Annotated in this window: 226 protein-coding genes and 1 other annotated feature (2 of these 227 only partly in view); of the genes, 22 read left to right on the forward strand and 204 right to left on the reverse strand. The window is 41.8% G+C overall.

Going from position 1 to position 230,686, the window contains the following annotated elements:
* The 99 genes from ACIGG7_RS10505 to ACIGG7_RS10995 form a co-directional block, all read right to left on the reverse strand.
* Positions 1–174, reverse strand: the 5' portion of a protein-coding gene (locus ACIGG7_RS10505; RefSeq protein WP_397549745.1) for a YlxQ family RNA-binding protein. It extends 144 nt beyond the left edge of the window; 174 of the gene's 318 nt are visible here — the first part of the coding sequence; it begins with the start codon at positions 172–174; its stop codon lies beyond the left edge, outside the window.
* A 10-nt stretch (positions 175–184) separates the two neighbouring features.
* On the reverse strand, positions 185–454 hold the full coding sequence (gene rnpM / locus ACIGG7_RS10510) for an RNase P modulator RnpM (protein WP_224941359.1): 270 nt from the start codon (positions 452–454) through the stop codon (positions 185–187).
* Positions 455–466: 12 nt separating this feature from the next.
* A complete protein-coding gene (gene nusA / locus ACIGG7_RS10515) occupies positions 467–1,600 on the reverse strand; it encodes a transcription termination factor NusA (RefSeq protein WP_079531429.1) in 1,134 nt (377 codons plus the stop codon).
* A gap of 35 nt (positions 1,601–1,635) precedes the next feature.
* On the reverse strand, positions 1,636–2,106 hold the full coding sequence (rimP, locus tag ACIGG7_RS10520; protein WP_397549746.1) for a ribosome maturation factor RimP: 471 nt from the start codon (positions 2,104–2,106) through the stop codon (positions 1,636–1,638).
* 185 nt (positions 2,107–2,291) lie between these two features.
* Positions 2,292–6,611 (reverse strand): PolC-type DNA polymerase III, encoded by a 4,320-nt coding sequence (locus tag ACIGG7_RS10525; protein ID WP_397549747.1) that lies wholly within the window; start codon positions 6,609–6,611, stop codon positions 2,292–2,294.
* Between the two features lie 99 nt (positions 6,612–6,710).
* On the reverse strand, positions 6,711–8,414 hold the full coding sequence (locus ACIGG7_RS10530; RefSeq protein WP_397549748.1) for a proline--tRNA ligase: 1,704 nt from the start codon (positions 8,412–8,414) through the stop codon (positions 6,711–6,713).
* 148 nt (positions 8,415–8,562) lie between these two features.
* Entirely contained in the window at positions 8,563–9,816 is a 1,254-nt protein-coding gene (gene rseP, locus ACIGG7_RS10535) for an RIP metalloprotease RseP (protein WP_397549749.1), read from the reverse strand.
* 121 nt (positions 9,817–9,937) lie between these two features.
* Positions 9,938–11,080 (reverse strand): 1-deoxy-D-xylulose-5-phosphate reductoisomerase, encoded by a 1,143-nt coding sequence (dxr, locus tag ACIGG7_RS10540; protein ID WP_397549750.1) that lies wholly within the window; start codon positions 11,078–11,080, stop codon positions 9,938–9,940.
* 33 nt (positions 11,081–11,113) lie between these two features.
* Positions 11,114–11,896, reverse strand: coding sequence for a phosphatidate cytidylyltransferase (locus ACIGG7_RS10545; protein ID WP_224941106.1), 783 nt, complete (start codon positions 11,894–11,896; stop codon positions 11,114–11,116).
* Positions 11,896–12,687: an undecaprenyl pyrophosphate synthase gene (locus ACIGG7_RS10550; protein ID WP_397549751.1), complete on the reverse strand. Its 792-nt coding sequence runs from the start codon at positions 12,685–12,687 to the stop codon at positions 11,896–11,898. Before ACIGG7_RS10550 ends, ACIGG7_RS10545 begins: the two co-directional genes overlap by 1 nt.
* A 278-nt stretch (positions 12,688–12,965) precedes the next feature.
* Complete coding sequence (frr, locus tag ACIGG7_RS10555; protein WP_098440752.1) at positions 12,966–13,523, reverse strand: ribosome recycling factor; 558 nt, start codon at positions 13,521–13,523, stop codon at positions 12,966–12,968.
* Positions 13,523–14,248 carry a UMP kinase gene (gene pyrH / locus ACIGG7_RS10560; RefSeq protein ID WP_044337374.1) on the reverse strand — a complete coding sequence of 242 codons (726 nt, stop codon included), beginning with the start codon at positions 14,246–14,248 and terminating at the stop codon, positions 13,523–13,525. The genes frr and pyrH overlap by 1 nt, the downstream gene beginning before the upstream one ends.
* 87 nt (positions 14,249–14,335) lie before the next feature.
* Complete coding sequence (gene tsf / locus ACIGG7_RS10565) at positions 14,336–15,217, reverse strand: translation elongation factor Ts (protein WP_224941108.1); 882 nt, start codon at positions 15,215–15,217, stop codon at positions 14,336–14,338.
* A gap of 151 nt (positions 15,218–15,368) precedes the next feature.
* Positions 15,369–16,076, reverse strand: coding sequence for a 30S ribosomal protein S2 (rpsB, locus tag ACIGG7_RS10570; protein ID WP_044337376.1), 708 nt, complete (start codon positions 16,074–16,076; stop codon positions 15,369–15,371).
* 159 nt (positions 16,077–16,235) lie between these two features.
* Positions 16,236–16,754 (reverse strand): hypothetical protein, encoded by a 519-nt coding sequence (locus ACIGG7_RS10575; RefSeq protein ID WP_397549752.1) that lies wholly within the window; start codon positions 16,752–16,754, stop codon positions 16,236–16,238.
* A gap of 29 nt (positions 16,755–16,783) precedes the next feature.
* Positions 16,784–17,542 (reverse strand): FliA/WhiG family RNA polymerase sigma factor, encoded by a 759-nt coding sequence (locus tag ACIGG7_RS10580; RefSeq protein WP_224941110.1) that lies wholly within the window; start codon positions 17,540–17,542, stop codon positions 16,784–16,786.
* A gap of 78 nt (positions 17,543–17,620) precedes the next feature.
* Positions 17,621–18,118, reverse strand: coding sequence for a chemotaxis protein CheD (locus ACIGG7_RS10585; RefSeq protein ID WP_263628075.1), 498 nt, complete (start codon positions 18,116–18,118; stop codon positions 17,621–17,623).
* Complete coding sequence (locus ACIGG7_RS10590) at positions 18,115–18,723, reverse strand: chemotaxis protein CheC (RefSeq protein ID WP_397550044.1); 609 nt, start codon at positions 18,721–18,723, stop codon at positions 18,115–18,117. The genes ACIGG7_RS10585 and ACIGG7_RS10590 overlap by 4 nt, the downstream gene beginning before the upstream one ends.
* Positions 18,724–18,764: 41 nt before the next feature.
* Positions 18,765–19,211, reverse strand: coding sequence for a chemotaxis protein CheW (locus ACIGG7_RS10595; protein WP_224941112.1), 447 nt, complete (start codon positions 19,209–19,211; stop codon positions 18,765–18,767).
* A gap of 12 nt (positions 19,212–19,223) precedes the next feature.
* On the reverse strand, positions 19,224–21,269 hold the full coding sequence (locus ACIGG7_RS10600) for a chemotaxis protein CheW (protein ID WP_397549753.1): 2,046 nt from the start codon (positions 21,267–21,269) through the stop codon (positions 19,224–19,226).
* Between the two features lie 15 nt (positions 21,270–21,284).
* On the reverse strand, positions 21,285–22,364 hold the full coding sequence (locus tag ACIGG7_RS10605; protein WP_224941114.1) for a protein-glutamate methylesterase/protein-glutamine glutaminase: 1,080 nt from the start codon (positions 22,362–22,364) through the stop codon (positions 21,285–21,287).
* Between the two features lie 9 nt (positions 22,365–22,373).
* Positions 22,374–23,234: a MinD/ParA family protein gene (locus ACIGG7_RS10610; protein ID WP_397549754.1), complete on the reverse strand. Its 861-nt coding sequence runs from the start codon at positions 23,232–23,234 to the stop codon at positions 22,374–22,376.
* Positions 23,215–24,378 carry a flagellar biosynthesis GTPase FlhF gene (gene flhF / locus ACIGG7_RS10615; protein ID WP_397549755.1) on the reverse strand — a complete coding sequence of 388 codons (1,164 nt, stop codon included), beginning with the start codon at positions 24,376–24,378 and terminating at the stop codon, positions 23,215–23,217. The genes ACIGG7_RS10610 and flhF overlap by 20 nt, the downstream gene beginning before the upstream one ends.
* Positions 24,375–26,411, reverse strand: coding sequence for a flagellar biosynthesis protein FlhA (gene flhA / locus ACIGG7_RS10620; protein ID WP_224941117.1), 2,037 nt, complete (start codon positions 26,409–26,411; stop codon positions 24,375–24,377). The genes flhF and flhA overlap by 4 nt, the downstream gene beginning before the upstream one ends.
* An 18-nt stretch (positions 26,412–26,429) precedes the next feature.
* On the reverse strand, positions 26,430–27,512 hold the full coding sequence (gene flhB / locus ACIGG7_RS10625) for a flagellar biosynthesis protein FlhB (RefSeq protein ID WP_224941118.1): 1,083 nt from the start codon (positions 27,510–27,512) through the stop codon (positions 26,430–26,432).
* 1 nt (position 27,513) lies between these two features.
* Complete coding sequence (fliR, locus tag ACIGG7_RS10630) at positions 27,514–28,290, reverse strand: flagellar biosynthetic protein FliR (protein WP_224941119.1); 777 nt, start codon at positions 28,288–28,290, stop codon at positions 27,514–27,516.
* 4 nt (positions 28,291–28,294) lie between these two features.
* Positions 28,295–28,564, reverse strand: coding sequence for a flagellar biosynthesis protein FliQ (gene fliQ / locus ACIGG7_RS10635; protein WP_224941120.1), 270 nt, complete (start codon positions 28,562–28,564; stop codon positions 28,295–28,297).
* A 14-nt stretch (positions 28,565–28,578) separates the two neighbouring features.
* Positions 28,579–29,244 (reverse strand): flagellar type III secretion system pore protein FliP, encoded by a 666-nt coding sequence (gene fliP / locus ACIGG7_RS10640; RefSeq protein ID WP_224941121.1) that lies wholly within the window; start codon positions 29,242–29,244, stop codon positions 28,579–28,581.
* Positions 29,237–29,875: a flagellar biosynthetic protein FliO gene (locus tag ACIGG7_RS10645; RefSeq protein WP_397549756.1), complete on the reverse strand. Its 639-nt coding sequence runs from the start codon at positions 29,873–29,875 to the stop codon at positions 29,237–29,239. The genes fliP and ACIGG7_RS10645 overlap by 8 nt, the downstream gene beginning before the upstream one ends.
* A 23-nt stretch (positions 29,876–29,898) precedes the next feature.
* Positions 29,899–30,261, reverse strand: a complete 363-nt coding sequence (locus tag ACIGG7_RS10650; RefSeq protein WP_224941123.1) for a response regulator — start codon at positions 30,259–30,261, stop codon at positions 29,899–29,901.
* A gap of 40 nt (positions 30,262–30,301) precedes the next feature.
* Positions 30,302–31,453: a flagellar motor switch phosphatase FliY gene (gene fliY / locus ACIGG7_RS10655; RefSeq protein WP_397549757.1), complete on the reverse strand. Its 1,152-nt coding sequence runs from the start codon at positions 31,451–31,453 to the stop codon at positions 30,302–30,304.
* Complete coding sequence (gene fliM, locus ACIGG7_RS10660) at positions 31,443–32,441, reverse strand: flagellar motor switch protein FliM (protein ID WP_224941125.1); 999 nt, start codon at positions 32,439–32,441, stop codon at positions 31,443–31,445. The genes fliY and fliM overlap by 11 nt, the downstream gene beginning before the upstream one ends.
* A gap of 34 nt (positions 32,442–32,475) precedes the next feature.
* Positions 32,476–32,901, reverse strand: a complete 426-nt coding sequence (gene fliL / locus ACIGG7_RS10665) for a flagellar basal body-associated protein FliL (protein WP_397549758.1) — start codon at positions 32,899–32,901, stop codon at positions 32,476–32,478.
* Positions 32,898–33,113, reverse strand: a complete 216-nt coding sequence (locus ACIGG7_RS10670; protein ID WP_224941127.1) for a flagellar FlbD family protein — start codon at positions 33,111–33,113, stop codon at positions 32,898–32,900. The genes fliL and ACIGG7_RS10670 overlap by 4 nt, the downstream gene beginning before the upstream one ends.
* A gap of 75 nt (positions 33,114–33,188) precedes the next feature.
* The gene (flgF, locus tag ACIGG7_RS10675) at positions 33,189–34,412 is read right to left on the reverse strand and encodes a flagellar basal-body rod protein FlgF (RefSeq protein ID WP_397549759.1); all 1,224 of its coding nucleotides are present in this window, start codon (positions 34,410–34,412) and stop codon (positions 33,189–33,191) included.
* Between the two features lie 71 nt (positions 34,413–34,483).
* Positions 34,484–34,873, reverse strand: coding sequence for a TIGR02530 family flagellar biosynthesis protein (locus ACIGG7_RS10680; protein WP_397549760.1), 390 nt, complete (start codon positions 34,871–34,873; stop codon positions 34,484–34,486).
* Positions 34,874–34,884: 11 nt separating this feature from the next.
* Complete coding sequence (flgD, locus tag ACIGG7_RS10685; RefSeq protein WP_397549761.1) at positions 34,885–35,514, reverse strand: flagellar hook assembly protein FlgD; 630 nt, start codon at positions 35,512–35,514, stop codon at positions 34,885–34,887.
* 8 nt (positions 35,515–35,522) lie between these two features.
* Complete coding sequence (locus tag ACIGG7_RS10690; protein WP_397549762.1) at positions 35,523–36,794, reverse strand: flagellar hook-length control protein FliK; 1,272 nt, start codon at positions 36,792–36,794, stop codon at positions 35,523–35,525.
* 30 nt (positions 36,795–36,824) lie between these two features.
* A complete protein-coding gene (locus ACIGG7_RS10695; RefSeq protein WP_224941132.1) occupies positions 36,825–37,415 on the reverse strand; it encodes a MotE family protein in 591 nt (196 codons plus the stop codon).
* 4 nt (positions 37,416–37,419) lie between these two features.
* The gene (fliJ, locus tag ACIGG7_RS10700; protein WP_397549763.1) at positions 37,420–37,866 is read right to left on the reverse strand and encodes a flagellar export protein FliJ; all 447 of its coding nucleotides are present in this window, start codon (positions 37,864–37,866) and stop codon (positions 37,420–37,422) included.
* A gap of 5 nt (positions 37,867–37,871) precedes the next feature.
* On the reverse strand, positions 37,872–39,191 hold the full coding sequence (gene fliI, locus ACIGG7_RS10705) for a flagellar protein export ATPase FliI (protein ID WP_224941134.1): 1,320 nt from the start codon (positions 39,189–39,191) through the stop codon (positions 37,872–37,874).
* Positions 39,188–39,961 (reverse strand): flagellar assembly protein FliH, encoded by a 774-nt coding sequence (fliH, locus tag ACIGG7_RS10710; protein ID WP_397549764.1) that lies wholly within the window; start codon positions 39,959–39,961, stop codon positions 39,188–39,190. The genes fliI and fliH overlap by 4 nt, the downstream gene beginning before the upstream one ends.
* Positions 39,954–40,967 carry a flagellar motor switch protein FliG gene (gene fliG / locus ACIGG7_RS10715; protein WP_224941136.1) on the reverse strand — a complete coding sequence of 338 codons (1,014 nt, stop codon included), beginning with the start codon at positions 40,965–40,967 and terminating at the stop codon, positions 39,954–39,956. The genes fliH and fliG overlap by 8 nt, the downstream gene beginning before the upstream one ends.
* Positions 40,968–40,978: 11 nt before the next feature.
* Positions 40,979–42,577: a flagellar basal-body MS-ring/collar protein FliF gene (gene fliF, locus ACIGG7_RS10720; protein WP_224941137.1), complete on the reverse strand. Its 1,599-nt coding sequence runs from the start codon at positions 42,575–42,577 to the stop codon at positions 40,979–40,981.
* 33 nt (positions 42,578–42,610) lie between these two features.
* On the reverse strand, positions 42,611–42,916 hold the full coding sequence (fliE, locus tag ACIGG7_RS10725) for a flagellar hook-basal body complex protein FliE (RefSeq protein ID WP_397549765.1): 306 nt from the start codon (positions 42,914–42,916) through the stop codon (positions 42,611–42,613).
* A 17-nt stretch (positions 42,917–42,933) separates the two neighbouring features.
* Complete coding sequence (gene flgC, locus ACIGG7_RS10730) at positions 42,934–43,395, reverse strand: flagellar basal body rod protein FlgC (protein WP_397549766.1); 462 nt, start codon at positions 43,393–43,395, stop codon at positions 42,934–42,936.
* 2 nt (positions 43,396–43,397) lie between these two features.
* Complete coding sequence (gene flgB / locus ACIGG7_RS10735; RefSeq protein ID WP_224941140.1) at positions 43,398–43,787, reverse strand: flagellar basal body rod protein FlgB; 390 nt, start codon at positions 43,785–43,787, stop codon at positions 43,398–43,400.
* Between the two features lie 590 nt (positions 43,788–44,377).
* Positions 44,378–45,157, reverse strand: a complete 780-nt coding sequence (gene codY, locus ACIGG7_RS10740; RefSeq protein WP_149155501.1) for a GTP-sensing pleiotropic transcriptional regulator CodY — start codon at positions 45,155–45,157, stop codon at positions 44,378–44,380.
* Positions 45,158–45,253: 96 nt separating this feature from the next.
* Positions 45,254–46,666 carry an ATP-dependent protease ATPase subunit HslU gene (gene hslU, locus ACIGG7_RS10745; RefSeq protein WP_397549767.1) on the reverse strand — a complete coding sequence of 471 codons (1,413 nt, stop codon included), beginning with the start codon at positions 46,664–46,666 and terminating at the stop codon, positions 45,254–45,256.
* A gap of 65 nt (positions 46,667–46,731) precedes the next feature.
* Positions 46,732–47,274: an ATP-dependent protease subunit HslV gene (gene hslV, locus ACIGG7_RS10750; protein ID WP_397549768.1), complete on the reverse strand. Its 543-nt coding sequence runs from the start codon at positions 47,272–47,274 to the stop codon at positions 46,732–46,734.
* A gap of 19 nt (positions 47,275–47,293) precedes the next feature.
* A complete protein-coding gene (xerC, locus tag ACIGG7_RS10755) occupies positions 47,294–48,193 on the reverse strand; it encodes a tyrosine recombinase XerC (RefSeq protein ID WP_397549769.1) in 900 nt (299 codons plus the stop codon).
* A gap of 61 nt (positions 48,194–48,254) precedes the next feature.
* The gene (trmFO, locus tag ACIGG7_RS10760) at positions 48,255–49,553 is read right to left on the reverse strand and encodes an FADH(2)-oxidizing methylenetetrahydrofolate--tRNA-(uracil(54)-C(5))-methyltransferase TrmFO (protein ID WP_397549770.1); all 1,299 of its coding nucleotides are present in this window, start codon (positions 49,551–49,553) and stop codon (positions 48,255–48,257) included.
* Positions 49,554–49,875: 322 nt separating this feature from the next.
* Complete coding sequence (gene topA, locus ACIGG7_RS10765; protein ID WP_224941145.1) at positions 49,876–51,951, reverse strand: type I DNA topoisomerase; 2,076 nt, start codon at positions 51,949–51,951, stop codon at positions 49,876–49,878.
* 299 nt (positions 51,952–52,250) lie between these two features.
* Positions 52,251–53,126: a DNA-processing protein DprA gene (gene dprA, locus ACIGG7_RS10770; protein WP_397549771.1), complete on the reverse strand. Its 876-nt coding sequence runs from the start codon at positions 53,124–53,126 to the stop codon at positions 52,251–52,253.
* Between the two features lie 77 nt (positions 53,127–53,203).
* Positions 53,204–54,106, reverse strand: a complete 903-nt coding sequence (sucD, locus tag ACIGG7_RS10775) for a succinate--CoA ligase subunit alpha (RefSeq protein ID WP_098351794.1) — start codon at positions 54,104–54,106, stop codon at positions 53,204–53,206.
* Positions 54,107–54,122: 16 nt separating this feature from the next.
* The gene (gene sucC / locus ACIGG7_RS10780; RefSeq protein ID WP_224941147.1) at positions 54,123–55,283 is read right to left on the reverse strand and encodes an ADP-forming succinate--CoA ligase subunit beta; all 1,161 of its coding nucleotides are present in this window, start codon (positions 55,281–55,283) and stop codon (positions 54,123–54,125) included.
* Between the two features lie 243 nt (positions 55,284–55,526).
* Complete coding sequence (locus ACIGG7_RS10785) at positions 55,527–55,808, reverse strand: EscU/YscU/HrcU family type III secretion system export apparatus switch protein (protein ID WP_224941148.1); 282 nt, start codon at positions 55,806–55,808, stop codon at positions 55,527–55,529.
* Positions 55,805–57,592, reverse strand: a complete 1,788-nt coding sequence (locus tag ACIGG7_RS10790; protein WP_397549772.1) for a hypothetical protein — start codon at positions 57,590–57,592, stop codon at positions 55,805–55,807. The genes ACIGG7_RS10785 and ACIGG7_RS10790 overlap by 4 nt, the downstream gene beginning before the upstream one ends.
* A gap of 48 nt (positions 57,593–57,640) precedes the next feature.
* Positions 57,641–58,441 (reverse strand): ribonuclease HII, encoded by an 801-nt coding sequence (locus ACIGG7_RS10795; RefSeq protein ID WP_397549773.1) that lies wholly within the window; start codon positions 58,439–58,441, stop codon positions 57,641–57,643.
* A 90-nt stretch (positions 58,442–58,531) separates the two neighbouring features.
* Complete coding sequence (gene ylqF / locus ACIGG7_RS10800) at positions 58,532–59,398, reverse strand: ribosome biogenesis GTPase YlqF (protein WP_224941151.1); 867 nt, start codon at positions 59,396–59,398, stop codon at positions 58,532–58,534.
* A gap of 30 nt (positions 59,399–59,428) precedes the next feature.
* On the reverse strand, positions 59,429–59,968 hold the full coding sequence (gene lepB / locus ACIGG7_RS10805) for a signal peptidase I (protein WP_397549774.1): 540 nt from the start codon (positions 59,966–59,968) through the stop codon (positions 59,429–59,431).
* Positions 59,969–60,151: 183 nt separating this feature from the next.
* Positions 60,152–60,496, reverse strand: coding sequence for a 50S ribosomal protein L19 (gene rplS / locus ACIGG7_RS10810; RefSeq protein ID WP_032088854.1), 345 nt, complete (start codon positions 60,494–60,496; stop codon positions 60,152–60,154).
* A 136-nt stretch (positions 60,497–60,632) separates the two neighbouring features.
* Positions 60,633–61,367 carry a tRNA (guanosine(37)-N1)-methyltransferase TrmD gene (trmD, locus tag ACIGG7_RS10815; RefSeq protein ID WP_397550045.1) on the reverse strand — a complete coding sequence of 245 codons (735 nt, stop codon included), beginning with the start codon at positions 61,365–61,367 and terminating at the stop codon, positions 60,633–60,635.
* Positions 61,367–61,885: a ribosome maturation factor RimM gene (rimM, locus tag ACIGG7_RS10820; RefSeq protein ID WP_397549775.1), complete on the reverse strand. Its 519-nt coding sequence runs from the start codon at positions 61,883–61,885 to the stop codon at positions 61,367–61,369. The genes trmD and rimM overlap by 1 nt, the downstream gene beginning before the upstream one ends.
* 17 nt (positions 61,886–61,902) lie before the next feature.
* A complete protein-coding gene (locus tag ACIGG7_RS10825; RefSeq protein ID WP_224941154.1) occupies positions 61,903–62,289 on the reverse strand; it encodes a YlqD family protein in 387 nt (128 codons plus the stop codon).
* A gap of 234 nt (positions 62,290–62,523) precedes the next feature.
* Positions 62,524–62,757, reverse strand: coding sequence for a KH domain-containing protein (locus ACIGG7_RS10830; protein ID WP_206850961.1), 234 nt, complete (start codon positions 62,755–62,757; stop codon positions 62,524–62,526).
* A 12-nt stretch (positions 62,758–62,769) separates the two neighbouring features.
* Positions 62,770–63,042, reverse strand: a complete 273-nt coding sequence (gene rpsP, locus ACIGG7_RS10835; protein WP_032088859.1) for a 30S ribosomal protein S16 — start codon at positions 63,040–63,042, stop codon at positions 62,770–62,772.
* Positions 63,043–63,160: 118 nt separating this feature from the next.
* Positions 63,161–64,504 (reverse strand): signal recognition particle protein, encoded by a 1,344-nt coding sequence (ffh, locus tag ACIGG7_RS10840; RefSeq protein ID WP_224941155.1) that lies wholly within the window; start codon positions 64,502–64,504, stop codon positions 63,161–63,163.
* Positions 64,505–64,516: 12 nt separating this feature from the next.
* A complete protein-coding gene (locus tag ACIGG7_RS10845; protein ID WP_397550046.1) occupies positions 64,517–64,828 on the reverse strand; it encodes a putative DNA-binding protein in 312 nt (103 codons plus the stop codon).
* Positions 64,829–65,022: 194 nt separating this feature from the next.
* Positions 65,023–66,012 (reverse strand): signal recognition particle-docking protein FtsY, encoded by a 990-nt coding sequence (gene ftsY / locus ACIGG7_RS10850; protein ID WP_397549776.1) that lies wholly within the window; start codon positions 66,010–66,012, stop codon positions 65,023–65,025.
* Positions 66,013–66,029: 17 nt separating this feature from the next.
* The gene (gene smc, locus ACIGG7_RS10855; protein WP_397549777.1) at positions 66,030–69,596 is read right to left on the reverse strand and encodes a chromosome segregation protein SMC; all 3,567 of its coding nucleotides are present in this window, start codon (positions 69,594–69,596) and stop codon (positions 66,030–66,032) included.
* A gap of 11 nt (positions 69,597–69,607) precedes the next feature.
* Complete coding sequence (gene rnc, locus ACIGG7_RS10860; protein ID WP_224941159.1) at positions 69,608–70,351, reverse strand: ribonuclease III; 744 nt, start codon at positions 70,349–70,351, stop codon at positions 69,608–69,610.
* A 194-nt stretch (positions 70,352–70,545) separates the two neighbouring features.
* Entirely contained in the window at positions 70,546–70,779 is a 234-nt protein-coding gene (gene acpP / locus ACIGG7_RS10865) for an acyl carrier protein (RefSeq protein WP_034755712.1), read from the reverse strand.
* A gap of 94 nt (positions 70,780–70,873) precedes the next feature.
* On the reverse strand, positions 70,874–71,617 hold the full coding sequence (fabG, locus tag ACIGG7_RS10870) for a 3-oxoacyl-[acyl-carrier-protein] reductase (protein ID WP_224941160.1): 744 nt from the start codon (positions 71,615–71,617) through the stop codon (positions 70,874–70,876).
* On the reverse strand, positions 71,618–72,562 hold the full coding sequence (fabD, locus tag ACIGG7_RS10875) for an ACP S-malonyltransferase (protein ID WP_397549778.1): 945 nt from the start codon (positions 72,560–72,562) through the stop codon (positions 71,618–71,620).
* A gap of 1 nt (position 72,563) precedes the next feature.
* Positions 72,564–73,553 (reverse strand): phosphate acyltransferase PlsX, encoded by a 990-nt coding sequence (plsX, locus tag ACIGG7_RS10880; RefSeq protein WP_224941162.1) that lies wholly within the window; start codon positions 73,551–73,553, stop codon positions 72,564–72,566.
* A 6-nt stretch (positions 73,554–73,559) separates the two neighbouring features.
* Positions 73,560–74,135, reverse strand: coding sequence for a transcription factor FapR (gene fapR, locus ACIGG7_RS10885; protein WP_397549779.1), 576 nt, complete (start codon positions 74,133–74,135; stop codon positions 73,560–73,562).
* Positions 74,136–74,227: 92 nt separating this feature from the next.
* Positions 74,228–76,279 carry an ATP-dependent DNA helicase RecG gene (gene recG / locus ACIGG7_RS10890; RefSeq protein WP_397549780.1) on the reverse strand — a complete coding sequence of 684 codons (2,052 nt, stop codon included), beginning with the start codon at positions 76,277–76,279 and terminating at the stop codon, positions 74,228–74,230.
* Complete coding sequence (gene sdaAA / locus ACIGG7_RS10895; RefSeq protein ID WP_397549781.1) at positions 76,266–77,159, reverse strand: L-serine ammonia-lyase, iron-sulfur-dependent, subunit alpha; 894 nt, start codon at positions 77,157–77,159, stop codon at positions 76,266–76,268. The genes recG and sdaAA overlap by 14 nt, the downstream gene beginning before the upstream one ends.
* Before the next feature lie 49 nt (positions 77,160–77,208).
* Positions 77,209–77,871 carry an L-serine ammonia-lyase, iron-sulfur-dependent subunit beta gene (gene sdaAB, locus ACIGG7_RS10900; protein WP_224941166.1) on the reverse strand — a complete coding sequence of 221 codons (663 nt, stop codon included), beginning with the start codon at positions 77,869–77,871 and terminating at the stop codon, positions 77,209–77,211.
* Positions 77,872–77,968: 97 nt separating this feature from the next.
* The gene (locus tag ACIGG7_RS10905; protein WP_224941167.1) at positions 77,969–79,633 is read right to left on the reverse strand and encodes a DAK2 domain-containing protein; all 1,665 of its coding nucleotides are present in this window, start codon (positions 79,631–79,633) and stop codon (positions 77,969–77,971) included.
* A 15-nt stretch (positions 79,634–79,648) separates the two neighbouring features.
* Positions 79,649–80,011 carry an Asp23/Gls24 family envelope stress response protein gene (locus ACIGG7_RS10910; RefSeq protein WP_034755738.1) on the reverse strand — a complete coding sequence of 121 codons (363 nt, stop codon included), beginning with the start codon at positions 80,009–80,011 and terminating at the stop codon, positions 79,649–79,651.
* Between the two features lie 244 nt (positions 80,012–80,255).
* A complete protein-coding gene (gene rpmB, locus ACIGG7_RS10915; protein ID WP_034755741.1) occupies positions 80,256–80,444 on the reverse strand; it encodes a 50S ribosomal protein L28 in 189 nt (62 codons plus the stop codon).
* A 908-nt stretch (positions 80,445–81,352) separates the two neighbouring features.
* A complete protein-coding gene (gene spoVM, locus ACIGG7_RS10920; RefSeq protein WP_032088878.1) occupies positions 81,353–81,433 on the reverse strand; it encodes a stage V sporulation protein SpoVM in 81 nt (26 codons plus the stop codon).
* Between the two features lie 113 nt (positions 81,434–81,546).
* Entirely contained in the window at positions 81,547–82,194 is a 648-nt protein-coding gene (locus tag ACIGG7_RS10925; RefSeq protein WP_397549782.1) for a thiamine diphosphokinase, read from the reverse strand.
* Positions 82,195–82,253: 59 nt separating this feature from the next.
* Positions 82,254–82,904 (reverse strand): ribulose-phosphate 3-epimerase, encoded by a 651-nt coding sequence (rpe, locus tag ACIGG7_RS10930; protein ID WP_397549783.1) that lies wholly within the window; start codon positions 82,902–82,904, stop codon positions 82,254–82,256.
* Positions 82,905–82,906: 2 nt separating this feature from the next.
* The gene (gene rsgA / locus ACIGG7_RS10935; RefSeq protein WP_397549784.1) at positions 82,907–83,788 is read right to left on the reverse strand and encodes a ribosome small subunit-dependent GTPase A; all 882 of its coding nucleotides are present in this window, start codon (positions 83,786–83,788) and stop codon (positions 82,907–82,909) included.
* A 140-nt stretch (positions 83,789–83,928) separates the two neighbouring features.
* Complete coding sequence (pknB, locus tag ACIGG7_RS10940; RefSeq protein ID WP_397549785.1) at positions 83,929–85,947, reverse strand: Stk1 family PASTA domain-containing Ser/Thr kinase; 2,019 nt, start codon at positions 85,945–85,947, stop codon at positions 83,929–83,931.
* Positions 85,948–85,953: 6 nt separating this feature from the next.
* Positions 85,954–86,703, reverse strand: a complete 750-nt coding sequence (locus tag ACIGG7_RS10945; protein ID WP_224941172.1) for a Stp1/IreP family PP2C-type Ser/Thr phosphatase — start codon at positions 86,701–86,703, stop codon at positions 85,954–85,956.
* A 193-nt stretch (positions 86,704–86,896) separates the two neighbouring features.
* Positions 86,897–88,234: a 16S rRNA (cytosine(967)-C(5))-methyltransferase RsmB gene (rsmB, locus tag ACIGG7_RS10950; protein WP_397549786.1), complete on the reverse strand. Its 1,338-nt coding sequence runs from the start codon at positions 88,232–88,234 to the stop codon at positions 86,897–86,899.
* On the reverse strand, positions 88,227–89,177 hold the full coding sequence (gene fmt / locus ACIGG7_RS10955) for a methionyl-tRNA formyltransferase (RefSeq protein WP_397549787.1): 951 nt from the start codon (positions 89,175–89,177) through the stop codon (positions 88,227–88,229). The genes rsmB and fmt overlap by 8 nt, the downstream gene beginning before the upstream one ends.
* Positions 89,177–89,659, reverse strand: a complete 483-nt coding sequence (def, locus tag ACIGG7_RS10960; RefSeq protein WP_224941175.1) for a peptide deformylase — start codon at positions 89,657–89,659, stop codon at positions 89,177–89,179. Before def (ACIGG7_RS10960) ends, fmt begins: the two co-directional genes overlap by 1 nt.
* 31 nt (positions 89,660–89,690) lie before the next feature.
* On the reverse strand, positions 89,691–92,114 hold the full coding sequence (gene priA, locus ACIGG7_RS10965; RefSeq protein ID WP_224941176.1) for a primosomal protein N': 2,424 nt from the start codon (positions 92,112–92,114) through the stop codon (positions 89,691–89,693).
* The gene (gene coaBC, locus ACIGG7_RS10970; protein WP_397549788.1) at positions 92,101–93,327 is read right to left on the reverse strand and encodes a bifunctional phosphopantothenoylcysteine decarboxylase/phosphopantothenate--cysteine ligase CoaBC; all 1,227 of its coding nucleotides are present in this window, start codon (positions 93,325–93,327) and stop codon (positions 92,101–92,103) included. Before coaBC ends, priA begins: the two co-directional genes overlap by 14 nt.
* 135 nt (positions 93,328–93,462) lie before the next feature.
* Entirely contained in the window at positions 93,463–93,684 is a 222-nt protein-coding gene (gene rpoZ / locus ACIGG7_RS10975; protein WP_034755771.1) for a DNA-directed RNA polymerase subunit omega, read from the reverse strand.
* A complete protein-coding gene (gmk, locus tag ACIGG7_RS10980; RefSeq protein WP_224941178.1) occupies positions 93,685–94,299 on the reverse strand; it encodes a guanylate kinase in 615 nt (204 codons plus the stop codon).
* Entirely contained in the window at positions 94,300–94,572 is a 273-nt protein-coding gene (remA, locus tag ACIGG7_RS10985) for an extracellular matrix/biofilm regulator RemA (protein ID WP_034755776.1), read from the reverse strand.
* A 56-nt stretch (positions 94,573–94,628) separates the two neighbouring features.
* Positions 94,629–95,504, reverse strand: coding sequence for a YicC/YloC family endoribonuclease (locus ACIGG7_RS10990; RefSeq protein ID WP_397549789.1), 876 nt, complete (start codon positions 95,502–95,504; stop codon positions 94,629–94,631).
* 161 nt (positions 95,505–95,665) lie between these two features.
* On the reverse strand, positions 95,666–98,347 hold the full coding sequence (locus ACIGG7_RS10995; RefSeq protein ID WP_397549790.1) for a cation-translocating P-type ATPase: 2,682 nt from the start codon (positions 98,345–98,347) through the stop codon (positions 95,666–95,668).
* Between the two features lie 209 nt (positions 98,348–98,556).
* Between ACIGG7_RS10995 and ACIGG7_RS11000 the strand changes: the two genes are divergently transcribed.
* Complete coding sequence (locus ACIGG7_RS11000) at positions 98,557–100,260, forward strand: Rqc2 family fibronectin-binding protein (protein WP_397549791.1); 1,704 nt, start codon at positions 98,557–98,559, stop codon at positions 100,258–100,260.
* A gap of 110 nt (positions 100,261–100,370) precedes the next feature.
* On the opposite strand, the gene pyrE is transcribed toward ACIGG7_RS11000, so the two are convergent.
* From pyrE to ACIGG7_RS11230, 46 genes are all read right to left on the reverse strand, one after another.
* Entirely contained in the window at positions 100,371–100,994 is a 624-nt protein-coding gene (gene pyrE / locus ACIGG7_RS11005; protein WP_224941182.1) for an orotate phosphoribosyltransferase, read from the reverse strand.
* Entirely contained in the window at positions 100,991–101,701 is a 711-nt protein-coding gene (gene pyrF / locus ACIGG7_RS11010; RefSeq protein WP_397549792.1) for an orotidine-5'-phosphate decarboxylase, read from the reverse strand. The genes pyrE and pyrF overlap by 4 nt, the downstream gene beginning before the upstream one ends.
* On the reverse strand, positions 101,673–102,614 hold the full coding sequence (locus tag ACIGG7_RS11015) for a dihydroorotate dehydrogenase (protein WP_397549793.1): 942 nt from the start codon (positions 102,612–102,614) through the stop codon (positions 101,673–101,675). Before ACIGG7_RS11015 ends, pyrF begins: the two co-directional genes overlap by 29 nt.
* The gene (locus ACIGG7_RS11020; RefSeq protein ID WP_397549794.1) at positions 102,611–103,384 is read right to left on the reverse strand and encodes a dihydroorotate dehydrogenase electron transfer subunit; all 774 of its coding nucleotides are present in this window, start codon (positions 103,382–103,384) and stop codon (positions 102,611–102,613) included. The genes ACIGG7_RS11015 and ACIGG7_RS11020 overlap by 4 nt, the downstream gene beginning before the upstream one ends.
* The gene (carB, locus tag ACIGG7_RS11025; RefSeq protein ID WP_397549795.1) at positions 103,381–106,593 is read right to left on the reverse strand and encodes a carbamoyl-phosphate synthase large subunit; all 3,213 of its coding nucleotides are present in this window, start codon (positions 106,591–106,593) and stop codon (positions 103,381–103,383) included. Before carB ends, ACIGG7_RS11020 begins: the two co-directional genes overlap by 4 nt.
* Entirely contained in the window at positions 106,586–107,677 is a 1,092-nt protein-coding gene (locus ACIGG7_RS11030; protein WP_224941187.1) for a carbamoyl phosphate synthase small subunit, read from the reverse strand. Before ACIGG7_RS11030 ends, carB begins: the two co-directional genes overlap by 8 nt.
* Positions 107,674–108,960, reverse strand: coding sequence for a dihydroorotase (locus tag ACIGG7_RS11035; RefSeq protein WP_397549796.1), 1,287 nt, complete (start codon positions 108,958–108,960; stop codon positions 107,674–107,676). The genes ACIGG7_RS11030 and ACIGG7_RS11035 overlap by 4 nt, the downstream gene beginning before the upstream one ends.
* Before the next feature lie 15 nt (positions 108,961–108,975).
* Complete coding sequence (locus ACIGG7_RS11040) at positions 108,976–109,854, reverse strand: aspartate carbamoyltransferase catalytic subunit (RefSeq protein WP_224941189.1); 879 nt, start codon at positions 109,852–109,854, stop codon at positions 108,976–108,978.
* A gap of 159 nt (positions 109,855–110,013) precedes the next feature.
* Positions 110,014–111,342, reverse strand: coding sequence for a solute carrier family 23 protein (locus ACIGG7_RS11045; protein WP_397549797.1), 1,329 nt, complete (start codon positions 111,340–111,342; stop codon positions 110,014–110,016).
* 149 nt (positions 111,343–111,491) lie between these two features.
* Positions 111,492–112,037, reverse strand: coding sequence for a bifunctional pyr operon transcriptional regulator/uracil phosphoribosyltransferase PyrR (gene pyrR, locus ACIGG7_RS11050; protein WP_224941362.1), 546 nt, complete (start codon positions 112,035–112,037; stop codon positions 111,492–111,494).
* Between the two features lie 198 nt (positions 112,038–112,235).
* Positions 112,236–113,147: an RluA family pseudouridine synthase gene (locus ACIGG7_RS11055; protein WP_224941191.1), complete on the reverse strand. Its 912-nt coding sequence runs from the start codon at positions 113,145–113,147 to the stop codon at positions 112,236–112,238.
* Positions 113,119–113,613, reverse strand: coding sequence for a signal peptidase II (gene lspA / locus ACIGG7_RS11060; protein WP_224941192.1), 495 nt, complete (start codon positions 113,611–113,613; stop codon positions 113,119–113,121). Before lspA ends, ACIGG7_RS11055 begins: the two co-directional genes overlap by 29 nt.
* A 106-nt stretch (positions 113,614–113,719) precedes the next feature.
* The gene (locus ACIGG7_RS11065) at positions 113,720–114,001 is read right to left on the reverse strand and encodes a hypothetical protein (protein WP_224941193.1); all 282 of its coding nucleotides are present in this window, start codon (positions 113,999–114,001) and stop codon (positions 113,720–113,722) included.
* Between the two features lie 134 nt (positions 114,002–114,135).
* Positions 114,136–116,907 (reverse strand): isoleucine--tRNA ligase, encoded by a 2,772-nt coding sequence (gene ileS / locus ACIGG7_RS11070; RefSeq protein WP_397549798.1) that lies wholly within the window; start codon positions 116,905–116,907, stop codon positions 114,136–114,138.
* Between the two features lie 116 nt (positions 116,908–117,023).
* Positions 117,024–117,257, reverse strand: a binding site (T-box leader).
* Positions 117,258–117,304: 47 nt separating this feature from the next.
* Positions 117,305–117,820, reverse strand: coding sequence for a DivIVA domain-containing protein (locus ACIGG7_RS11075; protein ID WP_098350955.1), 516 nt, complete (start codon positions 117,818–117,820; stop codon positions 117,305–117,307).
* An 89-nt stretch (positions 117,821–117,909) separates the two neighbouring features.
* Complete coding sequence (locus ACIGG7_RS11080) at positions 117,910–118,680, reverse strand: YlmH family RNA-binding protein (RefSeq protein WP_397549799.1); 771 nt, start codon at positions 118,678–118,680, stop codon at positions 117,910–117,912.
* An 85-nt stretch (positions 118,681–118,765) separates the two neighbouring features.
* Positions 118,766–119,029 (reverse strand): YggT family protein, encoded by a 264-nt coding sequence (locus ACIGG7_RS11085; RefSeq protein WP_224941196.1) that lies wholly within the window; start codon positions 119,027–119,029, stop codon positions 118,766–118,768.
* Between the two features lie 8 nt (positions 119,030–119,037).
* Complete coding sequence (locus ACIGG7_RS11090; protein ID WP_224941197.1) at positions 119,038–119,481, reverse strand: cell division protein SepF; 444 nt, start codon at positions 119,479–119,481, stop codon at positions 119,038–119,040.
* Between the two features lie 16 nt (positions 119,482–119,497).
* Complete coding sequence (locus ACIGG7_RS11095; RefSeq protein WP_397549800.1) at positions 119,498–120,172, reverse strand: YggS family pyridoxal phosphate-dependent enzyme; 675 nt, start codon at positions 120,170–120,172, stop codon at positions 119,498–119,500.
* A 1-nt stretch (position 120,173) separates the two neighbouring features.
* Entirely contained in the window at positions 120,174–120,995 is an 822-nt protein-coding gene (pgeF, locus tag ACIGG7_RS11100; RefSeq protein WP_397549801.1) for a peptidoglycan editing factor PgeF, read from the reverse strand.
* A gap of 51 nt (positions 120,996–121,046) precedes the next feature.
* Positions 121,047–121,334, reverse strand: a complete 288-nt coding sequence (locus ACIGG7_RS11105; protein WP_034755825.1) for a YlmC/YmxH family sporulation protein — start codon at positions 121,332–121,334, stop codon at positions 121,047–121,049.
* A 560-nt stretch (positions 121,335–121,894) separates the two neighbouring features.
* Positions 121,895–122,671 (reverse strand): RNA polymerase sporulation sigma factor SigG, encoded by a 777-nt coding sequence (gene sigG, locus ACIGG7_RS11110; RefSeq protein ID WP_060669863.1) that lies wholly within the window; start codon positions 122,669–122,671, stop codon positions 121,895–121,897.
* 201 nt (positions 122,672–122,872) lie between these two features.
* The gene (gene sigE, locus ACIGG7_RS11115; protein WP_224941200.1) at positions 122,873–123,592 is read right to left on the reverse strand and encodes an RNA polymerase sporulation sigma factor SigE; all 720 of its coding nucleotides are present in this window, start codon (positions 123,590–123,592) and stop codon (positions 122,873–122,875) included.
* Between the two features lie 53 nt (positions 123,593–123,645).
* On the reverse strand, positions 123,646–124,572 hold the full coding sequence (gene spoIIGA, locus ACIGG7_RS11120) for a sigma-E processing peptidase SpoIIGA (RefSeq protein ID WP_224941201.1): 927 nt from the start codon (positions 124,570–124,572) through the stop codon (positions 123,646–123,648).
* Positions 124,573–125,110: 538 nt separating this feature from the next.
* Entirely contained in the window at positions 125,111–126,274 is a 1,164-nt protein-coding gene (ftsZ, locus tag ACIGG7_RS11125; RefSeq protein ID WP_397549802.1) for a cell division protein FtsZ, read from the reverse strand.
* A gap of 41 nt (positions 126,275–126,315) precedes the next feature.
* Positions 126,316–127,614 (reverse strand): cell division protein FtsA, encoded by a 1,299-nt coding sequence (gene ftsA / locus ACIGG7_RS11130; protein ID WP_224941203.1) that lies wholly within the window; start codon positions 127,612–127,614, stop codon positions 126,316–126,318.
* A 115-nt stretch (positions 127,615–127,729) separates the two neighbouring features.
* Positions 127,730–128,092, reverse strand: a complete 363-nt coding sequence (locus tag ACIGG7_RS11135; protein ID WP_206851012.1) for a small basic family protein — start codon at positions 128,090–128,092, stop codon at positions 127,730–127,732.
* A 1-nt stretch (position 128,093) separates the two neighbouring features.
* The gene (locus ACIGG7_RS11140) at positions 128,094–128,822 is read right to left on the reverse strand and encodes a DUF881 domain-containing protein (RefSeq protein WP_224941204.1); all 729 of its coding nucleotides are present in this window, start codon (positions 128,820–128,822) and stop codon (positions 128,094–128,096) included.
* 75 nt (positions 128,823–128,897) lie between these two features.
* On the reverse strand, positions 128,898–129,605 hold the full coding sequence (locus ACIGG7_RS11145; RefSeq protein WP_224941205.1) for a DUF881 domain-containing protein: 708 nt from the start codon (positions 129,603–129,605) through the stop codon (positions 128,898–128,900).
* Complete coding sequence (locus ACIGG7_RS11150; RefSeq protein WP_224941206.1) at positions 129,580–130,365, reverse strand: cell division protein FtsQ/DivIB; 786 nt, start codon at positions 130,363–130,365, stop codon at positions 129,580–129,582. The genes ACIGG7_RS11145 and ACIGG7_RS11150 overlap by 26 nt, the downstream gene beginning before the upstream one ends.
* 1,017 nt (positions 130,366–131,382) lie before the next feature.
* On the reverse strand, positions 131,383–132,483 hold the full coding sequence (spoVE, locus tag ACIGG7_RS11155) for a stage V sporulation protein E (RefSeq protein WP_224941207.1): 1,101 nt from the start codon (positions 132,481–132,483) through the stop codon (positions 131,383–131,385).
* Positions 132,484–132,589: 106 nt separating this feature from the next.
* Positions 132,590–133,942 carry a UDP-N-acetylmuramoyl-L-alanine--D-glutamate ligase gene (gene murD / locus ACIGG7_RS11160; protein ID WP_397549803.1) on the reverse strand — a complete coding sequence of 451 codons (1,353 nt, stop codon included), beginning with the start codon at positions 133,940–133,942 and terminating at the stop codon, positions 132,590–132,592.
* On the reverse strand, positions 133,943–134,917 hold the full coding sequence (mraY, locus tag ACIGG7_RS11165) for a phospho-N-acetylmuramoyl-pentapeptide-transferase (protein WP_397549804.1): 975 nt from the start codon (positions 134,915–134,917) through the stop codon (positions 133,943–133,945).
* 2 nt (positions 134,918–134,919) lie between these two features.
* Entirely contained in the window at positions 134,920–135,333 is a 414-nt protein-coding gene (locus ACIGG7_RS11170; protein WP_224941210.1) for a hypothetical protein, read from the reverse strand.
* A gap of 2 nt (positions 135,334–135,335) precedes the next feature.
* Positions 135,336–136,796, reverse strand: a complete 1,461-nt coding sequence (locus ACIGG7_RS11175; RefSeq protein WP_397549805.1) for a UDP-N-acetylmuramoyl-L-alanyl-D-glutamate--2,6-diaminopimelate ligase — start codon at positions 136,794–136,796, stop codon at positions 135,336–135,338.
* Between the two features lie 181 nt (positions 136,797–136,977).
* Positions 136,978–138,894 (reverse strand): stage V sporulation protein D, encoded by a 1,917-nt coding sequence (locus ACIGG7_RS11180; protein WP_224941212.1) that lies wholly within the window; start codon positions 138,892–138,894, stop codon positions 136,978–136,980.
* Positions 138,895–139,128: 234 nt separating this feature from the next.
* Positions 139,129–141,336: a penicillin-binding protein gene (locus ACIGG7_RS11185; protein ID WP_397549806.1), complete on the reverse strand. Its 2,208-nt coding sequence runs from the start codon at positions 141,334–141,336 to the stop codon at positions 139,129–139,131.
* Positions 141,336–141,704, reverse strand: a complete 369-nt coding sequence (ftsL, locus tag ACIGG7_RS11190; protein ID WP_224941214.1) for a cell division protein FtsL — start codon at positions 141,702–141,704, stop codon at positions 141,336–141,338. The genes ACIGG7_RS11185 and ftsL overlap by 1 nt, the downstream gene beginning before the upstream one ends.
* A 25-nt stretch (positions 141,705–141,729) precedes the next feature.
* Positions 141,730–142,665, reverse strand: coding sequence for a 16S rRNA (cytosine(1402)-N(4))-methyltransferase RsmH (gene rsmH / locus ACIGG7_RS11195; RefSeq protein WP_224941215.1), 936 nt, complete (start codon positions 142,663–142,665; stop codon positions 141,730–141,732).
* Between the two features lie 37 nt (positions 142,666–142,702).
* The gene (mraZ, locus tag ACIGG7_RS11200; protein WP_397549807.1) at positions 142,703–143,134 is read right to left on the reverse strand and encodes a division/cell wall cluster transcriptional repressor MraZ; all 432 of its coding nucleotides are present in this window, start codon (positions 143,132–143,134) and stop codon (positions 142,703–142,705) included.
* A gap of 220 nt (positions 143,135–143,354) precedes the next feature.
* Positions 143,355–144,974, reverse strand: coding sequence for a bacillithiol biosynthesis cysteine-adding enzyme BshC (gene bshC, locus ACIGG7_RS11205; RefSeq protein ID WP_397549808.1), 1,620 nt, complete (start codon positions 144,972–144,974; stop codon positions 143,355–143,357).
* Between the two features lie 87 nt (positions 144,975–145,061).
* Positions 145,062–145,448: a DUF3397 domain-containing protein gene (locus ACIGG7_RS11210; protein WP_224941218.1), complete on the reverse strand. Its 387-nt coding sequence runs from the start codon at positions 145,446–145,448 to the stop codon at positions 145,062–145,064.
* A gap of 1 nt (position 145,449) precedes the next feature.
* Positions 145,450–146,346 carry a ketopantoate reductase family protein gene (locus tag ACIGG7_RS11215; protein ID WP_224941219.1) on the reverse strand — a complete coding sequence of 299 codons (897 nt, stop codon included), beginning with the start codon at positions 146,344–146,346 and terminating at the stop codon, positions 145,450–145,452.
* A 138-nt stretch (positions 146,347–146,484) separates the two neighbouring features.
* Positions 146,485–148,026, reverse strand: coding sequence for an acyl-CoA carboxylase subunit beta (locus ACIGG7_RS11220; protein ID WP_397549809.1), 1,542 nt, complete (start codon positions 148,024–148,026; stop codon positions 146,485–146,487).
* A gap of 93 nt (positions 148,027–148,119) precedes the next feature.
* Positions 148,120–148,335: a biotin/lipoyl-binding carrier protein gene (locus ACIGG7_RS11225; protein WP_224941221.1), complete on the reverse strand. Its 216-nt coding sequence runs from the start codon at positions 148,333–148,335 to the stop codon at positions 148,120–148,122.
* 60 nt (positions 148,336–148,395) lie between these two features.
* Positions 148,396–149,748, reverse strand: a complete 1,353-nt coding sequence (locus ACIGG7_RS11230) for an acetyl-CoA carboxylase biotin carboxylase subunit (protein ID WP_397549810.1) — start codon at positions 149,746–149,748, stop codon at positions 148,396–148,398.
* A gap of 232 nt (positions 149,749–149,980) precedes the next feature.
* On the opposite strand from ACIGG7_RS11230, the gene ACIGG7_RS11235 reads away from it, so the two are divergent.
* Complete coding sequence (locus ACIGG7_RS11235; RefSeq protein ID WP_224941223.1) at positions 149,981–150,457, forward strand: N-acetyltransferase; 477 nt, start codon at positions 149,981–149,983, stop codon at positions 150,455–150,457.
* A 48-nt stretch (positions 150,458–150,505) separates the two neighbouring features.
* Here ACIGG7_RS11235 and ACIGG7_RS11240 read toward each other — a convergent pair whose 3' ends face one another.
* The 4 genes from ACIGG7_RS11240 to ACIGG7_RS11255 all read right to left on the reverse strand — a co-directional run bounded on the left by ACIGG7_RS11240 (position 150,506) and on the right by ACIGG7_RS11255 (position 152,919).
* Positions 150,506–151,117: an RsfA family transcriptional regulator gene (locus ACIGG7_RS11240; protein ID WP_397549811.1), complete on the reverse strand. Its 612-nt coding sequence runs from the start codon at positions 151,115–151,117 to the stop codon at positions 150,506–150,508.
* A 136-nt stretch (positions 151,118–151,253) separates the two neighbouring features.
* Positions 151,254–152,009: an enoyl-CoA hydratase/isomerase family protein gene (locus ACIGG7_RS11245; RefSeq protein ID WP_397549812.1), complete on the reverse strand. Its 756-nt coding sequence runs from the start codon at positions 152,007–152,009 to the stop codon at positions 151,254–151,256.
* 129 nt (positions 152,010–152,138) lie between these two features.
* Complete coding sequence (gene rpmF, locus ACIGG7_RS11250; protein WP_044337494.1) at positions 152,139–152,312, reverse strand: 50S ribosomal protein L32; 174 nt, start codon at positions 152,310–152,312, stop codon at positions 152,139–152,141.
* A 64-nt stretch (positions 152,313–152,376) separates the two neighbouring features.
* Complete coding sequence (locus ACIGG7_RS11255) at positions 152,377–152,919, reverse strand: YceD family protein (protein ID WP_318246411.1); 543 nt, start codon at positions 152,917–152,919, stop codon at positions 152,377–152,379.
* Between the two features lie 238 nt (positions 152,920–153,157).
* Between ACIGG7_RS11255 and ACIGG7_RS11260 the strand changes: the two genes are divergently transcribed.
* Entirely contained in the window at positions 153,158–154,369 is a 1,212-nt protein-coding gene (locus ACIGG7_RS11260; RefSeq protein ID WP_224941227.1) for a nucleotidyltransferase, read from the forward strand.
* Between the two features lie 55 nt (positions 154,370–154,424).
* On the opposite strand, the gene ACIGG7_RS11265 is transcribed toward ACIGG7_RS11260, so the two are convergent.
* Both ACIGG7_RS11265 and ACIGG7_RS11270 read right to left on the reverse strand, forming a co-directional pair.
* A complete protein-coding gene (locus tag ACIGG7_RS11265; RefSeq protein WP_397549813.1) occupies positions 154,425–155,468 on the reverse strand; it encodes a SepM family pheromone-processing serine protease in 1,044 nt (347 codons plus the stop codon).
* A 6-nt stretch (positions 155,469–155,474) separates the two neighbouring features.
* Positions 155,475–156,254: a patatin-like phospholipase family protein gene (locus tag ACIGG7_RS11270; protein WP_224941229.1), complete on the reverse strand. Its 780-nt coding sequence runs from the start codon at positions 156,252–156,254 to the stop codon at positions 155,475–155,477.
* 176 nt (positions 156,255–156,430) lie between these two features.
* Between ACIGG7_RS11270 and ylbJ the strand changes: the two genes are divergently transcribed.
* The gene (gene ylbJ, locus ACIGG7_RS11275; RefSeq protein WP_397549814.1) at positions 156,431–157,648 is read left to right on the forward strand and encodes a sporulation integral membrane protein YlbJ; all 1,218 of its coding nucleotides are present in this window, start codon (positions 156,431–156,433) and stop codon (positions 157,646–157,648) included.
* A gap of 89 nt (positions 157,649–157,737) precedes the next feature.
* Here the strand turns inward: ylbJ and coaD are convergent, their stop codons facing one another.
* The 3 genes from coaD to ACIGG7_RS11290 all read right to left on the reverse strand — a co-directional run bounded on the left by coaD (position 157,738) and on the right by ACIGG7_RS11290 (position 160,492).
* Positions 157,738–158,223: a pantetheine-phosphate adenylyltransferase gene (coaD, locus tag ACIGG7_RS11280; protein ID WP_224941231.1), complete on the reverse strand. Its 486-nt coding sequence runs from the start codon at positions 158,221–158,223 to the stop codon at positions 157,738–157,740.
* 35 nt (positions 158,224–158,258) lie between these two features.
* Positions 158,259–158,813 carry a 16S rRNA (guanine(966)-N(2))-methyltransferase RsmD gene (gene rsmD / locus ACIGG7_RS11285; RefSeq protein WP_224941232.1) on the reverse strand — a complete coding sequence of 185 codons (555 nt, stop codon included), beginning with the start codon at positions 158,811–158,813 and terminating at the stop codon, positions 158,259–158,261.
* Between the two features lie 263 nt (positions 158,814–159,076).
* Positions 159,077–160,492 (reverse strand): hypothetical protein, encoded by a 1,416-nt coding sequence (locus ACIGG7_RS11290; protein ID WP_397549815.1) that lies wholly within the window; start codon positions 160,490–160,492, stop codon positions 159,077–159,079.
* Between the two features lie 172 nt (positions 160,493–160,664).
* Between ACIGG7_RS11290 and ACIGG7_RS11295 the strand changes: the two genes are divergently transcribed.
* Complete coding sequence (locus ACIGG7_RS11295) at positions 160,665–161,054, forward strand: DUF7147 family protein (RefSeq protein ID WP_224941234.1); 390 nt, start codon at positions 160,665–160,667, stop codon at positions 161,052–161,054.
* Between the two features lie 86 nt (positions 161,055–161,140).
* Here the strand turns inward: ACIGG7_RS11295 and ACIGG7_RS11300 are convergent, their stop codons facing one another.
* The gene (locus ACIGG7_RS11300; RefSeq protein WP_044337505.1) at positions 161,141–161,416 is read right to left on the reverse strand and encodes a YlbG family protein; all 276 of its coding nucleotides are present in this window, start codon (positions 161,414–161,416) and stop codon (positions 161,141–161,143) included.
* A 139-nt stretch (positions 161,417–161,555) separates the two neighbouring features.
* On the opposite strand from ACIGG7_RS11300, the gene ACIGG7_RS11305 reads away from it, so the two are divergent.
* Positions 161,556–161,867: a hypothetical protein gene (locus ACIGG7_RS11305; protein ID WP_224941235.1), complete on the forward strand. Its 312-nt coding sequence runs from the start codon at positions 161,556–161,558 to the stop codon at positions 161,865–161,867.
* A 50-nt stretch (positions 161,868–161,917) separates the two neighbouring features.
* On the opposite strand, the gene ACIGG7_RS11310 is transcribed toward ACIGG7_RS11305, so the two are convergent.
* From ACIGG7_RS11310 to ACIGG7_RS11325, 4 genes are all read right to left on the reverse strand, one after another.
* Positions 161,918–162,364: a YlbF/YmcA family competence regulator gene (locus tag ACIGG7_RS11310; protein ID WP_224941236.1), complete on the reverse strand. Its 447-nt coding sequence runs from the start codon at positions 162,362–162,364 to the stop codon at positions 161,918–161,920.
* A gap of 147 nt (positions 162,365–162,511) precedes the next feature.
* A complete protein-coding gene (locus ACIGG7_RS11315) occupies positions 162,512–162,907 on the reverse strand; it encodes a hypothetical protein (protein WP_397549816.1) in 396 nt (131 codons plus the stop codon).
* Between the two features lie 100 nt (positions 162,908–163,007).
* Positions 163,008–163,250, reverse strand: coding sequence for a YlbE-like family protein (locus tag ACIGG7_RS11320; RefSeq protein ID WP_224941238.1), 243 nt, complete (start codon positions 163,248–163,250; stop codon positions 163,008–163,010).
* A gap of 15 nt (positions 163,251–163,265) precedes the next feature.
* Positions 163,266–163,688, reverse strand: coding sequence for a YlbD family protein (locus tag ACIGG7_RS11325; RefSeq protein ID WP_397549817.1), 423 nt, complete (start codon positions 163,686–163,688; stop codon positions 163,266–163,268).
* A gap of 156 nt (positions 163,689–163,844) precedes the next feature.
* Here ACIGG7_RS11325 and ACIGG7_RS11330 point away from each other — a divergent pair, with 156 nt between their 5' ends.
* Positions 163,845–164,333 carry a PaaI family thioesterase gene (locus ACIGG7_RS11330; protein ID WP_397549818.1) on the forward strand — a complete coding sequence of 163 codons (489 nt, stop codon included), beginning with the start codon at positions 163,845–163,847 and terminating at the stop codon, positions 164,331–164,333.
* A 44-nt stretch (positions 164,334–164,377) separates the two neighbouring features.
* On the opposite strand, the gene ACIGG7_RS11335 is transcribed toward ACIGG7_RS11330, so the two are convergent.
* Together ACIGG7_RS11335 and ACIGG7_RS11340 are read right to left on the reverse strand one after the other, a co-directional pair.
* Positions 164,378–165,421 carry a CAP domain-containing protein gene (locus tag ACIGG7_RS11335; protein WP_224941241.1) on the reverse strand — a complete coding sequence of 348 codons (1,044 nt, stop codon included), beginning with the start codon at positions 165,419–165,421 and terminating at the stop codon, positions 164,378–164,380.
* 222 nt (positions 165,422–165,643) lie between these two features.
* Positions 165,644–166,078: a CBS domain-containing protein gene (locus ACIGG7_RS11340; RefSeq protein WP_397549819.1), complete on the reverse strand. Its 435-nt coding sequence runs from the start codon at positions 166,076–166,078 to the stop codon at positions 165,644–165,646.
* Between the two features lie 261 nt (positions 166,079–166,339).
* Between ACIGG7_RS11340 and ACIGG7_RS11345 the strand changes: the two genes are divergently transcribed.
* Both ACIGG7_RS11345 and ytvI read left to right on the forward strand, forming a co-directional pair.
* Positions 166,340–166,699, forward strand: coding sequence for a YugN family protein (locus ACIGG7_RS11345; protein WP_079531576.1), 360 nt, complete (start codon positions 166,340–166,342; stop codon positions 166,697–166,699).
* Positions 166,700–166,884: 185 nt separating this feature from the next.
* Entirely contained in the window at positions 166,885–167,943 is a 1,059-nt protein-coding gene (ytvI, locus tag ACIGG7_RS11350; RefSeq protein WP_224941243.1) for a sporulation integral membrane protein YtvI, read from the forward strand.
* A 501-nt stretch (positions 167,944–168,444) separates the two neighbouring features.
* Here the strand turns inward: ytvI and ACIGG7_RS11355 are convergent.
* From ACIGG7_RS11355 to cyoE, 7 genes are all read right to left on the reverse strand, one after another.
* Positions 168,445–168,906 carry a DUF420 domain-containing protein gene (locus ACIGG7_RS11355; RefSeq protein ID WP_224941244.1) on the reverse strand — a complete coding sequence of 154 codons (462 nt, stop codon included), beginning with the start codon at positions 168,904–168,906 and terminating at the stop codon, positions 168,445–168,447.
* Between the two features lie 109 nt (positions 168,907–169,015).
* Positions 169,016–169,924: a cytochrome c oxidase assembly factor CtaG gene (ctaG, locus tag ACIGG7_RS11360; protein ID WP_224941245.1), complete on the reverse strand. Its 909-nt coding sequence runs from the start codon at positions 169,922–169,924 to the stop codon at positions 169,016–169,018.
* Positions 169,925–170,478: 554 nt separating this feature from the next.
* On the reverse strand, positions 170,479–170,811 hold the full coding sequence (gene ctaF / locus ACIGG7_RS11365) for a cytochrome c oxidase subunit IVB (protein ID WP_224941363.1): 333 nt from the start codon (positions 170,809–170,811) through the stop codon (positions 170,479–170,481).
* A 4-nt stretch (positions 170,812–170,815) separates the two neighbouring features.
* Positions 170,816–171,445, reverse strand: coding sequence for a cytochrome (ubi)quinol oxidase subunit III (locus ACIGG7_RS11370; protein ID WP_224941364.1), 630 nt, complete (start codon positions 171,443–171,445; stop codon positions 170,816–170,818).
* Positions 171,445–173,313 carry a cytochrome c oxidase subunit I gene (ctaD, locus tag ACIGG7_RS11375; protein WP_224941365.1) on the reverse strand — a complete coding sequence of 623 codons (1,869 nt, stop codon included), beginning with the start codon at positions 173,311–173,313 and terminating at the stop codon, positions 171,445–171,447. The genes ACIGG7_RS11370 and ctaD overlap by 1 nt, the downstream gene beginning before the upstream one ends.
* A 29-nt stretch (positions 173,314–173,342) precedes the next feature.
* Positions 173,343–174,419, reverse strand: coding sequence for a cytochrome c oxidase subunit II (coxB, locus tag ACIGG7_RS11380; RefSeq protein ID WP_224941366.1), 1,077 nt, complete (start codon positions 174,417–174,419; stop codon positions 173,343–173,345).
* 102 nt (positions 174,420–174,521) lie between these two features.
* On the reverse strand, positions 174,522–175,436 hold the full coding sequence (cyoE, locus tag ACIGG7_RS11385; RefSeq protein WP_397549820.1) for a heme o synthase: 915 nt from the start codon (positions 175,434–175,436) through the stop codon (positions 174,522–174,524).
* A gap of 478 nt (positions 175,437–175,914) precedes the next feature.
* Between cyoE and ACIGG7_RS11390 the strand changes: the two genes are divergently transcribed.
* The gene (locus ACIGG7_RS11390) at positions 175,915–176,835 is read left to right on the forward strand and encodes a COX15/CtaA family protein (protein ID WP_224941368.1); all 921 of its coding nucleotides are present in this window, start codon (positions 175,915–175,917) and stop codon (positions 176,833–176,835) included.
* 38 nt (positions 176,836–176,873) lie between these two features.
* Here the strand turns inward: ACIGG7_RS11390 and pyc are convergent, their stop codons facing one another.
* From pyc to glsA, 4 genes are all read right to left on the reverse strand, one after another.
* A complete protein-coding gene (gene pyc, locus ACIGG7_RS11395) occupies positions 176,874–180,314 on the reverse strand; it encodes a pyruvate carboxylase (RefSeq protein ID WP_397549821.1) in 3,441 nt (1,146 codons plus the stop codon).
* Positions 180,315–180,454: 140 nt separating this feature from the next.
* Positions 180,455–181,672 (reverse strand): FtsW/RodA/SpoVE family cell cycle protein, encoded by a 1,218-nt coding sequence (locus ACIGG7_RS11400; protein WP_397549822.1) that lies wholly within the window; start codon positions 181,670–181,672, stop codon positions 180,455–180,457.
* Between the two features lie 110 nt (positions 181,673–181,782).
* Positions 181,783–182,064 carry an Fpa/YlaN family protein gene (locus tag ACIGG7_RS11405; RefSeq protein ID WP_034755973.1) on the reverse strand — a complete coding sequence of 94 codons (282 nt, stop codon included), beginning with the start codon at positions 182,062–182,064 and terminating at the stop codon, positions 181,783–181,785.
* A gap of 205 nt (positions 182,065–182,269) precedes the next feature.
* Positions 182,270–183,193: a glutaminase A gene (gene glsA / locus ACIGG7_RS11410; RefSeq protein WP_224941371.1), complete on the reverse strand. Its 924-nt coding sequence runs from the start codon at positions 183,191–183,193 to the stop codon at positions 182,270–182,272.
* A 139-nt stretch (positions 183,194–183,332) separates the two neighbouring features.
* Here glsA and ACIGG7_RS11415 point away from each other — a divergent pair, with 139 nt between their 5' ends.
* Positions 183,333–183,830: a peptidyl-prolyl cis-trans isomerase gene (locus ACIGG7_RS11415; protein WP_397549823.1), complete on the forward strand. Its 498-nt coding sequence runs from the start codon at positions 183,333–183,335 to the stop codon at positions 183,828–183,830.
* Between the two features lie 79 nt (positions 183,831–183,909).
* Here ACIGG7_RS11415 and ACIGG7_RS11420 read toward each other — a convergent pair whose 3' ends face one another.
* Positions 183,910–185,286: a PhoH family protein gene (locus ACIGG7_RS11420; protein WP_224941373.1), complete on the reverse strand. Its 1,377-nt coding sequence runs from the start codon at positions 185,284–185,286 to the stop codon at positions 183,910–183,912.
* Positions 185,287–185,416: 130 nt separating this feature from the next.
* On the opposite strand from ACIGG7_RS11420, the gene ACIGG7_RS11425 reads away from it, so the two are divergent.
* On the forward strand, positions 185,417–186,019 hold the full coding sequence (locus tag ACIGG7_RS11425) for a YhcN/YlaJ family sporulation lipoprotein (RefSeq protein ID WP_224941374.1): 603 nt from the start codon (positions 185,417–185,419) through the stop codon (positions 186,017–186,019).
* A 55-nt stretch (positions 186,020–186,074) separates the two neighbouring features.
* On the opposite strand, the gene ACIGG7_RS11430 is transcribed toward ACIGG7_RS11425, so the two are convergent.
* Positions 186,075–186,530 (reverse strand): pyridoxamine 5'-phosphate oxidase family protein, encoded by a 456-nt coding sequence (locus tag ACIGG7_RS11430; RefSeq protein ID WP_397549824.1) that lies wholly within the window; start codon positions 186,528–186,530, stop codon positions 186,075–186,077.
* Between the two features lie 178 nt (positions 186,531–186,708).
* On the opposite strand from ACIGG7_RS11430, the gene ACIGG7_RS11435 reads away from it, so the two are divergent.
* Both ACIGG7_RS11435 and ACIGG7_RS11440 read left to right on the forward strand, forming a co-directional pair.
* The gene (locus ACIGG7_RS11435) at positions 186,709–186,909 is read left to right on the forward strand and encodes a YlaI family protein (protein WP_224941376.1); all 201 of its coding nucleotides are present in this window, start codon (positions 186,709–186,711) and stop codon (positions 186,907–186,909) included.
* Positions 186,899–187,342 (forward strand): hypothetical protein, encoded by a 444-nt coding sequence (locus ACIGG7_RS11440; RefSeq protein ID WP_397549825.1) that lies wholly within the window; start codon positions 186,899–186,901, stop codon positions 187,340–187,342. Before ACIGG7_RS11435 ends, ACIGG7_RS11440 begins: the two co-directional genes overlap by 11 nt.
* 49 nt (positions 187,343–187,391) lie before the next feature.
* On the opposite strand, the gene ACIGG7_RS11445 is transcribed toward ACIGG7_RS11440, so the two are convergent.
* Together ACIGG7_RS11445 and typA are read right to left on the reverse strand one after the other, a co-directional pair.
* Complete coding sequence (locus ACIGG7_RS11445) at positions 187,392–187,700, reverse strand: YlaH-like family protein (protein WP_044337532.1); 309 nt, start codon at positions 187,698–187,700, stop codon at positions 187,392–187,394.
* A 22-nt stretch (positions 187,701–187,722) separates the two neighbouring features.
* Positions 187,723–189,561 (reverse strand): translational GTPase TypA, encoded by a 1,839-nt coding sequence (typA, locus tag ACIGG7_RS11450; protein ID WP_224941378.1) that lies wholly within the window; start codon positions 189,559–189,561, stop codon positions 187,723–187,725.
* Between the two features lie 292 nt (positions 189,562–189,853).
* Between typA and ACIGG7_RS11455 the strand changes: the two genes are divergently transcribed.
* Positions 189,854–190,039, forward strand: a complete 186-nt coding sequence (locus ACIGG7_RS11455) for a YlaF family protein (RefSeq protein ID WP_224941379.1) — start codon at positions 189,854–189,856, stop codon at positions 190,037–190,039.
* 50 nt (positions 190,040–190,089) lie between these two features.
* Here ACIGG7_RS11455 and ACIGG7_RS11460 read toward each other — a convergent pair whose 3' ends face one another.
* Both ACIGG7_RS11460 and ACIGG7_RS11465 read right to left on the reverse strand, forming a co-directional pair.
* A complete protein-coding gene (locus ACIGG7_RS11460; protein WP_224941380.1) occupies positions 190,090–190,887 on the reverse strand; it encodes an inositol monophosphatase family protein in 798 nt (265 codons plus the stop codon).
* 223 nt (positions 190,888–191,110) lie between these two features.
* Complete coding sequence (locus tag ACIGG7_RS11465) at positions 191,111–191,305, reverse strand: hypothetical protein (protein ID WP_034756016.1); 195 nt, start codon at positions 191,303–191,305, stop codon at positions 191,111–191,113.
* A 180-nt stretch (positions 191,306–191,485) separates the two neighbouring features.
* Here ACIGG7_RS11465 and ACIGG7_RS11470 point away from each other — a divergent pair, with 180 nt between their 5' ends.
* Positions 191,486–192,106 (forward strand): YktB family protein, encoded by a 621-nt coding sequence (locus ACIGG7_RS11470; RefSeq protein ID WP_224941381.1) that lies wholly within the window; start codon positions 191,486–191,488, stop codon positions 192,104–192,106.
* 60 nt (positions 192,107–192,166) lie between these two features.
* On the opposite strand, the gene ACIGG7_RS11475 is transcribed toward ACIGG7_RS11470, so the two are convergent.
* Both ACIGG7_RS11475 and ACIGG7_RS11480 read right to left on the reverse strand, forming a co-directional pair.
* Entirely contained in the window at positions 192,167–192,439 is a 273-nt protein-coding gene (locus ACIGG7_RS11475) for a UPF0223 family protein (RefSeq protein WP_397549826.1), read from the reverse strand.
* Positions 192,440–192,467: 28 nt separating this feature from the next.
* Complete coding sequence (locus ACIGG7_RS11480; protein ID WP_397549827.1) at positions 192,468–193,424, reverse strand: NAD(P)H-dependent flavin oxidoreductase; 957 nt, start codon at positions 193,422–193,424, stop codon at positions 192,468–192,470.
* 483 nt (positions 193,425–193,907) lie between these two features.
* Here ACIGG7_RS11480 and ACIGG7_RS11485 point away from each other — a divergent pair, with 483 nt between their 5' ends.
* The gene (locus ACIGG7_RS11485) at positions 193,908–195,377 is read left to right on the forward strand and encodes an aminotransferase class I/II-fold pyridoxal phosphate-dependent enzyme (protein WP_224941384.1); all 1,470 of its coding nucleotides are present in this window, start codon (positions 193,908–193,910) and stop codon (positions 195,375–195,377) included.
* 92 nt (positions 195,378–195,469) lie between these two features.
* Here ACIGG7_RS11485 and ACIGG7_RS11490 read toward each other — a convergent pair whose 3' ends face one another.
* From ACIGG7_RS11490 to ACIGG7_RS11500, 3 genes are all read right to left on the reverse strand, one after another.
* Positions 195,470–195,589, reverse strand: coding sequence for a GapA-binding peptide SR1P (locus ACIGG7_RS11490; RefSeq protein WP_224941385.1), 120 nt, complete (start codon positions 195,587–195,589; stop codon positions 195,470–195,472).
* 229 nt (positions 195,590–195,818) lie between these two features.
* Positions 195,819–196,652 carry a polysaccharide deacetylase family protein gene (locus ACIGG7_RS11495; RefSeq protein WP_397549828.1) on the reverse strand — a complete coding sequence of 278 codons (834 nt, stop codon included), beginning with the start codon at positions 196,650–196,652 and terminating at the stop codon, positions 195,819–195,821.
* Positions 196,653–196,717: 65 nt separating this feature from the next.
* Positions 196,718–196,966, reverse strand: a complete 249-nt coding sequence (locus ACIGG7_RS11500; RefSeq protein WP_224941387.1) for a hypothetical protein — start codon at positions 196,964–196,966, stop codon at positions 196,718–196,720.
* Between the two features lie 300 nt (positions 196,967–197,266).
* Here ACIGG7_RS11500 and ACIGG7_RS11505 point away from each other — a divergent pair, with 300 nt between their 5' ends.
* A complete protein-coding gene (locus ACIGG7_RS11505) occupies positions 197,267–197,653 on the forward strand; it encodes a small peptidoglycan-associated lipoprotein (RefSeq protein WP_224941388.1) in 387 nt (128 codons plus the stop codon).
* 115 nt (positions 197,654–197,768) lie between these two features.
* Here the strand turns inward: ACIGG7_RS11505 and lpdA are convergent, their stop codons facing one another.
* The 5 genes from lpdA to ACIGG7_RS11530 form a co-directional block, all read right to left on the reverse strand.
* Positions 197,769–199,178 carry a dihydrolipoyl dehydrogenase gene (gene lpdA / locus ACIGG7_RS11510; RefSeq protein ID WP_224941389.1) on the reverse strand — a complete coding sequence of 470 codons (1,410 nt, stop codon included), beginning with the start codon at positions 199,176–199,178 and terminating at the stop codon, positions 197,769–197,771.
* 4 nt (positions 199,179–199,182) lie between these two features.
* A complete protein-coding gene (locus ACIGG7_RS11515) occupies positions 199,183–200,508 on the reverse strand; it encodes a dihydrolipoamide acetyltransferase family protein (protein WP_397549829.1) in 1,326 nt (441 codons plus the stop codon).
* Between the two features lie 156 nt (positions 200,509–200,664).
* Positions 200,665–201,642, reverse strand: a complete 978-nt coding sequence (locus ACIGG7_RS11520) for an alpha-ketoacid dehydrogenase subunit beta (RefSeq protein WP_224941391.1) — start codon at positions 201,640–201,642, stop codon at positions 200,665–200,667.
* Between the two features lie 3 nt (positions 201,643–201,645).
* A complete protein-coding gene (pdhA, locus tag ACIGG7_RS11525) occupies positions 201,646–202,761 on the reverse strand; it encodes a pyruvate dehydrogenase (acetyl-transferring) E1 component subunit alpha (RefSeq protein ID WP_224941392.1) in 1,116 nt (371 codons plus the stop codon).
* 453 nt (positions 202,762–203,214) lie between these two features.
* Positions 203,215–203,874 (reverse strand): YkyA family protein, encoded by a 660-nt coding sequence (locus ACIGG7_RS11530; protein ID WP_397549830.1) that lies wholly within the window; start codon positions 203,872–203,874, stop codon positions 203,215–203,217.
* Positions 203,875–204,199: 325 nt separating this feature from the next.
* Here ACIGG7_RS11530 and def (ACIGG7_RS11535) point away from each other — a divergent pair, with 325 nt between their 5' ends.
* Complete coding sequence (gene def / locus ACIGG7_RS11535) at positions 204,200–204,754, forward strand: peptide deformylase (protein ID WP_224941394.1); 555 nt, start codon at positions 204,200–204,202, stop codon at positions 204,752–204,754.
* Positions 204,755–204,798: 44 nt separating this feature from the next.
* On the opposite strand, the gene ACIGG7_RS11540 is transcribed toward def (ACIGG7_RS11535), so the two are convergent.
* Entirely contained in the window at positions 204,799–205,569 is a 771-nt protein-coding gene (locus ACIGG7_RS11540) for a Cof-type HAD-IIB family hydrolase (RefSeq protein ID WP_224941395.1), read from the reverse strand.
* 954 nt (positions 205,570–206,523) lie between these two features.
* Between ACIGG7_RS11540 and ACIGG7_RS11545 the strand changes: the two genes are divergently transcribed.
* Both ACIGG7_RS11545 and rnjA read left to right on the forward strand, forming a co-directional pair.
* Positions 206,524–206,730: a DNA-dependent RNA polymerase subunit epsilon gene (locus ACIGG7_RS11545; protein WP_224941396.1), complete on the forward strand. Its 207-nt coding sequence runs from the start codon at positions 206,524–206,526 to the stop codon at positions 206,728–206,730.
* A gap of 3 nt (positions 206,731–206,733) precedes the next feature.
* Positions 206,734–208,401, forward strand: a complete 1,668-nt coding sequence (gene rnjA, locus ACIGG7_RS11550; protein ID WP_397549831.1) for a ribonuclease J1 — start codon at positions 206,734–206,736, stop codon at positions 208,399–208,401.
* A 46-nt stretch (positions 208,402–208,447) separates the two neighbouring features.
* Here the strand turns inward: rnjA and ACIGG7_RS11555 are convergent, their stop codons facing one another.
* The 6 genes from ACIGG7_RS11555 to ACIGG7_RS11580 form a co-directional block, all read right to left on the reverse strand.
* Positions 208,448–209,104, reverse strand: a complete 657-nt coding sequence (locus tag ACIGG7_RS11555) for a potassium channel family protein (RefSeq protein WP_224941692.1) — start codon at positions 209,102–209,104, stop codon at positions 208,448–208,450.
* 102 nt (positions 209,105–209,206) lie between these two features.
* On the reverse strand, positions 209,207–210,220 hold the full coding sequence (locus tag ACIGG7_RS11560) for a cytochrome d ubiquinol oxidase subunit II (protein ID WP_397549832.1): 1,014 nt from the start codon (positions 210,218–210,220) through the stop codon (positions 209,207–209,209).
* A 68-nt stretch (positions 210,221–210,288) separates the two neighbouring features.
* Positions 210,289–211,626, reverse strand: a complete 1,338-nt coding sequence (locus tag ACIGG7_RS11565; RefSeq protein WP_397549833.1) for a cytochrome ubiquinol oxidase subunit I — start codon at positions 211,624–211,626, stop codon at positions 210,289–210,291.
* A 142-nt stretch (positions 211,627–211,768) separates the two neighbouring features.
* Positions 211,769–212,746 (reverse strand): nuclease-related domain-containing protein, encoded by a 978-nt coding sequence (locus tag ACIGG7_RS11570; protein WP_397549834.1) that lies wholly within the window; start codon positions 212,744–212,746, stop codon positions 211,769–211,771.
* Positions 212,747–213,037: 291 nt separating this feature from the next.
* The gene (locus ACIGG7_RS11575) at positions 213,038–214,861 is read right to left on the reverse strand and encodes an ABC transporter ATP-binding protein (protein ID WP_397549835.1); all 1,824 of its coding nucleotides are present in this window, start codon (positions 214,859–214,861) and stop codon (positions 213,038–213,040) included.
* Positions 214,862–214,871: 10 nt separating this feature from the next.
* Entirely contained in the window at positions 214,872–216,626 is a 1,755-nt protein-coding gene (locus tag ACIGG7_RS11580) for an ABC transporter ATP-binding protein (RefSeq protein ID WP_397549836.1), read from the reverse strand.
* A 284-nt stretch (positions 216,627–216,910) separates the two neighbouring features.
* Between ACIGG7_RS11580 and ACIGG7_RS11585 the strand changes: the two genes are divergently transcribed.
* The gene (locus ACIGG7_RS11585) at positions 216,911–217,777 is read left to right on the forward strand and encodes a mechanosensitive ion channel family protein (RefSeq protein ID WP_397549837.1); all 867 of its coding nucleotides are present in this window, start codon (positions 216,911–216,913) and stop codon (positions 217,775–217,777) included.
* Between the two features lie 35 nt (positions 217,778–217,812).
* On the opposite strand, the gene ACIGG7_RS11590 is transcribed toward ACIGG7_RS11585, so the two are convergent.
* From ACIGG7_RS11590 to ACIGG7_RS11630, 9 genes are all read right to left on the reverse strand, one after another.
* Positions 217,813–220,590 carry a VWA domain-containing protein gene (locus tag ACIGG7_RS11590; RefSeq protein WP_397549838.1) on the reverse strand — a complete coding sequence of 926 codons (2,778 nt, stop codon included), beginning with the start codon at positions 220,588–220,590 and terminating at the stop codon, positions 217,813–217,815.
* Positions 220,574–222,328, reverse strand: a complete 1,755-nt coding sequence (locus ACIGG7_RS11595) for a vWA domain-containing protein (RefSeq protein WP_397549839.1) — start codon at positions 222,326–222,328, stop codon at positions 220,574–220,576. Before ACIGG7_RS11595 ends, ACIGG7_RS11590 begins: the two co-directional genes overlap by 17 nt.
* Positions 222,329–222,337: 9 nt before the next feature.
* Positions 222,338–223,117 (reverse strand): DUF58 domain-containing protein, encoded by a 780-nt coding sequence (locus ACIGG7_RS11600; protein ID WP_224941406.1) that lies wholly within the window; start codon positions 223,115–223,117, stop codon positions 222,338–222,340.
* A 92-nt stretch (positions 223,118–223,209) separates the two neighbouring features.
* Complete coding sequence (locus ACIGG7_RS11605; RefSeq protein ID WP_224941407.1) at positions 223,210–224,211, reverse strand: AAA family ATPase; 1,002 nt, start codon at positions 224,209–224,211, stop codon at positions 223,210–223,212.
* Positions 224,212–224,216: 5 nt separating this feature from the next.
* Positions 224,217–225,686, reverse strand: coding sequence for a hypothetical protein (locus tag ACIGG7_RS11610; RefSeq protein ID WP_397549840.1), 1,470 nt, complete (start codon positions 225,684–225,686; stop codon positions 224,217–224,219).
* A gap of 11 nt (positions 225,687–225,697) precedes the next feature.
* The gene (locus ACIGG7_RS11615; protein ID WP_224941409.1) at positions 225,698–226,543 is read right to left on the reverse strand and encodes an ABC transporter permease; all 846 of its coding nucleotides are present in this window, start codon (positions 226,541–226,543) and stop codon (positions 225,698–225,700) included.
* A complete protein-coding gene (locus tag ACIGG7_RS11620) occupies positions 226,540–227,475 on the reverse strand; it encodes an ABC transporter ATP-binding protein (protein WP_397549841.1) in 936 nt (311 codons plus the stop codon). The genes ACIGG7_RS11615 and ACIGG7_RS11620 overlap by 4 nt, the downstream gene beginning before the upstream one ends.
* Positions 227,472–229,874 carry a DUF7408 domain-containing protein gene (locus ACIGG7_RS11625; RefSeq protein ID WP_397549842.1) on the reverse strand — a complete coding sequence of 801 codons (2,403 nt, stop codon included), beginning with the start codon at positions 229,872–229,874 and terminating at the stop codon, positions 227,472–227,474. The genes ACIGG7_RS11620 and ACIGG7_RS11625 overlap by 4 nt, the downstream gene beginning before the upstream one ends.
* 234 nt (positions 229,875–230,108) lie before the next feature.
* Positions 230,109–230,686: the 3' portion of an N-acetyldiaminopimelate deacetylase gene (locus tag ACIGG7_RS11630; RefSeq protein ID WP_397549843.1), read on the reverse strand. 538 nt of this gene lie beyond the right edge of the window; only the last 578 of its 1,116 coding nucleotides appear in the window; its start codon lies off the right edge, out of view; it ends in the stop codon at positions 230,109–230,111.

A 230,686-nucleotide genomic window follows, 5' to 3' on the forward strand; every position in this document is an offset into this window, starting at 1 on the left:
GGATTTACACTTGTCCATGATTTTCTTGTTGGTATTAGCAGAAGCATCTTTGGAAAGGATGACAAGTTTTGCTCGTCCATTACGAACTTCTTTTATCACAAGCTCTTCACCTGAAATAATCTTACGTGCCCGATTCGCCAATCCTAAAAGTGACATCCAACGATTCTGATTCATACGCTAAACGTTACTCCTTCTCCACAAGGCTAATCAATTCATCGTAAAGAGATTCATCTATTTTCGCTTGTAATTGATTGGCTAAAGTATTTTTCTTTTTAGCTTGTAAAATGACTTCTTTATCCTTTGAAAGATAAGCTCCACGTCCTGATTTCTTACCTGTTGGATCAATGGAGACCTCCCCTTCTTTAGACCTTACAATACGGATCATTTCTTTCTTCGGTTTCATTTCACCCGTTGCTACACACTTGCGCAAAGGGATTTTTTTATTCATAGCCATCATACCCACCTCTTAATCTTGATTTTCAAAATCAATATTTAAAGGCTCGTTGTCATACTCATCCTCTTCATCCTGAGGTAAAAATGCCTCTTCGCGAGGATACAATCCCAATTCACGTGCATCTGTTTCACTCTTGATATCAATCTTCCAGTTAGTCAATTTAGCTGCAAGACGGGCATTTTGACCACGTTTACCAATGGCAAGCGACAGCTGGTAGTCCGGTACCACGACTCTAGTTGCTTTGTCTTCCTCATTCACCTGTACATCAAGGACTTTAGATGGGCTTAAGGCGTTTGCTACGAATGTCACCGGATCTTCTGACCATTGGACGATATCGATCTTCTCGCCTTTCAGTTCATTTACAATTGCCTGAACACGGGCTCCTTTCGTTCCCACGCATGCACCTACAGGATCCACTTCAGGATTCTCAGCATGAACGGAAATCTTAGAACGATCGCCTGCTTCACGAGCTACCGATTTGATTTCAACTGTCCCGTCGAAAATTTCTGGAACCTCGATTTCAAATAGTCGTTTCAACAATCCAGGATGAGTTCTTGAAACAAAGATTTGAGGACCTTTAGTCGTCTTCTCTACCTTTGTGATGAACACTTTAATGCGGTCATGAGGCTTATATGTTTCGTTAGGCATTTGTTCACTTACCGGTAATAGTGCCTCAATCTTCCCTAAAGCCACGTAAATGAAACGGTTATCCTGGCGTTGAACGATGCCCGTCATGATGTCTTCTTCACGGTCCACAAATTCGGAATAGATGATTCCTCTTTCTGCTTCCCTCACCCGTTGAGTCACAACCTGTTTAGCTGTCTGGGCTGCGATTCGTCCAAAATCCTTTGGAGTGACTTCAAGTTCTACAACGTCCCCTACTTCGTAACTTGGGTTGATTTCTCCTGCATCTTCAACTGAAATCTCCAGACGGGAGTCAAATACTTCATCTACGACTTCTTTACGGGCGAAGACTCTCATCGTACCTGTATCAAGGTTAAGATCTACACGGACATTCTGTGCTTGGTTAAAATTTCGTTTGTAAGCAGACACAAGGGCTGCTTCAATTGCTTCAATGATGACATCTCTTGCAATGCCTTTCTCTTTCTCTAAAACAGTAAGAGCATCCAATAACTGAGTACTCATGGTGGTTTCATCCCCCTTTATAGTGCGGTTAGTTCCTATGAAAATGTAACAGCCAATCGTGCGATGGCTATCTTATCTGTTGGAATTTCAACCTTCTTCTTTCGAGTCTTAATGGTTATTTCTAATGATAATTGTTCTGAAGTATAGGAAAGAAGTGTCCCTTCAAAGGCTTTTTCGCCGTTCAGAGGCTCATACGTTTTTACATAAACGTTTTTGCCGATGGCTTTCTCGAAGTCCTTGTCTTTCTTTAAAGGACGTTCTGCCCCCGGTGAAGAAACTTCTAAAAAGTAATTATGAGGAATTGGATCAATTTCATCTAACTTTTCACTAAGTCTTTCACTTACTGTTCCGCATTCTTCAATGTCAACACCTGAATCCTTGTCGATGAATACTCGAAGAAACCAATTGGATCCTTCTTTCACATATTCCATGTCGATAAGTTCCAATGACATGTCATCTAAGATCGGTGTAACAATTTCTTCTACAAGTGTTGTTATTTTGCTCATACTTACCTCCTGGTCTATATGAAAATCTTGCACCAAGACTAGAAATGATAGTTCAAAATTCTCCATGTAATAACGAAAGAGTGGGGTGCGACCCCACTCTTCTACCTTTAGAGCTATCTTTAGTATTTCCAATAAAAATATACCATAATCAACATTTTTATGCAAACAATTCCCGTGTTATCAACTTAGAAGAGGGATAATTGATTCTTCTCTGGCAGTGATTCTAGGCAGCCGTGATTATCCAAGTACTCTATGATCGTCTTGGACACTCGTCCTCTTTGCTGAAGGTCCTCTTTTGATAAGAACTCCCCATCTTTCCTTGCATTTACAATATTGATGGCGGCATTGGTCCCAAGTCCGGGAATGGAGTTAAATGGTGGAATCAATGTTTCTCCATCGATTTCGAATTCGGCAGCCTGTGAACGATACAAATCTACTTTTTGGAACTTATAGCCCCGTTCACACATTTCCAACGCCAACTCAAGAACGGTTAATGTGTTCTTTTCTTTAGGAGATGCATCCAGGCCTTTGCTATTGATTTCCTCTATCTTGGCTCTAACAGCCTGTGAACCTCTCACCATCGCTTCAATATCAAAATCCTCCGCACGAACGGTGAAGTAAGCTGCATAATACAGGAGAGCATGATGCACTTTAAAGTATGCAATACGAACAGCCATTAATACATAAGCTGCCGCATGGGCTTTCGGGAACATGTACTTGATCTTCAGGCACGAATCGATATACCAGTCTGGTACACCGTTCTTCTTCATTTCTTCCACCCATTCATCCTGCAGGCCTTTTCCTTTACGTACGAATTCCATGATTTTAAAGGCAAGGGAAGGCTCCAGTCCCTGATAGATCAGATATACCATAATATCATCACGGCATCCGATAACCTCGCTCAGATTACAAATATTGTTATGGATGAGTTCTTGTGCATTCCCAAGCCATACATCCGTACCATGTGATAATCCAGAAATCTGTACGAGTTCAGAGAATGTTGTCGGCTTTGTATCCTCAAGCATCTGGCGGACGAACCTTGTACCGAATTCCGGTATACCAAGAGTACCTGTCTTACACATGATTTGCTCTTCAGTCACTCCAAGAGATTCAGTGCCGCTGAATATCTTCATCACTTCAGGATCGTCTGTCGGAATGGTCTTAGGGTCGATCCCTGATAAGTCCTGAAGCATGCGAATGACTGTTGGGTCATCGTGTCCAAGTATATCAAGCTTTAACAGATTATCATGTATGGAATGGAAATCAAAGTGTGTGGTTCTCCACTCTGAGCTCGAATCGTCAGCAGGGAATTGTATTGGTGAGAAATCATATATGTCCATATAATCAGGCACTACGATAATTCCTCCAGGATGTTGACCGGTTGTTCTCTTCACACCGGTACATCCACTGACCAAGCGATCGATTTCGGCACCGCGGATTTGCAGCTGATGATCATTTGCATATCCCTTTACATACCCATATGCGGTCTTTTCTGCAACAGTACCAATTGTTCCTGCCCTATATACGTTGTCCTCTCCAAATAACACCTTTGTATAGTTGTGGGCATTCGGCTGATATTCCCCCGAGAAGTTCAAATCGATATCAGGAACCTTGTCCCCTTTGAATCCGAGGAAGGTTTCGAACGGGATATCATGACCATCTTTTTTATAAGGAACTCCACACTCTGGACAATCCTTATTTGGTAAATCGAAGCCCGATCCAACAGAACCATCATCAAAGAACTCTGACTTTTTGCATGACGGACATACATAATGTGGAGGCAAAGGATTCACTTCCGTGATTTCAGTCATCGTCGCCACAAATGAAGAACCTACAGATCCACGAGAACCAACCAGGTAACCGTCATCCAGTGATTTCTTTACTAATTTATGCGAGATTAAGTAGATGACCGCGAAACCATGCCCGATGATGCTCTTTAATTCTTTTTCGATTCTGGCTTCAACGATTTCAGGAAGTTCTTCGCCATATATACTCCTGGCCATGGCATAACTCATCCGTCGCATCTCTTCGTCTGCACCTTCGATTTTAGGTGTATAAAGATCATCCCGGATCGGTTTAATCACATCTACCATATCGGCAATCTTATTGGAATTATCCACAACGATTTCTTTAGCGGTCTCTTTCCCTAAGAAGGAAAATGAATCCTGCATTTCATTCGTTGTTCTGAAATGGACATCAGGAAGTTCATGTCGATTTAAGGGATTGGCTCCTCCTTGAGAACCCACAAGAATCTTCCGATATATCTTGTCCGTTTCATTAAGATAATGAACGTTTCCTGTAGCCACCACGGGCTTATCTAATTTCTTACCGAGTTCAACGATATTTTGAATGATATCTTCTAGGTTCTTCTGACTTTGAACGAGGTCTAATTCGATTAAATGCTGGTATACCTCTTTAGGATGAACCTCCAGGTAATCGTAGAATTGAGCTGTTTCTTCAACTTCTTCTTTCCCTTTTTGCATCATTCCTTCGAATACTTCCCCTTTATCACATCCAGAACCTACCAGAATTCCTTTCCGATATTTTTGTAATTGCGACCGCGGAATCCTTGGAACCCTGTAGAAATAATTCATATGGGAAATGGATACAAGCTTATATAGATTCTTCAATCCCTCTTCCGTCTGTGCGATCAATGTACAGTGATAGGGTCTTGAACGCTTGTATGAATCACCTTTACCCATGTAATCATTGAACTGATTATGATTGGTGATACCTTTCTCTACGGCATCCTTCAACATTTTCAGCAGCAGATACCCTGTTGTTTCAGCATCATAAATGGCGCGGTGATGCTGGGTTAATTCAATATCAAACTTCTTGGCTAATGTATTTAGCCTGTGGTTCTTAAATTGAGGATATAAAAGCCTTCCAAGCTCCAATGTATCGATGACAGGATTGGTTGACTTAGGAAGACCTGCTTTTTGATACCCTGCATTCAAGAACCCCATATCAAAGGAAGCATTATGGGCGACTAAAATATCGTCACTTACCCATTTATAATAATCGTGAAGAACATCGTTTATTTCAGGAGCCGTTTGAACCATGTCATCTGTAATCCCAGTCAACTCGATCGTCGTTGCGGACAAAGGATGATGAGGGTTGGCAAATGACTCGAATTTATCAATGACTTCCCCATCCCTGATTTTTACCGCTGCCAGTTCAATGATGGTATCGTAAACGGCGGAAAGGCCAGTCGTTTCTACGTCAAACACGATAAACGTGCTATCTTCCAGAGGAAGGTCCCTATCATTATAAGCAATCGGAACCCCGTCATCGACAAGGTTGGCTTCCACACCATAAAGCATTTTAATATCATTTTTCCTGCTTGCATTGTAAGCTTCCGGGAAAGATTGAGCAACAGCATGATCTGTTATCGCAACCGCTTTATGTCCCCATTTCTTCGCTTGGGCCACAAGGCTTGCCACTGAAGAAACGGCATCCATTTGACTCATCGGGGTATGCATATGAAGCTCTACCCTTTTTTCATCAGCAGGGGCCGTATCCAGTCTAAGAACCGGTTTGATTTCATTTACATCATTCGCAATCATCACAAGATCACGTACAAATGTATCGTTTTGTATGCTTCCGCGGCATCGGACCCACATGCCTTTTTTCATATTATTCATAACCGCGGCGTCCTCTTTATCCCGGGAGAACATTTTGACCAGAATCGAACTAGAATAATCGGTCACTTTAAATGTAAGAAGGGTACGTCCGCTTCTGAGTTCCCTAGTCTCACAATCAAATACATATCCTTCGATGGCGATACGACGCTCTTCATCGTAAATTTCTTCAATCTTACGGAAGTCAGCATCGTCTTTGATTGTAAGACCAAGCATAAATGGACCGCTCGGAGCATCACTTGCATCCTCTTTTTCCGCTTTCTCCATTTCAATAAGAGCTTGTTTCGCCCTTTCTTGATCTTCTTTGAGTTTCTCTTCTAAGAATTTCTCATATTCATTGCTTTGTTCCTCAACCTGACTAACCTCTGCATCCAGCACCAGTTTAGGAAACCCAAAGTTCTCGAATGTGGATGTGATCATTTCTCCGTATTTTCTCTTTAGTTGAGTGGCTTCAGTATCATTTGAAGCCTGAACAATGATTTTATTTCCATTGATTTTCGGCTTTTGTGTATTTAATAACTTTAATAACGGCGGAGAAATTCCTTGTATTTCTTTCACACAGTCCTGCCAGTAATCTAATATATGCTGATCTGTCACATTAGGATTGAGTACTTTGATCGTAAACCCGACGTTTGCAATGTGTTTAAAGGATGTTTGCAATGCAATAGAAAATTTACTCCAAACGTTACAAGGGATAATTTCTTCAAAGTTGAAGTAAAAATGCCATTTCTTTTCCTTTCGATATACTGCCAATTTTTCAATTTCAGCATGTTGAAAATACTGCACAAAGGCGTCCTCTGTTAAGCCTAACTGTTGCAGTAGCAATTGAAACCTTTCTCTTTTGCCCAGGGGCTTTCCTTCCATATCCGTTTCCCCCCATTTCTATTCGTGAACGATATGATTACAGAGTAAAAGGGCTGACAGCAAAAGGATTGCCTCCTTTAAAGTCGAGCCCTTCCACAATTAAGAAAGTGTCTTGAACAGTTCAATCAGCTTGGAAGGAAGTTCATCTTTATGAATCTCCAAGACTTCGCCTGTTTTTCTTACCTTTACTTCTACGATCCCTTCCCCTGCTTTCTTTCCAACCGTTATCCGGACAGGAAGACCAATCAGGTCAGAGTCTGCAAATTTAACTCCAGGGCGTTCAGCTCGATCATCCATTAATACGTCATATCTATTTCCTTTAAGAGCAGTATATAATTCGTTCGAGAGTGATGCTTGTGCTTCATCTTTCATGTTAATCGGTATTAAATGAAGATCATATGGAGATAGATTCGTCGGCCAAACAAGTCCTCTATCGTCATTGAATTGTTCCGCTACCGCAGCAAGGGTACGGGAAACCCCGATACCATAACACCCCATGATGGTGGATTGAGAACGGCCGTTTTCATCCAGGAACGAACTGCCTAAAGCTTCAGAGTATTTTGTTCCCAGTTTAAAGACATGGCCTACTTCAATACCTTTTGCGAAGACAATTGTCCCATTCCCATCAGGTGAAGCATCCCCCTCCTGGATAAAACGGAGATCGGCATATTCTGATACCGAAAAATCTCGCTCAGGGTTTACATTCTTGAAGTGGAATCCAGGTTCATTGGCCCCTGATACACCGTTGCGAACGTATTTCACCGCTGTGTCAGCTACGATCTTTAAGTTTAATGAACATGGTCCGATCGAACCAATCTCGCACCCAATGACTTCTTTCGTTTCTTCCGCTGACGCCAATTCCACCACATCAGCATTAAAGAGATTCTTCACTTTAATATCGTTGATTTCGTGATCACCACGAGATAATACCAATACATACTCTTCATCTATTTTAAATAAAAGTGATTTTATGCATTGATTTTTTTCCACTGATAAGAATGTGGATACTTCATCGATTGTTTTGATTTCAGGCGTTGATACTTTTTCCACTGACAACATCTCTTCAGTTGATTCGGAGTAGGTATCGTTGACTTCAGCCATTTCAATATTTGCAGCATAATCAGATGAATCTGAATAGGCGATTGTGTCTTCACCGACATCCGATAACACCATGAATTCATGTGTATCTTTACCACCCATTGCACCAGAATCAGCGATGACCGCCCTGAAGTTCAAGCCGCATCTATTGAAAATATTTGAATATGCCTGGAATAAAGTATCATACGTGGTGTCCAGGCTTTCATATGATGAATGGAAAGAGTAAGCATCTTTCATGATGAATTCTCTTCCTCTTAAGAGTCCAAAACGCGGACGTTTTTCATCACGATACTTAGTTTGAATCTGATACATGGTGAGAGGCAGACGCTTGTACGATTTTATTTCATCTCTCACAAGGCTGGTTATAACTTCCTCATGAGTGGCACCAAGAGCGAATTCGCGATCATGACGATCATTCATTCGCATTAATTCTGGTCCATATGTTCCCCAACGACCTGATTCTTTCCAAAGCTCCGATGGTTGTAGTGCAGGCATGAGTAACTCCACAGCACCGGCTGCATCCAGCTCTTCACGGATGATTTCTTCTACTTTTTTCAACACTTTATTTCCAAGTGGCAAGAAGCTGTAAATACCACTTGCATTTTGTCTAATGAATCCTGCACGCAAGAGAAGCTGATGACTCTTAATTTCTGCATCAGCAGGTGTTTCCCTCAGTGTCGGAATGAATGTATTTTGTTGCTTCATCTTTTAGCACCTCAGTTACCATATAAATTATTTATGTAATATTGGACTTTCCTTCACACTATTTTAACTTAAATGAACAGGCAGTGACACCCTCATTTTTTTGATTATTAAGGGAGAAACTGCCTGTTTTGATTTCATACCATTCATTTTATAAGAAAAATCTTTGTATATCATTCCATGTCACGACGAGCATGAGAACCATGAGAAGGGCAAAGCCGACAAAGTGTACCATTCCTTCCATTTGACGGTCCACTGGTTTCCCCCTTATAGCTTCGACTGCAAAGAATAGGAGTCTCCCTCCATCCAGTGCCGGGATCGGTAGTAGATTCATGATTCCCAGGTTGATACTAAGGATGGCTGCCCATCTCATTAAGTAGAATATTCCCGATTTCGCCACTACATCTGTTGACTGATAGATACCAACAGGTCCTGATAAGGCATCGATAGAAAATTCACCCGAAACTAATTTACCAAGAAGGACAAAAATCATTTTAGTCCATTCATAGGTTTGCTGAGCACTGTTTGTCACTACTTTAAGTGGTGATTTTTCCACTGGGCTATGAACACCGATGATTCCGATCTCTTTCCCTTCGATTTCCTGTGGTTTTGGCGTGACAGCAATCTCGGTATTTGAACCATCGCGGTCAACATTGAATCGGAGTTCATCGCCCGGATGTTTCTGAATGATCGTTACGATATCATCCCAAGTGGAAATCTCTTTGCCGTCAATGCTTAGGACAACATCATCCTTCTGAAGCCCTGCCTCTTTCGCAGCACCATCTGATGTTAACTCCCCAAGTACAGGATCGTTTGTGGGAACACCCTGCAGTAAGCCTACAAGGATAAAGATAAAGAAGGCAAGAATGAAATTAAATAATGGGCCCGCAAAGATGGCAAGTGCCCGCTGTGGAAGTGTCTTGGATGCGAATTGTCGATCCCATGGTGCTATTTGCGTTTCAACACCATCCTCAATGAAAACAGCATCTCTTGATATTTTGAAGGTTTTCAGTTCTTCTTCTTCCTCATATCCCCGGATGTGCAGTCTATGTTCCAAATCCGCTTCTTCCACTTCTAAAACACGGATATTCGGAAAGCGGTCTTTGTTATTCAAGACAATTTTAACGATCTTTTCATCTTGGTCCAGTACAAGCCCCACACGATGGCCAGCCTTGAGTTCTACCATTTCCGGGTCTTCACCTGCCATCCTTACAAAGCCCCCAAGAGGCAGTAAACGGATGGTGTAGGTTGTTTCATCTTTCTTATAAGAAAAAACCTTTGGACCAAATCCTATGGCAAATTCACGGCAGAGTATCCCTGCACGTTTAGCAAAAATCAAATGCCCCAATTCATGAAAAAATACTAAAGCCCCAAAGATAACAATAAAGGCAATTACCGTTTGCAAATAAAAAACCACCTTTTTTATAACCTGTTGGTAACAGATTTAAATGTTAAGTATAGACCCACTGAAACATGTCCACTATCATTCTACGTTACAAACAAAGTAAACATGCGCAGATACTTACCTACAACCAGCTTGAAACGAGTAGACGGGTCTCCCGATCAATTTCATGTATCGTTTCAAGGTCGGGTTTATGTATTACCTGGTGAGCATTCAAAGCCTTTTCAATATAGGTTTCAATGTCCAGGAATGAAATCTTATTATCCAGGAACATCGCTACGCTTGCCTCATTTGCAGCATTTAAAACCGTTGTCATGCTCCCCCCGATCCGACCTGCATCATAAGCAAAAGCCAGACAGCGGAAACGATTCAGATCCATTTTTTCAAAATGAAGCTTTCCTATTTCAGAAAGATCCAGCCTTTTCCCCTGTCTTTGAAGTCTGTCAGGATACGTCAGTGCATACTGAATCGGCACGCGCATATCAGGTGTGCCCAATTGAGCCATTACAGATGAGTCATGGAATTGGATCATTGAATGGATGATGCTTTCTCTATGCTGGACAACGTCGATTTGGTCGTAAGGGATATCAAATAACCAATGAGCTTCAATGACTTCCAACCCTTTATTCATCATGGAAGCAGAATCGATGGTGATCTTCGCTCCCATTGACCAGTTTGGATGATTCAATGCTTCATGTACACTGACACCTTTCAATTCTTCCCTCGTACGATCCCTGAAGCTTCCACCAGAAGCCGTAATGACCAATTTCTCAATATTTTTTTCTTTTTCTCCTTGAAGTGCCTGGAAGATGGCAGAATGTTCACTATCCACCGGTAGCAATGTCGTCCCTTTGCCCCTTGCCGCTTCCATCACAAGGTGACCCGCGGTTACCAGGGTTTCCTTATTGGCAATTGCAATCGTCTTTCCTGCCTCAATGGCTTGAAGTGTAGGGTATAACCCCACACTCCCAAGGACTGCATTAACCAGAACATCGGCATCCTGGTGGCATGCCACTTCCACCAATCCTTCTTCCCCATGTAGGATCGTAACGGATGAAGGGAATTCCCCGCATAATGTTTCAGCGTCTTCTTTCTGCTGGACAGAAACAAGTTTGGGGCTGAATTCCATGATAATCTTCCTGGCTTCTTCTATATTTTTGCCAACAGACATGGCAGTCAGTTTGAATTCTTCAGGATGCTCCCGAATGACATCTAGGGTCTGTATTCCAATCGACCCCGTAGCACCCATTAAACTGATATTCTTCAACTAGTACACTCCTCCCGATTGAAACCCTCCACTTTATAACAGAAAGTGAAGAAGGGGTAATACAAACAGTAAACTATCAAATCGATCCAACATTCCTCCGTGCCCTGGAAGTAAATGTCCTGAATCTTTCACTTTGTAATGTCTCTTTAATGCAGATTCAACCAAATCCCCTACCTGTCCAAAAACAGAGAGGATAGCGGTCACAATCACTAGCTTAGGGATCGACATATCAAGATCGGTAAAGAACGTCATGACGACGCCGACTATGACAGCACAAACAATGCCTCCCACAAAGCCTTCAATGGTCTTATTCGGACTAATTTCTGGCCACAGCTTCTTCTTCCCCATTGCCCTTCCGATGAAATAAGCCCCGGAATCTGTCGCCCAAATGATGAATAATGCATAAAACACAAATTGAACGCCTTCAAGTCGGATTTCCATGAAGTAATAGAAGCCGATCCCTACATATAGAACACTTAATAGCGCATACGCTACATCATCGAAATTAAAACGATTCTTGGTGGCCACTGTATACGTTAAAAATAATAACACGGCAAGAAATGCCAATTCAATCTTAGAGTAACCGAAATCTGATATGATCCCAATCGTTTCCGTCGGTATGAGGAACACCCATAATAGAGCGAGCGATAATAATCCAGGAATGGTAAAAATCCATTGCCCCCTCATCTTTAACGCCTCATATAAACTGATGGAAGCGATCAGATACATTAAAATGATAAATGGTGTTTCACCAAAAATGATAATCGGTAAAAATATTGCTGCTGCTACCACTGCTGTAATAATTCTTTGTTTCATTAGGATTCCTCGCTTTGTAACCCACCAAATCTTCTTGAACGACCTTGATATGCTTCGATGGCTTCAACTAATTGTTCTTTACCGAAATCCGGCCATAGTACATCTGTAAAAAAGAACTCAGTATAGGCCAACTGCCAAAGCATAAAGTTACTTAAGCGGATCTCTCCACTCGTTCGAATAAGCAGGTCTGGATCTTTTAAGTCTCTTGTCATTAAATAGTTTGAAAAGACTTCCTCATTTAATTCTCTTTCATCTAGTATTCCATTCTGTATATCATTTAAGACATGTTTCATGGAATCAATGATTTCTGACCGGCTGCCATAATTCAAGGCGAAATTCAGGATTAGCCCATCATTATGCTGTGTTGCTTCTATTGCCTTTGTGACCGCTGCCTTCGTATGATTTGGCAAAGCCTCCGGCGAGCCCATCATTTTCACTTGTACATTTTCTTCAACCAATTCAGGAAGGAACGTTCCTAAGAATTCTTCCGGCAATTTCATCAGAAACTCAACTTCCATTTTAGGGCGTTTCCAGTTCTCTGTTGAAAAAGCATATAACGTTAAGGCTTCTAGTCCCAGTTCATTTGCCAATTTGGTGATCCTCCGAACACACTTCATCCCTTCATGGTGTCCGGCAACCCTTGGCAAAGCCCTTTTTTTGGCCCAACGTCCATTACCATCCATAATGATTGCTATATGACCCGGAATCGGGTGTTTCAGTAGTTCTTGGAATCGATCATCTACTTCCTCGGAAGTTTGTTGTCTTTTCCATTGCTTAAGCTTGTTTAGCATAAAAAAATCCTCCACCAACAATCCAAAAAATATTTGACCTTATTATCATATCAAAAAACAAGGAAGATATCTTTAAGAAAATAGATTATGTATATACCTATACGTTTTTGAACTTAGTGGCTTGGCTGTTCACCTTAACAAACACCGGTGATAGAGGTGATAAAGGCTCTTTAATTCAGCCATAAGTAATTGGTTAACAAACGAAAAACAAAGGGACCTCCCCATAAGGAATATAAGTTCACTTATAGGTCAGCCCCTTAGGATTCGATTATGAAAGATTATACTTCGAGCATTTCTTGTTCTTTATCTTTTGCAATATTATCAATCTTGACAATACTTTCGTCGGTTGCTTTTTGAACATCATCTGAGTAGCCACGAAGATCATCTTCTGTAATGTCCCCGTTTTTCTCTTTTTTCTTCAATTCATCATTCGCATCACGTCGGATATTTCGGATAGCCACTTTGGCATCTTCAGCTTCTTTTTTCACAAGCTTCACAAGTTCTTTTCGGCGCTCCTCTGTTAATGCAGGAACCACGATTCGGATGATGTTTCCATCACTTGTCGGTGTGATGCCAAGATCCGATTTCAGGATTGCCTTTTCAATATCACCTAGTGCTGATTTGTCGTAAGGCTGGATGACAAGCATACGCGCCTCTGGAATCGAGATTCCAGCTAATTGATTGACCGGTGTAGGTGCACCATAGTAATCAACTGAGATCTTATCAAGAAGAGAAGCATTTGCTCTTCCTGCGCGGATACTTGCTAACTCACGTGAAAATGTTTGAATGGCTTTGGTCATTCTCTCTTTTGCATTTGTTATGATCGTGTTTGGCATTATGATTTCCCCCTAACGATTGTACCAATATTTTCCCCAGTAATGGCTCTCTTAATATTCCCATCCTCCATAATAGAGAATACAATAAGTGGAATATCATTGTCCATACATAGGGAAGAAGCTGTTGAATCCATGACAGCTAAACCTTCTTTCAGAACATCTAAATAGGAAAGTTCTTCATATTTAACAGCCGTTTCGTCCTTCTTAGGATCTGCTGAGTATACACCATCTACGTTGTTCTTAGCCATTAGGATCACTTCTGCTTCGATTTCCGCCGCTCGAAGTGCTGCCGTTGTGTCAGTAGAGAAGTATGGATTTCCAGTACCTGCCGCAAAAATGACAACACGTTTCTTCTCTAAGTGACGGATGGCTCTGCGTCTGATATATGGTTCTGCGACCTGACGCATATCAATGGAAGTTTGAACTCTTGTTTCGATCCCCAGTTGTTCAAGGCTGTCCTGAAGAGCTAAAGAGTTCATAACGGTAGCGAGCATCCCCATATAGTCTGCAGATGCACGATCCATTCCCATTTCACTGCCTATTTTACCACGCCAGATATTACCTCCGCCAACGACAACCGCCACTTCCACATCAAGTTCAGCGATTTCTTTTACTTCTTCTGCTACATTTTTAATGACAGAAGGATTAATACCGAAGCCATCATCACCTGCTAATGCTTCTCCACTAAGTTTTAGAACGACACGTTTGTATTTTGGAACGCTCATGGGAACCTCCATAAAATAGAATTTTTCTTGAAAAATAGGGAACACGCTAGGTGTTCCCTACTAAATAATGTTCAACTTAAGCTGATCTTATTTGTTTACTTGATTCATTACTTCTTCAGCGAAGTTTTCTTGACGCTTCTCAAGACCTTCCCCTACTTCGTAACGAGTGAAATCAGTTAAAGTCGCTTTATTTGCTTCAAGGTATTGACGTACCTTTTGATCTGGATTCTTAACGAATGTTTGATCCAGGATGCAGATGTCCTCGAAGTATTTTCCAAGACGGCCTTCTACCATTTTTTCAACGATATTTTCAGGCTTGCCTTCGTTTAACGCTTGTTGCTTAAGCACTTCACGCTCACGTTCTACTTCTTCAGCAGAAACCTGGTCGCGAGAAACATACTTAGGATTTAATGCTGCAGCGTGCATCGCAACATCTTTCGCTACACTTGCATCAGTAGTGCCTTCTACCACTGTAAGAACAGCGATACGGCCACCCATGTGCAGGTATTCACCGAATGCAGCGTTATCGCCTTTAGTACGGATTTCAAAACGACGTAATGTGATTTTTTCTCCGATTTTTGCGATTGCAGCGTTGATGAATTCAGATACAGTTGAACCATTTGCCATTTTTTGCTCAAGTGCTTCTTCAACAGAAGCAGGTTTGTTTGCAAGAAGATGATCAGATAGTTCTTTTACAAGATTTTGGAAGTTTTCGTTTTTCGCAACGAAATCTGTTTCTGCATTCACTTCAAGGATGATGGCAGTGTTGCCTTCGCTCGCAATGTAAGTAGTACCTTCAGCTGCGATACGGTCCGCTTTCTTAGCTGCTTTTGCAATCCCTTTTTCACGTAGGAAATCAATTGCTTTGTCCATGTCTCCATCAGTTTCTGTTAACGCTTTTTTACAATCCATCATTCCAGCGCCAGTTTTTTCACGAAGTTCTTTAACCATTTGTGCAGTAATTGCCATAGTGGGTTTCCTCCTTAGTTTAACTATGTAGACATCAGTGACCAATTGGTATGAGTCATTAAATCTGCTGACTCTGTATCAGAGGGAAGCAGATGTGAAAATTCTTTAAAAAAAGGTGATAAGGGTAAGTCCTCTTATCACCTTTCATTCATTACTCAGCTGCTACAGCTGCTTCTTCACCTTGCTTAGCTTCTAGAATAGCGTCAGCCATTTTACCAGTAAGAAGCTTAACCGCACGGATTGCATCATCATTCGCAGGAATGACAACATCAATTTCATCCGGATCACAGTTTGTATCAACGATACCCACGATTGGGATATGAAGTTTACGAGCTTCTGCCACTGCGATACGCTCTTTACGAGGATCGATGATGAATAATGCATCAGGTAGCGTGTTCATATCTTTGATTCCGCCTAGGAATTTAACTAAGCGCTCATGTTCTTTTTTAAGTTGTACTACTTCTTTCTTAGGAAGTACTTCAAACGTACCGTCTTCTTCCATTTTTTCAATTTCTTTAAGACGTGAAATACGCTTTTGGATTGTTTCGAAGTTTGTAAGCGTTCCACCTAACCAACGTTGGTTGATGTAGTACATACCTGCACGCTCTGCTTCTTCTTTAACAGATTCTTGTGCTTGCTTCTTTGTTCCAACGAAAAGAACTTTACCGCCGTTACCAGCTAATTCTTTCACGAAGTTATAAGCTTCTTCAACCTTTTTAACTGTTTTTTGAAGGTCGATGATGTAGATGCCGTTACGCTCAGTGAAGATGTATCTCTTCATCTTTGGATTCCAACGGCGAGTTTGGTGTCCGAAATGTACACCAGCTTCTAGCAATTGTTTCATAGAAATTACTGACATGTGTGTTTCCTCCTAAATGGTTTTGTTTTTCTCCTCCGTCTCCGTCATCTGGAAAGTAGAAACTATTCTAAAGAATAGCACCATCTACCCCAATCGAGAAACGTGTGTAATCACACCATGAATACTATAGCACACCTGTTCACGCCAATCAAGGACTTCCTACATAATTTGACGAAATTTCAACAGAAGCTCGATTTCTGTCTGACCTTTTCCAACAGCCTTTGCTATTTCCTCTAGTGACATTCCCTTTTTCTTCATTGTGATGACCTTTTGAATAAGCGGGTCCTGTCCCGGTATCTCATGTATCTCAGCCGTTTGGTCGATTGGTTTCGTTTCAGTTTGTTTAGACTGAAGATAAGCCTTCGAAGCACGTTTATAACCGGCCCCAGTCCACTTCGTATGATTAAGGTCAGGAGAAGTGGATTCTTGATTATTCTCTTCAGGATGAATTCCTCTTCCGCTATTGCGTACTTCGTTCCTAAAGCTTTGAATGAATTCATCATTTTCTTCCTTCATTTCAACCATATAGGACGATATGATATCTTCTATTTCAGCGATCGTTCTCTTCTGATCTTTTTCCACGTTATGATAGCGATTTTGTCTTGAATATAATAGGACGATTGAAAGCAGTGAAACGATATTGAGGAGAAAGGATAAAAAAAGTAGAAACGTAACCATATCATCACCTTGCTTTTTTTGAATTTATATTACGAACCTAGGAGATTTCGTAATTTGAATATTGATTTTGAATGAATTTGCGAAATTCTGGATGTTGATAATTTCATGACTTCTCCAATCTCAGTCAGAGTAAGTTCTTCCTTATAGAATAAGCTTAACACAAGCTGTTCTTTCTCAGAAAGGGTCTGGATTGTTTGCTCTAATTCGTTCAGTTTTTCACCTTTCAACACTTCTTCTTCAGGAGAAATCGTTTTATGATCTTTAATCGAGTAGTTTTGAGATTCGTGATCGTCATCAGTTAATTGTTCATCCATGGAAAGGACATTGGCAAAGAAATGCTCATTTGTGGTTCGGTAGACTTCATCCGGTGTCATTTCTAAGGAAGCAGCTACTTCTTCGGCGGTCACGTGGCGTAAAAGCGTTTGTTCCAGTTCCACAGTCTTCGCTTCGATTTTCTTGGCCCGATCCCTTGTCGAACGAGGAAGCCAATCCTCTTTTCTAAGCCCGTCAAGAATCGCCCCTCTGACCCTGAACGAAGCATATGTATCAAACTTTAAATCTCTAGTAGGGTCAAACTTCTGAAGAGCATCCAGTAATCCCATCAACCCAAGACTCTTTATATCTTCTCTCGAGACGTTCCTTGGCAGCCCAACGGAAATTCGCTGAACATGATATGAGACCAGGGGCATGTACTTCCTCACTAACATGTCCCCGGATTCGGTATCACGACTGTTAATCCATTTCTCCCAATATTTTTGTTCATCTGTTCGAGTGGGTTGTTGAGACATAAGAATCCTCCTTGCTAACTATTTTCTTACAGTGAAACATATGACTTCCCTATTGTTTGACTAAAAGGTCGCATTTCTTCATAATTCCTTTGTCCCTTCATTCACCGTCCGGACCTGAAGGATCCCCGTGGAGGTGAAGAATTCGATGGTTCTCCCTTTGTTCCCTCCTAAGTCCTGTGCTATTATCGGGACGTTATGCTTTGAGAGAGCTTCTTTAACAGCTTCTGCATTTCTAGGGCCGATCCTCATTACGTCACTCTTGGATTGAAATTGAAACATCTGTGCACCGCCTGCCATTTTACACTGTAGTCTATTCATGTTCGCTCCCCTGTTCCTTAACTTTCGAATGAGCTCCTCAACTCCAGTATCGGCATACTTAGCAAGATTCGGTTTCTGTTCTTTCCCCAAAGAGGAATCGGGAAGCATGACATGAACCATGCCGGCAAGGCCGATGCGCTCATCATACAAGACGACTCCGATGCATGAACCCAGCCCAGATGTACGGATCGAACTTCCGCTTTCAGCAATATCCATATCTGCAATTCCTACTTTTACTACGGTGCTGCTAATCATCATAGCTTTAATCCTAAAGATTGGAATATGGTGTCAAATGAATCAGGATCAGGAAGCAGGAAAAAATGTCCCTTCACACTTTCAGACTCGTCAACTTCCTCCTCTTTCAGGGCCGTATCTATAACAATTGCATAATCGCTCACCTGGGATATTTCCAATAGTCCAAAACCGATGACAGCACCTACCATATCCACAGACAACGCAGGTACAGATGGAAATAGCTTCAGGTTTGTAAAATCAGACAACGAGGATAAATATGAGCCCGAAAGGATATTACCGAGTTCCTGCATGGCGGATAACCCTAATTCTGAATATGGAGGATCACTAAAGGAAAAAGAACGATCGTGTATCATTGTTCTGATATACATAGAAGCCTGTTCAAGAGGCAACAAAAAAAACATACTACCCGGTGCTTCGCCCTCAATTCTTAAAAATACGCTTACGACTACATTGTCAGGTCCTCCAGCCATTTCCATCATTTCATCAAATGATACGACTTTAACGCTGGGTACTTTCATATCAATTTTTTTATCAAGAAGGGTGGAAAGGGCCGTCGCTGCATGACCAGCCCCAATATTTCCAATTTCCTTCAATACATCCAAGTGCATCGACGTTATTTTTTTTTCATACCCCAATGTGATCCCTCCTCTTAGATGGATAGAAGTATTTTATCTAAATGGAGAAGGGTCAGGAGTCTCTTATCTTGTTTAACAACCCCACCGATGTACTCAGCCTCCACTACTCCAACGACTTCTGGAGATGGTTCAATCGAGTCTGTTGAAACATCCAGTACATCATTGGCAGCATCCACGATCAAACCAACTTCTTTATCTTCTAAACCTACTATAATCACACGAGTACTCTCAGTCGGCTCTCCGAATGGCAAATCAAACCTGCACCTTAAATCAATAATGGGTGTAACCACTCCGCGTAAATTGATGACACCTTTTACATAGGAGGCGGTCCTCGGAACTCTTGTAATATGTTCGAGTTTTTCGATGGATCGTACTTGATTCACAGGAATGGCATATTCCTTATCAACTAATTGAAAAACGATAAGCTTTAAATCTTCCACTATATCTGTCACTTCACTCATTACCCTTACCTCCTACTTAATTAACGCATTGCAATCGACAATTAGTGCTACTTGCCCATCCCCGAGAATGGTAGCTCCGGAAATCGCAAAGACATCATTTAAATAATTTCCTAATGATTTCAATACAACTTCCTGCTGACCTATAAAGGAATCGACGACCAGACCAGCCATTTTTTCTCCTTTACGAACAATGACCACAGAATATAATTCTTCTTCATTTGAATGTTTAGGTACTTCGAATACATCCTCAAGGAACAGTAACGGAACCACTTTTCCTCTGAAATCAATTACCTTTTGATTATGCGCATTCATGATTTCTTCCTTTTTCACAATAGCTGTCTCAATAATAGAAGAGAGTGGGATGGCGTACTTTTCTTCTTCGATTTCAACAAGCATGACGGAAATAATCGATAAAGTAAGAGGTAATTGAATGGAGAACAATGATCCCTGGCCAACAGTGGAATCGATTGTAATCGAACCTCCAAGCGACTCGATCGTTGCTTTCACAACATCCAATCCCACACCTCTACCGGAAATATCGGAAATTTGTTCAGCTGTAGAAAAACCTGATGCCAAAATGAGCTCATAAATTTGTCTATCTGATAATGTTTTGGCTGTTTCTTCCGAGACAATTCCTTTTTGGATTGCTTTTTCGAGAACACGCTCTTTATTGATGCCGGCTCCATCATCTTCAAGTTCGATAAAGACGTGATTTCCACTATGATACGCTTTCAACTTCACCGTACCTTGTTCTGGTTTTCCATTTTTCATTCGGATTTCAGGCATCTCAATGCCATGATCCAATGCATTACGGATGAGATGGACGAGAGGGTCCCCGATTTCATCAATCACTGTACGGTCAAGTTCCGTTTCAGCACCGATGATTTCCAATTCGATTTTTTTATTCAAATCTCTTGCCAGCTGTCTGACCATTCGTGGAAAACGATTAAATACGGTCTCTACAGGGACCATACGCATATTGAGGATGATATTTTGTAAATCTCCTGAAATTCTCGTCATTCTTTCAACTGTTTCATTTAACTCAGGATTATTCAAATCCTTTGAGATTTGTTCTAACCTTCCTCTATCAATGACGAGCTCCTCAAAAAGATTCATAAGGACATCCAGTCGTTCTATGTTTACGCGTATCGTTTTACTAGAAGGATTCGATTGTTTGGAAACGTTTCCTGAGGACTTAGAAGCTGGCACCTCTTTTTGCCCATTGTCTACAATTTCTCCCTTTACCGGCTCGATAGCTGAATCCTCCGGTTGATTCTGATTCTGGAGGCCGTCCGCAGTGAGTTCCATAACAGAGACGTCGTCCACTTCAGAGACTTTACGTACATGATTCTCTAAATCTTCAGCCTTTTCTTTTGATACGACTGCAATGACGAATGAATGGTCGAATTGCTCTTCTTCAAGCTGATCTACCGTAGGAAGGGATTTGATGACTTCACCCATCTTTCCAAGGACTTCAAAAACCATATATACACGGGCGGCTTTAAGCAGACAGTCTTCCCGCAGGGTAACTGAAATTTCAAAGCAGCGGAATCCCTGCTCAAAGGATTGTTGAATAACCGTTTGTTCATAGGCTTCATACTGCATGGATTGGATTGGCAATTCAGGAGTAGCGATAGCTGCAGCGATCTCTTTCACTGCTTGAGTATCCTGGATATGTTCCCCTCGTTCGATTGCCTGAAGCATTTCCACTACTTCCGTTACATCTCTCTTACCATCTCCCCCATCCGCTATGGAAAATACCATCGCTTCAAGGTCATCAACAGATTTAAACACAACGTCCAATATTTCAGGAGTTACCTTTATTTGTTCGTTACGTATGGCATCCAGAACATTCTCCATTTTATGGGTGAGATTAGCTAAATCCTCGAACCCCATCGTGGCAGACATACCCTTTAATGTATGAGCTGACCGGAAAATTTCATTGACAATCGCAAGGTCTTGGGGATTTTTCTCTAATTCAAGTAGTTGTTCATTACAGGTTTGCAGATTTTCTTTACTCTCTTCAATGAAAACTTCTAAATATTGACTCAATTCCATATACTACACACCTCTCTACACCATGTACGTCATTATTGATCCGGGGATATTCCCGATATGTTCAACCTTATCAACTAACTTTGTTGCGATAGCCGATTTCGGCATCCCAAACACAATACAAGTCTCTTCTGATTCTGCAATAGCCTTCACTTCTCCGCTTTCTTTAAGTCTGATCAATCCGTCCGAACCATCAGAACCCATGCCCGTCATAATGACGGCTATTTTGCTGTAAGTACGGATTATGCTTGCAGACTCGAACAAAATATCCACTGAAGGTCTATGGCCATTTCTAGGTGCTTCATCTTTTGATAGCTGAATGGATAATTGGCGGCCATGATCCTTCACTCTAGTATGAAAACCGCCTGGTGCAATATAGGCAGTCCCGTTTCGAAGGACTTCGCCATCCTCAGCTTCCTTCACGTGTATGGCAGATTGACCATTTAAACGATCGGCAAGTGATTTCGTAAACCCAGGCGGCATATGCTGGACCACAATGATGGGTGCTTCCAAATGACGTGGTAACGCAGTCAACACGTTTTGCAAGGCGCGGGGGCCACCCGTCGATGTTCCAATCAGTATCATTTTTGGAGAATTTGAAAGCAAGGGACGATCAGAAGGTAAAGCTTCTGATCCTTCACAAATACCCTTTAATGATATACTTGCTGAATTCTTTTGGTACAGATCTGTCATTTTCGTCACATTCACTTTACTTGCTGCCACTACTTTTTCTACCATTTCATCTTGAATCTTATGGAGATCCAGTGAAATGGTCCCAGAAGGTTTCGCGATGAAATCAACAGCCCCAAGCTCCATGGCTTTGACAGTCTCCTCTGCCCCCTCTTTCGTTGTTGAAGAAAGCATGACAACAGGAACTGGACACTCCTCCATGATGTGCCTTAAAGCTTCAATTCCATTCATTTTCGGCATCTCTACATCAAGAGTTACGACATCGGGCCGAAGTTTTTTTATCTTCATGATCGCGTCTTCGCCATTCCTTGCAATTCCAACCACTTCAAGCGCATTGGAGGCTGATAAAAAATCTGATATTAGCTTTCTCATAAATGCTGAATCATCAACAACTAAAACCTTTTTCATTCAGGACTTTTACCTCCCAAAAAATAAATTTCGTATTCTATTGACAAACCCTGACCCTTTACTTTCCGGGTTTTCTGCCGCCCCCGTGAGATGATGAACCATTGCTCGAAGACTCAACGCCATGTCTGATGCTGGATAACCGACGACGATTGGCATTTGGTTTATGACTGCCTTTCTGACTGTTGAATCCTCGGGAAGTACTCCCAATGATACAATTTCCTTTTGCAGAAATTTTCTCACGGTTTCTTGTAATCTAGTGATCGTTTCAAGTCCTTCTTTCCTGAATTCAGCACGATTGCATAAGAGGTAAAAGGGTTTCCCCTCATCCCTCAGGTAAATATACTTCATCATGGAGTAAGCATCGGTGATGGATGTCGGCTCAGGAGTTGTGACGACGATCATTTCATCCATGGCTAGGAGAAATTCCAGTGTTTCCTTTGTTGCACCTGCACCCATATCAAAAAGGATATAGTCATAATGATGAATGGCATATTCCATTACTTCAAAAAAACGTTCCATTTGCTTCTCTTTCCACTCAACTATATCTTTTAGGCCATTCCCCCCACTTATGTAAGAAATACCATGAACATTTTCACATATAATCTTATTAATTTCTAGTTCTTTTTCCTCAATGTAGTCCATGATAGAGTATGAATGATGACTCCCGAGTAGGATATGAATATTCCCCATCCCTATATCCATGTCAAATAATAGGACCTTCTTATTCTCTTTACCGATCAAAATAGAGAGGTTCGTCGAGATATTCGATTTTCCAACCCCTCCTTTCCCGCTTACAATCGCAATGGTTTTTGCAGGTTTGGAGTCTGTCAGGAGCATTTTCCTCCTTAGGCTATATGCTTGATCTTTCATGGCAGAATCCTTTCATTAGCAATCGAACGATTTCATCCACATTCATCTCTTTAATGTCTTCAGGAACATCTTGACCATTGGTTACGTAAGCTGCGCCAATTCCCGTTTCTGACATCAAATTGATCATTGAACCGTAGCTTGATGTCTCATCTAATTTGGTGAAGATAAACCGATCAATATGAATGGGGGAAAATTGCGATATAATTTCTCTCATATCATTTTCTTTACTAGTAAATGAGAGAACGAGGAAGGTTTCCATCTGTTGATTAAAATCAATAATACTTCGCAAATCCTCAACATATTTCTTCTCCCTGAAATTACGACCAGCTGTATCAATGAAAACATGATCGTAATCTACAAATTTATCGATCGCTTTTTTAAAATCCTCCATCTTATAGACGACTTCCACGGGCACATTCAGTAAACCAGCATACGTTTTCAATTGTTCAATCGCAGCTATCCGGTACGTGTCAGTAGTGATAAAGGCAATTTTCATTCGTTTTTCAATCACTGCTTCCGCTGCCATTTTGGCAAGTGTCGTAGTTTTACCAACACCTGTTGGGCCGATTACATTAATATATTTTCTGCTATAACTTATACCGCCCATTTCAATCCCGTTTAAGTGATGATGAAGGAACTCTTTCACTTCTTTCATCGCCCATTCTTCTATTCCTTCATGTGGAAGAGAATGGTTTGGGATCTTCTTTTCCAACTCGTCCCCGAGTAGATAGAGTGCAGAATCATTTACCTCGTGCTTTTTAAGGTAAAGTAAAATTTCCTGAACAACATCATGAAACTTTTCAAATTGATTCTTAGATTTTAGGGTAGATATCATTTGTTTTAATTCCTTTAATTCTGATTCTACCATTCTAGTTGGTTCAAACTCTGTCTTCTTCTCATACTCTTTCTGAGTCAGCGACGAGGACATCGCTTTTGACCTTACTCTGCTGATTTCCAACTTTTCGCTCGCTACCTCAGGGTCGATGGCAGCGATCACTTCAATCATTTTTTTCTTGAATAACCCAATAAATCCGCCTGTGTAAGTGACTTTAGAATTTAATATTACTGCATCTTCTCCTAATTCCGTTCTAACCTTCTTCATGGCTTCATTCATGGTTGGAGCCGCATACTTCTTTACTTTCATCCTACATTCACCACCCCTAAGCTTTGCACTTCTACATTTGCCTCTAGTTCGTTATAAGAAATGATCGGTACCTGAGGGAAATATCTCTCCGTTAATTGTCTAACGTACATTCTCACTGCAGGTGAACACAGAATGACGGGGGACTCTTCCATCAGGGACAGCTGCTCTACTTGTGAAGCAACAGCTTCCAATATGCTTTGAGAGTCATTTGGATCCATAGATAAATAATTGCCATGCTCTGTCTGTTGAATGGCATCTGCAATCAATTTCTCCACTTTACCGGACATCGTGACAACCTTTAAAGAAGTTTCTCCCTGAACAAATTGGTTCGTGATCTGTCTTGCAAGTGATTGTCTTACATATTCTGCTAACAAATCTGTATCAGAACTCATCTTGCCATAATCGGCAAGTGTTTCAAAGATTATTGGTAAGTTACGGATAGAAACATGTTCTTTTAATAACTTGGAAAGAACCTTTTGTACTTCACCAACGGTTAATGGGTTCGGTGTCACTTCCTCGACAAGGATTGGGTACGTTTCCTGCAGATGATCGATAAGTTGCTTCGTTTCCTGTCTACCAAGGAGTTCGTGAGCGTTATTCTTGATCATCTCCGTGATATGAGTGGACACAACAGAAGGTGGATCCACTACCGTATAGCCGAAGATCTCTGCCTGCTCCTTCATTTCTTCTGAAATCCACTTAGCAGGGAGACCGAATGACGGCTCTATGGTATCAATCCCTTCAATGGAATCATCTTCAACCCCTGGACTCATGGCAAGATAATGATCCAAGAGCAATTCGCCACGGGCCATTTCATTCCCTTTGATCTTCAACCGATATTCGTTTGGCTGAAGCTGAATATTATCCCTGATCCTGACCACGGGGATGACAAGGCCAAGTTCGATGGCTAATTGACGTCGAATCATGACGATCCTGTCAAGAAGGTCTCCCCCCTGATTGGTATCTGCGAGTGGTATCAGTCCATATCCAAACTCAAATTCAATTGGATCGACATTGAGAAGATTCACTACGCTTTCAGGGCTTTTCATCTCATCCTGTTCTACTTCTTCTTCCATTTCCATGATGTCAGCATCATTTTCTTTAGGCGACCTTGAAAGCATATAACCGCCGACCCCTAATAGGGCAGCTACGGGTATCGTTAAGATATCATTGATGGGTGTTGCGATTCCTAGCATGAAAATAGTGAACGCAGATACATAAAGCATGACAGGATAAGCAAGCAACTGGTTCATGATATCCTGGCCCAAATTCCCTTCAGATGCAGCCCTTGTTACCACGATCCCAGTGGCTGTCGATATTAACAGTGCCGGGATCTGGCTGACGATACCGTCACCAACAGTAAGAAGTGAATACCGGGTTGCTGCCTCCGCAATAGGAAGCCCTTGTTGAGTCATTCCGATGATGATCCCGAATATCAAATTGATCATGACAATGACGATCCCTGCGATCGCATCACCTTTTACAAATTTGGAAGCACCGTCCATCGCACCATAGAAGTCGGCTTCCTTCCCCACTTTTTCACGACGGTTTCTTGCATCGTGTTCAGAAATCATCCCGGCATTCAGATCCGCGTCAATGCTCATTTGTTTCCCAGGCATTGCATCAAGTGTAAAGCGTGCAGCTACTTCTGAAACACGTTCGGATCCTTTTGTAATGACAATGAATTGGATGACGATCAATATGATGAATACAACCAGCCCAACAAGAATATTTCCACCTACAACGAATGTTCCAAATGTTTCCACAACGTCCCCTGCTTCACCCTTACTAAGGATCGATCTCGTTGTGGAAACATTTAGACCCAATCTGAAAAGCGTCAATAGTAATAAAAGGGAAGGAAATATAGAAAACTGTAACGGTTCATTCATATTCATGGAAATTAGGAGGACAAGTAACGCAAGTGAAATATTAATAATGATCAATAGGCTTAATAACCAGGATGGAAATGGAATGATCAGCATCGCAACAATTAATATAACACTGGCTAGTACGGATAAATCTCTTGCTGGCATTGTTTCTCTCCTAACTGCTTACATCTGGTTTTTTATTCGGTAAACATAAGCTAAAATTTCTGCTACTGCCTTGAAAAACTCTTCTGGCACGGCATCACCGATTTCTGCCGAATCATAAAGCGAACGTGCTAGTGGCCGATTCTCCACCATGACGACATCATGTTCACCTGCAATGTATTTAATCTTTTGCGCGAGGTAATCCACTCCCTTAGCCACGACAAATGGGGCATCCATTTTATCTTCGTCGTATTTAAGCGCTATGGCAAAATGGGTGGGATTTGTAATGACAACATCTGCTTCGGGAACTTCCTGCATCATTCTTCTCATGGCCATCTCCCGCTGCCTTTGTTTAATTTTCGACTTGATAAGCGGGTCGCCTTCAATGTTTTTATGTTCATCTTTCAAATCTTGTTTGGACATTCTGATATTCTTTTCGAAATCGTATTTTTGATAAAGAAAATCAAACAGCGATAAGAATAACAAAGCCAAAGACGCTGCAATCCCCATTTGGATCGCCAAATTTGCCATCGTTGTCAATGAATCTCCCACCGATTTAAAAGATAGGCTAAGGACTCTGTCGATATTCATCCATAGAATGACAAACGTTATGGCCCCTACAAAAGAAATCTTTAATATTGATTTTAATAGCTCAACGATTGCACGTAAGGAAAAGATTCGTTTGAACCCTTTTATGGGGTCGATTTTCTCTAATTTAGGCTGTAAAGGCTCTGCTGTGAACATAACTCCCACTTGGATATAATTAGAAAACAAACCTGCAAGGAGTGCAATGATCATGACCGGTCCAAGAAGAAGGGCAATTTCCTTCATCAGGTCCATCGTGATGACCTGAACCGTATTTTCGGTAAGTTCCATGAGCATGTATTCCTGAAACGTTTGATGAAACAAATCAAACACAATATCGCCTATATAGGAAGCACTGAAGGTCATAAATAAAAATACTGCAAGTAGGATAATCGCTGTGTTGACATCCTGGCTTTTCGCTGTTTGTCCTTTTTTTCTTGCGTCTTCTCTTTTCTTTGGAGTTGCTTTCTCCGTTTTTTCCCCGCTGAAATACTGTAGGTCTAATGATAGCAACTGCAATTTATGTGCCTCCAATAATTTTCATTAAATCTCTCATGGTCACAAACATCATTTCAAACAGCTTTTGCATGACCGTGAACGTTACACCCATTACAATAAATAAAACGATAAAGGCAACCGCAATTTTTATGGGAAACCCGACAACAAAGATATTTAACTGAGGTACGGTCCTCGCCACGATACCTAATGCAACGTCTACCAGAAAAAGAGTAGCCACAACTGGAATCGACATCTGGAATGCAATGATAAACATGGAATTAAAGGCCGAGATGACATAATCGACTAAGTTCTCATTTCCAAATGGAATCCATGGTCGATCGATGGGAATCAATTGATAACTGTAGAAAATCCCATCGAGCAATAAATGATGGCCATTTAGAGCGAGCAACAGCAATAAAGCGAATGTGTACAAGTATTGTCCGGTCAAAGGACTCTGTGATCCAGTTTGAGGATCGATCACATTGGCAATGGCAAACCCCATTTGAAAATCAATGAACCCGCCTGCAATTTGAATAGCCGTAACAATCATATAGGCAACAAAACCGATCAACAGACCGACCATAGCTTCTTTCATGATCAATAAGAAGTATTGCCCGTTAATTTCGAATGCCTTTGAGTCAATCGTATAATACATTACCCAGGAGAGCACCACCGAAAAAGCGATACGGTGCTGGGCAGGTATATTCCGGTATGAAAATAACGGCATTGTGACAAAAAACGATGATACCCTGACAAATACAAGTAGGTATACCGATAGAATAGGTACGAGTTCTTCCATTCCTTTACCCCACAAACCTTGTCAAGTCTGAAAAAATCTGTGATGTATACGTCACAAGCTTTGTTAACATCCACGGCCCAAAGAAGACAATGCCGATCAAAACGGCAACGATCTTCGGAATGAAGGCAAGTGTCTGTTCTTGAATCTGTGTTGTTGCTTGAAAAATACTGACAATCAACCCGACAACGAGGGCTAACAATAACAAGGGGCCCGATACGATAAGGGTTACGTAGATCCCTCTCTCTGCTATGGAAATTACGGATTCAGCATTCATTAAAACTCACCTACTTAAAAACTTTGTAAAAGAGATTTTATTACCAAGTACCAACCATCAACCAAAACAAAAAGCAAAATCTTGAAAGGCAAGGAAATCATCACAGGTGGCAACATCATCATCCCCATAGACATCAACACACTGGCAACAACCATGTCGATGACCAGGAATGGAATGAAAATCATGAAGCCTATTTGAAATGCCGTCTTGATTTCACTCAATGCAAAAGCTGGCACTAAGGATGTGAGGGGGATATCTTTCACAGATTCCGGTCGCTCAGCACCGGAATACTCGAGAAATAGCTCCAGATCCTTTTGTCTTGTCTGCTTACTCATAAATTCTTTAAACGGAATGGAAGCCTTATCGTAAGCTTCTTCAAGATTAATCTCTTCATTAAAAAGAGGAGTCAATGCTTCATCGTTCACTTCCTGAAAAGTAGGAGCCATAATAAAGAAAGTAAGGAATAAAGAGAGTCCAATCAACACCTGATTCGGCGGCATTTGTTGTGTAGCAAGGGACGTCCTGACAAAGGACAGAACGATCATGATCCGTGTGAAAGATGTCATCAAGATCAGAATGCTAGGGGCGAGCGATAAGACAGTAAATAATAATAATAGCTTTACACTCGTTGAAACATTATCTGCAGAACTGCTATTAAAAAATTCCATGAACTCATTCATCTGAATGATTCCCCTTATTCTTTAATTCCTGCATCATCTTTTTTCTACCTTTGTTTATTTCCTCGAGCTGAGTTCTCAACTGTGACTGAAATGAATTCCCCTCCATATTTGTCGAAGATCCTTTTATCTTGTTGATCCAGCTGGATACCGCCGGTGGCCCATAAGGTATTTGAGGTTCCTGATAGTACGAAAGAATTTCCTTTTTCTCATCTTCATTCGTCACTTCTTTCAAAAGCTGAATATCTTCCCCGACTCCTAATACGAGAACCTGATTGCCTACTTTCACAATTTGCACGGAACGATTACCACCAAGTGGTGCTCCACCTAAATGATTGATTAATTTTGTTTGTTGAAACGATCTGCTCTTTTGATTAATGAACTTCAATAAAAAATAAATAAGTGCAACGACAAATACAAGAGCGACGATCATTTTTAGATAATCTACAAATGTAACGGAAGTGGAAAGCCCTGATTCGGGACTTTCCACTTCATTTATTTGTTGACCATTGCATTTATCCGGATGCTCTATACAATCTTTCACATTATTCACTTCAGCGGATACAGTAAGGCTAGAAGCTCCCGCCGTTAGAAAGAAAAGCATTATACCTAATAAAATTTGAAACTGTTTCACTATCATGCACCTTCTTATTGATGTTAGCTTAGCGCTTTCTGGATCGCTTCGATTACACGATCTGCCTGAAATGGTTTCACGATAAAGTCCTTTGCTCCCGCTTGAATGGCATCAATGACCATAGCTTGTTGTCCCATCGCTGAGCACATGATAATTTTCGCACCAGCATCAATCGTTTTGATCTCCTTCAAGGCTGCAATCCCATCTTTTTCAGGCATGGTAATATCCATGGTCACAAGATCCGGTTTTAATTCCTTATACTTATCAACAGCTTGACTTCCATCCGCTGCTTCCCCAACGACATCGAAGCCATTTTTCGTTAAAATGTCTTTAATCATCATTCTCATAAAGGCTGCATCATCCACGATTAGAATTTTGTTTGCCATTTTCTTCATCCTCCATCATCTCATTAAGAATCATTTCTATTTATTTTAATTTTTTAATTCGATCACTTTGACTAACAATGTCTGTTATCCTGACTCCAAAGTTTTCGTCGATGACCACGACTTCCCCCTTTGCCATCAGTTGGCTGTTCACGAGAATATCTACCGGCTCCCCTGCTAACTTATCGAGCTCAATGATTGAACCTGATGATAATTCGAGGATATCCCTCACCGATCGGTTTGTTCTCCCAAGCTCTACTGTCACTTGAAGCGGGATGTCCAATAACATATTTAGGTTTTTCGTTTCCTGCTGTCCTAAGGAAGCAGGTTCGAAACTACTGAATGTAGCAGGCTGTACATTGACGGGCTCTGAGTACGATGCTTGTCCTCCCAAATGCTGTGGTGATCGATCAATACTCTCTTGAACGAGATTGTTTACAGGTTCAGGCGCTGTTTGAGGACTATCCATAACCGGTGGCGGAGCCGCCGCCACTTCTTCCTGTGCACCACCATTCATTAATTCATCCACTAGACTTCTGGCAAAACTTAACGGCAGAAGCTGCATGATATTAGAATCAATGAGATCTCCAATCTTCAAAGAAAATGAAACCTTCACCAGAAGATCCTGATCCGGGAGATTCTCCTCACCTTCTCCTTGTGGGATATACATGAGGTCAATGGATGGGGGTGAAATATCGACTTTCTTGCTAAATACCGTCGACATGGATGTTGCAGCAGAACCCATCATCTGATTCATGGCTTCCTGGACTGCACTGAGCTGAATTTCACCTAAATCACCAGATGGATTTCGGCCATCACCACCCAGCATCAAATCGGCAATGATTGAGGCATCCGATTGTTTAATCACCAGTAAGTTCACACCTGAAAATCCTTCAGTATATTTAACTTGGATGGCTACATAGGGATGTGGAAATTCTTCTTCTAAATGATTCTTATTAATAATGGATACTTTAGGCGTCGTTATCTCCACCTTCTGATTCAGCAGTGTAGAGAGTGCTGTTGCTGAACTCCCAAAAGATATGTTCCCGATCTCACCTAAGGCGTCTTCTTCCATTGAGCTGATATAATCACTCATGTTGATCTCTTTACGGTCTTCTATTACTTCTTCAGGCTCTGCTGATCCTCGAAGCAATGCATCTATTTCATCTTGCGATAACATATCATCACTCATCATCGTCTTCTCCCCCCTTCAACGAATCTAAAATTTGGACAGCCATTTTTTTATTTGATTTACCAGGCTGAGCCGTAAACTTAGGAATCTCACCCACTCGAATGGTCAAAGGATCATCGATTCTTGTTTTCATTTCAATAACATCACCTATTGAAAGCATAAGGAATTCCTCAATGGTGATATCCGATTGGCCTAATTCAGCGACAATCGGTACTTGCGCTTGCTTGATTCTTCTTTCAAGAAGAGCGGTATCTTCAGGATTACTTTCTTTCCGTTTTGACTCCATCCAATAACTTCCTGATAGCTTCGGAAGAATGGGCTCCAATACAACATGAGGAATACAAATGTTGATCATGCCACTCGTTTCACCTATCGTTGTGTTCAATGAAATGACCACTACAGTCTCATTGGGAGAGACCATTTGTAAAAACTGGGGATTCACTTCAAATTCAGCAAACACCGGATCAACGTCCACCACTGTGCTCCAAGCTTCCCTAAGATTTTCAAACGCCTTTTCAAATAATTGGCTCATGATCCTTGTTTCGATTTCGGTCAAGGACTCAACCTTGTTGACACTGACTCCTCTTCCCCCCATCACACGATCCATCATTGAATACGCAATATTCGGGTTAATCTCCATGAGGATCCTTCCATCCAGCGGAGGCAGTTCATACACATTCAATATTGTCATTTTCGGAACGGAACGAATAAATTCTTCATAAGGAATTTGATCGGCAGAAGCTACATTTATTTGAACATATGTCCTTAATTGAGCAGAGAAATAAGTGGTTAAGATCCTTGCAAAGTTTTCATGGATCCTGGTCAAACTTCTTATTTGGTCTTTTGAAAACCTCAGTGCCCTTTTAAAGTCGTATACTTTGACTTTTTTCTCTTCTTCTTCTTTTTTGAAATCATCCGCACTCATTTCCCCTGTATTGAGGGCAGATAACAGGGCATCTATTTCACTTTGGGACAATATTTCACTTGCCATCTCTTCACCTCCAAACCTTCCACTAACAGCTGCCTTACTGAATCATCATAGAGGTGATATACACTTTTTCTACCGCGCCTTCCTGCATAAGGGAGTTCACTTTGTCTTTCACCTTTGTTTCGACCAATTCTTTCCCTTGTTTTCCTTGCAGTTCTTCTGCTTTCAATTCTGAAAGCTCTTCTATGATAATATTATTCACTTGAAAATCTCTTTTCTCTAGTTCTTTCTTTGCTCTTTTACTATCCGTCTGGATCTTGAATGAGATCCGGATAAAGTCATTGCTCATTAAATTGGTTGTGGTTTCAGGTATGTCTACTGAATTCTCGATCACTTCTTCGATGGAAGGTTCTTTCGCTTTTTCTTCCCCTGAGAATTTCAGTACAACAACCAAAGCAATGACACCCACGAAGGTAATGGTCACCAAAGATATCATCATGATGGTCATAGCTTTACTCTTCATCTTGTACTTCCTCCCTCCTGTGGCAGATTAAGCAGGTTCACTCTTTCATAGAACGTACATGACAGGGCGTTAACCTCGTCCACTGTCTCTTTCACCACATACCGCCTTCCGTTCGATAACAGAATGGTAGTATCCGGAAACGCTTCTACTGTTTCTATGTATAAGGCATTTAAAGTAAACGATTTACCATTCAACCTGGTTAATGTAATCATTCATATTTGGGACTGACCTGTCTGTATGACGATCATCATGACTGATCAGTCAGTCCCTTCCTCCCTTTTAAGGAATTAACGTTTCAAGTTTACAAGCTCTTGCAGAATTTCGTCCGATGTTGTGATGATACGAGTATTGGCCTGAAATCCACGCTGAGCTGTGATCATCTCCGTGAATTCCTCTGATAAATCCACATTGGACATTTCAAGTGATCCGGATTGGAGAGATCCCCTGCCTTCTCCGGCAACGCCTTGATTAGGAAGACCAGAGTTATTGGAAGCCTGGAACAAATTACTTCCAGCTTTCGTCAATCCACCTGGATTCGAGAATGTTGCGAGCGCCAATTGGCTCAAAACGCGTACTTCTCCATTCGAAAATACTCCGTTCACTTCACCGGAAGATCCGATATTGAAGCTTTCCAGATATCCTTCCGAGTTACCATCCACGGTATCAACATTGGCGGATGATGAGCTGTCGAACTGGGTGATTTTGGAGAAATCCAAGTCAATCGATTGAGATTGATTGCCACCTGTTTGATTATTCAATGTGATAGGAAAAGGAACTTGAGAAGTTAACTTCCCTCCTGCATCAAAGGTCAGAGAAGTTGTTTGACCAGCAGATACTGTCACATCGTTTGTCAGACTTGAGATCGTAACACCCCAGGTATTCTGAGCTGTTTTATTCATTAATAATTTAATACTAATATCCTTACCTAGTGAATCCTTTACTTTGGTCTCAAGCTCAACTTCAGCACCAATTGGAGCACTTGACTTTAAATTCCCATTATAAGTGGCTTTGCTCGTTGCTTGAGGTGCCATGGTGGTGTTCGTGTCAATCTTAATATCCGCCGTACCACTCTTATTGACGTCTCCATCTGCATTAACAGGATACCCCTGCACGAGGTTTCCTTGTCCCGTTACCAGGTTCCCATTTGAGTCCAGATAAAAGTTCCCTGCACGGGTGAACATTTCGTTATTCCCTTGTCTTACAACGAAATATCCATCCCCTGAAATGGCGACATCCAATGAACGTCCCGTAGTCTGGAGGCTTCCCTGGGTCTGAATTGTATCAATAGAAGATAGGGAGGATCCAAGACCCACTTGCTTTGCATTCTGACCACCACGGTTAGCAGTTGCCCTGCTGGCCCCTGAAACGGTTTGGTTCATGAGATCTTGAAACGTCACGCGGCCTTTTTTGTATCCATACGTATTCACATTGGCGATATTATTCCCGATGACATCTAATTTCGTTTGAAAATTTTTCATTCCACTTATACCTGAATACATTGAACGTAGCATGAATGTTGTCCCCTTTCGTATGTGCTGCTTCAGTCATTCCACAGCGATAGGCTTCCTTTTTCAGGTCCGGCCTATGAATCAATTAATATCGTTCCATTAATATTGGTAAAAATTTGAGAATGGGCTTCTTCACGATCAAGCGCCGTAATCACTGTTTGATTCTTCGCACTGACGATCAATGCGGCATCTTTCAATATGACGAGCGAATCCTGTACACCCTTCCCTTTTGCTTCCTTCACTTTTTCACCGATTTCCGCCCATGTTTCCCTGGAAATGGAAATGCCCCTTTGCTCCATTCGTATTTTTGCATGTTTACTGACGTGCATTGGAGCCACATCTTGGATCGCTTTATCCAATTGAGTTGCAAACGACGAAGAACCGTGGACAGATGGCTTAGTTGCTTTATTATGGTAGTGAGACGATATTGGTTGCGGTGAACGGTGAAAGAACGTCTTTTCCATGCAACCACTCCCTATGATTCAATTTTTATTAAAGCATCACTGGAGATTTTCTCCCCTTCTGCTGTTTGAAACCATATTTGTGAATCTTTCTTTGAAACAGACTGTACCACTCCGCTCCGTTCTCCTTCTTCTCCATTCCAAGTGACTTTCTTTCCTATTAACATGGATGCACTCACCAGGGAAGAATCCTGGCTTCCTTCAGAATTCACTTGAGAAATATTTCCCGGAGTTAATATCGTACCGTCTTCCATGATGAATTCAACAGAATCCCCTTTAAAGCGAACACCTTTCACAAGTCCTTGTCCTTCTTGTATTTCTGGTGTTTCATTAGAATCCGTTTCAACGATCTTATGCCACGTAACCTGCTTACCTACAAATTGATTGTAAGAAATCAATTGGGTCTGACTTTGATTATCAACGAACTTTTCCATCGTCTGAGTGAGATTCGTCATTTGCTCCAAGGAAGAAAATGTAGCCATTTGAGCGATGAAGTCTTTATCCTGCATCGGATTCAATGGATCTTGATTTTGCAATTGGGTCATCAGTATCTTCAGGAAATCATCCTTTCCTAAAATATCCCCTGCTGACTGCCGTTTTGTCTGCACTGTGGAATAAAGTAAACTCGGATCTATTTTCGTCATGTCATCACCTATATTTCGGTATTTACGAGAAAATCTTTAAAGGATTGATTTTCCTCTTCCTTTGTCTTTCCTGTTTGGTCGGATTGTTGCTGTTTTTGATGCTGAGACTGATGTTGTGATTGTTCTTTGAACTGTCGCTCTGTATCTGAAAGTGCATGGGAGACTTCAATCTTCTCCACATTTAGATTCTGAGCATTGAACGCATGTTTTAACCCGTGAATTTGAGAATCCAGCATTTCTTTCGCTGAAGTAGAAGACGCTAATATCTTCGCTGTCATCACTCCATTATGCTGTAGTAATTCAATCCTGAGGGAACCCAAATGTTCAGGGTAAAGCTTGATTAACATCTTACTCATGTTGGGCTGTGACATTAGACTCGATTTACCCAGGATATTCTGGAACTCTTTCACAAATTGATCATATTGGACAGATCGTCCACCCGATGTCAAATGGATTGAATTGGTTTCCGTCCTAGGCAATACAAAATGAAGATTGGTTCCGGGTATGGAGGAAATACTTTTCTTATCAGCATTCGGAGCATCTATTGCAGGATCCATACCATGAGTTTCTTCTGGTAAGTTCCTTGTATATGATTCTCTTAAAATGCGTGACCAATCCCCCACAGGATGACCCAGCTTTGTAATCGAAGCTTCTACCCCAGTTTGAAGATTCTTCACCATTGCTTTCATCTCTGTTGCTTTTGCTGCATCGGTAACATGCAAGTCCCGCTTTTGAGTGAATAGTTCCAATACTTTGGCTAACTTAATGACCTTTTCTATTTGCCCTTCGTTATTCAACACTTGAAGAGCATTTTGGACTAGAGGCTTAGATCCTTTTACATTCCGTGAAAAGGCGGATTGCAAGAGTTGCAATGTGCCCAGAAGGTTTTCATATGCATCTTCGGCGCTACCTGTAGCAGCCTCGTGCATGGTACCAAACAGGACGGAACTTAATTCAGAAAAAAGCGTAGTGATTGCCTCTGTGCTAACTCCGAGAATATCCGCGATTTGACTGACATCTACTTCTTTCACTTTTGAAAGTTCATCCAGTTGCTTTTGTGTAAGGGCGAGACCCTCTAGCTCATGTGTTCCAAGTAAAGCTTCAAGACCGGTGAGAAATGACAATGACCCTTCTTTTTTCACTTCATTCCCACTGACTTGATTCGAGACGGAGCCCAGAAGGTGTTGGGAAAAGCCCACCATCTCCTTTTTCGTCAAGGCAGCTCCTTTGTTCCCTTTTGAAATAGAGTTTACGCTTTGAATCCCGATTCCGATTTCCATTCATTCACCTCCTTTTAATAAAACATTCCGTCATTCCTCTGTGGAAAGAAGACCCGTGTATCTTGCGGCATCCTCGGGAGGCATTTTTTCCAAAATATCAGCCAGTGTATCCGGTTTGATGTTTGATAGAATCTTCATTGCTTCTTCATCATCCATGTTCATGAGAACAGGAGCTGCGCTCTTAGCAGACATCGCTTCAAAGGTACTGACAACTTCCTTAAAGGCACGCTTATTATCTTCACCAATCTGCCTTAATTCTTCCAGTTCTGCTTTCTGCTGCTGGATGGTTGCCTGAAGTTGTTCATTTTCACTGTCTCTCTTCTCAATCTCACTTTGAAGCTGTGCAGTCTTTGCTTCTTGATCTTCAATAGAAGCATTTAATGAAATAATCCTCTCTTGTAATTGCTTTCGGTCCTCGGTTTCATTTGAAGGGATGACCTTGGACAAGAAAGGGATGTCCGAACTTATCGATTGTGCTTTCTCAAATATGTTTATCCCTGCGAACGTCATGATGACCAAAGCGAAGGTTATTGCAAACAAGAGAGGAATGACGATGATAAAAATAAATCTTTGAAAGCGATTGGATGAATCTTTCTTTTCCTCTTCGATTACCTTTGCCATGAAATCACCTTGCTCTCCGTTTCATATATTGAACGACTGACACTTCGTCTAATTGTTTATTTTCCATCAACTGAATGTCCCGAAGGAAACGACGAAAATCTTTTTCTTTCATTTTTTCGTATTTTTTCACTTCGACATTCATATCTACAAGCTTTTCTTCATACCAATTCATACGGTTCCTCGCTTGTATCACCAAATCCTGATAGTAAGAAATGGTTTTTTCAAGATTGGCGATGAACTGCTGGTGATGTCGAATATTCTGCACGGATAAGCCATGCTGTAATTGAGTCTGCTGCTTTTGTTCAAGCGTTTCTTTCTTCTTCAGGAACTCATAAAGCTTTTCGGCGACGGTTTCAAATTTTTCGATAGAGCCCCTATACATTTCTTGGACTTCATCCTTTTCTTTTTCTTTCAGCATCAATATTCGCTGGAATTTATACTGATAACTCATTCGAATCATCCACCTCTTTCCGATAGCTCTATTAGCTCCTCGACACTAGCAGGAAGAGAAACCTTTTCGTATACTCCCTGTTTCAGGAAGGAAATGATCCCAGGGTAAAATTGGATGGCTTCATCCACTTCAGGGGATGTACCTTTCTTGTATGCCCCGATTTGAATCAGGTCTTCAGAGCTCATATACGTACTCAATAATTCTCTGATCCTAGTTGCAGCTTGTAAATGCTCATGAGTTGCCAGGTGATTCATCAACCGGCTGACACTTTTAAGAATATTAATGGCAGGGTATTGTCCCCGGTTGGAGATTTGACGGTCAAGGACGATATGACCGTCAAGAATACCTCTCACTGTGTCAGAGATAGGTTCATTCAGATCATCACCATCTACGAGAACGGTATAAAATGCCGTAATACTTCCTTGGAGATTGGTCCCTGTTCTCTCCAGTAGCTTTGGTAAAATGGCGAATACTGAAGGCGTATATCCTTTGGTTGTAGGCGGTTCGCCAACAGCCAATCCAATCTCCCTCTGAGCCATGGCCACCCTTGTAGCTGAATCCATCATTAGCATAACGTTCATGCCCTTATCCCGGAAATATTCAGCAATCGCCGTTGCCGTAAAGGCCCCTTTTATTCTCATGAGAGCAGGTTGGTCGGATGTGGCTGCCACTACAATCGTCCTTTTCAACCCTTCTACGCCCAAATCTCTTTCGATGAACTCCCTTACTTCCCTGCCACGCTCTCCTACTAGAGCAATGACATTTATATCCGCTTTCGTATTTCTGGCAATCATGCCTAATAATGTACTCTTCCCGACTCCGCTACCGGCAAAAATCCCTACCCTCTGTCCCTTACCTACCGTCAACATGCTGTCGATGGCTTTTACACCAACCTCCATCTTCTCATCGATCGGAGGCCTGGATAATGGATTGGGTGGGTCCTGTTCCGTATAGGCGGTGCTTAATCCTGAAGGCAATTGACTGCCATCAAGGGGGTGCCCCAAGGGGTCAATCACTTTCCCAATCAAAGAAGATCCTATTTTGATCTCTAAAGGCTTTGATGTTGCTTCAACAAGGCTCCCCGGTGAGATATCTTGCATATTCGTATAAGGCATCAGGATGACTAAATCATCATTAAATCCCACGACTTCTGCCATAATCACCTTTTGCTTCCCACGGGAGAAAATATGGATATGGCAGACTTCACCGACAGAGCTTTCCGGTCCTTGTGACTCAATCATCAATCCGACAACCCGTTTCACTTTCCCGAATTTCTTGAAGGTGGGGATATGAGGGATATGGGAGATAAGATCTACCGCTTTCATTCCACATCACCTTCCAGGAGATGATGAAGCTTCAGTTTTAATTCTCTTAGTTGTGAATCAACACTGACAATGACTCGCCCTTGATTCGTTTCAATGTAACATTCCTCATGTCCGAGATCGTCATTGGCATAAATGAAGCACTGAATGTCAGTCGGGAACATCATTTCAAGTTCGGATTTATTTACGGCAAGCAAATGATGTCTGGAAGGATGGACATGTATCTGGATGTGGGGCAAATCCCTCACTTCCTTCAACCCCCTTTTCACAATGGATAGGAATGCTTCAGGTTCTGCTTCCAGCTTTTGATTGATAATTTTCTCTGCACATGCGATCCCAAGATTGAGGATGACTTCTTCTGCTCGCTGAATATGACCTTCAAACTGTTCCCTGTTCCAATCAGCAATGTCATTTGCTTCTTGCAGTTTCAACTGAAAAACCTGATAGCCTTTCCTCTTTCCTTCTTCTTCTCCCTGAAGGAAACCGGCATTGTACGCCTCCTGCACGAGCTGCTCTCGTTCTGATAACCAATTTTCCTTTTCATACATCAAACGGTCTTCTTCTTGACGAGCCTTCTCCTTCGCCAATTGGATGATTCGTTCAGCTTCATTGGTCGCTTGTTCTATGATTTGATCCCTTCTTAAAGAAGTCTGACCCATTAGGATATCTTCCTTTTGGGATACCTCATTAGTCGGGGTTAACTTTTTAAGAGAAATGACTTTTTTGTTCTCTTCGACGGTTTGAGCTAAGGTAGACTTTATGATCCTAGACAATAATATCGTCTCCTCCACCACGGGCAATGATGATTTCACCGGAATCCTCTAATCTTCTAATGACTGCTACTATACGTGACTGCGCTTCTTCAACATCCCGTAATCGCACCGGTCCCATGAACTCCATTTCTTCTTTAAGGGTTTCAACCATCCGATTTGACATATTCCTGAATACCACTTCTTTCACTTCATCGCTTGACACTTTAAGAGACAGAAGCAGGTCTTCATTGTCACAATCTCGGATGACACGTTGAATGGAACGACCGTCAAGTGTGACGATATCTTCAAAGACAAACATCCTCTTCTTGATTTCTTCGGCTAATTCAGGATCTTGAATTTCCAAAGCATCTAGGATCGTTTTCTCTGTTGAACGATCCACACCGTTTAGCACTTCCACTACCGCTTCAACTCCACCTGTCTGAGTATAATCCTGCGTGACAGTGGCTGATAGCTTCCGTTCCAAGATGGCTTCCACTTCACTGATCACTTCCGGTGAGGTACCATCCATTACAGCGATCCGCCTTGCAATATCTGCTTGTACTTCCTGCGGAAGCTCTGAAAGAATTTGACCAGCCTGTTGCGGGTCCAAATAAGATAGTATCAATGCGATCGTCTGTGGATGTTCATTTTGAATGAAATTAAGGATTTGAGCAGCATCCGCTCTCCTCGCAAAGTCAAATGGCTTGACCTGTAAAGAGGAGGTCAAACGATTGATTATGGCTGAAGCCTGTTCTGTCCCCAACGCTTTTTCCAAAACGGTTTTGGCATAGCCTATACCACCTTGTGAGATGTAATCCTGAGCAATGGCTATATTGTGAAATTCTTCTAATATATCTTCCTTAGCCTCCGTCTCTACCTTTTTCACTCCGGATATCTCTAATGTAAGCTTTTCGATTTCTTCTTCCGACAAATGCTTGTACACCGATGCCGATACATCAGGACCAAGAGAGATCAGGAGGATGGCTGCCTTTTGTTTCCCTGTTAAACCTTTCTCTCTTCTTACCATGTTCATTCCTCCTAATCCTCTGCTAACCAGGTGCGTAACAGTTTAGCGAATTCTTCTGGTTTATCTTTAGCCATTCTCTCCAGCTGCTTCCTGCGAATCGAGCCTTCTGTTTCTTCTTTTGGTTCGATGTCAGGGATTTGGACTGGTTCTCTTGGTTCTTCATATTCCAGCTCTTCTTCAAGATCTTTCTTTCGTGAACGCATTAAGAAAAATACCAATAAAAGAATCACAACAAGGAGAATACCACCGATTACGTACGTCCACCATGGGAGGAACGGTTTCTCTTTTGTAGAGACGTCCATTTTCCCATTGAAAGGTTGAACCGAGACGACCACCTTATCTTCAATGGCCTCGTCTGTCAGTTCAGGATTTTCTTCTTTGTCAATCGAGGTACGAACGATAGTAGACAATACTTGACGGATATCATCGACCCGACCTTGCGGCAACGACGTTTCTTCTTCAGGGTTAGGTGGTTCTACCATGACCTGGATCCCAAGATCCCTTATTTTATATGGGCTTTCAACGATTTCTTTTTTAATCCGATTGACTTCATTGTTGATCGTTTCTTCCATACGTTCATAATCACCATTCGATTCTGAACTGGATCCGTACGTTACTCCGCTGTTGGTCGGTTCATTCGTGTCCCCTGCTCCAGCTGTCCCACCAGGGCTCGCTCCTTCACCTGAAAATGTTTCTGTAATTCGCTGAGCGCTGACCGCAATTCCTTCCATATTTTCTTCATCGACCGGCGTCACCAGAACCTCTTCACGGTTTTCCTGAGTAAAATCAATATCTGTAGTGACTGAAACCACTACCTTGTTGAAGCCGATCAACGTGCCAAGCATATTCTGAACCTGACGTTGAATATCGCGCTCGACTTCTTTCTTTACATTCATTTGTTGGGCAAAATTCCCGCTTCCCATAGAATTATTTTGAGAATCTAAATCAAAATACTCAAAATATTGATTCATGATGACGATATTCTCAGTAGGAAGGTCCGGCACACTCTTTGAAACAAGGTGATAAAGCGATTTAATCTGCTTTGGATCTAATGTGAATCCTGGTTTAGTATCCAACACAATGGAAGCTGATGCATTTTGAACATCATCACTTAAGAAAATCTCCTTTTCAGGAAGATTGATCATGACCTTTGCATCCTGGATTCCGTTTATCCCCTTTATTAGATTTGCTAATTCGGTTTGCATGGCATCCAGTTTCATTACATTAAACTCATTATCCGTCATACCAAATCCGGCATTCTGACTAAAAAAGGTGTAGTCAATGCTTCCTGAGTTTGGAATTCCCTCAGCTGCCAGTTCAACCTTTAAGGTATCCACTTGTTCCTTAGGGACCATGATCGTCGATCCACTATCTGTAATTTCCGAGGGGATTCCCCTGCCATCCAGATTTTCTTTGATAGTTCCCGTTTCTGAAGGGGATAAATTACTATACAAAGGTTCCAGACTCGTCCTTGTTGTAAAATAACTTAACGTACCGATAAGAATAACGGTTATCAGGAAGATGGCTCCCATACTCATTTTTTGTTTCTTGGTTCTACTTGTCCAAAAAGACTTTATCTGATCTGTATATTTCTTAAACGATTCATTCATTACAATCCTCCGGTACTCGACTGCATGAGTCTACTACATTGGCATTCTCATAATCTCTTGGTAGGCTTCCACTACTTTATTACGTACTTCCATCGTTGTTTGCAGGGTGATACTCGCCTTCTGGGAAGCAATCATCATTTGATGTAGATCGACATTTTCACCCCTGACAAGCTTTTCTGTTAATTGATCCGATTGCACCTGCATCTTATTAACTTCATCGATAGAATTCTTTAATAGTTGACTGAAATTACCTGCTCCCTCAGAAGGGGAATTATTTTTTTTTGCAAAGGACGGACTTATAATCCCAGGTGTTATCGAATTAATTTGTTGAATTGCCATAGAATTAAAACCTCTCTCTATTTACCAATTTCCAGTGACTTCATTAACATCGCTTTATTTGCATTAAAGACGGTTACATTGGCTTCATATGACCGTGTCGCTGAGATAAGATCTATCATCTCCCTCAATGGATCGACATTCGGCAGCCTGACATACCCCTCATCATTTGCATCGGGATGCTCAGGGTCATAAACCATCTTAAATGGAGTTTGTTCATCTTCTTCAATCCTTGATACCTTTACGCCATTGCCGACAGAATGATTGTCTCTCGTATTCATGGCCTGATTTAAAAAAGATGAAAACTGATTTTCCTGCGGTGCCATCACTACTGATTTCCTCTGGTAGGGCTGCCACTCCCCGTTCACCATTTTCCCCCTCGTTGTATCCACATTTGCCATATTGGAAGAAATAACATCCATTCGCAAACGCTGCGCAGTAAGAGCGGAAGCGGTTGTATTCATACCTGTAAACAAAGTCATGATCATTTACCTCCTCTAATGACGGATTGCAGACTATTAAATTTACCATTTATCCTATCTGACAGGGCATTAAAGTAAATTTGGTTAGTAGCCATTTCTGACATTTCCTGATCGAGGTCCACTCCGTTACCGTTGTGATTATACTGGTAAGTGGATTTCGTCTTCACAGCAGGATGTTGACTGTCTGAATGAAAGGTAAAGTGGCGTTGATCCGTTCGCTTAGCATCCAGTTGCTGGAGAGACTGATCAAAGACCTTCTTGAACTCTACTTTTTTCGCTTTATAATTCGGTGTATCGACATTTGCAATATTTTGAGAAATGACTTTCTGATTTAACGCAGCGTAATTCAGCCCGTTTTCAAGAGTAGTGAACGTATTGGAAAATAGTTTCACTTTAGGCACCTCTATCCGTTTTTTTGACATGTTTCAACTATTTTTGACAAATTTAACATACAACAGTATTTATTGTAATGTTTAGCAAGATTAGTGTCTATGAATATTCGGTAAATTTTCCTGAAAGAGGCCGATATTCATCAATTTCGTGACTTTTAATCCACTTTTCATCCTTATATTCCCATGGTTGTTTTTTACACATAAATATATTTTTTACCAATTATGTTACAGAAACGTTACATCAACCTTTAAATTGAATCTTTCAAATAATAGAAGATCATCCACGGAATACACAAGAAAACCTCTCCTGGTTTAAAGTGCATGCTTATGCTTGTGATTTGTCTATATCAGTGTCCTGATGTCGAAATTGGTCGTAACATTGTTGTAATTTTATTGTACTACCCATACATTAGATGACAATACCCAAAGACCGATTGCCAGTAGTTCATTCGACTTATTTTCCCTAAACAGTCTGACTTTTCGCTTCATTCATCCCTCATATGTTGTTTCCTAGCCATGTTTTCACTGATTAGATCCCTCTGTTCACAAAAAAAGCTGCTTCCCAGTAGGGAAACAGCTTTTGGATTATTTTAGTTTGTACGCAATTTATCCAATTCAACTAAGAATTTATTGTTTAATACTTTGATGTACGTTCCTTTCATCCCTAGAGAACGCGATTCAATGACACCTGCACTCTCAAGTTTACGAAGGGCATTAACGATAACTGATCGTGTAATACCAACTCTGTCGGCAATTTTAGAAGCTACGAGTAGTCCTTCGTTTCCATTTAATTCTTCAAAGATATGTTCGATCGCTTCAAGTTCACTGTAAGACAATGAGCTGATCGCCATTTGTACAACTGCCTTGCTTCTCGCTTCGACTTCGATCTCCTCGGCTTTTTCACGAAGGATCTCCATACCTACCACGGTTGCACCATATTCACCAAGGATCAAATCATCATCTTCGAAACTTGCTTCCAGGCGGGCAAGGATCAGGGTTCCCAATCTTTCTCCCCCACCAATAATTGGAACGATTGTCGTTAAACCATTCTTGAAGAATTCTCTATTTTCTACTGGGAAAGCAGTATATTCACTATTTACATCAAGGTTAGGAGAGGTTTCCTGAACATTGAACAGGTTTTGAGTGTACTCCTCAGGAAATTGGCGGTCTGCCAGCATTTGTTTCATACGCTCATTTTCGATCTGCTGATTGATGGCATAACCCAACAGTTTACCACGGCGGCTGACAACGAATACATTCGCTTCAATCACCTTACTTAGAGTTTCAGACATTTCTTTGAAATTCACCGGTTTACCGGCTGCTTTTTGCAACATGGCATTGATGGTTCTTGTTTTACCTAATAAATTCATTACATTTCCTCCTACTACAACTTAAGTGTATCTATTATTTTATTTACTATTATCATTTATCCATCTACCTTTACCCAATTGTGGGTAAGGAAAAACTTATAGAATAAACTGGCTTAGATCTTTATCTTTAGAAATGGCACCTAATTTATCATCAACATACTGAGGTGTGATCTTCACCGTATCCATGGTGATGTCCGGTGCTTCAAAGGACAGATCTTCAAGGAGTTTTTCCATAATGGTATGAAGTCTTCTCGCTCCGATATTATCAGTATTTTGATTAACATCATAAGCAATTTCAGCTAGTCTACGAATAGCATCGTCAGAAAATTCAATTTGTATACCTTCTGTTTCCATTAAAGCGATATATTGTTTAATGATCGCATTGTCCGGTTCAACTAGAATTCGAACGAAGTCCTCCGTAGAGAGCTTCTGAAGTTCCACACGGATCGGAAAACGTCCTTGTAATTCAGGAATAAGATCTGAAGGTTTACTCATGTGAAAGGCGCCTGCCGCTATAAAAAGGACATGATCTGTCTTCACCGAACCATATTTCGTGACAATGGTAGAACCTTCCACTACAGGGAGAATATCCCGCTGAACCCCTTCCCTGGATACATCCGCAGAAGATTGACCGGAGCTCTTACTCGCAATTTTGTCAATCTCATCTATGAAAATGATACCGGACTGTTCAGCACGGACGATCGCCTCCTGGGTCACTTCATCCATGTCAATGAGCTTTTGGGCTTCCTCATTTGTCAGTACAACCCTTGCTTCCTTCACTTTTAATTTACGCTTTTTCTTCTTCTTTGGCATGAAACTACTTAGGGCATCCTGCATGTTCATCCCCATTTGTTCCATACCTGAACCTTGGAGCATATCAAACATGGATGCTTGTTGCTCCTCCACTTCAATCGTGATGAATTCTTCTTCCAATTCACCGTCATCAAGTTTCTTTTCGATTCTTCTTCTTTGCTCTTGTAGTGAAATTTCTTCCTGTTTCTCATCATCTTCTTCTGATGTCTCTTGATTCCCGTTACCACCGAATATCATTTCAAACGGATTCTTATAAGATGAGGACTTTTTCTTTGATGGAACGACAAGTTCTACTAAGCGACGGTTGGCATTTTCCGCAGCCCTTTCGCGAACCCCGACCATCTTCTCCTCTTTAACCAGACGAACCGAAGTCTCGACCAAATCCCTGACCATCGATTCAACATCGCGTCCAACATAGCCTACTTCCGTAAACTTGGTTGCCTCCACCTTCACAAATGGGGCACGGACCAGTTTGGCAATCCTTCTGGCAATCTCTGTTTTACCGACACCTGTGGGACCCATCATCAAGATGTTCTTTGGAATCACTTCATCCTTCAATACGTCAGACAAAAGGCTTCGTCTATAGCGATTCCTAAGGGCAACAGCAACGGCTCTCTTTGCATCTTTCTGCCCTACAATGTATTGATCCAGTCTTTCTACAATTTGCCTTGGGGTTAAGTGGACAGTACTCTTCATAAAGTGGCACACTCCTTACTCCTAATAGTGTGAGAGGATATCATTTCAAATCTGAAGATCCGCGATTAAAGCTCTTCGACGATAATTTGGTTATTCGTATATACACAAATATCTGCAGCAATTTGAAGGGATGATTGAGCGATTTCCTTAGCAGATAAATGATCACCGGCATAAAGTTTCAATGCCCTGCCAGCAGATAATGCGTAATTCCCACCAGAACCGATGGCCAGAATCCCATCATCCGGCTCAATCACTTCACCCGTTCCGGAAATTAAAAGAAGATGACTTTCATCCATGACGATCAACATCGCTTCAAGCTTTCTCAGTACCTTATCACTTCGCCACTCTTTTGCAAGCTCGACTGCTGCTCTCTGAAGATTTCCGTTGAACTCCTGAAGCCTTCCCTCAAACATTTCTGATAAAGTGAATGCATCGGCAACTGAACCCGCAAAACCAGCCAATACTTTCCCATTGAATAATTTCCGTACTTTCCTTGCGGTATGCTTCATGACAACGGAGTTTCCGAATGTAACCTGTCCGTCGCCTGACATCGCACATTTGCCTTTATGCTGCACGGCGAAAATAGTGGTTGCGTGGAATTGTTCCATATCCTGACCTCCAACTCTTCTAAGCACGTGGGTGATGTGCTAAATACGTTTTTCTCAACTGATCCTTGGACACATGGGTATATAGCTGAGTTGATGATAGCTGAGCGTGTCCGAGAAGTTCTTGAACCGTCCTTAAATCGGCACCATTATTCAATAAATGGGTTGCAAAAGTGTGCCGGAGCATATGTGGGTGTATCTTCCCCGTCAAAGATGCTTTCTCGATAATCTTATTTAAGATCAAACGTACACCCCTTTGGGTTAATGCTCCACCACGATGATTGACCAGCAACTGATTATGGGGATTATCCTTTATCAACTTTGGCCGGGACTGTGTTATGTATTGTTCTAGTGCATCGTGTGCGTAGCTTCCAAATGGGACATACCTTTCTTTGTTTCCTTTCCCTTTAACCAGGACCGTAGATAATCCCATGTCAACGTCACCAAGCTGTATATTCGTGCACTCACTTACTCGGATACCCGTTGCATAAAGAAGTTCGAAGATCGCCCGATTACGTATTTCCATGGGGGATTCCCCGGCACAGGCATCCAGCAGTGCCTGTATTTCCTCCTCATAAAAAAAGCTAGGTAGTCTCTGTTCTTTTTTGGGGAGATTGACAAATGAAAAAGGGTTATCGAGCAGCTGCTTTTCCCGGTTCAAATAACGGTATAAGCTTCTAATACTGGAAACCTTCCTTGAAATGGAAGACCTCTTTAAACCTTGATCATGCAGCTTAGTTAAAAAAAGTCTCGCATCAGAATACTCGACATCTTTTAATGAACTTAAACCTTGTTCTTTCATAAATACGTAGAACTCTTCAATATCATGACGATATTGTTCAAATGTATGAACAGAATAATGCTTTTCTATTTGTAAATATTCAGTAAAGGATTGTAGTTGTTCATTTAATTGATTCTCCATGTTTAACACCTCACAAGGGCTACTAAATAGTAACACAACCGAACAGCCCTTGCAATGAATTTTACACTTTTTTCACAAAGTTCTGAATTGTTTCTAAAGCCCGGTTTGCGTGTTGTTCATTACGCTCTTTTTTACTTTTGACCTTTTTGGGCAAATCAGGGAAAAGGCCAAAATTGGCATTCATAGGCTGAAAATTATTTTCATTCGCCGTCGTTATATATCTGGCCATACTTCCGATTGCCGTATCATATGGAAACACCAGGGGTTCTTGATCCATTGCGAGTTTTGCAGCATTGATACCTGCGATTAATCCGCTCGCAGCAGATTCCACATACCCTTCCACTCCTGTCATCTGACCTGCAAAGAACAGGTTCTCATGATTCTTCAGCTGATACGTATCCTTTAAGACATTAGGTGAATTGATGAAGGTATTTCTGTGCATGACCCCGTAACGTACAATATCAGCATTTTCAAGACCAGGAATTAAACGTAACACTTCTTTCTGCGGTCCCCACTTTAAATGAGTTTGGAACCCGACAATATTATAAAGCGTTCCTGCTGCATCATCTTGTCTTAATTGTACTACAGCATACGGACGTTTTCCTGTTTTAGGATCTTCCAATCCCACTGGCTTTAATGGTCCGAACAACATCGTTTTCTTTCCGCGTGAAGCCATGACCTCAATCGGCATACAGCCCTCGAAGAAAATTTCTTTCTCGAATTCTTTCAACGGAACCGTCTCTGCAGAAATCAAGGCCTCATAGAAACGATTGAACTCACTTTCGGTCATCGGGCAATTTAAGTATGCTGCTTCCCCTTTATCATAACGGGATTTCAAATACACTTTGTCCATATCTATGGAGTCTTTCTCAATGATCGGTGCAGCTGCATCATAAAAGTATAAGTGCTCTTCCCCTGTCAGCTGTTTAATTTGCCTTGAAAGTTTCTCACTAGTCAAAGGACCGGTAGCTACAATAGTAGTCCCTTCAGGCAATTCGGTGACTTCTTCATTGAACACCGTTACGTTCGGGTGGTTTTTCACTTTATCTGTAACCAGCGCAGCAAATTCATGGCGATCGACGGCCAGTGCTCCTCCAGCCGGGACGGAACAAGCATCAGCTGCAGCCATGATGACCGAATCCAAACATCTCATTTCTTCCTTTAATACCCCTACTGCATTCGTAAGAGTATTGGCTCTAAGGGAGTTACTGCACACAAGCTCTGCAAATTTATCTGTATGGTGGGCAGGGGTCTTCGTAATGGGTCTCATTTCAAAGAGATTGACTTTGATTCCCCTCTTTGCAATCTGCCAAGCGGCTTCACTACCTGCTAACCCTGCTCCAATAACATTTACTGTCATGATTTGACCTCCTACAGTCCGAACGTTATAACCTGTCAGCATTGTACCTCAAGGGACAATGTTAAAAAAAGATATATATATTGAAAAACTGTATAGTTTTTACAAAATTAAAGGAAAACACAAAAGGGCTGACCCAATAGGTAATAGAGAAATCACCTGTTGGGACAGTCCCTCGTTACATTGTATAAGTTCATTGTTCAACAATCAATCTTTTTATTGCTTTTGTTTACAATATTCGTTGATTGATCAGCTGTCGGGATTATGGTTCATACCTCCAGCAGGATATAAGGTGTACCGGAACCCTTATATATTCAGTACACCACTATTTCTGAGGTTCTTCTTTATAATCACAATTCGTACATTGAATTTGATTTCCTTTTTTAAGCTTTTTCTCTACGAGGAGTTCAGCACATTTCGGACATTTCCGTTCGATTGGTTTATCCCATGATAAGAAATCACATTCGGGATACTGATCACAGCCGTAGAAAATTCGTTTCTTCTTACTTTTTCGTTCAATGATGTTTCCTTTTTCACATTTAGGACATTTCACACCGATTTCTTTGACGATCGGTTTTGTATTCCGGCAATCCGGGAAATTACTGCAGGCCATGAATTTACCGTATCGCCCCATCTTAATGACCATTGGATGTCCACATTCTTCACAATCTTCCCCTGCGGGTTCATCCCGGATTTCAATTTTCTCCATCTCATTCTCGGCTCTTTCCAGGTGTTTTTCAAAATCTTGATAAAAACGATCGATGATTTTTTTCCACTTTACATTTCCGTCTTCAATATCATCAAGACTCCGTTCCATATTTGCTGTGAACTCTACGTCAATGATGTCCGGGAAAAATTCTCTTATCAGCTCTAAAACGATTTCCCCGAGCTCCGTTGGGACAAAACGCTTATTATCAAGCGTTACATATCCTCTTCGTTGGATCGTATCCAGAGTAGGAGCATAAGTGGAAGGTCTGCCGATACCGAGTTCTTCTAAGGTTTTAACCAATCGTGCTTCAGTATACCTTGGTGGAGGCTGCGTGAAATGCTGATTCGGATCAATGTTTTCACTTTTCACCTTATCGTTTTCTGCTAGCGCTGGAAGGAAATTATCCTTTTCTTCTTTTTGGTCGTCAGATCCTTCAACGTATACCTTCATAAAGCCTGGGAATTTCACTTTGGAACCCGTAGCCCTGAACATGACCGAGTTGTTCACAAGATCTACACTCATGGTGTCCATGATAGCAGGTGCCATCTCACTTGCCACGAATCGTTCCCAAATCAATTTGTACAGACGATATTGATCCCTTGAAAGAAACTCTTTCACAGATGATGGATCCCTTAAGGTACTCGTGGGACGAACAGCTTCATGGGCATCCTGGGCTTTTTGTTGTTTTTTCTCTTTACGCTCAGATTGCTTGATGAAATCCTGACCATATTTATTCACGATGTATTCGTTTGCTTCTTTTTGGGCTACTTCAGAAATACGGGTGGAGTCCGTTCTCATATATGTGATAAATCCAACGGTTCCTTGTTTTCCCATTTCAATCCCTTCGTATAATTGCTGAGCAAGCATCATCGTTTTCTTTGCACGGAAATTCAATTTCCGGGCTGCTTCCTGTTGTAAGGAGGACGTCGTAAACGGAGGCGCAGGATTTCTCTTTCTTTCCTTCTTTGTGACTTTGTTCACCTCGAAGGATTTACCCTTAACTTTTCCGAGCACATCTTTTACGTCCTCTTCCGTTTTCAATTCCATCTTTTTACCGTCAATCCCATAAAAGGATGCTTGAAACGTCTCTTTATCTTTTGTAAATTCCGCTTCTATTGACCAGTACTCTTCAGGAGTAAAGTTTTTGATTTCATTTTCTCTGTCAATGATTAACCTGACGGCAACGGATTGCACACGGCCGGCACTGAGACCCTTTTTCACTTTCTTCCATAGTAAGGGGCTGATGTTATAGCCGACTAATCGATCTAAAACCCTTCTTGCTTGTTGCGCATCCACCAAATCCATATTGATTGCCCGTGGATGTTTAAACGATTCTTTGATCGCATCCTTCGTGATTTCGTTAAAAACGACTCGACACGCAGAATCAGTATCCATATCCAGGCTGTGTGCAAGGTGCCATGCGATCGCTTCCCCTTCTCTGTCGGGGTCGGCCGCGAGAAAGATCTTTTTCACTTTTTTTGCAGCGGTTTTCAGTTCTTTCAATACAGGTCCCTTACCCCGTATCGTGATATACTTCGGTTCGAATTCATTTTCAACATCGACGCCCATTTGACTCTTAGGCAGGTCAATGACGTGCCCCATTGAGGCCCTCACCTTATACTTTTTCCCTAAATAACGTTCAATTGTTTTCGCCTTTGCCGGCGATTCCACTATTACTAAATAATCTGCCATCCAATAAGCCTCCTTAAAGAGGAAAATAATCACTGTGTATAGTACCTTGGAATGTTGATTAAACTCGTACAAACGGAAACGTTTACACTCACATTCACATAGGTATGAAATTAATTTCAGTGTAGAGAAGTACTGCTCTTACCTATTTATTTCTCATAAATACAGTTTTTGATACCTGTTGCAAAATGTATAACAGTTTTACCATAATTGCAACCATTTTGTATAAATAACTTATATTTATTCGGATATATATGGGTGAAAATCTGTTTTATTAAGAGATTTTTGTCCTATTTTCTAGTTTATACACGCAGTTCTGAAAAAATATCTTCTATTGTTAAGACCATTTTGGCTCCCTCTTGAATGAGAGAGTTTGTTCCTTCAGCTAATGGATCATGTATGGACCCGGGAATGCATAACACTTCCCGTCCTTCGTTCAATGCATAGTCAGCCGTGATGAAGGTTCCACTTTTTTTCCTGGCTTCAGTGACAAGAACTGCATCACTAAGACCGCTGATAATTCGATTTCGGAACGGAAAATGCCATTTTTCAGGCTTCATATAGGGTGGATATTCCGAAAGGAGAAGTTGATGATGCATCATATGATGGGCCAAATCGACATTTTGTTTAGGGTAAATATGCTGGAACCCTCCACCTAACACACCTATCGTATTCCCACCTGACTTAATCGCTTCTTTATGAGCAATCGTATCTGCCCCTCTGGCAAGCCCGCTTACAATTACGACTCCCCGTTCAATCAGCTGTGGAATCAACCTATGGAGGACTTTCTCTGTATAAGAGGTGGCGTTTCTTGAACCAATCACAGCCAATTTCGTCGAAGCTTGAAGGAGTTTCCTGTTTCCTTTTAAGAAAAGCAAAAAGGGAGGGTCATATACGTTTTTTAATAACTTAGGGTAATCATCATCGTATAAGGTAATCCACTCTATATCATTTTCCTCATAGAGTTTCTTATACCGATCGGAAGGAAAGGAATGAAGATCATTATAGAAGAGTTCTATATTCGTAGAACTTAAAGCGGTTAACTGTTGAAGCTTTGATGAAGAAAGTTCAAAGACAGCGTGAAGATCTTGGTATGTTTCCACCAGCCGTTTGGTTCCTTTTATCCCTATACCACGGCAATGGTGAATATGGAAGAGCATGTGACGATTCCCTTTCATTTACAGCCTCCTTTATTTCATTATTAAATCTAGATAAAACTGAGACTGATAGCTAAGCTATCAGTCTCAATACAAGATTAATGAGTTTTACATTTATCGAGGATTCCCTCTTCTTTCAGAACCTTGATCAATGTTTCGCCCATATCTGAAGGAGTCGGCGCAACTTGAATACCACATTCATTCATCACGCGGATTTTCTCATCAGCGGTTCCTTTACCACCTGAAATAATCGCACCGGCATGTCCCATACGCTTACCTGGAGGTGCCGTCCGTCCACCAATGAATCCTACTACAGGTTTCGTCATATTGGCTTTAATCCACTCAGCTGCTTCTTCTTCAGCCGTACCTCCGATTTCACCAATCATGATCACTGCATACGTATCTTCGTCTTCATTGAAAGCCTTCAATACATCAATAAAGTCTGTTCCATTCACAGGGTCTCCACCGATACCGACTGCTGTAGACTGTCCGATACCAGCTTGTGAAAGTTGGTGAACTGCTTCATACGTCAGCGTACCAGAGCGGGAAACAACCCCAACATGACCTTTTGTATGGATGTAGCCAGGCATAATCCCGATTTTACACTCGTCAGGAGTGATGACTCCAGGACAGTTCGGCCCAACAAGGCGCGTTTTCTTTCCTTCCATATAACGCTTAACCTTCACCATGTCTAATACAGGGATATGCTCTGTGATACAGATAGCTAAATCAAGCTCGGCATCTACCGCTTCCATGATTGCATCTGCTGCAAATGGAGCTGGAACATAAATGACAGAAGCATTTACACCCGTTGCTTTCTTTGCTTCTTCGACTGTATTGAAAACAGGTACGCCTTCAACCTCAGTTCCGCCTTTTCCAGGTGTAACACCAGCCACGATTTGTGTACCGTATTCAAGCATTTGCTTCGTATGGAAAAGAGCTGTTGATCCTGTAATCCCTTGTACAACAACCTTGGTATCTTTATTAATAAATACGCTCATTTGTCCCCCGCCTTTCTTAGCCTACTTGCTCAACGATTTTTTGTGCGCCGTCTGCCATAGATTCAGCTGCAATAATATTCAATCCAGATTGATTCAAGATTTCTTTTCCTAAATCAACGTTCGTACCCTCAAGACGAACCACAAGAGGTACTTGAAGACCGATTTGCTTAGCCGCTTCCACAACACCAGTTGCAATAACATCACATTTCATGATTCCGCCGAAGATATTGACGAAAATACCTTTAACGTTTTCATCAGAAAGAATGATCTTGAACGCTTCTGTTACCTTCTCAGCTGTGGCACCGCCCCCAACATCAAGGAAGTTAGCGGGATCTCCACCATAATGCTTCACGATGTCCATCGTAGCCATGGCAAGACCAGCACCATTTACCATGCAGCCGATATTTCCATCAAGAGAGATATAGCTCAGGTCATATTTAGAAGCTTCGATTTCTTTCGCATCCTCTTCTTCAAGGTCGCGTAATTCAATGACATCTTTTTGACGGTATAATGCATTCGAATCGAAGTTAAACTTCGCATCCAAAGCCATAACGTCCCCATCACCTGTTACAACTAACGGGTTGATTTCAACGATCGAAGCATCCTTTTGGATGTAGACATTGTAAAGACCCATCATGAATTTAGCTGCTTTCCCAACAAGTTTCTGCGGGATATTGATATTGAAAGCGATACGTCTCGCTTGGAATCCTGTTAATCCTACAACCGGATCGATATACTCTTTAAAGATTTTTTCCGGTGTTTTTTCTGCTACTTCTTCGATTTCAGTTCCGCCTTCTTCAGAAGCCATCAGAACCACTTGAGAAGTTGCGCGGTCAAGTACAAGACCTACGTAATATTCTTTCTTGATATCACAGCCTTCTTCGATAAGTAAGCGCTTTACTTCCTTACCTTCAGGCCCTGTTTGATGAGTAACTAATGTTTTACCGATTAGCTCTTCTGCATATGTACGCACTTCGTCCAGGCTCTTAGCAATCTTAACGCCTCCAGCTTTACCCCGGCCACCTGCGTGGATTTGAGCTTTTACTACATATACGCTAGAATTTAACGTCTTCGCCGCTTCTACTGCTTCTTCAGCTGTAAAAGCCACTTTACCATTTGGCACGGACACCCCGTAATTTCTGAGGATTTCTTTACCTTGATATTCATGGATATTCATTTTCCATCCTCCTATCAAACTCTTCAAAAAATAGACTGCGCTTTCATTGTATAGAATGACAGTATATCTGTCTACCATTATGCTAAAAATATTATATTAGTTTAAAAATTCTGAACTTAAGTTGATAGAATTCTTTCTTAACACGCTATGTTTATTAGGGTATCTCCAATAGAAATATTATATTCAAAAAATATATTCCCCTCTAAATCTATTTCATTAACTTCATACGGGAAACCGCTTCAATCATTCCTTCTTGGATATATCCCTGTCCAAACGGTAGATAAAAGCAAAGACTTCTGCTACTGCACCATATAATTCTTCCGGGATGGATTCACCAATATCCAAGTTTCCGAGGAGGGACAAAAGACTCTTATCTTCTTGGATCGGCACCCCATTCTCCTTTGCACGTGAAAGGATGTTTTCAGCAATGATCCCCTTCCCCTTCGCAAGTACTTTAGGAGCCGCTTCACTATGTGGATTATACCCTAATGCCATCGCTTCTTTCCGCTTTTGCTGGTTCTTCATACCTTAACATCAACTCCGGAATAGGTTCGATTAGATTGGTCACCGAGAATCTTATTTGAAAGCTCTGAATGAGTATCCGGAACTTTAAACTTTATATTCGAGAGTTGATACTCGAGCATCTCCAGACCGTTTCTCAAATTGGGGACGTATGATTGTGACAAAGCTTCCATGGCGGGGTGTTCATTCCAAACAGTCAAGGAAATCACCCGATTCTGGACCTGCATATCGATCAATGTCTCATTTAATCTTTCCAGGTTCAAGTAGAATAGGACACGGCAGTAGTCTTCATCTATGACACCTTTATCTTTTTCTTTTCCTGTCCACTGAATGGTAATATCCGTGCTCCTTCCAAACAGATACAGGGGAAATTGCTGCACGATCGTAAGAAAGGGGGTATGATCCTGTGATTGAAGAACTTGATGATTCATTTTCAGAACAATGTCATCGGCTAATTGACGAATGTCTGAAGATGTGTGGTGCTGACTCAATCCTATAAGATGCTCTTTTAATGTTTGTCCCTGGATTTCAAGTCCTTTATGAAACTGCGCTTCAAAGTTAATCCCGAATTGCCCGATCACTTTTTTTAACACTTTGGCCATTTCATCCCCACGGATTTGCTGAGTGAATTCCTCTACAGTTTCGTGAAGAAGAATTTGAAATATTTTTTCCTGATTTGAAGCAGGGCCACTCTTCCCCCACATCTGTTCAAGTTTGGTGAAATTCTTTTCCACCTGCTTCTCCCTCCCACTTAAACCGTACAACTGTTTTGCCGCCGATAGGGAAGCGTCATTCTTGTCTCCAACGGTGGTGTTATGGGTGCCTGTCAGGACATTCACCCATTTTTCCACCACGGACGCAGCGGTTTTTAAAGATTGTGCGCCCTTATCACTTACCATTAAGTATTGATTCAGTTCATTCAGAAGGCCTTCTTCAGAATGATTTGGCAGCTTTCCATATTGATGGACCCTGTTCCCTTCCACGAGAGAAGAGTAGCTTTCCAGTACCATCCTTGTCAATCCTTCCTTCCATTGGTGCATAACCATTTCAGAAGAAAAGAATCCCAAGGACTTCAATAGGTCAAAGTGGCCCAGTCGGGTTGAAAAGGTTCGGGAGTTGTCCGCTAACCGTGCCAAAGCCTTGATGACAAGGTTTTCAGAAACATTCTCCATGATGGGTTCCTGCATTTTCTGAAGCATCTGCAGAGTGCGTGAATCTCTCCCTGTCTCACTCAACTTTATCTTGAGTGTGTCCAGCATGGAAATAAAATCACCTTTTTCACCGGATTTCATAGATAAGAATGTCCTGTCTGTAAAAGGTAAGTTTTTTCTTGCCATTTCCACAAGTACTTTTACGTTCATGGATGCCTCATCGCCTTTTAAATACTTTTCGGCAAATACAAGCATTTCTTTATGGATGGGAATTTTATTCTTCACAAGCTCCATAATGAACGAAGACATTTCTTTTTCTTTACTCGTGATGGAAAGGTGCTGTAACAATTTAAAAGCTATTCCCTCACCATCACCTTCTCCATTTGGGGTCCGGATCAATTGAAGACTCACTCCATCCTCCGTTTGCTTCACTTCCACCCAGTGACGTTCCCCAGGTTTTATAGGGGTTTCGAGCCTGGCCATGAACCTGCGACCATTTGCTGAAACATCTGCTACGTCATCACCCATTAGTTTATGTACCTTTACATATAGAATCTTTCCATTTTGAAATGAGAATGGTTTCCCAAAAGCAGAGGACAATGGCTGATTGCCTCCGGTACCATGAATGTGGGCCATCTCCCTTTCCCCCGTTCCACAATTTTATCCTATCGAATCTTTCTTTTCCTATTTAGCTACTCTTTCTTTATTCTCATTCTGAAGAAGATCTTTCACCGGTGCAAAGCTTTTTCTATGAAGAGGGGTAACACCCAATCGTTTCAATCCCATTAAGTGGTCTTTTGTTCCATACCCTGCGTTTTTCTCGAAAGCATAGCCAGGATATCTTTCAGCATACTCTTTCATCATCCTGTCTCTGGTAACCTTTGCGACAATCGAAGCCGCGGCTATGGATATGCTTTTCGAATCCCCTTTAATGATTGATTTACTAGGATATGGTGTTTCAAGTTTCATCGCATCGATTAATAAATAATCAGGTTTAACCGACAAATTTACGATTGCATCATTCATCGCTTTTTTCGTCGCTTGATAAATATTGATATCATCAATTTCCATCGCATGAACCATCCCTACCCCGATCGATATAGCGTGTTCTTGGATATAGTTAAAATACTCTTCTCTTTTCGATTCTGAAAGCTTCTTACTATCATTCAACCCTGCCAAATAGAAGTCTGGTGGCAGAATAACTGCTGCCGTGACGACGGGTCCAGCAAGTGGCCCCCTTCCCACCTCGTCTATACCCGCGATATTCTTGAAACCTTGATGGCGCACCTCCGTTTCATATCGAGTGAGAATCTTGAATTCTTCTTTCTCCTTTACTTTCTTTATCCGTTCACGTTCAAACTGCTGTAAAAGCTTCTGAACACCTTTTCGTTCATCTTGTTTTAATTCTTCCATTATCGGGTCAGAGTCAGTCAATGTTCCAATCATTTGCTTGATCTCTTTGATCGATTTATGTACTTTCGTCACTCTCGTTCCTCCTCGTATATATCGGTTATCACCGCAAATAATAAAGAGGCTGTGTAAAAGAGATCCCGTCCCTTTATTCAGCCTCTTCGGTTATTCACTATCCATTTCTGCTTCATCAATGAAATCAAAGGTCATTGGTCCTAGTTGAACATTCCGGATATCTCTTACAATGATCTCCGATGTTTTGTCATAATTCACTTCTCCACCAGCCATCAGACAGCCTCTCTTAGTTCCGATTTGATTAAAGCTATCCACGACTTCTTCTGGTATTCCATCGAGACCGTAGCGCTCTTCTAATCGCTCAGGATAGTGTTCCGCAAGAAAGCGTAAGCCATATACCGCAATATCCTGCAAATTCAGGATGGTATCCTTGATCGCTCCCGTTAAAGCAAGTTTATACCCTACCTTTGGATCTTCAAACTTCGGCCAGAGTATCCCGGGTGTATCAAGTAGTTCGAGCTCTTTTCCTACTTTGATCCATTGCTGGGCTTTCGTCACACCAGGAGTGTTGCCTGTTTTAGCGATATTTTTCTTTGCCAGTCTGTTGATCAATGTGGATTTACCTACATTTGGGATTCCCACAATCATCGCCCTGATGGCACGTGGTCTCATTCCTCTCGACTTCATGCGGTCGAATTTTTCTTTTAATATTTCCTTAGCGGCTTGCACGATGACTTGAAGCCCTTTTCCAGCCTGCGCATTTACAGCAATGGCCGTGATACCCTGTTCTTTGAAATAGGTAATCCATTCATTCGTCCTGCTTGTGTCTGCCATGTCCGCTTTATTTAACAAAACAAGACGGGGCTTTTGACCAATGATTTCTTCAATCATCGGATTTCTCGATGATAACGGAATTCTTGCATCTACCAATTCAATCACAATGTCAACAAGTTTCAATTTCTCGGTTACTTGTCTACGAGCTTTAGCCATATGCCCTGGAAACCATTGTATTGTCATATGACCACCTCCAAACAACTTTTTTTTCTATTATTTCACCAAACCAAAATCTTTAACAGGCCAATAGATCACTTTCGTATCCCCGATGACTTCATCAGTTGAAACTGTCCCGATATGACGACTATCCTTGCTGAATCGACGATTGTCTCCCATAACAAAGATTTCCCCAGCAGGAACCGTTTCTTCACCGGTAATGTCTTTAAGAGTGAAATCTTCTGTTAAGACGCCACCGTCCAATTGATCTTTGTACTCCTTTAAATAGGGTTCAGAATAGGCTTTTCCGTTAATATATAATGTATCATTCTTGTACTCCACTTTATCTCCCGGCAACCCGATGACACGTTTGATATAATCCTTATGTTCAGGCGCATGAAAGACAACGATATCGAATCGCTCCGGCTCTCCCAATTTACTTACAATCATTCGGTCACCATTATGTAAAGTAGGCATCATTGATAATCCATCGACAACGATGGGTGCAAATAGAAAGAATCTGATTATGGCAGCTAATCCTACTGCAATTAACAGGGCTTTCATCCATTCCCACCACTCGTTTTTCTCTTTAACCACATCTCCACCACCCATGATTATTTCAATCTTTTCTATCTTTTTCTATTCTACTAGAAATTCTTCTAATTCTCATTAAAAATTGGTGGTTTCACTCAAATAGTAGAAACTCTAAAGCTTCATTACGTATAAGACGCTTTAATAAAAGGAAAAGGAGCTTGTCTCCAAGCTCCTTTTCTTACGTTCTTATCGAATTTCTTTAATACGTGCCGCTTTACCACGTAGGTTACGTAGGTAATAAAGTTTCGCACGACGGACTTTACCGCGACGAATTACTTCTAATTTAGCGATTTTTGGTGTGTGTACTGGGAAAGTACGTTCAACACCTACACCGTAAGAAATTTTACGAACAGTAAATGTTTCGCTGATACCGCCACCACGGCGTTTGATTACTACTCCTTCGTATACCTGAATACGTTCACGAGTACCCTCAACGATGTTAACGTGTACACGTACTGTATCACCAGGACGGAAAGATGGTAGATCAGAGCGAAGTTGTTCTTTCGTAATATCTTCGATTAATTTGTGCATCTTTTTCAACTCCTTCCAACAGATGCTCTTACAAAAGCGATTGATTGCAGCGGAACATCGGGATCCATGACTTTAGAAGCTAACTCCTCAAGCCACAAAGAATATAATATCATACAGGCATGCAGGATGCAAGCGTCTATTTTGACTTTCTCCATTCCTCAATCCATGCCTTTTGTTTATCCGAAAGTGTATGACTTTCCAATAGGTCAGGTCTTCTTTCGAAGGTCCTCCTCAGGCTCTCTTTCTCTCTCCATTCCTCAATCAACCTGTGGTTTCCTGAAATCAATTCCTGAGGGACCTTCATCCCTCTGAAATCGGCAGGACGGGTGTAGTGAGGATGCTCGAGGAGGCCTGAAGAAAATGAATCCAGAACGGGTGAATCCTCGTTGCCAAGAACCCCGGGTAGAAGGCGGACAACACTATCTATGACCACCATGGCTCCTAGCTCACCACCGGTCAGTACATAGTCGCCAATAGAAATTTCATCTGTGACGACATGCTCCCTTATACGTTCATCATAGCCTTCATAATGACCGCATATAAATACGAGATGCTTTTCCTTGGCAAACTCCTCAGCCTTTTGCTGGGTATAGCGCTCCCCTTGTGGACACATCAGGATGACTCTCGGTTTCGAATTCTCTTCTTGCTTTAGTGCATCGACGGCATCAAAGATCGGCTGGGGTTTCAAAACCATTCCCGCTCCCCCACCATATGGATAATCGTCTACCTGATGATGTTTATTGTCAGCGTAGTCGCGAAAGTTAATCACATTATACGTAACGGCTTCTTTTTCAGTAGCCTTTTTTAAGATTGAATCACCAAAGACGCCTTCGAACATTCCAGGGAATAGAGATAGAACATCAATTCTCATCATGATAATAGGCCTTCCATCGGTTCAATGGTAATGAGCTGACCTTCAATGTCGACACTGATCACGATATCCTCAATGTAAGGGATGAGATACTCTTTTCCCCTCTCTCCTTTTACGACCCATACATCGTTCGCACCTGGACTCAGGATTTCTTTGACGGTACCCAACTCTTCCCCCGCGGTCGTCCTTACCGTACAACCAACTATCTCATGGAAATAGTATTCACCTTCTTCGAGATCCTGCAATTGATCTTCCTGTACCTTCAAGATTCCCTCTTTGAACTTCTCAACCTCATTGATATTTTCATATCCTTCAAAGGTAAGTAAATCAAAGCTCTTATGGTTCCTGTGAGATTTGATTATGAGTTCTATGGGATTTTGTCCTTTAGTATGGAACAGGTATAGGGTGTTTCCTTTTTGATAACGTTCTTCAGGGAAATCTGTAGTCGATACAACCTTTACTTCTCCCTTAACGCCATGTGTATTCACAATCTTACCTACATTAAACCACTTTTCCATCGCATTCACCTCTTGCCTTAACGAATTTCTTTTACTATACCGTCTTCTACTACAATCGTCCTCGAAAGGGTTTCTTCATCCCAATTGTCACCAACTTGAATGTTCATCATACCTTGAACTTCCTTTTCCTTCAGTTCACTTCCAATCGGCAGGATATCAAGCTGTTCCATTTGAAAATCCAACAGTTTGATCTTTTCAGCCCGTTCATTCAATTCTTTTTCAAAATGCTGATTTAATTTGTGGGTAGGATATTTCTTGCCCCGCTCGATTTTTTTCATTTCGAACTGAAGCTGGTCTCTTTCCTTTTTCAGATGAAACTTCTGATTTTCATATCGTTTCATTAACAGGTTCTTGCTCTTTTCTGTCAGTACCTGTTTAATCGTAATCGTATGTATCACGTTCAAAAGTTCTTCCTCCTCCTTCTATTCACCCCTCACTGAAGTTTAGGTCTAAAAGGGTGCTCTTAGGGGAGTGGCGGCTAGTACGACGGCTTTGTAACCCTCTGACTATATCATACCATTGGATGTAGATAATCCCTACGAAAAAGGGGACTGACATCGTAAGGTTAAAAGTATAACCTTTGTGGGTCAGTCCCCTGATTCATAGAGCCCTGAGTCAGGAGCTTATGAAAAGCTTCCTCACTCCACGATCTCTAAGAAGATTTTCTTCTGTTGTGAAGATCCTGCTGCAGCGTATACCACAGTTCGAATCGATTTAGCTACTCTCCCTTGCTTCCCAATAACCTTTCCCATGTCCTCGGGATGAACAGATAACTTATACGTTAAGCCGTTCGTCCCTTCATCCAAATCGACGCGGACAGCTTCAGGATGGTCCACTAAAGGTTTCACAATCGTTAGAATAAGATCTTTCATCGATCTAATCGATTACTTGCTGTTTTTAGCATTGTGGAATTTTTCCATAATGCCTTGTTTTGAGAATAGGTTACGAACTGTGTCAGATGGTTTTGCTCCATTTGATAACCATTTAAGAGCTAGCTCTTCATCGATTTTCACTTCAGCTGGTTTAGCAACTGGGTTGTACGTTCCAACTGTTTCGATTTGACGTCCATCACGTGGTGAACGAGAATCTGCAACTACGATACGATAGAAAGGAGATTTTTTTGCTCCCATACGTTTTAATCTGATTTTTACTGCCATAATTAAAGCACCTCCGAATAGTTTCACACAAGTTAGTATAATATCAAATGTGTATTTTGTTTGTAAAGTGTTTTTTCTTAACAGTTCAATTTTTCTTTAGAAAAGTTGAACGAATTGCTTACATAAATGGGAATTTCATCCCTTTTTTCTTACCTTTTCCTTGCATGCCACTCATCTGTTTCATCATTTTCTTCATGTCCTCGAATTGTTTCAGAAGGCGGTTCACCTCTTGGATGGACGTACCGCTTCCTTTGGCAATTCGTTTGCGACGGGAAGCATTAATGGTTTCGGGGTGAATTTTTTCATCACCCGTCATGGATTGGATGATCGCCTCTACGTGACTGATCTGTTTGTCATCGACTTTAAGCTTGTCCAGACCCTTCATTTTGTTGGCGCCAGGCATCATTTTCAGCAATTCATCGAGTGGGCCCATTTGCTTCACCTGACCTAATTGGTCAAGGAAATCATCAAATGTAAAGGACATGGTACGCATTTTTTGTTCCAGTTCTTTTGCCTTTTCTTCATCCACATTGGCTTGGGCCTTCTCAATGAGGGAGAGTACATCTCCCATACCGAGGATCCTTGAAGCCATACGTTCAGGATGGAATGCTTCCAACGCATCCATTTTTTCACCCATACCAACAAATTTAATCGGTTTTTCAGTAACCGAACGGATGGATAATGCAGCCCCACCTCGAGTATCACCATCTAGTTTGGTCAGGACAACACCAGAAATACCAAGTGCTTCATTGAAGCTTTGAGCTACATTCACTGCATCTTGACCAGTCATGGCATCAACAACGAGGAAGATTTCATCCGGATTTGAGAGTTCTTTGATTTCTTTCAACTCTCCCATCAGATTTTCATCAATGTGAAGTCGACCTGCCGTATCAATCAGAACATAGTCGTGATGTTCCTCTTTTGCCTTTTCGATGGCTTTTTTTGCAATTTCCACCGGACTTACCTGATCGCCCATTGAAAATACAGGAAGACTCAATTGCTTCCCGACGGTTTCAAGCTGCTTGATAGCAGCTGGACGATATATATCAGCAGCCACTAAAAGGGGTTTGCGATTGTGTTTCTTTCGAAGCAGGTTCCCAAGCTTACCAGTGGTCGTCGTTTTACCGGCACCCTGTAAACCGACCATCATGATGACGGTAGGAGGACGTTTCGCAACGGCAATCTGACTTTGTTCGCCACCCATCAAGTTTGTAAGTTCCTCTTGAACAACCTTTATAACCTGCTGTCCTGGCGTAAGACTCTTCATGACTTCCTGTCCGACAGCCCGTTCGCTTACTTTCTTGACGAATTGCTTCACCACTTTAAAATTAACGTCTGCTTCTAGAAGAGCAAGACGAACTTCACGCATCATTTCTTTAACATCCGCTTCTGAGATTTTCCCTTTTCCACGGATTTTTTGTATTGTACCTTGCAGTCGGTCGGCTAATCCTTCAAATGCCATTCATGCCGCCTCCTAATCCAATATTTCAAGATCATCAATGAGTTTTAAACAATGAGAAGAATCGATGGATGGTTCTTCTATTTTTTTTCTTAGTTCATCAAGAATCTCGTTGCGTTCTTGAAATTTTTTAAATAATAAAAGCTTTTCTTCGTACTCCTCGATCATAGCCTCTGTCCGCTTAATGTTATCGTAAACTGCCTGGCGGCTAACATTATACTCCTCGGCGATTTCCCCTAGAGAAAAATCATCGAGATAATAGAGGGACATATAGCTTCTCTGTTTGGGAGTTAACAAAGACTGATAAAAATCGTAGAGATAATTCATTCTGGTTGTTTTCTCCAGCACGGATTTCCCTCCTTGTTAAGTGAAAAACCTTTACATATGAAGAATACAGTCTTTACAGGCGTTTGTCAAGGATACACACTGTTTTTTTATTGATAAAATCAAAAAGAGAAGAGTGCCTTCTTAAGATCCCTACTCACAAGTCTCTCACAAGGCTACTCTTCTATTTTTTGTCTCTATTCTTCTTCTTTATCAACCAGGTTTGAGAACAAGCCGTATACATATTTCTCAGCATCAAACGGCTGAAGGTCGTCCATTTTCTCTCCAAGACCAACGTATTTCACTGGGATTTCAAGTTCATTCCTGATTGCAAGTACAATACCGCCTTTGGCAGTACCGTCAAGTTTGGTCAGGACAATCCCGGAAACATTAGTTGCTTCTTTAAAGGTTTTCGCCTGAACCATGGCATTTTGACCAGTGGTGGCATCGAGGACAAGAAGGACTTCATGTGGTGCACCTGGAATTTCACGCTCAATCACCCGTTTCACTTTTTCGAGTTCTTTCATAAGGTTGACTTTATTCTGCAGTCTTCCCGCCGTATCGCAAATAAGAATGTCTGCTTTTTTTGCTTTGGCAGATTGAACAGCATCAAACATAACCGCTGCAGGATCACTTCCTGCTGCCTGCTTAATGACAGGGACCCCTACGCGTTCACCCCATACTTCAAGCTGTTCGATCGCCCCGGCACGGAATGTATCCCCCGCAGCAAGAACAACATTCTTTCCCTGTTCCTTGAACATATGAGCCATTTTTCCGATAGTTGTCGTCTTGCCGACTCCATTTACACCGACAAAAAGTAAAACCGTCAGCTGATCGTTTTGGATTTTCAGGCTGCTGTCTTCATCCCGTTCTCCCTGATAGATGTCCACGAGCTTTTCTGAGATGACGGATTGAACCTCTTCAGTGTCTTGTATGTTTCTTCGCTTCACTTCAAGCTTCAGTTCATCGATGAGTTCCATGACGGTATCAAAGCCGACATCCGCTCCAATCAGGATTTCTTCCAGCTCTTCAAAGAATTCTTCATCTACTTTGCGATACCTGGCAACCAGATCGTTCACTTTTGAGGTGAAGTTATTTCTCGTTTTACTTAAACCATCTTTGAATTTTTCTGTTACATTATCGCTTGATTCTGTAAACTTATCTTTCAGCTTCTTAAAAAAACTCAATTCTCTGCACCCCTAACCTAAGTTTCAAGTAATTCCTTCGTTTCTTGCAGTCTGACGGATACTAATTTAGACACTCCGGATTCCTGCATCGTTACACCGTACAGCACGTGTGCTTCTTCCATCGTCCCTTTACGATGGGTAATGACGATGAATTGTGTCTCGTCACTGAATTTCTTTAAATATTGGCTGAATCTCTGTACATTCGCTTCATCCAGCGCCGCTTCCACTTCATCCAGAATGCAGAATGGTACAGGCCGTATCTTCAATATGGAGAAAAGAAGGGCAATGGCAGTCAAAGCCCTCTCCCCACCGGACATAAGCCCGAGGTTCTGCAGCTTTTTGCCAGGCGGCTGGGCAACAATATCCACACCTGTATGAAGGAGATCAGATGGATCTGTCAGCTTTAACTGAGCTCGTCCCCCACCAAACAATGCTTTAAATACACCTTCAAACTCCTCTTGAATACTCGTGAACGTTTGATCAAAACGTTTGATCATTTCTGTGTCCATTTCATGAATGACCAGATAGAGAGTGTCCTTCGCTTCAGTAAGATCATTCTTCTGATCAACCAGAAATTCGAATCTCTCCTTCACACGTTCATATTCATCAATCGCTCCGAGATTGACAGTCCCGAGTTCTTCCAGTGCCAGTTTCACTAGTTTTACTTTCTTCCTTGCTTCATCGACTTCTATCGTAAGGGGGTAATCTGCCTTCGCCGCTTCAAATGATAGCATATACTCATCCCTTAGATGATCAAGACGGTTCTCCAGTTCAACATCAAGACGATTGATTTTCACTTCTTCATCTCTCAAAGCTCCGACCAACCCTTTATGCTGTCGCTTTAACTCTTTTAACTCGAGCTCCTCGTCTTCCACCGTATGCTGTAAGATCAGGCGCTCATCCCGTCGAACAGCAATCAGTCCCGATGTTTCTTCCTTTTGGACCGCGCACTCTTCCGCTTTTTTACCTAGCTGTTCTTCGCCTGAGAAGTTATCCTTCATTTCGGTTTGGAGCCACTCCAAATCTTCCTGTAAACTTGCTTTTCGCTTGCTAGTTTCCACGATTGTATCGTGTACCCTTTTCAAATGATGACGGCTGTTAACAAGCTGTTCATTCCTTGCGGCAAGCTCTGCCTTAATATCACTGATGTCATTCAGTAGAGCGTCCTTGGACGTACGTTCACTGTTTTTCTGGAGCGTCAACTCATGGATCTTTTGCTCAAGTTTCGAAACTTCTTTCCCTATCTCCTTGAGTGATGCTTCTAACTCATTGGTTCTGGAATCATGTTTTTCTTTAATTGAGGTAAAGTCTTTTTTCTCCAAGTCATATAAGGAAAGCCTTTCGTCAAGGTTTTGCTGGGACAGTTCGATTTCACGCAGTTGTGAGAGCAATCCCTGTTCCTTCAGGCGCAAATTCTCACCTTTTACTCTCATTTCTTCCAGCTTCTTCTCACGGAAACCACTCTCTTCTTTAAGTGATTTTACCTGAGATTGAAGCAATTCCGTTTGATGTTCCATACCTACAAGCTTTTGTTTTACCTCTTCAAGCTCGCCCTTTCTGGAAAGAAGCGAATTTTTCTTTTGCTTCACTGTACCACCAGACATCGATCCACCTGGATTGACAACATCTCCATCCAACGTTACCAGTCGATAACGATACTGAATGAGCTTGGCGATTTCATTTGCCCCTTTTAAGTCCTTAGTGATGATAACATTACCGACCAGGTTCGAGATTACCATATGAAAGCGATCTTCAAATTCTATAAGATCGGCCCCCACTCCAACAAATGAGGGATGTCCTTTCAACATACTCTTTTGGCTATCGGTTATCGATTTCCCCTTGATTACATTCATCGGCAAGAATGTGGCGCGTCCATATTGATTCTTCTTCAAGAAGGCAATGGCCCTGCGGCCATCCTCTTCCGTATCCACTACAATATGCTGCATCGAGGCTGCGAGAGCCGTTTCCATAGCGGTCTCATATACTTTGGGTACGGTTATGAGTTCAGCAACCGCTCCTTGTATACCTGCTAACTTACCAGATCGCTCCTTAAGGACTTCCTTTACCCCTTGAAAAAATCCGGAATAGTCTTCTTCCATTTCTTCCAGCATTTCTTTTCGGGACTTTGCTTGTTGCAGGAATTGATAAGCCTGGTAAAGCGTTTTTTCTTGCTTTTCATATTTTGCTTTCACCGATTCAAGCTTTTTCTGTTCTTCACGATAAAGAAAGATATGATCATCCATTTGTTCTTTTTGTTCTTGAACTTCTTTCGACACTTCCTTGTGGCGAACATGCAATTCTTCACGCTGAGTGACATACTTTTCATTTTCCGCTTCTAATCGGCCGTTTCGACTCGACTGCTGCTCTAACTGCTGTTTTAAATACTGAATTTCATTTTTTGCTGACGCCTGTTGATTGAGCTTTTCAATGTAATCACTCTTGAAAGATTCAATTACATCCTCAATATTTTCGTTATAGTGCTTAAATTGATTCTGTTTTGTTACAAGGTTCTCTTTTAATTCCGAAACGTCAGCATCAATCCTCTCAAAGTCCCGCTCTGCTTTTTCTTTTTCAGAAGCTAGCTTTTGAATTTGGATTTCTGCTTCCTCAATGGATTGTTTCAACTGAGATTCATTTGTGGATGAATTTTTCTTCCGTTCCACCAATACTTGTTTTCTTCCTTCAAGTTTCTCTAATTCCTCACTCGTGGAGAGGAGAACTTCCTGAAGGCTTGAAATTGACTCATCAAGAGCAGCAATTTTATCCCGGGTTTGGGTAAGAATTGCCTCTTTCTGATGAATCGACGCGGAAAGAGTCTGCTCTTCCTTTCCATGTCTTTCAAATTCTTCACTAAGCTTTTCCCACTGCTTATGTAAATCTTCAATATCATAGACGGTCAGAGCAACTTCAAATTTCTCAAGCTCCTCTTTCTTCTCCAGATAATCCCGGGCCATGGAAGCCTGGATCTTCAAAGGTTCTACCTGACCTTCTAATTCATAAAGAATGTCATTCACCCGATTAAGGTTTTCCTGCGTTTCAAATAACTTATTTTCAGCCTTTTTCTTTCGGGATTTATATTTCAATACTCCTGCCGCTTCTTCGAAGATAGTTCTTCTTTCTTCAGGCTTACTGTTTAGGATTTCTTCCACTTTCCCCTGACTGATAATTGAGAATGCTTCTTTCCCTAACCCTGAATCCATAAACAGCTCAATGATATCCTTCAACCTGCAAGGCTGTTTATTCAGTAAATATTCACTATCTCCCGACCGGTAGACTCTTCTAGTGACACTTACCTCACTATAGTCGATTGGAAGTGCTCCGTCCTCATTATCTAAAACCAGTGTCACTTCTGCTATATTGAGGGCCTTTCTCGAATCACTGCCGGCAAATATGACGTCTTCCATTTTAGACCCACGCAGGCTTTTAGCCGATTGTTCGCCAAGGACCCACCTGATTGCGTCTATAATATTGCTTTTTCCGCTGCCGTTTGGACCAACGACTGCCGTGACACCCGGGACAAACTCCACGGATATTCTTTCTGCAAAAGATTTAAACCCCATTACTTCTAGTTGTTTGAGGAACATCTTCTTTCCCCCTATTTAGCATCCAGCTTTTGTTTTAACTTTTCCAGAGCCTTCTGTGCGGCTTGCTGTTCAGCCTCTTTTTTTGACCGGCCTTTTCCAATTCCTAATTCTTCGTCATTTAAACTGACTCTGGAAATGAATTGACGGTTGTGTGCCGGACCGCTTTCTTCCAGGATACTGTATTCAATCATTCCTGCACTGCCCCTCTGGACCAGCTCTTGTAACTGACTCTTATAATCCATCACATGAGAAAAAGCACCGACATTGATCTTTGGATAGACAACTTTTTCAAGGATTGAAATGACCGTCTCTAATCCTTGATCCAAATATACCGCCCCGATAAACGCTTCAAAGACATCAGCAAGCAATGCCGGTCTTTCCCTACCACCCGTCATTTCTTCACCTTTTCCAAGGAGGATGAGTTCGCCGAAGTTCAATTCGATCGAAAACTTCACCAAGGATGGCTCGCAAACGATGGCTGCTCTTAATTTAGTCAGTTCGCCTTCGCTCATCATGGGATACTTTTTGAAAAGAAACTGGGATACCGTCAATTCAAGGACGGCGTCTCCAAGAAATTCTAAGCGTTCGTTGTCTTCATAGGGCTTTCGACGATGCTCATTCACATAGGATGAATGAGTAAAAGCTTGTTTAAGGAGTTTTTCATCTTTAAATTGAATTTCCATTTGGTTCTGAAATGTCTTGAACTTCAAATCATTTTTATGTTTAGATAATCCATTTCTGCTTTGCTTCCGCATAAGGCACTCCACCTTGCTAATATGTTCTCAATGTATACTAATCAAGTTTATTCTAAAAAAATCAATTACGCAAAAATTTCTTCAATATATGGTTAGAACACAAATAAACTTGGTAGAGATGAAACCTCTACCAAGTTTTAAATGGTTTTGAATGCAGGATGGGCACAAGCCCGTCCATAGATTCAAAAGAACGATTAAGCTTTTGCTTGTATGTAGTTCACAGCATCACCTACTGTGCCGATTTTTTCAGCATCATCGTCAGAGATTTCCATGTCGAATTCATCTTCAAGTTCCATAACCAGCTCAACTACATCAAGGGAGTCGGCTCCTAGGTCTTCTTTGAAAGAAGCTTCAAGAGTTACTTGAGACTCATCTACACCCAGACGATCAACGATAATCTTTGTTACACGATCTAATACTTCTGCCATATTTGTCACCTCCCCTCAAGTATTATAGAGCATTTTGACCTCTAATGAAAAGAGTATACATGAAAACGATCAATAATTTATTATTTCCCTGCCATTACATGACCATTCCGCCATCGATATGGAGGGTTTGACCCGTCATATATGCAGCTGAGTCAGACGCAACAAATGTTACGACTTTCGCGATATCTTTCGGGTCCCCAAATCGGCTCAGAGGGATTTGCTTCAACATTTCGTTACGCACATCTTCCTGTAGCTGATCCGTCATATCCGTAGAGATAAAACCCGGAGCGATAGCATTTACCGTAATGCCGCGTGGTGCTAATTCTTTTGCTGTTGTTTTCGTCAAACCAATTACACCGGACTTGGCAGCTACATAGTTTGCTTGACCAGGATTACCGCTCACTCCTACAATAGAAGAAATATTGATGATTCTACCGCTTCGTTGTTTCATCATTTGGCGTGTAACGGCTTTTGTACAAAGGAAAACACCTTTAAGGTTGATGTTAATGACGTCATCCCATTCCGTTTCTTTCATTCTCATCAACAGATTATCTTTCGTGATGCCGGCGTTGTTCACCAGGATATCAAGAGAACCGAATTGTCCGATCGTTTCTTTCACCATTGCTTGAACCGCTTCACTATCCGACACATTACATTGTACGGCTATGGCTTGTCTCCCTAAACCTTTAATTTCATCCACAACTTCATTTGCTTTCGCTTCGCTACCAGCAAAATTCACAGCAACATTACAGCCTTCCCGTGCAAGCTCAAGAGCAATCTCTCTACCGATGCCTCGGGATGCTCCTGTTACAAGTGCCACTTTACCTTCTAAATTCATTTAAGCTTCCTCCTTCAAGGCTTGAATCGTTTGCTCCAAGGATGCTTCATCTTGAACAGCATACGTTTTCACTCTTCGATTCACTTTTTTCACTAAACCTGAAAGAACTTTCCCAGGGCCTACTTCGATAAATGTATCCACCCCTAATTCAAGAAGCTTCTCAACAGAATCTTCCCATTGAACAGGTGAGTATAATTGTTCAATTAATAGACGCTTGATTTCTTCACGATCCGTCACAGGAGTTGCCGTCACATTTGCAATGACAGGTACAGCCGCATCCTCGATGTTGATTGAATCCAAGATTGAAACAAACTGGTTGGCAGCAGGTTTCATCAATTCAGAATGAAAAGGTCCGCTTACCTGAAGAGGAATGACCCGCTTCGCTCCAGCCTCTTTCGCTTTCTCTGAAGCAAGCTCAACTCCCTTTACAGTTCCCGAGATGACAATCTGTCCTGGGCAATTCAAGTTTGCCAGACCTACAGGATGTCCCTCTCCCGTAACAAAGTCGGTCACCTCTTTAAGAGGCTCTCTCGCCATACCGAGTACGGCTGCCATCGTCCCTTCACCGCTTGGCACTGCTTCCTCCATGTATTCGCCTCTTTTTCGAACAGAGTACACAGCATCTTCAAAACGCAGGGCACCTGCAGCTACCAGGGCAGAGTATTCCCCTAAGCTATGGCCAGCAGTATAATCTGCCGTGATTCCTTCTGCTTTTAATCGCTCCAATATCGCCATGCTCGTCGTCAACAGTGCAGGTTGAGCGTTTGTTGTCTGTGTAAGCTCTTCCTGGGGACCTTCAAATATGATTGTTGATAAATTTGTATCCAATCTTTCATCTGCTGCATCGAAATAATTCTGTACTTCAGGGAATTTCCCAGCTAATTCTTTCCCCATCCCTACCGTCTGGGAACCTTGTCCTGGAAAGATAAACGCGATTTTACTCATATTATTCCTCACTCCCCTTTATGGCATCTTTGATTGTGTTGCATACATCATGCTTCACCATTTCCCTCGCCTGTCTCATGGCATTATATAAGGCCACTTCATTAGAGGAACCGTGGGCTTTGATGACTGGCGCTTTAAGGCCAAACAAACCTGCTCCACCATATTCTGTATAATCAAGCATATTCTTCAATTCCTTCAAATCATTCTTCACTAATCCTGCAGCAATCTTATTTTTCGTCGAGGCGGTGAATGTCTTTTTCAACATAGAAAAGACGGAGAGCGCCGTTCCTTCTATCGTCTTAAGCACCATATTCCCCGTGAAACCGTCCGTCACGACTACATCCGCAGGACCTTCAAGTAAGTCTCTGGATTCAACATTCCCCACAAAATTGATAGGGAGGTCCTTTAGCAACTGAAAGGTTTTCTTTGTTAATTCATTTCCTTTTTTGTCCTCGGTACCGATGTTCAATAAGCCTACACGGGGATTGGTGATTCCTCTCACCTTCTCCGCGTAAATGCTTCCCATGACCGCATATTGCGATATGTGCTCAGGTTTGGCATCAACATTTGCCCCTAGATCAAGCATTAGAAATCCGCTTCCATCCAATGTTGGGAGTGTCGGTGCAAGAGCAGGTCTCTCGATTCCCTCAATCCTCCCGACAATGAACAATCCTGCCGTCATCAGGGCACCTGTATTTCCGGCTGAGATACAAGCATCCGCCTCTCCATCTTTAACAGCTTGCGCCATCAATACCATCGATGCATTCTTCTTACGTTTCACAGCTCTGACGGGCTCATCTGTACCCTCGATCACTTCATCTGTATGAATGATCGTCAATCGATCTTCCGGAGTGATATACTCTTTAATCTTCTTTTCATCTCCGTATAAAAGCACTTCAATGTCATCAAATTCATCCAGTGCCTTCTTCACACCCAAAACAATTTCCTTCGGGGCATGATCTCCGCCCATTGCATCAACGGCTAACTTCATCTACTCTCAATCCTTTACAGAGTTTTTAGAGCGATACATTTCAAATTCACCTGTAAAAACGAGCTCACCACCGACTACACTCTGAACTTCTACCGTTGTTCGGTCTTTTTGATCTTTCATATGTATCACTTTCGCTTTCGCGACAACCCGCTCCCCTTCCTTGACAGGCCGGGTGAAACGGATCGTTGACTTCGCTGTTAAAGCCAAGTCGTCATTTATGACGGCTACTGCAAGGGAATTTGCTTGAGCGAACAAATGATGTCCCCTTGCAATTCCATTTCGGACGAAAACATGTTCACGCTTGACATCAAAAATGGATATAGCACTTTGATCTAATTCTATATCAATAATTTCTCCAATAATTTCTTCAATAGGCAACGACTTTACTTCGTCTTCAAACGATTTCTCTGCTACAAATTTGATTCGTTCTCGAAGCTCAGGTATCGACAATTCCATGCGATCTAAACGGATTGTCTGGACACTCACCCGAAATCTTCCCGCTAATTCCTCATCTGTAATAAAAGGATTCTCAGTAATCGTAACTGCCAGGTTTTCCTGTCTTTCTTTTTTTGAAAGCCTCAATATCAACACCGTCCAGTATTAGTACTAGGTACTAATAGTAGTATATAATCAAAAAAAGCAGATTGCAAGAAATAATCTCACAATCTGCCGTTCTAGTCCAGCTTTTCCCCTTCTAATATACCTGATACGGATAAATAATTCCTCAGTGGTTCAAACTCCGGACTTTGCCAGAAAAGGTCGGAGTGGATCAACTTAGCTGCATCGTCCCTCGCTACTTCTAACGCCCGGTAGTCATGGACCATATCTGCCACTTTAAACTCAGGCATACCACTTTGCTTTCTTCCGAAGAAATCACCAGGACCCCTGAGTTCAAGGTCCTTCTCACTAAGAACAAATCCATCATTGGTCTCTGTCATGATCTTCATTCGCTCTTTCCCGACTTCGTTCTTCGGTTCTGCAAGGAGGATACAATAAGATTGGTGTTCTCCCCTTCCTACCCGTCCCCTCAGTTGGTGAAGCTGCGACAAGCCGAAACGTTCCGCATCATAGATGAGCATGAATGTCGCATTCGGTACATTCACGCCCACCTCTACCACCGTAGTGGAAACAAGTACTTGAAGATGATTCGAACTGAATTCCCTCATGACTCCATCCTTATCTTCGGGATGCAGCCTTCCATGCATCAGCCCTACTTTGTATCTTCCTTCGAAGTAGAGAAGCAATTGATTATAAACGTCTATGGCATTCTGCACATCCAGTTTGTCGGACTCTTCAATCAATGGACAAATCACATAAGCCTGACGCCCCTGATCTAATTCCTTGTCCATGAATGAGAGTACCCTATCCAACATATCCGCTTTAGCCCAGTAGGTTTCAATCGTCTTTCTGCCGGCTGGCATTTGATCGATGATGCTGACATCCATCTCACCGAATACAGTGATGGCGAGCGTTCTCGGAATTGGTGTAGCCGTCATAAATAATACATCTGGACTTTCCCCTTTTTCCCTGAGGACGCGCCTTTGATTCACGCCAAAACGATGTTGCTCATCGGTGACCACGAGTCCAAGTTGTTTAAATTCGACATCATTCTGAATGAGTGCGTGGGTACCGATAAGAATATCTATTTCACCATCTTTCAATTTCTCCAGTAAAACTCGCCGATTCTTCCCTTTAACCGAACTTGTTAACAAAGCGACGGACAACCCCATTGGCCCAAAGAGTTCACTGAGGGAATTCGCATGCTGTTCTGCCAATATTTCAGTTGGCACCATTAACGCTCCCTGATTTCCAACTGTCACGCTGGAATATAGGGCAATGGCCGACACAACCGTTTTACCGGACCCGACATCCCCTTGCAAAAGACGATTCATGCGATAGGGAGATTTCATATCTGCTGATATCTCGTTCACTACCCGCTTTTGGGCATCGGTCAATGGAAACGGCAAAGATTCAATGAATGCTTTGACCTTTTCCAAATCGTACGGTTGCTGCATGCCGGAAGAGTGTTCTCTTTCAAACTTTCTCAAAGCCTGCATCTTTAGCTGAAACAACAAGAATTCCTCATAAACAAATCGCCTTCTCGCCTGCTTCATATCTTCCGTTGAATCAGGAAAGTGGAGGTGATATAAAGCGTCCTTCCGACTTGCAAGCTTATACTTCTCCATCAAATGGTCAGGGAGATTCTCCGTTATTAAATACCCGTACTCAGCGAAAGCATTCTTGATGAATTTCCTGAGTGTATTGGTTTTCACAGAACCCTTCACCGAGTAGACAGGTTCAAAATCCCCCTGTTTGTCATGTGGGCCGGATTGAAAATATTGAACTGTAATGATTTGTCTGTTTTTATCCCATTTGCCTGTCACCGTCACCGTATCATGAAGATGTATTTTTTTCTTCAGGTAAGGCTGATTAAAAAACACAGCTTGAACTAAATTTCTCCCGACCAAAATTCTTAGGGTCAACCGTGATTTCTTTCTGCCATAAAACATCAACGCGGGTTCAGAATGAACTTTACCCTCAACAGTGACACGTTCATCATGGGCAACTTCTTCCAAGTTCCTTAGCCGATAATCCTCGTAGCGGTATGGTAAATATTCCAACAGATCCAGAACGGAATAAATCCCCATTGCATTCAGCTGTAAGGCTGTCTCTTCACCAATCCCCTTTATATTCTGAATCGTCGGTTCTTCATTACGAGTCTTCACGTTTGTTCAGGGAAACCCCAAAGATTTTCGCTTCCAGCTCTCTTCCGGTCGGCGTAGCCGCCAGTCCCCCTTGAGCCGTCTCACGAAGAGCCACCGGCATTGTTTGACCAATTTTATACATGGCATCAATCACTTCGTCACACGGAATCCGGCTCGTTATGCCGGCAAGCGCCATATCCGCCGCAACCATTGCATTGGCTGCTCCCATCGCGTTACGTTTCACGCAGGGTACTTCTACAAGACCTGCAACGGGATCACATACGAGGCCTAGCATGTTCTTCAAGGTAATCGCCATGGCTTCAGCTGATTGACCAGGTGTACCACCGGCCATTTCTACGATGGCAGCGGCAGCCATTCCACTTGCAGACCCTACCTCAGCCTGACATCCGCCGGCTGCACCTGAAATCGACGCGTTATTTGCCACGACAAACCCAAAGGCACCTGATGCAAATAAGAAGCGGATCATTTGATCTTTTGTCGGATTCAGCTTATTTTTCACAGCAAACAAGGTTCCAGGTACTACACCTGCAGACCCTGCTGTAGGCGTTGCACAAATCGTTCCCATCGCTGCATTCACCTCATTGGTCGCAACAGCCTTACTGACTGCATCCAATATTGTGTCCCCGCACAGTGAGCGGCCAGAATCAATATATTTCTGCAGTAATACGGCATCCCCTCCTGTCAATCCGGAATGGGATTTGACTCCTTCGAGCCCTCTCGCCACTGCCTGTTCCATTACTTCAAGGTTCTTCTCCATTTGACTGTATACCTGTTCAAATGTTTTACCCGTAAACTCAATTTCTTGTTCGATCATGATATCAGAAATTTTCTTGTTCTGACTTTCAGCAAGTTCAACCAACTCTGCTACATTTCGAAACATATCAACAACCTCCTAGCCTTCATGTAAACGCTATCATATTAGTAATTGGTTAATCTGAAATCCGTGTTACTTGTGTTATATTCGGAAGTGAAGTCAATTCATTGATGACAGCTTCATCAATCGGTTGATCGACTTCGATGGTCATTAATGCCATTTGACCTTTCTCTTTCCGGGATACATCCATATGCCCGATGTTCAATTGATGTTTAGCAATGACATTGGAGACAGAGGCGATCGCTCCGAATCGGTCATCATGCACCACAAGAATCGCAGGATGGTGTCCTGAAAGCTTAAGCTCGAAGCCGTTAAGTTCAACGATTTCAACTTTCCCCCCGCCAATGGAAATCCCGACCAACTCGATTTCGCCTTGATCGTCCCCCATACGGATCCTCGCTGTATTCGGATGATCTGTGATGGCATCTTCTTCTTGAAATTTGATTTTAATCCCTTTTTCCTTGGCTACTTTGATCGATTCTATGATTCGTTCATCATATGTATCATAATCAAGGATACCTCCTACAATGGCAACGTCCGTTCCATGTCCTTTGTACGTTTTCGCAAATGAGCCGTAGAATGAAATCGTCGCCCATTTCGGCTCGCGTCGAAACAAATTCCTTGCCACTCTCCCGATTCGTGCCGCACCGGCTGTGTGAGAACTGGATGGACCGATCATAACAGGACCAATAATGTCAAATACACTCTTGTATTTCATCGCTTTTCCCCCTAATTAAGCATCCAAACTATACTTCTATTCTAACATAGTTGAAGGGGACAAACTCCATATTAGAGCTGCCCCCTCGCTTCATTCCTTATTCAACTGAGAATATATAGGAGTAAAGTGGTTGTTTACCATTATGAACTTCCACTTCTACATCTTCATAATGCTCTTCAACGAACTCTCTTAATGACTCAACATCTTCATCAGTTACACCTTCGCCATAAAGAATGGTTAAGATTTCAGAATCTTCATCAAGCATTTTTTCCAATAAGCCTTGAGCAGACTTTTGACGGTCAGAATCAGAAATGACAATCTTACCTTCTTTGATTCCCATGAAATCATCTTTAGAAATCGAAACACCATCTATAGTAGTGTCTCTGACAGCAAATGTGATTTGGCCTGTTTTCACCTGCTTAGACGCTTCAGTCATCACTTGCTTGTTATCATCAACAGATGCAGATGGGTTAAAAGCAAGCAATGCCGCCATACCTTGAGGAACGGTTTTTGTCGGGACGACAGCTACTTCCATTTCCAGTACTTCAGCCGCTTGCTCGGCAGCCATGATGATATTCTTGTTATTCGGCATGATGATTACTTTCTTGGCATTCACTTCATTAACGGCCTTCACGATATCTTCCGTACTTGGATTCATCGTCTGTCCGCCTTCAATGACAGTGGTCGCGCCAATACTCTTAAACAATTCAGCAATGCCTGCCCCCATAGATACGGTCACAATCGCAAAGTCTACTTCCTTCTTCTGAGCTGGAGCTTCTGTTTTGACAGGCTTAGACTCGCCAACAATCGAGCTGTGCTGCTGTCTCATATTTTCAATTTTGATATTGATGAGACTTCCGTATTGGTGCCCGTATGTCAATACATCTCCTGGCTGTTCGGAGTGGATATGTACTTTCGCTAATTCTTCATCACTAATCACAAGTAGAGAATCACCGAACTTGCTTAGATCCTGACGAAAATCCTCTTCTACAAATGATTGTTTACCTTCTTCAAAGCGAACCATGAATTCTGTACAGTAACCAAATTCAATATCTTCGGTACTCATGAAATCTTGAGCCGACTTATGGTGCTCAGCGCTTACAAGATCATTCATGGATGGCAATGACGCCTGATTCGAAACTTTTTCGCCCTTCAGTTCAGCCAGGAAGCCTTCATATACGCATAATAGTCCCTGACCACCACTATCGACTACTCCCACTTCCTTTAATACAGGAAGTAAATCAGGTGTACGATTTAATGAAGCCTGAGCTTCATCTACGATTGCCTGCATGACCTTTATGAAATCACTTTCGGTTTCTGCCGCAGCGACCCCTTGTCTTGCAGCATCTTTCGCAACCGTTAATATCGTTCCTTCTACAGGCTTCATAACCGCTTTATAAGCCGTCTCTACACCCGTTTGAAGTGCATTGGCAAACTCTGCACTTGATAAGGATTCTTTCCCTTCAATCGCTTTACCAAAGCCTCTGAACAATTGGGATAAGATAACACCTGAGTTACCTCTTGCCCCCATTAACAAGCCTTTTGAAAGGGCAGTAGCCACATTTCCAATATGATCTTGAATATTGTTTTGGACTTCCTTCGCACCAGAAGTCATTGATAAATTCATATTTGTTCCAGTATCACCATCAGGAACAGGAAAAACGTTCAGCGCGTCAACCAGCTGCGCATTGGCAGATAATTGCGTGGCACCTTGTATCACCATCTGGGCAAAACGTTTTCCTTCCAAAGATGTAATCGACACGAATCTTCCTCCTCACTACGGGTTCGTGACACGAACCCCCTGCACAAAAATATTTACTGAATCTACCGCCAAGCCGACGGTCTTATCAAGAGTATATTTAACTTTGGATTGTACATTATGGGCAATCTCAGAAATTTTCGTACCATAACTCACAATAATATACATATCAATATGTACTTCCTCTTCATCTTGACGAACAATCACTCCGCGAGTGAAATTTTCTTTACGTAAGATATCTGTGAAACCGTCTTTAATTTGGTTTTTTGAAGCCATTCCAACAATTCCGTAGCAATCCACCGCTGCACCTCCAGCAATCATTGCAATGACATCATTCGTAATATCAATTTGTCCGTACTGCGTTTTTAATTCGATGGACATGGAATGTTTTCCCCCTTTAATTACATGCTTGGCTAAAAACATTTTACTATAAGTATGCTGTTTTTGAAAGCTAAACTATTCTCTCAAGCTTCATTTGTTGGGTTTACCCTCTATTTTTTCCTTATAATTGAAAGATTAATCATTCAGTTTCCAAGTGATCAGGCTCAAAGAAGACTCACAGCAAGCTGTGAATAGATACTGAATGAAAAAAGGCGCCCGATTAGGCGCCTTCTCATTTTAAGTATTATACGCGTTCTACTTTACCAGATTTCAACGCTCTTGCAGAAACCCATACTTTCTTAGGCTTTCCGTCTACAAGAATTCGAACTTTTTGCAGGTTTGCACCCCAAGTACGCTTGTTCGCATTCATTGCGTGAGAGCGAGCGTTACCTGAGCTTGCTTTACGGCCTGTTACTACGCATTGTTTTGCCATAATATATTCCCTCCTCACTAACAAGAAGCTGAAGTTAATTTCAGTTCCACATTTCGCTTATTATCATAAAGATACTTTAATAATTTATCACACAACTTTCTATAATGCAATACTACAATTAAAACCTTTCAAGAAAAAATACTTTACAGCCAGAAAAGCGGAAGGGGCTCGCCCTGAGGCGACAAGCATTTCTGGAAAATCCCTGAAGGCGCTTTTTGCCTTTGGGGATTTTTCAGAAATGACCTCGAGCCTCAAGCCCCTGGAGCTGGACATCGCAGAAAAGCGGAGGCGGCTTGGTCAGGCCCGACAAGCACAACTGGGAAATCCCAAAAGGTGCTTTTTGCCTTATGGGATTTATCAGTTGTGACCTCGAGGGCCTAGCCGCCGGAGCTGGACAATCAAGAAAAGCGTAAGGGGCTCGCCCTGAGGCGACAAGCATTTCTGGAAAATCCCTGAAGGCGCTTTTTGCCTTTGGGGATTTTTTCAGAAATGACCTCGAGCCTCAAGCCCCTGGAGCTGGACATCGCAGAAAAGCGGAGGCGGCTTGGTCAGGCCCGACAAACATCTCCAGGAAACCTGAATGAAGTTCTTCAATTCTTAAAAAGTTATAAATCAACCGGACATCTTCCATGTTCACAACTTTGCCCAATTAACCGCAAAAGTGGCCCAATAAACGGTGAATCCGGCCCAATTATCCGTCAAGGTGGCCCAATTAACAGCGATTCCGGCCCATTTAATCTCTAAAGACATTAAATTTTAACGCGTTCTCCCTTTCAAAATACACTCTTAGATGCATTAATCATCATTTACTCTAACTAAACCCTTCAAAATACCCTCATTGTTCTACATATGACCATTTCTAAATATAAAAAAAGAAGATGGCTCCATAGCCATCCCCAATATTCCCATTATTCTTTTTTAAACGTTCCCAACATCGCCCTCACAAGTCCACCTAAAAATTTCGGTAATTTAATTGTATAAAAGCGCATTTAAAGTCCCTCCCCACAATCTAAAGAACGTAATGTTTCGCTTGACAACAGTTTAGTCTATTCAAGCAAATTCAGTTAAGTACGTCTTCTTTTCTGCATGGTTTCAAGAAGCTTTAATCACTGCTTCTTATCACCATTAATATGCCATTTGAAAAGGAAAAAGTACCAGATGATTGTATAAGTTCATTACTAATACATAGTGTGGAGCCTCTTGAAATATTCCGATTTTTTAAAGGATACTTGAAGCCTGTGAGGGTGATTCCTTCAACACTTTCAGTAATGGGAACGAAGGAAATATATTGTAATTCACTGTTTCTTTCAATAAGATGCTCTCCGGATTTTGCCACATATAATCGGTTTTGCTCGTCTATGATTTCCACTTCAATTTCAGTATCCAAGAGGTGCGGGGTCATTAATAATTGCAGGTTGCCCATGAAATGATCAAGCCGTCCCCCGGTAGCACCGAAGATTTTGATTTTTTCAGGTTGTTGATCGATGGCCCAGTTCATGGCAAGTTCCAGGTCCGTCTCGTCCTTTTCAGGTTTATATCGATTTACTTCCAGTACATTTTCTTGAATGAGTTTCCACTCAACTTCATTCACTGAATCAAAGTCTCCAAATGCAATATCGGGTTTGATTTTTTGTTCCAATAAAGTCGATACCCCCCGGTCAACCCCAACCCAGTGAACACTCTCACTATGGTGGATGTCTAATTTCGGTATGTATCTATCCGGCCCTCCGGCAACGATATGAATATTCATATTTTACACTCCCATTTAAGAAAAATAGACTGATCCTACAAGGATCAGCCTGTTATCCATTAAGCCAGTGATTTCTTCAATTCTTCGATTGCGGCGCCGCGATCACTCTTATTATAGATAGCAGACCCTGCTACAAAGACGTCTGCTCCTGCCTCAGCACAAATGGCTGCTGTTTCAGGGTTGATTCCCCCATCCACTTCTATCTCTAGAGACGGGTTAACTTCATTCGCCCACTCGCGGATTTGTTTAATTTTCGGGACAACAGATGGAATGAACGATTGTCCACCGAATCCTGGATTCACGGTCATCAAGAGGACCATATCGACATCTTGCAGAATAGGCTTGATCATTTCGGCAGGAGTACCTGGATTCAGGACGACTCCCGCTTTCACGCCTTTATTTTTGATCATTTGAATCGTTCTATGCAAATGAGGATCTGCTTCTACATGGACTGTAATATAATCCGCTCCTGCATCAGCAAATGCATCAACGTACTGACTTGGATTTTCAATCATCAGATGTACGTCAAGTGGTAACCTTGTCAGTGGTCTGATGGCACTTACGATCATCGGACCAAGTGTAATATTCGGGACGAAGTGACCATCCATGACGTCTACATGGATATAATCCGCTCCTCCTTTTTCCACATCTTTGATTTCATTACCAAGCTCTGCAAAATTGGCAGAAAGAATGGAAGGTGCGATTTTCATATTTAGTACCTCGGCTTTCTATCTTTGATTTCTTTATGGAACGTTAAGTAATGATCGTAGCGATAAGCTGGAAGCTCCTCTGATTCCACAGCCGCTTTCACTGCACACTTCGGTTCATTGATATGCAGGCATCCCCTGAACTTGCACTGTTCGGAAGCTTCGACCATTTCAGGGAAGCAGTTAGGCAGTTCCTCTATTTCAAGCTCAGAAAACTCCAATGAACTAAATCCAGGAGTGTCAGCGACCAATCCATCTTCAATGTCAATGAGCTCGACATGACGGGTCGTGTGTTTTCCGCGTCCCAGGTGTGAGGAAATCATGGCCGTCTTCAATTCCAGTTCAGGCTTCATTGCATTCAGTAAAGATGATTTACCAACACCGGATTGCCCGGCGAAAACTGAAATTTTATCCTTTAAGTAAGGAGTCAACTCCTCTATTCCATGCTCGGTTTTCGATGAAGTCATCAGTACTTCATATCCAAAAGCGCGGTAATCGCTCACATATTGTTCAATCTTATCTGATTCTTCGGTTGACAATAAGTCCATCTTGGTGACGCAAATGAGCGGCTCAATTTCTTTACTCTCCACCAACACAAGAAACCGGTCCAATAAGGCTGTACTGAAATCCGGCTCGCTGGCAGAAAAAACGAGGATGGCCTGGTCAACATTGGCTATCGGGGGGCGAACCAGTTCATTCTTTCGATCAAAGACCTTTAGAATGTACCCATCCGTTTTGTTCTCCGCTTGAAATTCAACATAATCACCGACCAGAGGAGTAATTTTATTTTTGCGAAAATTGCCCCTGCCCCGACATTGTGTAATGCTTCCCTCAGAGAGCACATAGTAAAATCCACTTAAGGCTTTAATGATTTTTCCTTCAGGCATTCGAAACCTCCTATTCAAAAGCAATTATCTACATGAATTTAGCTATTTTCATTATGTATCACTATCATTATAAATGAAAACAAGAGGACTGTCCCGTAGGTTCATTTAAAACCCGGGTACAGCCCCTTTGTAATTGAATTTTATTCTTCTTTAGGATACTCGACAGTTCCTTTTTTATACTCTTTTTCATCAACGAGGATGCGATATTCTCCTACAGTTCCTTCTTCCAGAGTAAACTTCAATGTAAAGGTTGTATCCTCTTTAATTGGAACGAGTTCATCACTATCCTCAATCTTTCTATTCTTATCCCCAATAAATATTTCGACTACTTGAGGGTCTCCGTTATCTTTGGTATAAGGGATTTCCACTTCCTCGGTAACCTCCTTGGTAGGAATTTCCTTAGGTGGCTCAGGGCCCTTAGACATAGTAACATAAACAATTTCCCCTTCATAAGTAGGAGTCCCAGGTTTTGGATCATGAGAAATTACTTTACCGGCTTCCACAGTATCAGAGAATTCACTTTCCCTCTCCTCTATCTTTACACCTTTTAATGTTGCATATTGATTAAGCTCTGCTTTACTGTAGCCCTCTAAATTATCCATATCAAATGGCTTTGAGCCTTTACTTACTGTAAGGGTGATTGTAGTCTCTTCAGCCACTACCTCATTCCCAGGTGAAGGATCCTGATCCAAAATCGTGCCTTGCGATTCTTCACCATTAAATTCTTCTTCCTTCTCCACAGTAAAACCTTCGTCCTCTAATTGAGCAGCAACGTCTTCATAGTTTTGACCGGAATAATCCTCAATCTCTACTTTTTCCTTACCCGTACTAACATAAATATCGACTGAGGATCCTTCATTCGCCATCCTACCACCTTTAGGATTCGTTTTGATTACATCACCTTCAGGAACTGTATCATCCGCTATCTCCTTGGTTTCACCGACAACAAACCCTGCTGATACAATCGTGGATATAGCTTCTGTTTGACCCATCTCTGCAACATCCGGCACCTCAATCTCTTTTGGCCCCAACAAACCAGGCACCAACGTAAATGCGGCAACCCCTAACAGAATAAGTAAAAAGAACAAACTGATGATAATGATCGGCCATTTTCTTTTGCTTTTGTCCTTCTTTGCCTTTTTACCTTTATCTTTCTTCTTGCCTTTTTTCTTCCCATCTTTAAGAGGGGGAGTTGGCTTGGTTTGTACGATATCCGTATTGGTTTGATGGACGATTGTATCGTCTAGATTCGAATACGCTTTTTGGTCCGTGATGACAGGGATTGCTTTAGTCGCTTCATCATCAAGGGGCACTGCGAATTTAGGCTCATCCATGCGATCCGGATCCAGTGCTGAAGTCAAGTCCTCATCCATTTCCTCGAGGCTCTCATATCGTCTGAACGGGTCCTTTGCCGTTGCCTTTAATACGATATTTTCTACACTTTGAGGAATATCGGGATTCCATCTTTTTAAGGATGGTGTTTCTGATTGCAAATGCTTCAAGGCAATTGAGACGGCCGATTCCCCGGAGAATGGCAGCCTACCCGTCAATAATTCAAACATGACGATTCCAAGGGAGTAGATGTCCGATTTTTTCGTGGCCATTCCTCCCCTGGCCTGTTCTGGAGAAAGGTAATGCACCGATCCAAGAACGGAATTTGTCTGAGTAATTGAAGTGGCACTTAGCGCCATGGCAATTCCGAAATCGGTAATCTTTACATTTCCTTCTTCGTCCAGGAGGATATTATGGGGCTTTATGTCCCGGTGTACGATATGGTTCTGATGGGCATGTGACATCGCTAGTGTCAGCTGCTTCATGATATCGATCGCTTTTTCGACATGGACCGGCGAATGCTGCTGTATGTATTGCTTTAATGTCATGCCATGGACGTATTCCATGACGATATAATAAAGGTCATCCTCTTCTCCTACATCGTAGATGCTCACAATATTCGGGTGAGCAAGACTTGTAGCTGATTGAGCTTCCCTTTGGAATCGTTTAATGAATTCCTCTTCATTGGCAAAGTCGATTCGAAGCATTTTGATGGCCACTTCACGATCAAGGATCACATCGTGTGCTAAATAGACGTTGGCCATCCCTCCGCCACCAATAAGTTTAATGATTTTGTAACGCCCACTGATGCGCTTACCTTCCATCATGTTATATCACCCGCTTTCCGTTTCAGCGGCAAACTCGACAATTACTACAGTAATATTATCTTCACCGCCATATTCATTGGCTAAATGAACGAGCGATTCCCCTTTATTATCAAGAGAGTGATCCTGCATTAATATATCTTTCATCTCTTTTTCAGAAACTTTATTAGAAAGTCCGTCTGAACAGAGAAGAATGACGTCTTCCTCTTCAAACATAATCGTTTTAATATCCATAGTAATCGAAGCTTCCGTTCCGATCGCTCTTAATATGACATTTTTTCTTGGATGATGCTCTGCATCTTCTTTTGAAATTTCACCGCTTCTGACCAGTTCATTCACCAGTGTATGATCTTCGGTTAATTGATGAAAACCATTTTCGTTCAAGATATACCCTCTGCTGTCCCCGATATTAACAATGGTTGCGAACAACGAGGTGCAGATGGCCCCGACCAGGGTCGTCCCCATTCCCTCGCACTCGGAATTGGATTGAGAATAAGTATATACTTCTTTGTTTACTTCGTTAATAGTTGATTTTAACCAATTTTCAGCTTCATCAGCGGTGTGAAATTTCTCAGTGTTCTCCCATAAGTCCTTTAAGATGGAAATGGTCAGCTCACTGGCCACGTCACCCGCTCTGTGACCACCCATCCCATCTGCTACAACAGCTAAATGATCGCCATGATCATTCACGAATACGCCTGCACTATCTTCATTTAGCTGGCGTACTTTCCCTTTGTCCGTAAAATAAACCGTCTTCACTTAGGTCACCTCTTCTCTTCTTCTGCACCTAAAGGATATGGTGCATCCTTCATATAAGAACGACTTTGATCATCATCAAATCGATATCAAAAAAACGGATCATCAAAGATTCAATTCTTTAAGGTCTGTTGTACCTTTACGACTTTTATAGTGAATTTTCCTGCTTTACATTCAATCTTTGATTATATTCGACTCAATTCTTTTTCCTGAAGCAGCTTATGAAAAATCCGTCCCCTCCAAAGTCCTGAGGGAAAATTTGCAGTTGATCGCCATCAAGGAAAGGCCTAACAGTCTCTGGAAGCTCGTCGAGGGGATGAGACACGAAATCAGGATGATCACTCAAGAAAGAGGATACGGTCCCTTCATTCTCATTCCGATCTACGGTACATGTACTATAAACCAATAATCCATCTTTTTTCAGCAAGGGTGCTACAGCTGAAAGGATGTCCAGTTGAATCTTCTGAAGAGAGTGAAGATCCGATTCTTTTTTGGCATACTTGATATCGGGCTTTCTTCTCAGTACCCCTAATCCGGAGCACGGTGCATCGACTAAGATCCTGTCAAAGCTTTCCTTTTCAAACTTCTCTCCAGCTTTTCGACTATCAAGGGCAGACGTCTTCACATTGGATAAACCTAGTCTACTGGCATTTTCGTCAATTAATTTCACTTTATGCTTGTGAAGGTCCAATGCCTGGACTTCACCTGTTCCAGAAAGCTTTTCTGCAATGTGAGTAGTTTTCCCCCCAGGAGCAGCACATGCATCCAATACTCTCAAACCTTCTTCAAGCTTTAAGGCATATGATACAAGCATGGAGCTTTCATCCTGAATGGTGCATTGCCCATTGAGGTAGGCTTCTGTTTTAGCGATATTTCCCCTTAGTGACTGGACCGCCTCAGGGACGATGGGACTTTCTTTGACTTCATTCCCGCTTTCCGTCAACTGATGTACAAGTTCTTCCCGACTGATCTTGGTTGTATTCACACGGGCCGATTGGTTAGGGGCGATTAAATTGGTTTCACACATTTTTCTAGTCTTTTCTAACCCGAATTGCTCCGTCCACCTCTTCACAAGCCAATATGGATGACTCGTTTCGATGGAGACCCTTTCGACAGGGTCCTTGATGGAATCAAGAGTCGGGAGACCTTTTCGTTGAATCGATCTTAATACACCGTTTACTAACCCGGATATCCCCTTATGCCCTCTTTTTTTGGCGATTTCCACTGCTTCATAGAAGACAGCACGATCCGGGATCCGGTCTAAATAAACGAGTTGATAGAGGGATAAACGCAATAACTGACGCACCCAGTCATCCAGCTTCCCTTTAATAAATGGAGCTAAATAGAAATCCAATGTCATTTTCCTTTGAATGGTCCCATAGGTCAGCTCCGTCAATAGACCAATATCTTTGCTCGGCAATTCATTCTTTTCAATCACAGAATGAAGCAATAAATTACTATACGATTGATTCTTTTCAACCGCCTCGATCACATCAAGTGCCGCTTCACGGACGGTTTTAGTTCGTTTATTCATTTTCCTCTCCTACCATCATGCCTGTTTTTAAATGTGATCCCGCTCCCCGCAGGTAATCCTTTGCAGTCATTCTCTTTTTCCCTGAAGGCTGTAAGTCAGTAATTTTAATTCCTACAGAATTCCCGGTGGACACAATGAAACCATCCTCTTCGACACGGAGGATCTCTCCAGGTGAAGATGGGGTGATATCTACTTTCTCTCCCCACCATACCTTCATGACAGAGCCGGCCAATGTGGTGTATGCAACCGGCCACGGATGCAGCCCCCTGATATGGTTGTAAATCTCTTTCCCGGTTTTCGTCCAGTCGATCTTCTCTTGTTCGCGTTTGATATTACGCGCGAATGTGGCTTTTTCATCATCCTGCTTAACAGGAGATATTTCTCCTCTAAGTAATGAAGGAATGGTTTCGATCAGCAGCTTGGCCCCTGCTACACTCAGTTTATCGTGTAACGTACCAACGTGATCCCTTTCTTCGATCTCTACTTCCACTTGACTGATGATATCCCCTGCATCCAGTTTCTCCACCATATACATGATGGTGATTCCCGTCTTCTCTTTCCCTTGAAGGATTGAATAATGAATCGGCGCTCCGCCTCTCAGTTCCGGAAGCAGGGAGGCATGTACATTGATGCATCCATATTTCGGTGCCTCAAGCAGGGCATTTGGAAGGATTTGTCCGAACGCAGCCGTTACAATAAGATCCGGTTTTAATGCCAGCACCTGGTTTAACTCTTCTTCGTTCTTAATCTTTTCAGGTTGATAAACCGGGATTCCATGCTTTTCTGCTGCCACTTTCACAGGTGGTGGAGTAAGCGTCCTTTTTCTTCCCACAGGGCGATCGGGTTGTGTCACAACTGCGATCACATCATATTTTTCATCTATTAGAGATTGAAGAACAGGAACCGAGAAGTCAGGTGTTCCCATGAAAATCACTTTTGTCATTACGCTTCATACCCTTCTAATTCTTCTTCTGTGATATACTTTTCTACTTTCGATGTGAATAAAATGCCATGGAGATGATCGATTTCATGTTGTATCGCCCTGGCCATAAAGTCCTCGGCTTGAAATTCAACCATTCTTCCTTTCCGGTCTTGCGTACGCACTTTGATTGAGTAAGGACGGGTCACTTCTCCATATAGACCGGGGAAGCTGAGACATCCTTCAAGATCGGTTTGAGACCCTTTTGCCTCGACGATTTCCGGATTGATCAATTCGATTGTTCCTGAATCATCACCGATGTCGACAACCGCTACCTGCAGGTCGATTCCCACTTGTGGTGCTGCAAGTCCGACTCCATCTGCTTCAATCATGGTGTCGTACATATTAGCAAGTAATTTCTTTAGTTTTTTATCAAAATCCGTTACCTTCTCACATTCTTTTTCGAGAATGGGATTCGGATGCATTACAATTGGAAGTATTGCCATAACTGTCCTCCATCTTTCTATTTAAATATGGTTACATCATTACATATGGGTTCACATCAATGGAGATGGAAAGCCCCTGTGATGCATATTGTTGCTGAAACTGATCAAGTACTGTTTTTAAGGTAATACCAAGATTTGGTTCCCGTTTGTATTTTATCAAACATTGGTAGCGATATCTATTCTTGATCCTGGGAATGGGTGACGCCACCGGTCCCAGGATCATTGTCGTTTCAGATAGCTTGGAACGGATGTAAGCCGTCATTTTCTCTGAAATATTCACCACCTTCATTAAATCTTCATGACTTAATGTAATCAACGTGATGTAGTAAAAGGGAGGATAGGAACCCATCTTCCTCATCATCATTTCTTGCTGATAAAACCTGTTGTAATCATGATTCGATGCTAAGTCGATCGAGTAATGCTCAGGTGTATAGGTTTGAATGACGACTTCCCCGGGTAATGTGTGCCTGCCAGCCCTTCCACTTACTTGTGTCAGTAATTGAAACGTCTTCTCAGCAGCCCGGAAATCCGGTAGATGAAGCATAGTATCTGCACTCAGCACGCCGACCAGTGTGATATTGGGAAAATCGAGACCTTTTGCGATCATCTGGGTCCCGAGCAGGATATCAGCCTTCCCTTCTCCGAAAGCCGTTAACAGCTTTTCATGTGATCCTTTGCGGGAAGTGGTATCAACATCCATTCGGATAATCCTGGCATCGGGCAGAAGCTTCGTCAATTCTTCTTCGACCTTCTGGGTACCGGTCCCAAAATAACGGATATGTTCACTCATGCATTCAGGACAAGTTGTTGGAACACCTTCTTCATATCCACAATAATGACATTTCATCCCGTTTGAAAATCGGTGGTAGGTCAGGGAGATATCACAATTGGGACATTGAAGCACAAAGCCGCAATCTCTGCACATGATGAAAGATGAGTGCCCTCGGCGATTAAGAAATAGAACCGTTTGCTCTCCTTTTTCAATACGGTCTTGGAGCTTCTCAAACAGATTGGAAGAAAACATCGAACGGTTTCCCTTCCTTAACTCTTCCCTCATATCCACTATATCGACGGATGGAAGCGGGCCGTCATTCATTCGTTTATCAAGGGTCAACAGCTCATATACACCTTTTGAAGCCCGTGCAAAAGATTCCAAAGAGGGCGTCGCACTTCCCAAAATCACGGGACATTGGTAGAATTCCCCGCGATAGATCGCAACGTCCCTCGCGTGATAACGCGGATTTTCTTCCTGCTTGTAGCTCGTCTCATGTTCTTCATCTATGATGATGATCCCGATATTTTCGAATGGGGCAAAAACGGCAGAACGTGCCCCCACCACCACTTTCACTTCCTTACGCTGGATCTTTCTCCATTCATCATACTTTTCGCCTACTGACAATCCGCTGTGAAGGACCGCCACATCGTCACCAAATCTTCCTTTGAACCTGTGAACCATTTGAGGTGTAAGGGAAATCTCAGGAACCAGCACAATGGCTTCTTTTCCCTCTTTGAGGACTCGCTGGATGGATTGCAGATAAATCTCGGTTTTCCCACTACCGGTTACCCCGTATAGGAGGAATGTATGATGCACTTCTTGATCGATCGTACTCAGGATGGGTTGAATCGCCTGATCCTGCTGGAAAGTCAATGAAAGAGGAGACGTCTTCTCGAATGTTCTATTTTCAAAAGGGTCACGGTACATTTCTACGTTTTTCTCAGTGAGAATTCCTTTTTGAACCAATGACTTAACGGTACTTGACGTCGTAGACATTTCTTCGAGCAGTGTGGATGCGAGTATTCCGTCTCCTCCTGGTACAGTATCCATCATGTATTCGATGATTTGCTTTTGCTTACTTGCCTGGGGAGGCAAAGCATTCTTTACTTCATCCACTTGATGAACCGGTACACTAAGGTATAGCTTACGAACGGTTTTCTTATTTCCTTTTGCTTTAACTTTGTAAATCACTTCGACTGTTCCTTGTTTAACCTCTTTATGTATTAGGGGAAGCAATCCACTTTCTTCAATGGCTTTCCAGGAAACAACTCTGTTGCTTTGAAAAAATCGTTGAAGGGAGGGATGAAGTTCACCTGGACTCTTGTTTCCTTCTAGTTGAAAAAGCTTTTCATATTTCGCCTTCATGGCAGCTGGGAGCATCGCTTGAAATGCAGAGATTTTAAAGCAGAGAGTCTTCTCTGTAAGCCAGTTCCCAAGTGTCAGTAATTCTTCATTAAGGACCGGCACAAGGTCCATAGGTTCGACAATGGATTTTAGTTTTGAGATTTCGCTTGTTTCTTTTAGCTCGACGACGAATCCTTGAATTTTCCTCGGGCCAAAAGGAACGATGACCCTCATCCCTGGAACGATGCTGCCCTTCCATTCATCAGGTATGCTGTAATCATACGTGCGATCCGTTTGCATGGCAGGAACGTCTACTATTACACTAGCTACGTTCATTGGAGGCACCATTCATATTATGGACAGCTTCTTTGAAGATTTCTTTCGCAACCTCTACCTTTGATAATAAAGGCAGTTCCCGTACCTTTCCCCCACTTGTGACAATCGATACTTTGTTGGTGTCTGTCCCAAACCCGGATCCGGTTTCCTTCACGTTATTTGCTACAATCATATCAGCGCGCTTTTTCTCAAGCTTTGCTTTTGCATACTCTTCGACATTTGTCGTTTCTGCTGCAAACCCAATGAGGTATTGGTGGGTCTTCCTCTCACCTAGACTCATTAATATATCTTTTGTACGTTCAAATTCAATCACTAGGTTACCATCTTTTTTCTTCAACTTATCTACCAATATTTCTTTAGGGCGATAATCTGCAACTGCAGCACTTTTCACCACAATATCTGCCGTTTGGAATTCACCATGAACTGCTTGGTACATTTCTTCAGCAGACGTTACGGTCACGAATCTCACTCCCTTTGGAATTGGTAATGCTGATGGCCCAGATATCAACACCACTTCTGCCCCTAGTGAAAAGGCCGCCTCCGCAAGTGAATATCCCATTTTGCCGCTTGAGCGATTGGAGAAGAAACGTACGGGATCCACCATTTCCCTCGTCGGTCCAGCTGTGATCACTACTTTCTTCCCTTGTAGCAGTTTATTTTGACTGTCACGTTCTTCAAAAAAACGATCCACCAAATTTACTACCTTCTCCGGTTCTTCAAGTCTTCCTTTTCCTACATATCCACATGCTAAGTACCCTTCACTCGGCTCCACAAATTGACAGCCAAACTCAAAAAGGGTTTGAATATTTCGTTTCACTGCTGGATGGTCATACATATGTACATTCATGGCCGGGGCAATCCATACTTTCGCCGTCGTTGCAAGAATCGTGGTGGTGATCATATCGTCTGCAATCCCGTTGGCAAGTTTTCCGATTATGTTGGCCGTTGCAGGCGCAACCAATACGAGATCTGCCCAATCCGCTAAATCAATATGGGCGATTTTGGCTGAATCTTTTTCATCAAAGGTATCCCAGTATACGTCTTGACGGGATAATGCTTGAAACGTCAGCGGAGCAACAAATTTGCGTGCGGACTCTGTCATGATTACTTTCACTTCAGCTCCACCTTGTACCAGCTTGCTCGTTAGCGCAGCTGCTTTGTATACAGCAATTCCTCCAGAAACACATAAAAGTATCTTTTTTCCCTGCATCATTCTACTTTCCCCCATTACTCTTTATCCTTCTTATATTATGAAGGATGTTAATAGAAAAAGAAAATAGGGTTGTCTCGAAAGATGATGAAACCTTTCGAGTCAACCCCTGGAGTTATCCGTTAAACTTCCTGCCGTTTATTCATCAGAATATACTGCTTTAGCATCTCTTTCTTTCATAGACAATTGACCTGCATGAATCTCTTCAAGGGCTTTACCTACGAATTTATGAGAATCGTACCGGTTCAAGCGATAATCACCTGTATCTTGCAAATTCCTTGCACGTTTAGCCGCAATACTGACTAACGAATATTTAGAATCGATCTTTTTCATTAATGAATCAATGGATGGGTTTAACATTTATTCAGCCTCCAGCATATTTAAGTATCGTTGTTGCACGCGTTCCCGCTTGCAGTGTTCTGCTTGCACAATGGATTTAATCTTGTCGACGGCATTTGCAATTTGATCATTTTCAACAATGTAATCATATAAATTCATCATTTCGATTTCTTTTCTTGCCGTATTCATTCTGCCTTGGATCAAATCGTCCGTTTCAGTCCCTCTTGTGACGAGACGGTTCTGAAGTTCTGAAAGACTTGGTGGGGCAAGGAAAATGAACAATCCTTCAGGGAATTTATCTCTGACCTGTTGTGCACCTTGAACTTCAATTTCAAGAAAAACATCTTTTCCAGCGTCGAGGGTTTCCCGGACATAGTCAACGGGAGTACCATAATAATTCCCTACAAACTCAGCATACTCTAACAGTTTCCCCTCTTTGATCAGCTCTTCAAAATCCTCTCTCGACTTGAAGAAATAATCCACACCATCAACTTCTCCCTCACGCGGTTTCCGTGTGGTCATGGAGATGGAATATTCAAACTTTGTATCTTCCTGGGAAAAAATCGCTTTACGAACTGTTCCTTTCCCTACACCTGATGGTCCGGAAAGAACGATCAGCAATCCTTTTTCTTTCATTTATTTACCCTGCCCTTCTTCTACTAAATCCTCTTTATCTGTCAAACGATGAGCAACGGTTTCGGGTTGAACAGCCGAAAGAATAACGTGATCGCTATCCGTAATAATAACCGCTCTTGTTCTTCTTCCGTATGTAGCATCAACGAGTGTTCCCCGGTCTCTGGCATCTTGAATCAAACGTTTAATCGGGGCTGATTCCGGACTTACAATTGAAATGATCCGGTTTGCTGAAACGATATTTCCAAATCCTATATTGATGAGCTTGATCGACATAACGCTCCTCCTAATCAATAGTTTAGTTTCGCCTGAATGATAGGAAACTAAACTTATTATTCTACATTTTGTACTTGTTCTCTCAGCTTCTCAAGTGTTGATTTCAATTCCACAACTAAGGTCGCAATAAGGGAATCATTTGCTTTTGAACCAATTGTGTTCACTTCCCTGTTCATTTCCTGGATCATGAAATCCAATTTCCTGCCTACCTGCCCTTCATTCAACAAGGTGGAATGAAAGTACTTGATATGACTATTAAGTCTCGTCAATTCCTCTGTAATATCGGATTTATCTGCAAAGATTGCCACTTCCGTCAGTATGCGACTTTCATCCAGTGACGTTTCATTGTATTCGACAATCCTCTTTCTTAATCGTTCTCTATAGAGATTGACCACTTCAGGTGCTTGATTGGTCAGTTCGATCACATTCAGTTCAAATTGTTGGAGATGAGTGAGAAAATCTTTCCTGAGGAGCTCACCTTCTTTCTCCCGCATCTTTCTCAGTTCCATTGCTGCTTCATCTACAGCTTTTAATACCAATTGCTCAAGTTCTTCATTTTCCTCTTCCATTTCTTCAATCATGACAAATTCTTCCCTGTTCAAGAGATGGGATAATTGTACTTCTTCTTTTAAAGAAAAGGTTTCTTTCACTTTATTTACTAACTGATAATAATCTTGAATGAGCTTCCAGTCAATATGTAGGTTTTTATGTACGAGGCCATCACCACTTATGGTAATGAATATATCCACTTTCCCTCTTTTTACGAAATGGGAAACTTGTTTCTTAATTTTTTCCTCCAGCTTTAATAATTGACGTGGCATTCTAATATAACACTCACTGAATCTGTGATTAACGGATTTCATTTCAACCGTTACAGAATGTTGTTCAGACTCTACTTTGCTTCTTCCAAAGCCTGTCATACTGACAACCATTACGATCACATCCAATCCTTTGACGGTATACGTATGTAGAACAACGCTGAATTCACTATCATATTATGTTGTAAATCTGCGAAAGGAATCACAACACATCACAACGATATAAAAAAGGTAATAGAGGATTTTCTCTATTACCTTTTGGATTATACCACATTTCACTGTTTTTTTCTTGCAAAAAATGACCCTGCCAATAAAAACGTTGGAACTGAACTTAAACCGATGATCAAGAGCCAGTCCTTGATAGCAATCGGTACGGTGTGGAAAATAGGCTGCAGTGAAGGTACATAGATGACTATGAGCATCAATACAAGGGAAGATAGAACAGCTAAAACAAGATACATGTTTCCGAAAGGATTTCTTGAGAACACGGACACTTCACTTCGACAATCGAATACATGGATCAGTTGAGCCATGACCAATGTCGAGAATGCGACGGTTTGAGCATATGCCAAATGATCCGGGTGGGTCTTGTACGATAGCATGAATGCAAGTAAGGTTGCCCCACCGATCAGGAATCCCCTGGAGACGACTTTCCAGCCAAGCCCCCTTGCAAATACTCCTTCTTTCGGGTGTCTCGGCTTTCTCTTCATGACATCATCTTCCGGCTTATCAAGGCCAAGTGCCATAGCTGGCAGACCATCTGTTACAAGGTTGACCCATAATATTTGGATCGGAACCAATGGCAGCGGAAGAGCAAGGATCATAGCAAAAAGCATGACAAGTATTTCACCTACATTTGATGCAAGAAGATACCGGATGAATTTTCGGATATTTTCATATATGTTCCTGCCTTCCTGAATCGCCGATTTGATTGTTGCAAAGTTATCATCCAGCAGAACCAATGAAGATGATTCCTTCGAAACGTCCGTCCCTGTTATCCCCATCGCCACTCCGATGTCTGAGGTTTTTATCGCAGGGGCATCATTTACTCCGTCACCGGTCATGGCTACGACATGTCCCCTGTTTTGCAGGGCTTTGACGATTTTTAATTTATGCTCAGGTGACACACGGGCAAACACCGAAACTTCATCTACTATTTCTTCCAACTCATGTATTTCCATTTGGTTTAGTGCCTTTCCATCCAGTACGCGGTCCTTATTCTTCAAAATCCCCAGCTGCTTGGCAATGGCTGTCGCAGTTAAAACATGGTCCCCGGTAATCATAACGGTCTTAATACCGGCTGCACGGCACTCTTTTACAGCCCGCTTCACCTCAGGCCTCGGCGGATCGATCATTCCTTGTAAACCGATGAAGGTTATGCCTTCTTCAATGTCCGATTCCGTTAATGTCTCCACGGCCCTATCCTTGATCGGTTTATACGCAATGGCAATATTTCTGAGAGCATTGGAAGACATGTCACGGATGGCTTCCTCCACTTTTCCCGCTATCTCTGACGATTTCCCTTGTATTCTTCCTTCCCAAAGGAACGACTCACTCTTCCCTACCAAAACATCTGGCGCACCTTTGGTGACAGAGAAGTACTTACCATTTTGATCGACCGCGATGATACTCATCATCTTTCTGGTAGAATCAAAGGGGAACTCTTTCACAATCGTAAATTTTTTCTGTAAGGATTCTCTTGAAAGTCCTGCCTTCAAACCAGCAACAAGCAGGGCTCCTTCAGTCGGATCGCCATCGACGAAAAAGCTTTCTTCACGGGTTACCAGTTCTGCATGATTACAGAGCATTCCAAACGTTAATAATTGATGTAAAGTATTTTCACTGTGAGGAGTGACCCTTCGTTCCCCGTTATAAAATTGTCCATCCGGTTCGTATCCTGTTCCCGTTACCGTCCACGTTCTTCCTCCGCTCCAGATGTGGGTAACCGTCATCTTATTTTGAGTCAAGGTTCCTGTTTTATCCGAGCAAATCACCGACGCACATCCTAGGGTTTCCACTGCCGGAAGCTTGCGGACGATGGCCTTTTTCTTTATCATTCTTTGAACACCAAGTGAAAGGGCGACCGTCACAATAGCAGGTAATCCTTCCGGTATGGCGGCAACAGCCAGTGAAACTCCTGCCAGGAACATAGTGTACATATCATGTCCCTGGATCACACCGATTCCCACGACCAAAGCCGTCAGTATGAGGGCAACCGTAATAAGGATCTTACCTAACTCCTCCAGTCTTCTCTGCAGTGGGGTCGTCATGGTTTCAGCCTTTTGGATCATATCCGCGATCTGCCCCATGGCTGTCTTCATACCAATCGATGTCACGACGCCGATACCGTTTCCACGTGTAACCATCGTTCCCATAAACCCCATGTTTTCTAAATCTCCGAGACTCATATTTTCTCCACTGAGTGGTTTTGTGGATTTAGTAACGGGGACAGACTCCCCTGTAAGTGCCGATTCCTCTATTTCAAGGTTATTCGCTTCGATAAGACGCACATCCGCACCTATTCTGTCTCCACTTCCGAAACGAATGATGTCCCCGATCATTACTTCTTTTGAGACAATCTTCAACCACTTTCCGTCTCTCAGGACCGACACTTGTGGTGCAGAAAGCTCCTTTAAAGCCTGCAGGGATCTTTCCGCTTTCCGTTCTTGGAAAAACCCTAAAAACCCGTTAATAAGTACAATCGCAATAATGGCGATCGCATCGATATATTCCCCTAGCAATCCAGAAATGAGAGTGGCTGCCAATAACACGAGAACCATAAAATCCTTGAATTGACTGAAAAATAATAGCAATGCCGATTGCTTCTCAGCTTCCTCCAATTGATTGTACCCATACTGCTTACGTCTTTGCGCTACTTCATCTGCTGAAAGCCCTTCTTGATAATTAGTATTTAGTGACTGCTCTATGTCCTCTTGTCTCATCTCATGAAATTTCATGCAACCATGTCACTCTCCTCCTACGATACGAAAAGTTGTCCTTCTCATAGCATTCTTATTCAGACTCGTCCTAAAAAATGATATGATTTATGTATGTTTTGCATTTTAGCTTCCGGAGCGGTAAAATCGGTTACATTTGATACTTTCAAGACATCGCCAGGACAAAAGTCAAACTATATTGAAATCGTAAAGAGCAGAGGATGTTATATATGTCATTTGATGGATTATTTACAAGGAACATGACGAAAGAATTGAATGAAAACTTATTAAACGGACGAATCAATAAAATACATCAACCCTATAAAAATGAAATCATCATGATCGTACGGGCAAATGGTAAAAATCACAAAGTCCTTTTATCTGCCCACCCCAGTTACTCACGGGTTCAATTGACCAATGAAAACTATGAAAATCCATCGGTCCCACCTATGTTTTGTATGCTGTTGAGAAAACATCTTGAAGGTTATATTATCGAGGGAATCAATCAGTTGGAATTGGATCGGATGATCATCTTTGAAGTGAAGGGAAGAAACGAGATCGGGGATGTTTCTTATAAGCAACTCATTATTGAAGTGATGGGTCGTCATAGTAACATCATTTTAGTGGATAAAGAACGTAATATGATCCTCGATAGCATCAAGCATATTTCACCAAGCATGAATACACACAGAACCGTATTACCAGGACATTCGTATATACTGCCTCCACAGCAGGACAAGGTAAATCCTCTTGAAGCAACAAGTGATGATGTCCTAAGGGCTCTTGATTTCAATTCCGGCAAGCTCGACAAGCAGATCGTTCAATCTTTCGCAGGGATCTCTCCACTCTTTGCGAAAGAGATCGTTCACCACGCTGGTATTGGAAACCGTTCTACCATCGCTGAGTCATTCCTTACAATGATTCAAAAAGCAAAAGTTCATGATACGACGCCAACCCTCATCAGTGGCGACAAGGAAACATTTTATTGGATGGACCTTGCACATCTTCAAGGTGAGAAACAAACCTTTCCATCCTTGAGTGAATTACTGGACAGGTTCTTCTATCAAAAGGCAGCAAGAGATCGAGTCAAACAGCAAGGGAATGACCTGGAGCGATTTATTCGAAACGAACGTGATAAAAATGTCAATAAAATCGAAAAGCTGAAGCAGACGCTTGAGGATGCCCAACAAGCAGACCGCTATCAATTACTCGGAGAACTCCTAACCTCGAATTTATATGCAGTAGAACGAGGCATGAAGGAAGTCAGCGTAGTCAATTACTATGATGAAAACGGTGAGAGTATCACGATTCCACTCAACCCTCAAAAATCACCTTCCGATAACGCTCAGAATTATTTCTCTCGTTATCAAAAAGCGAAGAATGCCGTTAACATCGTCCATGAGCAAATTGACAAAGCAAAGGAAGAAATCGTATATCTTGAACAATTATTACAACAATTAGAGTCGGCTTCCACTAAAGACGTAGAAGAAATCAGGGAAGAGCTTGAAGAGGAAGGCTACCTCAGGGCACGTAAGCAAATGAAAAAGAAAAAAGTTAATTTGAAGCCTGTACTTGAACACTACACATCAAGTGACGGGACGCAAATCCTGGTAGGTAAAAACAATAAACAAAACGACTATCTAACCAACCGGGTTGCCGGAAGAGAAGAGATCTGGCTCCATACCAAGGATATCCCCGGTTCGCACGTAGTCATCAAAAGTACGAAGCCTTCCGAGCAAACCATCAAGGAAGCGGCCAATATTGCAGCTTACTTCAGTAAAGCACGCGAATCCAGCTCGGTTCCTGTTGATTTCACAGAAGTCAAACAAGTGAAAAAACCAAAAGGCGCCAAGCCTGGATTTGTCATTTATGAAGGGCAGCAAACGGTATATGTGACACCTGATTTGGACCTCGTTCGTTCATTGAAGTATTGAATAATCCAGGAAGCACTTCCACTCAGGCCATGTATTGGCCTGGAGTGGAAGTGTATTTTTGTTGCTAATTAATATAAAAAAAGCAACTCACCAGCGAGTTGCTTTCACTTTTACATTCTCCAATTCTCCGGATCTTCTTTCCAAAGCTTTAATTGTTCCAGTTCATCTTCACGAATGATCTCTTTTTCGACCGCTACTTCCAGTAAAGATGAATAATCAGATAAAGTATAGGATTGAATGTCGTGTTCATTCAGCATTTTTTCCCCTTTATCCAGTCCGTATGTGAAGATCGCGACTACTCCCAATACGTCACACCCCGCTTCTCTTAAGGCGTCAACTGCTGTTATACAGCTCCCTCCCGTTGAGATGAGGTCTTCCACAACAACAACCTTTTGACCTGGAGCCGCAATTCCTTCAATCTGTTTTCCTTTTCCGTGGGCTTTTGCTTTTGACCGGACATAACACATGGGAAGGTTTAATTTCTCACTGACCCAGGCTGCATGCGGAATTCCAGCGGTCGCTGTCCCGGCTATGACTTCTGCATCTGGAAAGTGCTGTTGAACCATTTTGGACAGTCCTTCTGCGATGTCGTTCCGTACGGACGGATAAGACAGTGTCAGCCGATTGTCACAATAGATTGGGGACTTTATTCCCGATGACCATGTAAAAGGTTCATTGGGGTTTAAATATACGGCTTCGATCTCCAATAATTGTTTTGCGATTGCATGTTTCATGCATTAGCCTCCCATTCATGTACGATTCTTTCATACGCAAGCACCGGATTTTCGGCAGCTGTAATACTTCTTCCGACCACTATGTAGGAAGAACCTAATTCTCTTGCCAAGTGTGGCGTAGTGACCCTTTTTTGATCTCCTGCTTGATCATTTGCTAAGCGGATCCCGGGAGTGACACGTAAAAAATCAATTCCGCAATGTTCACTTATCAAGGAAGCCTCATGTGGTGAACATACGACTCCATCCAGACCTGCTTGTTTTGCAAGAGTCGCATAGTGTAAGACAGATTCATTGATAGAAGTAGGGATCAATTGTTCTTTTTGCATTTGTGCTTCTGTAGTCGATGTCAACTGTGTAACGGCAATCAGCTGAGCCCGTTTATGATTGACCGGAGTTCCCGCGTACAAACCCTCAAGCGCCTTTTCCATCATTACACCGCCACCTGCAGCATGTACATTAAGCAACTCCAGGTCAAACCCGGCAAGTCCCTTCATGGCTCCATAAACTGTGTTGGGAATATCATGAAGCTTCAAGTCCAGGAAAATCCGATGATTCTTACTTAAGATCTTCTCCAGGATCACCGGTCCATTTTGAAGGTACAGCTCCATCCCCACTTTTACATTTAGACTCTCTGAAAACAGATTCAAAAAGTCTGATGTCCTTTCCCATGTCGGAAAATCAAGAGCTATAAACGGCTTTGGATTCATGCTTCCCCCAGCTCCTTCCGGTTAATTGAGAAATATGGTCGACTCCAAGTTCATCAAGCAATGGAGGTAAATCGCTTATAATGGTTTTACACACGAACGGGTCAACAAAGTTGGCTGTTCCGACTGCAATCGCGCTTGCCCCTGCATAGAAGTATTCGATAACATCTTCAGCCGACTGAATTCCACCCATTCCTATGATTGGAAGATCCACTTGTTGACTCACTTCATAAATCATCCGGATGGCTACTGGTTTAATCGCAGGTCCCGATAACCCCCCTGTTTTATTCGCCAGGATCGGCTTTCCGGTCTTCAAATCCAATCTCATGCCAAGCAGGGTATTGATCATGGTCAACCCATCCGCGCCCCCTGCTTCAACGGCCTTTGCCATCTCAACGATATTCGCCACGTTCGGTGATAGCTTTACATAAAGTGGAACCTGTGAGACTTCTTTGACCCTTTCAGTTAATTCTTTCGCCACTTCAGGAATGGTCCCGAATGCGATTCCACCCGTTTTCACATTTGGACAGGAGATATTCAGTTCCAGCGCAGCCACGTTATCTGCAGAAGAAATAACCCTTGCTACTTCAACATAATCCTCAACCTGGGACCCTGCCACGTTTGCGATGATTGGCACATCATATTGTGAGAGCCATGGGAGTTCCTTTTCCATCACCCCAGTAAGCCCAGGGTTTTGTAACCCGATAGCGTTCAGCATACCGCCGTTCGTTTCAGCAACCCTCGGAGTCGGATTTCCAAAACGGGCCTCTTCCGTCGTCGCTTTGATCATGATGGCTCCAAGCTCGCTTAAATCATAGAACTGACTATATTCACGTCCGAAGCCAAAGCAGCCTGAAGCAGGCATAACCGGGTTCTTTAATGATAATCCAGGTAATTCGACTTGCAATGATCTCATAAAAGCACCTCCCCAACTGGAAAAACCGGTCCGTCACTGCATACTTTCACATAACTTGTGCCATCTGGATCATCCTGTTTATGACAAACACAGGCGAAACATGCGCCGATTCCACAGCCCATCCGTTCTTCTAATGAAATGAAGCCCCGTTTGTCCACCAATTGTGATTCCAACGCCTTCAGCATCGGTGTCGGACCACATGAATAAAACACATCAAAGGCTGGTTTTTCATCCCGGATAACATCTGTTACAAATCCGGTTGTACCTCTCGATCCGTCTACAGTGGCGACATACGTGTCCCCAAGCTCCCTGAACCTGTTTTCATAAAAGCTCACAGCTTCATTTTGAAAGCCGAGGATATGCTTCACTTTCCACCCATTCTCCACAAGCTTTTTGGAAAGTCCGTAGAGAGGAGGAACCCCAATTCCTCCACCTACCAACAGTGCGGTCTTACTTCCTTCTTCCACGGAGAAGCCATTGCCCAGTGGCCCCAATACGTCGACCTTTTCACTCCTCTCCACCAGGGAAAGGAGTCTTGTGCCTTTTCCTTCAGCACGGTAGATCAACGTCATGGTCTGCTCTTCCTGGTTGTGAGAAGCGATGGATATCGGCCTTCTGAGTAGAGGGTCGATTCCCGTCCCTGTCTTCACGTGTATAAACTGGCCGGGTGCCGTTATTTCACCTACCAACTCTCCTTGAAGGACGAGTTCAAAGATGTTTTCAGCTATTCTTTCATGAGAAAGCACCACCATCTTTTCATTTACGATCATTGAAATACCGCCTCTTTCGTTTTCACTTGTGCTGGTAATGCCTCTGCCGAGAAGGTCATCGATTCAATCACTCTCAGGATGGCTTCTGCAGTATCCAAAGACGTTAGACAAGGGATGCCGTTCTCAACTGATTCTCTTCGGATCCTGAATCCATCACGTGCCGGCTGCTTCCCTTTAGTCAACGTGTTGATGACCAGCTGTGTTTCTCCGCTCTGTATGATATCGAGCAAAGTAGGTCCGTTGGATCCGATTTTATCCACTTCTCGAACAGGGATACCCGCTTTTGTCAGTTGTTCGGCAGTTCCCTTTGTTGCAAGGATTTGATACCCGATATCGATAAATCGTTGTGCTAAGTGAACCGCTTCATCCTTGTCCTTATCGGCTACTGTCATGAGCACGGATCCATATTCCTTCATTTGCATACCAGCTGCGACCATCCCTTTGTATAGGGCTTTTTCCAATGTCAGATCTTTCCCCATTACTTCACCTGTCGATTTCATTTCAGGTCCGAGTGTTATATCCACCCTTCTTAGTTTCGCGAACGAGAAGACAGGGACTTTCACGTATACTCCATGCTTTTCAGGGATTAGTCCTGACTCATATCCCTGCTCTTTCAGAGAAATCCCCAGGATGGACTTCGTTGCAATATTGGCCATCGGTACATTCGTAATTTTACTAATAAAAGGTACTGTCCGACTGGAGCGCGGATTCACTTCAAGGACAAATACTTCGCCTTTAGAGATGACATATTGGATATTCAATAAGCCTACGATGTTTAAGCCTTTTGCAAGTCTCGTCGTGTAATCGACTATGGTTTGTTTCTGTTCCTGCGTAAGCTGTTGCGGAGGATACACTGCTATGGAATCTCCAGAGTGAACTCCGGCACGCTCGATATGCTCCATGATTCCCGGGATGACTACGTCTCTTCCATCTGAAATCGCATCCACCTCGATTTCTTTACCGATCAAGTACCGATCGATTAATACTGGATGCTGTGGGTTGACCTTTACTGCATTCTTCATGTATTGAAGAAGCTCTTCTTCACGGTAGACGATTTCCATGGCTCTTCCACCAAGGACGTATGACGGTCTGACAAGGACCGGATAACCGATGTTTGTTGCAATTTCAAGTGCACCTTCTACAGATACGGCCGTTTTCCCTTCCGGTTGAGGGATGCCGAGTTCGTTCAATGTATGTTCGAATTTATCTCGGTTCTCTGCACGATCAAGATCCTCAAGTGATGTACCAAGAATCTTTACGCCCCTTCTTACAAGCTCTTCTGCAAGATTGATGGCTGTCTGCCCACCGAACTGAACGACGACTCCCTTTGGCTTTTCAAGATCGATGATGTGCATCACATCTTCCACAGTCAGAGGCTCGAAGTATAATTTATCCGAAATACTGAAGTCAGTGGATACGGTTTCCGGATTATTATTCACGATGATCGCTTCATAACCAGCTTCTTTAATCGCCCATACAGAGTGGACCGTTGCATAATCGAACTCAACGCCCTGTCCGATCCTGATAGGTCCTGAGCCTAGGACGATGACACTTTCACGCTCAGTCACTCTGGATTCATTCTCATCTTCATAAGTTCCATAGAAGTAAGGTGTTTCTGATTCAAACTCCGCCGCACACGTATCGACCATTTTATAGACCGGTGTAAGGCCATTCTCTTTTCTCCACTGATAGACATCAGCTTCTGTGCTCTTCCATAGATTTGCCAGGGTGATATCCGAGAAGCCCATTCGCTTGGCTTTCTGTACTAGTTCAAGGTTGTATGGATTCTGTGATAGTTCCTTTTCAAACTCTATGATTTTATTCATTTTATATAGGAAGAAGAGATCGATTTTGCTCCATTCATGAATGGTTTCGATCGTCACACCCCTTCTAAGCGCTTCTCCGATATAGAAAAGTCGTTCGTCTCCGGCTTTGCGTATCCTTTTCTCGATCCACTCATCCGTAAATTCGTGTGCATCACTTAATTCCATGTGATACGTATTGCTTTCAAGGGAGCGGATCGCTTTAAGGAGTGATTCCTCGAAGGTCCTGCCAATTGCCATGACTTCACCGGTTGCTTTCATCTGAGTACCGAGGTTACGCTTAGCAGCTTCAAATTTATCAAATGGCCATCTCGGGATTTTGGTCACGACATAATCCAGTGCAGGCTCAAATGAAGCATATGTTTTACCTGTCACAGGATTCATCATTTCATCCAGTGTAAGACCAACTGCAATCTTCGCCGCGAGCTTCGCGATTGGATACCCCGTCGCTTTAGATGCAAGCGCAGATGATCTGCTCACCCGTGGATTCACCTCGATGATGTAATACTGGAAGCTGTCCGGATCTAAGGCAAGCTGAACGTTACAGCCTCCTTCGATCCCCAACTCACGGATGATATTCAAACTTGTATTTCGCAGCATTTGATACTCTCTGTCACTTAAGGTTTGACTTGGTGCCACTACGATCGAGTCTCCTGTATGAATCCCCACCGGGTCGATGTTTTCCATGTTACATACCACGATGGCATTATCGGCTGCATCTCTCATGACCTCGTATTCTATTTCTTTAAAGCCTGCAATGCTTTTCTCGAGGAGACATTGAGTTACAGGGCTATATTTCAATCCTGAGCCTACAGTCTCGACCAGCTCATCTTCATTGTGACAGATTCCACCGCCTGTCCCCCCCAGTGTATAAGCAGGGCGGACGATGACAGGGTAACCCACTTCTTCCACAAAGGTATAGGCTTCATCCAGTGTATGAATGATTTCACTTTCAGGTACAGGCTCACCCATTTCATTCATCAAGTTCCTGAACAGGTCACGATCTTCCGCTTTCTCGATAGCGGAAAGTTTCGTGCCGAGAATTTCAACTCCACATTCTTCCAATACTCCTGATTTAGCAAGTTCAACTGCCATGTTCAATCCAGTTTGGCCGCCTAATGTAGGCAGTAAGGCATCCGGACGCTCTTTACGGATGATTCTGCTGACAAATTCCAGTGTCAGTGGTTCGATGTATACTTTATCTGCCATTTCAGCGTCTGTCATGATGGTCGCAGGATTCGAGTTTACCAGAATGACTCTGTACCCTTCCTCTTTTAAAGCGATACAGGCTTGTGTTCCGGCATAATCGAATTCTGCCGCCTGTCCAATGATGATAGGTCCGCTTCCGATTACTAAGATGCTTTGGATGTCTGTACGTTTAGGCATGTTGAAGCTCCTTTCTTTTCTCTTCTTTCATAAGTTGTAAGAAATCATCGAATAAGTAATTTGAATCTTCTGGTCCTGGAGATGCTTCAGGGTGATACTGAACCGTAAAGGCAGGGAAGTCCAAGTGCTTCAAACCTTCCACCGTCCCATCGTTTACAGCCATGTGCGTTACCTGTAATCTTGTTCCTGCCAAAGATTTTTCATCCACAGCGTATCCGTGATTCTGAGAAGTCAGGGCGACTTTACCCGTTCTAAGATCTTTGACTGGGTGGTTACCCCCTCTGTGGCCAAATTTCATTTTGAAAGAGTCACCACCACAAGCCAGGGCAAATAATTGATGACCTAAACAAATTCCGAAAAGGGGAATTTCCCCCAGCAGCTCTTTAATCGTTTCAATCGCTGCAGGTACGTCTTTCGGATCCCCTGGGCCATTGGATAACATGATTCCATCAGGCTTCAACCTTCTGATTTCTTCTGCAGTAGTATCATAAGGAACCACAATCACGTCACAATCGCGCTTGTTTAATTCCCGCAAAATCCCATGCTTCATACCGAAATCCATCAACACTACACGGTGACCCCTTCCCGGGCTTGCATAGGCTGTTTTCGTGGACACCTGTTTTACCTGATCGGTCCTAAGCTTTGTATCATGCAATTTATCAAGCATATCCTGTGGATCTAATTCTGCAGAACAAATGATTCCTTTCATCGCTCCATGCTTTCTGATAATTCTTGTTAACTTTCTCGTATCGATATCTGAAATTCCTGGAATGCCTTTTACTTTGAGTAATTCGTCCAGTGTAGATTCGTTTCTCCAATTAGAAGGGAAGTCTGCCACTTCTCTTACTATGAACGCTTTGATTGCGGGAGTGATCGATTCAAAATCATCACGGTTGATTCCGTAGTTTCCTACAAGCGGATAGGTAAGGGTGACAAGCTGTCCGCAATAGGATGGATCGGATAAAATCTCCTGGTATCCAGTCATACTTGTATTGAATACCACTTCACCGATGCTTTCTTCGTTTGCTCCAAATCCTTCTCCTACGAAAACTGTTCCATCATCTAATATGAGTTGTCTTTTCATTGTTCGTTTCCTCCTTCATTCCATACGAGAGATCCCTGATAAAACGTTGCTTTCGGAAAGCCTCTGCACTCCCACTCTTTGAATGGAGTGTTTTTCCCTTTTGATAAAAATTCAGCAGGGTCAATCAGCTTTTGTTTCTTTAAATCTATGAGCGTAAAGTCTGCTTCTCCTCCTACTTCCAGTAGTCCAAACGGAAGATTGAATGCAGAGCTCGGTTTAATGGTCATCCAGTCAATTACCTGTTTCAGTGTAAAGACTTCCTTTTCGACAAAGTGTGTATACAGTAATGGAAAAGCGGTTTCCAACCCTACGATTCCAAATGGAGCAAGCTGCATGCCTTCTGACTTTTCTTCTTCTGAATGTGGTGCATGGTCGGTGGCGATGAAGTCAATCGTTCCGTCCAACAGTCCCTCGATCAGGGCTTGTCTATCCTCTTTACTCCTTAATGGAGGATTCATCTTGAAGTTGGGATCAAGTCCCGGAATATCGTCTTCTGATAGCAGAAGGTGATGCGGGGTTACTTCAGCTGTTACATTTATCCCTGCCTTCTTTGCATCACGGACCACCCTGACTGATTCTTTCGTCGATATATGACAGACGTGATAATGGACGCCGGCTGCTTCAGCCAAAAGCACATCCCGCGCGATATGTACCGCTTCACATATAGATGGTATTCCAGGAAGGTCATGCTCTCTTGAAAATGTTCCTTCATGTACCGCACCTCCATAGATCAGCGTATTCTCTTCACAGTGCGCAACAATGGATGCACCGATGTCCGCTGCCTGTTTCATTGCTTCAAACATCGTTCCTGCAGATTGAACACCCACTCCATCATCGGTGAAAGCAAATGCACCGTTATTCTTTAAGGATGATAAATCATTGATTGTTTTTCCGATTTGGCGCTCTGTGATGGCAGCATAGGGTAGTACTCTGATACTTGCTGTTTCTGTAATTTTTTCGTTTAGGGACTGGAGGTTTTCCACCGAATCAGGTACGGGTCTTGTATTAGGCATAGCGGCGATAGTGGTGAATCCTCCCTTGGCTGCTGCACGCGTTCCTGTTTCGATCGTTTCTTTATGTTCACCGCCTGGTTCCCGTAAATGGACATGAAGATCGACAAATCCAGGGGAAAGCAATAACCCTTCTGCTTGGAATTCCTGGTGATGATCCCCCTTGATTTCTTGTTCAATCTCGATGATTTTCTTATCCTCCACTTTCACATCTACTTTTTCAAGGTCACCATTTTTTGTTAGAATGTGCGCATTTCGGATTATCCAGTTCATTTCATTTCCCCCTAATCAGATGTTTTCAAGTGCTCTTTTTAAAACAGCCATTCTGACGTATACTCCATTTTCCATTTGTTTAAAGATTCTTGATTGGTCGCATTCCACCAATGAATCGGCAATTTCGACCCCTCGATTGACAGGAGCTGGATGTAGAATGATACCGGTTGGTTTCATTCTCGTTTTTCTGCTTTCTGTCAAACCGAATTGTTCATGATATTCTTCTTTTGACAAGCTGGATGTACTTTCGTGTCGTTCGTGTTGAATCCGAAGCAGCATCACCACATCGGAATCTGCTATACATTCATCCATCGTTCTGTGCAGATGTAGATCTTGGGAGGGGAACCATTCTCTTGGACCCGAGAACACGACTTCTGCTCCCAGTTTACTCAACGCTTCCGCATTGGACCTTGCAACGCGGCTGTGAGCAATGTCTCCAATGATCGATACTTTTATCCCTTCAAATCCTCCAAATTCCTGACGGATGGTCATCAGATCCAACAGGCATTGTGTAGGGTGATTTCCACATCCGTCACCACCGTTGATCACGCTCATTTTCAGAGGCGCCAGTTCATCAAAGTATCGCTCCAGGGAGTGACGAATCACAACAGCTTCAACCCCGATGCTTTCCAGTGTTTTCACCGTGTCGTAAAGGGTCTCGCCTTTTTGAACACTTGACGTTTGAGCTTCGAAGGGGATGACTTCTAGTCCCAGCTTTCTCTCCGCCATTTCAAAGCTGCTTTTCGTGCGGGTACTTGCTTCAAAGAAAAGATTGGCTACATATTTATTTGAGCCTTCCATCGAGGCCTCTCCCGTTTTAAAGCGTTCAGCTGCATCTAATATTTCAATGATTTCATTCTTTGATAAGTCATTCATCGTCAATAAGCTCTTCATCTTGAGACACCCCTATTTTCACTTCTTTCAAAAAAAACACCCTGTCATTTTCTTGACAGGGTGTTTTTGAACATACTAACAGGGACAGGACGGGAAACCCCGCATGCCTTGTTCAAATTCACCCTTCTTAGACTCTCTGGACCATGTTAAAAGGTGTTTCTATGCAACATCTTGCTTCTTATTTTCTTCTTTGAATAAATTATTGTCTCCTTCACTTTCTTTCCTGCCTGGTAGGACCAGGTTCAGGAACACCCCTACAATCGCTGCAAGAGCCATTCCGGATAAGGACACATTTTCGTTAATCTTTACGAATGCACCTCCGACTCCAATTACCAGGATGACGCTTGAGATGACTAAGTTCCGCTTGTTCCCCAAGTCCACTTTATTGTCAATCAGCATACGTAATCCACTTGAAGCGATGATTCCGAACAGGAGGATGGATACGCCTCCCATGACAGCTGATGGTATGGAGCCGATCAAGGCGGTGATTTTCCCTACGAATCCGAACAGGATGGCCAGGACCGCAGCTCCACCGATGACGAATACACTGAACACCCGTGTAATGGCCAGGACCCCGATGTTTTCACCATATGTTGTATTTGGTGGCCCACCCAGGAAGGATGCAATCATCGTCGCTACCCCATCTCCTAGTATGGAGCGGTGAAGACCCGGCTTTTCAATGAAATTCCGCCCTACCACTTTACTTAATACCATCTGATCCCCCGTATGCTCCGCCAGGGTCACCAGGGCAACCGGAACCATGATGGACACGATTTCCCAAGAGAAGCTTGGCGTGTAGTCAACAAACGGGATAAAGAAGTCCGGCATTTGGAAGAACGGTGCATCTATGACCTGTTGAAAGTCCACCAGCCCTGCGAAAAATGCGATGATATACCCTCCGATGATACCGGCAAGGATCGGAACCATTCCGAGAAAGCCTTTAAAATAAATCGAGCAGATGACGGTTATGGCCAAAGTCGCAAGTGCGACCATGAAGTGAGTATTACTGTAGACTAATTGTTCTGCTCCCGGATTTTCATACATCGCCATATTCACAGCCGTTCCGGCAAGACCCAATCCGATGACCATGATGACTGGCCCTACTACAACCGGGGGCAGGATCCTAATCAGCCATTTCAATCCCAGTTTCGAAATGAGTAGTGCGACGATACCGTATACAATACCGGCGAGGAAGCTTCCCATCATGGCAGCTTCCGGACCTCCAAGGCTCTTAGCGGCTAGGATCGGTGCAATGAATGCGAATGATGATCCAAGGTAAGCAGGAATCCTACCCTTTGTAATCAGCAGATATGCCAGTGTTCCCAATCCGCTTGAAATGAGGGCGACTCCCGGACTTAACCCTACCAGGAATGGAACCAGTACCGTTGCCCCGAACATCGCAAATAAATGTTGGATGCTCAGTGTAATCCATTTCCCTATATTCGGTACTTCTTCTACGTCTAATACGATTCGTTGATCTTGATTCATGTATGTTTCCTCCTCTATTACCCATAATTCCCCATAAAAAAACCCTCTTTGTCGTAAAGAGGGCACAAAGAGGGTACAAGAAGGCCAGGTTACTACCTTCATTCCCATCCTTTGTCAGCCTCTCTGGACCGCTATTAAAAGGACTATCATTATTCTTTTTCGTGAATGGATACTACGTCTTCCTGATCTACTTCTGTTAATGCAACCATGATTTTTTCAGAGCTTGAAGTCGGAATATTCTTCCCGACGAAATCTGCCCGTATTGGTAATTCCCTGTGTCCCCGGTCCACCAGTACAGCCAGTTGTATCTGACTTGGTCTGCCGAGATCCATCAAGGCATCCAATCCTGCACGGACCGTTCTTCCTGTGAATAATACATCATCCACCAGTATGACTTTTTTGTTTGTAATATCAACCGGAAGATCGGAACCTTTCACTTCTGGTTCGTGATCCTCGGTTTTCTTTGTGAGATCATCCCGGTATAGTGTAATATCTATTTCACCTACAGGGATTTCTTCGCCTTCAATCGCGTGTATCCGTTCAGCTAATCGGTTGGCGATGTAAATTCCCCTTGTTTTGATTCCAACAAGAACACAATCCTCGATTCCCTTATTTCGTTCAATGATTTCATGGGCAATCCTTGTGAGTGCCCTTCGAATGGCGGGCTGATCCAATACTGTTGCTTTCTTCGTCATTTTCGCCACCTCAATATCTTTAATTTCGCACATAAAAAATCCCTCTCACCGCTATTGATGAGAGGGCACACTTATCGTTATGATATCAGATTGCACGCCAAGATGATTGGTCGTACATTGCTCCTTCTCAGCCTCACGGGACCGTATTAAAGGGTACTTATTCGATTAACTATATGATAAAGGTCAGGTCGAAAATTGTCAACGATTATTTTCAAGATGCTTCACTAATTTGGCGAATTCATCAGGCAGTTCTGAATGGAACTCCATATATTCTTCCGTTCGGGGATGAATAAAACCCAATACACCAGCATGGAGGGCTTGTCCATCGATACTAAGCGTTTTGCGTGGACCATATTTCGGGTCCCCCGCAAGCGGGTATCCGATATATTTCATATGCACACGGATCTGATGAGTTCTTCCTGTTTCCAATTCACATTCAACCAGTGTGAAATCCTTGTACCGGTCCAAGACCCTGAAATGGGTAACAGCCTGTTTTCCATTATCCACGACAGCCATGCTTTGGCGATCTTTAGGGTCCCTACCAATAGGAGCATCGATCGTTCCGTATTCATGTGGGATCAAGCCATGTACAATGGCCGTATATTTTCTCGTTACAGACTTTTCTACCAACTGGTTTACAAGATGTTCATGAGCCATGTCATTCTTCGCTACCATCAGTAAACCGGACGTATCCTTATCGATTCTATGGACGATCCCGGGTCTTAAGACTCCGTTGATGCCTGAAAGATCCTTGCAATGATACATCAATCCATTCACCATCGTTCCTGAATAGTGTCCAGGAGCAGGATGGACGACCATCCCTTTCGGCTTGTTCACCACGATGACATCTCCATCTTCATATGCGATATCCAGATGTAAATTTTCAGGCTCTACATCTAATTCTTCCGGTTCAGGGATTGAAACCGTGATCACCGCGTTCAATGGACATTTCAAGTTTGGCTTGACACTCTCATCATTCACTTTGATATGACCGTCTTTTATCCATTGTTGAACCTGGGAACGTGACCATTCCTTGTTCAATTGACTGACGACCTTATCGATTCGTTCACCCTGTTCATCCTCAAGTATGTTGTGCTGAATTACTTCCATTTTTGTTCTCCTTCTTTGCTTTTCGTTCGTCTAAATACATGTAAATGAGTAACAATGCCACTCCAATGGTTAATGCTGCATCGGCAATATTAAAAATCGGAAAATCATAGGAAAAAATGTATGTATTTAAGAAATCGACCACTTCTTTTCTTAAGACACGATCAATAAAGTTTCCAATTGCTCCACCAAGCATAAAAGCGAGACTCAGACTAAACAATGAATGCCCTTTTGCATGGACTTGCATATAATACACAATACCTACAATCACGACTAATGTAATAACATAAAAGAACCACATTTGGCCTTGGAGGATTCCCCATGCTGCACCTTGATTCCGGTGAGAAGTAAGATAAAAGACATTGTCGATAATCGAAATGCTCTCTCCCTCGGTCATTCGTCTTACAACCAACCATTTTGTAAATTGATCCAATCCAATGACAATCAAAGCCACTAAATAATAATACACAAAGGCAACCTCCGAACATCGTTAATTGATTACCTTTGCATTTTAGCATAAAAGGGGAAATAAAGACACTGAAACTGGAGAAGAACAACGTAAAAGCAATTGAAATCTACGTATATGAAGAAATCTTTCCAAACCTTCTCCAATCCAGCGCATCTTCTATTTTGGTACAGGTTGGATTCATCAGCATGTAATCAAAAGGAATTTCTACACCACTCATTTCACAGGTTCCGTACTGATTGTCCTGGAAACGGTCCAGTGCTTGCTTCACATCGTTGATTTCGTCGTATATATATTGTTGTACTAAAGGATGCTGAGATTGACTTGCCTCAAGCTCCTGCAAGGATGTCACCAGCTCTTCTACAATGGATGTGTATCGGTCATATGTCATCTTGATCCCTCCATTTATAGTATGGAGGAAACGGTCTTGAATATTGTGTTGCAAGATATAGCAATTATGGAATTTGAATTGAGCATAAACAGATTAAAAAGGTGACCCGCCAAATGACGGGTCACCTTTTTTCATCATGCCAAGTGAGAATAACTTTCTTTCACAACAGATGCACAACGTGTGCAAAGGGTTGGATGATCTTTATCCTCTCCTACTGTTGTCGTGACAACCCAACAGCGGTCACATGTTTCACCATCGGCCTTTTCAACAACGATATTGTTTTCACCGAGGCTTAAAGCATGCCCGGGGGCTTCATTTACAGCTCCACCTATTTCAAAGGCAGACACGATAAATAACTGCTTTACGTCTTCTTTAATGGAATGTAGCAAGTCTTTCGTTTCATCATTCACGAAAAGGGTCACTTTAGCTGTCAATGATTTCCCGATTATCTTCTGGTTACGAGCTTCCTCAAGAGCCTTTAGAACATCATCTCTTAATTCCAGGAAAGCATTCCATTTTTTCTTTAACTGATCAGCATTGTCAAACGACTGTACTTCAGGCATATCCGTCAGTTGCACGCTTTCTCCCTCTGCTCCCGGGATATATGCCCATACTTCATCAGCAGTATGAGAAAGGATTGGAGACATCAGTTTTGTCAGAGCCATTAGACACTCATATAAGACAGTCTGAATCGCACGACGATCGTCATGATCTTCTGACTCGATATAAAGGACATCCTTGGCAAAATCCAAGTAGAATGAACTTAGGTCCAATGTGCAGAAATTATTAACAGCGTGATAAATGCTCGCAAATTCATATTTATCATAAGAGTTTTTCACGCTTTTCACAAGGTCATTCAGCTTCACAAGCATGAATTGATCCACTTCTCTTAGCTGATCAAACGATACAGCATTGGTCTTAGGATCGAAGTCAGAAAGATTGCCCAATAAGAAACGGAATGTATTACGGATCTTACGGTAAACTTCTGCTACCTGCTTCAGTATAGGATCTGATACACGCACATCCGCTTGATAATCAACAGATGCGACCCAAAGGCGAAGAATGTCGGCACCGAGCTGTTTCATGACTTTTTCAGGAACCATGACATTGCCTAGGGATTTACTCATTTTTCTTCCATCACCATCTAAGGCGAAACCATGACTCAATACGCCTTTATATGGAGCTTTGCCTGTAACGGCTACACTCGTCGTTAAAGATGAGTTGAACCATCCGCGATATTGGTCCGATCCCTCTAAATATAAATCTGCCGGACGTTGTAGATCATCACGTTCCTCAAGGACAGCCTGATGTGAAGAACCTGAGTCAAACCAGACATCCATGATATCCTGTTCTTTCGTGAACGTCCCATTCGGGCTACCTTCATGAGTGAATCCTTCAGGTAAAAGATCTTTCGCTTCTTTCTCAAACCAGATATTTGACCCGTGTTCACGGAAGAGATTAGACACATGATCAATCGTTTCATCTGTAATGATTTCCTGACCATTTTCAGCATAGAATACCGGAATCGGCACCCCCCATGCACGTTGACGGGAAATACACCAGTCCCCACGGTCTCTGACCATATTGAATAGGCGTGTTTCTCCCCATGCAGGAACCCATTTCGTTTCATTTACCGCTTCTAATAACTCTTTACGGAATTTATCAATAGATGCAAACCACTGAGCGGTAGCTCTGAAAATAACCGGCTTCTTCGTACGCCAATCATGTGGATAAGAGTGAGTAATGAAGTTTAACTTGAGTAACGCTCCCACTTCCTGTAGCTTATCCGTGATCGGCTTATTGGCTTTGTCATAAAATAATCCTTCAAATCCAGGGGCTTCCGAAGTCATAACCCCTTTATCGTCTACAGGACATAACACGTCAAGGCCATATTTCTTTCCTACAAGGAAATCATCCTCACCATGACCAGGTGCTGTATGAACACAACCTGTACCTGAATCAGTCGTAACATGCTCTCCAAGGACCACAAGTGACTCACGATCGTACAGCGGGTGTTTGGCAACGACATGTTCAAGGTCGGCACCTTTCACTTTATTAGATACGGAATAATCTTCCCACTCGAGATTCTTTGCTACTTCTTCAAGTAAATCTTCTGCAACTAGATAGCTGTTTTCCTTTACGGTTACAACGACATAGCTAAGATCAGCATGAACTGCGATTCCAAGATTGGCAGGGATCGTCCAAGGAGTTGTCGTCCAAATAACGAGCTGGGTTCCTTCCTGTAGAACACCCTTTCCATCTGTAACGGCAAATCCAACATAAATGGATGGAGAACGCTTATCCTGATATTCGATCTCTGCTTCAGCAAGTGCTGATTCACTTGATGGTGACCAATAGACAGGCTTTTTCCCTTTATAGATGTATCCCTTTTTCGCCATATCGCCGAACACTTTGATCTGCTGGGCTTCATATTCAGGCTTGAGTGTAATATAAGGATTATCCCAATCACCACGTACCCCTAATTGTTTAAATTGCTTACGTTGGTTATCTACCTGCTCATATGCATATTCTTCACATAATTTACGAAACTCTGCAATCGTCATTTCTTTGCGTTTCACGCCTTTATTTGTTAAGGCCTGCTCGATAGGCAACCCATGGGTATCCCAACCCGGGACATACGGTGCGTGAAATCCACTCATGGATTTATATCGAACAATGAAATCCTTCAGCACCTTATTCAATGCGTGACCCATATGGATATTACCATTTGCATATGGAGGTCCGTCGTGAAGGATGAATAAAGGACGATCACTTGTTCTTTCCTGCACTTTTTGATAAATATTCATTTCTTCCCATTTTTTCTGGGTATCTGGCTCGCGCTTCGGTAAATTCCCTCTCATTGGAAATTCCGTTTTCGGCATCAGTAATGTATCTTTATATTCCATGAACTCTTCCTCCTAAACGTTTATCTTATTGCCATCATTTCTAAATCCTTCACGTCTTAATCAGAACGGATGCACTTTCTGTTTATAGGAAAAATAAAAAAGCTCTCTCATCCCTGAACAGGGACGAGAAAGCTTTCCCGCGGTACCACCCTCATAAAGACCAGCTCGGCCTTCACTTGTTATGATTCGTAACGTGAATAATTCGCTATTCATTACTCTTCGATTCGAATTTCATGAATAGGGCTCGAGGGTGATCTTCCGTGCTTTTTTCCTTGTCGGGCTCACACCGTCCCCGACTCGCTAGTAAGGATATATGAAAAAGAACGTACTGTCCCTGTCGTAGCTTTTATGACAAAAAAGATTGTTGTTCAATTATATGAAAGTATTGCTATTCTCGTCAAGACAATGTCTCTTCTTCTTTTAAAGTTTTTAAATCTGTTGCATCCAAATCGAATTCCATCAGTTGATCCCAGTCATTGGTATCCAATAAATCCAGCTGTGCTTCAATCAGCATTTTGAATCGGGTTCTGAACACTTTTGACTGTTTCTTGAGTTCTTCAATTTCAATGGCAATCTTACGTGCTTTGGACAATGATTCATTCACGATTCGATCAGCGTTCTTTTCTGCCTCTTTAATAATTAGCTTGGATTCTTTCATTGCATTCCGCTTGACTTCTTCCCCTGCTTCTTGAGCAATGACGATTGATTTGTTCAACGTTTCCTCGATGTTTGTGAAATGACCTAATCGTTCATTTAAGGAGTTTAAACGTTCTTCCGTCTCTTTTTTCTCACGGATCAGAATTTCGTAATCTTTAATAATCTGATCTAAAAATTCATTAACCTCATCCTCATCATAACCACGAAAGCCACGACTAAATTCTTTATTATGTATGTCTAATGGCGTTAAAGGCATGGGAGCCACCTCCAGTACTTGGTGAATTACATTTTTATTATAACTAAAATTTCGACAGCATGTGGGGGAATTCCTTTATTTTTCTCAAATTATTTCAGTATTCCAACAGAAATTCGCCATTTATCTCGCTTTGTTCTTCCTTCAATACTCATTAACTTGCTTCTGCCATAGCCTCTTGCTGATATGACATCCGAAGCAACGACTTCAAAAGATGAATTTTCAACCGTTTTCCAATTCACTTTTACGTGCCCGCTTTTAATCAATGTTTGAGCCTTTTGACGGGAGTCATTGTAGATGGCTGCAAGAACGACGTCCAGTCTCAATGAACTGACGGTGGTCGTCTTCTCCTGCCATTCTTCCCTACTTTGAATTCTGTCTTTTAATGTTATTGCTTTTAGAGAAACCTTGGCTTTCCCTACTTGGGTAAGTTCCATGCGGACATAATCCGAGATTTCATCGGCAAGTATAATCTGGATGATATCCTCACCCGTCACAATATCCCCAAACTTCTCTCTTTTCAATCCAAGTGACATCAGGGTCCCTAATACTTGTCTGTGTTCTATTGTAACAAACTTCGAAGGGTACTGTATTTCAAAAGCCCCTATTCCAAAATCTTCTTCTTCTGGTTGGAAATAGGGAGGGTATAATAAAGCCCGTTTGCGTTCCGAATCTTCCGGATAAAAAGAAACCAAGATTTCGTCGTTACTTCCTACTATGGACTCGACAATATGCTGCTGTCTTGGGTCTAAAAAGTCCGTTTGTTTCGGAGCATATTGACTTTCCACTGTTTGCTTCCACTCCAGCACAGCATCCACAAATTCTTTCTCATCCGGCCTAAAATGTTGATAGATCGAAGACATTCGTTCACCCCTTAAGTGATTTACACAAAATAAAAGAACTGAAACTGTTTGCCCGGTTTCAGTTCTTTATGCTTTATAGCCTAGTTTAAATAAGCCACTTGAATAATTGGTATAACCCCGATTGCGCCAGGTTCAACACAATGAAAGCCACAATAGGTGAAATATCAATCATCCCGATCGATGGAACAATACGTCTGAATGGCTCAAGATACGGTTCGCATATCCTCGAAAGGAACTGCCCGATCGATGTCTCTCTGGCATTTGGAAACCATGACATCAAAATATAAATGATTAATGCCCATGAATAAATTTGAATTAAGTTAGACAAGATTTGATACAACAATACCATAATTTACATTACCACCTCGAATCTGAAAGATCTTCCTCTTTTAAGAACTCAGAAATATTTCCGCTCACCTCAACATTATCAGGTGTGCATAGAAAAATATTATCGCCTACCCGCTGAATGTCGCCTCCGATTGCATAGACAGTTCCACTGAGGAAATCGACAATCCTTTTCGCTTGATCATGCTGAATCCTCTGCAGGTTCACAAGTACTGAACGGCGATTCTTTAAATGATCTGCAATCTCCTGAGCCTCCGCATATACTCTCGGTTCGACGAGAATCATTTTAGAAGACTTTTGAACACTTTGAAGGCTCACAACATTTTGTTTCGTATTAGAAAGCTGCGACTTCATGGGCTTCTTCTCCTCGTATTCCTCTTCATACTTTTCTTCTTCATAATCATACTCATCTTCATCAAGTAAAAAGAACGTTTTAAACTTTGACTTAATACCCATTTGTATTCATCCCCTCTCAGTCATTTCCAACTAATGCCGTTCCAATACGAATAAATGTGGCACCTTCTTCTATCGCAATCATATAATCATTGCTCATCCCCATAGATAATTCCGTGCATGGGGCGTAAGGAAGGTTTAGTGCATGGATTTCTTCCTGAACGGTTTTCAGCTGTCTGAAACAAGAACGTAAGAAAGATTCATCATCCGTATGTGGAGCCATTGTCATTAATCCCACGACTTTAATATTGAAATACGTTTTTAAACTGACGATAAATTTCTTCACTTCATCGGGAGAAATACCATGCTTTGACTCTTCTCCCGACACATTCACTTGAACGAAACAAGACACAGGCCTATCCGCCCTTTTATGAATTTCTTTCGCTAATGACAGACGATCCAGGGAATGTATGTATGAGACCTTATCAATGATGTTTTTAACCTTCCTTGATTGCAGGGAGCCGATGAAATGCCATTGAGGCTTGTCCTGTAAAACCTCCCACTTAGAAACCAATCCTTCATCCCGGTTTTCCCCTAAGTGGAGAAGGCCAGCTTCAACAGCCTCTTCTGCCCGTTCGGTCGATACGTATTTCGTGACGGCTACAATATTTACGCTGTCTTCAAGCCTTCCACTACGTTCACAGGCAGTCTGAATATTTTCCTTGATGATTTTCAGGTTTTCCGAAACTTTCATGTTAATTCTCCTTCCAGCCGATAAAACTCATTATTCTTCCCGTTTCTCCACTATCTCTTCTATAAGAGAAAAATTCGTTGTGACAGGATGAACAAAAACTGGAAATATGGATTTGCTCTGAATGCAATCCACTCTGCAGTAATAACTGTTGATTTAACTTCTTAAGGTCGAGATTGTACTGTCCCTCTTCCTTTAAATTATAGGGTAAGTTGTTTTCATCTTCTAGTGTTTTTTTCACTTTATCAATCACATAATCGTCCACCACATAGCATTCCTTGCATATGGATGGCCCGACTACCACTTCTAACGAAGATAGGGAGGACCCATTCCCGATGAATTCATGGACCATTTTGGGTCCTATTTCAAGAACCGTCCCCTTCCATCCCGCATGAGCCAATCCAATTGTCCCTGTATCTCTGTCAAGGAAATAAAGGGGAACACAATCTGCATAGCACATCGTTAACAGGAGGTTTCTTTCATCTGTTATGAATCCGTCTGTGTCTTTGATGCTGCTATGGTAATTCTCTGCACCTCTCCCAGCGTCTTCAGAACCTGGAGAGTAAATATGATTCCCATGTGTTTGCTCAGCCGCCACCCATCTCTTCAAAGGTATATGAAGAGCTGTTGCAAGAGATTGGCGATTATGGATGACAGAAGAGTCCTTGTCACCTACATGAAGACCCATATTGAATGAATGAAACGGTCCGTCACTGACTCCGCCATGCTTTGTGGTAATTCCTGCCACTAGTTTAGAATGTTTTTGCGTCCATCTATCAATAGAATAATAAGATTCTGTTTCTACTACAAAGGGTTCTTTCGACACGTTGAATCTCCTTCGTTTTTTATTAAGTGTACCATAGTCGCTTAAGATTCGTCATGTATCGGGAGATTGTTTCGGTTCTTGAAGCTGCCCTTGAATATAATGGCTGTCTTTATATCTGACCAGAATTACATCTTCTCCTATTTTCACGATACTGCTCCAAGGAATCACTATATCTTCGTCTTTGCCAAAAAAACCTAATATTTTCCCTCCGGTACCGATGACGATTGCCTCGATTCTTCCCGTATCCAGGTTTATTTCAATATCACCAATGTTCCCTAACTTTCTCCCATCTGAAATGCTCACCACATCTTTGACCTGGAATTCAGATATACGTACCATGTTTCTTCACCCTCTTTTCATCTCGTTCCTAATGTATTGATCACGGTAAATGTGTATGTTTACACTTTTCACCCATTTCAAGTAGTTATTATTAGTGTATGCAGCAAATAAAAAGGCAGACCATCCCGAAGGTGATCTGCCTTTCTTTTGTGTTTTGTCCGGGCAAAGCCCTTCCGCTTTTCGTTTTGTCTAGCTCCAGGGCTTAGAGGCTCGAGGTCATAATTGAAAAATCCCATAAGGGCAAAGTACGCCTTTTGGGATTTCCCAGTTGTGCTTGTCGGGGCTGAACGAGCCGCCTCCGCTTTTCGGTTTGTCCAGCTGCAGGGCTTAGAAGCTCGAGGTCATAAGTCAAACCATCCAAAAAGGCAAAGTACGCCTTTCCGGATGGTTCGCCTTATGCTTGTCGCTTCTGGGCAAAGCCCTTCCGCTTTTCTTTGTCCAGCTGCGGCGGCTAGCCCCTCGAGGTCACAACTGAAAAATCCCATAAGGCAAAGTACGCCTTTTGGGATTTCCCAGTTGTGCTTGTCGGGGCTGAACGAGCCGCCTCCGCTTTTCTTGTCTTATTGAATATTTTTGTTCATTTGTTTGATTGCTGCTTTTTCGAGTCTTGATACTTGAGCCTGAGAGATGCCAATTTCGTCAGCTACTTCCATTTGAGTTTTTCCTTGGAAGAAACGTTTGCTGATGATAAGTTTTTCACGATCATTTAATCGCCTCATCCCTTCTTGAAGGGCGATTTCTTCGATCCAATGAAAATCCCGGTTTTTTTCATCGCTTAGTTGATCCATTACGAAGATAGGGTCACCGCCATCATTGTAAATTGGTTCAAATAACGAAACAGGATCTTGGATGGCATCAAGTGCAAATACAATTTCCTCATGGGATACATCAAGAACTTTGGCAATTTCTTCTGCCGTTGGTTCTTTAGATGTCTCTCCCATTAATTTTTCTCTTACTTGTAGAGCCTTGTACGCAATATCTCGCAGTGAACGGGACACTCTTATTGGGTTATTGTCTCTTAAATAGCGACGGATCTCCCCAATGATCATTGGAACCGCGTATGTAGAGAATCGAACATTTTGACCCAGATCAAAATTATCAATGGATTTCATTAATCCAATACAACCTACTTGAAATAAATCATCCACATACTCACCACGATTATTAAAGCGCTGAATTACACTTAAGACGAGGCGCAAATTTCCATTGACCAGTTTTTCTCTTGCTGAAATGTCACCCGCTTGCATTTCTTTAAACAGTATTCTCATTTCGTCATTTTTGAGAACCGGCAATTTGGACGTATCCACACCACAAATCTCGACTTTATTACGTGTCATTCTTTCCCCTCCTTGTAGGAGCTGCTGTACAAAATTCAGTATTTCCTTGAAGAGGAAAAATATGCATTTCATTCTGACAAGTAGTGGATGATATACTCCAAATCCCTTATGAAATATGGATAAATAAGGGTTAAAAAAATGTTATTCATTTTAAATATAAAAAGCTGACCTTTTCAATTGAAAAGGTCAGCTTTACTTCTTTTAAACCATCTTATTAAATTCCTTCTTTAGACGTTTAATAATCCTTTTTTCTAATCTTGAGATATAGGATTGAGATATTCCCAGCATATCAGCTACGTCTTTCTGGGTCTTTTCTTCTTCTCCCATTAAACCGAAACGAAGCTCCATAATTTGTTTCTCACGGTCTGAAAGTTGATGCAGGGCATTAAAGAGTAATTTTTTATCAACTGTTGCCTCAAGGTCTTTTGTGATGATATCTTCGTCCGTGCCAAGTACATCTGATAGCAGCAATTCATTTCCATCCCAATCGATATTAAGGGGTTCGTCAAATGAAACTTCAGATCGGATTTTATTGTTTCTTCTTAAATACATGAGAATCTCATTTTCAATACATCTTGAAGCATACGTAGCCAGCTTGATTTTTTTTTCAGGATTGAAAGTATTCACTGCTTTGATCAAGCCGATTGTACCGATGCTGATCAAATCTTCAATATTGATCCCCGTGTTTTCAAACTTTCGTGCTATATATACAACCAGCCTTAAGTTACGTTCAATTAATAGCGACCTTGCCGCCTTGTCCCCTTTAGGTAATTTATTGAGGAGCACTTCTTCCTCTTCTTTAGTCAATGGAGGAGGCAGCGCTTCACTACCGCCTATGTAGTAAATTTCATCTGTTTTTAGACCAAGCTTGATTAACAGTTTGTACCAGTAATATAAAAACTTAACTTTGAATATTTTCATTGTTGCTCCCCCTTCTATTTCTTTGAAATGTGAGTATAGTAGTAATAATTGATTTAAGAAACATTTAGCACTGGTTTTCTTGAAGCCATTTTTGGATGGACGATTGCTTGAAAATGCCCATCGGCTGCTAGAGGTTCTTCCCTGAAGGCAATTAACCCATTTGGTACAGCCCATTCGGTTTCATGATCCTTCAAAACAATTGAATCAGGCTTTAACGCGGCTAGAAGCTGACTTTTTCTTCCCACGGATTGTGCAGGGACGATGCGCAATCTGTCTGACCAGCGAGTGTCAATATGCTTCACACCCGAAAAGATCTCTTCAACATCATGGCAAAGTGCCTTCATTTCATCTGGGATCTCCCCCTTGATGTCTGCAATAGATAAAAACATGACAGGACATTTGGAGATCGGATCCTGAAGCTGATTTCCACTGTCCACAAGACCAGTGACTGTACAATGGAAATCTTCAATCCTTATACTCACTTCCAGGAGTTGATCGAATTGGAGCTTCACGTGTTCTATGCTGTCAACCCTCCCCTTTGAGAAATACCATGCAAGAGGCAGGGCAAGCATGATAAATACCCAGCTGATCGGGTCTCCGAATCCGCGTATGCTTGCGAGCAGAACGGACGATTCCCGACTTGGATCAAAACTTATAAAATAATGAGTCCCGATTAATATCCCACCCGTAAAAAAGGTAACGAAATAGAACATTAGAAGATTTGATAAATAATAGCGCAATCTTCTGTAACCAAAGGCTGTATAGACCATGACAATTGAGAATAATAACTTAACAAGTGGGCTTCCAGTAAAATGAGCTAGTGGTGAAAAAGCAAGGAGAATAATGATAGAGCCTATCAAACTCCCGATACCAATTCTCCAGAGGGCATATTGTCTCTTTAAGATGATCCCTGTTAACCATAGAAGGAAAAAGTCTACTAACAGATTTAACAACCAGATGACATCCAAGTATAAAGTCAATTTCTACCCTCCTTTTAAACTTCATCAAGTTCCATTTAGTCACGAGAGGAATGACTTATCAGCAGTATATCGTACATACCCTTTAAAGGTTGTCATTTTTTGTATGCTCCTTCGGAAAACTTTTCGGAGATAAGAACGAAAAATGTCATTAAATATATGGCATTTTTTGTTCTTGTTTTGGGGGAAAATAGATAGAAGGAAAAAGCAAAAATCCCCAAAGACATGATTGCCTTTGGGGATTTTCAAGTTATGCTTGTCGGCGCTGAACGAGCCGCCTCCGCTTTCTCTTTTTGTCCAGCTGCAGGGCTTAGAGGCTCGAGGTCATAAGCTAAGCCACCCAATAAGGCAAAGTACGCCTTTCCGGGTGGCTCATCTTATGCTTGTCGCCTCTGGGCAAAGCCCTTCCGCTTTTCTATTTCTCCAGCTGCAGCGGCTAGCCCCTCGAGGTCATATCAAAAAAATCCCATCAGGCAGAAAACGCCTGTTGGGATTTCCTTGTTATGCTTGTCAGGGCTGAACAGCCGCCTACGCTTTTTTATTATCGGCGGCGATTACGGTTACGGAGGAAGGTTGGGATATCCAGTGTTTCTTCCGCACCTTGATTGGAAGAGGTTCTCACAGGCTCTTGCTGTGGAGGCTGCTCTTCACGTTTAGGCTGTTCCCGTTTAATCGACTGGCTCGGGCTAGGACTTTGATTTGGTTTCATCCCACCAAATGTTGGTCGTGTTTGCTTTGGTGGCTGGATGACCTCTTCATTGAAACCAGTCGCAATGACGGTTACAACGATGTCATCTTTTAAATCTTCGTTGATGACTGAACCGAAGATCATGTTTACTTCCTGATCTGAAGCAGATGCAACAATATCAGCTGCCTCCTGTACTTCGTAAAGGCTTAACGACGTTCCACCTGTAATGTTCATCAGGACACCTTGAGCACCATCGATGGATGTCTCAAGCAATGGACTGGAAACCGCTTTTTTCGCAGCTTCAGTGGCACGATTCTCGCCAGACGCGGCACCGATACCCATTAACGCTGAACCTTTGTTAGACATGATGGTCTTAACATCTGCAAAGTCCAGGTTGATCAGACCAGGTGTAGCAATCAAATCCGAGATACCTTGTACACCCTGACGCAGTACATTATCCGCTTCACGGAAAGCTTCAAGCATAGGTGTGCTCTTATCCACAATCTCTAGAAGGCGATCGTTTGGAATAACGATCAGTGTATCTACTCCTTCTTTCATAGCAGCGATACCACCACTTGCCTGATTTGAACGCTTTCGGCCTTCAAAGGTGAATGGTCGCGTTACGACACCCACTGTCAATGCTCCGATTTCACGTGCGATCTGAGCGATTACCGGCGCTGCACCAGTACCGGTTCCTCCACCCATCCCGGCAGTAACAAAGACCATGTCCGCTCCTCTAAGAGCTTCTTCGATCTGTTCTTTACTTTCTTCAGCAGCTTTTTTTCCCACCTCAGGATTGGCACCTGCTCCCAATCCCCTGGTTAATTTGCCACCGATTTGCATTTTTATTTCAGCTTTTGATAGATTCAAAGCTTGTGCATCCGTATTGACGGCAATAAATTCAACACCTTGAACTCCATGTTCAATCATTCGGTTTACGGCATTGTTTCCTCCGCCACCGACACCAATAACTTTTATTGTCGCTAATGAATCTAAATTTGTATCAAACTCCAACATGACAAATCCTCCTAACTCGTCGAATCTATGGATTCCTTTATTTATTCAAAGAAGTATCCAAAGAACTTTTTCACTTTTGACATGGCCTTTTCATCTTCATGTTCTTCTTCATTTACCTTTGCAGGCTTTGGCTTTTTAGTAACCGGTTTTGATTGACGTTTCTCAGCTGCCTCTACGGGCACTGGTTCTGCACTGACAGATCTTCCTTGCAATCTAGCATTTTTTTGAGCGTATTTGATCAATCCAACTGCTGTTGTATACTGTGGTTCCCGAACTCCTATATAATCAGGAATTGCCACTCGTACACGATTTTGGAAAACGATTTGTGCTAATTCTAACACACCTGGAAGATTTGCTACACCACCAGTTAATACATAACCACCCGGCAGGTCCCTGATTCCCAATCGTTTCAGCTCGTGGCTGATGAGGTCCAGGATCTCTTCCAGCCTTGCTTCTATAATATCAGAAATTTCTAATTGATTAAATTGCTGGTGTTGATCACTGCCAATAATTGGCACACTGAACACTTCATCTTCTGAAGCATGGTCATAAAATGCATGGCCATATTTTGTTTTGATTTTCTCGGCATCATCCGTCGAAGTCCGTAATCCAATCGATAAATCTTTGGTGATATGTTCTCCCCCAACCGGAAGCACAGTCGTAGCCTTTAAATGCCCTTGTTCGAAAACAGCTATGGTTGTAGATCCACCACCGATATCAATCAGGGCAGCTCCAAGATTTTTTTCATCCTTCGATAATGCCACCGTACCGGCAGCTAATGGCTGAAGGACAATATCGACAATTTCAAGACCAGCCTTTTCAACACAACGGAGAGTATTATGTAAAATCGTCTTAGATCCTGTAATGATGGTGCCTTCCATTTCGAGTCGAACACCGATCATGCCACGGGGATCTGTAATCTCATCCAATCCATCAACGATGAACTGTCTAGGGATTACGTTGATGATTTCCCTTTCTGGAGGAATAGAAACAACCTGAGCTGCGTCCATCACTCGTAGAACATCTTCATCGCCAATTTCCCTATTGTCGCTCGAAACGGCCACAACTCCATGACAAGATTGAAGCGACACGTGGTTTCCTGTAATTCCTACAATGACCTGGCTTATGGATAAACCGACCATCCTTTCAGCTTGTTCAACTGCCTTCTTGATCGTATGAACAGTTTCGTCTATATCTACGATGGAACCTTTTCTGATTCCTTCTGAGTTCACATTTCCTACACCGATTATGTTTAAGGAATCATTTGTCATTTCACCAATGATTACTTTCACTGTGGATGTACCGATGTCTAGGCTAACGTAAATTTCATTGCTGTTCACTCTATGGCACCTCCTTAAAGAATGTTTATTTGGAACAACAATCCTAGAAAAACATGATTCTAAGTATATCTTAATATGATATTCGTCGTAACAAAAACGATTCCCTTTTAAAATTCTAATTTTTTTCTCTTTTTTCTTGATTATTTGACCAATTGCTAATCATTATTCTTCTAATCACTGCAATGTTCTGGAATAATCTTACTCCAAAAGCAAAAACAGCCGCCAAATACAAGTCTACACCAAGATGTACCCCCAGAAAAGCTAAACTTGCTGCTAGTAAAATATTAAAAAAGAACCCAGAAACAAAGACCTTATCATCATAAATATTTTGGAGGTGAGCACGAATACCGCCAAACAATGTATCCAATGCTGCCAGAACGGCAATCGATAAATAATTTGAATACTCTTCTGGAATTCTAATATCTGTGAGAAGCCCAAGGAAGACCCCTACTAGCAACCCTAAAACGGGAAGCCACATATTATTCGTTCCCTCCTCTTTCCTTAACCGGTTCCATGAATCGGATCCGGATGCTATCCTTATACTCTGGTACCACCAGCTTTTCTAAAGGCTTTGAAATGCTGACCCTCAGGTTATCGATAAAGAAATCTTCTACTGACCGTGAAACCTGCATACGATTATACAAGTCCTTGGCAGCTTTTACGTCTTTGGTCAGAACCCTCACCTCAAACGGTATTTTCTTTATCGTATTTCCATCAACCTTCGTTTCTCCATTAATATCCCGAATGACCGAAGTATTGATTAGTCGATGGCCATCAATCGCAATATCCACTGCATCATACTGGTTCAGCTCATTTACTAGCCTCTCCAGAAGCTCAGGTGAAACGTTTTGAACCTTTTCACCCAACAGGATTTCTTCCATTGAAGGCTCGATCGTCAGGATGAGGCCGGGACCTGTCTTCTCTGTCAAGCCCATTTCAGTCTTCAATTCCTCCAGGGTTTGCTTTAATGCCTGTTCGGGACTCGATTGTTGTTCTGTCTTATATTGTTCAAGCTTCGCTTCCACAGAACGCGTTTCGGAAAGTAAATTGGAATTCACTTCCTTTTCTTTCAAAAGAGCTTCCCTCAATTCCCAAATATCTCTTGTATCCCGGACTACGGGCTCTTTGACAGTCTGGAACTGGATGGCAATCATAAATCCGATTATGACCGTAATGACGGTAAAGCTGATTTTAAGTTTGTTGTCCATTTAGTGCACCTTACTTTCAAAACTACCCCTCATCCTGAATACACCCAATCGTACACTTCAATGGGTGCAAGTACATCATTCACCAATCGTCGGTTCCAGGATGACCGAATTCTCTTTTTTCATTTCAAAGATAATATTGTCGTTCACAAGCTGATCCTTCACTCCGCCCGTAATATTCATGGCAGAGGATAACACTTCCGGATCTCCGATTGCCGTAATTTTGAACGGGGCAGGATAATCGATTCCATCTACCTGGATGACCGGACCGTTACAGAGTATGTATGAATCATGCTTAAGCCTTTGCCCATTGATTGCAACTACAGAAGCACCCGCTATATATAATTCATTAATCACCTTGAACACGTGATGTTCATGGACAATATAGTTATTTGCGTTTTCTTCCTCTGGATCATATTTCGCATCGGATAAGGTTACCGTTACCCCAGGACCTTTCACTTTCGTTTTGCCTAAGTACATTCTGTACTTCTCGGCATCTTCTGCCAGGTTAAAATAAATTTGTTTCTCTTTGGAGAATTCCTTCTCCATATTACCGACCTTCTCCTGTTTCTCGTAGAGCTTTTCCTGAAGATTGTTATTCTTCTGCTGATACTCGAGGATTTGATCTCTTAATGCTTCTTCCTGTTTCCACTGACCATTTGTCCGATTCCCAAGTTCTGCTTGTTCTGTGTTTGCCAGACTGAATGAAAAAGCAAGGATGAAACCCAAAACCAGACATACAAGAGAGAGGATCACGTGCTTACCTCTCACCCTCATCCTCTTCATTGCTTTGTTCACCTTCCGTTTCGTAGGCTCTGAAATAAGAACCAACCTCTAAGTCAATGACCCCTTTGACCGATGGATCCAATTGGCTGACAATCGAAGGATAATGCATCATCTTTTCTGAGAAGCTTCGTATGGTTGCACTCACTTCGAATCCGTCATTCATAAAGAGAGTCAAGTGATACTGATCTGTTTTCTTGGGAACAAGATTAATCTCTGAGATAAGATGCTGTACTTCCTTAGGAAGCTTCCCTAGTTCGTTAACCATTATGACTAGAGTCTTATCTTCTTCGAACCCCCTTAATAAAGGTGCATCGACAGGGATCGATTCTGTCCCTTTATCCAATACCTTTCCATTTTCCAATATGACATAAAACTTACTTCCCTTCGAAAGGTAAGCCTTTTTATCATATTCTTGGATGGAGATTTGATAAGTGTTGGGAAAGGTTAACTTTACCGTTGCATCCTTCACTTCAGGAAGCTTCTTTAATTGTTCCACCGTTTTCTCTTTGTTTACACTCCACACGTTCATTCCATTGTCAATTCCACTTTTTTGAAGAACCGTCTTATTCGAAATAAGCTCATTCCCATCCACAGTCACTTTGTGTACATGACTCAAAGGCGATTGAAAGTATACAACCGAAAGAATCATCAGAAAGAATAAAGCAAGTAAAAACAAAAGTCTGCGATTTGCCTTCTTTTTTCGGTGTTGTTTTAATTTGGGAATTCGATCTTCTATGGAAACAACATTTTCTTTTTTCATTTCGTTCTCCTCAATTTCACTTTGAATTCATTATGTATGGGATGAGATAAACTCATCTTGTCTTATAATGAAAGTACTCTTTACATTGGGATACTTTCTATTCTATACGAAGGTATACCAGGTTAAAAGAGGAACAGAACGTTTTCTGCCATAAACCATTTTGAAAACAAATGAGTGTTACCGGGTGACTACATTTCTCGACAGCCTGTCCTATTTAAGAGATTGAATAAACAGATCCCTAAGATGGATTGCTCATACCACTTTTGGGATATACTTTCGTTCCTTTTCCAAAGGAAAGGCTACCTTATGTATTTCACTCTTGAACCCTATTTTAAACAACAATTTAAGCATTATGAATGCATGTCATTGAATTGTAAAAGTTTTGGTTAACAAAAGTAACAAACTCTCCTTTATTTTGAAAAGGCATGATAATAATGAATTACGTATATGTAATTTATTGTAACATCCCATCTTTAAATATCCTATTGTTATTTCAATAAAACATAGATTTTCTTTAGATTCCTTTCATCGATAAAAAAGTCTGTTTTCATAAACATTGTTGCTTTTGGATGTAGAGATAAGTGGAAGTGGTTGATCTCCGCTCCAGGTACTCGCTTTCCGCGGGGCTGGCGGTGAGCCTCCTCGGGCTAAAGCCCTGTGGGGTCTCACCTGTCCAGCATTTCCCGCAGGAGTCGAGCACCTTCTGCTCCAATCAACTGTCCAAGCATAAGTGTTTCAGCAATACCAGTGTAATGTCAGGATAACTTACAGCAACTCTTTTTCAACTGATATTCATGAACCTTTGCTCTGTCAACACTTCCCCTTCTCCCAAATAATAATTGACAGAGCTTTTGCAAACCATTGTCTGTGCAAGTATAACAACAATTTTTGCGAAAGAAGCGATAAAAAAAAAGAGAACGACGAAAGAAAAGAGGTGATAGTGGTTCAGGAATGATTTTCAAGATTCATCCTCCACTTGCATCAGCTTTTCTCTCATCGATCTCTAACATTACATGGTTAATTCCTTGTATAACGACTAATATTCAACAGTACTCCTACAGCCATAAGCATCAGGGTTAAAGAAGATCCGCCGTAGCTCAAAAATGGCAGTGTAATCCCTGTAACTGGCATCAGCCCTGTCACAACCCCTACATTGATCATTACTTGAATCGCAATCATGGAAACGATCCCTAATGCAAGAAAGCTTCCAAATAGATCTGGTGCCCCCAGCGCAATCCGGATACCCCTCCACAAGATCAATGAAAACAATATTAGGACCAGGGTCCCACCAATAAAACCGAGTTCTTCTGCCAATATGGCAAATATAAAGTCATTTTGCGGCTCCGGCAGGTAAAAGAACTTCTGTCTGCTCTGTCCCAGGCCTAGTCCGAATAACCCACCCGGCCCTATCGCATATAGTGACTGAATGATTTGAAATCCACTATTTAGTGGGTCCTGCCATGGATCTAAAAAGGAGGTGATCCGTTTAATCCTGTATGGTGCAGATATAACCAGACCAACAAACCCCAACAAACCAATCATTCCTAAACCTACGAAATGCTTAATTCTAGCTCCTGATATAAAAATCATCACAACGGATGTCCCAACCATTACGGTACCCGTTCCCAAATCAGGCTGCAACATGATCATTCCAAAAGCTGTAAACACGAGCAAGAGTGCGGGCAGGACCCCTTTTCTAAAAGAAGTGATGTACTTTTGATTTTCAGATAAATATTTTGCAAGAAAAGCAATCATGGCAAGCTTCATGAATTCTGAAGGCTGAATGGAAAAGGCACCGACGCCAATCCAGCTCCTCGAACCGTTTCTCAATACCCCAATACCGGGGACCAGCACGAGGACAAGAAGGACGAAACAAACGATGATAATGATTTTTGACCATTTTCTCCATGTCCAGTACTCTACATTCATGATGAAGAACATGGCAAATAATCCTACACCGGCAAATAAAACCTGCCTTTTTGCAAAGAAAAAGGAATCATCGAATTTGTAATCCGCCCATACTGCACTTGCACTGTAAACCATGACCAGTCCAATGGCAAGTAATGTGAGGGTGACCATAATGAGAATAAAATCGGGAGTCGATTTTTTTAAAGGCAATGCTAAACACCTCGAATAGACAAATTTAGAGCCGTTCGAGCATAGAAAATCGTTTATCCCTGAATGACTGGCTGCGCTGGTATGGATGCTCTATCTGGACAAGCCCTTATTTAAGCTTATGCACGGCTTCAATAAAAATGTCACCACGTTGTTCAAAAGTTCGATATTGATCCCAGCTCGCACACGCAGGAGACAATAATATTACGTCCCCTTCTTCAGCGTTCTTAAATGCGACCGGAACCGCTTCCTCAACATTATCGACAGGAATGATGGTTTGTATCCCTGCCTTTTCCCCTGTTTTCACAAGCTTCGGTGACGTTTCTCCAAATGTAATCAACGTCTTCACTTTGGACAGAAATGGAATCAGGTCATCAAACTCATTTCCACGATCCAAACCTCCTGCAAGCAGGATAGTAGGAGAGTCAAATGCCTTAAGGGCGCTCTTCGTTGCCAAGCTGTTCGTTGCCTTCGAATCATTGTAGTATTTAACTCCATTTAGTTCCCGTACAAATTGAGTGCGGTGTTTCACTCCACCGAAAGTACTCAATACCTTCTGGATGCTGTTGTTGGATACACCATAAATCTTACAGGCTGCAACAGCACATAAGATATTTTCAAGATTATGCTCTCCAGGCAGGACGATTGAGTCTAATTCAACGACTCTGTCATCCTTGAAATAAATCGCACCATCCTTGATATGGGCTCCGTCCCGAACCTCTTTTTGTGTTGAAAAGAGAATGACCCGGGCTTTTGTAAAGCTGACTGCTTCCTGAACATGATCTTGGTCACCATTGATGATCAGATAATCCTTTTCTGTTTGGTTTTTTGTGATATTGGATTTCGCTCTCCAATACTCTGATAAATCCCCATGATAATCCAGATGAGCATCATACAAGTTGGTTATAATGGCGACGTGAGGAGCAAACTCTTCAATTCCCATCAGTTGGAAAGATGAGAGCTCGACGACCATTTTCTCATCTTCCTTTGCATTCTGTGCTACCTCAGAAGCAACAGTTCCAATATTCCCCGCAATCAAAGGCTTTTGGTTGTCCTCTTTCAACATCTCGAACAGAAGAGTGGTTGTCGTCGTTTTTCCATTTGTTCCTGTGATTCCAATCATTTCTGCCTCGGAAATCAAATAGGCGAGCTCTACTTCCGTCAAGACTGGAATATTCTTTTCGATTGCTTTTTGAATCAATGGGTTGTGATAGGGAATCCCAGGATTTTTTATCACATATTGAAAACCTTCATCTAAAAGCTCAATGGGATGGCTGCCACAAATTACTTTAATCCCTTCCTGAAGAAGCCCCTGAGCCTCAGGGTTTTCAGACAAAGGCTTTTGATCATTCACCGTAACAAATGCTTCCAGTTTATGTAGGAGAGAGGCAGCACTTACCCCGCTTTTTGCCAGGCCTAATACCAGTACTTTTTTATGTTTGAATTTTGTTATTTTTTTCACTTATAACCACACCTCAATATAGATTCCTAATACAGCAAAAAGTAGTCCTACAGTCCAAAATGTAACGACTACTCGCCATTCTGACCATCCTACTAACTCGTAATGATGGTGTAAAGGACTCATTTTAAAAATTCGTTTTCCGGTTGTTTTGAAGCTGGCAACCTGTAAGATGACGGAAAGAGTCTCGATGACGAAAACCCCTCCAATCAGGATTAGGATAATTTCAAGTTTGGTTAAAATGGCAATCGTGGCAATCGCACCTCCGAGAGCCAGCGATCCAGTGTCCCCCATGAACACTTTGGCAGGATGGGCATTGAAAACGAGAAAACCGAGTACTGCACCTACTACCGCCACCCCAAATATGGCTACATCATACTGTGATTGGCTCCATGCAAGGACAGCCAACGCACCAAAGGCGATGGCACTCGTGCCGGATACCAGTCCATCAAGCCCATCCGTCAAGTTGACTGCATTTGAAAATCCGACCAGCCAGAAGATGATAAATAAGCAGTAAAACCAACCCAGTTCAAATGAAAGATCCGTTAGCGGTATCGATACCGAAGTCGGAAAGTCATTCTGAGTGTAAATAAGGTAAAAAATGACCGATATGACGATCTGTCCAAGGAGTTTCTGCTTGGATGTCAAACCTAAATTCCTTTTCATCACGACCTTGATAAAGTCGTCCAGGAATCCCAATAAGCCAAAACCAACTGTCACCAGGATCATTAAATATGTTTCAGGACCCGGCTCTGAATATTTCCCTGTCATAACAAATGTTGTAATGACAATGGAGAGCAGGAACACAATCCCACCCATGGTAGGGGTTCCAGTCTTTTTCTGATGCGATTGTGGACCTTCATCCCGGATGCTTTGTCCAAACTTCAACCTTCTGAGGAAAGGAATAAATAGAGGTGCAAGCAATACGGTTATTAAAAATGCCATTATAATCGTAAATAAGATCACTTGTTCCATCATGGTTATTCCCCTCCTTTTTCTCTTTTTTGTTTCATAGCAGATCCGTTCTCCACTGTTTGATGTTTTTCAGGTTCATTGATATAAATAAACTTCGTCATAATTTCCCACTTTTCTTGATTGTAATTTTGTTTGTAATTCTCTTGTAAGTCTACATAGGCCAAGTACACATCTTCAACCATAAATAACGGAAAGTGATTTGGAACAAAGGAGGGCACTTGTTCACTATTTGGCCATAGTGAAGCGATTGCCCCCATTTCAATACTTTTGAAAAGATCGATTTTATCACCAAAAGGGACATATAGTCCCTTCTCCATCCTCATACTAGTTGAATTTGAAACTACTAAAAACGTATAGCCGGGCAGATAAATTCCTTTTGCATCGGGAAACAATTTCTTTACATCATCATATAGGAGCATTTCTACATTCCCTTGATGAAGTGTCTTGCCACTTCCCGGTCATCAAAATCGTATACATTATTCCCTATGATCTGATAGGTCTCATGACCCTTCCCGGCAATCAACACCACATCTCCAGGTTGTGCCCTATTCAAAGCTACTTTGATTGCTTCTTTACGGTCGACGATCAGTTGATACTGTTTACCAAAGACACCCGACTCCATATCTTTCAAGATGCCAACCGGATCCTCGGTCCTTGGATTATCAGAGGTGAAAATAGCATAATCACCGTAATCACAGGCGATCTCCGCCATGATCGGCCTCTTGATCCTATCTCTGTCCCCACCGCAACCGACCACTACTATCACCTTGCCTGCAACAATGGTCTGGATGGTTTCCAGTACATTCTTCAAACCATCAGGTGTATGGGCGTAGTCAACGATGACAGAAAATGGCTGCCCTTCAGAAATCGTTTCAAATCGTCCCCTGACCCCTTTTGCCTTTTCCAGGCTCCCTATACTCTCTTCGATTGGGATTCCTGCCGCAAAAGCTGTCGCAATGGCTGCAAGAGCATTGTATACATTAAATTGCCCCGCTAATTTTAAGACCATCTTTTGTTCTCCGAAAGGGGACACGAGAGTGAACTGGGTCTCTGTTGCACCAAGAATCAAATCTTTCGCATGGAAGTCAGCTGAAGGAGACAGACCGTATGTAACTACATGGGCGGCTGTAGACTTGATGAAATAGTCAGCTGCTTCGTCATCCTTATTAATAATGGCATATTTAGGGGATTTTTTAAAATAAGTATTCCCTAATTGAGAAAACAATAAGCCTTTTGCATTACGATAATTATCCATGGTCTTATGGTAATCCAGGTGATCCTGAGTCAGGTTTGTAAACACGGCGATATCGTAGTCGCATCCGTGTACACGCCCTTGATCCAAGGCATGGGAAGAAACCTCCATGATGGCTGAACGCACCCCTTTATCACAAAAACTCCTAAAGGTCTGTTGAAGGGTTAAACTGTCAGGGGTCGTATTGTGGCTGACTTGTAATTCATCCCCCACTTTAATGTGCATGGTCCCAATTAATCCAGTTTTCATTCCACTTTGAGTAAAAACCTGATCAATGAGAAGGGTTGTTGTTGTTTTCCCATTCGTTCCCGTCACTCCGACGAGAAAAAGCTGGTGAGAGGGCTGTTTATAGAAATAGTCTGCCAGAATGGCCATCGCTTTCTTCGTATCAGGAACAACAATCACGGGAATGTCTACTTCTAAAGTCCTCTCTGCGAGAATGGCTGCTGCACCATTTCTTTCAGCTACTCCTGCAAGAGAATGACTATCAATCTCTAACCCGTTGATACAGATAAATAAATCTCCACTCTTCACTTTCTTATGGTGGTTCGCGATGTTTGAAATAGCTGGATTCCCTTCACCCTGTACTGAGAAAAACGGTAGTACTTCCAGCAAAGTGTGCAATCTCATCTTTTCAACTCCTCACAGGTAGAAAGCAACCTTTTTATATTTTACAAAAAAATACGTGTGAAAGCTATCAACCTTTTAACTTAGTTCGATATCTTTTTCCATTCCGTCCGGTTCTTCACGTTGCTTATCAAAATAATAAGTATACCATGAAATATTTTTAAAGAAGTTTTCCCTATTGTGTTTACTCAGATAAATATACCCTCACTTTAGATCCTTGTTTCACTTTCACCCCCGGGTCAGGAGATTGGCTTACCACCTTTTCTCCACTTCCACTTACGTCCAAGTTGAGATCCACAAGTTGTTCCTGAAGTTCATTCTTCGTTAATCCAATCAAGTCAGGGGTTTCAATCATTGGAGTGTCAGTCCAAGTCAATTCTTTTTCAATTTGACCTTTACGCTTCGGTACACCCATTGCTTCTAAACTATCACCAATAATGCTTCCACCGATAGGGGCAGCAACGACCCCACCGAATTGAATTGTACCCTTTGGATTATCAACCGCAACATATACGACTATTTCAGGATCATCCATTGGTGCGACTCCCATAAATGAAACGATATGATTGTTTTCGAGGTATTTACCATCCTTTGCTTTTTGAGCTGTCCCTGTTTTTCCGCCTACCCGGTAACCGTCTACATAAGCTTTCTTACCGCTGCCTTTCGCAACGACACTTTCCAACGCATCCCGAATCTGCTTGGATGTCTCTTCAGATATGACCCTTTTCTTGATTTGAGGGGTCTTTCTCATGACTACTTCTCCTGTAGAAGGGTCAATCAGCTCTTTTGCAATATAAGGCTGATACAATACTCCTCCGTTGACTGCTGCAGAAACAGCTGCAACCTGCTGAATAGGAGTAACGGCAACACCTTGGCCAAATGCGGTCGTCGCCTGCTCCACGGGACCGACACGGTCAAGGTTGAACAGGATACCCTTACCTTCACCTTGCAGATCGATGCCAGTCTTTTCTCCAAATCCAAAATCATGGATATAATCGAATAATTTCTCTTTCCCTAACCTCTGACCCAATTCAACAAAACCAGGGTTACAAGAGTTCTGTACGACTTCCAGGAACGTTTGTGTCCCGTGTCCTCCCCGTTTCCAGCAATGAAGGGTCGAACCCGCCACCTCTATGTGACCAGGATCATGAAATGTTTCTTTATAAAGGTCCACTTTCTTTTCTTCCAGGGCCGCGGCAAGCGTGATAATCTTGAACGTGGACCCAGGTTCATACGTACTCCAAATCGGTAAATTACGGTTATATATCTCCTGAGGTACATTGCGGAAGTTCGCAGGATCAAATGTCGGCCGGCTCGACATGGCCAGTATTTCACCATTCTTTGGATTCATGGCAATCGCTATGATACCATCTGGATTATACGTAGCCTCAGCGATATCCAACTCACGTTCTACGATTGTTTGTACTTTGGTATCAATCGTCAACTTTAAATCCAATCCATTTTGTGGTTTTTCAAAATCATCCGCCATATCGGGCATTCTCTTCCCCTTGGCATCAGAAAAAAATTTCACATACCCTTTATCTCCACTAAGCTCTTCGTCATATGAAAGTTCAAGACCCATCAGCCCCTGATTATCAATCCCCGCAAACCCGAGAACATGGGATAAATAGCTTCCATACGGATAATAACGCTTAGAATCCTCCCCTAAATAAACACCCTTTAAATTCAAGTCCCTTACTTCTTTCGCTTTTTCGTATGAAATTTTTCTTGCTTCCTTTATCAACACCATATTGGCTTTCTGTGTTACATATTTATATGCAGATTCTACCGAAATATTAAGAACGGCAGCCAGTTTATCTGCTGTTCCCTGAGGATCGGTGATTTGTCGTGGAACGACAAATATTGTTGGCGCACTCTGATTTCCAGCGAGTTCCACTCCATTTCGGTCTACAATCTTTCCACGTTCAGGTTGAAATGGTATATTTCGACTCCAGGAGTCTTTCGCTAATCCGGTAAGCCAGTCCCCTTTAAAAAACTGAACATACCCCAGCCTGATATCTATGATGGAGAATATGAGGACTCCTACTACAAGCGCTACAGCTAATCTCTTTCTTACCGTTACATTCGATACTCTTTTCACAAATGGAACCTCCCCTTCTATGGCTCGTTCCATTATATGCTTGGACTTATTGGGGTATGTTTGAAATCATTGAAAGACAGATGATGTCAGGAATCAATATGTATAAGCGTAATAATAGCGAGGAGTGAGCAAAATAAAAAAGGTGACCACGCTGAGACCCTTCCAATCCTATGCCTGTTTCCTATGATGCTGGCACAGGGGGAAAGGTGTCTCATTCAATAGTCATCCTTTTTGTTAGTTTAAAGGCTGTTCTTCATCAGCTTCAGGTACCGCTGCCTCTTCAGGGGTTTTGAAGTTGACGACAAGGGGCTCATCTTTTTTCACCTTTTCCCCAGGCTGGATATTTTGGCTGACGGCATAACCATTTCCAACCATATTAATCTTCAGACCTGCGATATTGGCTACCTTAAAGACATCTCTTACGGACCAGCCTTTCAAATTCGGGAGGGTCATATCCCCGTCGGTTTTAATCACAACCCTTTCCCCTTCAAGAATGGCATCTCCACCTTGAGGAAGTTGCTTGACCACTCGGGACCCATTCCCGACGACGATCGGGGTAACCCCTGCTTTTTCCAGCTCTTTTTTCGCCTCTTCTACGCTCATATCTCTTGTTTCAGGTAGAGACTGTTTTTTCAGGCTCACTTTTTCCTGTGGTTTAATATTTAAGTATTTCAAGCTATTCTGCATAACAGGATTGAAGACCGCAGATACCGGATCAGAGCCGATTTCAGTCGGTTCCAATTCAGGCTGTTGAACCCCCACATATACAATCAGTTGAGGATCATCGATGGGAGCCATCCCCATGAAGGAGAAGAGATAATTCTCTTTACCCACCATATATCGCCCATTTTCGGGATCGGGTATCTGACCCGATCCTGATTTACCACCAACGCGATACCCTTCTATTGCAAACCTCTGCCCAGTACCGTGTTCAGATGTGACAGTCGTCTCCAGGTATTCCCTCGTTTTTTCGGCTGTTTCTTTCGAAATGGGGCTTCCTGACACTTCGGGCTTCGTCTCCTTAATCACTTTCTTCGAATTCGGATCAACGATCTTGGAGATAATATATGGTTTCATCATTTTGCCGTCATTCGCAATAGCTGACTCTGCCTGTATCATTTGGAGTGGTGTGACAGTAGTCCCCTGACCGAAGATGGTTGTGTACTTCTCTATCGGATAATGATAGAGAATCGAGCCCGATGCCTCGTTAGGTAATCCTACATCCGTAGCCTCACCAAAACCGAATTCATGTAAATAATTCTCATATTTTTTAAATCCGATTTTATCTAATAGATTGGCGAACGCAACGTTTGAAGATCTTTGAACTCCCTCCAAGTACGTGATCGTCCCCCATCCTTCTCCACCATTGTGATCACGAATCGGGTTCGGAACATTTTCCACATAGAACTTTCCTGATTCGTATGTTTCATTTGGGTTGAATTTCCCTTCATTCACCGCTGCAGCCAGAGAAAAGGACTTCATTGTAGAACCCGGTTCATAGGTATCCTCTACAATGATGTTGGTCCAGTTATCCAAGAGCCCCTCTCTTGTATCCGGATGAAAGGTAGGTCTTTGGGACATCGCCAGAATCTTCCCTGTCTTAGGATCAGAAACTATAGCAAACATTTTCTTCGGCTTGTACTTTTTTTGAACTTCATTCATTGCCTCTTCAAGGAATGTTTGGATTTTCTTATCGATTGTCAGATAGATGTCGTCCCCATCTTCAGGAGGAGTGACATGTTCATCTGCATTAGGTAATAGGTAACCCCATACATCACTTTTATACGAGACAGAGCCATCCTTACCCTTCAGCACATCGTCAAAGCTTGCTTCTACACCCATTTTTCCGATTGTAGTGGAATCCCCATCTTCATCGGTTGTTTTTTGTGCAAATCCGATGAGATGAGAAGCAAATGAACCGTTAGGATAGAATCGCTTCGCTTCCTTTCTGAACGTAACACCCGGAAGATCCTCTTCTTTAATTTCAAGCATCATCTGATGGGATAGATCTCTTCCTGCTGCACCGAATTCCACTTGATAAGGGGATTTATTGTTCGAACCTTTTTTGGTTAAGCGTTTATAAATCTCATTTTCATTCATATCTAGGTGATCAGCGAGAACCTTGGCCGTTTTTTCAGGATCTGTGACATGCTTCGGCTTTTTTGGATCACTTGTGATGCTTGGATCCAATATTGCAACCAAAGTATAGGCGGAGGTATCCTCCGCGATTGCCTCACCCTTTCCATCAAAAATCGTGCCTCTGTGCGCTTCTAAAATATGACTCTTAATATATTTTTTTGCTGCCTGTGATGCCAGTACTTTCCCTTCAGCTTCCCCAGTGACCTGAATGGTGACAAAGCGAACCATTAATACAAAAAAGAGCAAGCCGAAAATCCCGAAAAGGATGGCTGCCCCTATGTTCATACTAGGTCTTTTTTTCATTATTGTTCAACAACCTTAACATTCTTATCTTTCAAGTTAAGTCCAAGTTCTTTTGCCTTTTCAAGAATACGTTCATACGTACTCAGTTCACTCACTTGAAGTTTCAGGTCATTATTAGCTTTTTCCTGTTTTTCAATAGTGGTTTCAACGTGCTGAACCTCTTTGTTCACATCATAGATGGCTGCCTGTGTCGATACGATTTGAACGGCAAGGAAACAAAATACCATTGCAAAGATGGCTACAAGGATTTTCTCACCCGGAGTGATGCCGGACCTTCTTTCCTCTCTTAACGCTTTAGGCTTGGCTTGAACGGATTGATAAGATTTCTCAACTTTTTGCTGCTCGTAATTTCTGGCTAAGTTACTCAAAATTCTCCCTCCTATTTCCTTCTTTTTATATATTTTTTTCTGCGATTCTCAGTTTAGCCGACCTTGCTCGATTATTTTCATCAAGCTCTTCCTCGCTTGGCAGGATCGGTTTTCTTGTTACCAGCTTAAGTTCAGCTTCATATCCTTCTGGAATGATAGGTAATCCAGGAGGTAAATCTGGCCCAGAAGCTTTTTCTTTGAACATTGTCTTACAAATCCGGTCTTCTAACGAATGGAACGTAATAACACTCACCCTTCCACCCTTATTCAGAAGTCCAATGGCTTGCTCCAAAGAATCTTCGAAGGCTCCAAGCTCATCATTCACGGCAATACGAATCGCTTGAAAGACCCTCTTGGCTGGGTGCCCTCCCTTTCGTCTTGCAGGGGCAGGGATCCCTTCCTTGATCAGTTCCACTAGTTCACCTGTGGTTTCGATTGCTTTTACTTCACGTGCCGCTTCAATTTTCCTGGCAATTTGCTTGGAAAACTTTTCTTCACCGTACCGATAAAAGATTCTAACAAGATCTTCAAACGACCAATGGTTGACGACATCATAAGCACTTACTTCCCCTTCTAAGTCCATCCTCATGTCGAGAGGCGCATCATGGTGATAACTAAAGCCTCTTTCTGGAGTATCCAGTTGAGGAGATGACACACCAAGATCGTATAAAATCCCATCCACACTATGTACTCCGAGTTCTTCAAGTTCTTCCTTGATATTTCGGAAATTTGATTGAACAAATGTAACCCTGTCCTGATAGGATGAAAGTTTTTCTTTAGCATGGTTAATGGCTGTTTCATCTTGATCGAAGCAATATAGATGTCCGTCTTTTGATAGCTGACTGACCAGGTATTCACTATGACCTGCTCCACCCAACGTGCAATCCACATATACTCCATCTTTCTTTATATCCAAGCCATCTACCGTTTCCTTTAATAATACAGTTGTATGTTTAAACATGTTGACTTCACCTTTCCAATCGAACGTTTTGTGGGGGTTAGATATCAAACCCTACCATATTCTCTGCAAGCTCAGCAAATGAATCTTCAGATTGTGTAAAATAGTCTTCCCATAATGATTTACTCCAAATCTCAATTCGATTGGAAACTCCTAAAATAATGCATTCTTTATCCAATTGGGCATAATTCACAAGTGAAGCAGGAATATTAACCCTGCCCGTTTTATCCAGTTCGCTCTCGGTTGCCCCTGAGAAGAAAAAACGAGTGAAGGCTCGGGCATCTTTCTTTGTAAGTGGCAGGGCTTTAAGCTTTTCCTCAAGGGAACGCCATTCATCCATGGGATAACCAAATAAACACTGATCAAGCCCTCTAGTGATGACAAATGAATCTCCAAGGTGATCACGGAACTTGGCAGGTACGATTAAACGGCCTTTATTATCAATATTATGTTGATATTCGCCCATGAACATATGCACTGCCCCCACTTTCTAACACAAATGTACCACATCCCCCCACTTTTCTCCACTCTTTTCTATATTCTTTCCTTGCAAAATATTCCCTCTTTTTTTCATTAGTCTTTTTCCCGCTTTTCCAGACAAATTTCACTAAGAGAAATTTGTCTGTTTACAACAGAAAAAGGACCCAATTCGCACTTCCTAACGAATCGGGTCCTTTTTTATTTTTGGGCAGTCAGACATATATCACTTTATGAGTTCCATCAAACGTAAACTCTTGAAGAGTAAGGTCTCTTACGAAAGTGGGACCGTACTTATTTAAAAAATAGAGTACATTCCAGGTCCTTTCCTGTGGTCCCTCGTTTGGTCTGATACTGTTTTCCACTTTCTTAAATTGATCGAATATCAATGAATGTTTATCTTTCAATGCTTTATCCAGCTTATTGCGCAGGTAATCGAATTGACTGAGATGAAATTCAAGGTTCTTATCAATAATAGGAGCCAACCCTTTATCGATCGAAACAGATTGTTCCCTAATTCTCTTATATTTCCTTAGGAGATCATTCTGGATATCTTTCATTTCCATTTCTAATTCCGGTTGTTCGAGAGACTTCCAAAAGGCATCCCTCGCTGCTTCAACACCCTCTGTAATGACTCCTTGAAGGGATAACTGAAGTTCCTGAATCCTCTTATGGACCTCTCTCTCCATGATGGTGATGTTTAACCGGGGCACAACTGGAGGCATTTTTAAATTTACATATTCAAATGCTCTTTTCAATTCCCCCCAGTATGCAATTTCCCCGGGTCCTGCAACGAATGCAAGGTTAGGGAATAACCATTCCTGCATCAGCGGCCTTGTCACGACATTATTGCTGAATGATTCAGGACTCTTTTCCAAAATGGATAACAACTCAGAGGTAGAAAATGTTTTCCCACTATTCTTCTCAAAAAACAGATCCCCCTCTCGCTCGAGCAACGCTCTTTCGTTTTGAATTTGGAGGAATAGATTTGCAGCAGTGGGGGATATGTCCAATTGAGTGCTGAACCCACTTTCCCGTATGATTCTCTGTTGTTCCAGGACAGCATCTGTGATGGGTTTCGAGCTCTCCAGCAAATGGTGAAAATGTTCTCCTTCAAGTCTTCTAAGCGCAGGGTAAGATGAATCGATGACTAATAATCCGAAATCTTTAAACAATCCCATGACAATATGAGCAAATAAACGAACAATCGTTTCTTCCTGGTCAATCATCTTATTGAGGTCCGCCACTAGCTGCTTTGTATATTCTGTTTCACCTAACGCCGCCAGGATGTCATCAATCCACTTCTTCATCACTGACTTTGTATACGTTATATGTGAGGTCATCTTCTTTTCTAATACCCTCTCAGGATATCCAACCTTCTCAAGTTTCGATCCCTTTTCAACGTATATATGATTCACTTCCTGATAATCATGATCTTCTCCAGCTATCCAAAAAACCGGTACAACAGGTTGTTTAAGTTCGGCTTCTTGCTGCCTCGCCAGTTGGATGACTGAAATAATTTTATGTATTGTATAGAGTGGTCCTGTCAAGAGGCCCGCCTGCTGACCGGCCACTACCGTTACGGCATTATCCCTCAGCTTCCCGAGTGACTCCTCCACTTCCCCGGAAGAAGGCAGCCCCTCCATATAAGAGGAGATACAATCAGTCAGCCCTTCTCTTGGGAATTGACGTGAACGTAAGTCCTTTATCCGTTCTTGATATACTGTAGGCATATTGATGTTATAGTGAAAAAAAGAAGTGACAGGCTCTTCCTGTTTTAAATATTTAGATGCAAACTGATTGATTGCAGGAATGTTTAAGCTTCCCAATTCCATATGAATGACTCCTTTTCTAGCTCTTAATATCCTAACGACGAGTATATCATTCCACATGAGGAAAAGGAAAAAAATTGCCTGTAAATATTAATTCAACTCCATAATGCGAAGGATGAGTCCCGTGATCATTAGTGTAATATAGGCTGTGAAAAAAAAGAGGAAGTTTACTCGCCAGAACCCCCTCAATACTTTTGGGTAGTTAATTTCTCCCTTCGCCTTCCAATACATAATCGCAAACAGGACCCCGATGGAACAGATCACGATGAAAATCAACCATAGATAAGATGTCTGCCAAATGGCTATGACAATAAAGTGAACCGAGACGATCAATAGAAAGGTGGTAATATCGATAGCGATATGGACCGCTTTCCGATGGCTCTTCATGATTTCCTTAGCAAGAATGAAGCTAATGAAATATCCCAAAAACGGGATCATAACGAAAATGGCTATGATCGTAGAAAAAACGGATGCCATTTTATCCCCCCAGACCTTCTGTTTCTATTCCTTTAACTAATCTGTATAGTAGATTCATGCTGGGTACAAAATGGTGTTCCTTTTCTGCTTTGTCGAGAAGTACGCCTAGTATCGCTTCGATTTCCGTTCTTCTTCCTGATTCAATATCCTTTAACATGGAAGATCTGTTTTGATAGGTGTTCCTGCAGATCTCGACCACTTTATCGAAAGATATGACCCCTTCCATATGAGGAAACAATAGATGTAACTCACGGAATAAATCCTTCTGTACTTGATGTAAATACGGATTTTCAACCACTCTTCCATTTACCACACCGGTGAGGGCAGTCAAAGGATTGATCAAAACATTGATAAAAAGTTTGGTCAGGAGCATTTTTTCGAAATCGGGTTGGATTGAAAAAGGGAATGAATGGGCACTCTGTGATACTACTTCTTCTACCACACCCCAATTCCCTCTAATTAAGGCAATATTAGTCCCTGCTTCTCCTAAATGATGAACGGTATCATCATTCTCTCTCATGGACCCATGTTCAACTGAGCCGGCAATCAAATGACGATGCGGCAATGTTTTTACCCATTCGACATGAGCTATCCCGTTTTGGACAAATAGAAGGGGACGATCGGGATGAAATTTCAAAAGAATGTTTTCTAGTGATGCGAGGTCATATTCCTTCACAGCTACAATTCCTAGGTCATATTCCGGCTTTGCCTCTATTTGTTTAACAGCCTTTACCTTTGTATTGATTGTTGAACCATCTCTATGTATAGTAACTCCATTGGTTAACAGCGAGCTGACCTGAGAGTCTCGCCTTACAATTAGGGTGACATCGAATAAACGGCCCAAATAACCGGCAAATAAAAGACCCAGCGCTCCTCCTCCAAAGATTCCTATTTTCATAAATACCCCTTCTCCCACTTCATTTAAGAACATTTTACCAAATTTCCCACATGAAGAAAACGTATAGTCTAAAAGAATCATTCCCCTTAGGTAAAGAAAGGGCCCGTTCCAAAGGAACGGACCCTGATATTATCACGATCAGACAGGATAAACAGGATGTTTCCTCTCGCTGAATTGAACATCCTTCGTTTCATATAAACTATACCGTTGAATTAATACGGAGCGTAATTCATTTGGGGCAGTGATTTCATCTACAATTAATTCAGATGCCAACTTGTAAATATCAATATGCTCTTTATATTCTTTTTGTTTTTCTTGTACATATTGTATTCTTTCTTTTGGATCTTCTATGGCCTGAATCTTATTGGAATACACAGCATTCACCGCAGCTTCCGGACCCATTACGGCAATTTGCGCAGTTGGAAGAGCAATACATACATCCGGGTCGAATGCAGGACCAGCCATGGCATATAAACCGGCACCATAAGCCTTTCTGACGATAACAGAAATTTTGGTTACCGTTGCAGAGCTCATGGCAGCGATCAACTTGGCACCATGACGGATTATTCCTGCTCTTTCCACTTTGGTCCCGATCATGAATCCTGGTACATCTGCAAGGAATAATAACGGGATGTGGAAAGCATCACACAGCTGGATGAATTTAGCCCCTTTATCGGCCGAGTCATGGAAAAGGACCCCACCTTTTACTTTAGGTTGATTCGCAATGATTCCGACGACCTTTCCGTCCAGTCGTCCGAAGCCTGTGATCAATTCAGGAGCGAATAGTTTCTTCATTTCAAAGAAACTTCCTTCATCAATCAACGTATCAATGCAATCATACATATTGAATGGGGCGTTTTGATGCTCAGGAATGATGTCCTCTAACAATTTTTCATGTTTAGGGGCAGCTCCATCCACCACTTTCGGCTTGTTTTGATAATTTGCCGGGAAATAACTTAAGTACCTTTTCGCTTCCTCAATCGCTTCCTGTTCGGATGCAGCAAGGAGGTCCCCGCAGCCACTGACGGTACAGTGCATCCTTGCTCCACCCATTTCTTCAAGTGTCACTTTCTCACCGATGACTTTCTCTGCCATACGGGGAGAGCCCAGGTACATAGATGCATTTCCATCAACCATGATGACGATATCACAGAATGCAGGAATGTATGCCCCACCTGCGGCAGATGGCCCGAACAAGATACAGACTTGCGGAACCATCCCAGACATCTTCACTTGGTTATGAAATATTTTCCCAGCACCACGTCGATTTGGAAACATATCCAATTGATCGGTGATCCGTGCTCCTGCAGAATCCACTAAATAGAAGATAGGCACCTTTAAATTCAATGCAGTCTCTTGAATTCGGATGATCTTCTCTACAGTCCTTGCACCCCAGGAGCCGGCCTTCACAGTAGAGTCATTGGCCATGACACACACAGTCTGACCTCCCACTTTCCCGATTGCTGTAACCACTCCATCAGCTGGCAAGTCATCTGCCTTATTGTTCGCAAACATCCCGTCTTCCTGATAATCTCCATTGTCAAATAATTGTTGAAGTCGATCACGAACAAACATTTTTTTCTGTTCTTTCAACTTCTCATGATATTTAGGCTGACCGCCAGACGCTATCCTTTCTCTTGTTTCCTCAAGAGTATTGATGATCGTTTTGGATGTCGACATACTATCCCCTCCGTCGTTTTATGTAAACGTATTGGTATCCATCTAGACAAGTCGGAGGTCATATACCTCAGACTTGTCATTAAATGAAAGAGTTTATCCTTCGATAACGAGCAATACATCCCCTTCGTTCACGAAATCACCTATATTTACTTTAATTTCCGCCACTTTCCCGCCAGCTTCAGCTTCAACAGGAATTTCCATTTTCATTGATTCAAGCATGAGTACAGTATCCCCTGTAGACACTTCCCCACCTTGTTCCACTAATACATTTAATACTGTTCCAGCCATTGTTGATGTAATTTCCTTCATGTGTGATTCCTCCATCTTTATTATATAAAAACTGTATTTTGTAAAGGGAGCACTCCCTTATCAATGAGTGCGTTTGGCTGTCAAAAAGTCCTGAAGCCATTTCGTCGTGTAAGTACCTTCAATAAAGCCGTTGTCCTCAATGATATCCTTGAATAGCGTCACATTGGTCTTGACACCTTCAATGCTGACACCATCAAAGAATACCTTCGCTTTATGCAATGCATCATTGCGGTCCCTACCCTTGATGATACATTTTGAGATCATTGGATCATAGAACGGGGTAACCTTGTTTCCTTCTTCGTATCCGCTATCGATACGGACACCCTCTCCTTCGCCCCATTTCAACACATTTAATTGGCCTGGAGAAGGGTAAAAAGTCTTTGGATCTTCTGCATAAATCCTGAATTCAATCGCGTGACCGTGATGAAGGATCTCCTCCTGCTTGCATAAAGGAAGGGGCTTCCCGTCCGCAACAAGCAGCTGCCATTTCACAAGGTCAAGACCTGTGATCGTTTCAGTGACCGGATGCTCTACCTGCAGACGTGTATTCATTTCAAGAAAATAAAAATTCTCCTCTTCGTCTACGATAAATTCCACCGTTCCTGCGTTCGTGTATCCCACTGCCTTTCCAGCCTGCACAGCAGCTGCAAACATTCGCTCTTTTGTTTCATGAGAAAGGTTAGGAGAAGGTGATTCTTCAATCACTTTCTGATTTCTCCGTTGAACAGAACAATTACGTTCGAACAGATGAACCAGGTTGCCGTGTTGATCCCCGAAGATTTGCACTTCTATGTGTCTCGCATTCTCAATACATTTCTCTAGAAAGACTTCTTCTTTCCCAAAATAGGCTTTTGCACGATTTTTAGTAGAGTCGAAGCTTTGAACGAGCGCTTGCTCATTTTCACAGCGGATCATACCAATTCCACCGCCGCCCCCACTTGCTTTCAACATGACGGGGTAACCGATCGCCAGGGCAACTTCCTTGGCTGCATCAATGGTACCTACCCCACCTTCGCTTCCAGGCACTACAGGAACTGACGCTTCCTGCATTACCTTTCTCGCCTCTACCTTATCCCCCATCTTGTCAATGATGTCATGGGCGGGACCGATAAACGTAATACCCGCTTCTGTCACCGCCTTCGCAAAGGCAGCATTTTCAGATAGTAATCCATATCCAGGATGGATTCCGTCCACCTTTTCCTTCTTAGCTACATCGAGTATATTCTCCACTACCAAGTATGAACGATTTACTTGTGATTCACCTATGCGGTATGCGACATCCGCTTCTTTCACAAAGGGCATATCCTGATCTGCATCGGAATATACCGCGACTGTTTGAATGTTTAATTGTTTACATGTTTTGATGATTCTAGAAGCGATTTCTCCCCTGTTTGCAATTAGTATCTTCTGCACAATCTCTCCCCTTTCATAACAGAACATATCTGTTCTTAGTACGAATTCTACAAAAATCGTCGAAATCCTTCTTCTCTATTGTAAACGTTTTCTTATTTAAGTGCAGAATTTTTTGTATTTTTGTTATATAATAATAATAAATATAGACTCTAAGAAAAGAGTCAACCGAAAAAGACAAAGCACTCATCATGTTTTCCCAGAATTATTTTTCAGCATTATAGGAGGTCATACGATGGCAGTTAAAGTAGAAAAGTTAAAAGTGAATTATAAAACTCTGGAAGAGTTTAAGAAATTTAAAGAATATGGTGTCCAAGAATTATCCATGCTTGAAGACTTGCAGGCAAATATTATCGAAAACGACAGTGAATCACCATTTTACGGTATTTATTTCGGTGATACCCTGGTTGCTAGAATGAGCTTATATCAACGGAATGCCCGATTCGATCAATACTTCGATCCTCCCCAGAATTATCTGGAGCTATGGAAGCTTGAAGTATTACCAAAATATCAAAACAAGAACTACGGGAAAGCTCTAGTGGAGTTTGCCAAAAACTTCGGTTTGCCGATCAAGACAAACTCCCGCATCAAATCCCAAGGATTTTGGGAAAAAATGGGCTTTGAAGCTGTCACATACGAAGTGGAAAGAGATTTAGGAGAAAACCCTTATGTCTGGTTCCCTGAAGGTGTAAAAGAACAAAAAATCAGTTAACACAAAAAAAGGCTTGCTCAAATATTGTTGAGTCAGCCTTTTTTCACTTTATTTATTCAACCTTTGCAAATTTCCGTTTTTATCCATCTGGAATTTCACTTTGTCCTCGTTCCCTTGAAGTAATGCCATTTTTCTAGCTTTTTCAAAGATAGCTAATAATGATTTGTGATCTTCTTCCAGGAGATTGAATTTTTCTTCATATTCTCTCAACTCCTCTTCCGCTTTTTTGAGCTTATCCTGGAGTTGTGAGATTTGTTCAGACAGCTGACTGTTTTCATTCCTTACTGCCTCTTCGTTTCGAACGGCTTCTTCCGCTTTTTGGAGATACTGTATCATACTTCCCATAGAAAATGCTTCAGGAGCTTCCGATGTACTCTCTACCTTTGGAATTTCCTGTTTTCCTTCAAACACCTTCGCTGATGGTGAGTGCTTTTTAGTTTGTTTTCTTTGTTTTTTGGCAAGTTCGATTCCCGACTTATACTGTTTACGGACAAACGAATTCCAACGAAAGCCGCATGCCGCCGATGTTCTGGATAGTTTTTTTCCTACTTCATCAAACGCCTGCAGCTGAGTTCCTCCTTCGCGTATGTGACGCAATACCACTTCAGCTAATAATACATCTTCATCCTGGCTCCAAGCATCCTGTCTATTTGAAGACATTTCCATCCCTCCTGTTTGATCAGTTTCTCCATACATATGCTCTTACTAGAGAAGATAGAATCAGCATCACTCTTTTTTACATATAAAGAAAAAGAACAGGCCAATATCTCACCTGCTCCACTCGGAAATACTCTATTTAGTTCAGGAATTCTTCTACAGCTTCATGATGTTCATCACGTGCCCATAGCTTTGAGCACCTTTGAATTTCACTTAAAATATTTCTTTCTATTCTTTCCTTATCCCATTTAGCAAGAAGTTGACATTTATATGCTTCCAAGACCCCTATAGATTTCGATGAGATCATGTTAAACAGCGGACTTTCCTCCAATGGGACATTGTGATCCACTACTTCATCTATAAATCCAAAATCAAATAGTGCTTCTGCGTGTTCCAATCGTGCTGTCATTAAAAGAGAAAGCGCCTTTGATGCCGGGAGTCTTTCAAGGAGCAAGGTCCCTCCTCCCCATCCGGTAGTGATGGCAAGATTTCCTTGTACAAATCCCAGTTTCGCGTTTGTTTTCGCAATTCTGAAGTCACACGCAGTAGCGATTTCGCATCCACCGCCAACCGCAGTCCCATTAATGAAAGCGATTGTAGGTTTCGGCAAAAAGGCAAGCCTCGTAAGAAGTCCACCCATTTTACTAAGCATGCCATAACTCTCTGTTTCTGTTTTGAGATTGTGAAATTGTGATAAATCACCACCGGAACAAAAAGCACGATCACCACTTCCAGTTATCACAAGAGCCTTTACATGATCGTTATGAACACTCTCTTCCAATGCCTTCTCAAGTCCATCCATCACTTCATAGCTCACTGCATTTCGCTTTTCAGGTCGATTGATGATAAACTTCAATATTCCATCAGCATTCATATGTATTAAATATTCTCCCAATTTGATCCCCCCTATTTTTCTTACTTATAGTGTATGGTTTTCCCCCTTGGTTGAACAGGCATTTCTTCTTAAAAACAAAAAAAGCGTGAAGAGCCATGGTCTCTTCACGCTTTTATGCGCTGTAAACGATTATTTGTTTACAACTTCTTTTCCTTTATACGTTCCGCACTCTTTACAAACACGGTGTGCTAGTTTCATTTCACCACAGTTTGGGCATGCTACCATACCAGGTACACGTAGTTTGAAGTGTGTACGACGTTGTCTTTTTGCTGTTTTAGAAGTTCTTCTAAAAGGTACTGCCATTCTTCCCACCTCCTTAAAAGAGATTCATACTCATTATGAAGCCAGTCGGACTGGTACTTCGCTTTTAAGAGTTCTTGTTTTGATCAAGAAGTTTCGCTAAGTCAGCGAGTCGAGGATCCACTTTCTTCTCTTCCTCTTCTTCGACTCCATGAGCTTGTTCTTCCGTCATCACTTCCCAGTTCTTACCGGAAGGCATCTCATCTTGTTCTCTCGCTTCATCGCTGATTACTTGCATTGGAATCTCAAGTAACAGCAATTCTCTGATAGCCGGTTTTAAATCAATAACATCACCTTGTATACGATGTACTTCCTCTTCCTCATACTGATCATAATCAGCCTCATTAAGAAGATACGTCTCAATCGTATGAATGTCAACTGGTAAATCAACATCCACAAGGGTTCTTGAGCAAGGTAACACTAACTTCCCTTCTATATGAAGATGAAAAGTGACACGGTTTGAACCGATATCAGCCTTTCCAGACACTCGAATAGGTGAGACTTCTATAATTTGGGGATCGACTTCTTTCAGTTCATCCAAATTAATTGTTTCGTCTATGGAAAGTCCCTTGTCTCTAAATTTTTGTAATTGTATTATTGACCATTTCAATGTCATCACCTCAAGGCAACAAAGGTAATTATAGCTTTCATAATACCGTTTGTCAATATTTTTTCTTTACACTCTTTTTAACCATAGTGTTGTCATTATAACGTTTAATGAGGAGGCCTTTCAAATATTTTATAACATTCGTTATGATTCTTTCAAAAAAGGGGAGAATTTATATCATTTCCTTATATAATGAACATAATAAGCACGAATTAAGCATTAGAAAGGATGTGGGAATAACATGAGAGCCACAGGTGTGGTAGTAGAATATAATCCCTTCCATAATGGACATTTACATCATTTAAGAGCGACTCGCACTGCAACGGGTGCAGATATTGTGGTGGCGGTGATGAGTGGACATTTCCTCCAACGGGGAGAGCCTGCACTTGTTTCCAAATGGTCCCGAACAAAAATGGCTTTAGATGCCGGGGTGGACGTGGTGATCGAGCTCCCTTATAGCTTTGCCACACAACATGCGGAAATCTTTTCAAGGGGAGCCATTGCGCTTTTAGATCAAATTGGATGTGAAAGCTTCTGCTTTGGAAGCGAGGACGGAGATATTGAAGCCTTCTCCAATACACTTCGCTTTATCAAGTCCAATCAAGAGCAATACGATCAATACATAAGGGAATTCATCCAAGAAGGAATGAGCTATCCATCGGCACTTGCCGATGCATTCAAAAAGTTAGGAAATCAAGAATCTGTCATCGATCTAAGTAAACCAAACAATATTCTGGGATTTCACTATATGGAGGCAAGAGATCTCCTGTCATCATCTCTCAAGGCGTATACCATTACGCGTGAATCCGCAGGGTACCATGATGAACACTTTGCTTCACCTTCGATTGCCAGTGCGACCAGTATTCGCAAAAGTATATTTAACACCGATGATCAACATGAGATCAGTTCTTATCTTCCAGAAAGTTCTGTAAAAGAACTGGATAAATATGTACACGAATTTGGTGAATTTCATAGATGGGAGAACTATTGGACTATGCTTCAATTCAAACTTCTCTCCTCTTCAAAAGATGAATTGAGAGACATATATGAAATTGAAGAAGGTATTGAAAATCGGATGGTAGAGTATGCAAGACACTCTCTTTGCTTCGAAGAATTCATGATTAAGCTTAAGACAAAGCGATATACGTGGACACGTCTCCAACGAATGCTCCTTCATATTTTAACCGATACGCATAAAGAAGATATGCGAGAGAGACACGTTGCCCCCGGGTATATACGCCTGTTGGGTATGAATGAGAGAGGCAGGGAATTTATCCGAATGCAGAAAAAGAACTTGTCCCTTCCACTGATCAGTAAGCTTTCAAGTGCGGACCCACGATCAATAAAATTAGATGTCAAGGCTGCTGAAATTTATTCATTAGGTTTGCATGATCCTGCTTCGCGGAAAAAACTGCTGACCAAGGAATGGTCCCAGCCACCTATCATAATCTAGCCAATCATAGCTCCTAAACAAAGAGACTGCCCTTCATTTAAGGCAGTCTCTTTGTTTATTTTTCTATTGATTGAAGGAAGGCCAGTGCTTCATCAAACGTTTTCACTGGTATCACCTTCATATCAGTTCCGATATCTTCTGCGGTCCTTTTGGCAGCAATATAGTTTGATTCGAGGTCAGGGTATTTTTCCTTCATTTCCTTTGTAATGGTTTCATCCGGGGCTAGGAAATATTCAGCTCCGGCTTTGTCAGCAGCGATTATTTTTTGTTCAATGCCACCGATACGCCCCACTTCCCCATCTTCTGAAATGGTTCCGGTTCCAGCTATCCTGTGTCCTTTGGGAAGGTCTTCCTCCGTTAGTTGGTCATAGATTTCCAAGCTGAACATCAAACCGGCAGAGGGCCCTCCTATCTCCTCGGTCTCAAGCGTTACAGGTGGATCTGTAATGATTTCTTTATCATCGCTCAATGTTATACCAAGACCGATTTTATCGGGCATATCCGGAAATGCTTCCAAAGGGATCGTTTCAATCTTCTCCTTCTTATTTCGAACGAACGTGATATCCACTTTTTCCCCTTTTGATTTTCCACTTACATAGTCGATGAATTCCTGTGAAGACTGAAACGTTTGACCGTCGATGGCGGTGATCCGATCCCCGGGCTTAAGGACATCTTCAGCAGGCATGGATGGGTATATATTCAATACATATATCCCTTTATAGTTGTATTCATATGGTTTACCGGCTTTTTTAAACGCTACTTCAATTGCATAACTTTGAGAGTTATTCATGAGCTGCAGTTGACGTAGATTGTATTCCTCATCGCTTTCGTGAGGACTTCTGATTTCATCGACGGGAAAGATATATTCGTATTTTCTTATGCTGGCCATTAAATAGGCATAAATATTCGCTCTTCCCATTCTTACTGTTGTCAGCATCAATTCCCCGTCATCTTTATATCCATTCTCCACGTGGACGATTGGATCAAGTTCATGGGCACTCCCAGGCTTCGTAACATAATAAGGGAGATAATAAAAGGAACTGGCAACCATAATGATGGTCATGATGACCAGCGTTCTTATTAACGTTTTCGTTTTCATTATTCTTTACTCCTTCCAATTGTTTAGAGCTTCCTGAATTGAAGGAATAACCTTCTTCGCTTCTTCTTCTCCCATATCGATGATTTCCTCAATATTTTTAAAGGCTCTAGTGCTGTACATTTCGACGTGTGGCCTGATCATGAAATCGGAAGCAAATTCCCGGTGAGCGACAATTTCTAATTGTAAGATGTCAATGCTTTGCATGATGACGTCATAAATGGTGGTGATTTCTGCATTTCGTTTTACGTGTGATACATCGACTCCTATAACGATATCAGCTCCCATTTCTTTTACAACTGAGACCGGGACTCGATCGATCACTCCTCCGTCCACCAACAAACGGCCATTTATCTTTTCAGGAACAAAAATTCCCGGTATGGCGATGCTTGCCCTTACAGCACTCGCAATGGGACCCGTGGTAAACACAACTTTCTCCCCGTTAGTAATGTCTGTTGCCACTACACTTACAGGGATATTTAAATCTTCGATATGTTTATTATGAGTGAAAAGCTGAATGAATTCTTTTATTCTTTTACCAGAAATGAAGCCCATTTTCGGAACGGTAAAATCTAAATAATATTTCCTCCTGAAGGTAGTGGAAAGCTTATATAGATCCTCCATCTTATGACCCACCCCATAGAAGCAGCCAACAAGTGCCCCCATGCTGCTGCCTGCAATCATATCAATCGGGATGTTCGCATCATCAAATGCCTTTAATACCCCTAAATGAGCAAATCCTCTTGCGCCACCCGAGCCGAGGGCTAATCCGATCTTTGGTCTATCCATGCCCTTCCCCCTTTTCCCGAGTTCTCGGTATAGTCATCATATGGTCTATTTCAATTATGTATGAGTATATTGAATAATATGAGGACAAGTTGAATTAATCTCATTTTATCATTGTTTTCCCGTTTCACAAGGGATTGAAATAGTAGGAACCTATTTTATAAGGGGAGGAAGTCCGGTTGTACAAATCTAAATTAAAAACCTTGGCTTTATCCATTAGTGTTACGATATTTGCTGCATCTCTCATCCTGATGCCAGGGGAGTCCCTCGAAGCATCCATCAGGGGACTCGACATGTGGTGGGAAATCGTCTTTCCCTCTTTATTGCCCTTTTTTATCGTCTCTGAGATGCTAATCGGTTTTGGTGTGGTCAAATTCATAGGGGTAATGCTGGAACCTTTGATGAGACCATTATTCAGGGTCCCGGGAGTTGGAGGATTCGTGTGGGCGATGGGAATGGCATCTGGATTTCCAGCAGGGGCTAAATTGACAGCACGATTACGTCAAGAAGAACAAATTACAAAAGTTGAAGCCGAAAGGCTCGTTTCGTTCACAAACTCATCCAACCCTTTATTTATATTCGGTGCTGTCTCTGTGGGTTTTTTCCAAAATGCTACCCTCGGGATCGTATTGGCAGCTGCACATTATATTGGAAACGTATGTGTCGGGATCATCATGAGGTTCTATGGAGGATCAGATAGAAATGATGTAAGGAAGGAAACTTCCAATAAAAAAGGGTTCATCGTCAAAGAAGCCTTTTCCGCTCTTCACAAGACTAGACTTGAGGATAAGCGTCCAATTGGGAAACTGCTGGGGGATGCCGTTACTTCATCCATCCAAACATTATTGATGATTGGTGGATTCATCATCTTATTTTCTGTCATAAATAAAATGCTGTATCACCTTCACATCACGACCTTTTTGGCCGAGGGTTTATCGACGTTATTCCTTCTATTTCGTTTACCTGAACAGTTAAGTATACCGTTAATCTCCGGTATGTTTGAAATTACGTTGGGATCAAAGCTGACAAGCGGTGTCACTGAAGCCACCCTCCTTCATCAAGCGATCATCACAAGCTTTATCTTAGGTTTCAGCGGGTTCAGTGTCCAGGCTCAAGTGGCAAGTATTCTGGCTGAGACAGATATTCGGTTTAAACCGTTTTTCTATGCGCGCTTTGTTCACGGACTTGCAGCCTCTGTCACCACCATCCTCATTTGGAAGCCTATTTATGAGCGGTTTTCCAATGAGCAGCTATCCAATGCCATACCGGTTTTTGCCAGGCATAACGACGCATTTTGGACCGACATGCTTTATTGGTTCAAATCAGCAGGTCCCATTATCACGATTTTAAGTCTGGTTGTATATATGATCCTATACGCTCAGAAAAGGAGTGTATAAAAGAACGAAAGGGTTGATCCCTATAGACCATTCTTATTTTCACAATGCGTGATAATTTGAGGCCTATAACCGGATCAACCCTGTTTAAATTAGTTATCCTGATATTTCTTCTTTAATGATTCTTCCACTCGCTTTGGTACCAGCTCTGAGATATCGCCGCCATATTTAGCCACTTCCTTCACGATACTGGAACTTAAGAAAGAATACTGATTATTTGTCATGATAAAGAACGTTTCGATTTCATCATCAAGGACTCTGTTCATAGATGTAATTTGCATTTCGTACTCAAAGTCCGAAACCGCCCTTAATCCTCTGATAATCGCTTTAGCATGAACATTTTTCGCGTAATCAACTAATAAACCCTGAAAAGAATCGACTACTACATTAGGTATGTCGCGAGTGACTTCACGGATCAACTCAATTCTTTCCTCTACTGAAAATAGTGGTTTCTTTGAAGAATTATTTAGCACTACTACGTGTATTTGATCGAAAACTTTGGCACCACGCCTGATAATGTCTAAATGTCCGTATGTAACAGGATCGAAGCTCCCTGGACAAACTGCTATACTTGGCATATTCATACCTCCCGGCTCTTTTTCATATTCCTCAATCATTCTCCCCTGGAAAAAATCGAAATCCTGATGATTCCATATGTCTCTTCCCTTATCTTCCTCAGGCTTCCGATGCTTGCTTGCAAGGATATCTCAGATCCATGCTCACACATGACGTAACCGCTTTCATTTAGAAGGTTGTGTTCGTCGATGAATTCCAGGAGTTGCTGAAGTTTTTGTTGTTTATATGGAGGATCCAGGAAGATATAGTCAAAGACTATTTCTCTTTTTAATATCGCCTTTAACGCTCTTGTGGCTTCATTTCGGTATACTTCACTTTGATCCGACAGTTCACAATCATGAAGATTGGTCTTTATGGTTTGAAATGCCTTGACATCCCTATCCACAAAAATGACGGAATCAAGCCCTCGACTTAAAGCCTCAATACCAAGTCCGCCGCTTCCTGCGAACAAATCCAATCCGGTCCCACCTTCAAAATAGGGACCTAACATATTAAATATTGACTCTTTCACCTTATCTGTTGTGGGCCGTGTTCCACTTCCAGGAACCGCCTTTAACGGCCTGCCCTTTAACGTACCTGATATGACTCTCATAATCATCCACCATATATGTATTTTTTCTTCCCTATCCTATCATATCTCGACACATATCGCCACATTCTAAAATTGATACAAAAATGTATAAAATCATTTTGATAGGTGATAATGAAAGTAACAGCATCCTAACTGATGTTGTTGCCAACCGCGGAGAAGACTTACGATTCCCCATAAGTTCTTCCTCCGGTTTCTCCTCTCCCTTTGCCTTCTTTCCAGAGATGGATATAGAAGGACCCTGCAGAAAGTTCTGCAGGGCTTTTTTACTTTTCTTTTACCAATTTGATGTCCTGATCATTTTCTACGACATCTACTTTAAACAACTTCTCCAACCACTGGATATCTATATAATCCGAATCCCCTATCGTTTGAACCGGCTTAACTAATACACCGTAATTTTCCTCGTTATAAATAAAGTAGTCTTCATTGACATAAAACCTTAATGAATTCCCATTTACAGTTGTTAAGAATACACCCGGCTCTATCTCTCTCATCTCGAAACCCAAATCTTTAACTGTTTCGGCAAACTGAATGTACTTTTTTCGTTGGAATAAAAGATATGATAATTCCTTTGATTCCTGATTGATTATAATAGGCTTATTCCCATGAAGGATGAGAGTTTGATTCTCATTCCCCTTCCCCTTCACACTGTCTGCAAAGAATGAGGACGTAAAGCCTGTCACTTTGCTTACTGCATCATCCAACATGATATGATCAACAGTAGGATTCTTAACAATTTGTCTAAGCTCATCCCACTCTGAAGGGCTTAGTCCATCTTTCAACTGTTTATATGCCCACGCCGATTTGCCAGTAGGTGGAGCATCGTTTAAAAGGAGGCCGACAACCACTTCCTTCAACCAAGCATCATCGTCCCTGGAGGACATTGTTTGATATAGCAAACTTCGCCTGATATTGTTGATCTGATCTCCTCCGAAAGCACCGCCCATCACAATGAGGTGTGGCGATTGAAACGGTTTGATTTTTTTGGTTTGGATGATGGTGACGAAACCCTCATCGGAATCCAGGGAATCCAGGGAATCTCCAAAATCTGAGGGAACCCCTTCCTCTGTCAACATCCTTACTGCAGGCGATCTTTTCTCTTTCCACGCGTTCTTTGTCCATAGTAAATCCGATGGTTGACCCTCTCCACTGAAGAAATAATAATCAATATAATCCAGCTTCTTATGGCTGGCAGATTGATACCCTGCTAGCCAATTTCCGGTTCTAAGACTCTTTTCTGTTAACTGAATAACTGTACTTGAAGTTGAAACACCAGAAAACACAGGAAACCAATCCCTTAATAGGATAAACCCAGCTTCAGTCGACGGATGAATCGTATAGGTAACGGTGATTTCCTGAGGCTCAACATTTAATGTACTAATTTGAAATTCACCGTTTTCTTTCGTCAAACAATTCTTCCCATCCTGATTCTTACAAGTAAAGTTCTCTGCCCCATCCGGCCAATAAATGGTCATAGAATCTGGAACCGAAGTTGGAAAGTGAATCGTTTGGTTAACTTTAAATTCTCCATCTTGATGAACGATGGAATAAGATTGATTGACCTCGACAGTTCCTGTATCTACTGCACTCTCAGTACGAAAGCCCATCCATTGAAAAACGAGGATGCCTGAACTAATAAGGATCATCAATAAAGCGAATGTAATGAAAAGACGTTTCATACCCTACCCCTTACCTCTTTATGCTACTTCAAGAATATCAGATGTGGATAAGAAATAGGGGGACATTTTTGTGAAACATTATCATAATCGTTAGATAAGAATCTTTACTTATGTCGATAGGTTTGAAATAATAAGGAATTGATTAACACGGTAAGAAAAGGGGAATGAAAGAATGATTCAACGATTTATTGAATTAGGTGAAGGATATTCAGATATTTATGAACTTGTGGAACTTGCGAGAGCAAATAAAGAACGCCTACAGCATATGTTAGCGTTCCATACTGTTGTGAAAGAACGAGCGGTCACCTCTCTCGCTCTTGTGATGGAGCCTACAGAGGAAGGAAAATTTCAAGCCATCTATATATGCAGAGAAGGAATTCCGAACCCAAATATGAAACCGAACCAGCGATACTCTTTATTTGAGGAAACCGCTGCGAAACTTGATAAGGTGATTATTCAAATGGATGTGAAGCCCTCCACTCTATTTCCGGAGACTGACCTGTATTATCAACATCTGATCGCCATTTTGCGATTAAATCATTATATCCTGCCTTTACAGTAAACGTGACATACATGAATGTTAAAAGGAAGGGAAACGGTTCTAATATATGAAAAAAGCTGCCAAAACATACTCTTTGGCAGCAATCACTAAAATCCCATTTTGTAATCATATTCCTTCGCTTTGTCCGGTCTGGAATTTTCAAACACAGACTTGATGAATGGTTTAAATGATGGATCTACTTTCTTGACATAAGAATAAGTCGATATTCTCTCCATCACAGAGTCGATTTCATCCTGATTACAGTACAGTACAACATATTTCATTTTCTTCGATACATAATGAACATTCCCAAATCGTCTAAGGGATTTGGCATGTTTCAAACTATGTAACCAAACAACTAAACCTTGTCTTTCTGTTAACATATAGTTTCCCCTCTAGGAATCACTTTTTTTTAAGTCTAGCATAATCACGTGGGGGTAAGCAATATGTAATGGTATGAACTATCATGAAATAAGGTGTATAGTGAATACTACATACTGTAGTAGAGAACGGAGGACCTCCATGGACTTGAATGTGATTTGGGACTTTTTCATCGAACATTTAAAAAAGGAGGAAGGGATTGAAGAAGCGCATGTTAAATGGAGCGCAGGCATTCCTTTCATCTATATTCGATCCAAGAAAGCGAAAAGTGATATTGAGTTCTGCATCAAGAAATGGTCGGCAAAGGCGATGCGGGGAAAGAGACTGCATTCTGATACCATTTTCTTCAGGGAAGAGGAAACTTTATACGTTTATCGACATAGGTTCTATGTCCCCCAAGAAAAAATGTTTTGCTGCGGGAACCTTTGTGTTGATTGTGTCAGATTAAAATAATGCTTAAAAAAAGAGCGGACCCATTTAGGTACGCTCTTTTTACATATGATTTACGCTGAACATCCGCAGCTGCCGCCTGAACCACAGCCTCCACCACATGATCCCCCACTTGAGAAGAAAGGGTTTCCTGAAGGAACCTTTACATTTTTAGAAACGGAATGTCCAATCATAAGGCTCACTTGATCAAGGAGATCTTGTAACTCGTTTTCGGCTCTTCGGAACTCTGCTACATTCTCATCAAGATCCATTTCCCTTTTAACTTCACGGATTTCTTTCATGATGGTTTTGTAATCAGGGTGATATCTGCCGAAACGCTGAACTTCTTCGTAACTCTCTTTCATCCGGGAAAAGGTTTGTACCTTACGCTGGGTTTCAGAGTTGTTGCGAAGTTTATATAAAGACTTTCGATAATTTTCTGCCACATCAGATTCTAAGATCCACTGAGATAACTCGTCAGCTGAATCCAAAATCTCCATTCTTTCTATAGTAGCAAGCATAACGCCCACCTCCGTAAACATTATTTTAACATGTTTCACAGAAGGAAGCGAATATGCTTGTCTGAAACTTTCAGATCCATTAACTCCTTGGACGGTTATAAATCAAAAACATACTCGACACTATTATGTGACTGGATTGCGCTTACTTTATTGAATTGTGACATAAAACTGCTTTTTCAATCCTAATGATTTGTTATTCTTGCCTACGATTTCGACGTTTAAAAGATGCACACCTTTCGGTAATCCTTTTACTACGAAAGCTGCTGTATGATATTCCTTATACAAATTACCTGTATTGGAACGAACGACAATTTTTCCTTTTTTCGCACCTTTTTTTTCTGAATTAAACGTAATCCCAGGTACAATGCATTCAATATACACTTGATTACCTTGAACCATATGTTTAATGGAAACAGATTTCTGCTCCGTATTGGCAGCTTCCACTTTTTTTGTGAATGTAAAGCTTTCTGGTTCTGGCATCTTTTCTTTACAGCCGCTTAATATCAACAATAAACCAATCGAGAACAACATTCGTTTCTTCATCGTTTACACCACTCCTTACCTATAGCCTTGCCCAATCGACACCCATTTTACTCAAAGAACTCGGTTGTCTACATAGAGTGGTGGCAAAAAAAATAGCACCTTAATTATCGGCACTATTCATTGATTGAAACATACTGATCATCATGGAAGCCATCTGAACTCCATTCGAGAATTTCTGTACCCTGTGGGGAATCGTTTTCTGAAAATGATTGATTGAAGCTATCTCAAATTTTTCTAATTCATTGGGATTTCGGGAAAGTGTACGGTACCACTGGGGTTGATCTCTGAGGAACAATTTCAAATCTTCTTTTGTATAAATGTATTCTATGATGTCTGCTCTCATGTATTTGACCTCCTCCTAATCTTTTCGGAACGAAAAAGGATGGGAAGGTTTGGATGGCGTTTCCGTTTTGGTAGCAGTTCCCGCCCCCCTGCTGTTGCCGGATTGAAATTGACTGAGCACACCCTGGACCGCCCCAAGTGCTTCACTTAAGCTGTTTATATGCTGCTGCAATTGATTTGCATCCATTTTCTTCACCATTTCCCCCACTTGATCCATCCATCCCCCTTTACTCTCCTGAGTAGTTGATGGTGTCTCATTTCCTTTCGAGGATTCATTCTTATACTTATCCCATCTAGTGTCTTCTTCGCCAAGCAAATACCAATCTTCAAAGAGATCCTGCCAATTCGCATCTCCATTTCGTACGTCTTTTACGATTTTCGGATGTTTTTTCACAAATCCTTTAAATTCTTTCACTTTTGGGTGTAATGATTTTCCCATTTCATGAACACCTCCATTACAGGCATCTACCTATTACACTTTATGAAGAAACGAAAAGAATGGTGATACATTCCTTTTTGTAGTAATATGCATATTGACGTATTTGTTTACTTAACTGACATCGAGACCGTGAATACTAAAAAAGGATGAATAAGAATGAAAGAACAGGTAAAAGAATTATTCAAAGAATGTCTATCAGAAGCAACCGATGAGGACCTCCAAATCATTAAGCAGCTGCTTGAAGGCGTACAACGAAAGAGCAACAGGGAGAATGGGTCAATTATCGGCGGAATTTTCGCTATGGATAGGGAAATGAAGGATGGACACCTTGAGGTAAGCATTCCAATCACACCCGTCACCCACAATTCATTGGAGATTGTTCATGGAGGTGTGACGGCCACATTAGTGGATACAGCTATGGGGACGTTGGCAAATATGATGCTTCCAGAAGGATATGGGGCGGTAACAACAAACTTAAATGTCCATTACTTGGCGCCAGGGGTAGGTGAACATCTTACCGCTCATGCGGAAATCGTTCATCAAGGAAGCAAAACCATTGTAGTGGATGGAAAAGTGGTCAATTCCGACGGAAAGCTCGTGGCAAACTCAACCGGTTCGTTTTTTATTTTCAAAAAAAAGCAATAATGCAAAAAGTGGAATCCCCAAACAATGAAGGGGATTCCACTTTTTTATTCTTCCTCTTCCTTCTTTTCGATAAAATTCTGGGTATAAAATCTTTTGTATACCCCTACGCCAAGATGCGTGAAATTCTGTTCTAACATGATCTTCCTGTGACCCTCTGAATTGAGCCAGCCATGCACCGCTTCCGGAGCATCAGTATATTGAGAGGCGATGTTTTCTCCTGCAGCCTTAAATGGTACATCCTCCTGATCGAGTCGCTGTGAAAGATCCCCGAGAGTAGGTGAATCATGTGAGAAGTAATCTTTTTCATACATTTCCTGACTATGCCCTCTGGCTACCTTGGCTGTATCCTCGTCCCACATGAGGACATCTTGATCGAATTGATGTCTGATCACATTTGTAATATCAAAAATCTGTTGTTCACTGGCCGTGTTCACCTTATCCCATTCGTCTTCAGTTGGTTCCATATCCTCCGCCAGTTCACCCCGATACATCATCTCATAAGGATGCATCTCAATCAGTGTCGGGCCATCCAGAAAGCGGATACTCGTCAACCTTCCTGTAAATTTATCCAAATAAAGCTGGGCAAAGATATTTCCGAGTGGAACGAGCAGACGAGTATTCAAGTCTTCTTCGTTCAATTCAAATTGGTAGGAACCTGAATCATCGTTTACCACAATTTCAGAATCGACAATAGTAAAACGATAAATGTCCTCCAATCGCTGACCGAGTTTATAAGGGGCAACATCCACTTGATTTCCTATTGCAAAGAGTGTCACTACCTTATGATTGACAACGCCCATTTGTATGTATTGTTTATTTGAAATCGGATATACCCACCATTCATACCCGTAGGAACTCGGCTCGACCCTTTTAGGTTCACCAAAAGCTTCTTTCAGCTTTTTTGTGTCTTTGCCAATCCAGATCGATAGACCGGAATTAGGTCTTTCTCCGGGTGTTTCAATTGTAGGGTTTAATTGGTTATCTTTGTTTTCTTTTAGAGTTTGGGTTTCTGGTCCCCTTAATGGTTCGTTTTCCTGCTTTTGACCTTGATAAATTCCAATAATTAAAATAATGACAAGAATGATCAAAATACGTAAAACCGTTCTCAGAGTTTTCCCTCCTCTCTATTTTCACAATAAGATATTTCCACCATTACTAGGTACAGTATACCACTAAAGTTGTTGCTATAAATGGAGTCTCCAATCAAGAATAGCATATTTTTCTTCGTTCTAAAACTGACCTACCCGTTTATTCACTGCCGTACATTAAAACAGGGGTGATCGTGTTATGAACATGATCACCCCTTTACATTAAAATGGTTTATTTCTGAAGTTGGATTCGGAGATATTCTCCAGAGCAACATATGCCTGTCTACCTAACGATTGCCTAATGGCCAGATCCCCCAAGGAAATCATTCCAACTAAGCAATCTCCTTCCACAATGGGCAGTCTCCTGATCTGATTCTGGGCCATGATATGCGCGGCTTCCTCAGCTGAAGCCTCAGGACTTAGCGTAATCAAATGTTTACTCATAATATCTTCTACTTTTGAGGAAGCAGGGTGTTTTTCTGCAATACAGCGGAGGACAATATCCCTGTCTGTCATCACCCCTACAATTTTTTCCCCATCAACAATGGGGATGGATCCAATATTATGTTCTTTCATTTTAAGAGCGACCTCATACACATTGTCGAGTAATGAACAGGTCTCAACATCCTTTGTCATCATATCCTTGATTTTAGTCAAGTTAATCATCCTCCCAAGTTGAACATTTGCTCTTATATTTTTCAACTTCATCGAGAAAGATATTCGTCTTTTAAAAAATCGCCATATTCAAATGATTCAAGACATTGCAAGATAAAGATTTTTCCACTATTATTAAGAAGGAGAAATACCGCATTTAGTATCACTGTACATACACCGATATAAATGCTTCTAACATACGGACAGCATGGGGCGAAAATAACTTTGATATCCTCATGCAGACCAATATAGGAGGAAAAAATTATGCGTTTTGAAGCAACAGAGTTTGAAAGCTTAAAAGTGGATTTAAACCGATTAGATGAAATTATGGAATCTCACGGCCTGGTCCGTGCCGGTCAATGGGACTATGAGCGTGTGACCTATGATCGCAAGTTCGAAATTAGAGAAGGTATTTTCTACTTACGAATCCAAGGTCTTGCTGTCGAAGGAGATATCGGGAAGCATGACGCTGTTATTCAATTGATGACCCCTCTACTTGGGAAACATTACTACCCTCACGGAGTGGAATATGGTGAAGGGGAAGAGTTCCCTAAACACCTAGTCACTTCATGTGAAAAGCTATTAGCGGATGTTAAGAAGGATGCTACGAACTTTGCATGGTAACATACTAAAGACTGTCTGGCTTACAGACAGTCTTTTCTTATCCTCTTCATTCCGTGAATTCAAAGAATCCCTTTATTATCAATGGTTACAAAACCTTCAAAATTTCACTTTCTTCCCACTGTTCATTCTTCTCTGTCTCTAATATAATAATATGTAAGAGGTTCCTGTTAGAAAGGGGTACACAATTGTCCAAGTTCTTCACTAAAAAAGTATTAATGATCTCTTTGATCATCTTATTGATAGCATTAATCACTTTCTTTATTCTACCGGTTTCCGTAACGCTGATTACTGCAATCATCACCGCTCTTTTTCTGGAGCCAGCTGTCGGCTTCATACAAAAACGCTTTTCAACTAAACGGAGATTCGCAGTTCTGTCCGTTTTCATATTGTTTTTGCTCCTCATTAGCGTTTCTTCGTTCTTCGTCACCACTAAAGTCGTGGGAGAAGGAATCAAACTTATCGAAGATGCACCCAAATACGTTAATCAACTAAGCGATATCTGGCTGGATTATGAAGATCGATTGCTGAATGCAACTGAAGACCTTCCAGATGAATTGGTAAAGAGTTTCAGCGAGGACGTCCAGAGCTTTCTAAACAGTGGCAAAACAAAGATTCTCAATTCTTTCAACATTGAAAGAATCAGCCTGTTCTTGTCGTATATTCCAAATTATCTGGTAAGCTTTCTCGTCTACTTGATTGCACTCTTTCTATTCATGCTGGATTTACCCAGGATTAAAAAATCCATTTATGGTCACCTGACAGAGAGAACAGCTGAAAAAGTTACCTTTATGACGTCAAGGCTCACCTACGTCATATTTGGATTCTTTAAAGCTCAATTTCTCGTAAGCATCATCATCTTTATCGTCTCCTTGATCGGACTTCTCTTCATTGCTCCTGACGTTGCAATCGTGATGTCCATCATCATCTGGGTGATTGATTTCATACCACTGATTGGATCCATCGTAGTACTTGGTCCTTGGGCAATCTTCCATCTGTTGACGGGTAATATTGCTCTCGGCACCCAATTAGCCGTATTGGCTGCCATACTGTTGATCATTAGAAGGACCGTTGAGCCTAAAGTGATGGGAAGTCACATCGGATTATCTCCACTAGCCACACTGATTGCGATGTATCTCGGTCTCAAACTCTTTGGTGTGTTGGGATTCATCATCGGTCCATTGTTACTCATCGTGTTCAACTCTGCTAAAGAAGCCGGTATCATTAAAACCAATTTCAAATTATAAAAGGACAAATCCCAAATCTGGGATTTGTCCTTTTTATATCTTGAAAGATAAAATACGCTGGGACATGACTACATATATCCCATTTAAAGACGAATTATCTGTACTAATGACCTTTCTAGATCTCTTGTTGCCCGATTCCGCGCAAGACTTCGCTTCCTCGTCGCTGTCGCACCTCTAGGGGACTCACCTGTCTGGCTCCGGCGGCTCTAACCCCTCTGGTCATAAGCTAAATGGTCCAAAAAGGCAAAAAACACCTTCTTAAGCCCATTCAACTAATGCTTGTCGGTGCTGTGCAAGCCGCCTAAGCTTTTCGTTCAATCCGCAACTCCCGTAGCAGTCTTCGCCTTGCACTCCAATTAACAACTAGAACCTGATATATATACTAAGTATGCTTTAGCTATAACAATAAAAAATCCGAACGATTTCGAATTTCACAAAAAAATTTCGAAAATAGTTCGGATTTTACTTTGACTAAAACCTTTTGTCCCAGCCTCTTTTGGATTAATAACCGAGGATGGCTCTGATTACTGAAGTCGTTTCTCCGCCTTTGTAAAATACGTAAAGAAGCAAATAGACCGCTACGCCGGTGATGGCTGTAAAGAACCAGATGAAGCTCGTTATCGGACCGAGTTTGCGATGTTTTTTAAGCTGGTCCTTATATCCAGTCCAAAGGCTCAGGATACCAAACACGGCACCAACCGTTGCCAACGTAATATGAAAGACCAGGAAGATCGTATAATAAACTTTGATATCATCTGGACCGCCAAATGATGTGTTCCCGATAAAAATTGTCCTGCTTAAGTAAATAACGAAAAAGATAAGGGCAAAAATCCCCGCAAGTGTCATCGTTTTCTGGTGCTGTTCGATCTTTCTCTGATTTATCTGCCACCAGCCTATTGCCACAGTGACAGCACTTAAAACGATAAAGCTTGTACTTATCGTAGGTAATATAGGTAAATCCATCTCATTTCCTCTCTTTTCTAAAAAATTCTTACATGGAACTTACAAGAAGCAAAATTAAAAAAATATGTATGTACAGGGATAACTTCACCTGGCTATTCCTGTACCATTTTTATTGCTCCTGTAAGGGTGAATCTGCTATTGGATCATAAGATTGCTTCTCCTGTTGCTCCTGGTCCTTTTTATACCAATGGAAGAATAAATTGAAAAGAACCACCCCAAATACTATTTCCTGAACAATTTTCATCAGAACTCCACCGAGCTGTTGATCGTTGATCGTTGACATGGACGTAAATAATTCCGGTCCGGTCAGTGTCAGGCCATCGAGTGTATTCACCGGTACACAAAGAGATAACGCTTTAAGCCATTCATTTGGATCATAGTACGTTGCATACATGGGATTTTCTGCGAAGATGATCAATCCGCATGCCGGGGTCAATAACACGGCGCTTCCAAGTATATAACCGATCCTTTTTAAACCACTGAGCTCAATATCTTCATCGGCGGGATTGATTAACGGCCACCACATAAATACCGCAAGAATGAACAATACAAACGTGGTCAACCCATGAAGGGTGACATCGGTTCGAACGTTGTCAAAGATCAATGGAATGTGATAAATCGAAAACACCAAATTAAATGACAACAATGAGATCAGCGGCTTCGTCATAAAACGGAATATCTTTCTGACAACCGGCAATTCAATAATTGCCTTCCATAACCAATCCGGTATACCCAATATCAATAATGGAGTGAAGACTAGATATAAAAAGGCCATCTGCGTCATGTGAGCAGAAAACAATATCCCACTGAGCACCTCAACAGGAGAGCCCTTAATAGCGTAGAGCAAGACCATTGAAACAAGGAAAAATCCTGCTTCTTTACCAGTCAATTTTCTATTATCTTTAAAGCTGTCCTTCCACTTTACCGTGATCAAAAAGTAGAGTACAGTCAAAAACACTAACGTCATGAGAAAAAACGGGCTCCATAACGCCATAAAACCGAAAATAGCCAAATGCATCTTCTCACCTCATTTCACAATTAACACCTACCCCCATTATACTGACAACCCTCCCACACTTCAACGCAAGGTCATGACAAGTTCTTGAACAATTAGAAAAGCGGAGGCGGCTTGGGCAGGCCCGACAAGCATAAGGCGAATCAACCGGAATGGCGCTCTTTGCCATTTTGGTTGATTTGACTTATGACCTCGAGGGACTAGCCGCCGGAGCTGGACAATTAAAAAGCGTAAGGGGCTTGCCCTGGGGCGACAAGCATAAGATGAGTCACCCGGAAAGGCGTTCTTTGCCTTTTTGGGTGACTTGGCTTATGACCTCGAGCCCCAAGCCCCTGGAGCTGGTCAATCGAAAAGCGGAGGCGGCTTGGGCAGGCCCGACAAGCATAAGGCGAATCAACCGGAATGGCGCTCTTTGCCATTTTGGTTGATTTGACTTATGACCTCGAGGGACTAGCCGCCGGAGCTGGACAACCGAAAAGCCGAGGCGGCTTGGGCAAGCCCCACAAGGATTTCCTCTTTAATAACGAAAAAAGCCAGCCAAAAGGCTGACTTTTTCATTAGATCCATACAATTGTCAAAAATGTTAACACTGTGATAAATGCAACAAGTGCACCAGAATACAGGAACAATGAAGGTGCTTCATGACCTTTATGACTCATATGCATGAAGTAATACAGTTGAAAAATCAACTGAACAACTGCAAGGAGGAGAATGAAAGGTACAATAAAGTACTTATCGAAATCCCCAGCCACTGCAATAAACGCCACCAATGTTAAGAAAATCATTAACATGAAGGATGTCAACTGCATTCTCATATCTTCTGCATTCTTCTTACGACGATATTCGTAATCTACACTTGGGTTACCTGAAGTTGATTGTTGATTCGCCATCAGTTTATCCCACCATTCCCATTAAGTATACTACTGTAAAGATAAATACCCATACAACGTCGATAAAGTGCCAGTATAGAGAAGCTAAGTAGAACTTTGGAGCATTGTATAGATTCAATCCGCGCTTGGCATTACGAAGCATCAAACTCACAATCCAAAGAAGACCGAAAGCAACGTGCCCTCCATGGAATCCTACAAGAGTGTAAAAGGCTGAACCAAATGCACTACTAGTAAAAGTATGCCCGTATTCATGAACATAGTGATTAAACTCATAAATTTCCAATCCGAGGAATCCTGCCCCTAGAAGCACAGTGATTAATAACCATGCCTGCATCCGCTGGAAATTATAGTTTTTCATATGATACATCGCGTAAACACTTGTCAATGAGCTTGTTAAAAGAAGCATCGTTGCCAAGAATGATAGCGGTAAATCAAAGAGATCTGTTGTTAAAGCGTGACTCTCACTAGGAACTCTGTTTTTTAACGCCAAATATGTTGCAAATAGTGAACCGAAAAGGACCGTTTCTCCACCAAGGAAAAACCAAAAGCCCATAAATTTATTTTTCCCCTCAAGGGTAGCCTTTTCAGGGGAGGCCGGCCAGGTCTTAGGCGTGAACTTTTCTTCAGCGTGCATTATGCCTTACCCCCTTTATCATCATCCATTAAGTCTTCTTTGTGTACATGATAACCATGGTCATCGAGTACAGAACGAAGGAACATTGAACCCAATGTAATCAACATACCGATGATCAGAACCGGCAGTGCCCATGCTTTATCATCAACATGGTACATTGCACCGAATGCCGCAATGAACAACCCAAGTGAGATAAAGAAAGGAAGAATGGAATTGTTAGGCATATGGATATCACCAATAGGCTCTGCAGGAGTCAATCCTTTGTTGCCTTCCATTTTCTCTAACCAATAAGCATCTAAACCGCGGATTAGCGGAGTTTGCTTAAAGTTGTAGAATGGAGGAGGTGACGGGATCGCCCATTCGATGGTACGTCCATCTCCCCAAGGGTCATTGTCCACTTTCACACCTTTGGCTTGAGTAACAATGATGTTAATCACATAAACGATAACGGCTACGCCCATGAATCCGGCACCGATCGAACTTACTAAGTTTGCCGTTTCAAATCCTTGACCAGGCAAGAATGTCCATACACGGCGAGGCATTCCCATAAGTCCAAGGAAATGCTGGATGAAGAATGTTAAATGGAATCCGATAAAGAACAACCAGAAAGCAATTTTCCCTAAGAAGTCGTTTAACATCGTTCCAAACATTTTAGGCCAGTAATAGTGAGTACCTGCCAATAGGGCGAATACTACCCCACCTACGATAACGTAATGGAAGTGGGCTACTACGAAATACGTATCATGGAACTGATAATCTGCCGCTGCAGAAGCCAACATGATTCCAGTTACCCCACCTGCTACGAACGTAGGAATGAACGCAACTGCATAAAGCATCGGGGTCGTAAATCTCAAACTTCCTCCCCACATGGTAAGAAGCCAGTTAAAGATCTTGATACCAGTTGGAACGGCGATGGCCATTGTCGCTACAGCGAAAATAGCATTCGCGATTGGTCCTAGTCCTACTGTGAACATATGGTGAGCCCAAACCATGAATCCTAAGAAACCGATTAATACGGTCGCAAATACCATGGATGAGTAACCGAATAAGCGTTTTCTTGAGAAATGTGGAATGATCTCAGAGAAAATACCGAATGCCGGTAACACAAGGATATAAACCTCCGGGTGACCAAAAATCCAGAAGAAATGTTCCCAGATAATGGTGTTACCTCCATTTGCTACATCAAAGAAATTCGCTCCAAACATACGATCAAATAACATGAGGAAAAGTCCTACCGTTAATGCTGGAAACGCGAATAATATAAGTGCAGATGTAACAAATACTGTCCAAGTGAATAAAGGCATACGCATATATGTCATTCCAGGAGCACGCATATTAATGATGGTAACAAGAAAGTTAATACCACCTATTAGTGTACCTGCACCGGCGATCTGTAATCCCAATACATAGAAATCGATTCCATGTCCCGGTGATGCCATAGAAAGTGATGCATATGAAGTCCACCCCGCATCAGGTGCCCCTCCCATAAACCATGAAAGATTCAGGAAAACTCCTCCTAAGAAGAATAACCAGAACCCTAATGAGTTTACGAAAGGAAACGCAACGTCACGTGCACCGATCTGCAATGGTACAACTGCATTCATGAATGCAAATATAAGCGGCATGGCAGCCAAGAATATCATCGTTGTACCGTGCATGGTTAATAGTTCGTTGTATAAACCTGCACTAACAAAATCATTGTTAGGAACAGCAAGTTGTATACGAATGATAAGAGCTTCTAAACCACCGACCAGGAAGAAGAATCCTCCTGCCATTAGGTAAAGGATCGCGATCTTTTTATGGTCTACTGTTGTCATGTAATCCCATACAGTCGCGCCGAAGCCTTTTTTCTGTGCATAGCTACTCACGATTAAACCTCCCTTTTACTAATCCCCAATTAATCTTGTACCTTTAAGCCCATCAAATACTCTGCAAGTGCATCGATTTCATCTTCCTGCAGGTTACCGTATGTACCTGTCATTTTATTACCTGGCTTGTACTGTTCAGGATCAGAGATCCAATTTTTCAACTCTTCTTTGTTATGATCTAATACTCCAGCAATACGTGAACGCTCACCGAAGGTAGATAAGTTAGGAGCGAGTCGAGCAGATTCAGGTCTTCCGTCCTGTGGTGACACTGCGTGACAGCTTAAGCATTTTTTGTTGAAGATTTCTTGTCCTTGTTGTGCTAAATCAGAAGTCGGTTTTGGCTCTCCTGCATTTTTCATATCTTCAACCCATGCTGTGAATTCTTCTTTAGGAAGCGCTTTAACTTTAAAGTCCATTAAAGCATGTGAAGGACCGCAAAGCTCCGCACATTTACCATAGAATAATCCGCCTGCCTCTTTTGACTTATCTCCGTCAAACTCAAGGAAGAACGTATTCACACCGTCTACATTTGTATCAATCTTTCCTCCTGCAGCAGGAATCCAGAATGAGTGTTTTACATCTGAAGCTGTCACATTGAAATAAACCTTTTGATCGGTTGGGACAACTAGATCTTGAGATGTGATAATCTTTTCATCGGGATATTCGAATTCCCACCAATAAAGGTTGGCACGTACATTCACGACTAATGCCTCACGATTGCCATCAGCATCCTTTTTATCCATTGCCTTTGTATCCGCTAACTGGAATGTTGCCGTAACAGTTGGGACAGCCAGGATAAGAAGAAGGATGATTGGAATGACAGTCCACACGATTTCAAGTGTGTGACTTCCCTCTACTTGTTTAGGGATTTTTGTATCCCCTTTCTTTCTACGGAAACGAACGATCGCAACCATATAGACGACGATGACGACAATGATGACCAACACCATAATTAATGTAGCAAGTATCATCAGATCATATTGTGTCTGTGCTACTTCACCAGCTGGCTGGAGTGTGGAGAGAAATGGCTCTCCACAGCCAGAAAGAACTAGCGCTAACATTGCTACAATTGAGAATAAGCGCCACTTAGATAGCCTTGCTTTCATAGCTTAATCAAACCCCTCTTTCATGTAATGTACTTTTGAATAAAACAAGGACCCATAAAAATATCTATTTGGATTTCTTATCAGAAAGAATTCCCACTAATCTTAAAGTACCGTAACGATGACCATCGCTACGAACAAGATAGTCAAGTAATTTAATGAATAAACGAACATAAGCTTTGACCACTTAATGTCATCCTTCATTTTGTAACCTGCCAAACCAAGTGCCAGCCAGCCTATATTGAAAGCTGTTGCAAGGATAAAGAAAAACATCCCGAGATCCATTAAGAAGAATGGAAGTGGCAATAGGGCTACAACCCATGCTACGATATGGTGCTTTGTAGTGGCGAATCCCTTCACAACTGGAAGCATAGGAATATTCGCAGCTCTGTATTCTTCCACTCTTTTCATCGCTAACGCGTAAAAATGTGGGGGTTGCCAGATAAACATCATCAGGAACAGTACCCAGGCAATGACATCCAGGTTTGCATCTACTGCTGCCCAACCAATCAATGGAGGGACCGCACCTGAAATACTTCCTACGATTGTGTTGCTCACATATTTTCTCTTAGACCACATTGTATATAATACAACGTAACTAAATACCCCGATCAGTCCAATGACACCTGCTGTAATGGTCGTCATAAATAACATGATGAGACCGACAGCGATCATGATTAGTCCAAGGGTCAATGCCTTTGGTCCATTGATTTTACCTGTAACGGTAGGGCGTTCCTTCGTTCGTTCCATCAGATGATCGATATCCCGATCATACACATTGTTAATGGAGCATGATCCCGCAATTATTAGGGAAGAACCTATCAACGTAAGAAACATGATATCAAGGGAATTTAGAAAGTGTGTATTCGTAAAGTAAAAAGCTAACCACATACCTGTAAAGGTTGTGATTAAATTAGAATTAACGATTCCAATTTTAATGAGTGCTAAAAAATCCTTCCAAGCAGTTGAAGCTGTCACATCTGCTTTCTCAACGTCTGTCATCATTCGACTGTTAGACATTCTCTCTCTCCTCTCTATAAAAAGCAAGAGGTATTCTGCCACCTCTATACTATATAGGAAATGATTAACTATTTCTATATGGATCTGTAAATTCATCCACAGATAAGAAACAGTATATATGCTATCAATATTATATTAAACCATATATTTTTTCCTTTTTGGGGGAGAATTAGACAATTATGTGAAGAAATTGTGAAGAAAGAAAGGCACAGAAGTTTCTTCATATTTCTACAAACATTTCATTCCCATCATACCATAAAACACAGCTAAGCGCTTACAGATTTTGTTTTTACGCAAATTAGTCCTTCCCTACTATTACTATTCTCTATTTCCCATAGATAAATGCTCATAATTCTGTAACATTTTATCGGTTGAGTTTTTCAAACCTTTTCTGTAATATCGTAGTGGCATATATATTTTTCTACTATATTTATTTATAGAAAGTGTGTAGAGTCTATTAATTAAGAAGGTGAATAGATTGCATAAAGGTGTTCACAAAGGATTAAAGTGGCTTGCCGTTCTCACGACTCTCGGTATGTTATTCGTTCTATTGGGAGGAGCACTGGTAACGAAAACGGAATCCGGTATGGGCTGCGGTCGATCTTGGCCACTTTGTAACGGACAGTTAATCCCAAGTGATATTACATTTGAACTTATTATAGAATTAGCACACCGCGTTGTCTCAGGCGGTGTAGGATTATTGGTTTTGGCATTATCGATTTGGTCTTGGAGAGCAATTGGATATAAGCGAGAAACGAAATTTCTTGCAGCTCTTTCTTTCTTTTTCCTGGTACTGCAAGGTTTGATTGGGGCGGCAGCTGTATTATGGGGACAATCTGATTTCGTCCTTGCCCTGCATTTCGGGATTTCCCTTATTTCATTTGCTTCCATTTTATTATTGACACTTCTCGTATTTGAAGTCGATCAGAAATTTGATGCCAATTCACTGGTCATCGACAAACGGATGAGATTTCATACGGTCGGAGTGACGATCTATAGTTATCTTGTTGTGTATACCGGAGCTCTCGTAAGACATACCGAATCGAGCTTGGTGTGTAAGGATTGGCCGCTGTGCGTCAATTCCTCCCCTAGCCTCCCAACGAATATGTACGAATGGATTCAAATGGGCCACAGGGCTGCAGCAGGATTTATTTTCTTATGGATTGCATACATTACCTACATTGCTATTAAAGAGCATAAGCATCAGAAAGTGATTTACTGGGGATGGATCATTGCCTTCACCCTGGTTTGTCTTCAAGTGATGAGCGGTGCACTTGTTGTATTTACAAGACTGAATTTGGCAATCGCTTTGATGCATGCGCTGATTATTGCCTGTCTGTTCGGTTTATTATGTTACTTCAATCTACTTGTTTCCAGAAGCAAGCGGAAAGCAGCATAAAAAAAGGATTCCGGGGTTTGTTCCCGGAATCCTTTTTTTTATGCTTTATTCACTTCAATCAATAAATCCCCCGGGCTGATCGCGTCACCATTTTGAACGTAGATATCCTTTACTACTCCAGCAAATGGAGCCTGAACGGTCGTTTCCATCTTCATGGCTTCAGTGATCATGAGATGATCTCCCTTCTCAACCGTTTCACCTTTCTCTGCAATGACCCTGATAACTGTACCAGGCATGGAAGCCCCGATATGATTTTCATTTTTCGCATCAGCTTTCATCTTGGCAGCTACAGTGGATTTAATACTTTCGTCTTTGATGATTACTTCACGCGCCTGGCCATTCAACTCGAAATAAACGATCCGTGTACCATCTGCCTGAGCCTGACCAATCGAAACAAGTTTCACAATAAGGGTCTTTCCAGTTTCGATTTCCACTTCTATTTCTTCTCCAAGCCTCATCCCGAATAAGAATGTCGGTGTATCAAGAACTGAAATATCTCCAAATTGGTCCACTGTATTTGCATAGTCCATGAACACTTTTGGATATAAAGCATATCCCAGAGCATCAAAGCTGGTGACAGGACGTTCGAGGTCTTCGAAGAGTTTTTCCTTAAGTGCTGTAAAGTCCACATCATCCAGAAGTTCTCCAGGTCTAACAGTCAGAGGACTGCGCCCTTTAAGGATCACATTCTGTAAATCCTTAGGGAAACCGCCATGCGGTTGACCCAGGTATCCTTCGAATAATTCCACAACTGAATCAGGGAAATCGATTTTCTCTCCCTTTTCAATCACGTCTGCTTCTGACAGATCATTCTGAACCATGAATAACGCCATGTCCCCGACGACTTTAGATGAAGGCGTTACTTTGACGATATCGCCGAAGAGATGATTGACCCTTGCATACATCTCTTTAACCTCTTCCCAGCGGTGACCAAGTCCCACGGCTTTTGCCTGCTGTTGAAGGTTACTGTATTGTCCACCAGGCATTTCATGCTTGTACACTTCTGAATGAGGTGACATCATACCACTCTCAAAGTCAGTATAATACTTACGAACGTCTTCCCAATAATGAGACAGGGTCTCGAGTGAATCAATATTCACTTTTGGTTCTCTTTCAGTCCCTTTTAATGCATAGTACAACGTATTGGCACTTGGCTGTGACGTTAAACCTGACATAGTACTTAATGCAGTATCAACAATGTCCACACCTGCTTCAACGGCTCTTGCATACGTGTAAATCCCGTTACCGCTTGTGTCATGGGTGTGGAGATGAATAGGCAGACTCACAGTGTCTTTCAGTTCTGATATCAAACGGTATGCTGACTGTGGCTTTAAGAGTCCCGCCATATCTTTAATGGCCAGGATGTGAGCACCACTTGCTTCCAACTCTTTTGCCATATTCTTATAATAATCGATGCTATATTTTGTGCGGGTAGGATCATCAATATCACCTGTGTAGCAAATGGCTGCTTCGGCAATTTTTCCACTTTGTCTAACGGCATCAATCGCCACTTCCATTCCTTTGACCCAATTTAGGCTATCAAAAATTCTAAAGACGTCGATACCTGCGAACGCTGATTTTTCGACAAATTCCCTTATCACGTTATCTGGGTAGTTTTTGTACCCTACCGCATTGGATGCTCTGAGGAGCATTTGGAATAATACATTTGGAATTCGCTCTCTCATTGTCAATAATCGGTTCCAAGGATCTTCCTTAAGAAAGCGATAGGCTACATCGAATGTTGCCCCACCCCACATTTCAAAGGAGAACATATCCGGAAGCAGTTGAGACGTCGGTTCTGCTATCTGCTTAAGATCATTCGTTCGGACTCGAGTGGCCAATAATGATTGATGGGCATCGCGGAAAGTTGTATCCGTCAGTAATACAGAGTTCTGCTCTTTGACCCAATTGACCAGACCTTCTGCTCCATGCTGATCAAGGATTTGTTTAGTACCCTGCTGAAACTCCTGCTTTACATCCAAGGAAGGAATCCTCGGTTTTGAGAAGACAGGCTTTTTCTTCTTTTCAATTCCCGGGAATCCATTTACTGTTACATTCCCGATATATGAAAGCATCTTTGTCCCCCTGTCCTTCCTTTTAGGGAATATGAACAGTTCAGGGGTAGTGTCGATAAATGATGTATCATACTTACCCGAAATGAAATCTTCGTGTTTTACAACATTTTCCAAAAACGGGATGTTCGTCTTGATACCGCGTATTCTAAATTCTTGAAGATTTCTGACCATTTTTGATGCAGCCTGTTCGAATGTCAGTGCCCACGTGGAAAGCTTGACAAGAAGAGAGTCGTAATAAGGTGTTATGACGGCTCCCTGGAATCCATTACCGGCATCGAGACGGACACCAAATCCTCCCCCAGAACGATAAGCCATGATTTTTCCTGTATCAGGCATAAAGTTATTTAATGGATCTTCCGTTGTGACACGTGATTGAATCGCATACCCATTCGTCCTGATATCCTCTTGAAGGGGGATACCCAGTTTTGCGCTATGCAGGGCATGGCCTTCTGCAATCATCAATTGCGATTGCACAATATCGACACCTGTTATCATTTCCGTGATGGTATGTTCCACTTGAACACGTGGATTCACTTCGATGAAATAAAACTGGTTATTGGCAACAAGGAACTCAACTGTACCGGCATTCAAGTATTTCACATTATCCATCAGACGGACTGCCGCTTCACAGATTTCTTCTCTCAATTGTTCACTTAAAGATACTGACGGAGCTATTTCCACTACCTTTTGATGGCGTCGTTGAATGGAACAATCACGCTCGTATAAGTGAACGATATTCCCGTCATTATCTCCAAGGATCTGGACTTCAATATGCTTCGGATTTTCTACAAATTTCTCAACATAAATTTCGTCATTCCCAAATGCTGCTTTCGCTTCTGATTTAGCTCGTTCATATGCTTCCTTCAGGCTTTCCAGATTACGGACGATGCGCATCCCGCGTCCCCCGCCACCCAATGAGGCTTTGATGATGATAGGGAAACCATGTTCCTTCCCAAAGCTGATGACTTCTTCCAGTGTTTCTACAGGTCCATCCGTTCCTGGAATGACAGGAATATTAGCCAGTTTCGCCTGATGGCGTGCCTTTACTTTGTCTCCGAACATATTCAAGTGCTCTGAATGAGGTCCTACGAATGTAATCCCTTCTTCTTCACAACGCCTGGCAAAATGAATGTTCTCAGATAGGAAACCATATCCAGGATGGATGGCGTCAACATCTGCATTCTTTGCAATGCGGATGATTCCTTCTATATCTAAATAAGCATCAATAGGTTTTTTCCCTTCCCCTATTAAATATGCTTCATCAGCTTTGTAACGATGATAAGCCCCAGAATCTTCCTTGCTGTAAATCGCAACGGTTCGAATATTAAGTTCAGTACATGCCCTGAACACACGGATGGCAATTTCTCCGCGATTTGCTACCAGTACTTTTTTAATCTTCTTCAATACTCTCTCTCCTTTAGGCTATTCTTGATTGAATTTTCTATAGTGCAGTCTATGAAAAAAGGGCTGACCCGAAAGATAATTAAGAAGTATCTTAGGGGGCAGACCCTAGACTTAGAGTTTAGATACTCTACCAAAGTGACCTACATTTTTACACCATATATTTTTTTGCTATTATCCATATTCTCCGAAGGATAGCCATTTTCCTTCTTTGTTTTATATTTTTCTTCATATTTTACAAACATCGACACATTCACCAGGACACCCATCGACAAAGACAGCACCAGAAGGGACGATCCTCCGTAACTAATGAATGGAAGTGGGACCCCTGTAATTGGAATTAATCCGGAAACCCCACCCAGATTGATAAAAGCCTGGATACCGATCATACAGGAAATCCCGATGGCAAGCATTGTCCCAAAAGGATCCTGACACTTCACGCCTGTATAGATCCCCCTAAGCACAATATAGGATAGTCCGAGGATGACAAAGCTTACACCAAATACGCCTAACTCTTCAGCAATGATGGCCATGATGAAATCAGTTTGTGGCTCGGGCAAATACCCAAGCTTTTGGACACTCTGTCCTAAACCCAGTCCCTTCACTCCACCTGACCCGATGGCTAGGTATGAATTCACCAGATGGTATCCCTCTCCCTGGGCATATTTAAAAGGAGAGAGATAGGCTTCGATCCTGCTTAGCCTTTCTTTCGTGAAGATGAAGCCTCTTGCGAGATAAATGACCGGTGACAGCACAATCAATAATCCGACCCCCAAGCCCGCAAGCTTAAAGAAAGTCTTAAAACTGATACCAGAACAGGAAATGACTATCGCTCCAATAGCGAAAATGATGGCTGCCGTACCAAAGTCCGGCTCTAAAAACACCAAAAAGCAAATAAAGCCAAGAAACAGTAGTGGAGGTGCAAGACCTTTATTAAAATCATCTATGTATGCCTGTTTCTTAGAGTATACGGAACCCAGATAGATTATGACGGCAAGCTTGGCAAATTCAGAAGGCTGAATAGGCATGAAACCTAAATTGATCCAGCTTTTTGCATTGTTTACTTCATAACCGACAACATGAACGGCAAGTAACAGACCAATGATTACGATCATCAGACTTTTTATAATCTTACTGACCTGAAAGGCTTTATACGGAAACCAGGCTGCTACCGTAAAGGCAATGAATCCTATGATGATATTGATCATTTGCCTTTTATAAAAATGGTCGCTATCCCATCCAAAACGTTCGACGGCCATGACCATGCTTGCACTATAGATCATGACAAGGCCAAATAAACAGAGGAAGACATAGACAGCGATTAACGAATAATCATAGGACTTTGCTATTTTTTTAATCATGACATTTCAATCCTTTTTTCATATATCATTTTCTTTTTTTGACATTCACGATCCTTAACAAAAAAACTCAAACAACAGATCTATGTATTGTTTGAGTTGTCATGACTATTTTACTTTTTTGTAGATGCTTCATGAAGGGCAGAAAGTTGTCTTTCCAAAGAATCAATCAGATCTTTTCCATCTTGATCATCCACTAGTCCTAACCGGACGGCAAATTCTATTTCACGAGATAATCCGAACATCTGGGTATCCAATACTTCCTCATACAGAGGGCATTGGGGCATCGTTAAATTATCCATTTGCACTTTGATAAGTTGTAAAATCTTTTCTGCGTCTGCCTTCAATAGCTCATAGGCTTTTTCTCGATGATTAATTGTCATTTCTGACGCCACAGTGATCCCCCCATTCCGAACAAATAACCTTCCTGTCTTAAAATTTTATCGTTAAACCCGATAAATTGCAAGAAAAATAAGTGTTTTCCTCGGGATTCCATGACAGAATTTCGAACGATTACTATTAGGAATTTGGAAGTCCTTTGGGACGTCGGTATGTGGGCCTTTTATAGATGTCCTTCATTCATTTTCCCTAGAGTATATACTAAAATATACTCCATGAATATTCATCACTGAGCATCTCGAGAAGTTTTAACCCTGCGCTGCTATTACCTACCTCATCCAGAGCAGGTCCAAAGATACCGATTCCGCATTTTCCCGGTACCGAACCCATAATGCCTCCAGATACACCACTTTTGGCGGGAATCCCCACTTTGATGGCGAACTCTCCGGAAGTATTATACATCCCGCATGTCACCATGAACGTCTTACACACTCTAGCCACATCTCTAGTAATGACTTCACGTCCGCTTTCAGGATCGATTCCATCATTGGCGAATACCGCCCCCATTTTTGCGAGATCGACACAGTTCATTTCCACTGCACATTGCTTAGTATAGAGAACCAGCAGATCTTCGACATTACCTGTGATCACCCCATGCTGCTTCATAAAATAACAGAGGGATCTGTTCAGGTTGGCCGTTTGCAATTCTGAGTAAGCCACATCCTCATTATAAGAGACCGTTTCCCCCGTCATATGGTTAATGAATTCAATCAGTCTCTCCCATTTCTCCAATCCTGAATTGCCCTTTATCATATTCGTCACAGCCAGGGCACCTGCATTGATCATTGGATTAAGAGGTTTTGATGGTTTATGGGTTTCGAGCTTCGCTATTGAATTGAACGGATCACCCGTGGGCTCCATTCCAACCTTGGAGAATACATGGTCTTCACCATAGTCCATTAAGACCAGTGCGAGGGTAATGACCTTAGAAATGCTTTGAAGGGTAAATTTCTTCAGATGATCCCCTGCATAACAGGAGTGGTTATCTAAGGTATAGATACTGATAGCAAGGTCATTGGGGTTTTGATCTCTCAGTGCAGGTATGTACTCCGCTACTTTTCCATCAGTTGCATATGGTCTTGCTTTTTCAACCAGATCTTCCAACCATTCTTGAGTTTTTATCATTTATCCATCAGCTCCTCTTTTCGTATTTATAGTTTCCCTATTTTCTTGTAATGAAAACGCTGAAAATGCTTTCATCGAAATGTGACAAACCTGGTTGGAACATATATACTGATACTATCAGCGAGAGGAGGAATCTTAAGTGGAAAGCATTATACCGATAAAAGGAAAAGTGAAGTTCCCGATTACATTGGATTCGGGAGTTTGGATATTTGATGATCGTAAAGTGGATTTAACTACATATTTTGATGATACGGATGAAAAAGTTGACGCATTAGAGGAATATACAAAAGCCGTTTCAAGGCATTGGTCCAGGGAAATCCAAGAAGGTGCCACCTACCCGCCAACTTTGAAAACTGAAAAAAAATTCGAAAAAGAAAAGATTCTAAATGGGTCGTTTGCCATTCCATTTGCACCATTCCTTAAAAATGCAGAGCCCATGAAGGATGCAACATCTATCATAATTGAAACAAAAACAGGTACCCATTCTCTTGATCTCGATCAGGCAAACCAGCTGTTGATCGGATTCTCAAAAGACGGCAAACCATTACGGGATGACGGCCCCATTCACGTTTATTATATGGACGGCTCCAACAGATCCCAGCCAATAACGGATGTCAGGGCATTCTGTGTAAAGTAATAACGTATGAAAAAACCGGTTCAGGAACATCTGAACCGGTTTTTTCATACGTTATTAAAGTCTTTATCATTCCTGTTTTTTACAATAGATCCGCAGCAAGCTGGGCCAATCCAGACCTTTCGCCTTTCATCAGCTTTACATGACCGGCAAGCTTTTGATCCTTGAACTTTTCGACTACATAGGTTAACCCATTATTATATTCATCAAGGTAAGGATGATCGATTTGAGCAGGATCTCCCATTAAGACAATTTTACTACGCTCTCCCACACGTGTCAGAATCGTTTTCACTTCATGCTTCGTCAGGTTCTGGGCTTCATCAATGATGATATATTGATCCGGTATGCTTCTCCCCCTAATATATGTCAGGGCCTCTACTTCTATGGACCCCATCCCGGCAAGGATATCATCTAGTTCCCCTGGTTTCTTTGTATTGAAGAGGTACTCTAGGTTATCATAAATGGGCTGCATCCATGGCCTCAGCTTTTCTTGTTTTTCACCTGGCAGATAACCAATATCTTTCCCGACAGGAACGATCGGGCGTGCAACGAGCAGTTTATTGAATTTATTAAAATCTTCCGTCTGTAGAAGACCGGCTGCCAGAGCCAAAAGCGTTTTTCCTGTACCTGCTTTCCCAATCATCGTCACTAACGATATATCATCCCTCAATAACAATTCTGTGGCCATTGTTTGTTGGACATTCCGAGCTTTGATTCCCCACATATGTTCTTGGTCATATACCAGTTTCTTCACCTTCAGGCCACTGGAGTCAACCATCCCAAGTGCAGATGCTGAACTTCCCAGAGCATCCTTCATGATTAGAAATTGGTGGGAATAAAATCGCTGTTTCGTTATATCAGTAAGGGTCAATTCCCCTTTATCATAAAATTTATCCAGAAATTCTCTTTCTGTGTACAGTTCAACGAATCCTGTGTAAATATCATTCACTTCAATAACCCTGTCACTCAGGAAATCTTCCGCCTGTAGGCCCAGAGCATCCGCTTTTACCCTTACAAGGGTATCTTTACTTACCAGGATGACCGATTTTCCATCCTTCTTTGCTTCTTCCTCAAGCGAAAGATTTTTAGCAACGGCTATAATGCGGTTATCATTTGTTTTCTCTACAAATATATCTTGAAGTTGCTGAAAGGAGCGATGATTCAATTCAATTCTTAATGATCCTCCAGTATAGAGAGGGATTTTTTCATGGAGCTTTCCTTCTTGCCGTAAATTATCTATCAGCTTCGATACATGTCTTGCGTTTCTTCCGATTTCATCCATATAACGCTTTTTGGAGTCCACTTCTTCTAAAACGACTGCAGGTATAACCACCTCATTATCCTGGAATGAAAAGATGGCTTGTGGATCTTGTAATAAGACATTGGTATCTAATACATAAATTTTTTTCAAATCGATGCCTCCTGCTCCTGATTTCTTATTACTATTGTATGTAGCCATAGATGTTCCGGTTATTCCCAGCTACTCAAATAGGACGGCCCGTTTCTTAAAATATATGAATAAACGTATAAAGATAGAAGAAAATTACACAATAAGAAAAGATATTGATTCTAAATCGGGAGGTATTCATATGTCCAAACTCATCTCTCTCCTTATGGTGACCATTCTCCTTGGAGGTTGTGCCAGCAAAAATGAGGTCGGGTATAAAAATGATACGAATAGCAAAAACAATAAGCCGATTACTGTTCAAGATAGTAATATCCAAAAAGTTGAACGCAAGTCGGGGCAACAAATCTCTAAGCATCTGGTAGATCTAACAACAAGTGTGCCGGATGTGAAAGATGCAACGGCTGTCGTCATCGGAAAGTATGCGTTTGTTGGAATCGACATCGATTCTGACGTCGAACGTTCCCAAGTAGGTTCTATTAAGTATTCTGTCGCAGAAGCCCTGCAAAATGATCCCTACGGTGCAGAAGCCATGGTCATTGCCGACCCGGACCTCTATGCCCGCTTGAAGGAAATCAGTAAAGACATTCAACGAGGAGAACCTGTTCAGGGTATCATGAATGAGTTGTCCGACATATCAGGAAGATTGATGCCAGAAATCCCCAAATCATTAAAGCAAACAGATCCCGAAAATGCACCGAATGAACCTAAGAAAAAGATGAATAACGCGAAAGAAAAGCAGCTTAGAAATAAACAAGAAGATCAAACCTATGATAAAATCGATTAATGGATAGCCTGTGCATATAAGAAAATGAGAAAAAGCCATGAAAGAGCTTAAATGTCTAAGCTTCTTTCATGGCTTCTATTACTTGTCGATCCAACCGGTCAGCGGCCTTTTTATCATACGTCTTCTCATAGGCAGGTTCTGTGGAAATTTTCGAACCATAGAACATGACATCTCTCACTTCTTTGATGGCAAGTTGAACAAGGGTCAGCTTTAAAGGCACGCCTGGCAGACTCTCTAGCGAAACGCTGGCAACTCCGCCGATCGAATAAGTAGATTCGTTTGCGATCAAATTGACAACCACGAGAGAATTATTCTTTATATTCTTAATGATTCTCGATCGCTGATCAACGGCGAATAATAACGTCTGCTCATCTTTGGCAAGGATCCAGGATATTGCGCTCACATTAGGCCCTTGGGTTTCATGGTCAACCGTAGCGAGAGTAACAAACCTCTCCGCTTGTAGTTCTTCAAACAATGCAGGAATTAAGCTGGGTTCGACTTGATTTGCCAAAAAAATCCCCCCTTGTGACTTTTCTAAGCGTCTCATTTCAATCGTGATTCATCTTAGTTATACTATACCAAACATTGGTGTTAAAAGCATATCGGAAAGTTAAATAAAGCGTTTGACTATACTACATGATATACTAAAAAGACTAAACTTATGATTAGAACAAGTAGAGGTGAACGAAATGAGAGTAAAATGCGCATTATGTGAAGTGATTGACAATATTGATGATTACTCCTTACAGGCGAAAAAGTTGCGTAACAGACCCATTCACACGTACATGTGTGAAAAATGCCATGACCGGATCAAAGAGAAAACAGAAGAGCGTGTTTCCACTGGGAACTTCAGATTTTACCGTTCTCCTAAAGTGGAAGATGACTTTTAAACAAGTCGGTAATAGCCTAATCATCGGTCTTATTTCTGGTGCAATATTAGGTTTGTTCCTCAAATGGATGCAAGCAATAACAGAGATTAAAGTATATACACTTTTATTGAATGTGGACTTCATTCCTATTTTCGCATCCAAAACTCTGCCTGAATGGCTGGAGTTCATGTTTCATTTGTCCATATCATGCGTCATCGGTATGGTGTTCGTATACATAATGGTAAAGTGGAATCTTTCAGGAAAGGCTGCATACACTCTTTCCCTGATGTTAACCCTCCCTACGGTGTTTCTATACTTTCCCCTTTCGTATTTGGCCATCAAGGATGTACCAGGAATATTAAACTGTACGGCCATTCTTATTTGGATAGCAGGTCATGTCTTATATGCATTGAGCCTGCCTCTACTGTATAAGTCCGTCACCGGAGTAAAATGAAATATAAAAAGCTGCAGTCCCACACTTAGGGACTGCAGCTTTTTTATGCTTAGAACGTACCTTTTTTCTTTTCGTTTGTCAGGCGGACCTTATATATAATTAAGATCAGTGCCGCAACGACCAATCCTTCCGCTACTGGCAGAAAGATGCCAAGAAACGTAAGAACAGTACATCCCAGAATAAGAAAAGTATAAATCAAAATGGATTTCATCACTGGCAGCTTCTTCGCAAAACCGAGCTTATAAACTAAGATTGAGAGCCCAACAATGGTTATATAAAGCAACCACATACCCATTTCCGCATTTTGATCAACACGGTAAAGGGATGCGAAAAAGGACAAACGCTCTGTTACATCCATTTCCTACTCCCCCTCACTTCGTTTATTGAGTAACCTTATTTTTCTTTTCTGCTCTTTCACGTTCATTCTTATCAAGAATCTTTTTACGAAGACGGATTGATTCCGGAGTTACCTCACAATACTCGTCATCATTTAAATATTCAAGAGATTCTTCTAATGTCATGATTCTGGCTTTTTTGATTGTCACAGTTTGATCTTTATTTGCAGAACGTACGTTAGTCGCCTGTTTCAGCTTTGTGATATTAACAGTAATATCATTTTCCCTCGTATGTTCCCCTACGATCATCCCGCCATAGATCTCAGTTCCAGCTTCAACGAAGATGATTCCGCGGTCTTCAACTTGCATAATTCCATATTGAGACGCTTTTCCAGTTTCCATCGATACAAGAACACCTTGACGACGTCCACCTACACGACCCTTTTGAAGAGGCTGATAGCTATCGAATGTGTGGTTGATGATACCATACCCACGAGTCAAAGTCATAAACTCAGTTGAATAACCGATCAAACCACGTGCAGGTACCATGAATATCAGACGGACTTGACCGTTTCCGTTGTTAACCATATCCAGCATTTCACCTTTACGCTGTCCAAGAGACTCAATGACTCCACCCATATATTCTTCAGGGATATCGATTTGTACGCGTTCTACCGGTTCACTTTGGACGCCATCGACTTCTTTGATGATAACTTGTGGTTTAGATACCTGTAATTCATACCCTTCACGACGCATGTTTTCAATCAAAATGGAAAGGTGAAGCTCCCCACGGCCTGAAACCGTCCATGCATCAGGTGAATCAGTTGGTTCTACACGTAAGCTTACATCCGTTTGAAGCTGAGCTAATAAACGCTCTTCAATCTTTCTTGATGTCACGAATTTACCTTCTCTGCCGGCAAATGGACTGTTGTTTACTAGGAACGTCATTTGAAGTGTAGGCTCGTCAATACGAAGAACTGGAAGTTGATCCTGATGTTCGACCGGACAAACCGTTTCACCTACATTAATATCTTCCATTCCGGATACAGCGATTAAGTCCCCGGCTTTTGCTTCCTGGATTTCTTCACGTTTCAACCCGAAGAAACCGAAGATTTTCGTTACACGGAATTGTTTTACAGAACCATCAAGCTTCATTAACGCTACTTGTTGCCCAACTTTCATCGTTCCTCTGAATACACGTCCGATTCCGATACGGCCTACGTAATCATTGTAATCAAGAAGTGCAACTTGGAATTGAAGAGGATCCTCAGAGTTGTCAACTGGTGCAGGAATGTGCTCAATGATGGAGTCATATAAACACTGCATGTTTTCATCTTGCTTCTCAGGATCTGGATCTGTGCTGGCAGTACCGTTGATGGCTGAAGCATAAACAACCGGGAATTCCAGTTGCTCATCATTGGCATCAAGTTCAATGAATAGTTCTAATACCTCATCGATGACTTCTTCAGGACGGGCTGAAGGTTTGTCGATTTTGTTCACTACCACAATTGGTGTCAGCTTTTGTTCAAGAGCTTTCTTAAGAACGAAACGAGTTTGAGGCATACAGCCTTCATAAGCATCGACTACCAGTAAAACACCATCTACCATTTTCATGATACGTTCTACTTCTCCACCGAAGTCAGCATGTCCAGGTGTATCAAGGATGTTGATTCGGGAGTCTTTATATTGAATCGCCGTATTTTTTGCTAAAATGGTAATACCGCGTTCTCTCTCAAGATCATTTGAATCCATCGCACGTTCTGAAACTGTTTCATTTTCGCGGAAGATTCCAGATTGCTTTAAAAGCTCATCTACTAATGTCGTTTTCCCGTGGTCAACGTGAGCAATGATAGCAATATTTCTAAGGTCATTTCTTAATTTCATATTTCCACTCCTGAATATTGGATTTCTTTATAGTGTTAAAGATAATATATTTCAGTTCAACTAGACCATTATATCACAGCATCGACAAAAGCCCTAATAAATATTTCACTTCCTTATGCCTCATTTCCCTCATTTTCCAACTATTAATAATCGTACTCTCTTCTTGAGTGTCCACTACCCATTGCGCATAATCGAATTCATAGGTAAAATTTAATGGCATAGTAAATAAATGCTGAAAGATTATTATGTTTAATAGTAAATTATTTCTTATCATTTCATTGGGGGTTACACGTTGGCAAATATAAAATGGATTTTTGTTCTTTTTTCGATATTGGCAGCCATTTCATTGATGGGTATAGCGATTTCCATCAGCTTACAAAGTTCATTGCTTGCAGGAGCCAGTATTATTTTTCTATTCATTGTGATGGGGTTTGGATTTAAGACAAAAAAGAAATATCGAGAAGAAGGAAAGCTATAACATTAAAAGAAGGAGTGGGCGCTTCCATATCATTAGCCCCCACTCCTTCTTTATTTATTTCTGTGAAGATAATCGTTCAAAATGGTATCATGCAGTCCAGGCTTACCGACAAAGACCGAACTTTTATTTAACGGATTTAATGGATTCCCATCCAGATCTGTTACTACTCCGCCCAGTTCTTCAATCATAATTTTCCCTGCTGCAAAATCCCAAGGAGCGAGGCGCATCGTTAAATAAGCGTCAAGTCTTCCTGATGCCACGTAAGCAAGTTCTATTGCAGCTGAACCATAGGATCTTGTTCCTCTCACATCTTTCACAAGAGGTTGCAAAATGGATGAATCGATGCGTCGGTTATCCGTCACCCAAAGGGCGTTCAATGCCACGATTGCATCCTGGACCGGAACGGGCTCGAGCATTGGTAACTTCACATCATTCATATAGACTCCTTTGTCTTTCTCGGCAAAGTACAACTCATCATGTACCACGTCATATATGTATCCTAACTTCCCTACATCCCCATCGTAAATGCCGATTGAGATGGCAAAATTACGTTGTTGATGGACAAAGTTCATCGTTCCATCAATCGGATCTATGATCCACGTGACCCCTGATAACTCTTTAAGGTCATCTCCATATCCTTCCTCACCTAATATTTGGTGATCAGGGTACGTATGACGAATATTTTCTGTAAAGTAGCGCTCTGTTGCTTCATCCATATCTGTAACCAGATCATTGCGATTCGATTTTGTTTTTATGTTCAATTCGGTTTTAAATGACTGACGAATCCTCTCGCCTGCTTCTTGTATCCATGTTTTTACATGTTGATCTAATTCAGTCCAATTTGTCATGTATTACAGCCTCCAATGTGCATAAAGAAAATCAGTATTACACTTACTAATATGGTCTATTCAGATAATCTTAACTCCTATGGCTATTTCATTCAAGCGAAGAGGCTTTGGCAAGAGAGATGATTTTCCCCATAAAAAAGCGAACTCTCCAACCACTATGAGCTCGCGTTCAAAAGTAGATTTTGTTATCAGCATATTCCATCGATTTGAAAAGATTATCGTTTTATAAAGCCTTCATTTTCATAAGCTCTTCCCTGATACTCATAAGCTTTTGTTTGGACTTGGTCTGGGTTTCTGTATTCTTTGTTTGGATTGCTTCAAACAATACGGCTAATTCATAATCCATTTCAAGTCGCAATACATTCATTCTTTGCTGTTGGACATCACGTTTTTTAGAAGTATTCATTACTTGTTTCATGGCCATACACCCCTTCCGAGTTTTCGATTTATCTGATTGTTCTGATAATATTTACTACATGTTATGAAATTTCCTCTCATCTTGTAACTAAAATGTGCAGACACCCATGGATAAATCAATTGACTACAAGCTTGAACCTCAATATGGTAAGATGATGTTTGGAAATAAGGAGGCTACAGCATGACATTTAAAGGTTTTACAAAAAAAGATTTCAATGTATTCAAGATCGATGGGCTCGAGGATCGAATGACTGCCATTCAAGAACAGATTCGACCTAAATTGGAATATCTGGGTGAACATTTTGCTCCCTCTTTAAGCGCCTTAACAGGTAATGAGATGTTTTTTCATGTTGCTAAACATGCAAGGCGTTCAGTAAATCCTCCTGATGATACCTGGGTTGCATTTGCCAGTAACAAACGAGGTTATAAAAAACATCCTCATTTCCAAATAGGATTATGGGAAACTCACGTATTTATTTGGTTTGCAATGATTTATGAAGCTCCGGGAAAAGCTGAATTCGGTAAAGAAGTTGAAGAAAATGCAGATAAAATTAGATCAATGATTCCTGGACATTTTGTTTGGTCCGGCGATCATACAAAACCGGATGCTGCACCTTTCTCTTCTCTCTCACAGGATGAATTCATTGCTTTAACTGAACGGGTTCAAAAAGTAAAGAAAGCTGAACTTCTGTGCGGACTTCACTTAGATCGGGACACTGCCATTAAGCTTACTGGAAAAGAATTGATCCATGAAATTGAAAGTGCCTTTGAAACACTTTTACCCCTTTATAAATTGAACTAAACCATGTAACTGCAGGGAATAATGCAGAAAGAACGACTGCCGGGAATGGCAGTCGTTCTCTTAATTCATTGATATTTTCTCTACATCCTGCAGCTCTTTCATTTTCTTCACTACACGATAAGAGGAATAGCCACTGGATTCTTCAAATTCGTTGCAGATCCGTTTCTCTTCTGCCTTACCAGGGACAATTTCTTTAAATCGCTTATAACGATTCATCAAGTCTTCTCTTGAAACACCTTTTTCATAAGCTTTTTCAATCGCTTCAAAAAAGGCGATGACATCGATGACTTCTTCCGTTGACCAATCGATATCGAATGGGTATTGATATTCCATGTTGTTTAACAACTCCTTTGACACTGTTTTATTTCCACTTCTTTCGGATGTCTTCCCCTTGCGAAATCATTCCATCGATGAGATCTTTCACTGAAGGGATGTTCCGTATTAATCCCATTACTTGTCCAGCCCATGCAAATCCTTGGTCTGACTCTCCACCGTAAATGTATCGTTTATTCGCTTCACCACTTATGTAATCTTTTAATCCTTCATACCCTGGATTCCTCGTTTCGGCATCCAATATCCGCTTTGTCCAGGAGTTTGATATGGCTCTTGCAGGTGCTCCTAAAGAGCGTTTAATGACTACTGTACCACTCTCTTCCCCTTCAATCAAGGCGCGTTTGTACACTTCTGATGCATGTACACATTCTTCTGTAGCAATGAATCTCGTACCCATCTCCACACCCTCTGCTCCAAAACTGAGGGCTGCCATTAATCCCCGTCCGTCTCCTACTCCTCCTGATGCAATGACCGGGATGGAGACGGCATCCACCACTTGTGGTATCAAGACAAATGTGCCGATATCATCTTTCCCGAGATGTCCTCCTCCTTCCTGTCCGACGACCATCACGGCGTCTGCACCAAGTTCTTCTGCTTTCTGTGCCTGTCTCTTTGAGGCGACCAATACAAGCTTTATCATCTTCTCCCCTTTTATCTGCTGAAACAATGGCGTCGGGTTCCCTCCTGTCACGGAGATGACCGGTACATTCTCTTGGATGGCGATATCGACAAATTCACTGAAAGGGCGTCCATGTTGACCGATGGCAAAGTTCACCCCGAATGGTTTATCTGTTAGAGATTGGACCTTTTTAATTTCGTTTCTAAGCTCTTCAGGATTATCCATTGACATGGCGGTGATCTGACCAAGACCGCCTGCATTCGATACTGCCGCTGCAAGCTCAGCATATGCCAAGTGTGCAAGACCTCCTTGTATAATGGGATATTGTATGTTTAACAACTCTGTTACCCGCGTTTTCCAATTCATGTGAATCCCTCCATTCATTCATCTATTCTGGATGGAGTGGGGAAAATCCTTTCTTGTTGACCGTATAATATGTATTGAGAGGGTCATTCTTAGAGGTAAGAGTGGTTGAAGTTAGGCTTATAGATTTTTGGCTCATTCGGTAGAAACGTACGTTTCTACCGCCTTTCAGCTTTGCTGAAAGGTCGTCCAGTGTCAGAGCACCCGCAAGATCAAGCGAGCTTGATCTTGCGGGTGCTCTGACACTGGACGTAAATGAGCCAAAAATCATTGATGACTTGATGACTCTTCTTTTTATTGTGCTATGAAAAAATATCCCCACCATAGGCGTATGTCACTATGCAAAGGATTTAGTAAGTGCTATAATTCTTTTGTTTGTTGAAAATATCGTAAGAAAGTGCATGAAATTGTGATTGAAATTTTATATTATGATATCTTTAGCATAGATGTTTTTGTTATGAAGAATATAAAGAGGTGTTGAATGAATTGTCTCAGAATGAAACGCCGTTGTTTACCGGCTTAATTGAACATAGTAAAAAGAATCCTGTCCAGTTTCATATTCCCGGCCATAAGAAAGGTGCAGGTATGGATCCTGCATTTAAAGATTTCATCGGGGAAAATGCATTATCCATTGATTTGATTAATATTGGTCCTCTGGATGATTTGCATCAACCGAAAGGGATGATCAAGAAAGCCCAGGATCTCGCAGCAGAGGCGTTTGGTGCAGATCATACATTCTTCTCTGTTCAAGGGACCAGCGGAGCAATCATGACGATGGTCATGAGTGTTTGTGGGCCAGGGGACAAAATCATTGTTCCAAGAAACGTTCATAAATCCGTCATGTCTGCGATTGTTTTCTCCGGTGCCACCCCTATCTTTATCCATCCGGATATCGATGAGGATCTGGGGATTTCCCATGGTATTACAACCGATGCGGTTGCAAAGGCGTTGGAACAAAACCCCGACGCAAAAGGTGTACTTGTGATCAATCCAACCTATTTCGGGATTTCAGCAGACCTTAAAAAAATAGTAGAAATTGCTCATTCTTACCAGGTTCCAGTTCTGGTGGATGAAGCACATGGCGTTCATATCCACTTCCATGATGATCTTCCGTTATCAGCCATGCAGGCAGGAGCTGATCTTGCAGCAACTAGCGTCCATAAGCTCGGTGGGTCCATGACGCAAAGCTCCGTTCTTAACATGAAAGAAGGGCTCGTTTCAGCTAAGCGTGTACAGACCATCTTAAGCATGCTGACGACCACTTCTACTTCATACTTACTGCTGGCATCCCTTGATGTGGCTAGAAAACGACTTGCTACTGAAGGGCGGGAACTCATCTCTAGAACGATCGAACTCTCCCAGGATATCAGAAGACAAATCAATGAAGTGGATGGATTATACTGCGTAGGAGAAGAAATACTTGGCACCAAAGCCACATATGCTTATGATCCGACGAAGTTGATTGTATCGGTCAAGGATCTTGGAATCAGCGGTTTTGATGCGGAAAAGTGGTTGAGAGAAGCACATAATATCGAGGTTGAAATGTCTGACCTTTACAATATTCTTTGTATCATCACACCTGGCGATACGGAACATGAAGGCAATCAATTGGTTTCAGCCCTAAAGGAACTTGTTACAAGCCTTAAGAAGCATGGGGAAATGGCTCCTGTTAAAGTGATGCTGCCCGATATACCGGTGCTGTCTATCACACCAAGGGATGCATTTTACGCCGATACCGAGGTGATCCCGATTGATGAATCTGTAGGAAGAACCATTGCAGAGTTCATCATGGTCTATCCTCCAGGTATTCCTATTTTCATTCCTGGGGAAATCATCACCCAGGAAAATATCCATTATATCAAAACCAACATAGAAGCCGGCCTGCCAGTGCAGGGACCCGAAGATTATGATTTACGGCATTTAAGAGTCATCAAGGAACATCGCGCCATACGATAAAAAAAGGATGAAGAAGGTCACACCTTCTTCATCCTTTTTATTTATTTAGAACCCCTTAAGACTCTATTAACTCCCGCTCCCCTAAGCAGGCATTAATCATCTAATTCTTGTTCGTCGTTGCAGTCACAGCAGTTAGAGAATAAAACAGAAACCTTCTCATCTTCATAATGCTCAATAGTGCTTAGGCATGATTGACATACAATTGTTCCCATTCTTTTTCCTCTCCTTCAAGTGTTGTTTTTGTAAACGCTTTATCTTATCTGTTTCTATAATAATATAACACATTTAAAATATCAAGCCTAAATTGTATAACATATTTAACTTTTTCTCCTTACAATCATTCATACTATTAATTTTAATATTTTATGTAAGGGTTTTCTTGTATATGCAAAAGTTCATAAAAAAACCGCATAAATGAAGTGACTCATCTATGCGGCTCGACTATTCGATTGTTTTAATCCGCTTTGGATCCAATGTTTCATATCCCTTTGCACGAAGGCCGTTCACTATGTCAACCAGTGCTTCGCTTGTCCAGGTACGATCGTGCATGAGGAGGTTTGCCCCATTATTCAAAAAAGGGCTGTTTACCATGATATCCGTAATGGCGGCTTTATTTTGATATTGCTTTTCCCAATCATAACCATATGTCCAATTCATCAAAGACATTTTTTCTTTTAAGGCAAGCTGCCGGCTATAATCCGTATTCTGGCCGAAAGGAGCTCTGAAGAATTTCGGCCTTTCTCCAGTGATGGATTCCACTAAATCACTTACAGACAGAATTTCTTCTTTTTGCTTTTCAGGTGGAAGATCCTTTAAGCTGCTATGACTATACGTATGATTCCCAATCATGAATCCCATATCATAAATCTTTTTTAACGTTTCCTTTTCCTCCGGTGTATCGAGGAAATGTCCATTCACAAAGAAGATGGCTGGTGCATTTAACGCTTTTAAGTCTTTTGCCATTTGGAGAGCATGCTGATCAGGGGCATCATCAAACGTTAGCAACACTACTTTAGGGTTGGCATCACCGATTGGATTAATACTCCAATTATTTTCATTTATCTTATAGTCCTGGGTCTGTATCACTTCTTTTGTTGGCTCAGCTTTTTCGTTTGAATCAGGTTTTTCGGTATTAGCGCTATCACTTGGCTTTTGAACCTCTTGTTTCACTTCAGTCTGATCGGAAGTCTCGGATACCGGTTTGGTGCCCGTGTGTTCACTTCCGCAAGCTGTCAGGAGTATAAGGGTTAATCCGGATGCTAAAATCTTTTTCATGTCTCTCACCTTTCCCTATTCACTTTGAATATTTTAACATATTCCAAAGAGAATCTGGGAAAGAATTAAAATATTTCCATTATATTTTCAAAGGCGATTTTGAAAATAAAAAAGCATGTCAGACTAAATGAAGTTATAAATAATGTAAGCTTTCTTGATTGAACGATCTTCTTCGCAGACATAAAGGCAAGATAAAAAAACAGGACAAACATGATCCATTTATATTCTAAATGATCCTTTTCTGAAATCCACTCTGCTATGGAAAACACACTCCAAAGTACCATCTGAACCAAGAAAGCAATATACGATTTCATAATTAAACATCCTTTAAATGAATTATTGATCTATTATGCTTTTCTATATACCCGTCCTGCGAGAATAAAACCAATTGTCCAGCATATGAATTGTTTTATGATTTTGCTGTATTAACATAGTATATTCTTTTCCGATTACTTTCATTATGTATGTCTTTTCATTTTTGTAACATTTTAATGACTCGGCTCTTTTTAATTTTACCCTATGATAAAATGTGACGTAAGATCAGTTAAAAAGTCAATTCTCTACAAAATTCATTCTTCACGTTCATAGCATCGTTTAAGAAAAGAGGATGATGTATGAAACATATACTAACTTTTTTGATACTTACTTCCACAATGTTGCTTTTGACTTCGTGTGATGATATCTCTACCGATAAAGTGGCTTTAGCACAGGATCAATTTATTGAAAAACAGGTTATCTTTTTTACAGATGAACGAAATGTCTCAAGAGAAATACCCTATTACGATGCGATCATTGAACTAAAAAAACGGTACCCTGATCATTTTAAGCAGTTGAAAGTCGTTAGTTTAAACACTGAAGCCACAACTAAAATCGCTGATCCACCCCCTGCCTCACCAGCCATAGTAGTGGTGGAAAATAATCAGATTATTTGTAAAGTCGAAGGGCACAAATCTAAAGAAAACATTATACAGCCTGTTACTAAGGCTATTAAATCGTGGTAATCATCATTTCATATAGTAAAAATAGGACCGGAGCTTCTTAGCTCCGGTCCTATTCTTTTGCCGAACAATAAAAAGGATGAACCCCTAAAAAGGGGATCATCCTGAGTATTTACGATTATTTAATGATATGGATTGGGCTTCCCATCGCAACTTCCGCTGCTTCCATGGAAATCTCACCTAAAGTTGGATGTGCATGAATCGTCATCGCAACATCTTCGGCCGTCATTCCGGACTCGATTGCAAGTCCTAGTTCTGCGATCATATCTGATGCTCCAGAACCAACAATTTGAGCTCCGATAATTAAACCGTCTTCTTTACGAGTAACAAGCTTCATGAAGCCATCACTTGCATTAAGAGCTAATGCACGGCCATTAGCAGCGAATGGGAATTTAGCAGCGGTTACTTCGATGCCTTCTTCTTTCGCTTGAGCTTCAGAATACCCCACTGTTGCTAATTCAGGGTCTGTGAAGCATACAGCCGGAATACCAAGGTAGTCGATTTCTGCAGGTTCACCTGAGATGACCTCAGCAGCAATTTTACCCTCGTATGATGCTTTGTGAGCAAGTGGTGGTCCGTCAACGATATCACCAATCGCGAAGATGTTCGGGATGTTCGTGCGGCATTGTTTATCAATTTTGATAACTCCGCGGTCTGTCATCTCGATCCCAGCTTCTTCAAGACCAATTTCGTCCGTGTTTGGACGACGGCCAACCGTTACTAGGACGTAATCTGCCTCAACAGATGTTTCTTCGCCATTCACTTCATATTTCACAACGACTCCGCTGTCACTTTCTTCAACGCCTTTAGCCATTGCTTTTGTTACAACTTCGACGCCTTTTTTCTTAAGTTCTTTTTTCACAACGGAAGTCATCTGCTTTTCGAATCCGCTAAGGATATCGTCAGCACCTTCCAAGATTGTTACTTGAGATCCTAGGTTTGCATAAGCAGTTCCAAGCTCAGTTCCGATGTAACCTCCACCGATTACAACAAGCTTGCTTGGGATTTCTTCCAATGCAAGTGCGCCTGTAGAGTCAAGGACGCGTTTAGAAAACTTGAAGCTAGGGATTTCAATCGGACGTGAACCAGTTGCAAGGATCAAGTTCTTGAATTTGTATGTTTGAGCTGAGTTGTCATCCATTACACGTAGTGTATTGGCATCTACAAGGTAAGCTTCACCGCGAACGATTTCAGCTTTATTTCCTTTAAGAAGTCCTTCAACACCGCCGGTTAATTTTTTAACGACGCCAGCTTTCCACTCTTGAACTTTATCGAAATTCACTTTTACATTTTCAGCAACGATACCCATGTCATCAGAGTGTTGCGCCTGATGGAAACGGTGACCTGCTGTGATAAGAGCCTTAGATGGGATACAGCCAACGTTTAAGCATACTCCACCCATGTTTTCTTTTTCGATGATTGTCACTTTTTGCCCGAGCTGTGCTGCACGGATTGCAGCTACATATCCTCCGGGACCTGAACCAACTACGATTGTATCTGTTTCGATTGGGAAATCTCCTACTACCATTGTATTACGCCTCCATTAATAATAATTCTGGATCGTTCAACAAACGCTTGATGTGGTTAAGTGCATGTTGAGCAGTAGCTCCGTCGATCATGCGGTGATCGAAGCTCAATGATAATGCTAACACAGGTGCCGCTACAATTTCACCATTTTTAACCACAGGTTTTTCGGCAATGCGTCCAACCCCAAGGATAGCAACCTCTGGATGGTTAATAACCGGAGTGAACCATTGTCCACCGGCAGAACCGATATTCGTAATCGTGCATGATGCACCTTTCATTTCATCGCCTGACAGTTTACCGTCACGCGCTTTACCAGCAAGTTCATTGATTTCATTTGAAATCGAGAACATCGATTTACGGTCTGCATTTTTCACAACCGGTACTAATAGACCTTTGTCTGTATCCGCAGCGATACCGATGTTGTAATAATGTTTTTGAACGATTTCACTTGTAGCATCGTCAATAGACGTATTAAGAGCTGGATACTCGCGCAATGCACTTGTCAATGCTTTTACGATGTATGGTAAGAACGTTAATTTGATTCCTTTTTCAGCAGCAACTTCTTTGAACTTCTTGCGGTGAGCCCAAAGTTTCGTCACATCGATTTCATCCATTAATGTTACGTGAGGAGCTGTATGCTTAGAGTTTACCATTGCTTTGGCAATTGCTTTACGCATTCCACTCATTTTCTCACGAGTTTCTGGGTATTCACCTTCAGGAGCTTTAGGAGCTGCAGCTTTAGAATCAGCCTCTGGAGCTTTTTCTTCTGTCTTCGCTTCTTCTTTTGCTTCCGCAGGTTTAGCGTCTCCGCTTAGGAATGCATCGATATCTTCTTTCACGACACGTCCGTTTTTACCTGATCCGGATACTTGGCGAATTTCAACACCGTTCTCTCTTGCATACTTACGTACAGAAGGCATCGCGATTACACGCTTATTAGTGTCAACTTCAGATTCTTCGGAAGCTTCAGGGGACGCATCTTTCTTAACATCCTGTCCTTGTTCAGCAGTCGCTTGAACTTGCCCTTCCGTTTTCTCTTCCGCTTTCTCTTCTTTCTTGTCTTCTCCGCCCTTGAATTGCAGGTCTTCATAACCAGGTGCGTCGAACTTGATCAGTGTGTCGCCTACAACGGCTACCGTACCTTCGTCTACAAGAAGCTCTTCAACCGTTCCTGCTACCGGAGATGGGATTTCTACTACAGCTTTATCATTTTGGACTTCACATAGTACATCGTCTTCTTCCACTTTATCGCCAGGTTTCACAAACCATTTGACGATTTCACCTTCATGAATACCTTCACCAATGTCTGGTAATTTGAATTCGAATGACATGGACTCGACCTCCTGTATTGAATAATGATTAAAATAGATGAATGTTTAAGTTAATCTGTCTCTATCTCTACTATCTATAATTGGAAAAGAGAAGGGTGGAATGCCCTTCTGTTTTCATTTGCGTATTAATGGAGGAGCTTCTCTGCTCCTTCTCAATTAGAAGTTAAGTACTTTTTTCGCCGTTTCAATAACGTCCTTGTGATTCGGTAACCAGACTGGCTCTGCTTGAGAGAAAGAGAATACTGTATCTGGTGCCGCAACACGAAGTACTGGTGCTTCTAGGCTAAGAATTGCACGGTCGTTGATTTCAGCAACAACATTCGCAGCGATACCCGCTTGCTTTTGAGCTTCTTGAACTACGATTGCACGGTTTGTTTTCTCAACAGATGCCATGATCGTGTCAATGTCAAGTGGACTTACAGTACGCAGGTCGATTACCTCAACTGAATGTCCTTCTTTTTCAAGCTCATCAGCTGCTTTCAATGATTCGTGTACCATTGCTCCGTATGAGATGATCGTAAGGTCTGTACCTTCACGTTTCACATCCGCCTTACCAATTTCAATTGTGTATTCCTCTTCAGGAACCTCTTGACGGAATGAACGGTATAATTTCATATGCTCTAAGAAAATGACAGGGTCATTATCACGGATAGATGAGATTAAAAGTCCTTTTGCGTCGTAAGGAGTAGATGGAATAACCACTTTAAGACCTGGTTGTTGTGCCATCAATCCTTCTAAGCTGTCCGCATGAAGTTCTGGAGTATGTACTCCACCACCGAATGGGGAACGGATCGTGATCGGTGACGTATACGTGCCACCTGAACGGTAGCGCATACGCGCCATTTGTCCACTTACTGAATCCATTACTTCATATACGAAACCGAAGAATTGGATTTCAGGTACTGGACGGTATCCTTCTAATGCTAAACCGATTGCTAAACCACCGATTCCTGATTCTGCAAGTGGAGTATCGAATACACGGTCTTCACCGAATTCTTTCTGAAGTCCTTCCGTTGCACGGAATACACCACCGTTAAGACCTACGTCTTCACCAAAAACTAAAACGTCTTCGTTGTTGCGTAGTTCTGTGCGCAGTGCATCAGTGATCGCTTGAATCATTGTCATTTGCGCCATGGCTTATTTCGACTCCTTTTCTTTGTAGATTTCTAATTGTTCTTTTAGGTTATAAGGAAGCTCTTCATACATGTTGTTGATGAAGTCAGTGACTTTTTGTTTAGGAGCTGAATCTGCTTCCTTGATCGCTTTTTTGATATCTTCTTTCGCTTCTTCGATCACTTCGTTTTCTTTCTCTTCACTCCATAATCCTTTACCTTCAAGGAATTTACGGAAACGTACTAATGGATCTTTCTTTTCCCAATCTGTATCCATTTCTGAAGTACGGTAACGTGTAGGATCATCTCCAGCCATTGTATGTGGACCATAACGATAGCATAGTGTTTCGATCAGTGAAGGACCTTCACCGTTTACTGCACGGTTACGGGCTTCTAAAGTTGCAGAATAAACCGCTAGAGGATCCATACCGTCAACTAAGATACCAGGGATACCTGCTGCAACCGCTTTTTGAGCAATCGTACGTCCTGCTGTTTGCTTTTCACGAGGTGTAGAGATCGCGAATTGGTTGTTTTGTACAACGAAAATCGCAGGAGCAGCATATGAACCTGCAAAGTTGATTCCTTCATAGAAATCACCCTGTGAAGATCCACCGTCTCCTGTATACGTGATCGCAACAGCTTTCTTGCCGCGTTTCTTAAGGCCAAGAGCCACTCCGGCAGTTTGAATGTACTGAGCACCGATGATGATTTGTGGTGATAATACATTTACACCTTCAGGAGCCTGATTACCCTGGAAGTGGCCGCGTGAGAATAAGAATGCTTTAGCAAGCGGAAGACCGTGCCAGATGATTTGTGGAACATCACGATATCCAGGCAGGATCCAATCTTCCTTCTCAAGAGCGAAGTGAGAAGCGATCTGTGATGCCTCCTGTCCAGCTGTTGGTGCGTAGAAACCTAAACGTCCTTGGCGGTTCAAGGAGATTGATCTCTGATCAAGAATACGAGTGTAAACCATACGGCGCATTAATTCCTGAAGATCCTCATCAGAGATCTCCGGCATAGCGTCTTCGTTTACTACTTCGCCTTCTTCGTTCAAAATTTGGAACATTTCAAACTTGTCTTCAATTTGTTCGAGCGTCTTAACTGCATCGAATTGTGCCTTCTTTGATTTAGAAGCCATCGAAGTCACCTATCCTTCCTTTATACATTTATTTTGGTTTTTTTACATACATTGTTTAGATTACCCAAATTCAGTATGACTACCACAATACTTGCGGATACACACACTAATAGTAGTTTTCCACAAATACCAAGAAAGAAAACCCGAAATTACATCCGAGTTTATCTGTATTAATCAAAATTTCAACTCGACTAATACAATTCATGAATACCTTACTTAGTTTACAATATTAAAAATCAGTTAGTCAACGACAAAGTATTATAAATTAATGTTTCTTCACTACCTCATTTATACTTTCTACCAATTATTTTCAAAACTGTATCAATACACAGTCATCACCTGTTATATATAAACCAACAAAAAATCCTCTCCTGTTATAGAGTAATGAATCTCTCCCAGCATAAAAAAAGATGAAGGATGGCCAACTGCCTTCCTTCATCTTTTATGTACATATTATTCTGACTCTTGGACATCAAGTTCTGCCTTTGAGTAAAATTCTTGTTTTTGCTTGTTGAATGAATCTGTCTTCGCATTGTAATCTTCATTAAACTTCTCGATCTTTTCATATTGTTTATTAATGGAAGTGATTTGTTTTTCTAGTTCTTCCATCGTAAGATCTTTCTTTTTAAACATATTATAAAGTTCTTCATCAAGAGAAAGGGCCTCTAAATAAGAGGATGTGAGTTTTTCATGGAGCTGATATCGCTCTTTCATCGTATCATTGAGCTTTTTCGCTTCTTTTTGAAGGTTTGTATCTTTTAACTCATCCATATATTCCTTTGCTTTCGCAAACTCTTCTTTGGCTTCACTCATGGACTCACGTTCTTTTTCGATATACTCTTTTCTTTTACTGATGTTGTCCAGAGCTTCATCGGAAAGCTTAACAATTTGGTCAAACTCTTTCATTCCGAGATCCATGATTTTCGTATAAATCTCTTTTTCTTTTTCTTCAGACTCTTGAAGAGGCTTTTGAACTTCAACGTATTGACTTTCTTTCGCAACAGTTTCTTCAAGAACATTATACAAATTTTCCTCGGGTGTAGAACCACCGACACATCCCATAAGGACAATGATAGCGGCTCCTAAAATGAAAGCAAAACGAAATTTCGACACAACCAGATCCCCCTTACCTATTTACCACCTTCTACTATATCTATGTCTACATCTTTTGACAATAGGGATTTACAACTGTGGAAAAAAATGTCGTTTAGACTATTATTCCTATTAAAAGAGTATGTATATTGGTGCTTGAGTATTCCTGATAATTTCAGTTCTCATTCATTAACTTTTCCAAAGGAAAATGATAGACTGTTATCATACATAATAGATTATATTAAAACGTAAAGTAGAGAAGGGATCATCTAGGCACCCTGTCTTTTTTTGTGTTTCATGGACAGCCGGGACCCGTTATTTCTATTGTACGCGAGGAGGAAGAACAATGATTACGATGAATGACATCATTCGTGAGGGTCACCCTACATTAACGATGGTGGCTAAGGAAGTGCCTCTCCCACCATCCCAAGAAGACCAGGAGATATTGAGAAGCTTATTAGAATATGTCATAAATAGTCAAAATCCTGAAACGGCAAGTAAATATGGACTAAGACCTGGAATTGGTCTCGCTGCACCTCAGATAAATGTCTCAAAACGGATGCTTGCCGTCAATGTCACAGACAATCAAGGAAAGCTCTACAGTCACGCGCTTTTCAATCCAAAAATCATCAGTCATTCCATCGAGAAGGCCTATTTAACTTCTGGGGAAGGATGCTTATCCGTCGATCGGAATGTGCCGGGCTTTGTCCCTCGGTATGCGAGAGTGACAGTGAGAGGATGGGATGTGGACGGCAATGAAGTAAAGCTCCGTCTTAAAGGGCTTCCTGCCATCGTCTTTCAACATGAAATCGACCACTTGAACGGAGTCATGTTTTATGACCACATTAATCCTAACAATCCATTCGAACCGATCCCAGATGCAATTGCAATTGAACGATGAACCTACTAATAAGCCTCCCGTCACGCGGGAGGCTTTTTCAATATCTAGATCAGTTCGAGTTCTTTTAAACCGTGGTAAATTCCATCTTCGTCCACATGTTTTGTAATCAGGTCTGCATGGTGTTGGACTTCCTGTACTGCATTTCCCATAGCAACACCTGTTCCGACTGATTGTATCATCTCAATATCATTCAAACCGTCGCCAAATGCGTAAACATCCTCCATTTTGAATCCGAGCTTTGCAATCATCTTTTTGATTCCCTCGGCCTTTGAACCGCCTTTAGGCAGAATATCCATGGAGTATTGATGCCAGCGGATAAACGTGAAATCGGTATACTTCTCCCGATAAAAGGCTTCTTCTTCTTTGGAACAGAATAATAAGGATTGATAGATGTCTCTCCCTTTGTAAAAATCCGGGTCGAATCCCGGATGAGGGAACTTCAAGCTGCTCATGCTTTTTTCAATATAATCGTGGTGCTGATGGTTTGATTTCATCGTTTGGTGATTGAGGTGTACGACAGGATGCTCCTTCTTATACGTATCCTCTAATAACTCTTCCAACGTTTCGAGTTTCAACGGATTCGTATAAATCACTTCATTTTCAAACACCACATATTGCCCATTAAAGGAAACGAAAGATTCAATCCCCAACTCTTCTCTCAGGCTTTCATACATAAACGGAGCTCTTCCCGTCGCAATTGCAACATACGTACCGTTTTCCTGCAGCGTCTGAATGGCTTCTTTCGTTGCTTGAGGCAGTTTCTTATCGTGATCAAGCAGGGTACCGTCTATATCAAAGAAAACTATTTTAGACATGATCGTTCTCCTTTTCCGTCATATTCGATTACCAATCTATTTTACACGTTGTTTAAGGTAATCCTTTACGGTAGAAATGTCAATGAAGACGACCGAACACAACGATTTACCAAACATAACCATGTAAGAGATTCCATAAATTCCGTACAATATAAGTAATACAACAGAGACGTCCCTATTATTGTTCCTTTACTTCAAAGGAAAATCTCGGTAAACTATTGATAAGGAGTGATCCACCATGTTAAAGAAGCTGAGAAAAAAGCTTTTAAAACAGTGGAAAGATTTGCTTAGAAAAAAAACGATCGCCTAATCTATCGATTCACGAAAAGCAGCATAACCGGAATGCACGCTCTTCGGAGATACCGACATACATTTATACACAAAGAAAAAGGGACTGACGCCACTAGTGAGTTTTATGTCTCCATTGGTATTGGTCCCTCTTCTACTTTTTATCATGATTTAGTAAAGGATTATTCAAAAACTTTATTTACAGAGAAGAATCCTTTATAATTTATTACATACATAAACTATGCGATTCATTCCCTATATGAATGACAGGCTATTATATAAGATTTTTGAGCAAATACTGCCGGTCATGGACCATTCTGATGAACCTTTAATTACAGGCCTTTCCATTCATCGATTGGTCGCCCTGTGATAAGAAAATGATACCTGGGAAATCATCGTTTTTTTACCACAGGGCGTATACGAGCCAAATATGAACATCGTCATATTCAGACTAAACAGGTATACTATACCGATTAGAAGGGAAACCTGCCCTCTAATGTCTTTGCTCTATAGCATCCGGTCTTGATCGTCATGATCCGTCCTACTGAAATGGGACGTGCTTCCATACCATCAAGAGTTTACGATGCCGCTTATGTTATGTAGTTGATAACTTTTTTATCATAGATGAAAGTTAGATTTTTTGAAAACGGATAAGGAGAGAGAAAAATGATTTTTAAAGTATTTTATCAAGAAAGTAAAGCAGAAGTGCCTGTTCGCGAATGCACTCAATCTCTTTACATGAAAGCAGATTCAGAACGTGAAGTACGCCTGAATTTAAAAGACAAACCGTATAATATCGAATTCGTACAAAAGCTTGAGGGCGCTTTTTTAGAGTATGAACAAAACCACCATTCTTTCGAGTTGGAGCAATAAGCAATGAAATTTGTAAAGAATGACCAAACCGCTGTATTTGCCCTTGGCGGTTTAGGTGAAATCGGTAAAAACACATACGGCGTACAATTCCAAGACGAAATTATCCTAATCGATGCTGGTATCAAGTTCCCTGAGGACGAACTGCTCGGTATCGATTATGTTATCCCGGATTATACTTATCTGGTGAAGAATGCGGATAAAATCAAAGGTCTTTTCGTCACTCATGGACATGAAGACCATATCGGTGGAATTCCATATTTACTTCGCGAATTAAATATCCCAATATACGGTGGGAAACTAGCACTAGGCCTGATCAAGAATAAGCTTGAAGAGCACGGTTTACTACGTAATGCGAAATTAAATGTCATCCAGGAAGATGATATTATTAAATTCCGCAAAACATCTGTAACCTTCTTCAGAACTACCCATAGTATTCCGGACTCATATGGAATCGTTGTTAAAACACCACCTGGTAATGTTGTGCATACAGGTGACTTCAAATTCGACTTCACTCCTGTTGGTGAACCTGCGAACTTAACCAAGATGGCTGAAATCGGAAAAGAAGGCGTTCTTTGTCTACTGTCTGACAGTACAAATGCTGAGGTACCAAACTTCACCATGTCAGAACGAAAAGTTGGAGAAAGCATCAATGATATCTTCCGTAAAGTGGATGGAAGGGTCATCTTTGCTACATTCGCTTCGAATATTCACCGCCTTCAACAAGTGGTGGAAGCGGCCGTATTCCATAATCGTAAGGTCGCTGTTTTCGGAAGAAGCATGGAGGCAGCCATCACGATCGGTCAGGAACTAGGTTATATCAATGCACCAAAGGATACATTCATTGAACATAATCAGATCAATCGCCTTCCTGCAAATGAAGTGGCTATCCTTTGCACTGGCTCACAGGGTGAACCGATGGCTGCATTATCAAGGATCGCAAACGGCACTCACCGTCAGATCCAGATCCAGCCTGGCGACACTGTAGTATTCTCTTCATCACCAATTCCAGGGAATACAATCAGCGTTAACCGTACGATTAATCTCTTATATCGTGCCGGTGCTGAAGTCATTCACGGTCCATTAAGCGATATCCATACTTCCGGGCATGGCGGACAGCAAGAGATGAAGTTGATGCTTCGTTTAATGAACCCAACCTTCTTTATGCCGATTCACGGTGAATTCCGTATGCAGAAGATGCACGCTCAACTTGGTGTTGATTGTGGCGTACAAGTGGAAAACTGCTTTATCATGGACAATGGTGAAGTCCTTGCTTTGAGCAATGATTCCGCGCAGGTAGCAGGTAAGATCCCTTCCGGAAATGTCTATATCGATGGAAGCGGAATCGGTGATATCGGGAATATCGTTCTTCGTGATCGCCGCATCCTCTCTGAAGAAGGATTGGTCATCGTCGTTGTCAGCATCGATATGAAGGATTTCAAGATTGCATCAGGTCCGGACTTAATTTCAAGAGGATTTGTTTACATGCGTGAATCAGGTGATCTGATCAATGAAGCTCAGACACTTATTTCTAAACATATGAACAAGGTCCTTGAAAGAAGAACGTCACAATGGTCTGAAATCAAAAACGAAATCACAGATACACTAGCTCCATTCTTATATGAGAAAACAAAACGCCGTCCAATGATATTACCAATCATCATGGAAGTGTGATTATGTAAAAAGAGGCTGATCTTAAAGATCAGCCTCTTCTTTCGTATTATAAAACTTTTTTTTCAAATCGGTTAATATCTGTATCGGCCCCTATCACAATGAGGATGTCGCCTACGCGAATCTGTTCATCAGCCTGTGGGGATACAATAATATCTTTTTCCCTTTTAATCGCCACAATGTTAATTCCGAATTGTGCACGTATATCCAAATCGATCAAAGAGTTTCCACTAAGTTGTTCATTCGCCACGATCTCCACAATCGAATGTTCATCTGATAACTCCAGATAATCCAGCACATTATTTGAGATGATATTATGTGCAATCCTTCTTCCCATATCCCTCTCCGGATGAACGACTTGATTAGCCCCTATCTTTCGGAGTACTTTTTCATGATAGTCGTTTTGCGCTTTCACTGTGATTTTCTTCACACCGATCTCCTTTAACATTAATGTCGTCAGGATACTCGACTGAATATCGTCACCAATTGCGACAATCACATGATCAAAATTGCGGATCCCAAGGCTTTTCAAGACTGATTCATCAGTAGAGTCCGCCACTACCGCATGTGATGCAATGGAAGAGAACTCATTCACCTTGTCTTCATCCTGGTCGATGGCCATAACTTCCATACCTTGATCTGTCAATGATCTCACGATACTGCCGCCAAACCGACCCAATCCAATTACTACAAACTCTTTTTTCACCATGTATCCCCCCGTACTCTCTATAGCTTTTATTTTAGCATAAAAAAAAGGAGAAAATGAATTTTCTCCCTTTCCTATACATTATTTCATTGAACACCACTGTTACTTGTTCCCTTTTACATAATCGGCATCGAATAAGAAGAGTCTCATTAAAAGATACAGAGACGGAATCAACAACAACAGACCTGCAATAAAAACGATGACAAGCGCCATTCCCATCGTTGGATTCGTGACACTTGTTTCAATCGTGACAAAAGGCTTCAAGATGTAAGGCAAATGGGACGCTCCATACCCGAAAAAAGCAAAGAAGAATTGCAACATCACAAGAGTGAACGCCAGTCCGAAATGTTTTCTTCTATAAATGAAAAGTGATGCACCAAGGAAGCATAGGAGAGATAGTCCGAACATCCACCAAATATCAATGGCGCTCGTAAAATGCTCAGGATTATGTTCTCTCAAAGACACAAACACAAGCAAACTTGCTAATATTGTCGGAGGACTCCAGAATAGAGAAAATTTTCTCAGCTCTTCCCTTGAATCCAGATCCCCTGCGCGATTGGCATAATAAGTGAGAAATGTCGCACTGATGAATAGGACCGATACAATCGACAGGACCACAACGCTCCATGAATATGGGCTCGTAAATAATTCCCGGGCTAGGAACACAACCTTATCACCATGTTCCTCCAAAAAACCACCTTCTGAAATGGTCAACGCTGTCGACAAAGAGGCAGGAATCAATAATCCTGTTGCCCCATATAGAAACAAGTAAACAATATTGTCTTTTGAACCATAGTTTCCGAACGCATAAAAGCTCCCCCTGATGGCAAGCAAGATGATGGCGATACTACCCGGTAGCAATAATGCTGTCCCATAATAATAGGCCGCATCAGGAAAAAAACCGACTAGCCCAACAAAGAAGAAGACAAAAAAGACATTTGTAACTTCCCATACAGGGGAAAGATAACGACTGATCAACACATTCAAAGTATGCTCTTTCCCCTTTATTCTTCCGTAAAAAGCAAAGAAACCTGCTCCGAAATCGATCGAAGCCACTATTAAATAACCATAAAGAAAAATCCACAAGACGGTAATCCCCACGATTTCCAAACTCATACCCATTCCTCCCTCTTTACAAAATCTAAACGATCGTCCCCTTCACAGGAAAGAGACTAGCAATCTACTTAGCTGGCTTTTCTGGGAAAGCGCTGTTCAAGTTCAGCTTCTGCAGGCTTATTTCTGAACATTTTAATCAACACAACCACACAGAGAATGCCGAGAATTATATATAATCCAACAAAAAGAGCAAACGTCAAGCCCACTCCATCTGCTTTCGTCGCTGCCTCAGCCACCTTCATATAACCCCTTAATATCCAAGGCTGACGGCCGACCTCAGCATAAATCCAGCCAAATTCAATGGCCAGCATCGCGAGTGGCCCACTGGCTACAATCCCCCATAACAAAGGCTTATTCCACTCATTTCGTTTTTTCCACTTCCAAAACACGATAAATGCCGCAGCAATGAAGATACTGTAAAACCCAATCGAAACCATCAGGTCAAATAAATAGTGAACCCATAATGGCGGGCGCTCGTCTTCAGGAAATTCATTCAAACCGATGACCTCTGTATCAAATGAGCTGCCTGCGAGGAAACTTAGAAATCCAGGTAATCGAATCTCATTATGAACTTCATTTTGTTCATCCAGTGTTCCAAATACAATCAGATCGGCATTCTTTTCAGACTCGAAATGCCACTCTGCCGCAGCAAGTTTCTCGGGCTGATATTCAGCCAGGAATTTCGCTGACAAATCTCCTGCCAGTGCAGAACCAAATGCAAAGATCAGACCGGATACCATTGTTAAACGAAGAGCTTTTTTATGATAGTCTCCTCCTTTTTTACGGAGGATCGCAAATGCAGTAATAGCACCCAGTATAAGAGCAGATGTCAAATAAGCCGTCGTTAAGACGTGAAACACTTTTGTAGGTGTAGCCGGATTTAACATCGCTGCTATCGGATCGATATTGATGGCTTTTCCATCTTTCAACTCAAATCCCTGCGGCGTATTCATGAACGCGTTAACCGTCGTTATAAACAGAGCAGATGCCGAAGAGCCGATCATAACAGGGATCGTCAACAGCCAATGAATCCACTTATTCTTGAACCTGTCCCATGTATAAAGATAAATTCCCAAAAAGATTGCCTCGAAGAAAAACGCAAAGGTTTCCATGAATAAAGGCAGGGCAATCACCTGTCCCGCCACCTGCATAAAGGATGGCCATAACATGGACAATTGCAGCCCAATCGCAGTACCGGTCACGACCCCCACCGCCACAGTAATCGTAAATCCCCTTGCCCATCTTCGTGCAAGCAATAAATAATGAGGATCATTCCGTTTAATCCCCATGAACTCGGCTATGGAAATCATAACTGGAACCCCCACACCGATTGTCGCAAAAATAATATGGAACGCGAGCGTTGTCGAAGTAAGCATCCTGCTTAACATTACACTATCCAACACCATTCAATACTCCCCCTACCGAATTACTCATTATCGTAAACATCTTCTTACTACTGTTTATCACTTAACGTTCATTATAAAACCTAGGGTAGAGTTTGTGAAGTATTGAACATGAATATTATGTGACGTTTTTCACAAGGTTGGGCTATTTCGTTTGAATTTGATTGTTGGGTTGTGGAAGTGAGTAGACTCTTCCTTTCCCTGTACCTTCTGAAGCAAGTTTCATGGTATTGAGGAGTTTATAAGCAACCCTGGAGGATTCGACACCCAAGAACTCTCTGGCTCTTTTGTTTGTTATTGTAGGGTTCACAAGGAGTAAGTAATCAAATATCGCCTGTTGGTGAGCAACCTTATCAAAGATACCACAAGCAGTACAGTACCAGGACCTCATTTGACGAACCATATTGAATCTATTACATTGAGAGCACCTCACACCAGGAATTATCTCATCATGTTCTTCTTTGAACGCAGAGTATGGTAAATGTTCCTTCATAAGGGCATTGGAAATCTTTTTAAGTTCTTTTTGTATTAGAACAGATTTAGAGCGGGAATAGCTTTCTTGAATAGAAAGATATTTTGCGACGAGGTTTTCAACTTTAATTGCTTTATCAACCGTTTTTCTATGTCGATTAGAGGAAGTTAATAGAGAAGTGGAATTTGTAAAAACAACCAAGTAGTCAAGTGGAAGAAGAGGGAGTTTTTTCTTTTGAAACCAATGGGACAGGTGGAGCATATTTCGATTCGCTTGTGAAATGGGATTGGGAAATCCTGTGACTTCGCCTTTGTACGTCCGGGAAAATTGATCAAATTCTGATCCGAATTCCATGGTCCCTGCAATATTTTTTATTTCTAAGACTAAAATAAATGTTTTGGTGAGAATTAAGGTATCGATTTGAAAGAAAGTCTTGCCTATAGGGATACACAAATCATTTAGGATGAGCATTTGAGGGTGATCTATCGTACTTAATTGTCTGTCTGCTTTACATTCTCCATGATAACCTGCCCATGCTTTAAGTAAACTCTCTTCAATTTTAGACCTAATCCTTGATTGTGGGGGGAGCCTTCTTAATAATGCTTCATAATAGAGGATAATTAGTGGGATTTCCCTTACTTTTATGATCAAATCATCATTCCTTTCAGTTTTGGTTATAATACTATTCTACTTCTTCCATTGGATCACCTTTATTTTTGGAAAAAAATAGTGTTTTATTTTTTATCGACCTTTAAAGAGATTTATCAACCGTTGTGCTGATATATCGACCGAAAATCATTTTTATCAACCGTTTTTTCAATTTATCAACCTAATTTTCATAATACCGACCATTCTACAAAATCCGACAAACCTAACTCACTCCTCTCCCCCAATAAAAAACAAAAACCCCACACCAAAGCGCGGGGTTTCTCCATTCCAAACTCACATGGCTTCCAACATCCTGAACTGTGATTTCACCAGCTCGAAATAATCACCTTGCTGTTCCATTAGCTCATCGTGGTTTCCGGACTCTTTGATTCTTCCATTTTCAAGGACAAAGATGTTATCGGAATCACGGATGGTGGATAGACGATGGGCAATGATGATCGCGGTACGTCCGTTCAGCAATTTCTTCAAAGCATTTTGGATTTTGACTTCTGTTTCTGTATCGATGGAAGCTGTCGCTTCATCGAGGATGATGATCCTCGGGTTCGCCAAAAGGGCACGAGCAAAGGACAATAATTGTCTTTCACCGACGGATAACACATTACCCCGTTCTTCGACTTCCGTTTCAAATCCATTAGAAAGCTTTTGGATGAATTCGTTGGCACCGATTGCTTCTGCTGCCTTCATAACTTCTTCATCGGATGCATCCGGGCGTCCGAAGCGGATATTATCCATGATGGTTCCCGAGAAGATGAATGTATCCTGCAGTACGATGCTGATTTGATTTCTCAAACTGGAAACCGACGCATCTCTTAAATCTACTCCATCAATCTTCACCACTCCGTTGGTCGGATCGTAAAATCGACTGATCAGATTGGCGATCGTCGTCTTACCTGATCCGGTATGACCAACTAATGCGACAGTCTGGCCAGCTTTCATTTCAAGATTGATATCACGCAGAGCTTTTCGTTTATCATCGTAAGAGAATTCCACATTTTCAAACTGAATTCTTCCTTTTATGTCTGTTAGATTCATGGCGTTCGCCTTTTCATTTACAATTGGTTGTTCATCTAGGAACTCGAAGATTCGCTCAGATGAAGCCATTCCGATCAAGAGCTGGTTATATACCTGACCGAGTCTCGAAATCGGCTCCCAGAACATCCCTAAATAGAATGCAAACGAAACAAATTCACCAAGTTCAAGCGATCCATTTTGAATTAAATGGGCACCGAACCATATGAGTACTGCCGTTCCGATTGCGTTCGTCAATTCCACCAGTGGGCGGAACATAGCATTTTTCTTTGTGGCCGATCTCCAGCTATCAAAGTTTTCAGTGTTGATTCCATCAAAGAACGCCATGTTTTCCTTTTCCTGTGTGAATGATTGTGTCACCCGAATTCCCTGGATGCTTTCATTCAAATGGGAGTTTAGCTTCGATTGCTTGAGTCTCACCATCTGCCAAGATCTCCGGATATTCTTTCGCAGGCTTGTCGATATGAAGAACATGATCGGCAAAATGACCATGACGGCCAGTGTCAACTCAGGGCTTAGTGTAAAGAGTATCACGATGATCCCAATAAGAAGGATGATGTCCATCAAGAGGTTGATGACCCCATTTGTGAACAATTCTTGCAGGGAATTGATGTCATTCATGATCCGTACCAGGATCGAGCCTGCTGAGCGCTGATCAAAGAAACGGTGGGAAAGCCACTGGACATGGCTGAACAAATGTTTTCGAAGGTCATAAATGACCCCTTGGCCCAATTGGTTCATCCATCTTATCCGAAGGACATTGGCTACATAATTCAGAATGTACAGCCCCGCAATGATCCCCACCAGTGTGAATAAGAGATTTCCATCCTTCTGCCGAATCGCTTTATCGAGAGTATATACCCCGATTAAAATCGGGATGATCAGCCGGATGGCTGTTGTAATCAGAACGGTGATGATGGACAAGGGCAGCAGTTTTTTCGAATAGGGTTTTAAATAGGATAATAATCGATAGAGTTGTTCCCAATTGAATGGTTTATCAATCACTTGATCTGTTGAATAATGAAATCTGCTCAGTATATTCTTATTCACTTTGTTTTTCTTACTCATGTCCTCTCACCTACCCTTCCTGCGTTTGCAATATTTTTTTCTGATCTTTGTACTGAATGTCGTAGATTCGCTGATACGGTCCATTGTTTTTCATTAAGTAATCGTGAACCCCTCTTTCAACGACTTTCCCGTTTTCAAGGACGAGAATTTCATCTGCATGCTTAAGAGATGAAATCCGATGTGCAATGATGAAGGTGGTTCGATCGAACATGACCTCCTTCAATGCTTTCTGAATCCTGAATTCTGTTTCCATATCAACTGCGCTTGTTGCATCATCCAGTATCAGGATCGATGGGTCTGTGCAGATGGCCCTTGCTATGGCAATCCGTTGTTTCTGACCTCCCGAAAGACCTAAGCCCCTTTCTCCGAGTCTTGTATCATAGCCGTCCGGCAATTCTGAAATGAATTCATGTGCCTGTGCCCGTTTGGCAGCTTCGATGATTTCCTCCATGGACGCTTCCGGGCGACCATAGGAAATATTCGCTTTAATGGTGGACGAGAATAAGAATGATTCCTGCAGGACGAATCCAATATTTTGACGGAGGGATTTTAAAGAGTAATTTTTCACGTCTTTTCCATCAATCAGGATGTCACCTTTTTCCGGTTCATAGAAACGGGTGATGAGCTGGGTGATGCTGGTTTTCCCCGATCCGGTACCCCCGATGAGACCGATGACTTTACCCGGTTCCACTTTAAAGGAAATGTCCTCAAGAGCAGCTTCGTCATGTACGGTGTAATTCAGTGAAACATGCTTGAACTCCACTTCCCCTTTCATTCGATCGACGTGAAGGACGTTATCATGATCTTTAATTTTTTCATCGACTTCAAGAATTTCTAATAATCTTTCTCCAGATGCTTTGGATTGGGAGAATAGGTTGATTGTGAAGCCAAGATTCATGATCGGCCAGATGATATACCATACAAGGCTGTAAAATGCGACAAGCTCTCCGGGTTGAAGGTTGTTATTCATGACGAGGTAACCTCCGTAAGCGAGGAGTGTGACTACACTCACATTCCCTAAGAACTCCATCAATGGGAAGTATTTTGCCCAAATGTCAGAGGTGAACAGGTATTTATCTTTATAATCACCGTTGGAGCGATTGAACTTATTGATTTGAAAATCTTCACGAGACAAGGATTTAACCGTATTAATTCCGGAGATATTTTCCTGAACATTCGTGTTCAATTTACCGAAGGACTTCCTGATACCCCGGAAGGCAGGGTGGACAGCCTTATCGAATTTGTACACGGCAATGGCAAGGAATGGCAAGGAAACCAATGTGACAAATGTTAACGACGGAGAATAATAGAACATGACCCCAAAGCTGACCGTCACCAACATGAAGAAGCGGAGCAGTTCTGAGAAACCAAATGATAAGAAGAAACGGAAGGCTTCTACGTCCGCCGTCAAACGAGACATCAGATCCCCTGTTTTGGCATTATCATAGTAACTGAACGGAAGAAACTGGAGCTTCTCATATAGTTCGTTTCTCAGTCGGTACACAGAGGTTATACCGAATAGATCTCCATTATATTGTTGAATGAATGTTGCGACTCCTTTCACTGCCATGATGCCGATGAACCCAAAAGCTAAGTACGGGATCCACTCATATTTCCCTTGCAAGATGACATCGTCGATTGTAACCTGCAGGATCATCGGATATACCACTGTGATACCGGTTACAAATATTAAAAAAATCATTGAAATGATAAAATGCCTTTTATACGGCCAATAAAAGGCTTTCAATTTTTTAAATGTATCCATAATTCCTCTCCCCTCCATATTCCATAAAAAAACAATGTACTACTAAATATATCGACTTTCGAAATATTTATCTACCCTTTTTTTAGAATTTTTCACTTTTTACGAATTCTCCCTCAAGTCTCATTGTTCATATTTATTTTAAAAATGAACCCACCTAAAAAGATCGGTCTTTTGACCGATCTCTTTTCCAAATTTGGTTTGAATGAGCATTCTCCTTTGACATACCCTATGTAGTTTTGTGTATACTAGAGTGGTCATTATTTAATAGGAAAGGATGTTTTGATTTGGGTTACAGACTTGGTCTTACGGCTTTAGGTGATCGACTTTCCAACTTTAATTGGAGCGGTCTTTTAGTAACGATTGGAATAGGTGCATTGCAAATCTTAGCGATTTGGATTGCTTTTATTATTGTTAAAGGTGCAGCAAACAAAGTAATTGAAAGGATTTTTGACAAGTATCGAAAGAGAAATGATGTATCTGATGGTCGCGCGCAGACATTACAAAGTCTTTCTAAAAATATTATCGGCTATATACTGATATTCGTTTTCTTCGTAACGATCATGCAAATCTTCGGTATCCAGGTAACTGCGATTCTGGCCGGAGCCGGAATCGTCGGACTAGCCGTCGGATTTGGTGCCCAAGGATTGGTAAGCGACGTGGTTACCGGATTTTTCATTCTACTTGAAAAGCAAGTTGACGTGGGTGACTATGTATCGACCGGCAACTTCTCCGGAATCGTCGAAGAGGTCGGCTTGAGAACGACTCATATCCGCGGATTTGACGGGACCCTTCATTATGTACCGAACAGGGAAATTACAAGTGTCAGCAATCATTCCCGTGGAAATATGAGAGCACTTGTCGATATTGGAATATCCTATGATGATGACATTGATAAGGCGATGGTCGTTCTACAGCAGGTATGCGATTCTATTGCCAAAGAAGATGAAAACATTGTTGAAGGTCCCAATGTACTGGGAGTTCAGACGCTCGGATCCTCCGATGTGGTTCTTAGAGTATTATGTAAAACGAAGAATATGGAGCAATGGGGAGTGGAAAGGAAGCTTCGTAAGTCATTAAAAGAGGCACTCGATCAAAATGGAATCGAAATTCCTTATCCTCACCAGGTCTACATTGAAAAGAAAGAAAGCTAAAGACTAAAAAAGAGAAGGCCGCCGCCTTCTCTTTTTTAGTTATCTTTTCTCTTCTTTGCTTCCAGTAGGCGTTTGATTCGATCATCACTCTCTTTTGATCCTTCCTCCTGCTTGTTCTTCTCTTTTTTCACTTTCTTTACGGGTGCCTTTGATTCACCGACAGCATGTAATGATGGTTTAGTGTCCGCTTTTTTCCGCTCGATGTTCTGTCGATCCCGTTTCACTTTTCTGCCTAGTTGTTCTACACTTGTTTTTTCTTTAACGGTAGGTGAAGTCCTTTTCGGTTTAACCATCTTCCATATAGTTCTAAAAGAGCCTGTCCCGAATCGTCTAATAAATATTTCACTAAAGAAAAGCAGAAATCCTGCCATGACAAGCATGGACTGTATGGACAGTTCTTTGTTTGTGTGGGTATGAAGGTCCCTGAAAGCGTCTTTCGGTGAAGATGCTTTCCTTCCACCGGTCTCTTTCACGATTGTATTCAGGGATCCGTCTCCCCCCCTGAAGCTGTATTCTTTTGAATATGGGACGGAAAAGCCTGTCTGGTACGAGTTCCCAGCAGTATCTCCTCTGTTGGAAATATTCATATTGTATAGTCCGGGAGACAGGTGGTCTTCAAATTCGACTTCATAATCTCCCGGTGATGTGATTCTGGTTGTCGCAGGAATCGGATTTCCATCCTCGGATAAGACCGTCACTTCAAGTGGTGATACGCTCCCGTCAGAAGATGATAACTTTAATCTGGTATTTCCGTTACTTTCATTCACATCGATGGTGAAAGGATTGGAGTGAATTTCAGGAAAGGAGCGGCTAACGAGATTATTCACGAACACCGGCCATCCTTGCCACCTGGCAAAATCCCCCGTCCATTTACCACTCGTGTCAGAAGTAAAGGCAAAAGACCTCCCTAGCCCGTATCTCCAAGTAGCCAGGATCGGATCTTTCTTCCCACTCTCCATTTCCATTTGGGCCGTACCTTTCAGGGAGGTGCCAATATAAGCATTCATTTTGGGGATCCCTCCCGCAAATAGCGTTGACCACTTCGAAGATACAATAGAAGGATAAAATGGTTGATCTTCAATATAGGTTCTGGTCGTAATCACGGTCTCCCTTGTTAATATGCTCGGAATCACACTGGCATCGACGACATCATAAAACCTCCCTTTCCCCCACTCGGACAAGTCGTTCAAGAGTGCCCTGTCCGCCCCTTCACCGATCGAAACAGTGGATAAAGTGATATGTTTATCATGGCCATCTTCCACCAAGGTCTGGTAATTCCCGGTAGTGGCTGATTGCCCGTCGGTCAAAAGGACGATGTGCTTTCTCTTTAACGGAAGACTTTCTAGACTTTCGTAGGCTTGCTGTAAGGAGCTGAAGATCTCCGTTCCTCCCCCTGAAGAGATGGAGCGAATCTGTTCTTCTACTTTTTTTCGATCGGTCAGGGGTTTCGTTTTGACGATTTCCCATGGCCGGTCATCAAATGCAATGACTCCCAGCGTATCTTTGTCTCTTAGAAGAGAAACCGTTCTTGCGGCAGCTTCCTTTGCAAGGGCGATTTTCTCCCCATCCATACTGCCCGATCGATCCAAAACGATCACCAGTCCAAGTGACGGTAATTCCTTCTTACCTTTCACATCCATATCTACAGGGAGCAATCGTTCAATCGGTGTTTTAAAGTATCCACCAAGGGCAAAGCTGTCACTACCGCCAAACATAATGAATCCTCTTCCGAATTCTTTCACGCTTTTTTCCATAAGAAGCATTTTGTCTTCTGGTATGCTTGTGGCCGCTACATTATCAAACAGAATACTCTGATATTGCAAATAGGAAGTCAGTTTACCCGGCAATTGTTCAGGCTTATAGATATCCACCGTAACACCTTGTGAATGTAAGATCGGAATTAATGGGCTATCACCGGCTTCATTTTCTACGAGCATCACTTTGGCGGCACCCTCTGAACGGGACAGATGGTAGAGTGAATTGTTTTCAGGACTTTCATCTCCTTTTGAAAACACCTCTGCCTTGTACACTAATAAGCCGGTCTCACCGACTATATGCTTGAACTGAAATTCATTGTCCCCTTCCTGCACACGTAGATTTTCTTTTATGATCGTTCGATCATTCAGTGTTATGCGCATGTCAATCTCTTTTTGAGTGGTGCTGTACGTATTGACCGTGATGGTTGTTTCTTCACCTTCATATTGAACGGAGGGGGTAGAGAGATTCAGTACGGCCACGTCTTCTTGCGTATCGGATGCGAGAGGGGACCAGTCCACTTCGATGCCTTTTCCTTTCAGTAATGGGATCGCCTCCTCCCCTGAGCCCATTGTTTCTTTACCGTCTGTCAAGGCGACAATCCTCCCCCCCTCCGGAAGAAGACTTGAGGCATATTCCAGCCCTTCCTGGAGGTTTGTATGACCTACATTGATTTCACTTCTAAATCGATCCAAATCATTCTGCTCATCTGAAAGGGTCTGTTCAACTTCAGCATTTTCTCCAAATGCAATAATCCCATAATGATCCTGTACTTTTTTTGAATGAGTGCTCTGATTGATCATTTCAAGGACTTGATCCTCCTGATTCGAGACAGAAGCTGATCGATCCACTAAAAAGAGGACCGACTTATCCTTTACTGGCAGAATGATGAACGGATTGGCAAGGGCCAGTATCACAAGGCTCATGGCACTCCCTCTTAATAAAAGAATGATTTTACCATCCTTTCTGGCAAAACCCTGTTTAGCATAGAGGAAGAGGACGAAACCAAGGGGAACCAGGAACCATAACCAAAGAATTTCATTAAATTCGATTCCCACGTCTATAAACCTCCCACTCTATAAAAAACACAATGATCGCCAACAACAGAAACCATGAAGACAGAACTTGGGGCACAGTTTTTTCTTCCTTTTCTCTTTTTCTCTCTGAAGATTCTAGTGTAAAGGATTCTCCTCCAAGCTGCTTTTCCCTGTCGTCAAGTACTACACTGAAATACTTCATTACATCCCCCTGGACTGCTTGATATACCCCGGGATTCAAAGGAGCTTTAAAGACATCCCCATCACCGGATTCTTTTATATACTCATCTCCACTTGAATAGATATCCCATTTCCCGCCGGGGACAGTTCTTTCCTCGCCAGGCTGAAAATACCCTATAAATCCTTGATCTTCTGATAAGTACTGATAGACATTATGAAGAAAAATCGGAAATCCGGGATGTAGTGGAAAGTCCGTATCGTTCAGTCGCATGTTCACAAGGACATTCTTTATGCCTTCTCGTTCCCCTTTTTGAATCAGCGGTATGGAATCACTCATTGCGAGTGTTTCCAACCCTTCCATTTCAATCGAACCCGCCTTTTCCACATATACTTTTTCCAAGTCAACATGCTTTAACAGGGGGTCACCTTCTTTCACGTCGATTCCGGATGTAAGTCCCGCCAATTGTACAGAAGATCCAGGAATGATCATGGCAGGGTTTTTGACCGATAACTCTTTCCACTTATCATTTGTCGTAACGAGAATTCCGTCACCTTTTTTCAATTGATTTCCTGAAATGGTCTTCACCTCGACGCCAAGTGATTGAAATCCTTTTAATAGGAAAGGATTTAATTCACCTATTACCGAGATGGCTGGCTTTGAAGTGGCTTGGATACTGGATAGGACGTTATCAACCTTGAAATCATCCTGGAAAGTTATTTCGGCCTTATATACTGGACTTTCCGGTAATTCAGGCAGGGGAATTACCTCTTCTTTCCCTGCACCGATTTCAAGTCGCTTGGATGAGACTATTTTATTAGCAGCGTAGATGGTGATCTTCCCTGATTGCATGTCTTTGCTTTGATTTTCAATGACAGCGACTCCTTGATAGAGGGACCCCACTTTCTCCACCCCGAAGCTTGTAAGGGAAACGTTCTTGGAATTCTTTAGGAGATTGTGCACCTGAACCGGAGTCGTGATTTTTTCTTCTGTAAAATTGGCTTTTCTTACCGAGTCAGAGTAGATGTGGATAATGGACTCGGAACCTTTCCCAAGTGCTTGAGCGAGGTGAAACGCTTTCTGCATATCTTCATGATCATTGGATAATGGAATATCTTGCAGTTGCTTGATCACAACTTGGTCATTCATCTCTTCTGAAAGAATAGTGGATACCGAACTCCCCACCGCAAGAAGGGTTATATCTCCATCTGCATCGCTTATCAATGATTGAATGTCTTTTTTCGCTAACTCAAAGTGCGATTGTTCATTCATGGTGGCATTCATGGAAGCAGAGGTATCCAATAGTATGATCGTATGATCTGTTTCTCCCATTTCACCCAGTGTATATGGTTTTACGAGGGCTAGCATCAATAAGAGGAGAATCAGCACCTGCATAAAAAGAAGTAAATTTTTCTGTAATCGATGAAACCATGGCGATGCCTGCCATTCTTTCATCACCTCTTCCCATAATAGGCTAGAGGACACAAGCTGATCTTGATAACGTTTTCGGAAGAAATACATCAATATGACTGCTATTATAAAAGCAGATAAGAAAAAAAAGATTGGATTTCCTATTCCCATGCAATCACCTCAGCGGATCCATCCATTTTCTTTAAACTCTTTAAAAAACACCTCATTCAATGGCGGAAGGCTGTTGGTTCGCAGATAGCCAAATCCCCATTTCCGGCATAATGATTCGATCTGTTTGTTATGTTCCAGCAACCGTTCCTGGTACTTTCCAACCAGCTGGCGATTCAATGATACATTCACTTCCTGATGGTTTTCGCTATCGATTAATTTCACATCACCTTTATACGCTGGTGCAACCTCCTCCTCATCCAGCAATTGAATGAAGTAGGTCATTTCCTTTTTTATCGAACGCCTCCTAAGGGCATCCTCGATCACAGAAATGGGTTCCAAGCCGTCAGAGATGATGAAGGATACTCCGCTTTTTGTCCGGTCACCTTTTGCCATTTCATCAAAAAATAATGTGTTGTCCAACACTTCCCTTTTTGGTGATAGCTCTTGAATATCAAACAGGATGCCTTTTGCGTCCCGTGCGCCTTTTTTGGTGAAAGTCTTTTGAACCCCGATGCAATGCAAGGTGAGACGGTCATCATTTGATAAAGCAAGAAAGGCAATTGCTCCTGCCAATTCTCTCGCTCTCTTCCACTTCTCATCCCCGGACAACATGGAGTTCGTGCAGTCAAGAAAAATATGAACCTTTAATTCCCTTTCATCTAGATACCTTTTTATATACACTTTTTCCGTTCTGGCATATACATTCCAATCGATTTGCCTGACATCGTCACCAATCTCATACATTTGATAATCAGAGAATTCCAGGGAACTGCCTTGGAATGTTGCCATGCGCGATCCCTTATGATGCCCTATCCTCATTCGACTACCGCTGATCTTATGCCTTTTTAACTGGGCTAAAAACTGGGAGTTCCAAAAGGATTTCACTGATGCTCACCCTTTTGTATGTAATCAATTAATTCACAGATGAGGTCATCAATCTTTACATTCATGGCTTCTCCTTCGAAATTAAGGATGATCCGGTGCCTCAATACAAGAGGTGCCACTTTTTTAATGTCTCCTATGGACACATGATATCTCCCTTGTGTTAAAGCTCTGGCTTTTGCCATCAGTATGACATTTTGAAGACCTCTTGGCCCGCTCCCAAAGTCCACATATTCTTTGATGTTCCCGGTTGTCTTCTCACCATCTGGGTGGGTTGCGTCTATGAGATCGATGGCAAAATCAATCATTTCTTCTGTCGCCATGATTTCTTTTACGAGTCCCTGGATCTTCAATAGCTCCGTTTGACTTACCTTTTTCTCAAGAAAAATTTCCTCTGTTCCAGTGGTGCGCATAATGATTTGCTTCAACTCAGCTCTAGAGGGATAAGAAACGAGTACTTTACTCATAAAACGGTCTACCTGGGCTTCTGGGAGGGGATACGTTCCCTCTAGATCGATGGGGTTTTGTGTGGCGAGGACAAAAAACGGCTTCTCTAAAGTCATGGTTTCTCCTACTACCGTAACTGTATGCTCAGCCATCGCTTCAAGCAGGGCACTTTGGGTTTTGGGCGTTGAACGGTTGATTTCATCCGCCAATACCAGATGATGAAATAAGGGCCCTTCATGAAATTCAAATGGGCTTTCTTGATCCCTTTCCTTCTTCATGACCATTGTCCCGGTAATGTCAGTCGGCATTAGATCCGGGGTAAATTGTATTCTGGAAAAACTAAGGTCCATCACTTCCGAAAGGGTGCGCACCAGCATCGTTTTCCCTACTCCGGGCAGACCTTCCAAGAGTGTATGGCCCCCTGCCAGGATGGTCCAAAGCACCCCATCTACAATGTCTACCTGACCTACGATGAACCGCTGTACTTCCTCCTTCACCTCTTTTATTTTCATGGCAGCTTCCTTAAACTGCTGTTCCTTTTCTTCGATATTCATCCTCTTCACTCTCCTGGATCGATTTCACTAAAGTAGGACTCGATGATTTGTTCTAAATCTTTTGGGATGTCAGCTCGGTCTGAGCCATTCCGATATGAAGAATAATAGTCCTGATACACTTCTTCATAAGGCCTTAAGGATCCTCTTTGAATCGGTCCGTCGGTCTGAAACTGATCTCCCCGTTCACCTTCACCTATTTCACCTGAGTCGAGTTCCACCTTATCTTCTCCCTCTACCTTCTCAGGAATTGATAGCATATCCCGGGACCCCTGACCACTACCGACACCATTTCCATTTCCACTGCCCGAACCGTTTCCAGATCCATTTCCCTTTTGACCAGAGGAGTTCTCAGCCCCTTTACCACCACTGCTACCTTTAGAAGAGGCCGTCTGTTTACCTCCTTTTGACTGGGTGTTTGATTGTTTAGAGGATGCTCCACCGTTTCCATTGGATTTCGCATTTTGAGCTGAACCCTCCGCAGCATTTTCCCCGATGGTTTCCCCTAATTCTTCTGCTTCCTCCTGTAGTTCCTCCTGAAGTTTAGCCAACTGTTGTATTTGTTCCGAGTCCTTTGTTTCCTTCAAAACTTCCTCTAACTCTTTTAAAGAGGCGATATCATGATCCTTCAATGCTTTCATCAGTTTGTTTTTTTGTTGTTTTGATAGTTGATTGAAACCCTGTTGAAGTTTTTTTACGTCTTTATCGCTAATGGCATCTTGAATTTCGGGTATGTTTAAACCAGCTATTTCTTTCTTCAGTTCTTCCAGCTTGGCATGTTGCTTTTTCATTTTGTTCTTCTGAAGATCCAGTTCCTTTACTTTTTTCGTTATTTCTTCGTATCGATCTGTTACTACTTTCTTTTTCTTAAGTTTTTCGTTTTCCTTCAGAAGCCTTTCTTTAATGGCAGCATTCTCCTTTTTATCTGCCTTCTTTTTTATGCGTTCGTTTGATTGGGCAATGATCTCCTTTTCATCCTCCAACCTCTGTGCTTCTTTAAACATGTGATCTCTTTGATTGAATATCAGAAGGGCTAAAAGTACGAGCATAATGGTGGAAAGCATCAATTTTGGCTGAATGATTCTTTCTCGAACCTTCTTTATTTCAGGTAAAGCCGCTCTCATTTTCTCCAGGGCATCACGGAGAACCAAGGGTGATAATGCATGCTCACTGTGAAGACTGCTATATGCGGCAGTGACTCGATTATCGTCTATGAAGTGATCATAGTATCGTGCGCTATCCAGCATGGTGGATCTTTTATGAAAGGCTGTTGCCCCACCTACAATAAAAATGAAGATGATCCCGATCCAAAGCCCCCTATCCCAGTATGGAATGGGGGTGATTGCTGCCAGAGCGATGACGCACAGGGCAAGAGCTCCTGCGTAGAAAACCAGGAGCTGGATCGCATGCCATAATTGCCTGATCAGGAGTTTCTTCCTTATTTGTTTAAGTAATTGAAGAAATTGTTTCGAGTCCATCTTCTCACCCTCTATTTTGTGCTCTTCACCTTCATGTTCGGTCTTAGCTTCAATATGCTTAAGCTCAATGACAACAGTGCCAATACAGTGTATATACTCAGGAATGAGATCCATAACGGAAACTTGATTCCGCTTCGTGTATAGATTTCTTCAATGGCCATCGGTTCAAAATGCCCCATGATAACAATCGCAGGATTAAACATCGCAATGAGGTACGGTACTGGAGTGGTCTGATTTTGATAAGGACCGTTCCCAATTGCTAAGGAAAGCATGAAGAGGAATAATGTCCCCCCCACGAGAAACAGTACCGTTGCATAGGTTGTGACCATGGATACAATCGTTTTGCGGATGACTGTTGAATAAAATACTCCCATTGAGCCAAATGTAAATACGAGAAATAAACTATATCCAAACACAGTGAATAAATCTGAAGGAGATACTCCACCGAACAAGAAAACAAAGCTGTATAAAGGTAAACTTGATATCACGAGCAGCAGCAAATAAGAAACCGACGAAACAAGTTTACTCAGGATAATGCTCATTGAACTTTGTTCTGTCGTTAACAACATGCTTAACGTTTGCTTCTCTCTTTCACCGCTGATCACCCCACCTGTTAAACCGGGGGTAATGAATAAAACGAGTGCAAGCTGCAAGAAAGAGAGAATCATAAACATGGATCTGCTCTCTTCAGGGCGGAAATAGCCTGTATTAGAAGATCGTGTTTGCAAGTAGATGAAGCCGATTACAACAATGCCTATGGCGATAAGGTAACACAACATTCCGATAAATGATTTAAACGAACGAAAGCGAAGCTTAAACTCCTTATTCAACATGGGATTAATAAGTAATTGTTTCATGAAAGAGTCACTCCTTTCGTGATCTCCATAAAGACATCCTCCAGGTTTGTTTCTGTTTCTTTGAAGCTCAAAATGGGAATATCATTCAGAATGGCTTTTTTCAATAATTCAGTCTGCTCGCGTTCCTCTCCTTTATAGAGGAATTGGACGGTTCTAGTTTCCTCATTCACTTCAATTTTAGAAACAAAAGGATCATCTTCAAAAAATGCCACAGCACTTTCTACAAGTCCCCTAACCTTCACTACAATCAGTTTATCTGCCTGAAGTTGAAATTGAATGTCTGATACAGAACCATGAGCCACAAGTTTTCCATTGTCGATCACACCGATTTCATCACACATTTCTGCTAGCTCAGGGAGGATATGGGAAGAGATTAAAATGGTCTTACCCATTTTCTTCAATTCCTTCAAGATTTCCCTCATTTCGATCCTCGCTCTCGGATCAAGCCCCGAAGCCGGTTCATCAAGGATGAGGACCTCGGGATCATGGATGAGGCATCTTGCCAGACATAATCGCTGCTTCATTCCTCTCGATAAAAGGTCCACATAGGAATCTTTCTTATGAGAAAGATTCACCAGTTCCAACAGCTGTGGAATGAGTTTTTTTCTTTGAGCTGCGGGTATTTTGTAGCTGGCACCATAGAAATTCAGATATTCATCCGCTTTCAATTGATCATACACACCGAAGAAATCGGGCATATAGCCGATTTGTCTTCGCACCGATTTCGGCTCACTGCTGATATTGTATCCATTTACGGTAGCCGTTCCCGTGGTAGGGGCAAGAAGGGTTGAAAGTATTGAAAATGTAGTGGACTTCCCTGCACCATTCTGGCCGACAAAACCGAATACTGTTCCCTTATCAATGGATAAATTCAGATCATCCAAGGCAAGGAATGACCCATAGCGTTTGGATAAATTGTGAATTTCAATCATGGCTGAACCTCCCCTTTCAACACAATGGCAGGAAGACGAACAAACGGATCCCCTTGTGAACGTTTTTCAAACTCAAAAACGATTTCCCCATTGTCATTCATATAGTTATTCAAGTTTTCCTTTACTTCTATAGTATTGGCAGATGATTCTTCAAGAAGAAGCTTCTCGTCGGTATTGGGCTCTATAAGTGAGTACTGAAGAATCCCTCCCGTGTGCAGTGTCATATTTAATGAATGAAGAGCGACCTTGGATACATCCATTTGTTTAGGCAGCTGGATGGTCATTTCATATGTACCATCTTCCAGTCCCATTTCATCTGCACCATTATGGGAATAATGCTCGATGATTTGTCCTTTTATCGGCTTGACATCGAGATCCAACTGTTCACTACGAAGAGTAAATGCACCCTTATACTGCCCTAGTGAAGGAAAGTGTTGATAAAGTAACGAAAAATTTTCGGATTTAGATTCTTTATTTTTAATTTTCATATTGAAAATTTCAGCTTCTGTATATCCAAATATGACGGGTGAATTATTCTCATTATCTGCTGAAATCATTTGCGAAGCGAAGTTTTCCAACCTTTCCTTCTTTTGCTGCTTGATGCTTTGTTGATTCGGAAATGGTGCTGCCATATTGGGGTTCCCTATCGGCGATGATAAATATTCAGTTGATAGTTTTTTATCAATCGTCAAGGTTTCTCCAGCTTTTACTTCACCCACTCGATAGATTCGTGAACCGGACCAAATATACAAATCGGTAAAGTCGTATGGGAATTCATTTTTTATCTTTCCAGTAATCGTTTTATCCTTTAATACCAATTCAGGGATGAAGCTCCCGAGATCCTCCCTCTCACTGGTTCCCAGCACCGTTCTCGTTGACCAGTACTCTACATCTCTAAAGATGATCTTTCTTTCGTCTTTACTAAGTTCTTCTATGGCAAATTTATACTGATTGCCACCACCTGGATTATTCCTCATCCTTGCCGGTGTTAGCTCTAGTTGGTTCTTATCAGACACAAAGTCATAATTTCCCCCGGAGTTGGAAAGAGCCGTAAACGCTGAAATACCATGTGCGCTTTTATCATCCTCGACTTTCAGAACGCTCATTTGATTCAAATGGGGTTTTGAGATACGGTCTTTGGCACCGGTTACGAAAATCCCTGTCGAGACGAGGATTGATAGGGCCGGGATGATCCACCATGCCTGTTCACGCTTATCCAGTTTCCTTAATAAGAAATACAAAAGAGGCACAATGACAATCAAATACAAAATCAGAATGATAACGAGCGTGCTGACTTTAAAATTGGTCGATGGAAAAAGTTCATTACTGTCTGCTACATCATAATAAATTCTTTCCAAGAAGCTTTGATCACCATTTTGCTGTCCAAGTAAATAGTAGGGTTCCGTTTTAGACAACATGTTCGCAAACCACTCATCATAATTTTCCCAGTCGTTCAAAGCGGGATCTCCCAATGAAAAGGACGTTTGCCATACTTCCCCCAATCCTCTGTCACTCTTTGTGACTAAAGGTACATCCCCCTGTTTAACAATGATTTCTGCATCCGACTTCACTTTACCTTTAAAGATAGGCAACGTGTTGAAAGAAGCTTTGATGCTTTTCTTCACATTAAAGGAAGAGGTATCGGAAAGCTCTGTTTCTACCTCTTGTATGGTAAGAGGTAACATTGTGGCTACAGAACCAAGGCTTTCCTCCAATCGAGGAGCTGCACCAACCATTAAGACCCCACCATTTTCAACCCATCGCTTTAAAGCCTTCTGTTGATTTTGACTGAGTTCAGTTACGTTGAATTGGTCAATGACGATATAATCTAGCATCTGTAAGCCGACTCCTTCTTCAGGGAAGGTTTCTTTCGTCAGAGTCAATGCCTGGACCCGGTTCCCCCCCATAGAAGTACCTTTTATCCCTTTTAAGCGATCGGGATTTTCACTTAATATACCAATTGTCGTGTTATTGCTATAGATGAAATTGGGTGTTAGTCGTTTATCTCCTTTAAATTTCACTTCTTTTCCATCTTTCCATGACCCTTCAAACAGATGGATGGTTTCAAGATTTGAATTATGTCTGATTTCATCATTGAAACCGGTTATGGAAAATGTGTATGTACGCTCTGAATTAGCCGGAACATCAATGGACAATGCCCTTGCTCCTCCAGTCTGATAGGAAGGAGCATAATCAAATAGTAGATCCCCTTTAAAATCGGAACCTGAATTTTCTACCGTAACATTAAGAGGAAAACCTCGCCCTTCCTTTACTTTTCCGTCGATTCCTTCTTCCACTGAAATTTTTATTTGTCCTTTTGCAAGTGTTGTGTCCTGTATAAACAGAAACATCAATAAGCCTAACAACACGACGAATAATGCTTTTCCCCACCTTTTCACATGCATTCCCCTTTCTCTTTCTCTATCTCTCTAGAACATAGACGAAATTCAGAAGGAAAAAGTTTCTTTTATTTTTCCTTTTTCGCCCAACTAGCCTAAGTGTATTTTTACACTATTGCAGATTATTCTCAAGATGTTTTTGTAAAGATTGGCAGATTTTCTGGAGTATCCCTTTTACAGGGTAAAAAAAAGGACGCGCATCCATAGGATAAGCGTCCTTTCTCTTATAAAAAATTATATTGTCTCGATATAATCGGTAAGAAGTGAGATGGCAAAATCGATGGCTTCTTCGTTCGGGTTTAATTTCGAGTGATGGAGACCATATGCGGAATCGACTCCAAGCCAGAACATAAAACCTGGTATTTCCTCAAGCATATATCCAAAGTCTTCACCTGTCATCGCCTCTTTACAGATGATCAGTTCTCGGTCCGTATCCCTTAAGAACGACATAAAATGATTGGTCCATCCTGGATCGTTGAATACCTGCCGGTACATGCTTCCGTAATTGACTGCGATATCACAGTCATAGCTTATTTTCATTCCTTCAATCAACGCTTCCAGCCGCTTTTTCACATTGTCCATAGAATGTGTGGAAAGGGTACGGATCGTCCCTTCAAGTCTTGCCGTTTCGGCAATAATATTCTGGACCGTTCCGCTTTCCATCTTTCCTACCGTTATGACCGCACTGTCCAACGGATCGACATTCCGAGAGACGATGGACTGCATTTGTGTGACAAAGGAAGAGGCCACCACAATCATGTCTTTGGTATGATGAGGATAGGCAGCATGCCCGCCTTTTCCTTTAAAGTCAA

Source organism: Rossellomorea sp. NPDC077527 (genome assembly GCF_044542955.1).
GTDB lineage: Bacteria > Bacillota > Bacilli > Bacillales > Bacillaceae_B > Rossellomorea > Rossellomorea aquimaris_E.

Excerpts from the sequence above, each read along its gene's own strand:
- rnpM (WP_224941359.1), bottom strand. The coding sequence starts at position 454 with ATGGCTATGAATAAAAAAATCCCTTTGCGCAAGTGTGTAGCAACGGGT.
- nusA (WP_079531429.1), bottom strand. The coding sequence starts at position 1,600 with ATGAGTACTCAGTTATTGGATGCTCTTACTGTTTTAGAGAAAGAGAAA.
- rimP (WP_397549746.1), bottom strand. The coding sequence starts at position 2,106 with ATGAGCAAAATAACAACACTTGTAGAAGAAATTGTTACACCGATCTTA.
- ACIGG7_RS10525 (WP_397549747.1), bottom strand. The coding sequence starts at position 6,611 with ATGGAAGGAAAGCCCCTGGGCAAAAGAGAAAGGTTTCAATTGCTACTG.
- ACIGG7_RS10530 (WP_397549748.1), bottom strand. The coding sequence starts at position 8,414 with ATGAAGCAACAAAATACATTCATTCCGACACTGAGGGAAACACCTGCT.
- ACIGG7_RS10545 (WP_224941106.1), bottom strand. The coding sequence starts at position 11,896 with ATGAAACAAAGAATTATTACAGCAGTGGTAGCAGCAGCAATATTTTTA.
- ACIGG7_RS10550 (WP_397549751.1), bottom strand. The coding sequence starts at position 12,687 with ATGCTAAACAAGCTTAAGCAATGGAAAAGACAACAAACTTCCGAGGAA.
- frr (WP_098440752.1), bottom strand. The coding sequence starts at position 13,523 with ATGCCAAACACGATCATAACAAATGCAAAAGAGAGAATGACCAAAGCC.
- pyrH (WP_044337374.1), bottom strand. The coding sequence starts at position 14,248 with ATGAGCGTTCCAAAATACAAACGTGTCGTTCTAAAACTTAGTGGAGAA.
- tsf (WP_224941108.1), bottom strand. The coding sequence starts at position 15,217 with ATGGCAATTACTGCACAAATGGTTAAAGAACTTCGTGAAAAAACTGGC.
- rpsB (WP_044337376.1), bottom strand. The coding sequence starts at position 16,076 with ATGTCAGTAATTTCTATGAAACAATTGCTAGAAGCTGGTGTACATTTC.
- ACIGG7_RS10575 (WP_397549752.1), bottom strand. The coding sequence starts at position 16,754 with ATGGTTACGTTTCTACTTTTTTTATCCTTTCTCCTCAATATCGTTTCA.
- ACIGG7_RS10580 (WP_224941110.1), bottom strand. The coding sequence starts at position 17,542 with ATGTCTCAACAACCCACTCGAACAGATGAACAAAAATATTGGGAGAAA.
- ACIGG7_RS10585 (WP_263628075.1), bottom strand. The coding sequence starts at position 18,118 with ATGATGATTAGCAGCACCGTAGTAAAAGTAGGAATTGCAGATATGGAT.
- ACIGG7_RS10590 (WP_397550044.1), bottom strand. The coding sequence starts at position 18,723 with ATGCACTTGGATGTATTGAAGGAAATTGGAAATATTGGGGCTGGTCAT.
- ACIGG7_RS10595 (WP_224941112.1), bottom strand. The coding sequence starts at position 19,211 with ATGAGTGAAGTGACAGATATAGTGGAAGATTTAAAGCTTATCGTTTTT.
- ACIGG7_RS10600 (WP_397549753.1), bottom strand. The coding sequence starts at position 21,269 with ATGGAATTGAGTCAATATTTAGAAGTTTTCATTGAAGAGAGTAAAGAA.
- ACIGG7_RS10605 (WP_224941114.1), bottom strand. The coding sequence starts at position 22,364 with ATGAAAAAGGTTTTAGTTGTTGATGATTCAGCATTTATGAGAAAGCTA.
- ACIGG7_RS10610 (WP_397549754.1), bottom strand. The coding sequence starts at position 23,234 with ATGAAAGATCAAGCATATAGCCTAAGGAGGAAAATGCTCCTGACAGAC.
- flhF (WP_397549755.1), bottom strand. The coding sequence starts at position 24,378 with ATGAAAGTAAAGAAGTATGCGGCTCCAACCATGAATGAAGCCATGAAG.
- flhA (WP_224941117.1), bottom strand. The coding sequence starts at position 26,411 with ATGCCAGCAAGAGATTTATCCGTACTAGCCAGTGTTATATTAATTGTT.
- fliR (WP_224941119.1), bottom strand. The coding sequence starts at position 28,290 with ATGGAAGAACTCGTACCTATTCTATCGGTATACCTACTTGTATTTGTC.
- fliQ (WP_224941120.1), bottom strand. The coding sequence starts at position 28,564 with ATGAATGCTGAATCCGTAATTTCCATAGCAGAGAGAGGGATCTACGTA.
- fliP (WP_224941121.1), bottom strand. The coding sequence starts at position 29,244 with ATGAATGAGTTCATGGAATTTTTTAATAGCAGTTCTGCAGATAATGTT.
- ACIGG7_RS10650 (WP_224941123.1), bottom strand. The coding sequence starts at position 30,261 with ATGGCAAACAAAATTCTAATCGTGGATGATGCAGCCTTTATGAGAATG.
- fliY (WP_397549757.1), bottom strand. The coding sequence starts at position 31,453 with ATGATGAGTGATGATATGTTATCGCAAGATGAAATAGATGCATTGCTT.
- fliM (WP_224941125.1), bottom strand. The coding sequence starts at position 32,441 with ATGGCAAGTGAAATATTGTCCCAAAGTGAAATAGATGCCCTGTTATCT.
- fliL (WP_397549758.1), bottom strand. The coding sequence starts at position 32,901 with ATGAAGAGTAAAGCTATGACCATCATGATGATATCTTTGGTGACCATT.
- ACIGG7_RS10670 (WP_224941127.1), bottom strand. The coding sequence starts at position 33,113 with ATGATTACATTAACCAGGTTGAATGGTAAATCGTTTACTTTAAATGCC.
- flgF (WP_397549759.1), bottom strand. The coding sequence starts at position 34,412 with ATGCTACGTTCAATGTATTCAGGTATAAGTGGAATGAAAAATTTTCAA.
- ACIGG7_RS10680 (WP_397549760.1), bottom strand. The coding sequence starts at position 34,873 with ATGGAAAAGACGTTCTTTCACCGTTCACCGCAACCAATATCGTCTCAC.
- flgD (WP_397549761.1), bottom strand. The coding sequence starts at position 35,514 with ATGACGAAAATAGATCCGAGTTTACTTTATTCCACAGTGCAGACAAAA.
- ACIGG7_RS10690 (WP_397549762.1), bottom strand. The coding sequence starts at position 36,794 with ATGGAAATCGGAATCGGGATTCAAAGCGTAAACTCTATTTCAAAAGGG.
- ACIGG7_RS10695 (WP_224941132.1), bottom strand. The coding sequence starts at position 37,415 with ATGGCAAAGGTAATCGAAGAGGAAAAGAAAGATTCATCCAATCGCTTT.
- fliJ (WP_397549763.1), bottom strand. The coding sequence starts at position 37,866 with ATGAGTTATCAGTATAAATTCCAGCGAATATTGATGCTGAAAGAAAAA.
- fliI (WP_224941134.1), bottom strand. The coding sequence starts at position 39,191 with ATGAAAGCGGTAGATCTTATCTCCCATATCCCTCATATCCCCACCTTC.
- fliG (WP_224941136.1), bottom strand. The coding sequence starts at position 40,967 with ATGGTAAGAAGAGAGAAAGGTTTAACAGGGAAACAAAAGGCAGCCATC.
- fliF (WP_224941137.1), bottom strand. The coding sequence starts at position 42,577 with ATGAATGAATCGTTTAAGAAATATACAGATCAGATAAAGTCTTTTTGG.
- fliE (WP_397549765.1), bottom strand. The coding sequence starts at position 42,916 with ATGGCAATTCAACAAATTAATTCGATAACACCTGGGATTATAAGTCCG.
- flgC (WP_397549766.1), bottom strand. The coding sequence starts at position 43,395 with ATGACTTTGTTTACAGGTATGAATACAACCGCTTCCGCTCTTACTGCG.
- codY (WP_149155501.1), bottom strand. The coding sequence starts at position 45,157 with ATGAATTTATTAGGTAAAACAAGAACCATCAATGCCATGTTGCAAAAA.
- hslU (WP_397549767.1), bottom strand. The coding sequence starts at position 46,666 with ATGAAGAGTACTGTCCACTTAACCCCAAGGCAAATTGTAGAAAGACTG.
- hslV (WP_397549768.1), bottom strand. The coding sequence starts at position 47,274 with ATGGAACAATTCCACGCAACCACTATTTTCGCCGTGCAGCATAAAGGC.
- xerC (WP_397549769.1), bottom strand. The coding sequence starts at position 48,193 with ATGGAGAATCAATTAAATGAACAACTACAATCCTTTACTGAATATTTA.
- trmFO (WP_397549770.1), bottom strand. The coding sequence starts at position 49,553 with ATGACAGTAAATGTTATTGGAGCAGGGTTAGCAGGTAGTGAAGCCGCT.
- topA (WP_224941145.1), bottom strand. The coding sequence starts at position 51,951 with ATGGCAGATTATTTAGTAATAGTGGAATCGCCGGCAAAGGCGAAAACA.
- dprA (WP_397549771.1), bottom strand. The coding sequence starts at position 53,126 with ATGAAAGGGAATCGTCACATGCTCTTCCATATTCACCATTGCCGTGGT.
- sucD (WP_098351794.1), bottom strand. The coding sequence starts at position 54,106 with ATGAGCGTATTTATTAATAAAGATACCAAGGTTGTTGTACAAGGGATT.
- sucC (WP_224941147.1), bottom strand. The coding sequence starts at position 55,283 with ATGAATATCCATGAATATCAAGGTAAAGAAATCCTCAGAAATTACGGG.
- ACIGG7_RS10785 (WP_224941148.1), bottom strand. The coding sequence starts at position 55,808 with ATGAAGAACCAGCAAAAGCGGAAAGAAGCGATGGCATTAGGGTATAAT.
- ACIGG7_RS10790 (WP_397549772.1), bottom strand. The coding sequence starts at position 57,592 with ATGGCCCACATTCATGGTACCGGAGGCAATCAGCCATTGTCCTCTGCT.
- ylqF (WP_224941151.1), bottom strand. The coding sequence starts at position 59,398 with ATGACAATACAATGGTTTCCAGGGCATATGGCTAAAGCTCGTAGACAA.
- rplS (WP_032088854.1), bottom strand. The coding sequence starts at position 60,496 with ATGCACAAATTAATCGAAGATATTACGAAAGAACAACTTCGCTCTGAT.
- trmD (WP_397550045.1), bottom strand. The coding sequence starts at position 61,367 with ATGAGAATTGATGTTCTATCTCTATTCCCTGGAATGTTCGAAGGCGTC.
- rimM (WP_397549775.1), bottom strand. The coding sequence starts at position 61,885 with ATGGAAAAGTGGTTTAATGTAGGTAAGATTGTGAATACACATGGCGTT.
- ACIGG7_RS10830 (WP_206850961.1), bottom strand. The coding sequence starts at position 62,757 with ATGAAAGATCTTATTCTAACGATTGTGAAACCTTTAGTGGACCATCCT.
- rpsP (WP_032088859.1), bottom strand. The coding sequence starts at position 63,042 with ATGGCAGTAAAAATCAGATTAAAACGTATGGGAGCAAAAAAATCTCCT.
- ffh (WP_224941155.1), bottom strand. The coding sequence starts at position 64,504 with ATGGCATTTGAAGGATTAGCCGACCGACTGCAAGGTACAATACAAAAA.
- ACIGG7_RS10845 (WP_397550046.1), bottom strand. The coding sequence starts at position 64,828 with ATGAATTATCTCTACGATTTTTATCAGTCTTTGTTAACTCCCAAACAG.
- smc (WP_397549777.1), bottom strand. The coding sequence starts at position 69,596 with ATGTTCCTCAAACAACTAGAAGTAATGGGGTTTAAATCTTTTGCAGAA.
- rnc (WP_224941159.1), bottom strand. The coding sequence starts at position 70,351 with ATGCGGAAGCAAAGCAGAAATGGATTATCTAAACATAAAAATGATTTG.
- acpP (WP_034755712.1), bottom strand. The coding sequence starts at position 70,779 with ATGGCAGAAGTATTAGATCGTGTAACAAAGATTATCGTTGATCGTCTG.
- fabG (WP_224941160.1), bottom strand. The coding sequence starts at position 71,617 with ATGAATTTAGAAGGTAAAGTGGCACTTGTAACAGGAGCATCCCGAGGC.
- fabD (WP_397549778.1), bottom strand. The coding sequence starts at position 72,562 with ATGAGTAAAATCGCGTTTATCTTTCCAGGACAAGGTTCCCAGACGGTA.
- plsX (WP_224941162.1), bottom strand. The coding sequence starts at position 73,553 with ATGAAGTTAGCCGTTGATGCAATGGGCGGAGATCATGCCCCGAAGGAA.
- sdaAA (WP_397549781.1), bottom strand. The coding sequence starts at position 77,159 with ATGTTTCGAAATGTAGCAGAGTTGGTTGAACTTGCTGAAAGTCAGAAC.
- sdaAB (WP_224941166.1), bottom strand. The coding sequence starts at position 77,871 with ATGAAATACAAGAGTGTATTTGACATTATTGGTCCTGTTATGATCGGT.
- ACIGG7_RS10910 (WP_034755738.1), bottom strand. The coding sequence starts at position 80,011 with ATGTCCATCGAATTAAAAACGCAGTACGGACAAATTGATATTACGAAT.
- rpmB (WP_034755741.1), bottom strand. The coding sequence starts at position 80,444 with ATGGCAAAACAATGCGTAGTAACAGGCCGTAAAGCAAGCTCAGGTAAC.
- spoVM (WP_032088878.1), bottom strand. The coding sequence starts at position 81,433 with ATGCGCTTTTATACAATTAAATTACCGAAATTTTTAGGTGGACTTGTG.
- ACIGG7_RS10925 (WP_397549782.1), bottom strand. The coding sequence starts at position 82,194 with ATGAATATTCATATCGTTGCCGGAGGGCCGGATAGATACATACCGAAA.
- rpe (WP_397549783.1), bottom strand. The coding sequence starts at position 82,904 with ATGAAAATCGCACCTTCCATTCTTTCTGCCAATTTTGCAGAGCTTGGT.
- rsgA (WP_397549784.1), bottom strand. The coding sequence starts at position 83,788 with ATGCCTGAAGGAAAAATCATTAAAGCCTTAAGTGGATTTTACTATGTG.
- pknB (WP_397549785.1), bottom strand. The coding sequence starts at position 85,947 with ATGATGGAAGGTAAGCGCATCAGTGGGCGTTACAAAATCATTAAACTT.
- rsmB (WP_397549786.1), bottom strand. The coding sequence starts at position 88,234 with ATGAATAAACGAACTAAAACCGTCCGTGAAGCGGCACTTGATGTGATC.
- fmt (WP_397549787.1), bottom strand. The coding sequence starts at position 89,177 with ATGACAAAAGTGATTTTCATGGGAACACCTGACTTCTCGGTTCCTGTT.
- def (WP_224941175.1), bottom strand. The coding sequence starts at position 89,659 with ATGGCAATACTTCCAATTGTAATGCATCCGAATCCCATTCTCGAAAAA.
- priA (WP_224941176.1), bottom strand. The coding sequence starts at position 92,114 with ATGAACGTAGCTAGTGTAATAGTAGACGTTCCTGCCATGCAAACGGAT.
- coaBC (WP_397549788.1), bottom strand. The coding sequence starts at position 93,327 with ATGATGCAGGGAAAAAAGATACTTTTATGTGTTTCTGGAGGAATTGCT.
- rpoZ (WP_034755771.1), bottom strand. The coding sequence starts at position 93,684 with ATGTTAAACCCATCCATTGATTCATTAATGAAAAAGATCGATTCTAAA.
- gmk (WP_224941178.1), bottom strand. The coding sequence starts at position 94,299 with ATGAAAGAAAAAGGATTGCTGATCGTTCTTTCCGGACCATCAGGTGTA.
- remA (WP_034755776.1), bottom strand. The coding sequence starts at position 94,572 with ATGTCGATCAAGCTCATCAATATAGGATTTGGAAATATCGTTTCAGCA.
- ACIGG7_RS10990 (WP_397549789.1), bottom strand. The coding sequence starts at position 95,504 with ATGGTTGTCAGTATGACAGGCTTTGGAAGAAGCAAAGTAGAGTCTGAA.
- ACIGG7_RS10995 (WP_397549790.1), bottom strand. The coding sequence starts at position 98,347 with ATGAAATTTCATGAGATGAGACAAGAGGACATAGAGCAGTCACTAAAT.
- ACIGG7_RS11000 (WP_397549791.1), top strand. The coding sequence starts at position 98,557 with ATGTCATTTGATGGATTATTTACAAGGAACATGACGAAAGAATTGAAT.
- pyrE (WP_224941182.1), bottom strand. The coding sequence starts at position 100,994 with ATGAAACATGCAATCGCAAAACAATTATTGGAGATCGAAGCCGTATAT.
- pyrF (WP_397549792.1), bottom strand. The coding sequence starts at position 101,701 with ATGAATCCAAAGCCGTTTATAGCTCTTGATTTTCCGACATGGGAAAGG.
- ACIGG7_RS11015 (WP_397549793.1), bottom strand. The coding sequence starts at position 102,614 with ATGAGATCATTGCAAGTCGAATTACCTGGATTATCATTAAAGAACCCG.
- ACIGG7_RS11020 (WP_397549794.1), bottom strand. The coding sequence starts at position 103,384 with ATGATCGTAAATGAAAAGATGGTGGTGCTTTCTCATGAAAGAATAGCT.
- carB (WP_397549795.1), bottom strand. The coding sequence starts at position 106,593 with ATGCCTAAACGTACAGACATCCAAAGCATCTTAGTAATCGGAAGCGGA.
- ACIGG7_RS11030 (WP_224941187.1), bottom strand. The coding sequence starts at position 107,677 with ATGAAAAGACAACTCATATTAGATGATGGAACAGTTTTCGTAGGAGAA.
- ACIGG7_RS11035 (WP_397549796.1), bottom strand. The coding sequence starts at position 108,960 with ATGAACTGGATAATCCGAAATGCGCACATTCTAACAAAAAATGGTGAC.
- ACIGG7_RS11040 (WP_224941189.1), bottom strand. The coding sequence starts at position 109,854 with ATGAAGAGCTTATTGACGATGAATGACTTATCAAAGAATGAAATCATT.
- ACIGG7_RS11045 (WP_397549797.1), bottom strand. The coding sequence starts at position 111,342 with ATGAATCAAGATCAACGAATCGTATTAGACGTAGAAGAAGTACCGAAT.
- pyrR (WP_224941362.1), bottom strand. The coding sequence starts at position 112,037 with ATGACGAAGAAAGCAACAGTATTGGATCAGCCCGCCATTCGAAGGGCA.
- ACIGG7_RS11055 (WP_224941191.1), bottom strand. The coding sequence starts at position 113,147 with ATGGAAGTAATTCAGCACAACATACTTGAGGATGAACAGGGTGAACGA.
- ACIGG7_RS11065 (WP_224941193.1), bottom strand. The coding sequence starts at position 114,001 with ATGACATATGACCGATACACATCCATTGTAGAAGAGCTGGTGACATCC.
- ileS (WP_397549798.1), bottom strand. The coding sequence starts at position 116,907 with ATGGAATATAAAGATACATTACTGATGCCGAAAACGGAATTTCCAATG.
- ACIGG7_RS11075 (WP_098350955.1), bottom strand. The coding sequence starts at position 117,820 with ATGCCTTTAACGCCATTAGACATACATAATAAAGAATTTAGTCGTGGC.
- ACIGG7_RS11080 (WP_397549799.1), bottom strand. The coding sequence starts at position 118,680 with ATGTCTTCGATCTATCAACATTTTAGGCCGGATGAGAAAGAATTTGTG.
- ACIGG7_RS11085 (WP_224941196.1), bottom strand. The coding sequence starts at position 119,029 with ATGGTATTGTTGTATCAAATCTTGTCTAACTTAATTCAAATTTATTCA.
- ACIGG7_RS11090 (WP_224941197.1), bottom strand. The coding sequence starts at position 119,481 with ATGGGTATTAAGTCAAAGTTTAAAACGTTCTTTTTACTTGATGAAGAT.
- ACIGG7_RS11095 (WP_397549800.1), bottom strand. The coding sequence starts at position 120,172 with ATGAAAGTTTCGGAAAACCTGAAAATCATCAAGGAAAATATTCAGACT.
- ACIGG7_RS11105 (WP_034755825.1), bottom strand. The coding sequence starts at position 121,334 with ATGGTACGTATATCTGAATTCCAGGTCAAAGATGTGGTGAGCATTTCA.
- sigG (WP_060669863.1), bottom strand. The coding sequence starts at position 122,671 with ATGACACGTAATAAAGTCGAGATTTGTGGTGTGGATACGTCCAAATTG.
- sigE (WP_224941200.1), bottom strand. The coding sequence starts at position 123,592 with ATGAAAATATTCAAAGTTAAGTTTTTATATTACTGGTACAAACTGTTA.
- ftsZ (WP_397549802.1), bottom strand. The coding sequence starts at position 126,274 with ATGTTGGAGTTTGATACAAATTTAGATTCATTAGCGACAATAAAAGTT.
- ACIGG7_RS11135 (WP_206851012.1), bottom strand. The coding sequence starts at position 128,092 with ATGTGGCTTCCCGTTTTAGGGTTGCTAGTAGGGGTCTTCCTTGGGCTT.
- ACIGG7_RS11140 (WP_224941204.1), bottom strand. The coding sequence starts at position 128,822 with ATGGACAACAAACTTAAAATCAGCTTTACCGTCATTACGGTCATAATC.
- ACIGG7_RS11145 (WP_224941205.1), bottom strand. The coding sequence starts at position 129,605 with ATGAAGAGGATGAGGGTGAGAGGTAAGCACGTGATCCTCTCTCTTGTA.
- ACIGG7_RS11150 (WP_224941206.1), bottom strand. The coding sequence starts at position 130,365 with ATGAAAAAAGAAAATGTTGTTTCCATAGAAGATCGAATTCCCAAATTA.
- mraY (WP_397549804.1), bottom strand. The coding sequence starts at position 134,917 with ATGATGGAACAAGTGATCTTATTTACGATTATAATGGCATTTTTAATA.
- ACIGG7_RS11170 (WP_224941210.1), bottom strand. The coding sequence starts at position 135,333 with ATGCTCCTATATGATGATGTAAAGAAATTGTTTCCCGATGCAAAAGGA.
- ACIGG7_RS11175 (WP_397549805.1), bottom strand. The coding sequence starts at position 136,796 with ATGAGATTGCACACTTTGCTGGAAGTACTACCGTTTTTCTCAGTACAG.
- ACIGG7_RS11185 (WP_397549806.1), bottom strand. The coding sequence starts at position 141,336 with ATGAAAAAAAGACCTAGTATGAACATAGGGGCAGCCATCCTTTTCGGG.
- rsmH (WP_224941215.1), bottom strand. The coding sequence starts at position 142,665 with ATGTTTAAACATACAACTGTATTATTAAAGGAAACGGTAGATGGCTTG.
- mraZ (WP_397549807.1), bottom strand. The coding sequence starts at position 143,134 with ATGTTCATGGGCGAATATCAACATAATATTGATAATAAAGGCCGTTTA.
- bshC (WP_397549808.1), bottom strand. The coding sequence starts at position 144,974 with ATGGAATTGGGAAGCTTAAACATTCCTGCAATCAATCAGTTTGCATCT.
- ACIGG7_RS11210 (WP_224941218.1), bottom strand. The coding sequence starts at position 145,448 with ATGGCATCCGTTTTTTCTACGATCATAGCCATTTTCGTTATGATCCCG.
- ACIGG7_RS11215 (WP_224941219.1), bottom strand. The coding sequence starts at position 146,346 with ATGAAAATAGGAATCTTTGGAGGAGGAGCGCTGGGTCTTTTATTTGCC.
- ACIGG7_RS11220 (WP_397549809.1), bottom strand. The coding sequence starts at position 148,026 with ATGTCGACATCCAAAACGATCATCAATACTCTTGAGGAAACAAGAGAA.
- ACIGG7_RS11225 (WP_224941221.1), bottom strand. The coding sequence starts at position 148,335 with ATGAAGGAAATTACATCAACAATGGCTGGAACAGTATTAAATGTATTA.
- ACIGG7_RS11235 (WP_224941223.1), top strand. The coding sequence starts at position 149,981 with ATGGCAGTTAAAGTAGAAAAGTTAAAAGTGAATTATAAAACTCTGGAA.
- ACIGG7_RS11240 (WP_397549811.1), bottom strand. The coding sequence starts at position 151,117 with ATGTCTTCAAATAGACAGGATGCTTGGAGCCAGGATGAAGATGTATTA.
- rpmF (WP_044337494.1), bottom strand. The coding sequence starts at position 152,312 with ATGGCAGTACCTTTTAGAAGAACTTCTAAAACAGCAAAAAGACAACGT.
- ACIGG7_RS11260 (WP_224941227.1), top strand. The coding sequence starts at position 153,158 with ATGAGAGCCACAGGTGTGGTAGTAGAATATAATCCCTTCCATAATGGA.
- ACIGG7_RS11265 (WP_397549813.1), bottom strand. The coding sequence starts at position 155,468 with ATGAAAACGAAAACGTTAATAAGAACGCTGGTCATCATGACCATCATT.
- ACIGG7_RS11270 (WP_224941229.1), bottom strand. The coding sequence starts at position 156,254 with ATGGATAGACCAAAGATCGGATTAGCCCTCGGCTCGGGTGGCGCAAGA.
- coaD (WP_224941231.1), bottom strand. The coding sequence starts at position 158,223 with ATGCCAAGTATAGCAGTTTGTCCAGGGAGCTTCGATCCTGTTACATAC.
- rsmD (WP_224941232.1), bottom strand. The coding sequence starts at position 158,813 with ATGAGAGTCATATCAGGTACGTTAAAGGGCAGGCCGTTAAAGGCGGTT.
- ACIGG7_RS11290 (WP_397549815.1), bottom strand. The coding sequence starts at position 160,492 with ATGAAACGTCTTTTCATTACATTCGCTTTATTGATGATCCTTATTAGT.
- ACIGG7_RS11295 (WP_224941234.1), top strand. The coding sequence starts at position 160,665 with ATGATTCAACGATTTATTGAATTAGGTGAAGGATATTCAGATATTTAT.
- ACIGG7_RS11300 (WP_044337505.1), bottom strand. The coding sequence starts at position 161,416 with ATGTTAACAGAAAGACAAGGTTTAGTTGTTTGGTTACATAGTTTGAAA.
- ACIGG7_RS11305 (WP_224941235.1), top strand. The coding sequence starts at position 161,556 with ATGGACTTGAATGTGATTTGGGACTTTTTCATCGAACATTTAAAAAAG.
- ACIGG7_RS11310 (WP_224941236.1), bottom strand. The coding sequence starts at position 162,364 with ATGCTTGCTACTATAGAAAGAATGGAGATTTTGGATTCAGCTGACGAG.
- ACIGG7_RS11315 (WP_397549816.1), bottom strand. The coding sequence starts at position 162,907 with ATGAAGAAACGAATGTTGTTCTCGATTGGTTTATTGTTGATATTAAGC.
- ACIGG7_RS11320 (WP_224941238.1), bottom strand. The coding sequence starts at position 163,250 with ATGAGAGCAGACATCATAGAATACATTTATACAAAAGAAGATTTGAAA.
- ACIGG7_RS11325 (WP_397549817.1), bottom strand. The coding sequence starts at position 163,688 with ATGGGAAAATCATTACACCCAAAAGTGAAAGAATTTAAAGGATTTGTG.
- ACIGG7_RS11330 (WP_397549818.1), top strand. The coding sequence starts at position 163,845 with ATGAAAGAACAGGTAAAAGAATTATTCAAAGAATGTCTATCAGAAGCA.
- ACIGG7_RS11345 (WP_079531576.1), top strand. The coding sequence starts at position 166,340 with ATGCGTTTTGAAGCAACAGAGTTTGAAAGCTTAAAAGTGGATTTAAAC.
- ACIGG7_RS11355 (WP_224941244.1), bottom strand. The coding sequence starts at position 168,906 with ATGGATTTACCTATATTACCTACGATAAGTACAAGCTTTATCGTTTTA.
- ctaG (WP_224941245.1), bottom strand. The coding sequence starts at position 169,924 with ATGCATTTGGCTATTTTCGGTTTTATGGCGTTATGGAGCCCGTTTTTT.
- ctaF (WP_224941363.1), bottom strand. The coding sequence starts at position 170,811 with ATGGCGAATCAACAATCAACTTCAGGTAACCCAAGTGTAGATTACGAA.
- ACIGG7_RS11370 (WP_224941364.1), bottom strand. The coding sequence starts at position 171,445 with ATGCACGCTGAAGAAAAGTTCACGCCTAAGACCTGGCCGGCCTCCCCT.
- coxB (WP_224941366.1), bottom strand. The coding sequence starts at position 174,419 with ATGAAAGCAAGGCTATCTAAGTGGCGCTTATTCTCAATTGTAGCAATG.
- cyoE (WP_397549820.1), bottom strand. The coding sequence starts at position 175,436 with ATGTCTAACAGTCGAATGATGACAGACGTTGAGAAAGCAGATGTGACA.
- ACIGG7_RS11400 (WP_397549822.1), bottom strand. The coding sequence starts at position 181,672 with ATGATTAAAAAAATAGCAAAGTCCTATGATTATTCGTTAATCGCTGTC.
- glsA (WP_224941371.1), bottom strand. The coding sequence starts at position 183,193 with ATGATAAAAACTCAAGAATGGTTGGAAGATCTGGTTGAAAAAGCAAGA.
- ACIGG7_RS11420 (WP_224941373.1), bottom strand. The coding sequence starts at position 185,286 with ATGGCTACATACAATAGTAATAAGAAATCAGGAGCAGGAGGCATCGAT.
- ACIGG7_RS11425 (WP_224941374.1), top strand. The coding sequence starts at position 185,417 with ATGTCCAAACTCATCTCTCTCCTTATGGTGACCATTCTCCTTGGAGGT.
- ACIGG7_RS11435 (WP_224941376.1), top strand. The coding sequence starts at position 186,709 with ATGAGAGTAAAATGCGCATTATGTGAAGTGATTGACAATATTGATGAT.
- ACIGG7_RS11440 (WP_397549825.1), top strand. The coding sequence starts at position 186,899 with ATGACTTTTAAACAAGTCGGTAATAGCCTAATCATCGGTCTTATTTCT.
- ACIGG7_RS11445 (WP_044337532.1), bottom strand. The coding sequence starts at position 187,700 with ATGGATGTAACAGAGCGTTTGTCCTTTTTCGCATCCCTTTACCGTGTT.
- typA (WP_224941378.1), bottom strand. The coding sequence starts at position 189,561 with ATGAAATTAAGAAATGACCTTAGAAATATTGCTATCATTGCTCACGTT.
- ACIGG7_RS11460 (WP_224941380.1), bottom strand. The coding sequence starts at position 190,887 with ATGACAAATTGGACTGAATTAGATCAACATGTAAAAACATGGATACAA.
- ACIGG7_RS11465 (WP_034756016.1), bottom strand. The coding sequence starts at position 191,305 with ATGAAACAAGTAATGAATACTTCTAAAAAACGTGATGTCCAACAGCAA.
- ACIGG7_RS11470 (WP_224941381.1), top strand. The coding sequence starts at position 191,486 with ATGACATTTAAAGGTTTTACAAAAAAAGATTTCAATGTATTCAAGATC.
- ACIGG7_RS11475 (WP_397549826.1), bottom strand. The coding sequence starts at position 192,439 with ATGGAATATCAATACCCATTCGATATCGATTGGTCAACGGAAGAAGTC.
- ACIGG7_RS11480 (WP_397549827.1), bottom strand. The coding sequence starts at position 193,424 with ATGAATTGGAAAACGCGGGTAACAGAGTTGTTAAACATACAATATCCC.
- ACIGG7_RS11490 (WP_224941385.1), bottom strand. The coding sequence starts at position 195,589 with ATGGGAACAATTGTATGTCAATCATGCCTAAGCACTATTGAGCATTAT.
- ACIGG7_RS11495 (WP_397549828.1), bottom strand. The coding sequence starts at position 196,652 with ATGAAAAAGATTTTAGCATCCGGATTAACCCTTATACTCCTGACAGCT.
- ACIGG7_RS11500 (WP_224941387.1), bottom strand. The coding sequence starts at position 196,966 with ATGAAATCGTATATTGCTTTCTTGGTTCAGATGGTACTTTGGAGTGTG.
- ACIGG7_RS11505 (WP_224941388.1), top strand. The coding sequence starts at position 197,267 with ATGAAACATATACTAACTTTTTTGATACTTACTTCCACAATGTTGCTT.
- lpdA (WP_224941389.1), bottom strand. The coding sequence starts at position 199,178 with ATGGTAGTAGGAGATTTCCCAATCGAAACAGATACAATCGTAGTTGGT.
- ACIGG7_RS11515 (WP_397549829.1), bottom strand. The coding sequence starts at position 200,508 with ATGTCATTCGAATTCAAATTACCAGACATTGGTGAAGGTATTCATGAA.
- ACIGG7_RS11520 (WP_224941391.1), bottom strand. The coding sequence starts at position 201,642 with ATGGCGCAAATGACAATGATTCAAGCGATCACTGATGCACTGCGCACA.
- pdhA (WP_224941392.1), bottom strand. The coding sequence starts at position 202,761 with ATGGCTTCTAAATCAAAGAAGGCACAATTCGATGCAGTTAAGACGCTC.
- def (WP_224941394.1), top strand. The coding sequence starts at position 204,200 with ATGATTACGATGAATGACATCATTCGTGAGGGTCACCCTACATTAACG.
- ACIGG7_RS11540 (WP_224941395.1), bottom strand. The coding sequence starts at position 205,569 with ATGTCTAAAATAGTTTTCTTTGATATAGACGGTACCCTGCTTGATCAC.
- ACIGG7_RS11545 (WP_224941396.1), top strand. The coding sequence starts at position 206,524 with ATGATTTTTAAAGTATTTTATCAAGAAAGTAAAGCAGAAGTGCCTGTT.
- rnjA (WP_397549831.1), top strand. The coding sequence starts at position 206,734 with ATGAAATTTGTAAAGAATGACCAAACCGCTGTATTTGCCCTTGGCGGT.
- ACIGG7_RS11560 (WP_397549832.1), bottom strand. The coding sequence starts at position 210,220 with ATGAGTTTGGAAATCGTGGGGATTACCGTCTTGTGGATTTTTCTTTAT.
- ACIGG7_RS11565 (WP_397549833.1), bottom strand. The coding sequence starts at position 211,626 with ATGGTGTTGGATAGTGTAATGTTAAGCAGGATGCTTACTTCGACAACG.
- ACIGG7_RS11575 (WP_397549835.1), bottom strand. The coding sequence starts at position 214,861 with ATGAGTAAGAAAAACAAAGTGAATAAGAATATACTGAGCAGATTTCAT.
- ACIGG7_RS11580 (WP_397549836.1), bottom strand. The coding sequence starts at position 216,626 with ATGGATACATTTAAAAAATTGAAAGCCTTTTATTGGCCGTATAAAAGG.
- ACIGG7_RS11595 (WP_397549839.1), bottom strand. The coding sequence starts at position 222,328 with ATGGGAATAGGAAATCCAATCTTTTTTTTCTTATCTGCTTTTATAATA.
- ACIGG7_RS11600 (WP_224941406.1), bottom strand. The coding sequence starts at position 223,117 with ATGGCAACATTCCAAGGCAGTTCCCTGGAATTCTCTGATTATCAAATG.
- ACIGG7_RS11605 (WP_224941407.1), bottom strand. The coding sequence starts at position 224,211 with ATGAATATCGAAGAAAAGGAACAGCAGTTTAAGGAAGCTGCCATGAAA.
- ACIGG7_RS11610 (WP_397549840.1), bottom strand. The coding sequence starts at position 225,686 with ATGGACTCGAAACAATTTCTTCAATTACTTAAACAAATAAGGAAGAAA.
- ACIGG7_RS11615 (WP_224941409.1), bottom strand. The coding sequence starts at position 226,543 with ATGAAACAATTACTTATTAATCCCATGTTGAATAAGGAGTTTAAGCTT.
- ACIGG7_RS11620 (WP_397549841.1), bottom strand. The coding sequence starts at position 227,475 with ATGATTGAAATTCACAATTTATCCAAACGCTATGGGTCATTCCTTGCC.